Consider the following 194,329-nt stretch of genomic DNA (forward strand, 5'->3'; position numbering starts at 1 on the left):
CTAGGCTCGGTTTGCTTGAATCATACGTCTGTATGTGGGGGTTAGGCAGTTAATCGTTGCTTGATTAAGCCAGAAATCTTACCTAAATCGGCACGACCTTCGGCTTTGCTTTTGATTACTCCCATTACCTTACCCATGTCTTGCATACCTGCTGCGTTTGTATCAGCAATAGCCGAGTCAATAAGAGCAATGATTTCTTCTTCACTCAATTGTTGAGGTAAGAATTCTTCAAGAGCTTTAATCTCATTGGCTTCAATTTCTGCTAAATCTTCACGACCCGCATCAATATACTGGGTGTAAGAGTCGCGACGTTGTTTTACAAGCTTCACTAAAACAGCGGTAATTCCGTCGTCGTCTAGCGTGATTTGCTCGTCAATTTCACGTTGCTTGATTGCAGCAAGCACCATGCGGATTGGCTTAAGACGGTCTTTGTCTTTTGCTCTCATCGCATCTTTTTGCGCATCTTTTAGCGTTAATAAAAGGCTCATTTATACAAGACCAAATACTGATTAGTATAATTTAACGCGACGTGCGTTATCGCGAGAAAGCTTCTTCATGTGACGCTTTACTGCAGCAGCTTTTTTACGCTTACGCTCAGCTGTTGGCTTTTCATAGTGCTCGCGACGACGAACTTCTGAAAGGATACCTGCTTTTTCACATGAACGCTTGAAGCGACGAAGTGCTACGTCAAACGGTTCGTTCTCTCTTACTTTAATTACTGGCATTAAAAATTCACCTACCTAAATAATGAGCGTTGCTCAAGTTGATCGAATAACGATCAAGTGGTTCAAAAATGGTGCGGTATTGTAATCCGAAGCAACACCACATGTAAAGAATAATATTAACAGAAACTGAGGCGGCTAAACAGTATTAATTTGGCTCTCGTTGATACAAACGACAAATTACCTGCCCTGCAGATTTCTCCTTTAAAAGCAGCCAGTTATCTGGGGGAGTGAAGCTGGTTAGCTCACTTTCAACTTCCACATAAATCAACGCTTGCTCAGTTAACCATTGATTTGATTCGAGTAATAAACAACTTTTTTCAGCTAAATTTTGTCGGAATGGCGGATCAACAAAAACAAGATCAAACTGCTCATCTAGCGAATTATTTGCCAATAATGCGAGGCTATCGCCCTGTTTAATTGTGGCATTTTCAAGTTTGAGGGTGCTTATATTTTGTATAAGTTGAGATGCAGCACTTTTATCAAGCTCAAAAAATACAGCACGTTTAGCAAAGCGTGACAACGCTTCGAATCCTAACCCGCCAGAACCTGCGAAGCAGTCAAGGACCGCTGCATCACGCGTATCTTGCATTAACCAGTTAAACACGGTTTCCTTAATGCGATCAGTCGTTGGACGTAAACCTTGTACATCTTTAACAGGAAGTTTTCTGCCACGAAATTGTCCGCTAATAATACGGATAAAGCCATTTGCTGATTTATTATTGCTAGCGTTTACTTGGCGGTTAGCTGTTGATTTTTTTCTCATTTAACTCACTAATTATTGGTAACTGACCCCCAGCTCAGATAATATTGCAAGCAATAGCTGGTGTGTCATTTTTCTACTGCGCTAAAAATGGTAGTATTGCGACCTTAGCGATAGATGGTACCCGTTTCGGTTTGGCTGAGCATAGCTGAACTATCACCAAACTATTATTCATGTAAGTTTATCAGATTTTTATAAGTGGTTATTAGCAAGTATGGCAAAAAAAAGTAAATTCTTGTCTTGGTTTGGTTTTGGCAAATCAGAAAAACAACAAGCAGAGCAAACAGCAAATGAGGCTGATAACCAAAAGCAATTAGAAGAACAACAGCGTATTGAAGCTGAAAAAGCGCAAGCGGCGAGCTTAGAGCAGGAACGTATTGCAGCAGAAAAAGCTGAAGCTGAACGTATCGCAGCAGAACAGCAAGCAGCAGAGCAACGTCGTCAAGAACAACAAGCGCGTCTTGCAGAGCAAGAAGCGGCCATGAAGTTAGAACAAGAACGTATTGCAGCGGAACAGGCGCAGCGTGAAGCAGATCAAATTGCAGCAGAGAAGGCACAAGCTGAACGTGTAGAACAAGAACGTATTGCAGCAGAAAAAGCAGAAGCGATGCGCATAGAGCAGGAACGCGCTGCGGCAGAAAAAGCTGAAACTGAACGTATCGCTGCAGAACAGCAAGCAGCAGAGCAACGTCGTCAAGAACAACAAGCGCGTTTTGCAGAGCAAGAAGCGGCCATGAAGTTAGAGCAAGAGCGTATTGCAGCTGAACAGGCGCAGCGTGAAGCAGAGCAAATTGCAGCACAAAAAGCAGAAGCCGAACGTGTAGAACAAGCACGCGTTGCAGCAGAAAAAGCAGAAGCCGAACGTGTAGAACAAGCACGCGTTGCAGCAGAAAAAGCAGAGGCCGAACGTGTAGAGCAAGCACGTGTTGCAGCCGAGAAAGCTGAAGCCGAACGTGTAGAACAAGAACGCATTGCAGCAGAAAAGGCTGAAGCTGAACGTTTAGAACAAGCACGTATTGCAGCAGAAAAAGCTGAAGCTGAACGTGTAGAACAAGCACGTATTGCAGCAGAAAAAGCAGAAGCTGAACGTGTAGAACAAGCACGCATTGCAGCCGAAAAAGCTGAAGCTGAACGTGTAGAACAAGCACGCATTGCAGCAGAAAAAGCTGAAGCTGAACGTTTAGAGCAAGAGCGTATTGCAGCAGAAAAAGCTGAAGCTGAACGTTTAGAACAGGAACGTATTGCAGCAGAAAAAGCAGAAGCTGAGCGTATAGAACAAGCTCGTATTGAAAAAGAAAAAACAGAGCAAGTTACTGATAAACCGAAAAAGGAAGGCTTTTTTGCCCGCCTTAAAAAAGGTTTATTAAAAACTCGCGTTAATATTGGCTCGGGCTTTGCCTCTATTTTTAGTGGTAAAAAAATTGATGATGAGCTATTCGAAGAGTTAGAAACACAGCTATTAACGGCTGATTTAGGTGTCGATACAACCATGAAGTTGATTGATAACCTAACAGATGCAGCCGATCGAAAACAACTTAAAGATGGCGATGCACTTTACGAGCTAATGAAGCAAGAAATGGCCGCAATGTTAAAGACAGCTGAGCAGCCATTAACTGTGCCAGAAAATAAAAAACCATTTGTTATTTTAATGGTGGGTGTAAATGGGGTGGGTAAAACCACGACCATTGGTAAGCTTGCTAAGCAATTCCAAAATGAAGGTAAATCAGTCATGCTGGCTGCGGGGGATACTTTCCGTGCCGCCGCGGTTGAGCAATTACAAGTGTGGGGCGAGCGTAACAGTATACCTGTTATTGCACAGCATACTGGTGCAGACAGTGCATCGGTTGTGTTTGATGCCTTTCAAGCGGCGAAAGCACGTAATGTAGACGTATTAATCGCGGATACAGCAGGGCGCTTGCAAAATAAAGATAACCTCATGCAAGAGCTTGAAAAAATAGCGCGTGTAATGAAGAAAATAGACCCAGATGCGCCGCATGAAGTCATGCTAACAATTGATGCGGGCACGGGGCAGAATGCCATTAGCCAAGTAAAACTATTTAATGAATGTGTTGGCTTAACGGGTATTACCTTGTCTAAACTGGATGGGACAGCAAAAGGGGGGGTTATCTTTGCTGTGGCAGATAAGTTTAATATTCCAATTCGTTACATAGGCGTTGGCGAGGGAATCGACGACCTGCGTACTTTTAATAGTAATGACTTCATTGATGCGTTGTTTAGCCAAGATGAGGACGACGTATAATTCATAAAAAAGGGAGCATGCTCCCTTTTCAGCTGCAAGATGATTGATAACTAAAATGATAAATTTTCAGCAAGTCAGTAAAACATACCCCGGCGGTCACCGTGCGCTGGAAAAAGTCAGTTTTCATATTGAGTCAGGCGAGTTGGCTTTTTTAACTGGGCATAGTGGCGCAGGTAAAAGTACATTATTAAAGCTGATTAGTTTGATGGAACGTCCATCGGCTGGCAAAGTACTAATTAATGATATTGATTTAAATGCTGTTAAGTCTCGTCAAATTCCTTATGTACGCCGTGATATAGGGATTATTTTTCAAAACCATCGTTTGTTAGAACGCTATTCGGTATTTGATAATGTCGCTTTGCCGTTGATTATTGAAGGCACACACCATAAACAAATTGCAAAGCGTGTGCATGGTGCGCTTGATAAAGTGGGCTTACTTGATAAAGCCAAATGTAACCCTGCGACTTTATCTGGAGGCGAGCAACAACGCGTGGGAATTGCGAGGGCTATCGTAAATTCACCGCCTATTTTGTTAGCTGATGAACCGACCGGTAATTTAGACCCCGAACTTTCAATGGATATTTTACGCTTATTCGAAGACTTTAATAATCATGGTACGACGGTGTTAATTGCCACCCATGATATTGGTTTAATTGCACGGATGCGCTATCGCAGCCTAACCCTTAAAGATGGACGTATGATCCAGGATCCATTAGCTGAGGGAGCGCTATGAGCCTATTATTTAAAAGTAGAGCCAGTCACAATGATCGTCAGCAGAAATCAATTCTAGCGGCGCCGTATTTCTTTTTTATTAACTTAATCCGTCAAGGTGTGCATAGCTTAGGTGAAATGTGGCGCACGCCACTTGCCTCCTTGATGACTATTGCGGTATTAGGGCTAAGCTTAACGTTACCAGCGACCTTGTATTTAGTCGTGAAAAATGTGTCTCAGGTAAGCAGCGGGTTTGAAGATGCCGCTGAAATTTCGTTGTTTGTTAAAGAGTCTATGACAGAGCAACAAACACAAACATTAGTCAAACGTTTAGCGCTTTACCCTGAAATCGATAAGGTTGAGTTTATTTCTAAAGCAGATGCGCTTGTTGAATTTAAGCAGGTGTCAGGATTTGGACAAGCATTAGAATACTTAGATGCGAATCCACTGCCCGATGTTGTTATTGTGACACCGACGGCACGGTATCGTCAGCCAAATGCTGCTGAACAGTTACTCAAAAAACTTGAAGATGAGCGTGAAGTTGATTTTGGTAAACTGGATATTGCATGGCTTGAGCGCTTAAACGCACTGTTAAGCTTATTAAAAGAGAGCGTCATTACCATTGCTTTACTATTATTAACCTCGGTGACTTTGATCATTGGAAACACGATTCGTTTATCTATCATGGATAAAAAGGAAGAGATCCAAGTTATGAAGTTAGTGGGGGCAACCAATGCATTTATACATGCGCCATTTTTATGGACGGGTATTTGGTATGGCATTATCGGTGGACTATTTTCATTTATTTGTGTTGCTTTGATGATGTGGTGGCTAGGTGCAGCGGTGAGCGAAGTCGCGGGAGTTTATGGCAGCCGTTTTAATTTAATCGGTTTGACGTTATCTGAATTTGCCATTTTAGTTGCACTTGCAACGGGGCTTGGTTTTGTCGGCTCGTATTTGTCTGTAAATAGATATATAAAAGAAATAGAACCCGATAAAGTATAACAATAAAGTGTAACAATTCGTTGTTACACTGCTTTATTAGCACTAAATAAAAGCAGTAATAAATTTATCGCTCTTTCAATTAAAGCTAGAATTCACCGCATATTCAGCGTGTTAGCGTAGACTAAAAATAGATACAAAAACCACTTGATTTGAGCTTTAAAAAAGTTTTTAATTGAAGTTAGCACTCTCGCTTAAAGAGTGCTAAGATGGTTTCAAATGTTTATCACTGAGGTGAAAAATGAGTAAAGATTTATACGCAATGGCACTTACTGCAGGTCAACAAAGCGCGAGTATGGACGGCTATCTTCAAGCTGTCAGTACGATTCCAATGCTTGATGCCGAGCATGAAAAGCAGTTAGCGACACGTCTTCAGGAAGAAGGTGATCTTGATGCTGCGAAGCAACTCATTATGTCGCACCTTCGTTTTGTAGCTCACATTGCAAAAAGCTATTCAGGGTATGGTTTACCGCAAGCTGATTTAATTCAGGAAGGTAACATCGGTCTAATGAAGGCTGTAAAACGCTTTGACCCGAGCGTCGGCGTACGCTTAGTTTCATTCGCTGTACATTGGATTAAAGCGGAAATTCATGAATACGTACTAAAAAACTGGCGTATCGTGAAAGTTGCAACGACAAAAGCGCAACGTAAACTATTCTTCAATCTACGTAAAAACAAAAAACGTTTAGGTTGGTTTAACCAAGCCGAGGTTAGCACTGTTGCTAACGAGCTAGGGGTTAGTGAAAAAGAAGTACGTGAGATGGAATCGCGTATGAGTGGCCAAGATATGGGCTTTGATTTAACTGGTGACGACAATGACGATGCACCTACAAGCACCTACTCGCCAGTACAATATTTAACTGATGGCAGTGCTGACCTTGCTGACGATATTGAAGAGCAGCAATGGCAAGAACAGTCGCATGCACGTTTATTTAGTGCATTAAAAACGCTTGATGAACGCTCGCAAGATATCGTAAGTGCTCGTTGGTTAGCTGATGATAAAGCAACACTGCAAGAGCTTGCTGAAAAGTATAACGTGTCAGCAGAGCGTGTTCGCCAGCTAGAAAAAACAGCGATGAAAAAACTGCAAACAGCCATGAGCTAATGGAGTCACGAGCTAATTAAGAGCTCGGACTTCAGAGTTATCTCTACTATAAAGCCTCGCAAATGCGGGGTTTTCTGTTTTAAGGATACAGTATGCCAGATACTGATTACCAACACGTACTTAATGAAATTACCAAAGAAGTTCAGCCATTATTGAGTCAAGGCAAAGTGGCAGACTACATTCCTGCACTTGCGGATGTTGAACCAAACCAATTTGCAATTGCTATTCATACTGTCGATGGTCACACTTTTTGCGCTGGTGATTGCCGTGCTCGCTTTACCATTCAGTCTGTGTCTAAAGTGATGACATTAACGCTTGCACTGCAGCGTTATGGTGATGAACTTTGGCAACGCGTGGGCAAAGAGCCTTCTGGTACTGCATTTAACTCGCTCACTCAGCTAGAGTTTGAGCAGGGTATTCCCCGAAACCCGTTTATTAATGCTGGAGCCATCGTGACTTGCGATGCCTTATACAGCCGACTTTCAGCGCCAATGCACTCGATGCTTGAATCTTTTCGTCAACTGTCAGGCAATCCATCGGTTGTGATAGATAAAAAAGTTGCTAATTCAGAGTATGAGTTTCGTCATCGTAATGCCGCTATGGCACACTTAATGAAATCATTTGGTAATTTTAATAATGAAGTCGATGATGTTTTGTGGGCTTATTTTAATTTTTGTGCCATTGAGCTTAACTGTGTGGAGCTCGCTAAAGCGTATAATTATCTTGCAAACCAAGGTAAAGACACCCGGGGTAATAAAGTACTGAGTACAAGACAAAATAAGCAGCTTAATTCGTTGCTGTTTACCAGTGGTTTATATGATGCGGCGGGAGATTTTGGTTACCGTGTTGGGATGCCCGGAAAATCAGGGGTATCGGGCACAATATTAGCCGTTTTACCTAATCAGTTTACAGTTGCTGTGTGGGCACCACGTTTAAACTCATACGGTAACTCAGTGGCTGGGATAGCCGCCCTTGAGCGTTTATCCCAGAAACTGGATATTTCGATTTTTTAATGAGTATTACTGATCCCAGTATACTTGTTCTAAACAATCTTCACGTTCAGGTAAACCACGCGATAGACGCGGAGAGTGCTGTACGAGAACTTCATAACTCGCACGGTTGGCATACTTGCTAATTTGCGCCAGTGATGAGTAAGTCATCGCTGGTTGCTGGTGTTTCGCCGAATTAGCAACATTAAGCTTGTGATACACATTTGCAGATAAATCATGTAGCACAGCAGCGAGTGCGCAATCACCCGCGCCATTGGTGTTTTTAATGCTATCAGGGCCGCCCATAAATGGGGCAGTGTGGCTGTATGCACGGATTGGGTTTTGACAATCGTCTTTTCTCATTGCACGCGAAAATTCATAGCGATTAAAGTCAGCGATAGCGCCTGGTAGCAGCGGGTACTCTGTTTCGCGTTTAAATTGCTCGTCAACATAACCGGCCATAAACAAGCCTTTTTCACCTGCAGTACAAATCACTAAATCGGTCCAATCAAGTGCTTTATCTGCCGCAAGAAGTGGGTCTTCGAAGCCTGTAATCGCAAGGCCTTCTTCTTCATTCATTGCTAAGATATCGACATGCTTTTTAACAAAGTCGGCCCACCATGAAGGGTCTTGCTCAATTAAGAATTTAGTGCCTAGAGTCAATACCACTGGCACGTCAGCATCATTGGCATATTTAACTGCCTGCATAGTTGCTTCTGTCATGGTTTCATCACCTTGGGTACGCATTAAATACGCGCTGATCACAAGTGCGGATGAATTTTCAATTAACTCTTTATCAATTGATTCAGGACGTAGATGATTCATTAAACCTGCGCTTATCGCGAAGGTGCGCTCACCAGTTTCATCAATCAGTGTAAAACAGCGACCAATTGGGCCATCAACAGGTTGTAAATAATCTAGATCAACCCGGCTTGATGTATTACATAAAAAACGGTACGCATAGCTACCAATTTTAATGTTTTCACTCATTACACCTAACAACACAGAGCGATCATCAGCAAGTGTTGAGTAGTTATGCATCGTGTTACCGATGGTGCCACCTGCGAACTCGTAATCGATCATATCGTCAAGCTTTAGGCGGTCATATAATGCATTGGTAATGTCGCTATCAATTACCTGTGACATGCCACGGCGCAATTGAAATTCATCGAGGAAAGCTTGATCAACTTTCGCTTCAATATCGACAACTATTTGATCGATACCCGTTATATAACTACGTTGTAGCCGCTCGGTTGAGTTCAGTTGATTTGTTAGTGGATCTTTGGCTTCCACCGGAAAATAATGTTTATGCCTGCGGCGTCCAGGAAATTTCATTTGCTACCCGTGTATTGATATCAATTGCAAAGTGTAAATCAACAAATTTACCTAGTTGAATTGCTATTAGCTAAATAAAAAAAGCGCGAGATTATAGCGCAATATAGGTTCATTGAGCCATGATAAAGCCATTAAAATTTACTTTAATTTTTTAGTGTAGTCTTAATTATCGCCCTTTTTATCGACTAACTAGGTATAATTACAGGCAGTTTACAAGTTTTGTGTGATTTATGAGCGAACAATATAGCGACGAATACTGGATGAAAAAAGCCCTCGCTTATGCAAATGAGGCGGGAAACATTAATGAAATTCCTGTGGGGGCGGTATTAGTCAAAGACAATCAATTAATAGCGTATGGGTATAATCGCTCAATTACTGATAACGACCCTTCTGCTCATGCCGAAATGATGGCTATTCGTGAAGCAGGTAAGGCACTTAATAATTATCGGCTTATTGATTGCACTTTATATGTCACTTTAGAGCCTTGCTCTATGTGTGCAGGGCTATTAGTTCATAGCCGAATTAAGCGTCTGGTATTCGGCGCAAAAGACGCTAAAACAGGATCGGCCGGGTCTATTATGAACTTACTGCAAGAACCGCGTCTTAATCATCAGGTTGAAGTAACCGGTGAGATAATGACTGAGCAATGTGGGGCTGTAATTTCGGCATTTTTTAAACGCCGCAGAGAAGAGAAAAAAGCGGCTAAACTCGCTGCTCGCAACGCCTAGTTAAACAACTGGCGTTGCAGGAGTTTCCTGTGCTTCCATTAATTGCATCGCGAATAAACGACGACGCCAAATAACTTTTTTGTGGGTATTACGTAACATAATACGACGGCGAGTCGCTGTCGAATAGATAACATTCCGTTTGAACTTATGTGTGGTACGTCTTCTTTTTAACATGTGTGCTCCTTAAGTGAGAGTAAAGCATGACATTGTCCATTCCATCAATACTAGAAGATAATGATCATTTGATGACAAGTAAACAGGTTTCTCTGGCTTTAGGCTAGTTGTTATCTGGCTTTTGCTGTTCAGAGCTGGTTTGTTGTTGAGTGTCAGCTGGTTGAGCCGTATTTTCATCTAACTCAGGCGAAATGACGGGTTTTTCTTCGGTGCTTGGATTAGCAATCGCATCATTTTCATCCAACCAAACCAAAGCATCGTAGTAACGGCGAATATTATCAACATACTTCACGGCAACATCGCCACGCGCGTAACCGTATTTAGTTTGACGATAATAACGCTTTTTAATGAGCAGCGGTAAGCGTTTTTTTACATCAGCCCATTTATCAGGGCTCGCGCCTTCTTGTTCTGTGATAATTCTCGCATCATTTACATGCCCCCACCCGACATTGTAAGAGGCTAATGCAAACCAAGTACGATCAGGCTGTGGGATACGTTCTGGGATCCATGAAATGAGTTGAGCTAAATATTCGGCGCCCCCTTTGATGTTTTGCTCTGGGGCCAAGCGATTTGTTACACCCACTTGTTTCGCAGTCGCTTGTGTAAGCATCATGATACCACGCACTCCGGTGGGCGATTTTGCTTTAGGGTTCCACATCGATTCTTGGTAACTGAGGGCTGCTAACAAGCGCCAATCAATATTGCCTGCATACTGCTCAAACCACGGTTGGTATTTGGGTAAGGTTTCTTTTATGGCCTCAATATATGCCAGTGTATTCACATAATTGAACTGCCTTACATGGCCAAAATACTTTTCTTCGAGGACGTATAACTGATTATTTTGTTTTACCTCGCCGAAAAAAGGCACCATCAAAGCGTATAAAGAATCATCACCATCTTTTCTGAGTAGCCAAGCTATTGGGTCATTTCTTGTTACTGAAAAGCCAATACTCAAATTAGGGTGATAGCGTCTAAACAACGATAACGTGTGTGAATCAGCCAGCGTGTAATCTATTTCATTATCAATCACCGCCTGTAGTAGCTCTTCCTCATCCATGTCTTCTGTTTCGTGCCAAGTTAGATTGGGATGAAGTTGCTTTAGCTGTTGCAGCGCTAAGGAATGGCTGCTTTTAGCGAGTACGGTTAGGTTACCTGTTAAATCTGCAAACTCACGAGGACGAACATGCCCTTGTTTATAAACAAGCTTTTGACTAATTGTGCGGTAAGTCGGGCCGAATCGGTAGTGCTGCGCGCGAATTGTATTGTAGGTAAGACCCGATGCAATCACATCTAAATCGCCACTTTCGAGGCGAGCAAACATGTCGGATAAATTAAAAAATGGCACCATTTCAAGCTCAACACCAACGTAGTCAGCAAACTCTTGCGCCAATTCATATTCAAAACCTTGTACGCCTTGAGGGGCTTGGTAATAATTACTCGCACCCGCTAATGTGCCAATTCTAATTTTATTTTGTGCTTTGATTTGCGCTAATTGCGATGGTTGCTGTTGCATATCACACGCGCACAACATGAGCACTAGGCTAAAAATAGCGAGTAACTTTTGCATAAAAAATAAATGCCCCTTAATACATTACTTTACCGTTATAGCAAAACTTCGTTGCTGCGTCACTTGGCGAATAGTACTAACAAAAATTATGAGCGACCTTATCGTTATTTTATCAACTATAACAAGGGTCTGTATTATAACGACTGGTGAGCCTATCAACGTGAAGTTTTATAACAGCTTTCATTGTGTTTTATTCCAACTGAAACTCGCATTTATACGGTGTAATTGATTTTAATAAGGGGGTGACTATTCTTTGCAATCAATACCTTGCCTAAATCGCGTTTAATTCCAACTGAAACTCGCATTTCGAGGTGGCTGGGATGTATACCCAAACCACCTCAAAATACAGAATTCAGCGTTTCACAGGTGCTGAATATCAAGGCGTTGCTTTGCAACAAGGGTACTCCCTTGTAAAAAGCAACAACGCCGAGAGTCAGTTTTTGTGGAACGCCCTGCGGGTTGGTTTAAACGCGATTTATACGGCGTAATTGATTTTAATAAGGGGGTGACCATTCTTTGCAATCAATACCTTGCCTAAATCGCGTTTAATTCCAACTGAAACTCGCATTTTGAGGTGGTTTGGGTATATAATACGCGCCTAAAATATCGTTCAATCCCTAACCCCGGATGAAAATACCTATGTTGATCCTTCGTGGTGCACCAGCACTTTCCGATTTTAGAGTTCAGAAAATTTTAGCGCGTTGCCAACAGGCGCAACTTCCAGTCACCAATGTTTATGCAGAGTTCATGCATTTTGCTGATCTTACTGCTGAGCTTTCAGCTGATGAGCACACTAAACTGGAGAAGCTTCTTACTTATGGTCCAACTATTGCCGAGCATACACCAGCAGGGTCGTTAATTCTTGTAACGCCGCGTCCTGGTACTATTTCGCCTTGGGCATCTAAAGCAACTGACATTGCACACAACTGTGGTTTGAGCCAAGTTCACCGTGTAGAACGTGGTATTGCATATTATGTTGAAGGTCAGTTAAGTGCTGAGCAGCTTGCAGACGTTGCTGCGTTATTGCATGACCGTATGACAGAAGCAACACACGCTGAGATGGCTGATGCTGCTAAGCTGTTCCGTCATGATGAACCACGTCCTATGTCATCAGTTGACATTTTAGGTGGTGGCCGTGAAGCGCTTGCGACAGCTAATGTTGAGCAAGGTTTTGCACTTGCTGATGACGAAATTGATTACCTGGTAGAAAACTTCCAAAAGTTAGGGCGTAATCCGAACGACATCGAATTATTTATGTTTGCACAAGCAAACTCTGAGCATTGTCGTCATAAAATCTTTAATGCAGATTGGACAATTGATGGCATCGAACAGCCAAAATCATTGTTCAAAATGATCAAGAACACTTACGAGCAAAACCCTGAAAACGTGTTATCAGCTTATAAAGATAACGCTGCGGTAATGAAAGGCTCGGTAGCAGGTCGCTTCTTCCCTAATAACGAGGGTGAGTACGCGTACCATCAAGAAAACATCGAAATCTTGATGAAAGTTGAAACTCATAACCACCCAACAGCTATTGCACCATTCTCAGGTGCATCAACAGGCTCTGGTGGTGAAATTCGTGATGAGGGTGCAACAGGCCGCGGCTCTAAACCTAAAGCGGGCTTAGTTGGCTTTACGGTATCTAACTTACGTATTCCTGGTTATGAGCAACCGTGGGAAACTGATTTCGGCAAACCAGGTCGTATCGTTACTGCACTAGATATCATGACAGAAGGTCCATTAGGTGGCGCGGCATTTAACAACGAATTTGGTCGTCCTAATCTACTTGGTTATTTCCGTACATACGAAGAAAAAGTATCAAGCCATAATGGTGAAGAAGTACGTGGTTACCACAAACCAATTATGCTTGCCGGTGGTTTAGGTAATATCCGTTCTGAGCATGTTCAAAAAGGTGAAATCCCAGTTGGTGCAAAACTTATTGCACTAGGTGGTCCTGCGATGAACATCGGTCTAGGTGGTGGTGCTGCGTCAAGTATGACATCTGGCCAATCGAATGAAGATCTTGATTTTGCCTCTGTTCAACGTGAAAACCCTGAAATGGAGCGCCGTTGTCAGGAAGTTATCGACAAATGTTGGCAATTAGGTGATGCAAACCCAATCGCTTTCATTCACGATGTGGGTGCGGGTGGTTTATCAAACGCATTCCCTGAGCTAGTAGACGACGGTGGCCGTGGTGGTAAATTCCAACTACGTGATATCCCGAACGATGAGCCGGGTATGGCACCACACGAAATTTGGTGTAACGAATCACAAGAACGCTATGTACTTGCTGTTGCGCCAGAAGATTTCCCACGTTTCGAGGCAATTTGTAAACGTGAACGTGCAGAATTCGCAGTGATTGGTGAAGCCACTGAAGAGCGTCACTTAACGGTTGAAGACAGCCACTTTGGTAATAATCCTGTAGACCTTCCTCTTGATGTATTACTTGGTAAAGCACCAAAAATGCACCGCGAAGTTGAGTCTAAAAAAGCACAGTCGCAGCCATTAGATGTCACGGCAATTGATGCAGCTGATGCAGCACAGCGCTTATTACGCTTACCAACGATTGCAGAAAAAACTTTCTTAATCACCATTGGTGACCGTACGGTAACGGGCTTAGTTGCACGTGACCAAATGGTCGGTCCTTGGCAGGTGCCAGTTGCAAACTGTGCGGTAACAGCTGCGACGTATGATACTTACCACGGTGAAGCAATGTCATTGGGTGAACGCACGCCAGCTGCACTTCTAAACTATGGTGCGTCTGCACGTTTAGCGGTGGCTGAGTCATTAACGAACATTGCATGTGCTAACATCGGTGGCCTTGAAAATATCAAGCTATCTGCAAACTGGATGGCAGCAGCGGGTCACCCAGGTGAAGATGCGGGTCTTTACGAAGCGGTTAAAGCGGTAGGTGAAGAGTTGTGTCCGGCACTTGGTTTAACGATCCCTGTGGGTAAAGACTCAATGTCGATGAAGACACAGTGGGATGAAAACGGTGAACAAAAATCAGTAACAGCTCCATTATCACTGATCATCACTGCATTCGGTCGCGTTGAAGACGTACGTAAAACAGTAACGCCACAGCTTCGCACTGATAAAGGTGAGTCATCGTTATTATTAGTCGATTTAGGTGCGGGTCAAAACCGACTGGGCGCATCAAGCCTTGCGCAGGTTTACAAGCAATTAGGTGATGTAACCCCAGACGTTGATAACCCTGCGTTATTAAAAGGTTTCTATGAAGCGATGCAAGCTCTTGTTGCTGATAACAAGTTACTTGCATACCACGACCGTTCTGATGGTGGTTTATTTACCACAATCGCTGAAATGGCTTTTGCTGGCCACACAGGCGTAACGGTTGACCTTGCTGGCTTAACGGGGTCAGACATCGAAGCACTTTATAACGAAGAGCTCGGTGCAGTAATTCAAGTTGCTAACGCAGATTTAGACGCAGTTAAAGCGGTACTTGCTGATCACGGCTTAGCGGCTATCAGCCATGAAATTGGTGCATTAAATGCCGATGACCGTGTGGTATTTACTCGCGGTGATGCAGTCGTGCTTAATCACACACGCACAGAGCTTCGTACAATTTGGGCAGAAACAACTTACCAAATGCAAGCACGTCGTGATAACCCTGAGTGTGCTAAGCAAGAGTTTGATGCAAAATTTGATGCCAAAGACCCAGGTCTGAACGTTAAATTAAACTTCGACTTAAACGAAGACGTCGCTGCACCTTACATTGCAACAGGTGCAAAACCGAAAATGGCTATCTTACGTGAGCAAGGTGTTAACTCTCACTTAGAAATGGCTGCGGCATTTAACCGCGCAGGTTTTGCAGCGGTAGACGTACACATGAGCGACATTCTTGAAGGTCGTTTAACACTTGAGCAGTTTAAAGGCTTAGTGGCATGTGGTGGTTTCTCTTACGGTGACGTATTGGGTGCGGGTGAAGGTTGGGCTAAGTCAATCTTATTTAACGAGATGGCTCGCGAGCAGTTCCAAAGCTTCTTCCACCGCGAAGATACATTCAGCTTAGGTGTGTGTAATGGCTGTCAAATGCTTTCAACATTGAAAGAGTTGATCCCCGGCACAGAGCACTGGCCACGTTTTGTAACCAATAAGTCAGAGCGTTTTGAAGCACGTTTTAGCCTTGTAGAAGTACAAGAAAACCCATCGGTATTCTTTAATGGTATGGCGGGTTCTCGTATGCCAATCGCTGTTTCTCACGGTGAAGGTCATGCTGAGTTTGCTAACAGCGATGCAGTAAAAGCCGCGCTTGAGTCAGGCACTGTGGCTGTGAAGTTTGTTGATAACTACGGTAACCCAACAACGCAATACCCAGCTAACCCGAACGGTTCGCCAGAGGGTATCACAGGTATTACGTCTACAGATGGCCGTGCAACGGTTATGATGCCTCACCCTGAGCGTGTATTCCGTACAGTAGCGAACTCATGGCACCCTGATGAGTGGACAGAAGACAGCCCGTGGATGCGTATGTTCCGCAACGCACGCAAAAACGTGGGGTAGAGTTTAAGTAATCTACTTAGGTTCATATAAACCGGTTAAACTAAAAAGGCTGCACTATTAAGTGCAGCCTTTTTGTTTATAATGGGTTGAGAAGCGAGAAGCGAGAAGCGAGAAGCGAGAAGCGAGAGCAAAGGCAAGGAGAGTTTTTTGAAGTTTAAACGTGCTATTACAGGCTTGTTAGGTTTAGTGCTCGGGGTTTTTCTGCTTGCCTATATTTTTAGATTACCACTGACCTCATGGTACTTAACGCCTGTGCTGAGTGCTAATGGCATTGAGCTGCATTGTATTGATTGGTCACTAACAAGAAAGCTTGATTTAAAGGTCGAAAAGCTGTGTTTGAGTTATCAAGGTCAGCAATTAGAAGTTGCGGGTATACGTGCTAATAAGCAGCAAATTATAATTTCTCGTGCCAACCTTACGATCAATAGCCCCTTATCAAAAAGCGACAATCAGCGCACAGAATTAAAAAAACTTGCTTTAGACCTTCCAAAGCAAAGACCGCTTATAAATATTGAGCAGCTTGATATTTCGTCGGGTTTTAGCGCCGAGCCGGTTAGAGTCACCGTGCAAGAAAATCGCTTAAATCACTTTACAGTCAGCCGCGATATTAATGCGGATGTCACGGTTACTGGTGGTGAGATAGTCGCCAATATAATGCTTAATGATGAACTTGCCGGAAGGTTTATTGCGCTGCCAAAAAATGTCCATTTTTCGACTGACTTACAGATTAAGTTCGATGGCATAACACTCAATGTGGCCAGCTCAGTTACTGCCGATTATCAACATGAACATCAGTATCAGCAAAATAAGCAAAGCATTGAACACTGTGATTTTAGCGCACAGAGCCGTGGCCAAGTAACGGCTGAATTTCAGCTCAATCAACAACAGCTCACTGCTGATTTGAGTGGTTTAAAGAGTCAAGTCGTTGTTTCACCTATTTGTTTAGATAAAATCGAACAGCAGCAATACCAAGAGTTTGCACGAGCACACACCCCCCTTACTTGGCATGTGCAGTTTACACAACCCATTGCGCTGCAACAAAAGCAGCTTTCTTTACCCGAGTTGGAACTGACTTCGAGTAATAAACAAGGCCAATTGGTGTTTAAAAATACCCAATTAGCGCTAGATGCTCCCCTTAAAACGCTTTACTCACACGCTGTAGTAAATTTCACCAGTGACGAGATAGATAAGCTAATGTTGAAGGCTCGTATTGAAGCAGGGCGCGTTAACTCTGAATTTCAACTTTCAATGGCATCACTGCCTGATTTTATTGATGTACTAGCGGATGGCGTGAGTATCAAAGGTGAAGTAGAGCTTGAGAATATACTTACTCGTCCTATAGCGGGTAATCTCAATGCTGATATATCCGTTAAAAGAGCTCAAGTTTTTGATGCGAAAGTGACTGATTTAAAAACTAAAATAAACGTGCATCTCAGTGATTCACAGAACGTAACAGCGAAACTCAATAGTGCAATAAAGTCAGCGACCTATAAAAATATGCAGATGTCGGGACTAACAAATGAGCTCACAGTGAAGAGTGATTTAAGTGTGGGAGAGTTATTTGCTGATATTAGTGCGGCCAGTAAATTAGCTAAGCTAGTGACTCCTAAACTGACATTAACGAATTTGTCTGTGGTGTCAAATGCAACCCAAAGTCGCGCATTACAGGCAACGCACCATGTTTTTGTCGACGGTATTGAAGCGCTGATAACACATCATATGTCTAAGGTTGCTCATCCATTTGAGTTGGTGATACCTGAACAAGCTATGTCAAAACTCAACCCTATTTTAAAGCAGTTTGAGCCATTAGCGACGTTAACCGATGGCGTTATCTCGGGCCTTATAAAAGGTGACGTAAACTTACTGCAGGCAAGCGGGGATATTCGCATTGCTAAGCTCAGTGCGCTTTATAATGATTATCTCGCTAATGACTTTAACGCTCAGGTGAAGGCGGAGTTTAGTTCAGGTCAGCTTAATATTGCCCCAACTAAATTTACACTTAATGAACTGCGTGCAGGTGCTGTGGTTACAAAATTACAAGGCCTATTACAGGTTGACGCAAATCATCCATGTACATCAAATGTCACTGGTCTTGTGATGGGGGGAGCATTTGTTGTGAATGAATTTTGCCCGCTTGCAACAAGCCAAACTGCAATGATTAAGTTCGAAAACATCGACGCCAGCAAGTTGGTAACGCTGGATGCGGAGTCAGGTATTAGTTTATCTGGGCGCTTAGCAGGGACCTTGCCTGTCATTATAAATGAGCAGGGCATTGCCGTTAAGCAAGGGCAACTGGTTAATCAAGGCGATGGTAAATTATTGATTACTAACAATGCAGGTTTTGAAGCGGTAAAAGCACAGCAACAAGAACTAAGTACCACGCTTAGCTTGTTAGAGAATTTAGATATTAAACAATTAAAAAGCAGTGTTGATCTTAAACCGGATGGGTGGCTGCACTTAGGTGTTAACTTACAAGGCTTTAATGAAAAACAGCAGCAAGCCGTTAATTTTAACTATAATCACGAGGAAAATGTGTTTACGTTATTAAGAGCACTGCGTTTAAGTGATGAGATTACTCAAAAGGTTGAGAAAGAGTATGCAAAAAAAGGAAGCAATAATGGCTAAATGGTTAGTAATGCTAACAGCCGTCGGTTTGTTAAGTGCTTGCACACACCGCGTTGAGGTAGCAGCAAAAGAACCTATTACAATCAACTTAAATGTGAAAGTTGATCACGAAATCCGCGTTAAAGTGGATAAAGAACTCGACACGTTATTCAGTGACGACAGCGAATTATTCTAAGGAGCAAACATGCGTAAATTCCAACTTAAAAAATTGAATGTGATCACTTTAATCAGTGCTGTTTGTTTATCATTTTCTGCTTGGGCTATTAGCCTAGATGAGGCTAAAAACCAAGGATTAGTGGGTGAAGATAGCTCTGGTTATCTCGGATTAGTCGTCAATAACAGTGAAGCGAAAGCCGTGGTTGATGAAATCAATGCGAAGCGTAAAGAGCAATACTTGAAACTTGCCAAAAAGAACAATTTATCTTTAGCGCAAGTAGAGGCATTGGCGGCCGCGAAAACTATCGAAAAAACAAAACCTGGTCACTATATTGAAGTGAATGGTCAATGGGTAAAAAAATAACCTATTAAAGGTGCTAAAAGCCAGCGAAAGCTGGCTTTAGCCTTTATCAATACAGCTTTTTAACAGCTGCTGCCAAAAGTCGATACCCTTGCGTCTTGCAAGTTTAATATTATGCTCAGGAATAGATTCAGGCTCATCGTAGTTGGCGAGCGCTTCGCTCATACTCGCTTCACGAATTAAATGAAGTGTCGGGTACGGAGCACGGTTTGTATAATTTGCAGCATCTGTCTCATCACTATCTGCAAACACATAATCGGGATGAAAATTAGCGATTTGATATTTCCCTTCAAAGCCTTGTGCAACTAGTAGCGCGTTGGCTAGGTCGACCAAATCTAAAAACTCGTCAAAATCACTAAAGCCTTGCTCAAACATTAGTAAAGTTGTTTCGCGCTGCTCATTGTGGTCAAGTTCCATGCATTGCTCAAGCATATCCATGACAGCATCATCTAGCGTTACTGACGGACTGACTTGATAGTGAATACAGTTGTTTTCTACTTCTTTACGGGCAAATGGGCAAAAGTTGTATTTTACAATGACACTTGATACCCATTCGCGCATTTGTAGCTCGGGACGGCTTTTTGGCAGGTTATGATTCACGTTGTTTCTCTAAAAATTGCTCAATTAATTGCACTGTTCTACGAATAGCACCTTGATTATTAATAACACATTTTGCGGCTTGTTGACCTAACTTAACGAGGGCCTCGTTATCGGCACTTAAAGCGATAAGTGTTTCAGCAAGGTGCTGTTCATTGTTAACTGTTTTAGCGCCTTCAGCGTTTATAAGCTCAGGGTAAATATGGTCAAAATTATACGTGTGAGGACCTGCTAGTACGCCAACTGAAAATGCCGCAGACTCGAGTGGGTTATGGCCACCTCGTTCAATTAAACTGCCGCCAATGTAGCTTATGCGAGCAACGCCATACAGGCATTGTAGTTCACCTAAGGTATCGGCAAGAACGACTTGTTGGCTCGTATAATTATTCTCGCTGCGACGACTAAAAGTCATGTCTGAATGTTTAAGGAGTGATGCTACTTTATCAAATTGTTCAGGATGACGCGGAGCTATAATTAACAGGGCATCGGGTACTACACTGAGCAACTGCTGATGTGCACTTAGAACACGCTCATGTTCAATTGGGTGGGTTGAACCTGCTACCCAAATAAAGCGCGCGTTGTTATATTCGCTTTTAAGAGCGGCGACTTTATCTAATTGCGCGCGCGTGGGAGTTATATCAAATTTAATTGAGCCAAAGACACGCACCTTCTGCGGCGCTAAACCTAACTCAATAAAGCGGTTAGCATCATCTTGGTTATGACTGGCAAGGGCGCTAATTGAGTTCATAATCACGTTTGTTAAAGGCATCACCTTTTGATAACCCAGCTGCGACTTAGCTGAAAGCCGCGCATTTAAAACAAGTACTTCAATATTGCGTTTTTTACATTGCGCCATTAAATTGGGCCACAACTCTGTTTCCAGAATGCACAGGACGCGAGGCTTAATTCGCTTTAAAAACCGGCTGGTGGCACACGGGAAATCAATCGGTAAATAACAGCAACTGAGCGTATTTTTAAAGTTGTTCTTTATTTGCTCACGACCAGTGGGTGTATTACAGGTTACTAAAATACTTAGCTGCGAATTTTGCTGTTGCAGCGCCTTGATAAGTGGCGTTGCTGCTAAAACCTCACCAACAGACGCGCAATGTATAACCACGTCATGCTGTTGTAATGATGAAACACCAAAACGCTGTGTAAAATGCGCACGGTAGCCTTTATTTTTTTTTCCACGCAAAGCGTAAAGGTAGAAAATAATAAGCGGGCTAAGAATGTATAAAATGAGAGAATATAAAATACGTGCCATTGGTTAGCCTATCAGTGTAAAACATTATGATAGCGTGTTAGCCAATCGAGCTAAATATAAAATGTTAAAAAGGGTTATCTTGCAGAGTTTTAAGTGTTTCGTCGCCGCTAATTTGGTAGTATTTCAGTTACTTTATATTTAGTCTTTATAGTTATGAAATTTAAAATGATAAAAGCCACGGCTATAAGCGTGTTACTCAGTTGCTCTTCTCCTTTATTGGCAACACCCACCGCTTACATACCGATTGGCATGGATGCACAGCTTGATCATCAATTAGATACTTTATTTGCATTAACCTCAGGCACACCTATGACGAAGCCATATCGTTTGGCTGAGGTAGAATACGCACTTAATGAACTTGAAAATAAAGAGCCAAGTTTGGCTGCAGCGATCCGCACTAAGATTAAACCCTATCAGCGTGAAGATGCTATTACGCGTGTGGGTCTAAAATTTCAGGTCGATGGTGATACTACGAAGAAAATTGCTAATCAACGTGGTTTAAGCTCAGATGAGTGGGGCCAAGGCTTTTTTGAAGGTATTTGGCGTGCAAACGATTATACCTTAGTACAAGTTGGTGTTGATTACAGAGCCAAGCAAAATAAATTTGTGAATTACAATACTTTTGTAAGTTTTGCTGGAGATGATTTACAACTGAATGTTGGTTATAAAGAACATTGGTTTTCACCGTTTAAACATTCAGCTCAAATTATTTCTACTAATGCAAAAACAGCCCCTTCTATTTCATTAGGTATGGTGCAACCTGCGCATAATTGGTGGAATTTTGACTTTGAGCTGTATTATTCTGAATTAGAGCATGTGGAAAACGGTATTTTATATCAAGGGGAGCTGCATAGCGGCACGCCAAAGCTTGCTGGTACGCATTTCAGTATAGAGCCCCTAAGTGGTTGGAAAATTGGCATCAACCGTATGATGCAATTTGGTGGTGGTCCTCGAGAGGTTGATGCAGGTGATGTGTTTGATGCATTTTTTGACCCTGCGGGAAATGATAATGCTGATCGGGTTGAAGGTGGTCGAGATAATGAACTAGGTGATCAATACGCGACGATTACCAGTACCGTAAACTTTAATTGGGGCATGCCGATCGAGTTGTATTTCGAGTACGGTGGTGAAGACACTAAAAACCATAAAAACTATCAATTTGGCAACACTGTAAGCAATGTCGGTTTTTTCCTACCGAAAATGACAGATGCCATGTCATTACGATATGAATACACCAATATGCATAGCTTATGGTATGTAAATGAAATTTATCCAGTAAAAGGGAATACTGTTGGTGGCTTTTCTACAGGGCATTATGCAGCAGACCAGCGGTATCTGAATTTTCACGCAGATGGCGTGTCATTAGTCTATGCAGATGCACCACCTACCCAAGTGCATAGTATGGAACTTACTTATAATGAGAGCTTTAGTTCTTTGTGGCGTAGTAAGTTGACTTTAATCGAAAATAAAAGCAATTATTTGAACGAATTTGGACAAACAAGTGCAAATTATGAAAGTGCCATTGAACTTCAACTGAGCAATACGCGTCAATTGAATGAACATACACTCGAAACCACCCTGACTTATGGCGAAGATGTGTTTGGTGAGAATTATACTTGGCTATCTGTTGCAGTATACTGGTAGGTCTAGCCGTTTTTTTTAAGGAATTTATATGTCTAATCTTGATTCTGTAGCGGCAAGCTACCTAGAAAGTTTAAATCGTCATCAAATGCTGTTTGAGACCATGGAAACTTATCATCCTGAGGTGATGCAATTACTTGAAGCATGCCACAGCGCTTTGCAGGCAGGTGGTAAAGTAATTTGGTTTGGTAATGGTGGCAGTGCCGCCGATGCGCAGCATTTAGCGGCAGAGTTTGTTGTACGTTATAAGTTAGAGCGTGGGCCGCTTGCTTCAATCGCATTGACAACTGACACGTCAATTTTAACGGCGCACAGTAATGACTATCATTTTGATACTGTGTTTGAACGCCAAGTTCAGGCGTTGTGTAAACCTGAAGATTTAGTGATTGGCTTAACGACTTCAGGCACTAGCCCTAATATTAATCTTGCGCTTGCTGCGGCTAATGAAATAGGCGCTTTCACAGTGGCTTTAACTGGCCGTGACGGCGGTAAAGTGAAAGATATCGCGAAGCTGCCAATTATCATTAAAAACGATGAAACAGCACGCATTCAAGAAGCACATATGTTTATCGGTCACTGGTTATGTGAAGCCATTGATATGGTTGTAGCGGAGCAACAGTAATGGATTTAGCGTTACTTAAAAACTTATCTAAAGCGCGAATTTTAGTTGTTGGTGATGTGATGCTAGACCGTTACTGGCATGGTGACTCGGGTCGTATTTCACCAGAAGCCCCGGTGCCCGTAGTTAAAGTCAGTAAGTTTGAAGACAAAGCGGGTGGCGCTGCAAACGTGGCTAAAAATATTGCCCGTTTAGATGGTAAGGTCGGTTTATTAGGGCTTGTTGGTGAAGATGAGAGTGGGCAAATTCTTGAAACCATTTTGAGTTCTGAGAAAATTGATTCGCAGCTTGTTAGCGTCTGTGATTTACCCACCATATCTAAAATGCGCGTGATAAGTCGTCATCAGCAAGTGGTTCGCCTAGATTTAGAAGAAACCTTTACTGAACAACACAGCCAGTTGCTTTTGAATCGTTTAGAGTTAGTGTTAGATGATTATGACTTTGTACTATTTTCTGATTACAACAAAGGCTCACTAAGCTTAATTCAAGCCATGATCCAAGTGGCTAAAAATGCAGGTAAAACGGTTCTTGTTGATCCTAAATCATCGGATCTAAATTTGTATCGTGGTGCCGACTATATTACGCCAAACTTGAATGAATTTAAGCTGGCTGGTGGTAAAACTGAGTCTGAGCAAAGCTTAACCGAGAGTGCGCGCCAGCTTATTGAAGATGCGGGCGTTGCGGCGATGTTATTGACTCGTTCAGAGCAAGGAATGTCGTTAATCAGTCAAACTGAGAAGCATGACTTTGCGGCGCAGCAATTAGAAGTCAGTGATGTTACTGGTGCCGGAGATACTGTAATTGCTACATTAGCGGTGATGTTAGGCGCTGGCATGCAACCTAAAGATGCCGTTGAAATTGCTAATCTTGCAGCGGGTATTGCCGTAAGTAAACTAGGCGCAGCGACGGTATCTCCTGAAGAATTGAGTCGTAAATTGGGTCAGTACTTACAGCAAACCGGCGAGCATTATCAAACGCCATTTGAAGATGTGTTGCAGCATATCGAGTTTGCAAAACAAAATGGCGAGAAAATTGTCTTTACCAATGGCTGCTTCGATATTCTACACGCAGGTCATGTACGCTATTTAGCGCAGGCAAAAGCCAGAGGCGATCGTTTAGTTGTTGGTTTAAATAATGACGAATCAATCACGCGCCTTAAAGGACCTGAACGTCCAATAAACCCGCTTGAAGAGCGGGCTATGGTTCTCAGTGCGCTTGCATCGGTTGACTGGGTAATTCCATTTGGTAGTGCACAAGAGAGTGACACACCAGCTAAGCTCATCGAGCAAATTAGCCCCGATGTACTGGTGAAAGGGGGCGATTACACGGTTGATCAAATTGCGGGTGCAGACCATGTATTACGCCATGGCGGTAAAGTTGAAGTGCTTGAGTTCCTTAATGGTTGCTCGACGTCTAACGTCATCAGCAAAATTAAATCTTAAGCAATGCTTGGTAGTCACAATACAGTGACTGCCAATCACTTTGTTGCCAGTGCATTATCTCATTACGGCCTTGTTCTTTGGCAAATGAACGGGCAAGGCGTTTAATATTTTCTTGTTGCCACGCAATTTCGGGCTGTCTTATTTCACCACGGTCAAAATCGATAATAAAGACCTTACCCGCTTCGTCAAATAAAATATTATTGATATTCAAATCAGCGTGATAAACACCACGGTTATGAAATTCACTGAGCGTTGTGGCCACATTCTTTAATTCGTCATGAGTTAACGGGCGAGTCACCAAAATATCTAAGAGGCTTTGTGCTCCTTTTACTGCCTCGGTGATAATATCGCCTCGATAAATAAAACCACTTCGTGTGACTTTTGCAGCGATAGGTGTGGGCACATTTAAGCCTAACTCAGTTAAGTGCATCATCAACGAAAACTCTTTGTAAACCCGCGTGTGCTCTAAGCCGACATACACATATTGATCTGTTAATAGTTTGCCTATGAGTCCGCCACGCCAATAATGACGCAATACACCGGTCAGTTGTTCATGCTTAAAAAACCAGGCCGTTGCTCGGCCTTTTTTAGCGCCAACTATTTTATTTTGTTGTTGCCAAAAGTGAGCATCAAACCAGTCATATGTAAGCATCTGAGTGTATGCAGGGTGGCACAAAAGGGTCGAATTTTGCAGATGCTGAGTGTCGAACATAACAACTTAAAATATAAACAGTGAATAGCTATATAGTACCGCATTTTTAGCTTTTCGCATAAGTGCTTGCAATAGCATCAGGTTAATTTAAGATCGCCTATTATTTGCTGTTGCTAAGGGTGCACGTGACTCAATCAACCTCCTATTCAGATATTTGTATATTAAGGCTTTCGGCTATTGGTGATGTATGTCACGCGGTGTCGGCGGTGCAAGCAATTCAAAAAGCGCATCCTCATGCGAAAATCACTTGGGTTATTGGTAAAGTGGAAGCGATGCTGCTTGCTGATTTACCGGGTGTTGAGTTTGTTGTATTTGATAAAAAGCAGGGTAAGCAAGCATACAAACAACTTAAAGAAACCTTTAAAGGGCGAAAGTTTGATGTGTTACTTCATATGCAGGTGGCGCTCAGAGCTAATCTTGCTGCACGTTGTATACCTGCTAAAGTTAAAGTGGGCTTTGATTGGGCACGTTCAAAAGAATTACATAGTCTATTTATCAATAAGCGAATTGCAGCTCAAGCAGAAGCGCATGTTCTTGAAGGGTTCCAAGGTTTTGCAAAGGCAATCGGTGTACCAGAGTATGAGCCTAGCTGGCAGATGCCAATAACAGATGCTCATCAACATACGGCAGATACTTTACTCGGTACAGAGCGGTTAGCAGGACGTATTTTTGTTATTTCACCTGCGGCCAGTAAAAAAGAGCGTAACTGGCTTCCTGAACGTTATGCTGCGCTCGCTGATTACGCTCATAATCAAGGATTCTCAGTTGTAATTACGGGGGGGCCAACACCCCTTGAAAATGAACTGGCTGAGCAAATTATTGCGCACAGTCACGTGCCTGTACTCAACTTAGTTGGTAAAACTCAGCTTAAAGAGTTGTTGTGTGTGCTAAAGCGTGCCTCATTAGTGCTTGCGCCTGATACAGGACCTGCGCATATGGCCGTTACAGTGGGTACACCGGTGATAGGTTTATACGCTCACTCAAATCCAAAACGCACGGGGCCTTATTTATATCAAAATTATGTTGTTGAGGTTTATCACCAAAACTTACTTGAGCAAACAGGTAAAACAGCAGACCAGCTGCCGTGGGGGACACGCGTTAAAGGTGCAGATTTAATGGCGCAGATACGTGTTGAAGAGGTTACTTTAATGTTTGATCTTGTTTTATTAAAAGAGCAATTGTGATGAGTAAAGTGCTATTTTTAGACCGCGATGGTGTTGTAAATATTGACCATGGTTACGTATACAAGCCAGATGATTTTGAGTTTGTGCCAGGGGTCTTTACGGCGTGTAAAAAGTTCACTGATGCAGGTTATGAAATTATCATCGTGACGAATCAATCTGGAATTGGTCGAGGCTATTACTCAGAGCAAGATTTTCACCACTTAAGTGAATGGATGAAAAATGAGTTTTTAAAACACGGCGTACACATTCTAGATGTCTATTTTTGTCCACACCATCCAAGTAAAGCGTTGCCTGCCTATTTACAAGAATGTGAATGCCGTAAGCCAGCGCCTGGCATGTTGTTGCAAGCGATTGAAGAGCACCACATAGATCCCGCTCAAAGTATCATGGTTGGTGACAAACTTGGCGATTTACTCGCTGGCGAAAGAGCCAATGTGGCAACGCGTGTTTTAGTGCGCTCTGGACAAAATTATGCAGAGTCAACGGAGCAGCATGCGCACTATGTATGCGACTCGTTAGCTGAATTACCTAATTTGATTTTACACTTACAGCAGGTATGACCAGTTTTTTCCTATCTACCGCGCCTAATTTAGGTTGTGCGACGAACTACAAACAGTGCAATTGTTCGCCTAAGCTTTTACAATAGGCGCAAATTTCACAGTCACAGCTAATCGGCTCTGATTACTTAAAAGATTATTTGGAGATTTCAGATGAGAGCATCTGCGTTTTTCACTCAGCTTCAGCAACAAATAGATGAAGTAAAAGCTGAGGGTTTATACAAAAGCGAACGTGTTATTACTTCACAGCAACAAGCTCAAATTGAAGTTGCATCAGGTGATAAAGTTATCAATTTCTGTGCAAATAACTACTTAGGTCTTGCAAATAGCCCAGAGCTAATAAAAGCCGCACAACAAGGCCTTGACGATCATGGTTTTGGTGTTGCTTCAGTGCGTTTTATCTGTGGTACTCAAGATATTCATAAAACATTAGAGCACAAAATTTCTGAGTTTCTAGAAACAGAAGACACGATCCTTTACTCATCGTGTTTTGATGCTAATGCAGGCTTATTTGAAACAATTTTAGGCCCAGATGATGCCATCATCTCAGATGCGTTAAACCATGCTTCTATCATTGATGGGGTTCGTTTATGTAAAGCAAAACGTTTCCGCTACGCTAATAATGATATGAGCGACTTAGAGAAGCAATTAATTGCAGCTGATGAAGCCGGGGCAAAAACCAAGCTTATTGCCACTGACGGTGTGTTTTCAATGGATGGCGTTATTTGTAATCTTAAAGCAGTATGCGACCTTGCTGATAAATACGATGCATTAGTTATGGTTGATGATTCTCACGCCGTTGGCTTTGTGGGTGAAAACGGTAAAGGAACACCTGAATACTGTGGCGTATTAGACCGTGTCGATATCATTACCGGCACATTAGGTAAGGCGTTGGGCGGCGCATCAGGTGGTTATACATCAGGTAAAAAAGAAATTGTTGAGTGGTTACGTCAGCGTTCACGTCCATATCTTTTTTCTAATTCATTAGCTCCATCAATTGTTACAGCATCAATCAAAGTACTTGAAATGTTGAGTAACGGTGGCGAACTTCGCGCTAAATTATGGGATAACGCTCATTACTTCCGTGAGCAAATGGAAGCAGCAGGGTTTACCTGCGCAGGTAAAGACCACGCGATTATTCCAGTAATGCTTGGCGATGCGAAGGTCGCTTCGATGATGGCTGACAAGTTACTTGCTGAAGGTATCTATGTAACAGGTTTCTCATTCCCTGTTGTACCTAAAGGCCAAGCACGTATTCGTACGCAAATTTCTGCGGCGCATACAAAAGAGCAATTAGACACTGCAATTGCTGCCTTTACCCGTATTGGTAAAGAAATGGGTGTTATCTAATTTTATTTTCTAAACCGAAGCACCTGCTTCGGTTTTTTTAATTGAGTGTAAATCATGAAAGCATTATCTAAATTAAAAGCAGAACCAGGGATCTGGATGACCGATGCGCCAAAACCTGAGGTTGGCCATAACGATCTGCTTATTAAAATCCGCAAAACAGCAATTTGTGGAACAGATGTCCATATTTATAAATGGGATGAATGGGCACAAAACACTATTCCAACACCTATGGTTGTTGGCCACGAATACGTGGGTGAAGTGGTTGATATGGGTCAGGAAGTACGTGGTTTCCAAGTGGGTGATCGTGTTTCTGGTGAAGGCCATATTACCTGTGGTCACTGTCGTAACTGTCGCGCTGGTCGCGTGCATTTATGCCGTAACACAACAGGTGTGGGTGTGAACCGTGAAGGTGCATTTGCCGAATACCTCGTGATCCCTGCATTCAATGCATTTAAAATTCCAGATAATATTTCTGATGAATTAGCATCAATCTTTGACCCATTCGGGAATGCAGTACACACAGCGTTGTCGTTTGATCTTGTTGGTGAAGATGTCCTTATCACCGGGGCGGGTCCAATTGGTATCATGGCAGCAGCGGTTGCTAAGCACGTCGGTGCGCGTCATGTAGTGATTACTGATGTAAACGAGTACCGCCTAGATTTAGCGCGTAAAATGGGCGCGACACGCGCTGTAAACGTTGCGAATGAAAACCTAGAAGATATTATGAAAGAGCTCGGAATGACCGAGGGCTTTGATATTGGTCTTGAAATGTCAGGTGTACCTGTTGCATTCAACAGCATGTTAAATAACATGAATCATGGTGGTAAAGTTGCCATGCTGGGAATTCCACCATCAGATATGGCGGTTGATTGGAATCAAGTTATTTTCAAAGGCTTAATTATCAAAGGTATTTATGGCCGAGAAATGTTTGAAACGTGGTACAAGATGGCGAGTCTAATTCAGTCTGGTCTTGACCTTAATCCAATTATCACGCATCAATTCTCAGTGGATGATTTCCAAGAAGGCTTTGATACAATGATTTCAGGCCAATCAGGTAAAGTAATCCTAAACTGGGATTAATACCGTAGAGTGTGATAAGGCGGCTTTCGGCCGCCTTTTTAGTTTAGAGAGTGTTATGTCATATAAACATATTTCAGTCAGTGAAACGTTTGCATTATTAGATAAAAATGATGTGGTGATTGCTGATATTCGCGACCCTAACTCATTTCAAGCTGGGCATATCCCTGGTTCTGAGCATTTATCAAATGCTAATATCAGTGAGTTTATGATGAACAAAGAGTTTGATCAGCCTATTATTATCGTTTGCTATCATGGCGTAAGTTCTCAAGGCGCAGCAAGCTATTTAGTAGAGCAAGGCTTTGAAGACGTCTACAGTATGGATGGCGGCTTTACAGCATGGCAGACACAACAACCGGAGCACATTGAACGATGATTGAATTGGGCAGCATTAATAATCCTCGCGCCGCGCAAGGCTTTATCGATTACATAAAAAGTAAAGGCTTGCAGGGTGAACTGCGCTCACACGATGGTAAGACAGTGATTATTTGTGTTGCTCCTGAGCATTTTCATCAAGCTCAGCCACTGTGGCAAGCGTTCACCGCGAATCCAAATGACGAAAAGTACCTTCAAGCATCGTGGCAAGTTGGCAGTACTGAGTCGCCGTTGTTATATCAAGGCCAGTCACTTAACCTAAAAGCACGCTTTAAAGCATTGAGCTGGTTAAACCGTACTGTGACCTTAGTTTCAATCGCTATTTTTGTGGCGTTTTTACTGGGTGGGTTTGAAACTCTTTATGGTATGTTGCAATTTAACCCTGCTAAGCCGCTAACCTGGTTTACCCCTGCGATTGTTCATTTCAGCGCTATCCACCTCATTTTTAACCTGATTTGGTGGATGACACTGGGTAATGACATAGAAAAACGCAGTGGTAAATTAACCTTAGTTGGGCTTTTCTTAGTGACGGCATTTATCAGTAATTGGGCACAGTTTTTAGTAGTTGGTCCGAACTTTGGTGGGCTCAGTGGTGTTGTGTATGGTTTGCTAGGTTTCTGTTGGATTTACAGTGTAATGCGACCTCAACAACCCCCGCTTGTTAGCAACAGTATTGTTGGCTTTATGTTGGTGTGGCTAATTTTAGGCTTTGTGGATATGTTGCCGGTTAGTATGGCGAACTGGGCACATTTAGCAGGGCTTATTGCGGGTATGGCTTACGCCATGTCAGATAAATTATTGTCGCGTAAGTAGTTTTATTAAACGTGACGGCCTTTGCCGTCACGTTTAATGGTATAAATACTTAGTAAACAACACTTCACGTACTATTTCTTGTCCAGTCTCTTGCTTTAACAGTGCTTTGAGTTTTTCTGTACAGCGCTTTCTAATTTCTTCACGGCCCGTGAGCGACTTGATATTTTCTTCAGGTTCTTTTGACAGTATCTCGACAATCGCATCACGCAATAGTGGAGTATGGTGCTCAACCACACCAATATCAGAAATATCATTAAGCATTAGATCAACAGTGATCCGTACATAACCCAGTTTTTTATTTCCTTGGCCAATATAATTGGTGATAATGTCAGGCTCAAAACCGAAGTAACCGACATTTGATTCTGCGCGTGTCGAGAAACTTGTCGTAGCGCCAATAACGAGCATGCTAATCAAGTAAATTGATAACAATGACTTTTTCATAGTTTAAGAATATCCCACCTATTCAATGGTTTTTAGTCTATACCCAAATTAACTTAAGATACAGGTTGTTCTCTGTTTTTTAACCCATGTAGAGATTAAATCATGACTTTTTCGAAACGGGTTGCAGTGATATCATTTACGCGGTTTTTAAAATTATTGAGTCGTTGTGATTACATTCCCAGTTTCGTTAGCTGCGCATTGGCAGCCTGCTTCGGCATATCCTCATTTAACGCAACAGCAGCAAGGTTGGTTGCTTGAAGCAGGGTCATTGACGGCCAAGCTTAAGCGTCATTGCCAACACTTTTCGGTTAAAGTGCTCAATGAAGCCCCTTTTGATCTTACAAAGGAGCAACAAGCTTTATTAAATACGCCGTTGAGCCAAGCGCTTAACCGCGAAGTGCTACTATTATGTGATGATAAACCAATGGTTTATGCACAAAGCTGGTTACCCGCAGATGATACCTTAAAAAAGCAGCAGTTGCTAAGTATGGGAACACGGCCATTAGGGGATGTTATTTTTCAAGACCCAAGCTTATCTCGCACAGAGATAGAAGTGGCAGAGTTTAATGAGCAGCACACTATTCAAACTTTATTAGCTGTGCTTGGCAAAGAGTCTAAACCACTGTGGGGAAGACGAAGTGTATTTTCATTGTCAAATGCCCATTTTTTAGTGGCCGAAGTTTTTCTGCCAGAGGCTTATATTTACTTATGAAACTAGCTGCATTAAAAATCGCACACATTCCTTATTACAAACAACTTATGCGAACAGATAAGCCGATTGGTACTTTGCTATTGCTTTGGCCAACGTACTGGGCGTTATGGCTTGCAAATCAGGGAGCACCAAGCTTATTAAATTTTGTGGTGTTTAGTTTAGGGGTGTTTGTAATGCGAAGTGCAGGCTGCGTTATCAATGACTTTGCTGATCGTAAAATTGATGGTTCAGTAAAGCGCACAGCAACGCGTCCCCTAGCCGCAGGGCGAGTGTCCAGTGGTGAGGCGTTGAGCTTATTTGTGTTGTTAATTGCCGTGGCATTTGGATTAGTTTTAATGCTGGGGTGGTCGACGATTTTGCTCTCTTTGGGGGCTCTTGCGTTGGCATTTTGCTATCCGTTTATGAAGCGTTATACCCAATTGCCACAAGTGGTACTAGGAGCCGCATTTAGTTGGGCTATTCCAATGGCATACATGGCCTCAATTGGCTCAGTGCCAATTGAAGCGTGGCTGTTATTTATTGCAAACCTCGTGTGGACTGTGGCTTACGATACCATGTACGCCATGGTTGACCGTGATGATGATTTAAAGATTGGTGTTAAATCAACGGCCATCTTATTTGCACGTTTTGACAGGCATATTATTTTCTTACTGAATGCGCTATTCATTGCGATACTCAGTTACATTGGCATAAGCAATCAGCTTGATATGCCTTATTGGTTAGGCTTAATAGCGGCGATTGGATTTTTACTTTACCAGCAAACGCTTATTCACTATCGCGACAGAGAGCACTGTTTTAAAGCGTTTCTAAATAATCATTACGTCGGGCTGGTTATTTTTATTGGCCTTGTAGCATCCTTGCCATTACCGTTTTGATTATCGCGGTGGGTCGATAATGCCGCTTATTGAGGCATTTTTTCTGAACCAACCAGCAATTGAATAACGCACATCGTCTGCGGGTAATACCTCATGCATAAAGCGTTCGCTTTCAAACATGACTAATGTGCCTGCCTTCGGTTTTATGACCACTTCAATGTCTTTACTTTTAGGTTTATAAATAACCAACTCGCCGCCAGACGCGGGGCTATTTAGGTAGCAAACCGTTGTAAAAATACGGTTTGAGCGTCCTTTAAAGGCATCGTAATGCTTTTTATAAAAGTCACCTTGTTGGTACTTCGCATAGTGGCATTCATAATCAAACAAGCCCAAGAAAAACTCTCTATTTAACTGGGTCTTAATTGCTTCCATGGTCGCGAGATAAGTTATTTGCGCTTGGCTTGAGCTATCAAACCAAAAGGTCTTATCTTTGCGTACCGTTTTATCGATTTGCTGATCGTTTAACCTACCGATACCTGCAACATGAAAATGGGGATTAATTCGGTAACAATCTGCAATTAAATCATTTATCAACTGCTCATCAATTGCGTTTTCAACAATGGCATAACCAGTATGTTCAATTGCATTTAAATAAGTATTGGAAATAAGCTGCGCGGTCATTCATATGCACAATCAAAAAAAGGTGCGTAAGTGTATCTGAAAAAAAATTACATGCACGCTTTTTATGCAGTAAAACAATGAGGATGTATAAGCTGGCCTAACGTAGTCAAGCCAGCTTGATATGTACATTTAGTTGTGGCTAGATAATGCTGTTTTTTCAATAAGATCTAATAAATAACTCACGTGCGAGTTTTCATTAATTTGTTGATTAGTTTGGATCACTAACTGTTCGTGAGCGATTCCTTTATTGGTTTTTAATACTAGCAATTCAGGGTCTGAAGAAACGCTGTTGGCATGCTCAATACTCGCAATCGCAATATGGTTTGACTTTTTCAAGCCTTCCATAACTTGCTCAATACTACCGACCTTAACGCTGGTTGATTTATTGAATGAATCAATTGCTTCGTTCAGCATCGATTGAACCGGCTTCGATTGTGAAAAACAGCTGTACATTGGGTAGTCTGTTAAGTCTTTCTTGCTAATGTCTGTTTTATTAGCAATTGGATGATTTTTTGATACAAATAAAATTAGCTGATCAGGCAAATGGATATCACTACCAATACTATTCATGGCTTGTGAGCAAACGCTGATATCAATTTCACCAAGTTGCAGTTTGCGAATTAACTCACTTTGTTCTTGCAACTGCATTTCAATTTTAACATGTGGATATTGTGCTAAAAATTGCCCACACGACACAGGTACAACTGCACTTGCTTTAGTTGTGTAGCCAATAACGAGCTTTTCGTTTTCACAACCATTTAATGATTCGTATAAACGTTTTTTTGTTTCTTCTAAATTATTAAGAGTTTGTTGTGCGTACTCGAGGAAAAGTTCACCTTCTTTAGTTAGCTTTACAGAACGAGTAGAGCGAGTAACGAGTTCATAGCCCACTTCATCTTCAAGTGTTTGAATGCTACGAGTTAACGCTGAAGTGCTTATCTGAGTTTTTTCAGCAGCTTGGCGGAAGTGTCTGAGTACGCCGAGTGCAACGAATTGTTCAAGTTGTTCAAATCTCACTTTATATAGTCCCTTTTTATTAAGTAAGCCCTTACATTGAGTTAAAACAATTATACCTAACATTGAGTATAGTAAATTATTGTACCCATTTTTAAAAGTGTTGTTTTACAGGTAAGTTACAACTAGTCAGGGTAACGGTCTTTAATCTCCAAGAAAAGTGGTAAATTTTCAAGTAATAAGTCGACTAAAGTTGGATCAAAATGTTTCGAACGTTGATTTTTTATTAGTGCAAGTGCTTCATCGAGTGGCCACGCTTTTTTGTAACAACGGTCACTGCATAGAGCGTCAAACACGTCAGCAAGCGCAGTTATACGACCAACGATATGAATATCTTTACCTGCTAAACCGTGTGGATACCCAGAGCCATCCCACTTTTCATGGTGCTGAAGTGAGATCATTGCACCGCAAGTCATGATCTCGTTACTTGAATTTTTTAGAATTTCATAACCTACTTCAGCGTGTGTCTTCATTATTTCCCATTCTGTATCATCTAATTTTCCGGGCTTATTTAAGATGTTGTCAGGGATACTTATTTTTCCTATGTCGTGTAAGGGGGAGGCAAGCTTGATGATTTCACACTGAAAGGGATTAAGTTTTGATAGTTTTGCAAGTAACTCGCTGTATAACGCGACACGTTTAACATGTGAGCCTGTTTCTTTAGAGCGTTTTTCTACTGCTTCACCAAGAATATAGGACAATTCCTTTTGCGATTCTTTTACCATTTCGCGCAATTTAAGATTGTCATAGGCCAGTGCAATATTGTTTGCATAAAACTCAAGAAGTTGATGATCGGTAGCATGTAATTTACTTCCTTTATTTACATACAGCATAGTTTCAAGGCCTGCTTTGGTTGGAAAGTAACCAATGTAGTCGGTACTTGTTTTTAGTGATGACTTACGATCATGAGCATCAATAAATAAACTTTTAACTTCGTCAGGAATATTATTTTGACTGGGGATAGGCCCAACGCCTGAAGCCGCCAATAATTGAAAGTCTGTTGCAGGAGATGATTGTAAATTAACCGCGGCAGCACAATAAATTTGAGTGTCGTTTATACCCATCACATTTGTCACGTGGCTTAAAATAGTGGATGCAAATTCTTGCACACTGTCGCATTTTAAAAAGTTAGCTGAGGCATTTATGATTTGTTCGAGGCCATGTTTATGGCGATCAATAATTTGGATATCACGATGAGATCTCAGTGCAGAATAGAGCAGTGTTTTAATTTTTATGGCTGTTAATTCGGTTTTGTTTTTGTAATCGTTTATATCGTAATCACGGATAATAGATTCTTCAGGTGCTTCACCTGGTTGTCCGGTACGAAGAATTAGGCGGATATGGTGGTTATCAATGTCGTCCCTAATATACTGAATAAGTTCAAGTCCCGCATGGTTTGTTTCCATGACGACATCAACAAGTGCCACTGAAAAAGGGATATCTTTTTTCAAAAGCTCTTTAGCCTCTGCTGCAGAATAGGCATCGTAGAAGCGTAAGCTTTTATTTTCAAATTGAAAACCAGCTAGTACAAGCTTGGTAACTTGATGAATATCTTCTTCGTCATCAACAACAAGAATATGCCAGTATTCTGGTTCTTCAGTTTGTACGTTATTTTCTTCTAACCGTTCTTCAGAAAATAAAAAATCATCCACACAAGCACCACTTATTGTCGTATCAGGTAACAATAAGTATAGAGGCAGAAATTTACTCTGCCTTATCCACTAAGGGTTTTTTTTCTATATTTCTTAATTCAATTTCTATTGCATCACATGAAATATGAATCTCATATAAAGAGGTAAGAAGCGATAAAGTTAAGCAAGCAAGACTGAGTCCAAATAATATGATGCCTGTTGTATTAAACTCAATAAACAAAGCGAACATTGACAAGGTACACATGAGAAATGATGCCACGCCGTAAACTTGCATTATACGAATCAGTTTAATACGCTTTCTGAGGTTGGCGATTTGTGCAACAACCAAAGGACGAATACTTTCTCCTTCGCGCGCATTCAGTTCTCGAATGAGTTGGGCAAGTACCAAAAAGCGATTGGTGTAAGCAAGTAAAAGTAAAGAAATGGCCGGGAATAACAGCCCAGGCGTTGTTAATGTCATAAGGCTACCTTCAATATAGGTTGTAGCAGGGTCAATTGCTAGGGTAGCTTAGGTTGCTAAAGCTGCAAAGTAAAAGAGAGTAAATTTGCATAAAAATAATTTAAATCAACCAACTACGTCAGAACCTTTTTCATGGGTACGTATCTACCAAGCCGCTAATGGGCTTGAAGCTAATATTATAAAAGGGCTTTTACATACCGCAGGAATACAATGCCAACTGCAAGGTGAGCTTCTGCAAGGTGCAATGGGAGAGATTCCCTTTGAACAAACGGGGGTTGATATTCTTGTTTACGCATTAAAAGAGCGCCATGCACAAGAAATATTGGTAAACTACCGGCAAGTAAAACAATCGGCTCCAGACTGGGTTTGCCCATCATGCAGCGAACTGAATGGCCCAACATTTGAAATATGTTGGTCTTGTAGGACTGTTAAGAATGACGAAAGCGAATAATTTTCAACGCATTAGAGAATTAAACTATTTGCAAAAAGCGGTATTAGGCGGCGCGCTTCTTGAGCGTATGTTGCCTAATTACAGCTTATTTAGTGAAGCAACTGGCTTTGGTGACGCAGCGGTATTTCGCAGCGCACTGAATGTATGCTGGGAAAAAATATTACTGCCAAAAAGTAAGATAAGCCTTGAAAAGCAAATTGAAAAAATTGAGCCTAATGTACCAGAGCTCAGTGACTTTGATATGTTTGGCACTTACCCCGCTATTGACACTGCAACCGCATTATTGGGAATGTTGCACGGTCTGATGGCTAAAGATGACCAAGAGTTTTTAAACATTAGCAAAATTTCACAAGCCTCTGTTGCACGCTTTATTGAATACCAATTAACGGTTGAAGGTGAAGTGGCTGATAACAAATCAGTCCGCGAACACCCGCTAATGCAGTACGAGATGGATGTGCTTGCAGAGCTAATTGATTTTGTTGAGCAAATGGGCCGAATTACCTCAGAAAACGTAAAAGAGCTCAAGCAGCTTGCTATTTCAGACGGTCAAACCAACATTGGTATTGCAATTTAGTGTTCAGTAATGCGTATTTTAGCTGTAAAATACGCGCTTATTTTTCTTGGCGGAGTAATTGATGCGAATTTTAGGTATTGAATCATCATGTGATGAAACAGGTATTGCCATTTACGATGATGAACAAGGCTTATTAGCACATCAACTATACAGCCAAGTTAAAGTGCACGCAGACTACGGTGGTGTGGTACCTGAGCTTGCATCACGCGACCATGTACGTAAAACTTTGCCATTAATCGACGCAGCTTTTGCGCAAGCCGGTTGTGGTCCTGACGATATCGACGGCATTGCTTACACCGCAGGGCCAGGTTTAGTGGGGGCTTTGTTAGTGGGCACCTCTATCGGTCGCTCTCTTGCTTATGGCTGGAATATTCCTGCTGTCGCTGTGCACCACATGGAAGGGCATTTACTGGCGCCAATGCTTGAAGAAGATAAGCCTGAATTCCCGTTTATTGCGCTACTTGTGTCGGGTGGGCACACAATGATGGTGAAAGTGTCAGGGATTGGTGAGTACGAAGTACTGGGTGAATCTGTCGATGATGCGGCAGGTGAAGCATTTGATAAAACAGCGAAGTTATTAGGACTTGATTACCCAGGGGGTCCTCGTTTAGCAAAACTAGCTGAGCAAGGCACGCCTGAACGGTTTGTGTTTCCACGTCCGATGACAGATAAACCTGGGCTTGATTTCAGCTTCAGTGGTTTAAAAACGGCTGCATCGCTTGCTATTCGTGACAGTGCTGATGATGAGCAGACTAAAGCTGACATAGCCCACGCATTTCAAACTGCAGTAATTGATACGTTGATTATTAAGTGTAAGCGTGCCCTTAAACAAACAGGTATTAAACGCTTAGTGATTGCCGGTGGAGTGAGTGCTAACGTTCAATTACGTGCGCAATTAGAGCGTGTAATGCAAGGCATGAAAGGTCGAGTGTATTATCCTCGCACAGAATTTTGTACAGATAACGGCGCTATGATCGCCTACGCGGGCATGCAACGCCTTAAAGCGGGGCAGTTTGCAAGCCTTGATATGAAAACTAAGCCGCGCTGGCCAATCGACTCATTAGAAGCGCTGTAACTTAGTCGTTGTTATTGTCAGGGGCTTTTTTCTTAGTCCCTACTTTTGGCTCTTCACCACTTAATAAACGGGTTATGTTTGCTCTGTGACGGAAAATAATCAACAGTGTTAAAAACGTGACTGGCAACGTATAAAGTGGTTTTATCCACCATGTATAAAGTGGGGCAAGCGACACTGTAATAAGTGCTGCAAGTGACGAATAGCGCGTTATTGCGATTATTAATAGCCAAGTCGCGATTAATAATCCACCTAAAGATAATCCAATAGGTAGTAAAGTACCAAAGGCCGTCGCAACGGCTTTACCCCCTTTAAAGCTGAAAAATACAGGGTACATATGCCCTAAACACGCTGCGACGCCAATTAAACCTAACATCAGCGGTTCGATTTTTAAGAAATAAGCGCCCCACACAGGGATGGTGCCTTTTAAAATATCAAACACCAGCACTAATACAGCCGGGACTTTTCCACCAAGTCGGTACACATTGGTGGCACCGGGGTTATTCGATCCGTGACTGCGTGGGTCTGGTAGTTTAAATAACCTAGACACGAGGATTGCGGAGGAAACCGACCCCAGTAAATAGGCTAAAACTAACATTAAAACTTCTAACACGCGCTTCCTTATTTTTTAATCTGCACTTTTGGGCTATCATTGGCGGCAAAACCATCTGCCGCTACTTTTGAGTAGATAGTACGCTACATTTTGCAGTGCATCTACCCGTTATTGTAGAGGGAATTTTTATATATTAAAACTTTATGACAGCTCTGTGCGCATTATTGAAATTAATACGCGTATACGATAGGTATTGGTTTTAATATTTATGTCGCTTGGAGTATCAATGGACAAGGTATACATATCACAACTGCACGTAGACACCATTATAGGCGTGTATGATTTTGAAAAAGAAACGAAACAAAGCCTGTATTTTGATATTGAAATGGTGTGTGATATTTCAGCCGCAGCGGCAACCGATGATATAAACTTAGCGCTTGATTACGCTAAAGTCAGTGAACGCGTTATAGCGCACACGACGGCAAAACCCGTCGAACTTCTTGAAACCTTAGTTGAACAACTCGCCGCGATTATTTTAACCGAATTTACAACCAGCCAAGTCACAATTCGTGTCAGCAAACCAGCTGCGGTTCCTCAAGCTAAAACGGTGGGAGTCGAAATCACCCGTCACAAGGCAAGTTAATATGGCACAGATTTTTATCAGCTTAGGCTCGAATGTAAATAAAGAGCATTATATTCGCCAAGCATTAAAGACGTTAAAGCCGTATTTCCCTGATAGTGTTCATTCATCGGTATATGAAAGTGAAGCGGTGGGATTTGCGGGTAATAATTTTTATAACTCAGTGCTTGGTGCGAATACTGACATGCCACTGCCTGAGCTGTGTACATTACTGAAGCAAATAGAGTTAGATAACGGTCGTACTCGTGAAGATAAAAAGTTTAGTCCTAGAACATTAGACCTTGATTTATTGTTTTATGATGACATTATTTGCGATTCGCCAGCGCAATTACCGCGTGATGAAATAACAAAAAATGCGTTTGTTTTAAAACCGCTAGCAGAAATTGCCCCTGATTTTTTTCACCCTGTAGCTAAGCAAACACTGGCTGAGCTATGGAAAAATTATAACAACCCACAACAAAAACTATGGAAGGTGGAGTTTACTAACCCATGAGTATTATTGAGATAATTGTTTTAGCCTTAATTCAAGGATTGACTGAGTTTTTACCTATTTCGAGCTCAGCGCATTTAATTTTACCTTCGCAAGTTTTAGGCTGGCATGATCAAGGTTTAGCATTTGATGTTGCAGTACACGTAGGTACGCTTGGTGCGGTGGTACTGTATTTCCGTAAAGAAGTGGTTGATATTTTGGGGGCTTGGTTTAAGTCGTTTGGCTCACAAGGCGCAACCGATGACAGCCGTTTGGGCTGGTGGATCATTGTTGCCACGATTCCTGCGTTATTAATTGGGTACTTATTTAAAGACTTTGTAGAGAGCTATTCACGCAATGCGTGGGTGATTGCCACTTCAACTATCGTTTTCGGCTTGTTACTTTGGTATGCCGATGTAAAAGCAAAACAAGTAAAAAATATCTACCAAGTAAATTTTTTTAGTGCGTTACTATTGGGCTTTTCGCAAGTGCTGGCAATGGTCTTTCCAGGCACGTCGCGCTCTGGCATAACGATAACCGTGGGTTTATTGCTGGGTTTAAATAAGCAAAGCGCAGCACGTTTTTCGTTTTTAATGTCGATTCCGGTCATTGCTGCGGCAGGTTCATATTATATATATCAACTTGCAACTGCAGGTGAAGCGATTGATTGGCAAGCTATTTTACTCGGTGCAGGTCTATCGTTTGTTTCGGCTTATGCCTGTATTTTCTTTTTCTTAAAAGTAATTGAGCGCATGGGCATGATGCCATTTGTTATCTATCGCTTGTTACTTGGTGTCGGTTTATTTGCATTTTTAATGCTGTAAAAACCGTTTTACTCACTTTAAAAAACACCTCGGTCTTGAGGTGTTTTTTTATGTTTGCTATTCGGCAAAAGTCTATTGCCGTCTAATCATGGTAAGTAAAGGTTATATTTGGCATTATAACGCTTTATTTTTTCGTAATTCATTTTGTTCAGGACAGTAGATGCATATTCATATTCTTGGAATTTGTGGCACCTTTATGGGCGGGATTGCCGCAATCGCTAAATCGTTGGGTCACACAGTGACAGGCTCTGATCAAAATGTTTACCCCCCAATGAGTACGCAGCTGGAAGAGCTTGGCATTACGCTAACTCAAGGTTATGACATTACACAATTAGACCCCGCGCCCGATATGGTGGTCATTGGCAATGCGATGAGTCGTGGTAACCCCTGTGTGGAATATGTGCTCGATAAAGGCTTACCTTACACCTCAGGCCCAGAATGGCTTAAGCATAATTTATTGCAAAACTCATGGGTGCTTGCTGTCGCAGGCACGCATGGTAAAACGACAACCGCGAGTATGTTGGCATGGCTGCTAGAATATGCAGGTATGAAACCGGGCTTTTTGATTGGTGGCATTGTGCAAAACTTTGGGGTATCAGCACGAGTTGGTGAGACGCCGTTTTTTGTCATTGAAGCCGATGAATATGACACCGCCTTTTTTGATAAACGCAGTAAGTTTGTGCATTACTTACCACGGACCTTAATCCTCAATAATCTTGAATTTGATCATGCTGATATTTTTGAAGATTTAAATGCGATTAAAAAACAATTTCATCACTTGATGCGTACATTACCCTGTAGTGGCAAAGTTATCTGGCCAAGCCAAGATGAAGCACTGCAGGATGTGATTGAGCGCGGCCTTTGGAGTGACAGCGAAACGCTGTCAGGTGATTGGGATTATCGCTTACTTAAAGCGGATGGCAGCGAGTTTGAAGTGTTGTTAGCGGGAGAAGTACAGGGCGTTGTGTCGTGGCAAGCCATGGGCGAACATAATGTCAAAAATGCGATTATGGCGATTGCAGCTGCGCGTCATGTCGGTATCGCTGTGCCCGTGAGCATTGCAGGTTTAGCTGAGTTTATTTCACCTAAGCGTCGTATGGAACTCAAAGCTGATATAAAGGGCATTAAAGTGTATGACGATTTTGCCCATCACCCAACCGCGATAAAAACGACTTTAGCAGGCCTGCGCGCTAAAGTCGGCAATGAGAAAATTATTGCGATATTAGAGCCCCGTTCGAACACCATGAAAATGGGTGTGCATCAGCAAACGCTTATTGACTCGCTTAGTGCAGCCGATGAGGTGTATTTGTTTGAGCCAGAAAATTTGAGTTGGTCATTAAAAGACTATGCTGACAAAGCGGGTATGTACTGCAGCACAAGTACTGAGGAAATCATTACGTTGGTTGCAAACAGTGCGGCTGCCCATCACCATATTTTGATTATGAGTAATGGTGGCTTTGAAGGTATTCATCAGCGCTTGATCACGGTATTAGAACAAAATTAACCAGTATACGGAGTTAACTGTATGCAATTTAAAGATAAAATAACCCTAGCGTTTAGTGGCGCGTCGGGCGCGCCTTACGGTTTAAGGTTGTTAGAAGTATTATTAGAACAACAGTTTCAAGTGTACGTGTTGATCTCAAGCGCTGCGCGTGTGGTACTTGATACCGAATCAAATATTAAGCTTTCAGGTAATGAAGACAAAGCGACAGAGCAGCTTAGTAAGCTGTTCAATGCAGCCCCAGAGCAGCTAAAAGTATTTGGTAAAGATAATTGGTTTAGCCCCGTAGCATCGGGCTCGGCAGCCCCTAAAAAAATGGTGGTGTGTCCTTGCAGTGCAGGCTCAGTCTCGGCCATTGCCGTTGGCGCATCTGATAACTTATTGGAACGTGCTGCTGATGTGGTTATTAAAGAACGTGGTCAGCTTATTTTGGTGCCACGCGAAACACCTTTTAGTGAAATACACCTAGAAAACATGCTCAAGTTAGCAAAATTGGGTGTCACCATTATGCCTGCAGCACCCGGGTTTTATCATAAACCTGAGCACATTTCTGACTTGGTCGATTTTATGGTGGCACGTATTTTAGATCATTTACATATTGAACATACTCTAACGAAACGTTGGGGTTATGGAGAGGGCAAACAGTGAGCGAACAGACAATCGCATTAAATATTGAAGGCCTTAAAAAGGTTTATAAAAATGGCGTTGAAGCCGTAAAAGGGATTGATTTACAGGTAAAACAAGGCGACTTTTTTGCTTTGTTAGGTCCCAATGGGGCGGGTAAATCAACCACAATTGGCGTGATTTCATCACTTGTGAATAAAAGCGCAGGCCGTGTTGAAGTCTTTGGTCATAATATCGATACAGATCTCGAAGCTGCAAAATCAGAGCTCGGCTTAGTACCGCAAGAGTTTAACTTTAGCCAGTTTGAAACGCTTAACCAAATATTAGTTAATCAAGCTGGCTACTATGGCGTACCAAGAAAGCTTGCTCATGAACGTGCTGAAAAATACCTAAAACAACTTGGTTTATTTGAGAAAAAAGATAAACAAGCTCGCACGTTATCGGGGGGAATGAAGCGCCGTTTAATGATTGCCCGTGCGCTTATGCACGAACCAAAGTTACTTATTCTTGATGAGCCTACGGCGGGGGTTGATATTGAACTGCGTCGCTCTATGTGGGATTTCTTGCGTGAAATCAATAAACAAGGCGTTACCATTATTCTTACCACGCACTATTTAGAAGAAGCGGAATTGTTGTGTAAGAACATCGCTATTATTGATAGTGGTGTGATTGTCGAAAACACCACAATTAAAGCGTTACTTGCCAAGCTTGATAAAGAAACCTTCGTGCTTGACTTAAAACAGCCAGTTAACCCTATCAGCCTTGATGGTTATCAGTTTACTTTAACCGATGATCATACCTTAGAAGTTGAGGTGGCTAAATCGCAGGGGCTAAATCAGGTGTTTACGGCGTTAACCGAGCAAGGCAATACAGTGCTCAGTATGCGTAATAAGGCCAATCGATTAGAAGAGTTGTTTGTGGGTTTATTAGAACAAGGGCGAGGCGAATAATGTTTAAATATGGTGTAGCGCTAAAGAGTATTTGGATTAAAGAGTGTATTCGTTTTTTACGTATTTGGGTGCAAACGCTGGTACCGCCAGCAATTACGATGAGCCTTTATTTTGTTATTTTTGGTAACCTAATTGGCTCACGCATTGGTGATATGGGTGGTTTTTCCTACATGGAATTTATAGTACCTGGCCTCATCATGATGTCGGTGATTACTAACTCTTACTCTAATGTGGCGTCGAGCTTTTATTCCACTAAATTCCAAAAAAGTATCGAAGAGCTACTTGTGGCACCGGTGCCTAATTACATCATTGTACTAGGCTACATGGGTGGAGGTATGACACGAGGCATGTTGGTTGGCTTAATTGTTACGTGCGTGTCTTTGCTATTTGTTGATATTCAAATTCACAATATTTTCGTGATTATGGCGACTGTGATTTTAACCTCAGCCGTATTTGCTCTGGGGGGCTTAATAAATGCAATTTACGCAAATAGCTTTGATGACATCAGTATTATACCTACGTTCATTTTAACGCCATTAACCTACTTAGGTGGGGTGTTTTACTCGATTACCCTGTTACCTGAGTTTTGGCAGGGGGTATCGCAAGTAAACCCAATTATATATATGGTTAATGCATTTAGGTATGGCTTCTTAGGTGTGTCGGATGTCGACTTATCGGTCGCGTTTGGTGTACTAGGGTTATTTATTGTGGGGTTATTTACGTTAGCTTTAACGCTAATTAAACGCGGTGTGGGGCTTAGACACTAATGACAGATGCAAATTCGAGAAGTATTGTATCGAATCAACCCGGCTTGCATGACAAGCTAGACGAGATTGTTTTAAAGCACTTAAGTGCAGAGTTTAAAAAACCAATTGCAGCGCACACGCAAGCTGCATTTGACCAAGTGAATGACAAAGTTCACGCATTCAATGGACCAATTATTCTTGATTCATGCTGTGGGGTGGGAGAGAGTACCGCTAATCTTGCTAAGCGCCACCCAGAGGCACTTGTTATTGGAATTGACAAGTCGTCACATCGTTTAGATAAGCACGATATTGAATATAAACAAACAGACACTGGCCAGTATATTTTGGTACAAGCTGATTTAAATGATTTTTGGCGTTTAGCGGTTGCAGCAAATTGGCAGCCAACTCACCATTATCTGCTTTATCCAAACCCTTGGCCAAAAGCTAAGCACTTACAAAGGCGCTGGCATGGGGCCGCAATTTTTCCATTTATTGTTAAACTTGGCGGCCGATTAGAGCTCAGAAGTAACTGGGATATCTACGTTAAAGAGTTCGCTCGCGCCCTTGAGTTGGCTGGACATCCATGCCAAGTTGAACGCTATGAACACGATGTGCCTATTACGCCGTTCGAGCGAAAGTATTGGGCCAGTGGACAGCAGAGCCACCGCTTAGTCATAAACCTTTAAATTTGCGTGTTAATGTAGGGAGTGGGTGGGGCAAAATAATTACCTTGCATGAGTGTGATACCCGCACGTGAAAGTGCATCGGCAATTTGCTCACTTTCTACTTGCTCAGCAATAACCGCTAAGTTTAATTGCTGAGCATACTTCACTAAATGCTCTATAAACATAAAACTATCGGCATTATTGTGTATTTGGCTTACTAGGTCTTTGTCGAGCTTTAAGCCATCCACTTCAAGCTTTAAAATGTGAGACAAGTTTGAGTACCCCGCGCCAAATTCATTGATCATCACTTGCGCCCCTTTATTCTTTAATAAACTAATAAAGGCTTTCACTTGGCTAAAGTATGCAATGGCTTCAGTTTCATGAAACTCAAAAATAATATTGTGTGGTTTTGGGTAACGCCTTAATTGCTGCTCTAGAAATTCACTTAAACTTGGATCGAGAATATCTTGCGCGGTGATATTGATACTCCAGCGCACATTTGTCTTTCTGAATTGCTCAATACATCGTGAAAACATGGTGCGTGTTAACAACCCGTCCATGCGTGAGCGCTTTAATACAGCCATAAAGTAATCAGGGCAATGAATCCGACCTTGTGCAGTTGCCATTCTGGCTAAGCTTTCATAGTGACTTATTTGCTTCAGTTCCGTGTTATAAATTGGCTGAAAGTAGGGCACGATTCGATTGTTATCGAACGCTTCTCTAACTTCTTTAGCGAGAGTGACGTTGTGTCTAAATTGCTCTTCAACTTGTTTAAATACATTCTCATAGCGAACAATACGTTGGTTATTTAACTTGGCTTGTTGCAAGGCTATATGTGCATTTTCTATGAGCATGAGTTTGTTACACGAGGCGACTCCAGCATGCAAAGTAATATAAATAAATGGCTCGCTTAGCACGGGAATTGCGTGATTAAAGGTATTGATAATATCGTCAATACGTTGCTCAGCGTTGCGAATATTCAATAATGCGATTTTATTCGTCGCTAAACGAAAGGTTGCGCTCTCGCTTGGTATGCGGGATTGAAAATATGTGAGTAAATTAGCCATCACTCTATCGCTGACATCGGTGCCATAAAAACTACTAATATCCTCAAGCTCATTGATACTGATAACAGCAAGTTCCATGCGGTGTCTGGTTGTTCTTTCTATGTAATTCTCGAGCGCAATATGATTGGCAAAGCCGGTGCGAGCATCAGTCAGGAGTGAGCGTTTAAGCTGTAAAAAATAAAGCCACGCGATTAAAGCAACAATAAAGAAAAAGAAGCCGCTTGTAATGGTTGCTTTTGTTATGCTGTGTTGCAGTTGCTCATTGAGATCATCAATAGCAATGTCTGCACCTGTAATATAAGTGTGGCCGTTTTTGTCAACAAAGGTCACAAAGATACTTTTAAAGTTGCCCCAGTGATCTTGTGATATTTCAAAAACGGGTTCTGTCGAAAAAAAAGCTTCTTTATTGATGTCGGTGGCTTCAGGGTACGCATCTAAAAAGTGTGTCACGCGTCCACTGTTGTGATCTTTTTGAGTATAGCTAGAGGCACTAAAGAATACCGTATCATCGCGCAGCACCATCGCATATACATACGCTACCTGCATTTGCTTAGCGTAGTCAGATAAAGCCCTGCTCTTATCTTTATACAGCTCAGGTGAAATAGTTTGGCCTGCATTCACACGGGTATGATAATCATCCCCTAAAATATGCTTAACACTGATTGCCGCATTGAGTAATTTGGCATCAACATTCGCCATTATCTCACTACGTGTTGATTCATAGGTGTAATAAATATAGCCAAATAAGCTAATAAAAAATGCGGCAAAACCATAAATAAGCCAGCGTGTTCTTTGCATTCCATTCGGCATAGGTGTTCCCTTTGCAGTTATGACTTGATTATACTTAAAAAATACGCAGCTGATAGCAGAAAATTACGACAAAATTCACCCATCGATCATTTTTTTGTCACCGAAAGCATGGCTTTTTGGCTTTAAGCGAGACATTTTCATGATATTCCAGTAAAGTTAGCCAATTTCATAGAAACAGTGCCGCAAAATGTAAACCTCAATGTTCCTGCATTGGGTTCATTTTTAAGCTGCTTATAATGGGTATTAGGATGGATCAAAAGCGTTGTGCCGTCGCCTCTAAAGAAAGTTTGATTCGTATTTTTACGGTGCCAGAAGCACCAGACTCGACACTGAGTAAAATTGAATCAGAGATTTCAAGCAACCTTGCAGGATTCTTAAACGAGAATATTGCTGCGATTGAGAAGCCTCTTCATGAGATAGAGAAAGACTTTCAATCGGCAATGATTCCAGAAGAGCCCACATTTGTATCTGACTATGCTCAAGATATTATGGAGCAACTTGTTGCGCATTCAGTTCATACAGCCGCGCCTAGCTTTATTGGCCACATGACTTCTGCTTTACCGCACTTTGTACTGCCGTTATCAAAGTTGATGGTAGGTCTGAATCAAAACTTAGTAAAAATTGAAACCTCAAAAGCGTTTACCCCACTTGAACGACAAGTGCTTGGTATGATGCATCACCTTGTATATGGACAAGATGATGCGTTTTACAGTAAGTGGATGCATAGTGCAAAAACGTCACTCGGTGCATTTTGCTCAGGGGGGACAGTTGCCAACATTACCGCACTGTGGATTGCACGAAACCGTTTATTAAGAGCGGATGGCGATTACAAAGGAATTGCAGCTCAAGGCTTAATTGCGGGTATGTTGCATTATGGCTATAAAGGGCTTGCTGTACTGGTTTCTGAACGAGGTCATTACTCTCTTGGTAAAACAGTCGATTTATTGGGAATTGGTCGCGACAATATCATTGCAATAAAAACCGATAAGAACAATAAAGTAGACATTCAAGCCATGCGTGAAAAAGCGCAAGAACTGGAAGCGGCAGGCATTAAGGTAATGGCGCTGGTAGGTGTTGCGGGTACTACGGAAACAGGCAGTATTGACCCCCTTAATGATATGGCTGATTTAAGTGAAGAATTGGGCTGTCATTTCCATGTTGATGCAGCATGGGGAGGAGCAACCTTATTATCGCAAAACTATCGCCATTTATTGAGTGGTGTTGAGCGAGCCGATTCAATTACAATCGATGCCCACAAACAGATGTATGTGCCAATGGGCGCTGGTTTAGTGTTATTTAAAGACCCAGCAGCAACCGATGCGATTGAGCATCATGCAGAGTATATTTTACGTAAAGGCTCAAAAGATTTGGGGAGTCATACGCTTGAAGGTAGTCGCCCAGGCATGGCAATGTTGGTGCATGCATGCTTACGTGTCATTGGTCGTAAAGGTTACGAGATGCTGATTGACCGCAGTATCGTTAAAGCACGTACCTTTGCTGAATTAATTAGGCAAGACGAAGACTTTGAGCTGATTTCAGAACCTGAATTGTGTTTATTAACCTATCGATATGTCCCTAAACAGATTCAAGAAAAACTTAAAAATGCTGACGAAGAAACTAAACTCGATATTTATGCTTCACTGAACCGTTTTACGGCCAGTATGCAAAAACGTCAGCGTGAAGCTGGGCGTTCGTTTGTATCGCGTACACGTTTAACCCCTGCGCAATACGATTACCAGCCTACCGTGGTGTTTAGAGTTGTGTTAGCGAATCCGCTTACGTCAAAGGCTATATTAAAAGATATTCTTGCAGAGCAAAAAGAACTGTCTAAAACAGATCCTGTATTTAAAAAGTATTTAAGTAAGTACATGGATTAGGTGATATAAATAAGTAAAAAGGAGCTTGAAAGCTCCTTTTTTTATACCAATTTGCGTATTTCAATGAGCAAGGTTGAGGCAATAAAAGCTCGTTGATAACAATGCAAAAATTTCGTTATTTAGGTATTCTCGGCAATTGCTCCTGCATTGCTCTACCTTCTGCATCTATGCAGTCGTAAATCAGCAATTTTTAACGCAGTTAGCGACTGGTTTAATCCCTCAAAATGATTAAAAATTATTGCAAAATGGTATTATGCCTTTTGAAAACAGCTAGCCTTAATCATTTCACTGATGATCTGTTGCGATGGTTTGATTTTTTCCATGGCTAAAAACTCATCAGGCTGATGTGCTTGGTTGATTGACCCTGGCCCCATAACAATCGTTTCACAGCCTAATTGTTGAATAAACGGCGCTTCGGTGCAGTAGTTAACTGCAACCGCAGGTTGGCCTGACACCTTTTCTGCCAGTTTTACTAAAGCGCTATCTGTGCTGCCGCTGAATGCAGGTATTGGGTCGTGTAAGTCAATAACGCTGACAGCGTTTGGATACTCAGTATTTATTTCATTGGCTGCATTAATCAAAATGGCTTGCAGCTCTTGTACGCTTAAACCGGGTAGTGGGCGCATATCAATGTGCATTTCACAGCAGCCACAAATACGGTTTGCGTTATCGCCGCCATGAATATGACCTAGGTTTAATGTTGGGTACGGTATTACAAAGTGCTCAACTGAATATTTATTCTTTAATTCGTCTTTAATGATTAACAGTTTTGTAATCATTTTATGCATGACTTCGATGGCATTTAAGCCTCGCTCAGGGTCTGAGCTGTGACCCGAACGACCCACAACGCGAATCGCTGAACTCATGTGGCCTTTATGAGTAAACACCGGTGTCATGTCTGTTGGCTCGCCAATAATACAGCGCGCGGGCTTTAAATTAGGGTGGCGACATATTTGCTGAGCACCCGCCATTGTCGTTTCTTCATCGGCTGTGGCTAAAATTAATAAAGGCTCTGTTTGCTGGCTTGCATCAAGCTCACTAATGGCCTGCAGTACAAAAGCAAAAAAACCTTTCATATCAATGCTGCCTAAACCGAATAACTTGTTGTCATGCTCGCTTAATTTAAACGGATCATAATTCCAGCGGCTGTCATCAAATGGCACGGTATCGGTGTGGCCCGCTAACATCAGCCCCCCTTCACCTTCACCCCGTCTCGCTAATAAATTAAAGCGACCTTTGCCATGCTCAAGCTCTGTAATTTCGCAGCTAAAGCCTAAGGTTTCGCACCAATTGGCAAGTAAGGTAATGACCTCTTTATTGCTCATGCATAAAGAGTCTTCAATTGCACTAATTGAAGGCGCAGCAATCAATTGTTGATACATCGATAAAAAAGAGGGAAGCGACATAAAAAAATCCAAAAATAATTATTCAATCTAATTGCATAACAATATAAAAGTATTTATTATGAATATCAATTCACTTTTTGAGCATAAATATACTTTAAAGTAGCGTATGAACACAAAACGACGATAACCTTATTTCATTACTTTAGATAGTGTTTTTATTCGCTAAACAGCGAGTAGTTTTAAATGTGTAAATAGATAAGTTAAATAGGTAAAACCAAGCAATGAATGTAGTGATTATTGGCGCAAGTGGATATAGCGGCGCAGAGCTTGCGAGTTTAGTCGCCAAGCACCCACAACTAACTTTAAAGGCATGTTATGTCTCTGAGGGCAGCTTAGATAAAAATAAGTGTTTAAGTGACTTATATCCTGAGCATTTAGGGCTTTTAGACCATCCATTACAGCCATTAACAGCAGCCGCTTATACCGACATCGAACAGCATGCTGATTACGTGTGTTTATGTACAGATCATGAAGTGAGTGTTGACCTTGCTCCTCGATTTTTAGCAATGGGTAAAAAAGTATTCGATTTATCAGGCGGCTTTCGTTTAGCTGGGAATGAGGATTACCTCACTTACTATGGCTTTGCGCATCAGCATCCAACGCTTTTAACACAAGCAGCCTATGGACTAGCAGAGTGGAATGCGGATGCAATCAGTCAGGCAAATTTGGTTGCGGTTGCAGGCTGTTATCCTACAGCCGCACTTAACTCATTAAAACCATTGAAAGAAGCCGGCTTATTAGCAGAGCAAACAATTATTATTAATGCCGTGTCAGGCGTCACGGGGGCGGGTAGAAAAGCGAGTGTTAATACGCATTTTTGCGAAGTATCACTTGCGCCTTATGGGTTATTTAACCACAGGCACACACCTGAAATTGAACAACATTTAGGCCATCCTGTGTTATTTACCCCGCATTTGGGGAATTTTCCGCGGGGAATTTTAGAAACTATTTATGTGCAATTAAAACCCGGTGTAACACCAGAGCAAGTAACAGAAGCGTATCAGGTGTTAGCCGATGAACCGTTGATTCGTTTACTTGGAAGCAAAATACCCAGTATTAAAGGCGTTGCTAAACAGCCGTATGTTGATATTGCGTGGCAACAAAAAGGCGAACAGCTCATTGTTATGTCGGCCATTGATAACCTGTTAAAAGGGGCGGCTGGGCAAGCATTGCAATGTATTAATTTAGCGATGGGTATACCTCATCATACCGGATTAGTAGGAGCGTTATGATGAAAACATGGGTCATTAAAATTGGCGGTGCGGTATTAAATACTGCCGATGCTGCAAAAGCCCTATTTGATGTTTTAATCTCACAACAGCAAGCCAACTTTGTGATTGTTCATGGTGGGGGTGCATTAGTTGATGCATGGCTTATGGATGCGGGATTCGCCAGTGCTAAGCACCAAGGTTTACGTATCAGTCCAAAAGAACAAATGCCATACATCGTTGGGGCGTTAGCTGGCTGTGCTAATAAACAACTAATGAGTCAAGCCATTGCCTCGGGTCATAAACCTGTGGGTATGAGCCTTTATGAAGCCGGTGTTGTGGTTAAGCAAAAATTAAAAGCGTTGGGGCAAGTTGGGCAATGCTGTGACAGTATCGACAGTATTTTACCCAGCTTAATTGAACAAGGCCGTCTACCATTAGTCAGCTCTATTGGTTTTGATGAAGAGGGACTTTGGTACAACGTAAATGCAGATGAAGCGGCCGCAGCGATTGCGAAAGAGCTTGATGCAGAACTTATTTTTATGACTGATGTAGAAGCGGTACTTGATGCAAATAAGCAACCATTACATCAACTTAATACGCAGCAAATAGATGCATTAATTCTTCAAGGAGTTATTCAGGGCGGGATGGAGGTCAAAGTTAAGACCAGTCTTCTTGCTGCCCAACATTTACGACGTGGTGTGTATATCTCAAGCTGGTTAAAGCCAGAAAATTTAGTCGCTTTATTGCAAGGCGAGCACGTTGGAACAAAGATTACACCATAGGTATTACATGTTAACTCACTTTTTATCGGGTCTTGAATTAGACCAAAAAGGCGCGCTTAAATTATTAGACTTAGCGCAAAAAATTAAAGCAAACCCTGTTGATTTTAGCCAAGCGTTAGCGGGCAAATCAGTGGTGACATTATTCGAAAAACCAAGCTTACGCACGCGTTTATCATTCGATATAGGCATTAATAAATTAGGTGGCCATGCTGTGTATTTAGACTCACAAAATGGGGCTATGGGTGCACGTGAATCGGTGAAAGATTTTGCTTTAAATATTTCTACTTGGGCCGACGGTATTGTGGCTCGTGTATTTGCACATAAAACATTAACTACGCTTGCTGAATTTTCGTCAGTGCCTGTGGTGAATAGTCTGTGTGATTTATACCACCCATGCCAAGCATTAGCGGATTTCTTAACGCTGCAAGAAGTACACGGCGATGTCAGTAAACTGAAGCTTGCTTATTTAGGTGAAGGCAATAACGTGACGCATTCACTTATGTTACTTGCTGCAACGTTAGGGACTGATTTTGTGGCGGTTTGCCCTAAGGGGAGTTCTCCAGATTCACAGATTCTCAAACAAGCAGAGCAAATTGCAGCCATGAATGGTGCATCTGTGATGGTCAGTGACAGAATTGAAGCGGCAGTCGGCGCAAATGCAGTCTATGCTGATACGTGGGTATCTATGGGAGATAAAACCCCACTTGAGCAAGTTAAGGCTAAATATATGCCGTACCAGTTAAATCAAGCGTTGCTTGATCAAACGGGCGCGCAAACAGTGTTGCATTGCCAGCCAGCTCATCGCGAATTTGAAATTACCTCTGAGGTAATGGATGGCCCTGCATCAAAAATTATTCAACAAGCAGAAAATCGTATGCATGCGCAAAACGCACTGCTTGTCACATTATTAAATCCAAATTTTGTTTAAGGAACACCAATGAGTTCAATCAAAAAAGTCGTATTAGCCTATTCTGGTGGTCTAGATACATCGGCAATCGTGCCGTGGTTAAAAGAGAACTACGGCTGTGAAGTTATCGCATTCGTTGCTGATGTAGGCCAAGGTGCTGAAGAGCTTGAAGGCGTTGAGGCCAAAGCAATCGCCTCAGGTGCATCTGAGTGTTATGTGGTTGACCTAAAAGACGAAATGGTCAGTGATTATATTTATCCGACATTAAAAACAGGCTCTATCTACGAAGGTACCTATTTACTGGGTACGTCGATGGCGCGCCCTATTATTGCAAAAGCACAAGTAGAGATTGCGCGTAAAGTGGGGGCTGATGCACTGTCGCATGGCTGCACAGGTAAAGGTAACGACCAAGTGCGTTTTGAATCATGTTTCGCAGCATTAGCCCCTGATCTTAAAGTGATTGCGCCATGGCGTGAATGGGATTTATCAAGCCGTGAATCATTACTAGATTACTTGGCTGAGCGCAATATCCCTTGTTCAGCATCTGCTACAAAAATTTACAGCCGTGATGCAAACGCATGGCACATTTCGCACGAAGGTGGCGAGCTTGAAGATCCATGGTGCCAACCGAGCGATCAAGTGTGGACCTGGACTAACTCTCCAGAGCAAGCACCAAACGAGCCTGAATATGTGACATTAAACGTAGTAGAAGGTGAAGTGGTTGCGGTTAATGGTGAGACATTAAAACCATACGATTGTTTAGTTAAGCTAAATGATATCGCAGCGCCACATGGTGTAGGCCGTGTAGATATTGTTGAAAACCGTTTAGTCGGTATGAAATCGCGTGGTTGTTATGAAACACCTGGGGGCACAGTAATCATGGCTGCACTGCAAGCCGTTGATGAGCTCGTGTTAGATAAATCAAGCCGCAAGTGGAAAGAAGTGCTGGGTGGTGAGTTTTCACACTTAGTGTATGACGGCCGTTGGTTTACGCCGCTTAAAGATTCAATTCTTGCAGCTGCTGAATCACTCTCAAAGCTGGCAACAGGTGAAATTGTTCTTAAACTGTACAAAGGTCAAGTAACTGCTGTACAGAAGAAGTCACCTAACAGCTTATACAGTGAAGACTTTGCAACCTTTGGTGAAGATGATGTATACGACCAATCACATGCTGAAGGGTTTATTCGTTTATTCTCACTTTCGAGCAGAATCTCTGCATTAACGAAAAAATAATTTTATTTTGCCCCGTTCAGCGGGGCAATATCAGCGTTTGGAGAGAATTCAATGGCATTATGGGGCGGACGTTTTTCTACGGGTCCAGATGAAGCATTTAAGCAATTTAACGATTCACTTCCCTTTGATTATCAGCTTGCAGAGCAAGATATTATTGGCTCAGTTGCGTGGGCCGGTGCGCTTAAACAAGTTGATGTATTAAATCAACAAGAATACGACGATCTTGTCGCAGCACTTAATACTCTGTTGGATGAGGTTAAAGCTAATCCACAGGCTGTTGCTGTGGCAGGGCATGAAGATATTCATTCTTATGTTGAGTCGGCATTAATTAACAAAGTTGGCGACTTAGCAAAAAAACTTCACACAGGTCGTAGCCGCAACGACCAAGTTGCTACAGATTTCCGTTTATGGTGTCGCGATACAGCGGATCATATACTTGACGCTATTGCTGATTTAAAGGCCGAATTTATTGCTTTAGCAGAACGTGAGCTGGGTACTATTTTACCGGGTTATACACATTTGCAACGCGCGCAGCCCGTGCTCTTTAGTCATTGGTGCATGGCGTATGTGGAAATGCTTGAGCGTGATGAAAGTCGTTTAACAGATGCGAAAAAGCGTATGAACTTTTGTCCATTAGGCAGTGGTGCACTGGCAGGTACGGCGTACCCAATTGACAGGCAAACGCTTGCCGAGGGGCTAGGTTTTACCGCTGCAACGCGCAACAGTCTTGATGCAGTGTCTGATCGCGACTTTGTGGTGGAGCTATTAAGCTGTGCCTCTATCTCAATGATTCATTTATCTCGTATGGCTGAAGATCTTATTTTCTATAATTCTGGTGAAGCAGGGTTTGTTGAATTGTCGGATGGTGTGACGTCGGGTTCATCATTGATGCCACAAAAGAAAAACCCAGATGCACTTGAGCTAATTCGGGGTAAGACAGGGCGGGTTTTTGGTGCTTTTAGTGCCATGATGATGACCTTAAAGGCCTTACCACTTGCATATAATAAAGATATGCAAGAAGACAAAGAAGGTTTGTTTGATGCGATGCCAACGTGGCTTGCGTGTATTCATATGGCACAAGCATGCATTAAAGGGATTAAAGTTAATGCTGAAAAGACCCTAGCCGCAGCAAAAGGGGGGCACTCTAACGCCACCGAATTGGCTGACTATTTAGTGGCTAAAGGCATCCCCTTTAGAGAAGGTCACCACATCGTAGGCACCTTAGTGCAAATGGCTATTACCGAAGGGAATAACTTAGAAGATTTAAGTTTAGAGCAATTCAAATCTGTGCATAGCATTTTCGAATCAGATGTATATCCTGTATTAGAAATAGATGCATGTATTAAAGCGCGACAGGCTTTAGGGGGGACCTCGTTAGAACAAGTAACGAGCGCCATCGATAATGCCAAGAAGTCTGCTAATAAAGATGTGTAATGCACATTAAGCTGATGCCGAATTAATGGTTCTGTTATTTCGGCTCAAAGCTATGGATGGCTGAATTCTTGCCGCACCAAAGTGACAGCGTGCACAGACATTCTACAGTGTGGTGCTGATAGTTTATAAACAATAGCCAAAAATTTGGCTCGATGTCTATTAACTCAACGCCATAATGTATTACTCGTTATGCAAAAAGTGTGATGAGGCTGTTTGTCTTATACACGATGAAAATAATGTGTGTCGCTCACTTTAAAAGAACGAAATTCATTTTGAAGTCTTGTGATAATGCGGTGATCCCGTGTAAAAACGAGGCTTAACTCCCTGGATAGGAAAAACGCACGGTTACCCCTGTGCGTTTTTTTATGCCTAAGATTTACAAAGATCACCGGGAATTGATCCAAATGATCGTTGTTTCTAAAAAGTTGGATCACTAATTGCAATGTTAGAGACAGCAGTTATTTTACTGCAAAAAGCGTCAAAAGAATGAGAACGCTTAACTCAGCTTACAACCTGTTGTAAGCTTATTGTAAACAACTAATAATTTTAAAGGATTTAACTGATGCAAGTTACGAACAATAGCCAACTTCAAATGCAAGCTTACAGCCAAATGCAACAAACAAAGCCCGCTTTGGAACAAACTACTAGTAATAAAACCCTGCAATCTGATACAGTAACTTTATCAAACGAAGCGCTGTCTCTATCAAGTGGTATTGATCTTCAACGCGGTGGCGGCGCTGTTTTTCCAAATAAGAAGAAAGAAGAATAAATGACGGGTAATGGATGTTTCTAACTGAGCTTTTTGGTGTTTTTTCATTGTCGGCCTTTGTTGTATGGGGCATGTTAATGGCGTTCTTTTTTAATGTATTTGTGTATACATTAGGAGTGAAGAGAAAAACGACCTTGTTGCTCAGTTCATTCATAATGGCAACCTCTTATATGGCAGGGGATTTTTTATTTACTTGGTTATCACCAGTCCCAGCTACTTACCTCGATTGGGCATTATATGATGTTGTGACCATAGTATTCTTGGTTTCATCTTATTTCGTTTTTAAAAAAACTACCCCTTCATTTCTTTACCTTATAGTTGGCTTAAGTATTAACACAACGTTATTCTTGCTAATGTATCTGGACCTATTTATTTACGGAAATACTCAACCTTGGTTCTTTTGGGATATTTATTCTTTTGGTGTAAATATAGTTGATTTATCTATGATTGTTGCTTTGATTGTTGATCGTGACTTTCTTGGATTGAATAAGTTTAAAACATTTATACATAATTCTCTCAAAACTCATAAGTTAGCTTAAAAAAGTTAAGCTATGTATATCAGTGATGTAGTAGGAAGCCTGATAGGAGCCTTCATTGAATGGGGGTTTTTAATGGCATTCCTTTTCAATTTAGTAACCCACATTAACAAACCAGATAAACGTCTTGTCGTTTTGTCCTTGATAATGATGCTTTCATACTTCTTGAGTGGAGTATTAAATTTATCAAGCAATATCTATCTGAACTGGTTTTACTTTGATGTTATAACCATCGCGGCCATATTTATTTGGATTTACTGTGGGCGAGCCGACTCTTTCTGTGCCATTTATTATGTCGTTGTAGGCTTGTTTTTAAACTCTCTTTTGATGCTTTCTATTTTTGTAGATATCGTACTTGTTGAAAATCGTACTCCTTGGATTCTTTGGAGTATCTATTCGTTCGGCGTAAATATTATTGATCTTATGATGATAGTCGCATTACTCACTAACAAGGATTTTTTTAAGTTTGCAGCAGTAGCGAAACGTTTTAGTTCTAAAGCGACTAGAAGACTGCCCAGTGCTTAAACTCCTGCAAGAAAACTTTGGCCTTTATCTCGCTACTTTCATCATGTGGGGATTTTTAATGGCCTTTTTATATAACATGGTGAAGAAGTCTTCATCGCCAAATGGTGATAAAACAGTGATGTGGATGGCACTGGCTATGTTTATCTCTTACATGGCTAGTGACCCATTACTTAATATAGCGTTTGGCTACAATATGTTAGATTCGAGTTTTGCATACGTCATGTGGGCTGGCTCTGATTTATTGATGTTGGCCGTTATCTGGTTAGTCGCCCACCAAAAAACTTTTCTTGAAGTGCCTGCAAAACTGTATATTTACACGGGGCTTTTAGTGAATACATCGCTGTTTTTAGGGATGTACTATGATATTAACTACACTTATACGGGTGAGTGGTGGTTTTGGGATTTTTACACTATTACAGTGAATCTCATGGACATGATGATGCTTATAGCGCTGTTTTGTAATAAGGATTTTTTAGGGTTAGTAAAGCTTTATAGAAGCATGCGAGGTCAAACCAAATTAGCCTGACCTCACCCGCTCTAGAAACGGTATTCCCAGCTTGTTCTAAGTGCTGTATTCGTGTTTGAGTCGTCGCCCATCTCATCTTTTGAGACCAGCCCTGTTACTTTCCAAAGACCATTGAAGAGTGCTTGTTGGTAGCCAAGTTCAAGTTGCAATTGGCTTACGCTGGTAATGGTTTCGTTATCAAGGCGTTCACTATCAATCCATCGTAGCTTTGCATGTCCACCATAGCCATCTAAAGTATGGTAATAGGCTCCAAGGATAGCCGATTTACTTTGTTGTGGTATTGAGCTTCCTACAAGTCGCTGGCGTTGAGTATAGCTTCCTGAGCCGTAGACACACTCGCTATGTAGTTCACATGTTTGTTCTGTGTTTGAGTACTCTAAATACGTTTTTAATAAACTATCCGATGTACCAAAATAACTTTCAACGCCTAACGTGTAGAACGGATCGCTGGGTGCTAAACCACTTTTGTTTTGACCCATTACCTCTGCGTAGAATGCCACAGGGTGCGATAACGCACTTGTTGAGTACTTAATATCAAAACTTGTTAAACGGTGAGTCGATTCGTTATTTTCTAATGCAATGACATCACGCTCGGTTGATGTTAAATAGTCAGAGCCGGCAGTATTAAAGGCAACTTCTAGTCCCATAAGTGGTGTACTGGCAAATCTGAGGGCCCAATAATCACCTTTTTCACTGCTGTTTAGATACGGTTTTTGCTTGGCATATATCCCCGTTAACTGCCAATTCCCCACAAACGATAACCAATGTGGGCCAACATACTGGCTATTAGCTCGACTAAAACGCAGTCCTTTCATGGGCGCGGCATTATTAGAGAGTAACAGCGCATTTTCGTTACTAGGCCCCCACCAGTGACTGACTTGTTCAGCACTAATAGACCAGTTACCGACAAGCACAGCTAAATAGCTGTCTTGGTAATTAACATGCTGTGTATCGAGTGCCTCATCGGCGTAATTAACACTGACTTTTGCACTGACACGCTGACCTGTGATTGAGCCGTAACTATTTATACCGCTTTTTTGCTGGTGGCGTTTACCAAAGCTTTGGTGTGTTTCAGGCTCGCTATTGTAATTTAAGCGCACACTCGAGCTGGTTTTTTGCTTCGCATTATCTAACGCATGTTTTACATGCTGATAAGCAAACAAGCTTTGCGCGTTAAGTTGGCTGGTATTTACAGACGCTAAGTCTCGTGCAATTCCTTGCCACATAAGCGGGTAGCTATTAATCGGTTGCTTAATAACGCCTTGATTAAATAGCATTTCGATTGATGCGCGTAGCAGTGGGTCATCGCTTTCTATCCATGGCCCAGCAATACTTGGCGCAGAGATCATTAGTAATGCACTTAAGCTAATGAGCTTCTTTAATTTCATCCGTGTATTTTTTCCTGTAATGCTTTGCCAACTATTGGGTCAACAAATTCACTTACATCGCCATGATGACGTGCTACTTCTTTCACTAAGGTTGAAGAGATAAAAGAATTTTTTTCGGCAGGCGTTAAAAACACGCTCTCTAAATCAGGGTTTAGGCGGCGGTTCATGTTTGCTAATTGAAATTCATAGTCAAAGTCTGACACCGCACGAATACCGCGAATAAGAACTTCTGCTTTATGCTCGCGCGCTAAATCAGCCAGTAAACCAGAAAACCCGATAACACTGACATTATCAAGGTGCGCTAATATTTTATTGGCCAGTTCAACACGCTCATCAAGTGTAAAGCAAGGTTGCTTACTTGGATTGTGCGCAATTGCAACAATAACGTGATCGAACATTTTTGCAGCGCGATGAATTAGGTCTGTGTGGCCATTTGTTAGCGGGTCGAATGTGCCCGGATATATTGCAGTAACGTTCATAACTATCAGCTATCTATAAATTTGCTTGTTATATTAACAGTGTTTGAGTCTGTATGCAGCTTAGAAAATACGCGTATCTTACTAGTTTTTGTCCCTAAAAAGGAACGGTAAACCGATTGAGGTTAGATTTTTTCAAGGTAGTATTTTATTGCCGCGCATTTGTTTATACTGCTTGGCTTTCAGTACTTAATAATCATAAAAAACAGAGTAATCAGCATATGAGCACTAAGGATAAAATTATACACACCAGCATTGAGTTATTTAACCTCCATGGTGAGCGTGCCATAACAACCAATCATATAGCTGCACATATGGGTATTAGTCCGGGTAATTTGTATTATCACTTTAAAAATAAAGAAGATATCATCCGTCATATATTTGCTTTATATAGTGAGCACTTGCACACCCACTTCAAGCCGTTAACCCCCGATGATGATGCACTCGAAAACTTAGCAGGGTATTTAGACTCTTTGTTTGAATTGATGTGGCGATACCAGTTTTTTTATGACAACTTGGGTGACATTTTGTCGCGAGACGAAGCCCTTAAAAAAGATTACATCGAATTTCAGGCGGCATTACTTGAACAAGTCAAAGAGGTTTTATTAGCGTTGAGAGCGGGTGATATTATCACCATTGAAGATGCTGATGTAACAGAGCTTGCTCATATGTTAAAAATGACAGTGAGTTTCTGGACACCTTATATCAAAGCGCGTCGCTTAAGTGGTGAATTGGCAAGACAAGATATTTACCACGGTATTTTAAAGGTGTTATTACTATTAAAAGCCCACTGTACTGAGCATAGCCTAGCGCAAGTTAACCAATTACGCGCGAAGTACTTAGCTTTAGCTAACGCTGAACCAACGGCACAATAATCCGTCTGAAGCAGTTTATTTCCTAGACGCTATAATTTTTGTTATAATCGCGCGCCCTTGAGGTTGGTATGTCTCAAGGCGTGTGAATTCCACAGTCTAAGAGTGAACTATGCTTAAATTTATCGTCAAATTACACCCAGAAATCGCTATCAAGAGTAAATCTGTACGTAAGCGTTTTACCAAGTTATTAGAAAATAACATTAAGATCGTTTTACGTCGTGTTGACGAAAAAGTGCAAGTAAGAAACAACTGGGATAATATTTCAGTTGTAAGTCTCTTGGAGTCAGAACAAGTCCGTCTTGATATCATCGATGGCTTAAAGCGTATACCTGGGATCGTACAGTTTATAGAAGTAACCGAGACTGATTTCGAATCGCTTGATGACATCTATCAAAAAGCCAAAGAATTAATCGGCCACACCATTGAAGGCAAAACATTTTGTGTTCGTTGTAAGCGCTCAGGTAAGCACGACTTTACATCAAGTGATGTTGAACGCTATGTAGGGGGTGGGTTAAATCAACATGTAGAGGGCGCGCGCGTTAAGTTATCTCACCCAGAGGTAACAGTACGTTTAGAAGTGCGTGACGAAAAAGCCTACATTGTTACAGAGACTCATTTTGGTATGGCTGGTTTCCCATTACCAACGCAAGAAGATGTGCTATCACTGATGTCAGGTGGTTTCGACTCAGGTGTTGCTAGTTATCAAATGATCAGAAAAGGGGCTCGTACTCACTTTTTGTTCTTTAACTTAGGCGGCGCAGCGCATGAAATTGGCGTGAAGCAAGCAAGTTACTACATTTGGAAACAGTTTAGCTCAACCCATAAAGTGAAATTTGTCACTGTTGATTTTGAACCCGTCGTAGCGGAAATACTCGAAAACATTGAAAACAGCCAAATGGGCGTTGTACTTAAACGTATGATGATGCGTGCTGGCAGCCAAGTGGCTGAAAAACTAGGTGTACAAGCACTTGTTACCGGTGAGAGTATTGGCCAAGTTTCGAGTCAGACGCTGGCAAATTTAAGTGTGATTGACCGTGTCACCGAAACGCTGATCATTCGCCCACTTATTCAACACGACAAGCAAGATATTATTAATATTGCACGTAAAATTGGCACAGCAGAAATGGCAGAGAGTATGCCTGAATACTGTGGTGTAATATCTAAAAAACCAACAGTTAAAGCAAAAATTAAAACCATCTTAGCTGAAGAAGCTAAATTTGATTTTGATGTACTTAATACGGTGGTTGAAAATGCACGTGTTATGGATGTCCGCGACATTGATACCGAAGCAAAACAAGAAGTGAAAGAAGCAGAGTCAGTCTCTGATCTTCCAAAAGACGCAGTGGTTGTTGATATTCGTTCACCAGAAGAAGAAGACGCTAACCCGCTAGAGCTTGAAGGTATCGAAGTAATTCATTTACCATTTTTCCGCTTAGCGACTAAGTTTGGTGATTTACCAAAAGATAAAGAATACTACTTATATTGTGCTAAAGGGGTAATGAGCCAGCTACAAGCGCTTATTTTACACGAAGAAGGCTTTAGCAACGTAAAAGTGTATCGCCCATAAGTAAACGGGTATAGAAAAGCGCGAATTTCGCGCTTTTTTAATGCCTAACGAAAGACGCTGACTTTTCAATTTGCTGTTAATTGGCACACCTTCCAGCTGCCACAATAGAAGAGGGGTGTTGTTAAAGCCCCGCTGATTTGGCTTTTATCATACTAAGCATGGCTTGATTGTAGGGGGTTTTCACTCCAAGCTTAGCGCCTTGCTCACATATATACCCACAAATAGCGTCAATCTCAGACGCTCTATTATGGCTAATATCTTGTTGCATCGATGAAAAGTTTGCGGCGGTTGCACTCATTACACTGTAGGCATTATTTAGCGCGTCACTTAATGAGAGTGAAATACCTTGTTTGTTAGCAACTAAGCACGCCTCACTGAGTAAATTAATAATTCGCGAGCTAAAGTGCGGCGTACGAAGTTGACCGTTTTTTACATTATGAATAGCGCTCAGCGGATTAATTGCGATATTCACCAACAGTTTTTGCCAACGAAGGGTATGAATATCATCGGTAACACTAAAATTAGGTAAGCTGCTAAAGTGCTGCTCGATCTGCTTTAGCACTTTGCGCGCCGCATCATTACACGTACCTAAAAGACTGGCACCGTCACCAGTATGATTCACGCTGTATTGAGTTGCTTTGAACCCCGCCTGCTGAGTGGTTAAAAATGATAGACCTTGATGGGCCGAAAGCGCGGCGTTAAGTTCATCCACATTGCCCATGCCATTATGAGACAAGATAACTTGGCAGTGCTCAGCTAGATAAGGTTGAAGTTGCTTAAATGCAGCTTCAACCTGAAAGGCTTTCACCGTAAATAACACCCACTCGAATGGGGCAAACTGGTTAAGTTCTTTATGATTAATTAGGCGTGCGTTAATAGGTTGTGATTTACCATTTGAAGGTTGATAAAAACGGGTGGTCAAAGTGGGCTTGCGCGTTAATAAGGTAACAGTATGTTGAGCTGATAAAAAATGACTGAATAACAAGCCAATAGCACCATCACCTACAATTAAAATATTAGCCATTGCGCTGTTTATTACCTAAATGAAAACCAAGTTTAATAATAAAGTAGCTCGAAGCACCTATAAAATCGGCAACAAAATCGGCAACTGAAGCTTGACGATAAGGCAGCATATCTTGCATAAACTCAATGGCAGCACCGTACCCTGCAAGCAATAATATTTGCACTATAAGGGGTAATTTAAACGCTTTATCCATCACCATAGCCAGTATGAAGAAAATGCCAAAATGCGCGACTTTATCAACATGTGGGAATAGGTTACTTACGCCTTTAATTTCTTTGGCGAAAAGAATAGTGAAGCCAATAATGCTGACTAAAAATATAATTTGGTATATGCGCCTAGTCACAATAAACCTTTAAACTGCCTAAAAAATGAATGGGCAGTATATCAAACAATTTTCGTATCGCACCTGAACGGTGTGCAGAAAAATGTAAAGATTTATAAAATTGACGTTATAATCCTAGGCATATTTATTTTAAAAACCTTGTTAGGAGAACCCCATGCCTTCATTTGATATTGTTTCTGAAGTAGAAATGAACGAAGCGCAGAATGCAGTGGATAATGCTAAGCGTGAATTAGAAACACGTTTTGACTTTCGTGGTGTTGATGCATCAATCGAATTAAACGACAAAGTCATTAAGCTAAAAGCCGAAGCACCACAGCAAGTTATGCAATTATTCGATATTCTTGCTGCGAAAATTTCAAAGCGCGGTTTAGACGTATCTAGTTTAGAGCTTAGAGATGAGTCGCGCAGCGGTAAATACGTCATGCGTGATGTGGCACTTAAGCAAGGTATTGAAAAAGACGTTGCAAAGAAAATCGTCAAGTTGATTAAAGACTCAAAAATTAAAGTACAAGCCGCTATTCAAGGTGAAGAGTTACGTGTAACGGGTAAAAAGCGTGATGATTTACAAGAAGCAATGCAAGTTGTTCGTACTGCTGATTTAGGTCAACCATTCCAATTCAAAAACTTCCGCGATTAATTAATTTTATTGCGAAAGCACTGTCTGACTATGAACACACAGCTCTACTAGAAGAACGGTGAAGTTGTGACTAATCTAAAGCCAAACATAAACGTGTTTGGCTTTTTTATTTTACTTTCTATCTAGCTTTATTTAGAAGTTTAGACGTCCATTGACATTTATTCCTAAAATCATCACAATAGCAGCCTATTTTCAAGGTGCTTGCTGTATCTGCTTAGATACATGCTATTTCAAAGGCTGAAATAACAGCAAGATAATCGGGAAGCTGGTGCGTTTTCAAGGAGAAAACAATGCCAACACTGCCCCCGCAACGGTAATGCGTATGCTCAGTATATGCAGAGTCCGGAGACCGGCCTTGAATTAACTTACTATTTGCGTGTGCGGTGGGCACAGGCTAGGGGATATCATGCTAAATAAATCTACGTTAGGCGTAGCGGTTGCTGCTGCGTTGTCTTTTTCTGTGTCTGCGGATGAGCAATCAATCGAGCACATCACAGTGACTGCCAATAAATTCGAACAATCTATTAATGAAGTCTTAGCGAGCGTTACAGTCATTGACCGTGCTGATATCGATGCAAGCTATGTTCGCGACTTACCTAGTTTACTGGCAACACAAGCCGGTTTCCAAATTAATGCTAATGGTGGTTTTGGGCAAAGTTCAGGTGTTTCACTTCGGGGTGCCAGCTCACGTCATACGCTTATTTTAATTGATGGTGTACGCACAGGTTCGGCAACGCTGGGCTATAAAAGTATTAGCAATATTCCGTTAAACAGTATTGAACGCGTTGAGGTCATTAAGGGTTCTCGTGCTGCTGTGTATGGCTCAGATGCGTTAGCGGGTGTGATCAATATTATTACTCGTAAAGCACAAAATACCACTTTGGATGTCACCTTTGGTTCAGATTCTTACCAAGAGTACCAAGTGGCTACTGGTGGTCAGATTGCAGACGTCGATATTTCTGTTAATGCAGGTTACGAAAAAACAGACGGCTTTGATGTATTACAAGGTGTAGCGCCTGATGAAGATGGCTATGAAAATAAAAACCTTGGTTTTAACCTAGGTTATCAAAATGAGCGACTAGGGGAGCTTTTATTACAGGGTCAGTACTCAGAAGGTGAAGCGCAATACGATAGCTCTTTTAGTCCTGCTGATAGTACAGTAGAAAAAGGTGAGTTCGAAAACTACCAAGCTTCATTAGGTTGGAAAAAAGCATTCGAAAAACACGCCCATGCGATTGATATTGCAATCTCTAGCGACAGTTCAGATGACTCGCGTATCGACTACACCGGTGCAACGGTGGTTGATAAGTTTGAGACAGAACGTGAGCAAATCGATTACAACGGCCAATATTTTTTAAATCAAAGTTTAACAATTAGCGGTGGTTTAAACTGGTATAAAGATGAAGTAAATACTAATTCTGGCACTTATCTAAAAGACAGTCGTGAGGTATTCGCTGCGTTTGTTGGGGCTTACTACGATGATGAGCACGTGCTGGCAAATCTGACTGTACGACAAGATGATGACCAACAATTTGGTGACGAAACAACCTATACGGCAGCGGTCGGTTATCATCTAAATGATATCGCGACATTCCGCTTAAGCCAAAGCACCGGCTTTAAGTCACCAACCTTTAATGATCTGTATTATCCCGGCTCTGGTAACCCAGAACTCAATCCTGAAACATCAGATAACCAAGAGTTAGGTTTATCACTTAATGTGAATGATATCAGCCTAGATATCGCTATTTTCCGCAGTGAAATAGATAACAAAATTGCCTGGGCACCAAATGCATCCGGCGCTTGGCAACCAACGAATATCAATCAAGCTCGCCACGAAGGGGTTGAATTTAGCTTTAAAAACCAAGTGCTAGGTTTTGATCACAGCTTCAATTTTACCTACCTATCAGCAGAGGATACTGAAACAGGTAATGCATTGACCTATGTATCTAAACACAGCGTGAATTGGTCATTACATAAAGCATGGGGCGACTTTGATGCTGGTATTGATATGCAATATCGCGGTGATCGAGATGGCAAACTGACACACTTACCTTCATACACGTTATGGAACCTTGTGGGCCATTACCAAGCAACCGATAACCTGACCGTGTCACTTCGCGTAGAAAATCTATTCGATAGAGAATATAACGCCGTTGATGCGTATGGGAAAGATCTCGATGGTGATTTCATCAACGACGAATTTTATTACTACAATACGCCAGAGCGTCGCTTATTTGTAGGTGCCCGTTATCAGTTCTAATAATAAAGGAAATTATTAGTTCTGCGTCTAAAAGCTCGCTACCTACTTAGCGGGCTTTTTTCATTTTAATTTATCGGCGTAATAACGAGCGAACTTTTCAAGTTTAGGGGCAATAAGAATACTGCAATAACCTTGGTTCGGGTTTTCGTTATAGTAATCTTGATGGTATTGCTCTGCTGGGTAAAAGTGTGTAAGCGGGCTCAGCTCGGTGACAATCGGCTCACGAATTTGTTTTTGTAAGGCTGCTATCATCGCCTCTGCTTCATCTTTTTGCTGTTCATCATGATAATAAATGACACTGCGGTACTGTGTGCCAACATCATTACCTTGGCGGTTTAATTGTGTCGCATCGTGCAGCGTAAAAAACATTTCAAGTAAGGTATTGTAGCTAATAATGCTGCTATCAAAGTCCAGTTGTACGACCTCGGCGTGTCCGGTTAACCCCGTACAAATCTGCTGATAACTGGGGTTTTCAATCTCGCCGCCAGCATAACCAGAGCTTACATTTAATACGCCTTTGACGCGTCTGAATGCGGCATCAATACACCAAAAGCAGCCACCACCCAATGTGGCTATTTGTATGTTGTTATTCATGTTTTACTCCCTCACTGTTTTGCTGACTATAGCTGAAAAAACAAAACGCCGTAAAGACGGCGTTTTGTTAAAAGCTACAGAGCGTCTAAATTTCTTCTAACGGTTTGTCTTTCGCTTGCTGTTCCAGTTTACTTTGTAAGTACTCTGGTGACTGTGTATTACGCGCAAAGGCAGTATACGCAGCGGGCACAACAAACAAGGTGAGTAAGGTTGCCACAATTACGCCGGTGAATACCACAACACCAATTACCATACGGCTTTCTGCACCCGGACCACTTGCGAGTACTAGCGGTACAGAGCTCATTACGGTTGTTAATGAGGTCATAATGATGGGACGTAAACGCTGCGTAGCGGCTTGTGTAATGGCTTCGTTAAACTCAACGCCTTTATCTCGTAGCTGGTTTGCAAATTCAACAATCAAGATACCATTTTTAGCACTTAAACCTATTAGCATCACAATACCAATCTGGCTGTAAATATTTAGCGTTAAGTCTGTGTACCATAAACCAAATAAGGCCCCAACTAGACCGAGTGGCACGGTTAGCATGATCACCAGTGGGTGAATAAAACTTTCAAACTGGGCTGCAAGTACTAAGAACGTCACTGTCAGCGCAAGGATGAACACATAGGTCATCGCTGATGCACCTTCGTAAAACAGCTGAGACTCACCTTTGTAATCAATGGCGCCATCAATGTCGTTCTCTTCAGCGGCAACCTGATTTAAAAAGTTCAGTGCTTCTTCTAAGGTGTAGCCATCAGCTAAGTTGGCGCTAAGAGTAATCGCACGCATACGGTTGTAGCGATTTAAACGTGATGCAGTCGCTTCTTCTTTTAGCGTAATGAGGCTATCTAGCGGCACGAGTTCACCACTACGTGATTTTAAGTAGATATTTGAGATATCCGTCGGGTTAGCAAAGTCTTCTTTGGTCCCTTTTAGAATTACGTCGTACTCTTCACCACGGTCGATAAAGGTTGTCACTCGACGTTGACCTAGCATGGTTTCAAGAGTGCGGCCTACATCGGATACAGACACGCCTAAATCAGCGGCTTTGTTTTTATCGATATTGATTAAAAACTGTGGGAATGTCTCTTTATAGTCGTGGTCAATGCGCACAAGGCCTGGGTTTTTCTCAGCACGCTTAATAATGCGGTCACGCCAATCGGCTAATTGGTCGTAATCGTTACCTTGTAATACGAATTCAATTGGGCGTGATGAGCCACCGCCACCAATACCACTGCGCATAATAGCAAAGGCTCGAATGTCGGTCACTTCTTGCATTTTTCCACTAATTTCATCGATCACTTCCCATGTTGAGCGTTTTCGTTTATCCCAATCGGCCATACCAACGATTGCAACACCGCCTTGGCCGCCCCAGCCAGGTACACGAATGAGCACACGGCTCAACTCACCAGACTCTGAATATGGCATTAAACGCTCTTCGATTTTAGCCATATTAGCGGCGTTATTTTCGTAACTTGCCCCTTCAGGGCCGCTCATCATGATAAAGAAAGTACCGCGGTCTTCTTTTGGCGTCAGTTCCGAAGGAATTTGCTGAAATAGCATGAAGCTGGCAACGCCTGTCATGATCATGGTGAGCAACAAGCTCCATTTTCGACTCATGTTTGATGCTAGTGAATTACGATACGCCTGTTCAATTTTGGCAAATGTTTTATCCATCCATTGGCTAAATTTACTTTCTTTTTCAGAGGCTTTAAGTACCTTTGAGCACAACGCTGGTGACAAGGTTAGCGCGGTAATACTTGAGAAAAACACAGCCGCACTCACTGCCATAGCAAATTCTGTGAACAATGCGCCAATACGGCCATCCATAAAGACCAGTGGCACAAACACTGAAATAAGCACCAGCGTGGTGGCAATAATGGCAAAGCCTACTTCACGTGCCCCACGAAAGGCAGCAAGTAAAGGTGGCTCACCAAGCTCTATACGGCGGTGAATGTTTTCAAGCATTACAATGGCATCGTCGACCACTAAACCAATGGCTAACACTAAAGCGAGTAGGGTAAGCAAGTTGATTGAGTATCCCATGGCAAGCAAGAACATAAAGCTACCAACGAGTGCCACAGGGACAGTAACTGCGGGCACTAAAGTCGCGCGAATACTCCCCAAGAATAAGTAGATAACTAAGACAACCAAGGCCATTGAAATAGCGAGTGTGCGGTACACTTCGTTAATCGATTCTTTGATGAACACTGACGAGTCGTAGCTGTCTTGAATCGTGGTGCCTTCAGGTAGGTTACGTTTTATTTTCTCAAGTTCGGCGCGGGCATTGTCTACCACAGTAAGGGTATTCGCTTTTGCTTGTTTTACAATGCCTAAACCAATCATGTTACGGCCATTACCACGGAATAAACTTTCGTCGTCAGCGGCTTCTAAATGCACATCGGCCACTTCACCTAGGCGCACTAAGTAGCCGTCGTCGCCCCGTTTAATAACCAAGTTTCTAAAGTCGCGTTGATCCTTATAGCTGCGTGCTGTACGCACAGTAAAATCACGGTCAATCGATTCAATCTCACCAGCGGGCAGTTCAACGTTTTCTGTGCGTAAGGTATTCTCGATATCGCTGCTGGTAATCCCGCGCGCCGCCATGGCCTTGCGGTTTAGCCAAATTTTCATGGCGTACTTACGCTCACCACCGACACGTACATTCGACACACCATCAACTACGGCTAAACGGTCGACAATAAAACGCTGTGCGTAGTCAGAAAGTTGCAACGAATCCATTGTCGAACTATTAAGGACAAACCAAGCGATTGGACTTTCATCGCTGTTCGATTTTGACACCTCAGGTGGGCGTACTTGTTCTGGTAGGCTATCAAGCGCACGTGCTACACGCTCACGCACATCGTTTGATGCGGCATCGATATCGCGACTGATATTAAACTCAATAGTGATGTTTGAGCGGCCATTACGGCTTGACGAATTAATGCTTTTAATCCCTTCAATACCCGAAATACGATTTTCGAGCACTTGGGTTATTTTGGTTTCAATAATTTCTGCACTGGCCCCAGTATACGATGTGCTTACACTCACAATCGGGGTTTCAATATCAGGGTATTCACGCAGTGGTAGCATCGAAAAAGCGACGAGACCAAAGGTAAGTAACAGTAAGTTTATTACGATCGCAAAGACCGGACGTTTAACGCTAGTATCTGTAATTTTCATGGTTTAGCCCTTGATACTAACTTTGCTGCCAGTGCGAATTTTGATAATGCCTTCAGTCACGACTTGTTGACCATCTGTTAGACCCTTATCGATGGCAACCCACCCGTTATGACGTCCCGCTACATGTACTTCAACTTTATTGGCAACCCCGTCTTCAATTTTGAATACATAGTGTTTATCTTGCTGAGGGATTACCGCTTTTTCAGGCACCATGAGTGCTTGGTTTGAACTCAGTTGTAATGCGGTGTTTAACAGCATACCAGGGCGTAATAAACCGCTTGAATTGGTAAAACTGGCAGTCACTTCAACACTGCGAGTAACCGAGTCAATGCGTGAGCTGATGTGCGTGACTTTGCCGTTAAAGGTTTTTCCTGGGTAAGCATCATTTTGAGTCATGACTTTCATGCCTAGCTGCAGTTGCGCAAGGTATTTTTCAGGAACTTTAAAGTCCACTTTTATAATACTGATATCATCGAGAGTGGTAATATTGGTGGTGCTATTAACATAAGTACCTATCGAGATTTCACGCTTACCTAATAAGCCTGAAAAAGGCGCTTTAATGGTCATTTCTGCCAGTTTAGTTTTGGCGCTTTCAAGCTGAGCTTCGGTGGCATCTACACGAGACAATTGCTCTTCAAGTAACGATTTAGCGGTTGCTTGCGAACGTGATAGTTCGGTTAAGCGGTCTAGTTGGCGTTTTTCTTCACGTAAATTGATACTCAATTCTTTTACTGCTAATTCTTCTTGTTGTGCTTGTAACTGAACTAGTTTTTGACCTTTACTTACTAAATCGCCATCATTGAAAAATATATCAGTCACATAGTCGTTTTGTGCACTGCGAATGAAGATCGCTTGATTCGCGCGCGCGCTGCCTATCGCTTCGATTAAAACGGCATTTTCTTCAGCCGTGACGGTATGTGCGACAACCTGGGTTGAACGGTCTCCAAAGTTGCTTTGCTCGCCTTGGCTTGAAGGTAAATATAAATAAATACATAACCCTAGCAAAAGGGTAATAATAAAAGGAAAAAGCGCTTTACCAGATTGTGTCGAATACATCATCGTGTTACCAGAAAATTAGTTGAGTGTAGTGTACAAAATTAGTACGTGCCCCGTATGTCAGGTATCTCATATATTTGTGCATTTGGCGTAAAAGTTAAAAGTTCAGCGCATTTGTTCCTTAATTGTTATGAGAAGAGAGGTGTAAGTATGAGTAAACAAACCAAGTGTCCGTATTGTTTAACGCTTAGAAAGATTGTTTTGGTCACAATTGTAATGTTTATTTTTTACTTTTCAGTGTATGGATAACAAAAACGCGATTTTAAAGGTACGGGCACAGGCTTCGCGACATGGTATTGAGTTTTTATTGGTCGGAGGCATTGGGCTTGTATTCATTATGCTGTTTAACCTGCTACGTCCCGGTGAGATTAGTATAGTGGAAATTTTTTTAGTCAGTAGCTGCCTTGCTGCTATATTTGTCGGCTTTTTTAAAACACAAGAGCCTTATTATAGCTTTACCTATACTAATCAGTTGCTTATATATCATCATAAAGTTGGGCATTGGCAATTAAAACGAGAAAACTTTCACCACAGTGGTGTCCCAAAAGTGGAACAAGGCTTAGAATACCTTGAGTTAAACGCAGTTGGTATTAAACTCAATAACATAGATGAATTTTTAACTCAGATTCACCCCCGAATTGCAGGGCGATTATTAATAGAACAACGTCATATATTTATGCAAGTTGTTCAAAAACATTGCAAAAATGGCAATTGCCCATCAGAATGGTTAGTTGAAGAGACGGACTACACTGCCCCTAGTGGTCAGCTTTACAAAGGATTGATTGCCATGTTTGCTAATCGTACGCAGCATTTGAGGCAATTGACAGGGTACGATTTATTGTTGCCTGCCAATGCACTTGATACTGATATTTGGCAATTCAGTGCAGATTTGAATCGTTGGAAATTAAACCCTAGTGAATTTATCAATACTCGTTTACAGAAAGATGTAAGTAATTAGGTGGCAGTAAGTAGGAAAAGGCTATGAGTCAAGAACGTTCTTTTATTAAAAGTGGTCGAAACACAATTATTCATAAAGATAAAAAACTCGACTTAGTAATTGTGAATGGCGAAAACCACCCACGTATAAAAGTGACACAAAATGGTCTTGAACCGTTTAAAGAAGATCTGCCAAAAAACCGTCGTGAAGCAAAAGAGCGTTACCTCGAAATGGTTTACATCACCAGCCCTGATGTTTTTGCAGAAGAAAAACGTCTATTGTTCATTCAAGCCCTTGATGGCCGAGAATATAAGATAGATTACAGTAAAATTGGCACTAAATTGTTTGTGCGTATTCATCAAGAAAGTTACTTATAATTTAGGGTGTTCTTGGCACTTTACTTGCTAGTTATCTTCTTATTTGGCCGTTGGTTATAAAGCCAACGTTGCATTTTAAGGTGGTAAACATGAGATTAGTGCCTCTTGTAGTTGTTGCATTAACGACACTCACAGCCTGTGGGGGCGGTGGGTCGAGTGACACAACACCAATCGCTGCGACAGTTAATGCTGGAGCTGATCAGCAAATTATTGAAAAAAGCGAGTTTACATTATTGGCTAAGGGCTCGCCTGCTGATGGAACATTTACGTGGCAACGAGTAAGTGGCCCTGTTGTAGAGGGTTTCCCAGCAGAAGGTGCTGAGCAAACTCTCACTGCCCCTGATATTAAGCGAGACTCAGAGCTCGTACTTAAAGTTAATTATCAAACGGGTGATGGTCAGTTAGTCAGTGATGAAGTAAGCATATTCATTACCTCTAATAACCAGCTGCCTGTTGCCGTGATCACGCAAACTGCACCGCAAGAACTGCCCTCAAAATACAATGATACTATTGTGCTCAGTGGTGAAGAGTCTGTCGATATTGATGAAAATGGTTCGATAGACAGTTATTTATGGACTCAGCTTTCGGGCCCAGATTTAACCGTTGATAGCTTTAATAATCAAACGATTAGCTTTACTCACCCGCTGCTAGAATCAAACACGCCAATGACATGGCGACTAACAGTGACCGATGATGAAGGGGGCTCTGCAAGCTCTGAACAGTCATTTACGCTTAATAAAACCCTTGAAGTAATCATTGCTAACGCTGGGGAAGATCAGCAAGTTATAGAGTTTGATACCGTTACGCTTGATGCAAGTAACAGTGAAATTGTGACTGCAACCAAGCAGTGCTATTGGGAACAACTAACGGGTGAAATAGTCACCCTTGCAAATCAAAATCAATGTATCACCACATTCATTGCCCCTGATGTTGATACCGACACAGAACTTAGTTTTGAGGTTACCGTCACCGACAGTAAATCGCGCAGTGATACAGATACGGTAGTGATTGGTATCAGCCCTAAACCCCTCGGCCTTATAAATGATACGGGCATGAGCGATTGCTATAACAACACGCAAAAAATTAACTGCAAAAGTGACAACTTCCCAGCTCAAGATGCAGATTTAGGGCGTGACAGTGTTGCTAATCAACTTGATAAAGTAGGCCAAGGTGACTTGGCATTTGATTTTACAAAATTAAATGAATTTGCGGATGAGCTGCCAGACGACGCAGTAAACTTTAGTTGTGTACGCGATAACGTGACAGGCTTAATTTGGGAAGTAAAAGCGGCAAGTGCCACACTGCCACCGGCAACCACTAACCGTGCAGCAACAAATCATTACACGTGGTATTTAAATAGTAATAACGGGGTACAAACGGGCAGTGTTCAAGGTGCAGCAAACTCAACGTGCCCAAGTAACACTGCGTGTGGTTTACAAACGTATGTGAATGAAGTGAATGCGATTGATTTTTGCGGCGGCACTAATTGGCGTGTTCCCACCTATACCGAACTTCTGGGAATACTGGATTACGCTAAACAAGGTGAAGCAAGCTTACTCAACAGTGAGTTTTTTCCAAATCAGCCAAGCAATATTCAGCTAAGCGATGATGGCAACCCGTTTATGCCGTATTGGACATCACAAACCGCTGTGGATGGTACCAGTTTGTCGCAGGCATATATCATTGATATGAGTAGCGCAAACGACTTGGCCTACCCGAAAGGGAAAACCGCCTTTGTCCGCTTAGTAAGAACACCGGGAGAATAATATGCGTAAACTATCTTTCTATGCATCGGTTGCCTTACTGGCAACACAGCCTACATTTGCTATGGCGCAGGTTTGCTACGATGCGGTAACGCAAACGACCCCAGACAGCCGCTTTGTCATTAACGAAAATGGCACGGTAAGTGATGTAGAAACAGGCTTAATGTGGCAACGTTGTAGCTTTGGACAAACTTATAATAGTGCAACGGCAACATGTGAAGGCACCAGCCAGCAGCTAACCTGGGGTGAAGCATTACGCGGTGCAAAGAATACGCGTCTTGCCGGTTTTTCTGATTGGCATGTGCCTAATGTAAAAGAGTTAGCCAGCATTTTAGAGCATCGATGCGTGCAGCCGAGTATTAACGAAAGTGTCTTTCTTGCTACTAAGCTGCAAAATTACTGGAGCAGCACATCAGGAAAAGAGCGAACAGACCTTGCTTGGGTTTATCAGTTTGATAAAGGCATAAACAGTCTTCACGCTAAAGAATCCGATGTATTTCTGCGACTCGTACGTTATGAAAAATAATTTTTAATGATAGATAGCCGCGCGTTTTCAAGCGCGGTTTTTATGTCGGCCCCTTTAATTCCTTGGGCGATAAATTGCTGTGGATCGACAGCGCTTGCCTGTTCAGTCACTTGGTGTAGTTGTGTTATACATGCCACTGGCTTTTGTTCACTTATTTCTAACGCCTTGAGTACGGCGTTTAAACGCTCAGGACGACGCCATAAATCAAGTCGGTTAAAACAGCCTAGCAGTGCGTCACAATCCGGCTGCTTGTCAGTCAATATTGAACGATGAGCAACAGTGTTAAGAGCAACATCACGCACTTCATTTGGTAGACGGATCTGCTGTGCGATTGTGTGAATATCAGATTCTGTTAGCGAGAGTGTCACTTGGCTAAAAAGTAATGCTGTGTCTGTAATAGAGTGCTTGTTGGCATAATCAAAGCGCGCTTGCATCGTTTGATACAATGCATCACTCCACTGTGATTCTAACGTGGGGCTGATCACATGTAAGCCTCCAATTTTAAAGAGAGTATTTAAAAACTCTGCAAATGCGCCATCACTAAGAGATTTTTCGCATTCTAACCAAACTCGTTCCGCTGTGAGTGTTTCAAGCTCGCCTGCTTTTACCATCGCAATAAGCAAACGTTCTGTTTCTGGCGCAATAGAAAAGCCTAAGTAATGATAACGAGCAGCAAATCGGGCGACTCGTAAAATACGTAACGGATCTTCAGAAAACGCATCTGAAACATGGCGTAATAAACGGTTCTCGATATCGCTTTGCCCACCAAAAGGGTCAACTAATGTGCCATCTTCGGCTTGCGCTATCGCATTAACAGTTAGGTCTCGGCGGATTAAGTCTTGTTCTAAAGTGACATCGGGCGTGAAATCGCAGATAAATCCCGTATAACCTTGGCCTTGTTTCCGCTCAGTTCGGGCAAGTGCATATTCTTCTTTTGTTTTTGGGTGCAAAAAAACAGGAAAGTCTTTGCCGACTTGTTGGTAGCCTTGTTTAATTAGTTGCTCGGGAGTTGCACCTACGACAACGTAGTCGCGTTCTTTTACTTCACGACCTAACAGTGCGTCTCTTACAGCGCCACCGACCAAATAAACCTGCATAGTACACCTATTATTTTTACCTTTTCGGTATTTTACGTTATTTGCCAGCGATACCCAAACTCCAAAAAATAGGCGCTTTATTCGGGGCCGTGTTTTTTATCTTAAAGTAATTTTAGTATAACGTACGAACAAGGTTTTAAGTCGCGTAGTTTTTTGCCATTATAGGCCGTGATTTTAAACGCAAGGAACATCACGGTGTATTTAAGCTATTTTGGCTTGTCAGAAAAACCTTTTTCGATTGCCCCTAATCCTGAATATTTATTTCTTAGTGAGCGTCATAAAGAGGCCTTAGCGCACCTTACTTATGGACTAGGTGAAGCCGGCGGTTTTGTACTTTTAACCGGCGAAGTGGGAACAGGTAAAACAACATTAACCAGAAGTCTGCAAGAGCAGTTACCTGAAAACACGCAAGTCGCACAAATTCACAACCCGGCATTGTCTCAACTTGAATTGCTTGCCAGTATTTGCGACGAACTTAAGATTGACTATGACAGCGAAAATGCCACATTAAAAACCTTAACAGATGTGATTAAAAAGCATCTTGAGGCGAATAATTTAGCAGGCGGTCATACCATCTTAATTATCGATGAAGCACAATTGCTGGCTCCCGATGTGCTTGAGCAATTACGCTTATTGACGAATATAGAAACAGATCATAAAAAGTTACTACAAATAGTGTTAGTTGGGCAGCCTGAGCTACAAGAGCTATTAAAACGCACCGAACTTAGACAACTTGCTCAACGTATTACGGCGCGTTACCACTTATTACCGCTTAGCGAAGGCCAAGTATTTGCTTATGTTAAACACCGTTTACTCAAAGCAGGTACTGAACAAGCGCTCTTTTCTGCTGATGCCTTAAAAGCGATTTACCAAGTAACAGAAGGGGTGCCAAGGCTTATTAATTTATTGTGTGAGCGCTGCTTAGTCGGGGCTTTTTCACAGCAAAAGCTGAGCATTGATAGTGAGCTTGTCATGCGCTCAGCAGTTGAAGCTTTACCGCCAAGCAGTGCGCCTATTTCGTCAACTGCTAACAAAGAGCCAAGTTATGTTTGGCTTTATCCTGTTTCATTTTTAGCCGTATTGGGTATGGGTATTGGTTTATCTTACCTAATATAACGAGTGATCATTTATGTCATTACTTTTAGATGCAATTAAACAATCTGGTCAACACGAGCAAACAGCGATTGATCATGACCACGCTGCTCTGCAGCTTAAACAACAACAAGAATTAACCCGTTATCGCCGTCTTGCCTTTTCGTTTGGGTTATTACTAGCGGTTATTTTAACGCTGATGGCAGGCTTCTCTATTGGTAAATGGCTGCAAAAAAATGAACCTTTTGCGCAAAAGCAAGTTACTAGTAACAGTGCTGAAGAGACACAAAATTCTTCACAAGCGACAGAGACTTTAGCGACAACAGATACAAATAATGTACCTGTAAAAGAACAGGCACCCGCAACAGCCGTTCCGCAAGCTGCCAATACACAGGCCAATCTGCCTGTTAACAATACTGCGAATAATGTGGGCCAAGTGCCTGTTACAGTCGCACCTCAGCAGCAAATGATGCAGCAAGTTCCTGTGCAAGGGCAGCAATATCAATGGGTGCAAGTACCCGTTAATACCGTGCCTGTTTATGCTAATCAAGGTTATCAAGGGCAACCTGTTTATCAACAGCCTGTGTATCAAAATCAGCCAATTTATCAGCCTCAGCAACCGCAATTTTCGCAGCCAATGCAAATGCAACAAATGACACCGCAGCAAATGAGCAGTCGAGACATTGACATGAGCAAATACAAGGTGCTGGGTAAGCCGCTAAATGATCAAAGCCCATCGCAAGTCAACCAAACCGTGGTTGATGACGAATTTAACGACGTGCCTAATAACTTAAAAAGTGCCTTCGAGAGAGCAGTCCAAGATGTCGATAATAAGCATGTGGCTGATATAACGCGCAGTACTAAAAACTCATCATACGCAGAGCCTGTCGAACTGCTGCCTGACTCGCTGCAAAGCTTGATCCCAACAATTAAGTATCAGGCGCACATTTATGCCTCTGAAGCCTCTAAACGTTGGATAAAGATAAATGGTCGTGAATTGTATGAAGGCGATAATATTGGCGTACTCAATGTGATAGAAATCACACCTGAGCAAAGTTTATTTAGTTACGACGGTTACGAGTTTACGTTAAAAGCACTGCAAGACTGGCCTGAGTAGCCAGTCTTATATTTAAAAATAGTGGTTATGGCAAAATTGAGTTTTTGAAGAAGCGGATCAGATCGACATTAAAGTCATTGGGTCTGACTGCTGCTTCTAAGCTATCGTGACAACGGTTATTTGCTAAATCAATATCTTGCACTTCGGTATAGTGTGCATGCTTGGCGTTATAAAACACTTTTACCACGGGTTTTAATGGGCTGCTTGGGTTACTTCGTGTAACCACGGCAAGCTTTTGGCTTTCAAGTTTCACCAAGGTGCCGACAGGGTGAATACCGATACATTGAATAAATTTCGTCACAAGGTCGCCATCAAAACTATCTGGGCAGCCATCTTTTAGAATTTTAAATGCTTTAATTGGCTCCATACCGGCTTTATAGACTCGCTCTGCGGTGAGTGCGTCATATACATCAACAATCGACGCCATACGAACGTACAGGCTTAATTCATCACCATGCTTACCGAATGGGTAGCCGCTGCCATCTAATCGCTCATGATGGAAACCCGCAATTTCAACTGCGATGCCACTGAGGCCTGATTGTTCTAATATTTCTTTGCTGAAACGGGCATGGTCTTGAATGATTTGATATTCTTCGTCTGTTAACTTACCTGGCTTATTGAGTATTTCATCAGGTATTTTTATTTTGCCAATATCATGCAGTAGGGCACCTGTCGCTATTTCTTGAATGATGCTTTTATCGATGCCTAAGTGTTTGGCAAAAATGCTAATAAGAATTGAAACGTTAATTGAGTGTTCGAGTAAATAGGCGTCTTTTTCGCGCATTCTGGTAATGCAGGCAAGGGCATCTTGATTACGGAAAACGGAGTCCATAAAGCCACTGGCCAATTCTTGAAATGGCGCAATATCAATTTTATTACCAGTACGAATATCATTAAATGCTTTGCTTTGGAGTGATTTTGCTTCGTTGTATAAACTATTCGCTTTGGCCATTTCTGCAGACACGCTATGCGATGTATGCCAGGGGTTATGGGCGACGGTTTGCGGCTCTGGCGGCGAAGTGTTTTGCTGCTCTTCCACTTTATTGTCACTGCTCATTGTGAGCGTTTTATCGGGGTCGATAACGACTTCTAAGATACCCGCTTTAGCTAGTTTATCGATACCTCCCTGAGTCTTCACCCATCCTTGGTTTTTAATGCGGATTTTGCCTGTCTGTTTTGTAACGCTTTGTACAAACATACCGGGCTTAAGTTGATTAATAGGGAGAGTTTTCAAGGCCTTTACTTCAAGTTAAATACATTACCTTTAACCTAGCAGATAATTTGTCTTCTAGTAAATAATAATAAAGGTGATAATTTTGAAATTGGTGCAGCTTTTCGTCTATAAAGTGGTTGTTTTTCTTAATGTTAGACTATTTTATCTGGGTATAAAAAAGCCCCTGTTAGGTACAGGGGCTTTTAGATTTTATAACAGCAAAGTTAGTTAACTTTTATGCGCTGTTTACTCATCATCTTCAACAAGCGTCATCAGTGATGTATTACCACCTGACGCTGTTGTATCGATACTGATTGTTTTTTCAGTCAGTAAGCGCTTGATTAGCGTATCGTAGTACTCAGAGCTAATCACTGGCAGAATCGCCCCTTTACGTTGTGCTAACTGTTGGCTGAAATAGCCTAAACGTGATGAGCGAGCTGCTACAACCGCACCGGCAAGGTGAGGGTGTGCCAAGATAGCTTGTAACTGGTTAGGCTTAGCAACTTGGAATACACCTTCGGCGATACCTGTTGAAATAAACTTGTCTTTGAAAGCAACCGCTTCTTCGTAGAACAGTTCAGATGCAACGGTGATGACAGTATTACCCGCAGCAAGTGCTGTGATAATTGAAATCGCCCAGAAGTTAAATGAAGTACTCTTATCGGCATAACACACAACACAACCACGAGGCTCAAGGTGAAGCGTATTAGATTCACCTGTTGGTCCAGGTAATACAGTGTGTTTACGCATGTGCTTTTCAAGGCGGTTAAGCTGCGCACGTGCATCGGCTAATGTTAATGCTAAGTCATCAGCAAGCTCGTCGATAATTTCGACAGTAGCGACTTTTGCTAACAACTGACGTACCGCAGAAACGCGGTCGTTTAACGGTGTTGCACGCCAGATTTTTTCATCGCGTAATGAGTTTTCCATTAGCTTAGCAACTTGCTCAGCCGCACCTGAATAATGGTGAGTGTCTAGCTCATCAGGTGATAGGTTCGTCATTTGTACGTTATCAGGTGACGCTTTTTCTTTCACAAGACGTTGTAAGTAGTTAGGACCACCTGCTTTAGGGCCAGTACCTGAAAGGCCACGACCACCAAATGGTTGCACACCAACAATTGCACCAATCATGTTACGGTTTACGTACACATTACCTGCACGAGACATTTTTGCTAAGTATTCACAACGCTCTTCAATACGTGAGTGAATACCCATTGTTAGACCGAAGCCTGTGCCATTGATTTGATCAATCACATTATCAAGCTCTGAGCCTTTGAAACGAATAATGTGCACACATGGACCAAATACTTCGCGTTTAAGTACTGAAAGGTCTTTAATTTCATATAAACGCGGTGCGAAGAAATAAGCGCCATTTTCGTTGTTATCAGGAATAGCACACTCGTAATGAAGTGTTGCATTACCTTTTAAGTATTCAACGTGTTCGTTTAAGTTTTTCAGTGCTTTTTCGTCAATTACAGGACCAATGTCAGTCGAAAGTAATGAAGGGTCGCCAACATGAAGCTCTTTTAATGCGCCTTTGATCATCTCAATGATGCCATCAGCAATATCTTCTTGTAAGAATAAAACACGTAATGCAGAACAACGTTGACCTGCACTTTGGAAGCCAGAGCTGATCACATCATCAACAACTTGCTCAGGAAGCGCTGTTGAGTCAACGATCATACAGTTTTGACCACCTGTTTCTGCAATTAACGGCACTTGAATGTCGTTACGTGCAGCCAGTGTTTGCGAGATGATTGTGCCTGTTTCAGTTGAACCTGTGAACATCACAGCTTGAATACGCTCATCAGGTACAATTGTCTTACCTACTTCGCTACCACGTGCAATAACAGGTTGTACAACATGCTCAGGTAAGCCAACAGATAACATAAGGTCAATTGTACGAAGCGCAATTAAACTTGTTTGCTCAGCTGGTTTTGCAATCACCGTGTTACCCGTTACGATAGCAGCAGCAACTTGGCCTAAGAAGATAGCAAGCGGGAAGTTCCATGGGCTGATACATAAGATCACGCCACGCGCTTCAAAACGCTCATCTTCAGATAACTCTTCAGCACGAGCAGCGTAATAACGGCAGAAATCAACGGCTTCACGCACTTCATCAATGCCATCTTGCGCCACTTTACCCGCTTCTTTAATACAAAGAGCGACGAGTTCATCGTGGTGACGCTCTAAAATATCAGCGATGCGGCGAAGTAAGTTAGCGCGTTCTTTAACCGGTGTTTGTGACCATGATTCAAACGCTTTTTCAGCATTTTCAAGAAGCGCAGTCATCTCGTCAGATGATTGTAGTTTCACATGACCAATGATTTCTTTGTGGTTCGCAGGGTTTTTAACTGCAATTGAACCTTCTGGTACATCATTTAACTCAATGCGATTTTCTGCAAACCAGGTGTCTAGGTTTTCTTTAAATGGTGTAATGGCATTGATGTCAGTTAAATCCATGCCTTTTGAGTTCGCTCGCTCGTCACCGTATAAATCGATAGGCATCTTGATTTGCGTGTTGTACTTATTACGCAGCCCTTGCAGTGTTTCAACTGGGTCAGGTAACAGTGCTTCAACTGGTTGAGTGGTATCAACAATCGCGTTAACAAACGATGAGTTAGCGCCGTTTTCTAATAAACGACGTACTAAGTATGCAAGTAAGTCTTCATGCTGACCTACGGGTGCGTATACACGACACTGAATTTTTTCTTGTTCAACGATTTGGTCGAACAGTGATTCACCCATACCGTGTAAACGTTGGAATTCGAAGCCTTCGTGATCGCCTTTTGCAACTTCTAAAATCGTCGCTGCTGTATAAGCATTGTGTGTTGCAAATTGCGGATACAGAACATCGCGTGCTTCAAGCAGTTTAATCGCACAGGCTTTGTATGATACGTCGGTAGTCGCTTTACGGGTAAATACAGGGTAGTGATCTAAACCATCTTGTTGTGTGGTTTTGATTTCGGTATCCCAGTATGCGCCTTTTACAAGACGAACCATTAATTTGCGGCCAACACGGCGTGCAAGGTCTGCAACCCACTCAACAACGAAAATAGCGCGTTTTTGGTAGGCTTGAACTGCTAAACCGAAACCTTGCCAGTTACCCAATTCTTCATCACTGAATACCGCTTCGATAATATCTAAAGAGATATCTAAACGGTCAGCTTCTTCAGCATCAACCGTAAAGCCGATATCGTAGCTTTTAGCTGCAAGTGCAAGTTCTTTTAGTTTTGGTACGATTTCAGCCATAACACGTTCACGATGCGTGAACTCGTAACGTGGATGAATCGCAGAAATTTTCACTGAAATACCCGGGCTCTTTATTGGACCGCGACCATTTGCAGCTTTACCAATTGCATGAATGGCTGTCATGTAGCTTTGGAAATAACGCTCAGCATCTTTCATGGTGCGCGCGCCTTCACCTAGCATATCGTATGAGTATACGTAGCCTTTTTGTTCTTTATCAGCAGCACGTTCAATTGCTTCGTCAATGGTACGACCCATTACGAACTGCTTACCCATGATCTTCATCGCGAAGTTCACAGATTTACGAATAACCGGTTCACCTAAACGACCAATGGTTTTCTTAAGCACACCAAATTGTTGCTCTTTAGATTTGTCGCTGTAGTTAACCATTTTACCCGTTACTAACAGACCCCAAGATGAGGCGTTTACGAATAAAGAGTCACTGCTACCTAAATGCGAACTCCAATCACCCTTGGCAAGCTTGTCACGGATAAGCGAGTCTTGCGTTGCCTTATCTGGAACACGTAGTAATGCTTCTGCTAAACACATTAAAACAACGCCTTCTTCACTCGATAGTGAGAATTCGTTTAACAGTGCATCGACACCGCTTTGACCATCTTGGTCGCGACGGATATTTAAAACCATTTGACGAGCACGTTCCCACGCTCGGCTACGGGCTTTAACGCCTACTTCAGCCAAAGGCAAAATGTGATCGATAACCGCATTTTCATCTATACGGTAAAAGTCGCGGATCTTTTGTCTAATTGGACATTCAGTTGTCAAATCGCCATTAAATAGCATATGTAACCCTCTGGTATGTGGAGTCTAGAAATAAACTAAAAGTATTTCTTACCATTGATATAATCCGTGCATTCTAATTAAAATCCAGCAGAATATGCTGGTTATATTTTTCGATTTACGATAATTTACAGGGCATACCGTTAACTTAGCCGCATAAAATTCTGTTATGACTAACCCGAATAGATTACGCATGTTAGATCGTATCGATTTAGCAATTTTAGACGCTCTGCAAAAAAATGGCAGAATATCGAACGTAAACCTGGCAAAACAGGTCAATTTGAGTCCGAGTCCATGCCTTGACCGTGTTAAGCGCTTAGAGCAAGAGGGCTACATTGAGGGGTATTATGCAAAGTTAAGCGAAGCCAAGCTTAATCAAAGTTTGTTGGCTCATGTGCAAGTGTCGTTAGTGACCTCAAATACCTCAGTGTTTAAAGTGTTCAGAGAATATATTTTAAATATTCCACAAGTGGTCGAGTGCGACATGGTGGCAGGCGGATACGATTACCTATTAAAAGTGCGAGTCTCTGATATGGACGAATATCGCCAAGTTTTGGGTGATTTGGTTGATATTCCCGGTGTTGGTACGCACCACACCTATATGGTGATCGAAAAGATAAAACAAGATAGCGGTTTAAGATTCGATATCTAAACAAAAAAAGCACCAAACGGTGCTTTTTTTATGAAGATTTTTTGCTGGGTTATACCCACTCGCTTAATCAATCCCTAAAAATGATTAACTATTATTGCGGGTTGCTATTATTACGCCCAACCATCATAACGTTTTCGGCGTGAAAGCATAATCGTTAAAATAATACCAAGTAATAAACCAATAAATGCAATAGCACCGCCGTATGTTAATAGTTGGCGTTTTTCTTTGGCACTGGCTAATTGTTTCACGTTGCGCTCAGATTCTATGGTACTTTTTAGTTTTTCAATTTGTTCGCTTAGCGCTTGGTTTTGCTCAGTGAGGGTTCTGTTTTGTTCTTGTAATTGCGGTAGTTCAATTTCTGCTTGGCGTAATTGCTCTTGCATCAAGGTCATGTCGTTATTCAGAGCTTGAAATTGCTGATGGATACCGGCGTTTTCGCTGATAAACTTCGTTTCTACCCAGCCTTCGCGGTCTTTGTCGTCGCGAATTTTAAAATAACCATTATCTTCTTCTGATAACAAGGTAATTTGAGTACCTGCATCAACTGACCCCAAAATACGGTAGTTTTTACTCGGGCCTGAATGCATAAAGGTATAGAGGTTGTCGACTATGTATGCGGTGTTTCCGTTGTCGCTTGTAGGCGCTTCTTCTGCATAGCTAATGAAAGTGGCGGCTGATAAGAGCAGCCCAAAAATACACTGTTTTAACATCAATCTACCTTGTTAATGTAACCTTGCCCAAAAATGGTCAAATTTTTAAATACGTAATGTATAGAGATAGTAGGGATTTCAACTATTAATAGCAAGGCTGATATTGTAATCCAAGACAGGGTTTGAGGGTAAAAATCAGGAAAAAGTTTGCATTAAGTAGCTGCTTTGTTTATTTTGAGCACTTATTTATTTTAAATGTACTCCGCAAAACGAATGGATACTGAGATAGAACTGAAGTTTTTGGTGTCAGATGCCGTTGTTCCACTGATCCCCGCATTAATTACTCAATTTGCAAAAACCGTTACAAATAAACCGTCACGCAGCTTACAAAATGCTTACTATGATACGCCAAGTCGTGAGTTACGCGCACTGGATATTGGTTTGCGTACCCGCTGCTGTGATAACCAGTGCGAGCAAACGATTAAACTCGCTGGCGAAGTTGTAGGTGGATTACATCAACGCCCAGAATATAACTTACCTTTAGAGGGTGGTCGCCCAGATTTAATGGCTTTTGATGCCACAATTTGGCCGCATGGCATGCAAGTTAATGCGATTGCTGACAACCTGTATCCTATTTTTAGTACTAACTTTATTCGTCGCACGTGGTTAATCGAAACCAACAGTGGAGCTAAAATTGAGGTTGTACTTGATAAAGGTGAAATTGCAGCGTCAGGTAAAGTTGAGCTGATCTCTGAGCTTGAAGTGGAATTAATTGAAGGCAGTCGCCACGAGTTATTTGCCCTTGCAGATAAACTGGTTAGCGAATGTAATGTGCGTCTTGGGCTATATTCGAAAGCTGCACGAGGTTATGGCTTAGCTGATAACACCCCACTAAAAGCAAGTAAATCGATTGGGTTTGTGCCTCTTAAAAAAGAGGCCACACAAGAACAAGCTTTGGTCGCAGGGATAAATTACGCGATTCGCTTTGTACAAAAGCATGAAGCCTGTTACTTCATCAAGCCGAGCTTAAAAACCTTAAAACGAGTCACAGATGGCATTCGATTAATTCGCCACACCTTTTGGCTGTTCGATGATATTGTTAGTAAGGATGATACAGAGTCATTACGTACTGAGTTAAAGTGGTTGCTGAGTGAGTTGGCGTGGGTTGAAAACGCCATTCAGTTAAAAACCTATACCTCAAAACGTCACGCCTATTATAAAAAAATTAATAGCGCACCAGAGCTAACTCAAGTGATTAACGACCTAAAAGAGCTTCAGCCGAGTATTGACGATGTAAAAGCGTTATTTCACAGCACCCGTTACAACCGTTTGCTGTTGCAATTGACCACCTGGTTGATTGAAAAGCAATGGCGTAAGTCGTGGGGGCAGGCAGAGTTCCAAGCTGCAGAAAAACCAGTAGCAGATATAGCCAAGCGTTTATTTGCAAAAGATTGGCACGATATGCATGAGCTTATTCCTGAACAACAAGCACTGAGTGATAAAGACTATTTATCGTTGCGTACTCGTCTAGAAAACTCTCTGTTAAGTGGTAACTGTTTGGGGGCATTATTCAATAAAGACGACAGAAGCGAGTTTCGTATTCCTTGGTTAGATATTTCGCATGGTATTTACGAGCTCAGTACTCTTGAGTATTTAAAGCAGTTGTGTGCAGGACAAGACGATCAGGAATTAGCAAAGATTCAAACGTGGCTTGAGCAAAAGTCAGAATTTTTAGTGAGCGCCATGGAACAAAGTCGTCATGCCTCATTCAATACTGATCCCTACTGGTTATAAATTTGTGAATCGTTGGCTATTCATTGGGTTAGCGTGGTTTAGTTGTTCAACTGTCGCGACCCCAATAGAATGGCATACTTACAAGCAGCAAGAAGGTATAAAGGTCACGTATCAAAAACATGACAGTGGCATTATCGAAATTAATGCATCTGTGGTTGTTGAAGATACCAAGGCAGATGACTTTATGGCCTTACTTAGCGATACCGACAACGCGCCAAATTGGCTCGAAAATGTTCAAAGTGTAACCTTAATAGAGCGGCTTAGCCCCGCAGAGACGCTCGTTTATACGCGCTTTAACTCGCCTTGGCCGGTTTCTGATCGTGATTTAGTGAGCTACTCTTGCTATCACACCTTAAGCGATAATAAAACCGAGCTTAAAATTACCAGCCAGCCCTACGTTAAACCTTTGGTAAAAGGGGTGGTGCGTATTAAAGAGCTCGCCGCTTATTGGCGCTTAGAGCAACAGCAAAATAACTTATTGATTACTCACCAAGCGTATGCAGACCCAAGCGGTGCTATTCCGCATTGGTTAAGTAATAAAGTATCTTTAAAAAGTGTGTTTAAGTCATTACAAGCATTGCGTGAACAGCTAAAAAAGAATGCGTTTTCACGGACAAATCCCCCAAGTGTGCCAGGAAAGTGCTTATCTTAGTAAAGCGAAGATGACATTTTAGGTATTTATGAATATTATCTGCGAAGTTTATTCGTACTAGGAACAGCATGAAAGAACCCAAAATCCCCTTGGTCAATAAACCCAACGGCATTGGTATTGGACGTATTTTAAAAGCCACAAGGTGCTCAATTAAAGGTTTTAAGGCCGCATTTAAAGAAGAGTCAGCTTTTCGCTCAGAAATTTATTTAGGGGTGTGTTTATTACCGTTATCGGTTTTTCTGGCGCAGTCACTGACTCATTGGCTCGTGTTGTTTATTCCGTATTTATTACTGTTGATTGTTGAACTACTCAATTCGGCCATCGAAGCGCTGACTGACAGAGTGGGGATTGAATATCATGTACTGTCTGGGCGCGCAAAGGATATGGCCTCGGCAGCGGTGACCTTGTCATTGGTTATTTTAGCGCTGGTTTGGCTGGTGGCGATGTATGAAAAGATAATGACGTTACTGTAATTAATACCAATCGCAATAATACTTAATCATTTTGAGTGATGAAACCAGTCGCTATCTGCGTTAATAATATCTGATTTACGACTGCATGGATGCAGGAGGTAGAGCAATGCAGGAGCAATTGCAGAGAACAACTAAATAACTAAATTTTTGCCTTGTTATCAACGCGGTTTTATTGCCTTAAAGTAGATCCCTTAATTAAGCGCAATGGTATAAAAATTTAGAGTAAAAAATTAAACACAAAAAAAGCGCCAAAATGGCGCTTTTTCAGTCTGTATACCCTATTACAGGCCAGCAGCTGCGCGAAGTGCGTCTGCTTTGTCTGTACGCTCCCAAGGGAACTCTTCACGACCGAAGTGACCATAAGCGGCAGTCGGTTGATAGATAGGACGCTCAAGATCAAGCATTTGGATTAAGCCGTAAGGACGTAGGTCGAAGTGCTCACGCACTAATTCGATTAGACGTGCTTCTTCTAATTTACCTGTACCAAATGTCTCGATGCTGATAGATGTTGGCTCTGCAACACCGATAGCGTAAGAAACTTGAAGTTCACACTTGTCAGCAAGACCCGCAGCAACCATGTTTTTAGCAACGTAACGTGCCGCGTATGCAGCGCTACGGTCAACTTTTGATGGATCTTTACCAGAGAAAGCACCACCACCGTGACGCGCCATACCACCGTATGTATCAACGATGATTTTACGGCCAGTCAGACCACAGTCACCCATTGGACCACCGATAACGAAACGGCCAGTTGGGTTGATGAAGAATTTCGTTGCGCTAGAGATAAGCTCTGCTGGAAGAACCGGCTTAATGATGGTTTCCATTACCGCTTCTACTAGGTCGTTTTGTGAGATTGAATCACAGTGTTGCGTTGAAAGAACAACAGCATCAATACCTACCGGCTTACCATTTTCATATGCAAATGTTACTTGTGATTTTGCATCTGGGCGTAACCAGTTAAGCTCACCGCTTTTACGAACTTGCGCTTGACGCTGAACTAAACGGTGTGAATACGTGATTGGTGCAGGCATTAAAACGTCTGTTTCGTTACATGCATAACCAAACATTAAACCTTGGTCACCCGCGCCTTGGTCTTCTGGACGTGCACGGTCAACACCTTGGTTGATGTCTGGAGATTGTTTACCGATAGTGTTTAGGATTGCGCACGAGTCAGCATCAAAACCCATGTCTGAATGCGTGTAACCGATTTCACGTACAGTTTTACGTGTAATTTCTTCGATATCAACCCACGCGCTAGTAGTGATTTCACCACCCACCATAACCATACCAGTTTTAACGTAAGTCTCACATGCAACACGGGCATGAGAATCTTGCTCTAAGATAGCATCTAGAACCGCGTCAGAGATTTGGTCCGCGATTTTATCCGGATGACCTTCAGATACAGATTCAGAAGTAAATAAATGTTTTGCCATTGTATTTCTGCTCACAAATATTGCGCTTCACTAACGTCGGTAATAGCGCTAAAAAATTAAGGGGCGTATTTTATCTAAAACAATTATGTTTGCATAGTTATTTTACGCCTAGACGTCTATTTTAAATTACTAATAACATTTCGTTCTTAATAAACAGTGGTAATAGACCCATTTAATACGGATTTTTAATTGCACTGCACCCATACAATAAGTAAGAATGGGGCTTAACAAACAACCAGCGCAAATACATTAAAGGTAGGAGAATTCATGCCATCTCGCAAAGAACTTGCAAATGCTATTCGCGTCTTATCAATGGACGCAGTACAACAGGCCAACTCTGGCCACCCTGGAGCCCCTATGGGCATGGCAGATATCGCAGAAGTACTATGGCGCGATTATCTAAAGCACAACCCGACGAACCCAGAGTGGGCAGACCGTGATCGCTTTATTCTTTCAAATGGCCACGGTTCGATGCTGATTTATTCTCTACTACATTTAAGTGGTTACGACTTACCACTTGAAGAAATTAAAAACTTCCGTCAAATGCATTCAAAAACACCAGGGCATCCAGAGTATGGCTATGCACCAGGTATTGAGACCACTACGGGCCCATTAGGCCAAGGGATCACAAATGCGGTAGGTATGGCAATTGCTGAAAAAGCGCTTGCTGCTCAATTTAACCGTGAAGGCCACGACATCGTTGATCACTTTACCTACGCGTTTATGGGTGATGGCTGTTTAATGGAAGGTATCTCTCACGAAGCCTGTTCATTAGCGGGCACATTAGGCCTGGGTAAACTTGTTGCGTTTTGGGATGACAATGGCATCTCTATCGACGGTGAAGTAGAAGGTTGGTTCAGCGACGACACACCTGCACGCTTTAAAGCATATGGCTGGCACGTGGTGAGTGATGTTGATGGTCACAACCCAGAGGCCATCCGCGCAGCAATCGAAGAAGCACGTAGCATTACCGACAAGCCATCATTAATTTGTTGTAAAACAGTGATTGGTTACGGTTCACCTAATAAGTCGGGTAGTCATGACTGTCATGGTGCTCCACTTGGTCATGATGAGATCAAAGCGGCACGTGAGTTCTTAGGCTGGACAGGCGAAGCATTTGAAATCCCCGCTGATATCTACAGCGAATGGGACGCAAAAGAAAAGGGCCAACAGCTTGAATCAAACTGGGACGAAAAGTTTGCGGCATACGCAAATGCACACCCAGAGCTAGCAGCAGAATTTAAGCGTCGTACAAATGGCGAATTGCCAGCAGATTGGGCTGAAAAGTCACAAGCGTACATCGAAGAGCTGCAAGCAAACCCTGCAAACCCTGCAACACGTAAAGCTTCACAAAATGCACTGAATGCATTTGGTCCATTATTACCAGAGTTTATGGGCGGCTCAGCTGACCTTGCTGGTTCAAATTTAACAATTTGGGATGGTTCAAAAGGCGTAACAGCAGACGACGCAAGCGGTAACTACATCTACTACGGTGTCCGTGAGTTTGGTATGTCGGCAATGATGAATGGTATTGCACTGCACAAAGGCTTTATTCCTTACGGCGCAACATTCTTAATGTTTATGGAATACGCGCGTAATGCGGTACGCATGGCTGCATTAATGAAGCAACCAAGCATTTTTGTATACACGCACGATTCAATTGGTCTGGGTGAAGATGGCCCTACGCACCAACCAGTAGAGCAAATTGCAAGCATGCGTTTAACGCCTAATCTTGTTAACTGGCGTCCGTGTGACCAAGTTGAGTCTGCAATTGCATGGCAACAAGCGATTGAGCGTAAAGATGGCCCAACGTCATTGATCTTCACACGTCAAGGTCTTGAGCAACAAACGCGTACTGCACAACAGTTAAGCGATGTGAAAAAAGGTGGTTACGTACTGAGTTGCGATGGTGAGCCTGAGCTTATCCTTATTGCAACGGGCTCAGAAGTACAGCTTGCACAAGACGCCGCTGCAGAGCTTCGTTCACAAGGCAAAAAAGTACGTGTGGTTTCTATGCCTTCAACTGACTTGTTTGATGAGCAAGACGCAGCCTACAAAGAAAGCGTATTACCAGCAAGCGTAACACGCCGCGTAGCTATCGAAGCGGGCATTGCAGACTACTGGTACAAATACGTAGGCCTAAATGGCGCAGTAGTAGGTATGACGACATTTGGTGAGTCAGCACCTGCTGGTGAGTTATTCAAGCACTTTGGTTTCACGGTTGAAAACATCGTAAACAAAGCAAACGCTTTGTTCTAAGCTTTAGTCGCTAAAATTTAAAAGCCCGCGCGGTCTTAGCACTGCGCGGGCTTTTTTATGGATTTTTGCTGCCAGTCAAAAGATTCGATACGTACCCGACAGATCAGCAATAATTATCACTGCTACTTGGGTACTTTATACCGTAGGGGCGTTTTTAGTGTTTTGGTGAACACATAGGCACTCTATTTGTTTTTTTAATTGCTCAGTTTATAAAAGATAATAAAAAAATCAGCTCACATATAGAGGTTAATTGAATAATCTTCAGTTGCTGCTTACTTAAAATTCGGGCAGGCTGAAATAAAGAAGATTATAAAACATAACAGGAGTGAGTATGACTCAGTTTGACAGTGTAAGTGTTGTAAAAAAAGCGAATGTCTATTTTGATGGTAAAGTTTCGAGCCGTGTTGTGCTTTTTGCCGATGGCAGTACTAAAACATTAGGTTTTATGCAACCAGGAGAATTTGAGTTTGGCACAAATCAAAAAGAGCACATGGAGTTACTTGCGGGAGAGTGGCAAGTGTTACTGCCAGGCGAAACTGAGTGGCAAGCCATGAAGGCTGGAGATTCGTTTAATGTAGACGCCAATGTTACCTTTCGCGTAAAGGTAACTGACTTTGCTGATTATTGTTGCTCGTACACTTAATGAGCAGTTGATAACTTTTCTATAAAGCCCGTGTAATACGGGCTTTTGCATATTTTATCCGCAGAGCATGATCTAAATCATGTGTGGTTACAATCAATTACTAATTATCTTTGATTTTCGCTTGTGTTAATTCAAATCGCCCCCAATACTAACTATGAGGTAACAAGAAAAAAGGATACCCTATGAAGATTAATATTTCTGGTCATCATGTTGACGTTACTGAGGCTGTTAGAGCTCATATCAACGAGAAATTCTCAAAAATTGCTAGCCATTTTCCATCGTTAATATCTCTCGATATTATTCTTTCAAAAGAACATCACAAGTATCAAGCTGAGATCAGCACTATTTATGAAGGTGCACGTTTATCAGTTAAAGGAGAAGATGAAGTGATGTACCCAGCACTTGCAAATGCAGCTAAAAAACTCGATGCATCGCTAAAACATCGTAAAGGGCAAATGAAAGCTAAACTACATGAAAAACCGGTGAGCACAACGCCGGAAATCGCCCATGAGATTATTCAAGAAATGAATTTAAGCTAATAAATTAGACGCTAAGTGTTAGCCACAAAAATTTAGCGCAAAACCTCGAACAAGAGAAAGCCAAACATAAATATGTTTGGCTTTTTTGGTTTTATAAACTGACAACTTAATCCTAGAACTCAGAAGCGAGGAGTGTCTTCCAATCTCATCTAAAACGCTGTAAGTTGCTTGTAACTAAGAATAAAACACATAAAGCATATGCAATCAGCAGTATCACATTGGCAATCTAAACTTAATGCACTTGGCCCTGGCATATTAATGGCCACAGCGGCGATTGGTGGCTCACATTTGGTGGCGTCGACGCAGGCTGGCTCGTTATTTGGCTGGCAACTATTTTGGCTAATTATTGTTGTGAATGTACTTAAGTACCCATTCTTTCGATTTGGTATGGAATACACCCTTGCAACTAAACAAAGTTTAGTTGAGGGCTACAAGCAAAAAGGGCCGGGTTACTTTTACAGTTTTATTGCGTTAAATATTGTGGCTGCAGTAGTGAATACCGCAGGGGTACTACTTTTAACAGCCAGCCTTTTACATTACGCACTGCCGGTCACCATTTCGGTGACCTTGTTGTGTTGGATTATTTTGGCTGTCTGTTTACTTATTTTGTTGTTGGGGCATTTTAAGGCGCTCGATAACGTGTCTAAAATCATTATGGTGCTGCTTACTGTTACAACTGTGGCTGCTTTGGTGGTGGCAATTAATAATGGTCTTATGGCTCCAGTTGACTACGTGGGCCCGTCGCCGTATGAGCTTGCAATGCTTGGCTTTATGGTGGCGCTAATGGGCTGGATGCCAGCTCCTATTGAAATCTCAGCGATTAGTTCACTTTGGCTAAAAGAAAAGCAGCAGCAACAAGTTATTACTAAGCAGCAAGGTTTATTTGATTTTAATTTAGGCTACTGGCTTACAGCAGCCCTAGCTTTGGTGTTTTTCTCGCTAGGTGTATTAGTGCAATACGGACAGGTACAAGCCGTGCAATTAGGTGGGGTGGCGTTTGCTAAACAGCTTATTGATATGTACGCCCTTACAATGGGAGAGTGGGCAAGGCCATTGGTGTCGGGTATCGCATTTTTATGTATGTTTGGCACCACGCTTACCGTGCTTGACGGCTACGCCAGAACCTTAAATGAATCGCACAAATTACTGCCTGTAAAACAGTCTAAACACAGTTTAAATATGTGGCTTTTACTGCAAGCATTTTCTGGTATGGCAATCATTTTATTCTTTAAATCGGCACTTGGCCCAATGCTTACGTTTGCCATGACTCTCGCCTTTGTTACTACCCCAGTATTTGCATGGCTTAACTTTAGTTTAGTGCGCTCAGAGCCAAGTATTGTGCATTCCCCCTTAATTCGGACTCTAAGCTGGCTAGGTTTGGTTTATTTAGTGGGCTTTGCGCTGGTATTTTTGGTTTGGAAGTTTACCTAATTTGCCTGAACGAAGTGAAACCCAGCATCATTGTGTGTCAGCAGCGGGTTTATCCCAAGTCAATTTTTAGTATTGCGCGATATAAAATCGCGCCTACAATCTAGGCTAACTTAATTCCCTAATCGCATTACTTATGCCATCTAAGGTGAGTGGATACATACGGTTGTTCATTAACTGTTTTATAAAATCAATCGATTGATAGTAACGCCAGTGCTCAACGGGTTGGGGGTTGAGCCAAGCGACTTTATCAAAGTGATTTGTTATGCGGTTTAGCCAGGCGCTGCCGGGTTCCTCATTCCAATGTTCTACACTGCCACCAGGGTAGGCGATTTCGTAAGGACCCATGGTGGCATCGCCAACAAAAATGACCTTGTAGTCACTGGTGAACTTGTTAATCAAGGTCATGGTATCAATCACATTTGAGTGGCGGCGCTCGTTGTCTTGCCAAACATGCTCATACAAACAATTATGAAAATAGTAAAACTCGAGGTGCTTAAACTCGCTGTGTGCAGCACTAAATAATTCTTCACAGGTATGAATGTAATCATCCATTGAGCCGCCAATATCAAACAACATCAGCACTTTTACAGCATTGTGGCGCTCGGGTGCCATTTTTACATCGAGCATGCCACCTTGCTTTGCAGTAGCACGAATGGTTTCGGTTAAATCGAGAGTGTCGCTAGCCCCGGTGCGGGCAAATTTACGCAGTTTTTTAAGCGCGAGCTTAATGGTGCGAGAGCCAATTTCGCGGTCACTGTCGAGGTTGCGGTATGTCCGTTTATCCCATACTTTTACAGCACGGCGGTTACGATTACCGTCTTGACCAATACGCACGCCTTCTGGGTTAAAGCCATACGCGCCAAACGGCGAGGTGCCGCCAGTGCCAACCCATTTGTTGCCGCCAGCATGGCGTTTTTGCTGTTCTTCAAGGCGCTGTTTCAGGGCTTCCATAAGTTTATCGAGGCCACCCATCGCTTTTAACTGTGCTTTTTCTTCGTCTGTTAAGTGTTTTTCAAACTCTTTGCGCAACCAGTCGTTAGGCAGGTTATGCTGTTGTTTTAAGCTTTCGAGTAAATCAAGGTCAGCAACCCCGCTAAAGTAATCGGCAAAGGCTTTATCAAACCGGTCAAAGTGAGTTTCGTCTTTGACCATGATGGTACGCGCTAAGTAATAAAACGCGTCTACGTCGGCAAAAATGACCCCTTGCTTGAGCGCGTTGATCAAATCAAGTAACTCACGCAGACTCACGGGTAAGCGGTATTCACGTAACTTAAAGAAAAACGCAATTAACATCTTAACGACGACTCATAAAAGCAAGTTTTTCGATGAGGCTAATGTCTTGCTCGTTCTTTAATAGCGCACCAAACATTGGCATTAGGCCGCCTTTTTGGCTTTTATCATGCAGTGTTTTGGCATCGATATCTTCAGCCATCAATAATTTTAACCAATCGAGTAACTCGCTGGTTGAGGGCTTTTTCTTTATGCCATTTACATCGCGCAGGTTAAAGAATACTTCAAGTGCTTCGCGTACCAAGTCTTGCTTAACATGCGGGTGATGTACATCGATAATTTGCGCCATTTCGTCGCTCGATGGAAAGTCGATGTAGTGGAAAAAACAACGACGTAAAAAGGCATCAGGCAGCTCTTTTTCGTTGTTTGAGGTAATAATAACAATAGGGCGGTGCTTGGCAATAACGCGCTCACCGGTTTCATAAACATGAAACTCCATTTTATCGAGTTCTAACAATAAGTCGTTTGGAAACTCGATATCGGCTTTGTCGATTTCGTCAATCAGCAATACGGGGCGTTTATTATGTTGCTCTCCATAGGTGAAGGCTTGCCATAATTTACCTTTTACAATGTAGTTACTAATGTCGTGAACGCGCTCATCACCTAACTGGCTGTCGCGCAACCGTGACACTGCATCATATTCGTATAGGCCTTGCTGTGCTTTGGTGGTCGATTTGATATGCCATTGAATAAGCGTGGTGTCTAAGCTTTTTGCAAGCTCCTCGGCTAACATGGTTTTACCTGTGCCGGGCTCCCCTTTTATAAGCAGAGGTTTTTCGAGCAAGATGGCTGCGTTAACCGCTTGTTTTAATGAGTTACTGGCAATGTAGTTGTCGGTTGAATTAAAAAGCACGATGTCACCTTATCTGGTCTGAGCAGTGATTAATAATGCTATGATGCCATAGTTATTCTGCGTCTGAAAGGTATGCAAAGCGTGGGACTGTTTTGCCGTTTACCTCAACGGTTTCTAAAAACATGCTGAGTGGGCGTGCCCACATACCAAACTCACCATACAGTGCTTGGTAAATAACGAGTGGCTCTTCGGTTTCACTGTGAGTGGCGACATACTCTACTTTGTATTTTGGGCCTTTGTAATGCTGGTATATGCCTGATTTGAGAGGATGAGGTTTTATTGCTGTAGTCATGTTTTGATCTCTTGTATAATTACGTTTTGCACTTTTTAATGCTAAATAAACTGTCAACACTATGAATTATATTTCGTTAGATGAATACAAAAAAGCATGGGTTTTTCGCCATAAAGACATGCCAATTAACGCAGCAGATGCGCAGCAAATCAAACCAATGACCAGCGAACGTGCCGCTGTACTTTGGTCTACCATGGTGAGCCGCGAGCATGATCACCCAGATTTTTTCGATAAAACAGATTGGTGTGGCAAAGAAGACAGCTTTACCGAAACCATTAATTGGGAAAATGCGTGGGAAGCTGGCGAAGAACAACTCCCCGAGGCTATCTTGGCGCACCTTGATTGGGAAGCCAACACCACCGTGTATTTTTGTATGGCGCGCGACAATATTATTGAAACTAGCTTTGCAGTGTTTAAACGTTGCTGGCAAAACTTTATGTTTTTAGCCGATGGCAGTTTGTTAATGGGCAAAAAACGCGATGCGGTTGTGCAGTTTTTAGAAACGGGTAATGCTAAACTGGGTAAAAAAGGCGCAGTAAAGTAGCGCTCAATTAACGCTCTATGCTATAAAACAGTCAAGCAATTGTTTTATAAGAGCGGGCATTGTCTATTTCTAATCCACAGAGCGAACCGTCGCCACAAGCCGAAATTTGGCAAACTGATGCCGAACGGGCTTTGTATGCACAGTTATGTAATGCGTTTTATGCTCGAGAAATCCCCCGTTTGGTCGATGAACCCGATGCGGCAAGGCTTAGACGCTTATTGGCAAGTTTGCCTTATTACATAGAGCGACTAGCAATACGGATAGTCAGTGGTGATGCGCCTTTACAGCTTGATTCACAAAATGGCAGCTGGCTCGAAAAACAAAAAACTACGCCGCCTGTATATAGCAAAAGTGCATCAGAAGACTTTTATAGTCAATATGCTAAGCGTGGGTTAATTGTCCCCGTGCTAATTAATGACGGGCAATGTACCACCGTGCGCATAGACAGCTTAGATCAAGTAAGCGACAATAAGGTACATTGTAATGAGCTTGGTTGGTTTACGTTATCCGGTGAGTCATTAGAACACGCGCCAGCGCAGTTATTAAAACCGTCAAAAGCAGTGATGGCAGCAGCCTGTTGTGGCCATCAATGGCAACTTAATAAACGGATTACACCTAAGCGTTTGTCATTAAGAGAAATGCTACTAGCAAGCAATATAAATTGGCGTAATTTAAAACGCCCTTTGACTTAATTTAACCGCGAAGGAGTGTTCAATGCGGGTGTTTCAATTCGCCTTGTTATGTTTGGCTTTATTTATCCAGTATCGTTTATGGTTTGGCCATAATGGTGTGCAGGATTACACTCGTCTAAAACAAGCGGTCGCCTCTCATCAAGATACAAATGCTAAATTATTAAAACGTAACAAAGTGCTCAAAGCCGATATTAAAGATTTAAAACTCGGCCAAGAAGGCATAGAAGAACGTGCGCGTAATGAATTAGGAATGATTAAACCTGGTGAAACGTTTATTCGTGTATTGCCAGGCCAACAACAAAATGAAAACTAAACAGAAAATCACTGCAATAGTTCCCGCAGCCGGTGTTGGCAGCCGAATGCAACATTCTGCGCCAAAACAGTACATCGAACTGGCGGGTAAAACCATTTTAGAGCATACCCTTAGCAAGCTTGCTGAATTAGATTTTATTCACACGATAAAAGTAGCAATAAGTGACGACGATGGTTACTTTGACGCGATACCTCAAATCGATAGCCGCATAGAACGAGTGTCGGGCGGCACAGAGCGTGCCGACTCAGTCCTTAATGCTTTGCTGTCACTTGCTGATAACCCGCCAGACTGGGTACTGGTGCATGATGCAGCAAGACCGTTAGTGTGTTTAAGCGATATAACTCGTTTGGTCGATGATTGCCTAGCAGCTAACGAGGGCGGTATTTTAGCCTCTAAAGTCAAAGATACCATTAAACGCGGCCGTACTCATAGTGAGCAAACTGTGCCACGTGATGATTTATGGCAAGCGCTTACCCCTCAATTTTTCCCTTATCAGGCGCTTGTAGATGCACTTTCAAATGCCCTAGAGAACGGCGTGACTATCACCGATGAAGCTTCGGCGATTGAGTGGGCAAAGCAGCCAGTAAAATTAGTCGCTGGGCGCAGTGACAACATTAAAATAACCACCCCAGAAGATTTAGATTTAGCAGCGTTTCTACTGCAAAAACAACAAAACGAGAGAACCCCATGATTCGAATTGGCCATGGCTTTGATGTTCACAAATTTGGCGGCGAAGGCCCGTTGGTTATTTGTGGTGAAAAAATTGATTACCCACAAGGTTTTTTAGCGCATTCAGATGGCGATGTGGCTATTCATGCATTATGTGATGCTATATTAGGATCACTGGCAATGGGCGACATTGGTAAGCACTTCCCAGATACTGCGAGTGAATACGAAAACATCGACAGCCGTATATTATTGCGTCATGTGGTTAAGCTTGCAAAAGAGCAAGGCTATGAACTTGGCAATGCAGATGTAACCATTGTAGCTCAAGCACCAAAAATGCTGCCTCATATTCAAGCCATGCGTAAAAATTTAGCTGCTGATTTAGAAGCCGATATTTCGCAAGTGAATGTGAAAGCCACTACCACCGAAAAGCTGGGCTTTGAAGGTCGTAAAGAGGGCATTTCAAGCCACGCAGTGGTTATTATGAGTAAACAAAATTCATGAGTGAATTGAATTATTTATACGGAAAACCACTATCAAAAGCCGACTTTAAAACGTTTGCTGAAGACTTTATGGTTGACGAAGACCTCGGTATTGAATTCACTGGTAGCGGCGAGCATGTGTGCTTACAGGTCGTCAAAAAAGGTGAAAACACCCCGTTTATAGCCAAGCGAATTGCCGAAAAAGCGGGCGTATCACCGCGTGATGTAAGCTATGCGGGTTTAAAAGATCGCCACGGTGTCTGTACACAGTGGTTTAGTGTGCCTGTGCCGATTAAAAAGCACATCGAATTTAGTGAACTGAATAACGAGCAATTCTTTATTATCGCGCAGCAGCGCCACAATCGTAAATTAAGAACAGGCTGCCACAAGGGCAATCGATTTACGATTACCCTGCGTAATGTGACTGAGCCTTTAGATATTTTGTGTCGTATTAATGCAGTGCGTGCTGGGGTGCCAAATTACTTTGGTGAACAGCGATTTGGTCATGGAGGGCATAACCTTGAAATGGCTAAACGGATGTTTGCAGGAGAGCGTATTCGCGATAAAAAGCTGCGTGGTTTAGTGATTTCAGCGGCCCGTTCTTATGTGTTCAATGAAATAGTAAGTATGCGTGTAGCTGAGCATGGTCTTGCGAAAACCATGCACCGCGAAGTGTTTATGCTTAGCGGCAGTAATGCCTTTTTTGAAGACAATATAAGCGATGACAATATTGCACGTTTAGCCTCTGGCGATATTGTTATGTCGGCACCAATGGTGGGCAAAGGCGAAAAAGGCTTAACCGAAACCGAAAAGCAATGGTTGCTCCCTTATCAGTCTTGGATAGAGGGATTAGCTGAGCTTGGGCTTAAGAATGAGCGCAGAATGCTGCGCTTAATTCCCGAGTCTTTAACTGTTGAAACACTTGATGAGACAACGGTAAAACTGAGTTTTGGTTTACCAAAAGGCTGCTTTGCAACCGCGCTTTTGCGAGAGCTGGTGGACTATAAAGACGCCAGCCCAAGAGAACAAAAACAAAAGGATGCGTAAATGAAAATCTTATTAAGCAATGATGATGGAGTGCATGCAAAAGGGATTGCCGTTTTATATCATGCGTTAACGCAAATTGCCGATGTGACGCTGGTTGCCCCTGACCGTAACTGCAGTGGCGCCAGTAATTCATTAACCTTAATGAACCCGTTACGTGCGACCACGCTAGATAATGGCTTTATTTCTATTAATGGCACCCCTACGGATTGTGTTCACCTTGGCGTGAATGAGCTAACCGATGAGCAGCCTGACTTAGTTGTGGCTGGTATTAATCATGGGGCTAACTTAGGTGATGACACGCTCTATTCTGGTACGGTTGCAGCCGCAACCGAAGGCCGCCACTTAGGGCTGCCAGCGATCGCTGTCTCACTCTGTTCTAAAGAAGGGAATCATTTTGAAACGGCAGCAGCAGTGGCTGTCGGTATCATTAAAGAGCTTGCATCACACCCTCTACCGAAAGATCAGATCATTAACTTAAATGTGCCAGATATTCCTCTTTCGGAGCTCAAAGGAGTAAAAGTAACACGCCTTGGCGCACGTCATAAAGCTGAAACCATGACCAAGCAACAAGACCCGTGGGGGCGTGATATTTTTTGGTATGGCACGCTCGGCGCTGAAAGTGACGCAGGAGAAGGGACTGACTTTTACGCCATTAATAATGGGTATGCCTCAGTAACACCGTTAAGTGTTGATATGACAGCGAAGGAGAGTCTTCAAGCCGTCGATAGCTGGTTAGCGAAGATGGAGATTAATAGTGCTGACTAATTATAATCGCAGTGCGTTGGCATTGGCTGAATTATTAAAACGGGATGGCGTAGAAGATGTCGCTGTACTTGAGGCGATTGCGACGACCCCGCGGCATGTGTTTGTTGATGATGTTTTACAGCATAAAGCGTATCAGAATACCGCTTTACCTATTGGTCAAGGGCAAACAATTTCGCAGCCTTATATCGTTGCGCGAATGACAGAGTTACTGCGACTTGCAGGAGTACGCGATAAGGTACTTGAAATTGGTACGGGATCAGGGTATCAAACCGCGATTCTTGCAAAAACGTTCACTAAAGTGTGTTCAGTTGAACGCATTAAAGCGTTGCAGTGGCAAGCAAAGCGCCGTTTACATAAGCTTGATTTATACAATGTAACGATGAAACATGGTGATGGATGGCAAGGGTGGCAATCGCAAGCACCATTTGAAGGGATTATCGTGACTGCCGCGGCAGCAACGATGCCGCAAGGGTTACTAGCACAACTTGCTGATGGCGGTGTGATGATAGCCCCCGTGGGCGAGCAAGATCAGCAATTAATGATGGTTGTCAGAAATGGCGACACATTCACAGAACATAAAGTTGCACCAGTACGATTTGTACCTTTAGTACCTGGTGATATTGAATAGGACGTTACACTTTGAAGTTGTTTACTAAGTTATATGATATGGCGCTTGTGTGGGCTAAGCACCGTCACGCAGAGCGTTATTTAGCAGGGATGAGCTTTGCTGAATCTGTTTTTTTCCCTGTTCCGCCAGATGTGATGTTAGCTCCTATGTCACTCGCTCAGCCAGATAAAGCATGGCGATTTGCCAGCTTTACTACTATTGCGTCTGTTATTGGTGGTATTTTAGGTTACTTGCTTGGCTTTTGGCTATTTGAGCCCGTCGTTGAGCCGCTAATTGCTCAAATGGGCTGGCAAGCAAAGTTTGATACTGCGCTAGGCTGGTTTGAAACATACGGCGTGTGGGTTGTATTTCTTGCTGGGTTTTCGCCTATTCCTTATAAAGTTTTTACTATTGGGGCAGGCTTAATGCAGATGGCATTTTTACCTTTCTTAATTGCGTCTGCAATTGGACGTGGGGCTCGGTTCTTTTTAGTGTCGGCTTTAATGAAGTGGGGGGGCGTGAAAATGGAGCAAAAATTACGTCAATATGTTGAAGCGCTTGGCTGGGGATTAGTTATTTTAGTTGTTGTTGCGTACTTTTTACTACGATAACCCCTAAAACTCACAGTTAGTATTATAAGGAGCATTTTACGATGAACAGACAGTTAGCAGTGTATGTTACCTTGTTTATTAGTATTTTGCTCTTTGGTTGCTCCTCCCGTAATGCTCCCGCTCCTGTTAGTAGTTTAGATAATCATACAAAACAAATTACCCGCAAAGTTAATATTTCTGGCTCAAGTTACAAGGTTAACAAAGGCGATACTTTATACTCAATCGCGTTTAGTGCTCAAAAAGACTTTCGTACTTTAGCAAAATTAAACGATATTCCAGCACCTTATACGATTTATCCTGGGCAACGCATTTTGCTCACAAAATCGGCACAAAAACAAAAAAAGACGAAAAAATATACGAATTCGAGTAAAAAGTCTACCGTTTTGATACAAAAAAATAACAAAAAATTAAAAAAAGAGCTTGATCAGCCAAAACAACGAGAGTATGTTCAAAAACAAGCCAACAAGAAAGTTAGTGCAAAAAATAGTAATCCTAATACAAAAGTCATATGGAGCTGGCCCGCTAAGGGTAAGGTCACGCGCCGTTTCTCTACAAAAGAAAATGGCTATAAAGGGTTACAAATCGCTAATAAACAGGGGGCATCTGTTTTAGCTGCTGCACAAGGAACTGTGGTATACGCGGGTAACGCATTGAGGGGCTACGGTAATTTAATCATATTGAAACATAATGATGATTACCTAAGTGCTTATGCACACAACTCAAAGTTGCTTGTAAAGGAAAAACAGGAAGTAAAGGCGGGGCAGAAAATAGCAGAAATTGGCAGTTCAGATTCGTCGGTTACGGCTTTAAGATTTGAAATTCGTTACCGAGGTCAAGCAGTCAATCCTGCTAAGTATCTACCTTAGCCAAAGGTATTGATAAAGTGATTTAGCTCAATCACATATTTGCTCGGGAGGACGCTTATGGGTCACACAGCAAAACTTGAGAAAACAACTGAAACAGTTGATGATAAATTTGATGACACGATGGTTGAAGATGATTCATCTGAGTTACTCGAAGAAGTCGACAACGATGATGAAATTTTTACAAAAGACGAAGTCGTCAAAAACCTAGACGCGACACAGTTATACCTGGGTGAAATTGGTTTTTCTCCTCTTTTAAGTGCAGAAGAAGAAGTATTTTTTGCGCGTAAAGCATTGAAAGGCTGTGAAGCCTCTCGCAAACGAATGATAGAAAGTAATTTACGTTTAGTGGTGAAAATTGCTCGCCGCTATAACAACCGAGGTCTTGCGCTGCTAGATCTTATCGAAGAAGGTAACCTTGGCCTGATTCGCGCTGTTGAAAAATTTGACCCAGAACGTGGTTTTCGTTTTTCAACTTATGCAACCTGGTGGATCCGTCAAACGATTGAACGTGCCATAATGAATCAAACACGAACAATTCGTTTACCTATTCATGTTGTAAAAGAACTGAATGTTTATCTAAGAACAGCTCGCGAACTAACACAAAAACTTGACCACGAACCAACCGCAGAAGAAATTGCAGAGTGTCTGGATAAACCCGTTGAAGACGTGACTAAAATGCTACGTTTAAACGAAAAAATCACGTCGGTTGATACGCCAATTGGAGGCGAAAACGACAAAGCCTTACTCGATATCATTGCTGACGAAAAAGGCTCTGGTCCTGAGGGCGAAGTACAAAATAATGACATCAACAAACACATTGTTGATTGGCTTGGTGAATTAAACCCAAAACAACGCGAAGTACTTGCACGTCGTTTCGGTTTACTTGGCTACGAGCCTTCAACGCTTGAAGATGTCGGTCGTGAAATTGGCTTAACGCGTGAACGTGTAAGACAAATTCAAGTGGAAGCATTACGTCGTTTAAAAGATATTTTGCAACACGAAGGCTTAAGTACAGATAGCCTGTTTGACCAATTTACTTGAGTTGACAACAATATACCTGACTCAGGTATGAGGCCTTCGGGTCTCTAGAACACACAAAAAAGCTGACATACTGTCAGCTTTTTTTATGCACGCAATTAAAGTAAATCTTTTAATTGGTATAACAGCTGGTGTGCTTGTCTTGGTGTTAAACTGTCTGGGTCGAGCTGCTGTAAAGTTAGCTCAAGTTCAGAGGGTTCATTGTCAAACGCCAGTGCTTGCTGTTGTTGCACAGGGGCTGTAACAGGCTGATGATTTTCGAGCATTTTTAGTTTTTGCTTTGCTTGCTGAATAACGGCTTTTGGTACACCGGCAAGCGCGGCAACTTGTAAACCAAAGCTTTTACTTGCTGCACCTTCAAGCACGGTATGCATAAAGGCAATAGTGTCGTTATGCTCAATCGCATCTAGGTGAACATTAACCAATCCTTGCTGCTGCTCGGCCAGTTCAGTTAGCTCAAAATAATGGGTGGCGAATAAGGTTTTTGCGGCAATTTTTGAGGCTAAATAATCGGCCGTAGCATAGGCGAGAGACAGGCCATCATAGGTTGAAGTACCGCGTCCTATTTCATCCATCAAGACCAAAGATTGCGCCGTGGCATTGTTTAAAATGGTCGCTGTCTCTGTCATTTCAACCATAAAGGTTGAACGCCCTGATGCTAAATCATCACTTGCGCCAATACGCGTAAAAATGCGGTCAATATTGCCAATTTCTGCGCTGTCAGCAGGGACATAAGACCCAATATGTGCCATGAGTACAATTAACGCAGTTTGACGCATATAGGTTGATTTACCCCCCATGTTTGGCCCCGTGATGATCAACATCTTACGGTCGTTGCTTAACTCGACAGGGTTGGCAATAAAGGGGTCTTTCATTACTTGCTCAACAACGGGATGACGCCCTTGCTTTATGCTTATATTGTCGTTATCACACAGTGTTGGTTTGGCATAGTTGAGTGCTTGCGCACGTTCGGCTAAATTATTAAGAACGTCTAAATCAGCCAGTACTGCAGCCATCGTTTGTAGCTGCTCAATATGCGGTGCTATAAATTCAAATAGTTGTTCATAAAGTTGTTTTTCGAGAGCCAACGCCTTTGATTGGCTACCGAGTACTTTGTCTTCATGCTCTTTTAACTCAGGAATGATATAGCGTTCGTTATTTTTTAATGTTTGACGACGAATATAATCAGCAGGGACTAAGTGTGAATTAGCACGGCTAACTTCAATGAAGAAGCCATGCACCTTGTTGTAGCCAATTTTTAAGGTGCTGATGCCTGTGCGTTCACGCTCGCGCTCTTCCAGTTTTTCAAGGATATCGGTTGCGCCTTGGCTAAGCGCACGCCATTCATCTAACTCACTATTATAGCCTGGGGCAATAACTCCCCCATCACGAATAAGTACCGGTGGTGTTTCAATGACTGCACGTTCTAGGAGATCTTGCAGCGCTGGTAATTCTTGTGACTGTGCGATGATCTGGTTAATGCGTGGATCGCTGGCATCATTAAGTAGCTCATGCAGTGGTGCCAGCGCTTGTAATGCACTACGTAAACGCGTTAAATCACGAGGTCTGGCTGTGCACAATGCAAGGCGCGCGATAACTCGCTCAATATCACCAATTTGTTTTAATGATTCGTGCAGTTCGCCGCACAGTTGAGCATCGATGATCGCACTAATCGCATTTAGGCGTGAGTTAAGCTCATCTTTACTGCGCACAGGGGTATGAATTCGGCGTTTTAATAAACGAGACCCCATTGCTGTAGCGGTTTTATCAAGCACCTGTGCCAAGGTGTTTTCATAGCCTCCTGAGAGGTTAACAGTGAGCTCTAAGTTTTTACGGGTTGCAGCATCTAAGATCACTGCGTGTTCGTTTTGCTCAAGGGTAATAGCGCGAATATGTGGCAGAGCAATGCGTTGAGTGTCTTTTACATATTGCATTAAACAGCCCGCGGCAATCAGAGCGCAATGGGCTTTATCAACCCCAAAACCAACTAGATCTTTGGTGCCAAATTGATCGCATAAGAGGTGTTGTGCGGTGTCTAAATCGAACTCCCATTCTGGGCGACGGCGAGCCCCTTTAATATGTTCGATTAAGTGAATATTGGCAAACGTTTCACTGTAAAGCAGTTCGGCTGGCGCGAGGCGTTGCAGTGTTGAGCTAAATGCTTCGTCAGTATTCACTTCAAGTACATTAAAACGGCCTGAGTTAATATCGAGGTAGGCTATGCCGTAAACACCGTATTTATTTTGCCACACACTTGTGAGTAAGTTATCTTGGCGCTCTTGCAGTAAGGCTTCATCGGAAATAGTACCGGGTGTTACAATGCGCACGACTTTACGCTCTACCGGACCTTTGCTGGTTGCTGGGTCGCCTATTTGTTCGCAAATAGCAACCGATTCACCCATTTGTACAAGGCGTGCTAGGTAATTTTCTACTGCGTGATAAGGTACGCCGGCCATTGGAATAGGATCGCCACCGGCTTTACCGCGATGAGTTTGAGAAATATCAAGAAGTTGAGCTGCACGTTTAGCATCATCAAAAAAGAGTTCGTAAAAATCACCCATACGATAAAACAATAAAATATCACGATGCTCGGCTTTTATTTTTAGATACTGCTGCATCATCGGTGTTTGTTGTTTTATAGTGTGTGGAGCATAAAGATCAAACGACATGTATTTACCCAAAGGCTGAATATGGAATTACATCAAGAGATTAAAACACTTGCTGCGAAATTAGGAGCTATTTTAACGGATAAACGCTTATGGATCACTACCGCTGAATCGTGCACGGGTGGGGGCGTGAGTTATGCGCTAACAGATACACCAGGAAGTTCTCATTATATTGACCGTGCTTTTGTTACATACAGCAACCAAGCAAAGCATGAATTAATTGGTGTGAGTAACGAGACTTTACAGAACTTTGGCGCTGTCAGTGAGCAAACTGTTTTAGAAATGGCGTCAGGTGCTGCGAAGGCTGCAAAGGCTGATATTGCGATTGCTATTTCGGGTATTGCGGGCCCCGGTGGGGCAACCCGGGATAAACCGGTTGGTTTGGTGTGGTTTTGCGTGCATTTTGCAGGAAAAAATTACCCAAGCAAACATGTTTTTACCGGTGATAGAGCCAGTGTTAGAGCTCAAGCTATTGTTTATTCAATAGAAAAAGTTATCGAGATAATAAAATCAGAAAATTAGCTTGATACTGTGATTTCATACAGTATACTGTCTGCATTAGCCGGATTTGGAGAACAGAATGAACGATAACAAACAAAAAGCGTTGGACGCTGCTTTATCACAAATTGAACGTCAATTTGGTAAAGGTTCAATTATGAAATTGGGCGACAACAAAGCCCTTGATATTGAAGCTATCTCAACAGGTTCACTGGGGATTGATATTGCATTAGGTATAGGTGGTTTACCAGCAGGACGTATCGTTGAAGTATACGGCCCTGAATCATCAGGTAAAACAACGCTAACGCTACAAGTTATCGCTGAAGCTCAGAAGCAAGGCAAAACGTGTGCATTCGTTGATGCTGAGCATGCTCTCGATCCTGTATACGCACAAAAGCTAGGTGTAAACATTGATGAGTTACTTGTTTCTCAGCCTGATACTGGTGAGCAAGCATTAGAAATCTGTGACATGCTTGTTCGTTCAAGTGCGGTTGACGTGGTTATTGTTGACTCGGTTGCTGCATTAACACCAAAGGCTGAAATTGAAGGCGACATGGGTGACTCACACATGGGTCTTCAAGCTCGTTTAATGTCGCAAGCCCTTCGTAAATTAACGGGTAATATTAAGCGCTCGAACACCTTGTGTATTTTCATCAACCAAATCCGTATGAAAATAGGTGTTATGTTTGGTAACCCAGAAACAACAACGGGTGGTAACGCACTTAAATTCTACGCATCGGTACGTATTGATATTCGTCGTATTGGTTCGGTGAAAGAGGGTGATGAAGTTGTGGGTAACGAAACCCGCGTTAAAATTGTTAAAAACAAAGTTGCACCGCCGTTTAAACAAGCTGAGTTCATCATTATGTATGGTGAAGGTATCTCTAAACACGGTGAATTAATTGACTTAGGTGTTAAACATAAGATTGTTGAAAAGTCAGGTGCTTGGTATAGCTACAACGGTAATAAAGTAGGCCAAGGTAAAGCAAATTCAATTAAGTTCTTAAAAGACAACCCAGAGATCGCAGATGAGATCGAAGGTAAGTTACGTGAAATGCTATTACTTCAAGCAACTATTAAGCCTGAAGACGGTGTAGATGTTGGCTTGATAGCTGAAGACGAGCTATAAAACACCTTTACAGTGTATTGTTAAGCGTGATTTGACCCGCCCTTAACACAAAAAGACCGCTACTTAGTTAGCGGTTTTTTTATGGGTGAATAATAGTCGCACTGAGCCGTTTTTATAGATGAAAAGTTGCGCCGGCTGTAGCGGCTATTTTACAGGGGCGGGCCTATACCAGTTCACTTAATTAATACCATTTTGCAAAAATACTTAATCATTTTGAGTGATTAAACCAGTCGCTACCTACGTTAAAAATTTTTGATTTAGAATAACTAAATTTTTGCCTTGTTATCAACGCGGTTTTATTGCCTCAAAATAGACCACTTAATTAAGCGTAATGCTATAAGTGAGCAATTTTAGGGATTAAGGTAAGGGGATATAAGGGATTCAATCTGTCAACGCGGGATAAACCAGCTGCAACGAGTCGATACATAAAAGCCGCACAGTGTGCGGCTTTTAAATTCTTAAAGTTTAGAGCTTATCGTTTCAAACTTGGCACTCATTAAAGCTGCCAGTTGAATGAAACAGCATAGCTACGTGGCGCACCATAGTAACCTTGTGCCCAGAATAGGCTATGAAGGTACTTTTCGTTGGTGACGTTATTAATATTTAAGTTAACACTAACATTGTCGTTAATATCGTAAGTGGCCATTAAGCTTAATAAACCATAGGCATCTTGCTGAGTGGTTATTTGCGGTGCATTAGTATCAGCATCGCGAACCTGTACGCGCTGCGTATCGTCTTGCCATTGATAATTTAGGCCAAAGGTTAAGCCATCAACTTCAGGCACTTTGTGAGTTAGCGCAAGTTTAAATTGATTCTCTGGCGTGTAGTCTTTTACCAGCTCATCACCATCGATGTTTAAGTTGCTATAGCTAAAGCTTGCACTCAATGTTTCATTGATTTGACCGCTAAGTTCTAGTTCAAAACCATCGCTATTAATGCCGTCTGCGCCATAGTAGCGTGTATCATCCGGTAAGGATCCTGGTACTGCTACAGCAAGACCCACTTGCTCTGCATCAAAGTAGGCAACAGTGACAAACAGGTTGTCATCAAGTAATTGTGCTTTTAAACCCACTTCACTACTTTTACCAGTAATAGGGTTGAGATAGTCACCATTTATGTCACGCTCAGTTTGCGGCACAAATGTTTCTGTGTAGCTTGCATAAGTTGAAAAGCGCTCGTTGATATCATAAACAACACCGTAGTAGGGCACGGTTTGATCGCTGTCTTTATCTTTCGCTTTCCCGTATGACTCACCTTCAGTTTCCCAATTTACTTGGCTGACACCTGCTAAGAAGCTAAGTGAATCGGTGGCTCTAATGCGTGTTGAAATATAAGCTGAACGTTGACGGCTAATCAGATCTGCTCCTGTTAAACCATCAGTGAGTGTCGGAATTGGCGCAACTCCGTCCCAACCACCCAGTTCAGGCATTTTAGGGAAACCATTGCCTGTGGTGCGGTCATAAAGAGATTTATCATTATAATCCATGTCTGCTTGGTTAACACCAAACGATAGGTCATGCTCCATACCAAATAAATTAAATTTACCCGTTGCATAGATATCTAAAATGTCGTGCTTATCTTTATGATCGTATTCACTTGCGTAACCTGTTAAGCCTAAACCTGTTTCTCTATCAGGCGTGCCATAAACATAGAAAAGCTCAGAGTCTTGCTCATTTTCTAAGTGTGCATAGCTGGCTTTTAAAAACCAAGTATTAGTGATTGCTTGCTCAATGGATAAAAATAACTGCTCGGTGGTGTTGTTCCAGTATGACCAATCGGATGCAGTGCTAGTTGATACATCGAAGTTAGTCGCAGTACCATCGCTATAATAAAGTGGTAACGCACCCCAAAGAGGGCTGTCTGCGTCTTTATTTTGTTTAACATAGTTAGCTGTTACGACTGTGCTGTTAGTCAGTTGGCCTTCATATGCTAAGTAATAAATTGTTTTATCTTGCTCGTAGCGATCAAGATAAGAGTCTGTTTTATGCTTTGTAAATACGGCACGCACTGCGTGGTTATCGTTGATAGCCGTTGATGCGTCAAGTTCAAGACGTTTATTATCCCATGAGCCATATGACACTGATGCATTGACCTGTGTTTGATATGTTGGGCGTTTTAATACCATGTTGACCGTTGCCGATGGATTACCAGCACCAGTCATTAAGCCATTAGCACCACGAACAATTTCGACACTATCGTATATAGAGGTATCAAGTGTGCCTTGAATAGAGCCGTTATCTTGGGGTAAACCCATGCCATTAACTTGAAAGTTGGTAATTTCAAAGCCGCGAGCTTTAAAGTAGGTGCGATCGGTTTCAATTTGCTCAACAGTCACACCCGGGGTGCTTTCAAGTACTGAGTTTAAATCATCAAGTGAGAAGTCATCCATCAACGCACGAGAAACAACAGAGATAGACTGAGGTGTTTCTTTTATGGTTAAGCCCAATTTAGTCGCTGATTGAGCTTGTTCGGTAATATAGTTTTTGTGATGTTGACCGTAGACAGCAATTTTTTCGATCGCAGGTTCTTCTTTTGGTTGTTCTGCTAAAGCGTAGCCACTAAGAAGAGCTGAAGTCACTATGCTTAATTGTGACAAGCGCAAAAATTTAGTTGATGACATGCAAATTTCCAAATAGTTCAATGATGATTCAAATTAATGCGTAATTTAATCTAAATGAAAATGATTTGCAATTTGCTTTTGAGGGCTTTAATAAAAAAAAGCGGCCGGAGCCGCTCAGGAAGTAAAACTATTTTTATACTTAAAAAACGTATTTTGCAGAAAATTGAAGGCGGTCCATATCACCATCAGCGCCACTTTCTAATTCTCGTTCAGCATGTTTCAGTTCAACACCAAATGTGAGTTTCTTTACTGGCGAGTATAAAATATTCGCGCTGTAGCTTTGACTTGTTTTAGTAGGATCACCCGAAATAGCTAACAGATCTGTGTTGTTATCTGCTGAGAAAAATGAATAAAGGAAAGTTGAACGCCACTGACTATTCCAGTGTTGTTGATAACCAATGAAGCCTGAAGTTGAGTCGATGGCATCTAGTTCATCACCATTAAGTACTGCACCATGTGCTACGTTTAAACCAACATATCGACCTAAGCCTGAACCTTGTGTCAGCATGAATTTGAGGTTGTTTTGACCAAAATTAACTTTACCCGATGCACTAATACCAAAGGATGTTTCGTCTGCATCGACGCCATTCTTTTTATAGGTTAGTTGACGCGCTAAACCTGTAAAAACTAATTCACCCCAGTCTGCTTTATGAGCATAACGCGCGGTAAAATCAGGTAAAGATGCATCATCCGTTGCAACGCGTGCGCCACCTTGGGTCGTAATTGTACTTTCTGGGTTTTCAACAGAGAACGACCAGTTGCCCGTTGAGTAACGAATTTGTGATTGGCGGGCAAAAACGGTCCCTTCTGCAGGGCCTACGAAGTCTAGCGTTTCTGGCAGTGCGCCTACGTTTTGAAAGTTTGACCACGCTTGACCAAATAACCAGCCATCATACGTGATAAAAGCTTGGCGAATACGCGGAGCATAGGAGTTGGTAACACGTTCATTACCACCCGGTGCGGAGGCTAAAAAGTCAATTTCGATTTTAGTGTTAACAGTTTTACCATTGTCTAACTTTGTTGCAGTGCCAAAATTAAAACGCGATTGGCGGGCATGCATATCAAAGACTGCATCGCTGTCAACGTCAGGTCCCACGGGAGTTGTACTCGGTACATAAAAATCACGACCAATGCTGGTACCATCTGGAACACCTGATGAATAGTCACTCCACATCGCATCTAGCTTTACATAACCGCCATAAGTGATATCGGTATTACCTAAAGTGGCAGCACTTGCAGTGCCTGTTAGTGCGCATAACACGGCCGATGCCGTGAGGGTCTTTAAAGCGGTTATTTTTGTTGTTGTCATAATGTCTATTCCTGTTGAAGCTATTTGTGTGTTGTTGTATCACTGTTGTTTAAGAAATGACTTCTCTCAATTATCTATTGGTCTATTAGACTAAGGTGTTACATAGCGATAAATCGCTTACATCAACATATTGGAGTAGATTATAGGTGGCTATTACGAAGTTTTTAGCTATTTGGCGAGATATACAACTAAGGTCTAATACTTTAAGGGGCGTTGCTGAGTGATCCTTGAAGCAGGCCGAAGGCAAGTAATTAAAATGGAGACGACAACAATGTCACAAAGTATCTATCCAGTTCCCGCGCATATCAAGAATGCCGCATTAGTTGATAACGATAAATATAATACACTGTACAAGCAATCTATCGATGACCCTGAAGGATTTTGGCGAGAGCATGGTAAGCGTCTTGATTGGTCAACTCCTTATACTAAAGTTAAAAACACATCATTTGACAAAGGCCATATCAATATTCGTTGGTTTGAAGATGGCCAACTTAATGCCTCATATAACTGTATCGACCGTCATCTCGCTGCTAAAGCAAACAAAACAGCCCTTATCTGGGAAGGAGACAACCCAGAGCAAAGCGAAAATATTACCTACCAACAATTGCACGATGAAGTTGCAAAATTAGCAAATGGTCTTAAAAAGCTGGGTGTTGCAAAAGGTGACCGCGTAGCGATTTATATGCCAATGACTCCGCAGGCTGTTTATGCCATGCAAGCGTGTGCTCGTATTGGCGCGATTCACTCTGTTGTGTTTGGTGGTTTTTCTCCATCAGCAATCGCTGACCGTATTAATGACTCAGGTGCAAAAGTCGTGATCACATCTGATGAAGGTCGTCGCGCTGGTAACTGCGTGCCATTAAAAGCAAATGTTGATGAAGCGGTATCACAAGATTCAGTAACCACAGTTGAGCATGTGATTGTTCACCAGTTAACTGGCGGTGAAGTAGAGTGGAACAGCCACGACGTATGGTGGCATGATTTAGTGGCAGATTTACCGGCAGAATGTGAACCAGAGCCAATGAATGCTGAAGATCCACTTTTCATTCTTTATACATCGGGCTCTACTGGTCAGCCTAAAGGTGTTGTTCACACCACGGGTGGCTACCTTGTTTACGCATCAATGACCCATGAATATGTATTTGATTTAAAAGAAGACGATATTTTCTGGTGTAGTGCTGATGTTGGTTGGATCACGGGTCACAGTTATATTGCGTATGGCCCATTAGTTAACGGCTGTACACAAGTGGTATTTGAAGGTGTACCCACTTACCCAACTGCAGGTCGTATGGGTGAAGTAATCGACAAACACAATGTCACTATTCTTTACACTGCACCAACCGCTATTCGCGCGTTGATGGCAAAAGGTGATGAGCCAACAGCGACATCAAAACGCACAAGTCTGCGTATTATGGGCTCTGTGGGTGAACCTATTAACCCAGAAGCATGGGCATGGTACTACGAGCATATCGGTAATGAGAATTGCCCAATTGTTGATACTTGGTGGCAAACAGAAACGGGTGGCATCATGATCACACCATTGCCGGGTGCAACAGACATGAAGCCTGGTTCTGCAACTCGTCCATTCTTTGGTATTGCACCTGCGCTTTATGATGCAGAAGGCAATACACTTGAAGGTGCGGTTGACGGTAACTTGGTTATTTTAGATAGCTGGCCTTCACAAGCACGTACCGTGTATGGTGACCATGAGCGTTTTGAACAAACTTACTTCTCTGCTTACCCTGGTGTTTATTTCACGGGGGATGGTTGTCGCCGTGATGAAGATGGTTATTACTGGATCACTGGGCGTGTTGATGACGTACTGAATGTATCGGGCCATCGCTTAGGTACGGCTGAGATTGAAAGTGCGTTAGTTGCTCATGAAGCCGTTGCTGAGGCTGCCGTGGTGGGTTACCCGCACGACATCAAAGGCCAAGGTATTTACGTGTATATCACGCCAAATGAAGGCGTCACAGTGAGCGATGAATTAACCGCAGAAGTGCGTAACTGGGTTCGTAAAGAGCTAAGTCCTATTGCATCACCAGATATGATTCAATGGTCGCCAGGTTTACCAAAAACACGTTCAGGTAAGATTATGCGTCGAATTTTACGTAAAATTGCCGCTAATGAGCACCAACAGTTGGGTGATACTTCAACACTGGCCGATCCGAGTGTGGTTGATGAGCTAATCGAGAATAGATTAAATCGTTAAAAACGCGTTAAAAACTTGATTAGAAGTTGATTCTAAACGTAGTATATCGGCTGTCACTTAGAAATAGGTGTCAGCCGAATTTATTAGGAGTGAACCATGAGTCAGTTTTTAATAGCGGATGATCATCCGTTATTTCGTGAAGCGCTGAAAGGGGCATTGAGTACTAAGTTTACGGATTTGGAAGTATTTGAATCGGAAAACTTCGATACCACATTGCAAGTGCTAAGCGAACAAGAAGATCTTGATATCTTACTACTAGACCTTCACATGCCAGGAAATGGCGATTTATACGGCCTTATTCGTATTCGCGAAGATTACCCAAGCTTACCTATTGCAGTTGTGTCGGGGAGTGAAGACATTAATATTGTGTCGAAAGTAATGGGTTACGGTGCGATGGGATTTATTCCTAAATCATCATCATCGGATGATATCGCAATGGCGATTAATCATATTCTAGAAGGCGATGTGTGGTTACCAGCAGAGCTTAAAGATAAAGTAGCAGCCGTTGATGGCGAAGACAAAGAAATTGCAGCTCAGGTGGCATCACTAACCCCACAACAATATAAAGTGCTGCAGTACCTGCATGAAGGTTTGTTAAATAAGCAAATCGCTTATGAGTTACATATCTCTGAAGCGACAGTAAAAGCACATATTACGGCCATTTTCAGAAAACTTGGCGTATACAACCGTACTCAAGCCGTGCTTATTGCCTCAAAACTTCAACTTGATCCTATTGAATCGAACTAGTCATTAGATAATAAAAATAATAAAGAGGCGAGCAGCCTCTTCATTCATTACTTAAGCAAACACCACGGTTCGATTACCGTTTATAAACAGTTTATGTTCAGAGGCCAACTGTAAGGCTTTGCAAAAAACTGTTTTTTCAACATCTTTACCCATTTTTGCCATCATCTCTGCGGTATCCGCATGACTAACATGCGTCACATCTTGCAAAATAATTGGCCCTTCATCGAGTTCGTTATTAACAAAATGAGCGGTTGCACCAATGATTTTTACCCCACGTTCAAAGGCTTGGTGGTAGGGTTTTGCACCAATAAAGGCAGGTAAAAATGAATGGTGAATATTAATAATTTTACCTTCAAAGCGCGCCACAAACTCAGGGCTTAAAATACGCATGTATTTGGCAAGGCCGATAATATCAGGCTGGTAGCTGGCAATTAAATCACCCACTTTTTGGTCATGCTCAGCACGGCTTAAGCCTTCGTGTGAAACAACATGAAACGGCACGCCAAAACCTGCTGCCAATGGCGCTAAGTCTGCATAGTTAGCAATTACAGCTAATACCTCTATATTTAACGCTTTTTCAAATTGTTTAAGTAATACTCCCCCTAAACAATGCGCTTCTTTGGTGGCAAGCAATACCACTTTGGTTTTTTCACTGCTGTGCAGCGCAAGCTCTGCGCCATCAGGAAGTAGCTCAGCAAGGCTTGGTAAAAAGTCATCTGAAATAACCCCGCTTAATTCGGTGCGCATGAAAAAGCGTTGGGCATCTTTGTCTACAAATTCGTTATTACGGGTAATATTCAAATTATGTTGATGACAAAGACCGGTGATCTTGGCAATTAGACCCACATCATCATCGCATTGTGTTGTTAAAATCGTGTTCATAGTCCTCATTCTAATCCCATTTGTGTGAACGTCATTATTTGCTAATTTTTTAGCGCTGAAAAGGACTATTTATGCAAAAGTTATTAATTATTAAGTTTTACAAGAATTATATTTTCAAATAATTGAGAATTATCTTCATAAATTACGTGTAGTGCTTATTTGCTTTTTTCCTATTTACTTTAGGGTGTTAGTCCGTAATCAATGGAAAGGAAACATGAAACAAATAAAGACACTTCTTGCTGCATCAATCTCGCTAATTTTACTTGCGGGGTGCAATTCAGATGATTCTAAAGATAATGTAGAAAAATCAAAAGATCCTATTAATCAGGCTCCCATAATCATTTTAAATAATGCTGAGGGTGTAGAAAAACAAATAATAACAATTACGGCGTCAGTTCAAGATGAAGGCGAAGTGACCTATCTTTGGAGTCAAAACTCTGGAGCATTGGTGTCATTAGAAAATACAAAAACGAACACGGTTAGTTTTGTTGCACCCAGTGTTACAGAAAATATTAAAATTTCTCTCAATCTAACTGTTGAGGATGAAGAAGGCTTAACATCGAGCCAAGATGTTGAAGTGGAGGTTAAGCAGCAGTTTGTATCATTGACACTAAATGGTGTAGCTACAGATTCCCCTTTGATGGATGCAACAATAAAAGCAACAATGGGTGAGCATAATTTTACGACAACGACTGATTCTGACGGTACCTATACATTAGAACTAAATGTTGATGATGATACAGATATGAGCCAGTTAATAACCATTGAAGCTCAAGGAAAGGATGATCAAAAAGAAGCTCTGCTTCAATCAAAATTAATGAGTTTTGAAAGCTTAAAAGCTAAAGCAGGAAATGATGCAGTACTTACTTCAGATGAGAATTTTGGTGTAAATGTTACTAATCTTACAACTGCGAAATCAGCACTTATATCACGAGAAAATTTATACAAAGAAGTAGAAACAGAACAAGATTTAATTCGGTTGCGTAATGAAATAAATGCAGAAGAGCTAGTAAAAGTTGCTACCGCTATTAAGGTTGTTCTAGATAAATCTTCAAACAATCAATCACTATCCTTACCAGATGGTATTACTAATGTTTTGGAGCTAGCATTAAACAACGAAAAAATGACTCAGTACATAAAAGATATAGAGCAAACTCCTGAGTTTACGCAGGCTAAGGAAGAAATGTTAGCAGACGAGAAAGTTGTCCAAAAACCAAATGCTAATGGTATCGATACTTTTTACTATAGTCGTGGAAATTTATATATAAATCAAGTTGTTGAACTTAATAATGATGGGACAGGGCAATACCTTTTAAACGCATTTGATGGCACCTTCAAGTGGACTTACAGTGATGGTATTTATACGTTGGAAAATCCTGAAGGTTTTTATGTTAATGAATCTATTTCAGAAGTTAACATTGATGGTGAAGTTAAATCTGTTATTCAAAAAGCAAGTCTATATAAATCAGAGCTAAAAATATTATCAGCAACTGATAACGGTTTTATCGTAAGTGAAACTGAATATACAAATATATCTTATCCAAATGGTGAGTATGATGATTATCAATTAATTGATGATTCTATTTTTAAAGTAATTACACAAGCTCAGCAAGTTGACTTTACATTAGCGCAAACTGAGTTTCCAATTTCGTTACCAGGCCCCAATATTTTGATTGAGGATGTTGTTCTTGGTGCTATGACGGTCTCTTTAAATGATGATGGTACAGGAAAAATTTTAGAGCTTGGAGATACTAATGCCTCAATTAATTGGCAGTTAATTGATGATAAAGGAAAAAAGTCATTGCAAATCACGCTTAATGACTATGATAATCAATCTATTATATTTAAGCAGCTTTCTGACAATGAAGGTGTCATCCAAGTTGCTGTAGTTAGTGAGTTTTATGATAAAAAATACGCCAGGGTAGGTTTTGCGAGTCTAGTTAACGAGTCAGAAGTATTTAGTTTAGAAACAGTACCGGGAATTTATAGTTATAACTTTGATGGCAAAAGTTTGGAAGAGTTCTGGTTTGAACTTTGGCCCGATGGTAAAGCTGTAACCATGAGTGTATCTGATACAGATAATGACGGAGAGTTATCCGCTGATGAAAGTAAAGTTTTTAAGGGTAATTGGAAGCTTGAAAATGACGTGCTAACTATAACTCGCAACCTCAATGATTATAATGGTTGTTATTATATTGGTTATGACTTTGCGTGTTGGCAATGGAATACAAGACAATGGAAGTTAATTGAGCAAATTGAAGATACGATATATGTTAACCACATGCATCAATTTACATATAATCAAGGTGAAGAACCAAGAGAAAAAACGTTTGATAATCGTAAATTTAATAAAGCGAGCGAACGACCTATACTTGCTCCATTAGCTGATGAAATATTGCAGCAGATAGGCTATCAACCCCCTATTGCTTTGAAAGGCTTAGTTAGTTTTGACACATATCTTGATAAAAGTTTGTATTTCGTAAATTTTGATTATTATCAGGAAGGTGAAGTGGGTTACTTCCAATTTAATACAGATGAATCATTTGAGTTCTACCAAGATGACCAGCTTAGTACTGGGAACTACCAACTTTTTGCTGATAATCAAGCTGTTTTGCGCGATAACATATCATTTAATTACGGTAAAAGTTATGGCTTATTAGCTGAATCAAGTAATGTTTTAATTACAGCATTCGATGACTCTATTTGGCCCCAATTTAGTAATGAAACTGATGCCAAAGTATATATAAGCACTGTTACTGATAATAAACCTGTTAGTACAATAGATCATTTACTAAACCGAAAAATTTACATGGTTGATAGAGGTGATAATAGTGAATGGCATATCAGTTTCTTACAGTTTGATAAAGAAAAAGTGACGATATATTCCGATGAGAGCTTTAGCGTTGTACAAGCTGAACTTGACTACTCAGTAACGGAGGAAGGAATGATGAGTATTTCGGGTAATTCGTTGTTTTTATCATTGGTGACAGATGCATTTAATATAGTAGTGACTAATGTTGACGAGAACGATACAAGGGATTTTAATTACTTCTTATTTGAACATCAAAAAGCAATAGATTTTGTACAAAATGCGAATGTGTTTCAAGAAAGCTCAACACGTTAGCCATTTAGATTAGTTAATATAAGTAAGGTCAGATTGCATGTTTGATGTATCTGACCTTACTTTTTTAAGAATTAACTAATCCTAATTATAAGTTTTAGACTTTATTTTCAAAGCATGGAATTATCAGGGGTTGTTGCTAGTTTTTCGTTTGCGATTGCAAGTTGCTTTTCTGTTCGGGTAAAGCGAATACTGTCTTCTCCTACGCTTTCTCTAAACCCCTCAAGTGCATGTTTTAAATGATACTGTGCATCTCGCCACTCTTCTAATTCTAGCAAAGCGCGTGCTAATGCAGTTTTCACTAATGCTGTTCTGTAAGAAACTTCTGGATACAGAGTTAAAGTTTTTTCTAGGGTCTCTGTTAGGATTTTTTTAGCTTTAATTTGATCGCCTTTCTCTGAATAGGCAAGTCCTAAATTACGTGCCGCGGTGAGAGTATTTGTATGCACTTCCCCATACATTAATGTAATTCGATTCAAGGGCTTCGTTCTATGCTTCAATAGCTTGGTCAAAGCGTTGCTGATAACCATATGCATTGCCCAGGTAATTATAGCCGTATGCATAGTCTATATGTTTTTTCCGTAGCGCTCACTGACCATTTTGGCAGAGCTAACCTACTCAGCCAACTCGAATAGTGGCAAATAAATTGATAGCTACTTTGCTACAGCAGGTTAACCACAGTGAAGTGTTTATTCGGTACACTCTAATCGCCTGATCCTCTCACCATAAAAACAGTAAAAACGATTTAAGCTGTTTACCACAATGAGGCATAGAGCAGAGCAAAGTGTGGTTAGAGTCGTGTTTATTCCTTCACTCTGATCCCAGTTTGACTTAGCCTTAATATTCGATCAATTTACAATGAATAAAATTATCTTCTTTATATTCAAGTGAATGCTACTTGCAATAGACATGTTAATAATTAACATTGAGGTGCGAAAATTAAAAAACTCTTTCCGAAAATGAGAAAATTATTTGTTAATTACGTGGCGTGAAAATTTATAGAAGCGGTATTTAATTTAGGTGTTAGTTCATTAACTATGAAAAGGAAAAACAATGAAATACCTAAAAACACTGCTTGCAACTTCAATTTCGTTAGCATTACTCGCAGGTTGTGGATCAGATGATTTTAAAATTGATCAACAACAATCAGAACAAACTGAGCAACCACAAGAGCCGGTAAACCAAGCGCCGATTATAACTTTAGACAATGCTCAAGGGGTTGAGAAACAGACTATCACTTTAACTGCATCGGTAGAAGATGAAGGAGATGTCACTTATTTATGGGCGCAAAGTGATGGTATTGCTGTTTCCTTAGAGAATACCGAAACAGACACCGTAAGCTTTGTTGCTCCTAGTGTTGCTCAAGATCAAAGTATTTCTTTAACGTTAACGGTGAAAGATGAACAAGGCTTAAGCGCGACGAAAAATGTTGATGTTGAAATTAAACAGCAACTTGTGGTGCTAACAGTGGATGGTATTGCAACTGATTCTCCGTTAATGGAAGCAAGTGTAAAGGCAACACTCGGTGAGCACGAATTTACCACGACAACAACGACAGATGGCCTGTATAGCTTAATAATTAAAGTGGACGATGACATTGATATGAGCCAAGTTGTTACGATCGAAGCACAAGGTAATAATGACCAGCAAGCGGCGTTGTTGCAATCTAGGTTAATGAGTTTTGCAACTTTAAAGAATCGCGCGGGTGATGATGGCGTGTTGTCACAAGCAGATGACTTTGCAGTTAATGTTACTAATTTAACAACTGCTAAAGCTGCATTGATGCTCAGAGAAAACTCCCTGGCAGAAATAATGACTGAGCAAGATCTGCAGCGTTTAGGCAGTGAAATAAACGCTGACGAGTTGATCCAAGTTGCTACTGCAATCAAAGTTATTTTGGATAAATCCTCGTCGAATGATGCGCTTGCTTTACCTGCAGGGGTTGATAATGTGCTAGAGCTTGCTTTAGATGAGCAAAAAATCACAGATTATATTGCTGCTGTAAAAGATGAGCCTGTATTTACACAAGCAAAAGAAGAGATGCTTGCTGATGGCAAAGTGGTTGATAATAGTAATGTTTCTGGAATTAATACGCTTTATTTAAACGAAGGAATAGAATATTACAACCCAGTTATTGAGTTTAATAATGATGGTCAAGGTCACTATACTACTTACGCCAATCAAGGTTCATTTACTTGGCAAAAAAGTAACAATGTGTACACCTTGGAAAACCCAGATGGTATTTTTAATTTCAGCAGCTCGGAGCAAGTACTCATTGATGGGCAACAAGTATATATAGATATGGAATCATCTGTTTATAAGGTTGAAATTACTATATTAACAGATACAGAAAATGGCGTAATACTGAAAGAAGAACATTTTAGTAAAGTGAGTTACCCCAACGGTGAGAAGCCAGACTATGAAGATACATCTGAATTTTTGACGAATGCTTTCACAAATAATCAACAAGTTGATTTTGTACTAACAACAACTCCACTCGCAGTGCCATTTCCAAGTGTAACTTATAATGATGGTGAAGTTGCTACAACGCTTGATGCAGCCACATTAATGTTACATGAAGATGGTTCCGGTTCTTTAGTTGAGTTAGGGAATACGCCTTTACAATGGCAGTTAGTGGAAAGTGGTGGCAAAAAGTCTTTAGTTATTACTTTAACCGATTATAACAACCAAAGTTTTACTTTCCGACAACTAACATCTGCGGATGGAATCGTTCATATTGCGGCTTTTAATAACGATGATGCTCCCAAGGCCTTTGTAAATATTGCCAGTAAAATAAAGAGCAACGAGTACTTTGATATACAAACCATGCCTAGTGTTTATGCGCATACATCAGATGCTTTGTCTGCATTTTGGTTTGAGTTGTGGCCAGATGGTCGCCTTATTACGGTAAGCACCTATGACTACAATAACGATGCTGAGTTATCAGCAAATGAAGTCGGCGTCACCCGAGGTAATTGGTCAATGCAAGATGGTAAAGTTTCACTGTCTCGGTATACAGGAGGAGAGGGTTGTTACTATGCTGATATTAGTCCTAGTTGCTGGGAATATAACCGCCGTGAGTGGCGTTTGATTGAGCAAGTTAATGACTCTGTTTACTTCACGCGTAAGATGATGTGGGCTGATATGCCTGGTACTGGTTTTACGCAAGTTGGCCATAATAATCGAAAACTTATAAAACAGAATGATCGACCAATTCAGTTACCTGAAGAAATATTACAAGTGATAGGTCAGTTTCCTTATGTTAATTTAACAGGTTTAATTTCACTTAATAATTACTTGGAGAAACCCCTTTACTATGTAAGTTACGAGTACTCGAGTGAGGGAGAAGTGGGTTATTTTCAATTTAATGCTGACCAAACCTTTGACTATTATCAAGATGGAGTGCTTAGTGATGGAAGCTATCAGGCTTTTGCAGATAATCAGGTGATTTTGCGTGATGATACCTCATTCTTTTATGGTAAACGTTATGGATTGTTGGCCGAATCAAATAATGTCGTTATAGCAGCCTTTGATAGTTTTGTATGGCCACATTTCGAGAGTGAAGTTGATGCTAAAGGCTACGCGGAAGCTGTGGCTAAAAATACCCCTGCGAGTGGTATTGACCATCTGCTAGAGAAAAAAGTGTATATGGTGGATAGAGACCAAAAAGGTAAATGGGTAATGACATTCCTTAAATTTGGTAATGATAAAATAACTATTTACTCAGATGAAAGCTTTAGCAGTATAGAAACTGAGATTGCATATACAGTGACTGAGGAAGGGGTGATTAACTTGAGTAACACCGAAAATACCATGTATTTATCATTAGTCACAGACGCGTTTAACATCATAGTGACCAATGATGTTGAAAATGAGCATAAAGACTTTAATTACTTTTTATTTGATTTAAATAAGGCTAAAGACTTTATCAATAATAGCAATGCATTGCGAGAGAGTGCCTACCGTTAATTGCACTTAGAAACGCGCTTGATGTTTGTAAGACCCCATCACAGGGGTCACTATATTAGTGATAATGTGAGACTAAATTACTTAGCTAAACTATTTTAAGTGTAGTGACTAATGTTGACGAGAACCATAGAAGGGATTTTAATTACTTCTTATTTGAGCATTAAAAAGCAATAGATTTTGTACAAAATGCGAATGTGTTTCAAGAAAGCTCAACACGTTAGCCATTAAGATTAGTTAATACAAGTAAGGTCAGATTGCATGTTTGATGTATCTGACTTTACTTTTTTCAAGAATTAACTAATCCTAATTATCAGTTTTAGACTTTATTTTCAAAGCATGGAATTATTAGGGGTTATTGCTAGTTTTTCGTTTGCGATTGCAAGTCGCTTTTCTGTTCGGATAAAGCGAATACTATCTTCTCCTACACTTTCTCTAAACCCCTCAAGTGCATGTTTTAAATGATACTGTGCATCTTGCCACTCTTCTAATTCTAGCAAAGCGCGTGCTAATGCCGTTTTCACTAATGCTGTTCTGTAAGAAACTTCTGGATACAGAGTTAAAGTTTTTTCTAGGGTTTCTGTTAGGATTTTTTTAGCTTTAATTTGATCGCCTTTCTCTGAATAGGCAAGTCCTAAATTACGTGCTGCGGTGAGAGTGTTTGTATGAACTTCCCCATACATTAATGTATTTGATTCAAGGGCTTCGTTGTATGCTTCAATAGCTTGGTCAAAGCGTTGCTGATACCCATATGCATTGCCCAGGTAACTATAGCCGTATGCATAGTCTATGTGTTTTTTCCCGTAGCGCTCACTGACCATTTTAATGGCTTGTGTATGGAGAGGTATGGCTTTGTCATATTCACCTAGACGAGAAAAGTTATTCCCCATTTCGTTCAAAGTGAGTGCCAAAGTTGGATGGTCTTTTGGGTAGATTGTTATTTGCACTTTATAAATGTCTTCAAGAAGAGCGTTGGCACTATCAAAGTCTTCGTTAGCAGAATAGGCACTTTGAAGTGTAAAAAGCGCATGAAGGTATTCTGCGGATGTACTGGCAAAATGTTTTTTGGCGAAAGTTATTGTTTGTTTTGCTTCTGTTAATTGTTCTTTTAATTTACCTTGCTCTTGAAATACTGCAGTGCGTTTATTTTTTATTTCAATAATCGCACTGTGCTGCTTATTTTGTATTGCAAGGCTTTCAGCTATTTGTAAGTTTGTTAAAGCAGCGTCATGTTCATCACTATAAAAGTAAGCATTAGCGAGAGTTGTGTAATACTGTGTTTGATCTTCAGTGGATAGCAAATCTATATCAACGGAATTTAAAGCTGTTCTCGCAGACTCGATTTTAGATAGTTTAATATATATCTGAGATTTCAGTAAGTTAGTGGTGTTGTTATACAAGTCTGCTTGATTAAGCGCAAGCAATTCCAATGCTTCTGAGTATTCGCCAACACCACTTAGTGACTGCGCTAAATATAAAATTACTTTGGGTCGATTAGTTAGAATATTGGCATCATTAATTAGTCGTTGTTTTGCACCAAGTAACAAGTCTTGAGCACTTACTTCATGACCATCATAAGCTGCAGGGTCTGCTGACTTAAAAACATCAACCATAAAGTTTGCTACATATTCAGTTGTCGCTTGCTCTTTTTTTAGCTGCGTATTTTGTTTCCACAGTACAGTTGTAAATAAAATAGACGCTAAAACAAAGCCACTTGCAATGATTGCAGTTATTGGATTACGCCTGATAAACTTTTCACTGCGATAGAGGCTACCGTTGTATATGCTAATCGGTTTTACATTTATAAAATTATCTACGTCAGAAGCAAGTTGAGCAGCTGTTCTATACCGCTGATTCTTATCCGAGGTAGTATGATTAATTATGCCATGTAGCTCTTTATTGTTATGTTCATGTAATGTGCTCTTTAATACTTTGCCTAGGCTATAGACATCACTTTGAGTGGTCAGAGGTTCGCCAGCTAGCTGTTCGGGGCTTGCATATTCGTTGCTTAGGCCATTGATATAGGCAGAGTAAATTGTGTTGCTTTGTTCACTTAGTGTATGTGCTACACCAAAGTCAACGAGCTTAGGTTCTCCTAATTTATCAACGAGTATGTTATCAGGCTTTAAATCCCCATGAATGATTCGATTTTGATGAGAGTAACTTACGGCATCACATACTTTAATAAATAACTTGAGTATTTCTGTGTTAGAACGTACTGAGCAAAACTTTTCTAGAGGTACCCCTTCGATATATTCCATTATTAAATAAATTAAATCATTTTCAGTGGTACCAACGTCATAAATTTTTGCGATATTTGGATGATTTAATCGAGCTAGGTAGTGTGCTTCTTTAAATGCTATCTCTTTTGACGTTAATAGAGTGATTGATGGAGCAATGATTTTAATTGCTACTTGCTGTTCTAGTTGCCCATCGCAGCGCTCAGCCAAGTAAACTGCCCCCATACCGCCAGAACCGAGCAATCGGATTAACTTGAAGTGCTGAATGATTACGCCTTCTAGCATTAATATATTTTTATCTATGTCGAGACTATGAGCTTGATTGGAAATAATATTACTGAAAAGAGTATGCGAATTATTTTTATGATATGCAGTTATGAGTTGTGCTACTTTTTGCTTTAGTGGTTCAGGTACGTTTTTTAAGTTGTTTAATCCTTGCTCTAAATCAGTAGAGGAATGGGTAAGTAAATAATCAAATACACTTAATTCATCATGAAATTTCATAGCAAATCCTTTGTTATTATTTTATATATTAACTCTTATAAATGCTTTCGCAGCGTCTAGTTCTCTGTAAACAGTAGATTTTGAAATGTTGAGTTGACTCGCTAGCTGCTCAGCTTCGAGTCCTAAGAAGTAATGCTGTGAAAAAATATCCGCCTTTTTAGGGTGTTGCTTTTCTAGTAGCTTTAATGCGTTGTCCAGCGCTAAATAATGTTCAGGTGACGCTTCATTAAAATTTTCTTCGGTATACTCAATAGGCGTTCTTTTGCTCGCGGTTACTTTACGTATTTCATCAACTAATAAATTACGTATAAACAAACTAAGATAGCGATTAAATTGAGTTTTATGATCTACAGTGTAATTAGGAGGGATAAGCTCTAAAAGTGATTGATGCAACAAACACGTTGTCGTAGGTAAGTTATTCAATATATATGTAGCATCAATTTGTTGTTTATAACTATTTAAATGTGAACGGCAAACTTCTTTAAGGTGGAGGTAGACCAACGCTTTTAATTTTTTTTCACTTTCTTTGCAATTGTTTTGCCATTTATTTAGCAAGCTCATGATATCCATATACTTTCACTAGACTTTTTGTTTAAAACTTAATTGTTTGATAACAAATGTAACTTAAAATTTGTTTTTTGTAATCATCTCTCATGATTTTTGAGTAAAAATAAATTTAGTTCATTTGAGAATTCAGAGAATTAATTTCGTCGCTACCAGATTTTAGACTTAACGATAAAGTTTAGTAACTTAAATAAGTAAAAGGTAAAACGATGAAACTTAATTTTAATTATGCTTGGTTGCTTGTATTTAGCTTAGTTGTTGCTGGTTGTGGCGGAGGGGGAGCTGATTCATCAGGGAGTACAAACACTTCAACTGGTGATGGAAATTCAGGCGGAGGAGCAACAACGACTCAACCAGAAATTACAGTTAGTACAGTTGATTGCAGTGATTGTGAAAAATCAGCAGAAGTCAACATTATGGAAATCACTTCTGATGAAGCTATTTCAGCAATTGATGTTAGTTATCAATCAGGTTATGTAAAAGTAAACAGCGTTCTTGCAAACAAATCAGGTGGAACTTCATTTGATGCAAACAAGCAATTAACTTTGACTTTTTCAGCTGATCAGGCTGGTGATTACTCTGTTACATTGAACAAAGTGAAAGTGGGTGATACATGGTATGAACAAAATAAATCAGTCAATGTTACTATCGTTGAAACTGTCGTTAATGGCCATGTAGAATTTACTCTTTACACTACAAATGGAACACTCATCAACACAATTGCTCCTCAGCAAGTTGAAAAAGGTATGAAGCCAAATGGTTTGTATGTAGAAAATTTTGAAGTGCAAAACTATCTATATGATGAACAAAGTAATACCCTCAGTGAAGTATCTACACTAACTTTGCAAGCGGATGAAAATGGGGAAACAAATTTCTCGCTTGCACCGGGAAAATATTTATCTCATTTCAAAGCAGTCAGAAAGTTCAATGACCAATTAGTCTCTTTTGAATTGATTGTGAAACATACCGTTGAGAATAATGGTTCTCATTTTTATACACAATTTATCTATCCTAGAAATGTTTCTAGTAAGCTTATGGAAAGCCAAAAGGCTCTCTATGATGATATAGCAGATGGATCACTAATGGATATGAATCTATATAACCTACGCCCAGGTCGTTATTGTACTTCATGGTTTGATGATTCATATAGTGTTGTAAATATAAACGAAAAAGTTTCCGTGACATACAATAGTTTTTGTTATGAAGCGATTGCTCAAACAGGTGATGATATCGTTCTTGAGTACACTCAATCGAGTATTGCAATGAAAGTTGCTTTAACTCAGGGTGATGCGCAAGTTGGTTTACTTGATTTCGTCAATGATACAATGCAATACGATCATCAATATACTCTTGGCAGCAATAAGTTGAATTTTGAGTTTAGCGAATTTGCTGAAACAGGTGATGTTGAATTTAGCTTTATCGATGGAAAAGGGCTGAGTAATAATTTTGAGCTAACAATCAAAGTTATGGAATAATTAGATTTAGTAGTAAAGCCACACTTTTAAGTGTGGCTTGTCCTTAAATAGATCCCTTTCGCGCAAATTTGACTATCTAATAATTTATCTGATTTGATTGCATAAGCGCCTAAAATGTAATCATTATTTACTTTTAGTGTAAAAATAAGCTGCTTTCACTATACATGTGATTTTCTGTCCATAATTATGATTAATTAAGTGCTTTTCTACATCATTTTCTACACTTTTTGACTTTATCGTAAGTAACTGTAATTGAAGGTAATAACTTGTAAAGCATAGAGTTTTTTTTGCACTGTTCGAGTCGGAATGGGGTATTACAAACAATAAGGAAAAACTCCATCAAAAGCACTCTACTTAAAACAAGTGTTGTCTCAAGTTTATTTTCGGTACTGGCTGCTTGTTCAAACGACGACAGTAGCTATGTGTAACTATACAATGGTTCTTATAACAGCCCTTACACACGTTTATTTGTTGATGACACTGAACGTTCGGGCGTAGACTTTGATGACGTAACAACCTGCCATATCTATGACTTGGGTGAGTATGAACTGAGTTTTTAATATGATGAAGCCAGTGATTGCTATAACGCTATTTATAAAGCTTACGACCCTCGTATGATGACCATTGAAGAAAACCTAACCCTAGCGGCTATAGCCACGCTATTAATGTGGTTAACTTTATTGATAACTAGCAGAGCAATATATTGATAAAGTGGGTATGTACTGCACTCTAAATGATGAGACCGTGAAGATACTAGCAATAGTGTAGAAGAGTTAGACGAAAGTGGTTGAGAACTAAGTTTATAGTATCTATGTGGTGTTTGGATATTGGCCAACAGATAGTGAACTTTGCAACTAATAGATATGAACTTTACTGAAGAAAATAATTATACCTTGGTGATTGAACGCGATGAAACAACGGACTCAGATTATAAAATGAGCCTAGAGCTCACAGTGACTAAACAGTCTTAATTGGCTTGAATGCAACGGGGTCGTTTATTTACTCTTACTAAGTGTTTATTGTATAAACAATGAACGCTTTTATGTTGTTAAAGCAGAGACAAGGATTGGGTATGGATGAAGGTATTGCGTTATTAATATTGCTTGTTTTAGTGGTATTCGGCGGTTCTGTTGCAGGAATAATTGCTTTATTTCAGCTGTCTGTTTTAAAAAAAGAAGTCGCGTTATTGAGAGAGAAGCTTGCTGAGCCAAGGCCCGATAAGCAGCAAACGGATACTGAATTTCAACAGCATGTACCAAGAACCTCATCACAATCAACAAACACAGCTTCGCATTCAACAATAACAGCAACGATTGATTCGTTGCACGTTGAGCCAATGCTCTCTGCAGCAAGGCAGCCTCAGGGGTCGTCTCATGAGCCAATGCTTACCCTAGGGAAAGCCGCTGCGTTTGAGTTTATCACGTCCCTTATTACAGTGTTTAAAACTAATTGGCTGACGTGGGTTGGGGCTATTGCACTTGCTTTTGGCGGAATCTTTTTAGCCCGTTATTCGCTAGAAGCAGGGCTCTTGTCAGAAACGATGCGATTAACTTTAGGCGCTGTTTTTGGGGTAAGTTTAATTGTGGCAGCAGAGTACTTGCATCGTAAAGGAATAGTGTTTGAAGGCTTTAATAACTATATACCGGCAGCGCTTGCCAGTGGCGGCTTTATCAGTTGTTTTGCTTTAACATTACTGGCTTATACCCACTATGCATTATTAGCGCCTTTGCCTGCCTTCGCTATTTTGACACTGGTGTCGTTGGCTGCCAGTTGGATGGCATTGCGCTTTGGTCCTCTGCTTGCGGCTATTGGTATTATTGGTGCTTACAGTGTGCCGGTCTGGGTGAATACAGGGAGTAACGACTTTGTTGGTTTATTGACCTATGTTGGCTTTGTGAGTGTTTCGGCCTCTTTGGTGGCTCATTATGTGAAACGTCAGTGGCTTTGGTATTTGCTCTGGACTGGACACCTTGGTTGGTATTGGTTAGTGGCAGTAAGCGCTTCACATAATATTCTGTGGTTTATTAACGTATACGCTGTGTTCAGTATCTTGCTACTGATTGCGATTGTGCGTTTGGGTCTTAAGTTTATTCAAATAGAACACCGCCCTCAGCGTTTCATAAAGCAGCTTAAGCAACTACCCGATAATCCATTGCTTATAGCGATTTTAGCGCCGCTTGGTTTTTTGATGTTTAGCAATAATGCGTTACTCACTTGGCAACTTAGTAGTCTGTTAATGGTCAGTGTGCTGTTGTTTTTAGTGCTTAAAAACAGCGCGTGGGATAGTTGGTTAACGGTTGCAGTCGGCTGTGTTGTGCTGTTATTAATTAGCCAGCGTAATAGCGTTGATTTTACCGAGCAGCTTTTTGTGTTTAGGCAAAACTACGGAGTCGGGCTGTTTTTTATCGCGCTGTTTATTAGTTATGGTTTGCTGTTCGCACGCAAATATCCACAGCGGTTAGGATTCTCGCTGATAGCTTCGCTGTCGAGCTTTGTGATTATTGGTTGCTTGTATGTTATTACGCCAAATAATGCGCTTACAAATGCTTATCCGCTCTGGTGTACGGTGTTATTGGGGGTCAGTGCACTGTTATTTAAATTAGCGGTGCGTAACAAGCAGCCCTTACAGGTTTTTTGTTTTTGGTTAGGTGGCAATGGCAACATTAGCTTAGCGCTCACAATGTTGCTTGAAGGAAGTAGTTTGACGCTTGCATTAGCTATGCAGGTTGTATTAATTAGCTTTTATATTAATAAGCATGCACTGCGTTTACCAATGTGGCCATTAAAAGCGTTAATAGCGTGTTTGTTGGTACGCTTAAGCTTAGCACCTTGGACACCAAGTTACAGTGATGCAGTATTGCTTGGCGTTCATTGGAGTATTGTTGTCTATCCTTTGTGTGCTGGGTTATTTTATTGGGCTGCAAGGTTTTGGCAACAGCAGCCATTGAGGGTTTGGTTAGAAGGCGCAGGCTTACACTGTATTGCTTTATTTGTTACCACAGAGACCAGTTATCAATTGGTTGGGCATTATCCTGATTTTAATAACCTGTCAGTGTACGAGCACATCTTGCTTACGTGTAATTGGGGGGTATTAGGGTGTGTATATTTACTGCGTGCTCGGTATACGCAGCAAATGGTAAAACTTTACCAACTAGCGGGGTTAGGATTACTAACACTTGCAGGGTTGCTCGCTGCTACTTTATTCATGGAGTTAAATCCTTTCTTTGCACAGATACGCATTGGTCAAATGCCTGTTTTTAACTGGTTACTACTTGTGTGGTTAGTGCCGGCATTAATATGTGTATGGGCAGGTCAATTAACTAGGTCTATTAATTCCCGTTTACTGAAGCCATTTCATATTTTAGCGGGTGCTTTCACCGCACTGTATATTAATGCAGAAATACGCCATAACTGGCAAGGTGAGTTTATTAACTTAGCGCAGCCTACCTCAGATGCTGAGCTTTATAGCTATTCATTAGTGTGGTTGATCATAGGTGCTTTAGTGGTAGTGATGGGTCATTTAAAGTCATTGGCTACGGTGCAAAAGCTAGGGCTTGGTTTATTAGCGCTGGTGGTATTAAAGGTATTTTTGATTGATATGGCAAATTTAACAGGGCTGTTAAGAGCCGTCTCGTTTTTAGGGCTGGGATTATCTTTAGTGGCACTGAGCTGGTTATTTCAAAAGTTTAAGGCAAAGCCCGTTGCTTTGCCTTAATAATAGGGTCATTTAAGTGCTGTGATTAAGCAGCGCTTTTAATTTTGCCGGTTTCACCGGTTTGCTCAAGTAGTGAATATTATCGGCTTTGGTTTGCTGTTTTAGGGCTTCGTCACGCACTGCGGTAATTAAAATGGCAGGAACAGGGCTTTGCCAAATCTCTCGAAGTGTTTTTATTAAGGTAATGCCGTCGCAATCATGGCCAAGCTGATAATCCATTAGAATCACGTCGGGGGCGCGATGTTCTTTGGCATATGCAAGTACGGTGTCGACATTTTCAAATAGCTTATAATTTGCTTGCCATTTTTGTAATAAACTTGCCATTGCATGCAGGTTTTCGGGGTCATCATCAACAGCCACAATATTCATGGCTGTACGATTCTCAACGCCTTTTTTCGGTGTCTCTTTTTGTTGTATAAATTGACTGTCTCCGTAGGGCACTTCAATACTAAAGCGACTTCCTTTGCCGGGTGTTGAGCTTACATCGAGACGCAAAGATAAAAGGTCGACCATTCTTTTTACAACCCCAAGACCTAGGCCTACACCTTTATTATCGCCCGCTTCAATGCGGTAAAAGTCATTAAAGATTTTCGCTTGTTCTAGCTCTGAAATGCCAGGGCCCGTATCCCATACCTCGATTCTTAAATGATGTTTTCGTTTGCGACACGCAATCAAAACTTGGCCGCTATTAGTGTATTTAACAGCATTTGAAACAAGATTTTGAACAATACGACGTAAGTAAGTGATGTCGCTATGTACAATAACACCGGTTGATCGCACTTTAAGCTTAAGGCCTTTTTCGCTCGACATGATGGCGTATTCATTTTTCAACGGGGCTAAAATGTCATCAATGCTAAAGTGGCGAGGTGTTGGGGTCATTGCGCCTTGTTCTAACTTGGCTATTTCAAGCAGTGCCGACATTAAGTGGACAGTTGAATCGAGGCTTGCCCCCAGTTTTTCAAAGTTATTTAAATTGTTACTTGAAAGCGTTTTATCATCAATTGCCGCCAAGTACAGGCGGGCAGCATTTAGCGGTTGAAGTATGTCGTGACTTGCGAGTGCTAAAAATCGGGTTTTACTGTCGTTAGCTTGCTCGGCCTCTTTTTTAGCTAAAGTAAGTGCTTGCTCAGTTTGTACGCGGCTGTCTATTTGTGCTTGTAGATCTCTATTGATTGTTCGGATTTCTTGCGTGCGTGCTTCAATCCGATTTTCAAGATCCATATTCACTTCTTCAAGGGCATTTTGTGTTTCGATATGCGCTGTAATATCAGAGAAGCTGGTCACAAAGCCGCCATCAGGTAATGGGTTACCTATCATTTCAAATACTTGGCCATTTCGGCGATGACGAATAAAGTGATGTGGACTGCCATTTTTAAGGTGTTGTACACGTTTTTCTACGTGTCGTTCTATTTCACCGGGGCCGCATTCACCGCGTTCGGCGTTGTAGCGAATCACTTCTTCAATGGCTTGACCCACCTCTAAGAACCCTTCGGGGTAGTTAAACATTTCGGCATAACGCTTGTTCCACGCCACTAAATTAAGCTCTTTGTCGACAACCGAAATACCATGGCTGAGGTTTTCAAGTGATGTGAATAATAAGTTTTGATTAAATTGCAGAGCTTGTGTTGTTTCGTCAAAGAAGTTTACCACTTCTTCAAAGGCCATTCGTTTACCAGAAGCGACAGTATGAATAAGCGCTTGCGCCGATGACGCGCCCAATACACCCGTTAAAGCGCGTTCGCAATAGGCGATAAATTCAGGGGCAGGGTGGGCATTATTATCATCTAGCTTGTGCGTTAAAGCGAAATGCGCCAGTACTTGCTGACTGCGTTGAATACCTAAAAAGGTCTGTAGCAGTACTTTAAAGTCGTACACAGTGGCTTTTACATTTTTATTTAAACGCCGTGCAAACACCGCTTGTTCTTTGGGGTTAACAAATGCAGCTGCTTGAATTTTATCAATTAAACGCTCATCAGCCCCTAACGAGAAACTAATATAGCAACCAATATTGGCAAACAACGCAATGAGTGTTCCGCGCGTAATAAGGGTTTGTTGTAGTTCTGCATTTAGGCTATTACCGGCATCTAAAATCGGTAACATGAGGAATAACACCCAACAAATAAAGCCTGCAAGTAACCCTGCATATACCCCGTAAGCATGACCTTTACGCCAATATAAGCCACCGACAATGGCAGGGAGTAGTTGAGATACAAGCGAAAATGCAACTAAGCCCATACTGGCGAGGGCTTTGCCATGACCAAACCATTGTTGATAAAAATAAGACAGGATCAGAATACCGGCAATAGTAAAACGTCTCACCAGTAATATTTGTGATTTGTAGCTACTGGTGATGAGGTTACGTTTAAATTTGCGACGCAACATTAATGGCAACACCACATCATTTGAGATCATAGTACTGAGTGTGAGTGTCGCGACGACAATCATCGCGGTGGCTGCCGATAATCCACCGATAAATACAAAGGTGGTTAAAAATGCATTTTCGTGCATTAAAGGCAGGGCTAACACAAAGCTGTCGGGTGAAAAACCACTGCCGATACCAGGGTGGATTGCTGCTGTGGCAATAGGAAAAATCATTGCAGCGGTAAGCAATAAATAAAGCGGAAAAGCCCAGCGGGCGGTATAAAGATGGCGTTTATCTTGGTTATCAACAACGGTTACATGGAATTGTCTTGGTAAACAGATTATTGCCGCCGCGGCCATTAACGATTGACCGATAAAATTAAAGCTAAAAAAGTCAAAATTATGCCAGTGCTGCCACAGTGACCCAGTTAACTGCTCGCTTTGTACGGTGTTTAAGTTAAATAACGTGTATAAGGCAAGCCCAGCCACTGCAGCTAAAGCTAATAGTTTCACCATCGATTCGAACGCAACAGCCAGCATTAACCCAGAGCGATATTCAGTAACATCGACCTTACGGGTCCCAAAAAATATTGCAAACATGGCCATAATTAGTGTTGCTGACAGCGCTAACATTGACCCTGAGATACGGTTGTCGTTTTGTAATAATAAAAAGCTACTACTAAGGGCTTTTAATTGCAGCGCGATATAAGGAATGGTCGCCAACAGTGCAATAACTGTGACCATGATTGCTGTTGTTTGTCTTTTTCCATACCGGGCAGAAATAAAATCGGCAATGGTCGTAATATTTTGTTTTTTACTAACAAGTACCAGTTTTCGTAAAAAGCCTTGGCCAAAGAAAAATAACAGCGCAGGACCAATTAAAATAGGAAGGTAATTCCAACTGCTGGTGGCGGCAGTACCGACTGAGCCATAGTAAGTCCACGATGTACAGTAAATCCCTAATGAAAACGAATAAACAAAAGGGTGATGGCTAATGCGTTTAGCCAGAGGCGTGGTTTTATCCCCCCAGTTTGCTAACCAAAACAATACACCAATGTAGGCAAGAGCAACAAAAATAAGCGCAGCAGTCATGTTCAAATTCAGTCATTATTGTAATACCACTACCTTACCAGAATTAAAGCTGATTTCGATGTGTTGATTTTGATTTGTTAAAAATCAATTTTTACAAGTTCATGATATTTAATGCTTAATTTTATTTTGGCCTTTTTATTAGACTAATGTCGCAGATCATTCGTTTTTACTATTTTGGTTATTTCTCTCATTTATATTTGTAGGTTAACTTATTGTTAAATATGGTTTTTTACTATTGATTAACAAAAGGTGCTTTACAGTTTACGTAAACGTAAACTGACTGTTACGACTATGGTCTCAATTCCATAATGCCGAACCGTTGCTAACTTAGTTAATGACAACTAATACCACTCATTACTTTTAAGTGATGCATAAGGGGATAAAAATGGCTTTTAAAGATGAAGAACAAGCAAAAGCTTACTGGGCGGAAAACATTTCGCTGCTATTTAAACTGTTAGCAGTGTGGTTTATCGTTTCATTTGGTTTTGGCATTTTATTGGTAGATGTACTGAATGAAGTACGTTTTTTTGGGTTTAAACTCGGCTTCTGGTTCTCCCAGCAAGGCGCAATTTACACCTTTGTAGCTTTGATTTTTGTGTACGTTTTCAAAATGAATACGTTAGATAAAAAATATGGCGTAGACGAATAGGAGCTAAGCAATGGATGTTCAAACACTCACGTTTATTATCGTCGGTTTAAGCTTCGCGCTTTATATCGGCATCGCAATTTGGGCTCGTGCAGGGTCTACTAATGAATTCTATGTTGCAGGTGGTGGCGTTCCTCCTCTTGCAAATGGTATGGCAACAGCAGCTGACTGGATGAGTGCAGCATCGTTTATCTCAATGGCGGGTATTATCTCGTTTGCGGGTTACGATGGGGGTGTTTACCTCATGGGCTGGACGGGTGGTTACGTATTACTGGCGCTGTGTTTAGCACCTTACTTACGTAAGTTTGGTAAGTTCACTGTCCCTGATTTCATTGGTGACCGTTATTACTCACAAACAGCACGTGTGGTTGCAATTTTATGTGCAATCTTTATCTGTTTCACGTACATCGCGGGTCAAATGCGGGGTGTTGGTGTTGTATTCTCTCGCTTCTTAGAAGTGGATATTGAGACCGGTGTTTACATTGGTATGGTGATTGTATTCTTCTATGCTGTTCTTGGCGGCATGAAGGGCATTACTTACACGCAAGTTGCGCAGTACTGCGTACTGGTATTTGCTTACCTTGTTCCAGCAATCTTCATTTCAATGATGATGACAGGTCACTTTTTCCCACAAACTGGTTTTGGTGCCACGCTTGCAGATGGTTCTGGCCAGTACGTGCTTGATAAATTAGATGGACTGAGTACCGAACTCGGTTTTGCGCAGTACACCGAAGGCTCTAAGAGTATGATCGATGTATTCGCAATCACGGGTGCGCTTATGGTGGGTACTGCGGGTCTACCTCATGTTATCGTACGTTTCTTCACGGTTCCACGTGTTAAAGACACGCGTATCTCTGCGGCATGGACATTAGTATTTATTGCTATCGTTTATACAACTGCACCTGCTGTTGCGTCGTTTGCACGTGTAAACATGATTGATACTATTAACGGTAAAGATGGTAACGGTACAGAGTATGCTGAAGCACCTGCATGGGTTAAAAATTGGGAAAGAACAGGCCTAATCACTTTCAACGATAAAAACGGTGATGGCAAAATGTTCTACTCAGCTGGCAAGATTGATGATCCAAATAGCGCCAACGAAGTGAATGTTGACCGCGACATCATGGTACTTGCTAACCCAGAGATTGCCGACTTACCAGCATGGGTAGTAGCCCTTGTTGCAGCAGGTGGTATTGCGGCAGCACTGTCAACCACCGCGGGTTTGTTATTGGTTATTTCGACCTCGGTATCGCATGACTTGTTAAAACGTACCTTGAAACCAGATATTAGTGATAAGCAAGAACTACTTGCAGCGCGACTTGCTGCGATGGTCGCCATTGTTATCTCAGCGTACTTTGGTATTAACCCGCCTGGATTCGTGGCGTCGGTGGTGGCATTTGCATTCGGTTTAGCGGCTGCAAGTTTCTTCCCGGCGATTATCATGGGTATCTTCTCTAAGAAGATGAACAAAGAAGGTGCGATCGCAGGTATGGTTACAGGTATTACATTCACCGCGGCGTACATTATTTACTTCAAGTTTGTTAGCCCTGAATTAAATGGCCCAGCTAACTGGTTATTTGGTATTTCACCTGAGGGGATTGGTTTAGTGGGTATGATTATTAACTTTGCAGTAGCAGGTATCGTACTTAAACTAACAGCTGAAACACCTGTTGAAATTCAAGAAATGGTGGAAGGCATTCGTAACCCTAAAGGGTCAAGTGCAGCGCACGCGCACTAACAAACCGGTATTAAAAGAACACACTTTTGATAAACCCAAAGCCCGACTTAAGTCGGGCTTTTTATTTTTTTAAAACAGGGGTAGTGTAGTTATTAGCCACACTTAATTTCGAGAATAGCTATGAATGCAGAGCAACAGGAAGTCGCCCAATTTGTAATTAATCAAACCCCGTTTAATCAGCTCGATTCGGCGGCAAGCGAGTATTTTGTTAATCACCTCGATATTATTTACCTCACACGAGAAAACCAAAATAAATGGTTATGCTCTGACAATCCGAGATTATTTCTAATTCGCTCAGGAGATTATGACTTAGTCGATGCAAAAGGGGATGTGATCACGAAGCTCTCTGCAGGGGATTATTTTGGCTTTCCCTCTTTGCTAACGGGGGAGGCTATTCAAAATAGTCTCTCGGTGCAAAAAGAAGGCATTGTTTATATGCTGGACCAAGCGTCTTTTGATTATTTACGCCGCGAGTACAAAGTGTTTGAGCAATACTTTGTCCGTGCTCATAAGAATCGTTTGTTGTCATCGCATTATAAGAGTCAAAACGACAGTTGGTCTGAGAAGAAAATAGCAGAGTTAATGAACCGCAAAGCGGTAACTCTTTCGCCTGATGCGAGTATTCGCCAAACAGCCAAAAAAATGAAGCAGCAGGGTGTTTCATCAATAATGTTGACTGAGAACGAGCGCTTAGTAGGGGTGGTAACAGACCGAGATCTTCGTAATCGCGTGCTTGCTGATGAGGTTGACCCACACGAGTCTGTGAGCACGATTATGACTTGTAAGCCAAAGTTTATTTTTGAGAATAATCGGGTGTTCTCAGCGCTGCACTTAATGCTCAAACACAATATTCATCATTTACCTGTGCTCGATGAATATCATAAGCCCTTAGGCATGTTGACCAGTACTGATTTACTGCGTCAGCAAAAAAGCGACCCAGTGCAATTAATTGGGCGCATATATAAAGCCCACTCAGTGATTGATTTAAAGCGCTATTCGCAAGAGATCCCCAGCTTATTAAAAGGCTTTTCGAATAACATTGATGATATATCGCTTATCGGTAAGTTATTAAGTGGTTTAACAGATGCGTTAACTTCGCGTTTAATTCATTTATTTCAAGAAGATAACGGCGCTGCCCCTAGTCACTTTAGTTTTATTTGTTTTGGCTCACAAGCCCGTGAAGAGCAAACCCTGCATTCTGACCAAGATAATGGTTTACTTTTACCTGATGATTTAACAACAGAGCAGCAAGACTACTTTAAACGCATGGGAGAGTTTGTGTGTGAGCAGTTGGTTGAATGCGGTATTAAACGTTGTCCAGGTAACATTATGGCCAGTAATGCACAGTGTCGAATGGGCATCCGTGAGTGGTGTGAACGCTTTTATAAATGGATCACATCGCCGACTCCAGAAGCCATGTTAAATTGTAAAATCTACTTTGATTTACGCTTTATTGAGGGCTCAACGTCGCTGTACACGCGTTTTTATGAGCAATTAAAACGTATCTCTAAAAATGATTTATTTTATGCTGCTATGGCGAGTGATATTAAAAATACTCATGTGCCCATTGGGTTATTTAACCAATTTAAATTAGAAAAAGATGCGAAACAGCACAAGTACCTTGATTTAAAAAAACGCGGCGTGGTGATTATTAACGATATAGTGCGTTTGTATTCACTCAAAGCGGGTATTCAGCGGGCGAATACCCAAGAGCGTTTGGATGCACTGCTGAAGTATTCTTTACTTAATAAAGACGATGTTTATAACTTAAAAGATTGTTGGCGTTTCTTAACGCAACTGCGCTTACGCACACAAATAAATGAAGAAGGCTTACCGAGCAATTGTATTAACCCCAATACCTTAAATTCTTTAGAACGTCATCAATTAAAAGAAGCCTTTTATTTAGTTAAACAAGCTCAGCAAGCCGCCGCTTTTAAGTTTGCGCGTGGCAGCTTATGAGGATAACTGATGGTTAAACGTTGGCTCAGTCGTTATATGGCTCGCAAACAATTATTGGCAGCTGATGCCTATAAAGAACGTTACGTTGTGATAGATATGGAACTAACGGGGCTTGATCCCCGCCAACATGAAATTGTCTCGGTGGCATGGGTGATGATAGAAGACCAGTGCATTAAAATGAGTGGGGCACAGCACATAATTAATAAAGACGTACAGAGCCTAGAGCAAAGCCCTATTTATCACGGCATTGCCAAGCAAGATATCGATAGCGGTGAAAGCCTTGAAGCAATTCTTGCTAAGCTTCACCAACACGTTGATGACTGTATTTTAGTTTTTCATAACGCGACGCTTGATTGGGGGTTTTTAAAACAAGCGTGCCGTAAACTAGGCTTAGAAGCTAAAGCGCGGTTAATTCTTGATACGTTCGTTATTGAAAAAAAGCGTCTCCATCAGCAAGGCCATGAAATAGGCCACGATGACCTAACATTAAGCGAGTGCCGTAAACGCTATGGCTTACCTCATTACAGCTCTCACCATGCTTTAACCGATGCCATGGCCACCGCCGAGCTTTTTTTAGCGCAGTGTCATCAAATCAGTCGGGGTAAAGCCTTAAAAGTGGGGGAGTTGCTGTAATGTGTTATGCTCATCGCAAAGTTAGACAACAAACGGAATTGGTATGAATAAATTAGAATTAACAGTGCCGCCAATTATTCAAGTCGTGATATTCGCTGCCATAATGTGGGTGTTAGCTGACGTGTTGGCACCTTTTAGTATGACGCTTGCCGTTTTGTTACCTGTGGCAGTGATCACCGCGTTAATTGGGGTCGCTTTCTCTTTATTGGGTGTTTATGAGTTTCACTCTGCTGGCACGACGGTCGATCCGAGATTGCCTGAGGAGTCGGCAAGCCTTGTCACTCATGGAGTCTATAAAGTTAGTCGAAACCCGATGTATGTCGGTTTTTTACTTATATTAATCGGGTGGGGTATTTATTTGGGAAATATCGTAAATATTATGCTGCCTGTGGTGTTTGTCCTTTACATGAATCGATTTCAAATAGTGCCAGAGGAGAGGTACATGCAGCAAAAGTTTGGGCATGAATATAGTGAATATAAAAAAGCAGTTCGTCGATGGATATAACAATTAAAGCTGAATAAGACTAGGGACTGCTGAAGACGGTATTTTTCAATTATCGCCACCACGACTTTACACCACTTTATTTAAGTGCTCCCTCTTATAAAAAAGAGTAAGGTCGATTACCAAAACCAGGGTCATCTAAAACATCTAAAACCACTTTATTTTATCTTGCCCTTTTATAAAAAAGTGTAAGGTCGATTACCAAAACCAGCGTCATCTAAAACACCTAAAACCACTTTATTTTAGCTTGCCCTCTTATAAAAAAGTGTAAGGTCGATTACAATACCGTCATCTAAAAGGCAGCTGTCTTTATCTGCAAGCAAATAGAGTGGATTTTCTTCTTCATGGCAATCAAACTTGCAATCAATGGTTTTGGTCGTATTGGGCGTAATATTGTCCGAGCCCTTTATGAATCAGGGCTTGAAGATCAAATCAAAATTGTCGCTATTAACGAATTAGCTGACCCTAAGGGCATTGCCCATCTCCTTAAGTACGATACATCCCACGGTCGTTTTTCGTTTCCTGTTAATTTAGGTGAAGATACGCTAACAGTCGCAGGTGACTCTATTGCGCTATTTGCCGAAGAGAATCCGGCAGAATTGCCCTGGCAAACCCTTGATGTCGATGTTGTACTTGAATGCACGGGTGTTTATCACTCGCGTGAACATGCTAAGTTACATTTAAATGCAGGGGCTAAAAAAGTACTTTTTTCGCAACCTGCAGATGCCGACGTTGATGCAACCATTGTGTATGGTATCAACGACGATGAATTAAAAGCAGCGCATACAATTGTTTCTAATGGCTCATGTACAACTAACTGTATTGTGCCTGTGATTAAAGTATTAGATGATGCATTTTCTATTGAATCTGGGGCAATCACGACAATTCATGCCTCGATGCATGATCAACAAGTGATCGACGCTTATCATCACGATTTACGTCGTACCCGTGCGGCAAGCCAGTCTATTATTCCTGTGGATACAAAACTTGCCCGTGGTATCGAACGTATTTTACCTAAGTTTCATGGCCGCTTTGAAGCCATTGCCGTGCGTGTACCGACGATTAACGTCACCGCGATGGACTTAAGCGTCACGGTAAACACTGATGTTGATTTAGCCGACGTTAATCAAGCACTTAAGTTAGCAGCAAAAGATCGCCTTGAAGGGATTTTAAGTTACACTGAAGAGCCGCTGGTGTCGGTAGATTTTAATCATGACTCACATTCTTGTATCATAGATGGCACTCAGACACGTGTTAGTCATAAACGACTGATAAAGTTGTTAGTGTGGTGCGATAATGAGTGGGGATTTGCGAATCGTATGCTCGATACAGCGCGTGCGATGATGGCTGTAAGCCAATAACTTATAACTATAATTTAGTATCGTTAACAAAGGAGAAGTCCATGTCGGTCATTAAAATGGCAGATTTAGATTTAAACGGCAAACGCGTGTTAATTCGTGAAGATTTAAATGTGCCTGTAAAAGAAGGTAAAGTGACCTCTGATGCACGTATTCGTGCAGCATTACCTACCATTAAATTAGCGTTAGAAAAAGGCGCAAAAGTAATGGTGATGTCACACCTTGGCCGCCCTACGGAAGGGGAATATGATGAAGCGTTTTCACTCGCCCCTGTCGTTAATTATTTAAATGATGCGCTTGAGCAAACGGTTCGTCTTGAAAAAGATTACCTTGATGGCGTTGACGTGGCAGATAATGAAGTGGTTGTTTTTGAAAACGTACGTTTTAACGTAGGTGAAAAGAAAAATGATGAAGCATTATCTAAAAAGCTAGCTGCATTATGTGATGTTTACGTGATGGATGCATTTGGTACGGCTCACCGTGCACAAGCATCAACGCACGGTGTTGGTTTATTTGCCGATGTAGCGTGTGCAGGCCCACTTTTAGCCGCAGAGCTAGACGCTTTGGGTAAAGCGCTTGATAACCCTGCGCGTCCTTTAGTGGCTATCGTTGGTGGCTCTAAAGTGTCGACTAAGTTAACCGTACTTGATTCACTATCAACAGTGGTTGATCAACTTGTTACGGGTGGAGGTATTGCAAATACTTTCATCGCAGCAGCTGGTCACCCTGTAGGCAAGTCTTTATTTGAAGCTGACTTAATTGACGAAGCAAATAAATTAAGTGCCGCTGCAAAAGCAAATAATGGTGAAATTCCAGTGCCAACTGATGTTGTTGTTGGTAATGAGTTCTCAGAATCGGCTGTTGCGACATTGAAAGATGTGAATGAAGTAACCGATGAAGATATGATTTTCGATATTGGCCCAGATACAGCGAAACAGCTTGCAGATATTATTGCAAAAGCAGGCACGGTTGTGTGGAATGGTCCAGTTGGCGTATTTGAATTTGACCAATTTGGTAATGGCACGCGTGCGATTGCTGAAGCTATCGCAAATTCAAGCGCATTCTCAATTGCGGGCGGCGGTGATACGCTTGCTGCGATTGATAAATACGGCATTGCCGATAAAGTGTCTTACATTTCAACAGGTGGTGGTGCTTTCCTTGAATTTTTAGAAGGGAAAAAATTACCAGCAGTTGCTATGCTAGAAGAGCGTGCTAAGTAATTAGTACGAACACCAGCGTGGTTATTTAATTACGCTGGTTTGGCTGTTTATAAAATACCTCTCACCCTTATTTTATAGACAGTTTTTGCGGTAAGCGATGGCTTCTCGTGATGCAGTGATGCATCAAAAAATAATTTATCCGTTCAAACTAGATGGTAGGAAACTACTGTCGATACAATTTGGAGAATACCAAATGGCTTTAATCAGTATGCGACAACTTCTTGATCATGCAGCTGAACATGGTTATGGCGTACCAGCGTTTAACGTTAATAACCAAGAGCAAATGCGTGCAATTATGGAAGCAGCTGACAAAACTAACAGCCCAGTGATCGTACAAGGCTCAGCTGGCGCACGTGCATATGCTGGTGCCCCTTTTATTCGTCATATGATTTTAGCAGCTGTTGAAGAATGGCCACATATCCCTGTCGTTATGCACCAAGACCACGGTACGTCACCTGGTGTGTGTCAACGTTCTATTCAATTAGGCTTTTCATCAGTCATGATGGATGGTTCATTGATGTCTGATGGTAAAACACCTTCAAGCTATGAGTACAACGTAGAAGTTACTCGTCAAACAGTTGAAATGGCGCACGCGTGTGGCGTATCAGTTGAAGGCGAGCTAGGTGTACTCGGTTCTCTTGAAACTGGTGAAGCGGGTGAAGAAGATGGCGTAGGCGCAGAAGGCAAGCTTACAACAGATCAAATGCTAACAGATCCTGAAGAAGCGGCTGACTTCGTTCGTAAAACTCACGTTGATGCACTGGCAATTGCGTGTGGTACATCACATGGTGCATACAAGTTCACGCGTCCACCAACAGACGATATTTTAGCGATTGATCGCATCAAAGAAATTCACGCGCGTATTCCTAACACGCACTTAGTTATGCATGGTTCGTCTTCAGTGCCGCAAGAATGGTTAGAAGTAATTAACCAATACGGTGGTGAGATCCCTGAAACTTATGGTGTGCCAGTTGAGCAGATCATCGAAGGTATCAAGTATGGCGTGCGTAAGGTGAATATCGATACCGATTTACGTTTAGCATCAACAGGTGCCATTCGTCGTCATCTTGCACTAAACCCTGCGAATTTCGATCCGCGTAAATATTTAGCTGAAGCAACGAAAGCGATGACAGAAATTTGTGTTGCTCGCTACGAAGCATTTGGCACAGCAGGTCAAGCAGGTAAGATCAAACCTATCTCATTAGATGATATGCACCTGAAATACTTATCAGGTGAACTTGATCCTAAAATCAAGTAATTGATATTAATATAAAAAACCGGCTTTAATGGCCGGTTTTTTATTGCCTCGATCTTAACGGATCAGTGTTTTACTTACTGTTTATTTTAAGATCATTGTTTTACTAACCATAAATAGCACGGATCATTATTTTACTAGTTTTAGGATGATCATTGCCTATTTTTGTTTAACTTTTAAACAAGCGGGTAACGTGTTGAGCATTAAATCAAAGAGTTAGTAGACTAACTTAGTAAGATCATGATCCGAAATAGATCGGCTTGGTAAAAATCTGATCCTGACTTGCTGAAGTTAGTAGATCAGTGATCTGAAATGTTTATCTTAAATATACTGTTTAGAACTTGACCAATATGGCTTTATGTTCGATTTTTAAGTTATTGCTTACATTAAGGATCGCTACCATGAAAAAAACCGCCATTATGTTTTCGAGCTTTGCAATGTGCCTACTTTCTTTTAATAGTGTTGCTGAAGCCGTTGATATATATGGTCGGGCGCATTTAGGGGTTGCCAATAGTGACACCAATGAAGGAAGTAAAACATCAGTTGAAAGCTACAGCTCGCGGATTGGAATTAAAGGCAGCGGTGAAATAAGTGAGGGTCTGAAAGCGGTTTATAAGTTTGAGTTTGCTGTAAATGCAGCAGATCAAGATAGCGATGGTAAAACCGAAGAAAATATCTCTGCGCGTAATCAGTATGTCGGTTTACAAGGCAGTTATGGTCAAATTGTTTTAGGCCGTCATGATACTGCCCTTAAAATATCACAAGGCAAGATTGACCAAATGAATGACTTTAATGGGGACGTTAAAGCGTTGTTTAATGGTGAAAATCGTTTAGGTGATGTCGTACATTACAGCTCACCAATAGTCGGAAACTTACAATTTGTTGTGACGTATATTGCTGAAGACAATTCAAAGCAAGATGATGAAACAGGCATCTCTGCTGCCTTTATATACGGTGATAGCAAACTTAAAAACACACCTTATTTTGTAAGTGTTGCACATGACAGTCAGGTTGCGGGTTACGACATCACGCGGTTTACTGCACAAAGCAAAATAGGTGATCTTGTGGTTGGGGGCATGTATCAACAAAGTGAAAAAGTATCAGGCTCAGATACTGAAGGTGGTTTTTTGCTTAGTGCCTCTTATAAAATTGATAAGTATAAGTTACTTGCTCAATATCAAGACTCAGAAGGAGACTTTGGTAAATTAAAAGACTCTGGCACCGGAACATCGGTCGGCGTTGAGAGAAGCCTTTCGAAACAAGCACGTATGTATATGTGGTATACGCAGTTTTCTCTCGATAATAAAGCTGACGAAGATCACCTTGCTGTAACATTAAGGTATGACTTTTAAGGTGTAAAAAAGCATATTTAAGCGGAAAACCATTCATTTTTACTGAGTTTTTTTGGTGCTTTTTGAATTACTCGTTAGACTTTCATAAAAATGTCATACTTAGTCATAATAATGAAACCAGTTCGCTAACGAAAGAGATAAATTGGAATGTCACGTAAAGTACTAGTCGTCGATGACGAAGCGCCTATCAGAGAGATGCTGGTTTTTGTTTTAGAGCAAAATGGTTTTCAAGCAATTGAAGCCGAAGATTATGATTCTGCAATTGAAGCAATGGTTGAGCCATACCCGGATATGGTTTTATTAGACTGGATGCTACCCGGTGGAAGCGGAATTCAGATTGCGAAGAAATTTAAGCAAAGCGAATATACACGTCAAATCCCTATTATTATGCTAACAGCCCGCGGTGAAGAAGAAGATAAAGTACGCGGTCTTGAAGTGGGTGCTGATGATTATGTTACTAAACCATTTTCGCCAAAAGAATTAATGGCCCGTATTAAAGCGGTTATCCGCCGTGTATCGCCGACTTCACTCGAAGAGGCTATTGAAGTACATGGTTTACGCCTTGACCCTATTTCACATCGTGTCACCTCTGAGGGAAGCGAATTAGATATGGGACCTACTGAATTTAGACTACTGCATTTTTTCATGACTCACCCTGAACGTGTTTACAGCCGTGAACAATTACTTGATCATGTATGGGGAACAAACGTTTACGTTGAAGACCGTACTGTTGATGTACATATTCGTCGTTTACGTAAAGCGATAGCACCCCTTGGACATGACAGGCTCGTACAAACTGTGCGTGGTGCAGGTTATCGTTTTTCAAGTAAATTATAAGTGCGTTGGCTGACTATATTCAGCTAATTTACATTCTTAAGGTAAAGTGAGTGTATGTATCGAGTAGTCAATAAACAGGCGTTAGCAAAACGCCTGTTTATGTATTTCTTACCTTTGTTATTAGTTGGCGTGCTTGTAGGTGCGCCATTTTTGCTTTTATTTTTAGGCTCCTTTGCACTACTGATTTGGCATTATCATCAACTCTATCGCCTTAGTGATTGGCTCCTTAATCAGCGTAGCTTCAACCCACCTGAAGGTGAGGGAGCTTGGGAGCAAGTTTTTGAAGGGATCTACCATTTACAGCATCGTAATCGTAAAAAGCGTAATGAACTGGCTGATTTAATTCGCCGTTTTCGTGATGGTGCAGAGGCGGTACCTGATGCGGTTGTGGTGTTGCAAAAAGATCTGAGTATTATTTGGTGTAATCAACTCGCGCTTAAAGTATTGGGCTTACAATGGCCAACGGATCATGGACAGCGACTCGATAACCTTATTCGTGATCCTAAATTTGCTAAGTATATGCACCAAGCCAGTTTTGATGAGCCACTGGAGCTTGATGGTGGTCACAGTTATGAACAAATACTCGAGTTTAGGGTCATGCCCTATGCAAGCTCGCAGTTAATGATGGTTGTTCGTGATGTCACGCGACTAAAGCAATTAGAGCAAATGCGTAAAGACTTTGTGGCCAATGTATCACACGAATTGAGAACACCACTTACGGTCGTGACTGGTTATTTAGAAATGCTTGATGGCGATAACATGCCACCGCCAAGTATGTGGAATAAAGCGCAAACAACGATGCTCGAACAATGCAAACGCATGGACAGTCTAGTAAACCAACTCTTGTCATTGTCTCGCATTGAAGGCGCTCGCCGTCAAGACAACGACAAGCCTGTGAATGTGCCAAAGTTACTCACCTATATTCACACAGAAGCACAATCGCTGAATCAAGATAAAGGCCATGAGCTTATTTTTAATGTCGATAGCCATTTAGATATTAAAGGTGCTGAGGATGAGTTACGCAGTGCATTTTCTAATTTGGTATTTAACGCCATTCATTACACTAAGCCTGGCGGTAAAATTGTGGTCGATTGGCAGCTTAAAAATAATCAGGCTGCGTTTAGTGTCACTGATAACGGTGATGGTATTGCCAGCGAACATATTAATCGCCTAACAGAGCGTTTTTATCGAGTAGATAAAGCACGTAGTCGCACAACGGGTGGCTCTGGCTTAGGTTTAGCGATAACAAAACATGTACTTACACGTCACGATAGTCATTTGAATATTAAGAGTAAAGTTGGTGAAGGATCGACATTTTCGTTTGCCTTTAGCAGCGATAAAGTCGTTCGCTTACCAGACTCTTTAGAAATTAATGCAAAGTCATAAAACTGTCATTTTAGGGTAATCTAACTGTCATCTAGTGTCTTTAGAGTAGACTGCAGTTAGGAAATGGGACGAACAAATCGGAGTAACCCCTATGAAATTTAAAAATCTCGTTGCCGCAATGGGTGTGGCTGTAACAACATTTGTATCAGCTCAAGCAGCTGCAGTTGATAAAGATATGCCTGAGTACCAAAAAACAAGTGGTATTTCTGGTAACTTTTCATCTGTGGGCTCTGACACACTTGCCAATATGATGACCTTTTGGGCGGAAGAATATAAACGCTTTTACCCAAATGTAAACATCCAAATCCAAGCAGCGGGTTCTTCAACTGCGCCTCCAGCACTGACAGAGGGGACTGCAAACTTCGGCCCTATGAGCCGACGTATGAAGTCTAAAGAAATTGAAGCTTTCGAGAAACGTTATGGTTACAAGCCTACAGAAGTTCGCGTTGCAATTGATGCGCTAGCGGTTTTTGTACATAAAGATAACCCAATCGAAGGTTTACGTATTGACCAAGTGGATGCTATTTTCTCTTCAACTCGCAAGTGTGGTGCTGATGCTCAAGTAAATCGTTGGAGTGATGTAGGCTTAACAGGTGATTGGGCTGCAAAAGATATCCAACTTTATGGTCGTAACTCAGTATCAGGCACTTACGGTTATTTCAAGAAAAAAGCATTGTGTAAAGGTGACTTCCGTAACAATGTAAATGAGCAACCAGGTTCTGCATCGGTTGTTCAGTCAATCTCTTCGTCAGTGAATGCGATTGGTTACTCAGGTATCGGTTATAAGACATCGGGTGTACGTACTGTGCCACTTGCTAAGAAAGGTGATAACTTTGTTGATGCGACATTAGAAAACGTTGCAACGGGCAAATACCCACTTTCTCGTTTCTTATATGTATACGTTAACAAACACCCTAATAAGCCACTTGCACCTATTGATGCAGAGTTCTTAAAAATGGTGTTATCAGTAGATGGTCAAAAAATTGTTGAGAAAGATGGTTATGTGCCGCTTTCAGGCAAGATGGCAATGGCTGAACTTAAAAAGCTAGGTCTTCTGTAACAATCAATACAGACAGTGATAAAAGAACCGCTCAATGAGCGGTTCTTTTCGTTTTAGCTTTTAGCAAAGAGTTTTGCTTTAATGCGTTGCTGAGCAAGGCGAACTTGTTTGCGCTTTTTGCCAGGCTTAGCTTTAAAGCTTTGGATTGGCATCACCGTTGGGGTCTCGGTTGGTAATGCGGGAATGTTAAAATTAGCGTGCTCGTCTTTAGGAAGACCAATCTCTTGCTGATGCACACGAAGTGCTGCCAGAGTGTCATCGTTTTGCACTTCGCTTGGGCATAAGAATAAGCCCAATTTACGCATTTTTATGCCTAATCCTATACTACTTGAGTAACGTACAATCGGGGCTGCTAAAATCAGTCCAACTAAAATAGGTGATAACCACCAAAAGAAAGTCGGGGTATAGTAATAAGCTACACCACCCCAAATAATAGCGGTGATGGTTGAAAATAGAGTATACCCAATCGCTTCTTGCCACGGCACCATGCGTCCTTCACGAGGCTGCGCATCCCAGCTAACTTTCTTACCAAGAAATACACACACTACAAAGTAGCTATGAAACACCATCATGAGTGGCGCGATTACAATAGCAAATACGCTCTCAATGAGTGAGCCTGCGATCAATTTTACACTGCCACCAAAGGCTTTATTGCGATGCACTAAAGTCACTATCAATCCCATAAGTTTTGGTAAAAGTAGTAATACCGCAGTGATAAATAGCAGTGAATCAATTAAATCAGTTTTAGCAATTTGCCAAGTAGGAAATAGCTGGTACGCATGGTTAAAATACACATCACTATTCAGTGCACGCGTAACTGCATCCAAGGTACTTAATGCCAGCATAGATAACCAAATAAGTGATGAGATATACGCTGTGGCACCAAATAAAAAGTGCATTTTACTCATCAGTTTCAAACCTGATTTTGGCAATAAACCGAGATGCTGAATATTACCTTGCACCCATCGTCTGTCGCGAATTGCGTAGTCTAGAATGTTGCTCGGTACTTCTTCATAGCTGCCTTCAATATCGCTGAGTAATAATACATCCCAACCAGAACGGTGTAGCAGTGATGCTTCAACAAAATCGTGACTTAAAATCTCTCCACCAAAAGGGGCATTGCCTTTTAATACAGGAAGACCGCAACATTGCGTGAAGGCTTCAACACGAATAATTGCGTTGTGTCCCCAGTAATTTGCTTGATTGGTTTGCCAAAATGCAGAACCTGTCGCCAGCATAGGGCTGTATAAAATTGAGGCGAATTGTAAAAATCGACCAAAAAAAGTATCTTGGCGAACTGGAATCGGAATCGTTTGAATAAGGCCTGATTTTGGATTACTGATCATGCTTGTGGTTAGCTCAAGCATGCATTTTCCTGTCATGATGCTGTCAGCATCAAGTACAATCATGTGCTCGTATTGACTTCCCCAGCGTTCACAAAAATCAGTGAGGTTACCCACTTTACGGTGTTTATTATCTTCACGACGACGATAAAAAGTATGCTGAGCTAAGTCACCTAAACGTGCCGTTAATGCATTCCATGCTTTTAGCTCATTGCGCGCAATCTCTGGATCTTGTGTATCACTAAGTAAATAGAAATCGAAGTTCGGCATTTGGCCCGTTTTAGCGAGCGATCGAAGACTCACTTCAAAACCAGCGATCACACGCTCGGTATCTTCGTTATAAATTGGCATTACGACAGCTGTTTTAGTCTGGCTTAATGCATGTTCGTTAATTTCAATGGGCTTTTGACGTTTAAGCGTCAGTGGGTCAATACGCAGCAGTTGTAAAATAAAGCCCATACAGCCACTACAAAAGGCTGTTACGATCCACGCGAAGGTCACTGAAAATAAAAACAGCAATGCGTACTCAAGCGGTGTCATGCCATTAGAATTTAAAATATCGAACATGATCCACACACCATATGCAGTAATCGCTAGCGCAAGGCATGAAAATAGCCAAACGCGAGTTTTCTTAAATGGCATTGCGGTTGGTGTTAATGTTTTGCTATTGGACGTCATTTGGATACCAGACATAGCTCCATACCTCGCTGATTTCTTTGTCACGTAGTTTTAACGATAAGCGCATATCGACAGGCTTATCTCCCTCTGGCGCCACTTTAAACGCGACGCGCCATCCTTGATTATTCGGTAACTGCTGAACTGTTTTATCGCTAATCTCACCTGATGACAGTGTTAAATCGGCCTTCATAGCAAAATTTGCAGACAGTTGATTGATGTTTTCACCACTGAAGTCAACAGTAAATTGACGGTGACTTTTTGGTGGTGGATTCTTTTCGCCAGGCAGGGCTGCACTGCCTATGCGTGTTCTTAAAACACTCGCTTTATCCTGAGATGCAAGGGTTGCATTAAAAGTTGATAGCTTATAGCTGAAACTTAAGCTATCGCCTGCTTTCATCGCTTGCTCAGGCACCCAGTAGCTAACAATGTTGTCGTTAGTTTCTGTGTCTGTGGGAATCTCTACCAGCTCAACGCGGCCTTTCCCCCATGAACCCATTGGCTCAATCCACATACTCGGGCGGTTATGGTAATGTGCCTCTGTGTCTAAGTAATTGTTAAAATCACGGTCACGTTGTGCGAGGCCAAATCCCTTCGGATTATCATAACTAAATGATGTAACACTTAATTTTTTAGGGTTGTTAAGTGCTCGCCATACCCATTGACCCTCTGCTGATTGCATTAATAGGCCGTCTGAGTCATGTACTTCTGGACGGTAGTCATCAAAAAACTTGGTGCTGTTTTCACCGTGATAAAACATACTTGTTAGTGGTGCTATACCCAGTTTTTTAATATCTTTGCGGGCAAAAATTTGCATCTGAGTTTTTACTTCAGTGTTTGTCGAAGGTGTTAACTCAAAACGATATGCTCCAGCAACAGATGGGCTATCAAGCAGTGCATAAAGCACGATAGTGGTGTCTTCAGGCGCTGGTTTTACTAACCAAAATTCTTTAAACACGGGAAATTCTTCGCCCGAGCTAAGAGCAGTATCAACCGCAAGTCCACGGGCTGAAAGGCCATAGACTTGGTGTGGGCCCACTAAACGAAAATAAGAGGCACCTTGGAATACTGCAACTTCATCTTTGTATTCGCTATTATTGAGCGGAAAATGCAGGCGAAAACCGGCATGACCCAACTGAGTATTCTTAATTGCAGTGCTTATTTCTGCTTCCAACGGAGCGGCGGTTGCATCGTAACGATAATAATCAGTTTTAAAAGGCAAGCTTTTAACTTCGGCATTTTGCTCTAGGGTATTAATTGCCACCGGTGATTTATATAAAAAGCCGGGATGAAATAACTGCACTTCATATAAGCTTTGATCTTTCCAGATTGCTTGATCTGGGCGAAAGCGAATAGCACGGTAATCTTGATAACCAATGCTGGTTAATGCTTCAAGTTCTAAATCTTTTGGTGCGACATACGGCTCAGAGGCTAACTTTTTAGCGCGAGCAGTGATTACATCAAATAGTTTTTCTTGTGGAATTGTGATCATCGCAGGCTTTTGCTCAACAACGGTGTGCTGTGTTTCAGTTTCTTGTGGCTGAGTTTGGTTTTCAGTTGCGTAAGTATGGCCTGCACTCATGGCTAATAATACGCCCAAGAAGGTCTTCTTTTTAACAGCGCTGAAGAGCTTAGTTCGGGTTTCTGGTTTCATTAATTTTTCCTTTAGCCGTAAATCACGTTTATTCATTCATACCTCTCAGCAAAAAGTGAACCTAAAAAAACACTAATAATCTCAATGACGTTGAGTTGGTACAGCTAAATGCGAAGAGTAAATTTTGAAATTAGTGAGAAACAATTACACGGTAGCAGTTGTTAATTCGTCACCAATATGGAGAAGTTTAATGAACGAAAGCTTGCCCTAATATGAATAGCTTAAAGGATGAACAAAAATATGAACAAAATTAGCAGAGGCTTAATTGAAAAAGTGAAATTGTAATCGAGAAGGAAGGTGCAGGCACTGAACTGACACATACCAATGCGCAATAACACTCAAAATAGAATGTTTAATTAAGTAAATTGATATAATTCAGTGCCTCAGAAAGGCAAATTTATTTAACTTCGCCTAACTTTTCTGCATTCGCTTTACATTGATTGTAAGCTTCGATGCACTTGTTACTACAGACTTTATGAACTAAGCCATCTGCGGTGCTTTGCTGTTCGCAGCTGGCTTCGCATTGATAGTTTTGTTGGGCACATTGTTGCATTTCTGGGTTATCAATCTTGCTTGAGCAAGCTGCTAACAAGGTGAATGCAAACAATGATGCTGCAAGAGCTGGTAATTTTTTCATGCTTATCCCTAGTTTATGGCTATTCTTTTAAATCCATCTTACCCAGATTGTTGAAACTTAATCCAGCGTAACTTGCAAATTATCAATTAAACGAACCGATCCTAAGAAGGCTGCGGCTAAAATAACCAGTTGTTTATCCGCTGCTGATGCAGCTTTTAGCGTTGATCGCTCGGCAATCGAGTAATAATCAGGTTTTAGGCCTGCGGCTTCAAGCGTGGCTTTGGCTTTAGCTTCTAATTCAGCGAAATCCGTTTGGCCTTGTTTTAGCTGCTCAGCCGTCTCGTTAAGGGTTGCAAATAATGCTTTTGCGGTGTCTTTTTGCTCATCAGACAAATAGCCATTACGTGAGCTCATAGCAAGGCCTGATATTTCACGGCACGTAGGTACACCGACAATCTCGACAGGGATAGAGAGATCGCGTGTCATGGTTTTAATCACTTGCAGTTGCTGAAAATCTTTTTCACCAAAACAGGCAAAGTCAGGTTGCACAAGATTGAATAACTTAGTCACAACGGTAGCGACACCTTTAAAATGGCCGGGACGTGAACCACCACAATAACCCATCGACACGCCAGGTACATCAACAAAGCTTTGTTCACCAAGGCCATTTGGATAGATGGTTTCAACTGACGGCGTAAACACGATGTCAGTTTCAAGTTCTGCTAGGCCTTGTTTATCTTCGTTGAGCGTGCGCGGGTAGTTGTCGAGATCCTCATTGGCGCCAAATTGCATAGGATTAACAAAAATACTGACGACGACTTTATCGGCTAACGTTTTTGCTTTTTCAACTAATGAAAAATGCCCTTGGTGCAAGTTGCCCATGGTTGGGACGAGTGCAATGCTAAGTCCAGCTTGACGCCAAGCTTTGATTTGACTACGTAACGATTTTATTTCAGTGATTGATTGCATTATTTAAACTCATGTTCGGTACTTGGGAAAGCACCACTTTTTACATCTTCACAATACTTTTGCACGGCTGCTGGCATATTCCCTGTTTCAAGTAAAAAGTTTTTTGAAAACTTAGGGATATAACCAGCTGAAATGCCGACGAGGTCGTGCATAACTAAAATTTGTCCGTCGGTTTGATTGCCAGCACCAATTCCGATTGTCGGGATAGTTAATTCATCGGTAATACGCTTAGCCAATTCACTAGGAATACACTCTAATACCAATAATTGTGCACCTGCAGCTTCAAGCGCTTTAGCATCGCTAAGCATTTTATCAGCTTGTGATTGTTCGCGGCCTTGAATTTTAAAGCCGCCAAATACGTGCACAGACTGAGGTGTTAAACCTAAATGACCACACACAGGTATACCTTGTTGCGTCATTGCGCGGATGCTGTCGTGTAACCACTCGCCACCTTCAAGTTTGATCATGTTGGCGCCAGCACGCATTAACTCGGCTGCATTTTTACACGCATCGGCAGGGTTTGAGTAGGTCATAAAAGGTAAGTCAGCGATGATGAATAGCTCGCGGCTACCGGCGCGGACACACCGTGTATGGTAAGCAATTTCGCTGTTCGTTACTGCTAATGTGTCATCACCACCTTGTAAAACCATGCCCAGTGAGTCACCGACTAAAATCACTTCGACGCCATTATCATGAAACAATTTTGCAAAGCTGGCATCGTAAGCTGTAAGCGCGGTAATTTTTTGTTTTTCGTGTTTCATTTTATTAAGAGTTGAAACGGTGATTTTAGACATAATTTCCTCTAAGGCTTCGCCTAGGTTGATTACTGCTGAGGGAGTTTTTGTAAATCGTTTAAAGGCAACGTTTTTGTTATATCAGCAAGTGATTGGTTATTCGGTAAAACAAGAGAAGGGGCTATCTCTAATAAAGGATAAACAACAAACTCTCTCTCAACGAGGCCATAATGAGGCACGGTGAGGCGAGGCGTGTCGATCACTTGGTCACCAAATAATAGAATATCAATATCAAGGGTGCGAGGTCCCCAACGTTCTTCTTTACGTACACGGCCATGATCACGTTCTACTGCTTGGGTTAAATCGAGTAGTTGCTCTGGTTGCAGAGCCGTTTTAATACACGCAACCGCATTGACATAGTCGGGTTGATCTTGTGGCCCCATTGGCTTACTTGCGTAATCATGCGATACGCAAACCAGCTCAATTTCTGGTAGCCCTTGTAATGCTGCAATAGCATTACGAATTTGTGTACGTGGCGCATTTAAATTTGCGCCTAACCCTAAATACACTATGTTCATGTTTATTCTGCTTTTTTCTTACGAGGTCGACGGCGGCGTTTAGGACCACCTTGATGGCCAAGTGCCTTAACCATCTCTTTTTGGCCATTTATATCTTGGCTTAAATACGCCGTCCACCACGTAGCAAGTTCTTGATGTTGCTGCTCACCAGCTTGAACACGTAATAGTAAAAAGTCGTAGGCAGCTTTAAAACGAGGCTGTTGCGTTAACCGGTATGCGCGTTGGCCACCGCGTTTATCAAGGCGTTGTTGAATATGCCAGATATCTCTAGCGCCTAAAGTGAACCGTTTAGGTACGGCAATATGTTGTGCGCTTTCACTGAGTACCTTATTCATCGCTTGTGCAAATGCATCAAACTCAGAAAGTTGGTCACGTTGCTGTAATTTTTTAGCGATGTCTAATAACGGGAACCACAATAGTGCAGCGAATATAAACGCAGGGGTTACTTTTTTCTCTGCATTGATACGTTTATCTGTGTTTTTAAACATTTGCAGAATAAATGCGTTCTCGAGTCCATCTGGGTTAGCATTCAAAATTTTATCAAGGGCAGGGAATAGGGCTTTGAAAAGGCCATACTGACGCAACATGATATAGTTTTCTTCTGCTTTACCATTTAAAAACAGCTTGAGTGACTCTTCAAATAGACGTGCAGGAGGAATGTGGTCTAATAAGCTTGCAAGCTCTTTCATTGGCTTTTCTGTCGAAGGCGCAATGGTCATGCCTAACTTTGTTGCAAAACGGACTGCACGCAGCATACGTACAGGGTCTTCACGGTAGCGGGTTTCTGGATCGCCAATTAATTCAACCTGTTTGGCTTTTATTGCACTAATACCGTTGGCGTAGTCATAGATGCAAAAATCATTAATTGAATAATACAGCGCATTAATTGAGAAATCTCGACGCTCGGCGTCTTCTTCAATACTACCGTACACATTATCTCGCAGCAGTTGCCCATGTTCGCTTGATTGGCTAACGTGGTTTTTTTCTTCGTCGGCTTCATGATGGCCGCGCATCGTAGCAACTTCAATTATTTCACGGCCAAACACAATGTGCGCTAAACGAAAGCGACGACCAATTAGGCGACAGTTACGAAATAGTTTTTTGATTTGTTCTGGCGTCGCATTTGTAACTACGTCAAAGTCTTTAGGTTGTTGGCCTAACAATATATCTCGAATACAACCACCGACTAAGTAAGCATCGTAGCCACCTTCTTTGAGGCGGTATAATACTTTGATTGCATTTGGGCTAAATTGTTTGCGTGAAATACCATGTTCACTGCGCTCGATCACCAAAGGTAACTCGCTCGTTTGTGCGGCATTTGTTGAAGTCGAGGCATTTGGGCCGATAATTTGCCGACAAAATTGAAAAAGCTTGGAAATAATAATCTGTCTCCTACGACGCGGACTTTGCGACTCATCAAGTATAGCGTGTGTTTTTTCACTTCGTCGATATGAGATTGAGTCAGTAAATGTGTGTTTTATATGACGCTACAGTATGGTGTTAATGATTCGCACACTTTGGGTCGCTATCATATACCAGCGTGGCTCAAAAATTAAGTTACTCTGCCTTTAAAATTGGCAATTTATTTTGTAATGACTTGAAAATCACAAAAAGTGGCGTGTGGATTCTCACTAACTTGTATTTCTAGCGCTGTTGGGATGTTTTCAATACGGTAGGCTGAGATTGCCCAATTAAGCATTTCTTCGACTGTTGAAGACAATAGAGCAGGCTCTGGGTTTAAACCTAAAAAACGAAACGCATCAAATAATGCTGGTTTTGGCGCTCGTTTTGATATGGCCGGTGCGTAGTTTTGTTTTGATAATTTAAAACCGGGCTTTGCAACAGCCAATGGTAGATGCGCGTAGTTAGGTGCTGGTTGCCCTAGTTGCTTAAATAAGCTGAGTTGTCTTGCTGTTGGCTCGAGTAAATCGGCTCCACGCACCACGTGGCTTATTCCTTGTGCAATATCATCGACGACGACAACCAGCTGATAAGCAAATAAGCCATCACTTCGTTTTATAAGGTAGTCTTCTTTAGCAAGTCGGCTGTCAATATTCACCTGACCTTGAATAAGGTCATGATATTCACTCGTCGCAAATTGCTGAGTTAAGCGCAGTGCAGAATCGTTTAATGGGTGATGTTTTGATTTGCAATACCCTTGGTATATTCCGCCCATTGCTTTGATTTCTTTACGGGTGCAATGACAGGCGTAGACAAGGTTCTTTGTAATGAGTGCGTCAACAACGGCTTGGTATTCAGTATGGCGTTTAGTTTGGTAGATAACGCCTTCGTCCCAGTGCAGCCCATACGCTTCTAGAGTGCGTAATATGTCATCGCTTGCGCCGGGTACAACACGGGTTGTGTCAATGTCTTCTATTCTGACTAGCCACTTACCTTGATTTGATTTTGCATCAAGGAAGCTGCCCACAGCCGCTATTAATGAGCCAAAGTGCAATGGCCCAGAAGGTGATGGCGCAAAACGGCCCCTGTATGTGCGCATAGGCGCATTAACGGCTGTGGTAGACATAGGTTAATTAATGTATGTAATTAACCGCGTCCTGATTGTTTTTCTTTAATTTCCGCAAGCGTTTTACAGTCAACACATAAATCAGCTGTTGGACGCGCTTCTAAGCGGCGGATACCAATTTCGATACCACATGATTCACAATAACCAAAGTCATCATCTTTGATTAATTGAATTGTTTTTTCAATTTTCTTGATCAGTTTACGTTCGCGGTCACGAGTGCGAAGCTCTAAAGAGAACTCTTCTTCTTGTGCTGCACGGTCTACTGGATCTGGAAAGTTAGCTGCTTCATCTTGCATGTGCGATTTAGTACGGTCTACTTCGTTACGTAAATCGTTACGCCAAGCTTCTAAAATTGTTTTAAAATGAGCACGTTGTGCATCATTCATATACTCTTCACCCGGCTGTTCCTGATACGGCTCTAACCCGGCCTGAGCCAATAACCCTAGTCTTTTCTGGTCTGGCATAACTTTCTCCTAAATCCTTAATATTTTGCCCAGCATTAGCCGGCGGCTATAAATAGCAGAATCTTCTGTTTGAGGCAAATTTATTTTTAATTAATCCTGTATGCCCCAACTTATCGACTTTAAAAATAAGAATGGGCGGTTTTATTCGTTTACACGGCCCGTGCAATTTTTAATTTGCTAAGTTATATGGGCAAAAAATCATATTACAACTTAAAACATGTGTTCATTGAGAAACTTTTTGGGGGTTGTGTCGTACCAGCGTTTAAATGCGCGTTGTAAAGCACTCTGCTCTGAAAATCCCAGTTTATTGCTGATCTCAAGCACTGAATAGCCTTGCAGTAACATGCGTTTTGCGTGTTGTTTTCTTTGCTGATCAATTAACTTTGTGAAGCTTAGTTGCTGCCCAGTGAGGTAGCGCTGCAAGCTGCGTTTCTTTAAGCCTAATTGTAATGCGGCTTGCTCAACACTTGGAATAACAGGGAATTGGCAGGCAATAAAGGCATTTAATTCATTAATATGATCTGCATACGGCGTTAAATCTCCCGCTTGCGATAACAAGAGTTGTTCAAGCTCTGGGTTTGGCGAGTGTAAACGGCTATTAAGTAGTTTTTCATTAAAAATAAGGCTGTTGGATTTGGCACCAAATTCGATAGGGCAGTTAAAAGTATGCTGATAAATGTGCACACTCGCAGTGCTCGGAATGGGTCTGGTAAGGGTTACTTTTTCAAGCGCAAGTTCAGCGTTCTGCTGGCAGCAGTGGTTTGCAAACGATAACCAACTACTAAACAGTTCATCGACCATGTAATGTCGTATTGGGCTTCGTGCATGCCAGCTCAGTTGGCATTGCTGCTGCACTTTTCTCAGCTCTATTCGACCAATGTTTCTTACCAGTGAATTTAATCTTTGCGCATGCTGCAGCGCTTTCTCAAGATTTTGACTCACCAAGGCGACATGCCCCAATAGCCCCCAGTTTTGTGCTTTGAGTGATTGACCAAACAAAAGGCCTATATGCTCTTGCTTAAGCTGGGTGTCAGCATAATGCATTAACGATTCGTAATCTGATACAGGAAATCGGTAGCTAGTTTCATTGAGATAACAGCGGCGCTCAGCAAGTAATGCATGCAGCTGTTCTTTTTCAAGCCCTTGTTTTTGTAAGAAATAGACCAAGGAGCGAATGATTTGGCTATTGACATAAAACATAGTCGTTCATTTTTTATTATTATTAGCAACAGTTAAGCTGCATGACTAGGCGCGCAAAGTCAATATTTTGCGTGGAGGGTCAAGATTTAGTCTTTTAATTAAGGCAAGCTGGTTGATGGATATAATACTCATAATAAAGGAAGCACAATGAAACTTCATCCAATAATGTTCAGCATTGCAGCCGCATTTCTTGCTGTAGGTTGTAACTCAGATAACGATAATAAAACCGTTGAGCCCCCCGTTACGACAACACCCGAACCTGAAGATGTTGTAAAGGTCGCAATACCTACTTTTGCAGATAACAAGACGCTTGATGCCAATATTCGTTGGACAAGTTATGGCGTCCCACATATTACAGCATCAAACCTTGAAAGCTTGGCATTTGGCAGTGGCTATGCTTATGCAAAAGATCATGCGTGTTTATTAATGGATCAAATAATTAAAACCCGCGGCGAGCGTGCTAAATACTATGGCCCTGATCAAGTTGCGGGGAGTGGCGATTCAAAACACTTAATCTCTGATTTTGGTTATAAAGCACTAGGTGTAAATGAGTATGCGGCGGAACATTATGCTGAATTAGATGAAACAAGTCGTGCTCATTTTGAAGGGTTTGTGCAGGGCTTCAATAAATATGTGACTGATACGGGGGCTGAAAATTTAGCGCCTGAATGTGCATCTCAGCCTTGGGTGATTAGCTTAACGGCTCAAGATATGCTGGCTTATTCAATGGCGACAGTGCAACTTGCAAGCTCAGCTAACTTTTTAGAATTAGCATTTTTTGCAAACCCAGGTGATGGTGATGAGTATTTGCCTGTGCCAAGTGGTAGTGAACCGAGTGCCGTTTCGAGCCTTGTTAAAAATATAAATCAGCAAGCAAAGCAATTTAAGTTAGAGAAGAAGTTTGAGCACTTAGGCTCAAATGGCTGGGGGCTGGGTAAAGACATGATGGCCAACGGTCAGGGCGGATTATTAGCAAATCCACATTTTCCTCATGAAGGAAATTTGCGTTTTTGGCAGTCACACTTAACAGTCCCTGGTGCCATGAATGTGATGGGTGGGAGCCTGCAAGGCATGCCTGGCGTTATTAATATAGGTTTTAATGAACATGTGGCCTGGACGCACACCTTCTCGACGGCACGTCACTTTTTAATTTATCAGCTCGCATTAAATGAAAATGACCGCATGAGTTATGGTGTTGAGGGTGAGCAACACACTATTACCAGTAAAATGATAACGGTGGAGGTTGCTGTGGGGCCAAACACAACGATTGAGCTTACAAAACCATTTTATTACAGCCACCATGGTTTGATGCTAGAAACGCCTGCTGAAAGAGGGTTAGGCTGGAATGACACTCAAGCATTTACCATAAAAGATGCCAATGAATTTAATATGGATGTTGTAGCGCAGTGGTCAGCACTCAACCAAGCCGTGAGTCTTGATGATATGAAAGCGTCATTCGCTCAGTTTGATGGGGTGTCGTTCAACAATACGATGGCAACAGATAAAACGGGCACTGTTTTTTACGTTGATGACAGCACAGTGCTTAAATTAGATGACACTGCTAACCTAGCAATTCGTTTGCAGCCTGAGCTCGTTGCTTTGAGGGAATCAACGGGCTTTGATTTGGTGCCTGGCAACATGAAGCTCTTTGAAAGCCAAGGTAAGGTGCCTTTTTCTGAAGCACCCCAGCTTACGCGGACAGACTATGTACAAAACTCGAATGATAGTTATTGGGTGACAAACTTAAAACAGCCTTTACTTGGTTTTGCTGCTCAGTATGGTGATGTACATAAGCCTTTATCACTAAGAACAAGAATGGGTCTGAAGTTATTGCAAGAAGGCGGGGGAGAAGACGGTAAATTTACACTTGATGAATTAGAACAGGCATTAATTGGCAATCGCATCTACTTAGGTGAACTGGTGTTTACCGATTTAGCCTCACAATGTATTGCCCAAGGAAATACACCGGTGCAAGTTTCAGCGGGTATTGACGTGGATATCAGTCCTGCCTGCGATATCGTTGCTAACTGGAATGGTGCTATGAACTTAGATACAGAAGGTGCTGCATTGATCCGTGAGTTTGCGCATCTATTTAATCCTTCAGCACACTTATATAACAACTTTGATGTTACAGACCCGGCTAATACGCCTCATACTCTACGCCAAGATAAAGTTGCATTAAAAGCACTGGCGCACGCTATGTTAAATGTGCAGGCGAATGGGGTGCCATTAACAAGTACTTTAGCTGAGCTTCAGTTCGTAGAAAAATCACTGGCCGGAGGGCATGCTTCAGGTGAGCAGCTTCCATGGGCTGGGCCGATGCATGTTGAGGGAGGCTTTAATGTTTTCAGATACGATAGAAGTAATTTAACACGCTCTACTCTGATACCTTATGCTGATTATCAAACATTACCGGATGCAGTTACAGGCCAACCTTTAGCGTCAAATTTATCAGCGCAAGGCTACCCTGTGAACTATGGTTCAAGCTGGATGTTTGTGATGAATTTTACTGAGGATGGACCGGTTGCTAAAGGATTATTAACCATGTCACAGAGCTCTGATTCACGTTCAGAGCACTTTGATGATCAAAGCCGTTATTATTCTCAAACAGCAAAACTCAGACCGTTATACTACAAAGAAGCAGATATAGAACAAAATCTGATCGATGAAATTGATATCTCAATGACTAAGCAATAAACGGCACTTCTTCAGCCAGTACAATGTGACTGGCTGAAATCTCTGCTTTATAAGCATATACTTCTACACCACAGTCAACGGCGTGTACTAATAGTTCGCTGTATTTAGCATCTATATGTGATGCGCCACTGACTGTATTAATTCCTTGATGTAATACAGCAAAAAGCAAAACAGCTCGGTGCCCCTGTTGCACCATTTCTATTAACTCGCGCAGGTGTTTTTGTCCTCGCACTGTTTTAGCATCGGGAAAGTAACCTTGGCCAGTTTCTGGCTTTTCTTCTGATAGCAAGGTCACTGACTTAACCTCAACATAGCAATGAGCGGCGTTTTCAGCCGTTAATAAAAAATCGATGCGGCTATTCTCTTGACCGTATTTCACTTCAGCTTGCAGTGTATCGTAGCCATCAAGCTGCTTGATAAGATGATTTTCGAGAGCTTCTTGAACGACTTGATTAGCAACTGCAGTATTAACACAAATTAAATGCCCATGTTGATTTTGGGTGAGTTGTAACGATTGCGGGTATTTACGTTTTGGGTTATCACTGGTTGAGTAAAACGCGTTAAAACCTGGCTCGGCACAGCCTGTCATTTTGCCTGTATTGGCGCAGTGTGCTGTAAATTGTTGATTATCTTGCGTGACTAAATCAGCTAAAAATCGCTTATAGCGCTTTAATAAAGTGGCTGATTGTAATGGAGGATTAAATTTCATTATTTTGTTTTTATTTGAGCTTTTCTATATTGTAAGTGAATAACCAAGCAGAGTGCACCTTCGTTGTCATTTAAGGCGTTATTTATCGCAAGCGGTTGGGAACTGACGTAGCCTGTAGTAAACTCAGTGAACAATTTTTAGCGCAAAAAGAGTATTCTAACATGTCGGAAAAATTTTTAGTTCAACTAAGCGAGCAGGCTGCTGCCGCACATTGGGGTGATAAAGCCTCTCTTTCTTTTACTGAACAAGGCGCAACTATTCATTTAACTGAACAAGATACACTTAAAAACGTTCAGAAAGCAGCGCGTACGTTAGCGAATCAAGGTTTAAAAAATATTGCGCTAACGGGTGATGTTTGGTGCACAGAAACACAGTGGGCTTTTTACCAAGGCTTTGTTTCACCAAAGAATTTAGACGCAGTTGAATTTGCCGAGAATGCAAAAACAGACAGCAAAGAGCTGGCTTCTTTAACGCAAGCAGCGACTTGGGCTCGTCAAATGATCAATGGGACCGCTGATGATATTTTCCCTGAAAGCCTTGCTGGTAAAGCGGCTGAGTTTATTCAGTCATTAGCGCCTGAGCATGTTAGCTATCAAATTATTAAAGGGGATGCATTACTTGAGCAGCAATGGATTGGTATTCATGCGGTTGGTCGTGGTAGTGAGCGCCCACCTGTACTACTTGAGCTAGACTATAACCCTACGGGTGACGAAACGGCGCCAGTGGCCGCTGCGCTTGTTGGTAAAGGCATTACATTTGATTCTGGCGGTTACTCTATTAAGCCAAGTGAAGGCATGCTAGGCATGAAGTGTGACATGGGCGGTGCAGCAACCGTAACGGCTGGTTTAGCACTTGCGATTAACCGTGGCGTTAATAAGCGCATTAAATTATTCCTATGTTGTGCTGAAAACTTAATTTCAGGCCATGCATACAAACTAGGTGATATTCTTACCTATAAAAATGGCACCACAGTTGAAATTGTTAATACCGATGCCGAAGGCCGTCTAGTGCTTGCTGATGGCTTAATGGCTGCGGGTGAAACCGGTGCGCCATTAATTATTGATGCGGCAACGCTAACCGGTGCTGCACTGGTGGCTGTTGGTCAAGAGTACAACGCACTATTTGGCCTTGATAAAGAGTTTGTCCGTGAAGTGCAAGACTTTGCAGAGCAAGAAATGGAAGGCGCTTGGCCATTACCGCTTGAGAAGTGGCATCAACAAAATTGCCCTTCACCATATGCTGATACAGCAAACAGCCGCCCACAAAAAGGCGGTGGCTATGGTGGTGCATCGAATGCGGCTGGTTTCTTATCTCGCTTTGTGCCAAATGATGGCAAGGGGTGGGTTCATATTGACCTTGCAGCAGCATTTAATATGGGTAGCACAAGCGAGTGGGCTGCAGGTGCAACAACCCAAGGGATGCGCACAGTAGCAAGAACGTTATTAGAGAAAGCGTAATAACCAGTTTGCTAACTAAATAAGTAAAAACGCCCGATTATGGGCGTTTTTTCGTTTTTGGTAATTTTACAAACGGATACAAGATTTTTCGCACAATATAGTATAAAATCTCGCCCCACATTTTCTCATCAAGTGGTTAGTTTATATTTCATTAACTACACTTGGATGATCAATTCACACTGGGGTTTCTATTTATGTCAGATAAGTGCTATATCACTGCGCAGCAGCTTCTCGAAGATTCATTTCGTGTTGCGGCACAAGTTTATGACGATGGTTTTCGTCCTGATTTCATCATTGGTATTTGGCGTGGTGGCGCTCCAATTGGTATTGCAGTACAAGAATACTATGATTACAAAGGCATAGAGACAGACCACATTGCTGTTCGTACATCATCGTATTACGGTATCAATCAGCAATCGAAAGAAATTAAAGTACACGGCCTGCATTATATTATTGAAAATGCAAATGCGGGTGACTCTTTGCTTATTGTGGATGATGTTTTTGATTCTGGCCGCAGTATTTTTGCATTAAAAGAAAAGTTATCTGAATTAATGCGCTTAAACTTACCACGCGATATTCGCGTTGCTTGCCCCTACTACAAGCCTAAAAACTCAAAGGTAGACATGGTGCCAGATTATTATATTCATGAGTCTGACGAGTGGCTGGTGTTCCCTCACGAGCTTTCAGGCTTAACACCTGATGAAATTATTGAAGGTAAATCGGATTTAGCCAATATCCACGATTTACTTCTCAAAAAGTAAATTTGAGCTAAATAATTATGTGAGTGTAGTTATCTTACACTCACAACTGCGAAAAACTGTCTACGTAATCACTCAGTTTGTCTATGTCGACCACTTGTAAACCTTGATTGCTGCGTTTTACTAAGCCCTTTTCTACAAGCTCAGTCACAACACGTCGATAGGCACGTTCGGTGGTGGCAAAACGTTCTGCTTCGGCATTCACTGTTGGGTAGGCTCTAAGCAGTGTCGGGTTATTATTTTCAGCTCTTAATAAACAATCTTTAGCAATATTATAGCTTAAGGGTAATAGCAATTTGTCTAGGTTGATTTTTTGGTTCTCTTGAAACTTAGCGGCTATTGTTTGTGCTGTGTATAAACTCAGTTCTGGTTTTTCTAAAAGTAGTGCGCGCCAATGTTTAAGCTCAATGAGATTGTAACTAACATCACTGAAACACGTAACTGTGTAGATACAAGGGAGGTTGTTAAGAGCTTCAATCTCACCAATTAATGTATTATTACAGTCAAGTTGACCGAGCAAAAGGCGGCGACCATTACCGACATCGTAACTAAACGAAACGGTACCACTTCTCACTAATACGAGTTTGGAAAGTGGTTGATCTTGATGGATCAGCACTTCTTTTTTGGCTTGTTGAAAACGACTCCCTGCAAAAGTGAGTAATTGATCAACAAGGTAGCTTGAAAAATGATATTGAAACATTAACGCCGCTCTTCGGACAATTGTCCTATTTATTACATCTTAATGACGCTAGCATTAAGATTCTAAGAATTTATGCTAACTTACTAGTAAGGTGTTCACGTTACTCATACCTTCATTTCCCGTGTAATGATTTTAAAGTCGGGTTAATTCTCAGGCTTTACAAGGTTTTTAGTAAGTTAGCTTTTTTATTTTCATTGTCAAAGTGAGCAATGAGTGAGTCTAAAAATGACAAACTCTAATGCTAACCTAAAGCCTAGGAGAGAACAATTGAGTTGGGAATATTTAGGCTATTTAGCATCTGCATTATTGGTCGCTTCTTTAACAATGAGCGATGTTATGAAGCTTCGTTGGTTTAACTTAGCAGGCTGTATCGCATTTACTCTTTATGGTGTAGCAATTGATGCCGTGCCTGTGGCATTTACCAATGGCTTGCTTACCTTCGTAAATATCTACCATATTATAAAATTAAAGCGTCAACCGACAGTTGACGCTAAAAAGTAATTTAATTTTCGTCTTCAAGTGTATATTTAAGCTCACCTGCCAGCCAGGTTTGCTGTACTTTTATAGCGTGAACGTCAGCGAGCGGCGCCGTGTAATAATCTTTATTGATTAAAATAAAGTCCGCCCATTTTCCTTGTTCTAAACTTCCTACTTTAAATTCTTGATGGGCAGCGTAAGCGCCTCCCAATGTAAACGCTCTTAGTGCTTCATCACGTGACAGTAACTCTTCAGGACGCCAACCTCCTTCAGGAAGTTGGTTATGGTCCATGCGTGTAATTGCTGAGTATAAGCCATCGAATGGGTCAGCAAGTTCAACGGGGAAATCAGAGCCTGCCGCAATAATGGAGCCTTGTGATAAAAATGTTTTCCACGCATAGGCACCCGTCAACTGTGTTTCGTTCAGACGTTGCTCAGCCATGTGCATATCAGAAGTCGCATGAACAGGCTGCATGGAAGGAATAATTTTTAACGCTTTAAAGCGAGGAATATCGTTTGGCGACACAATTTGCGCGTGTTCAATGCGGTTCCGTAATAAAATGCCTCCCGATTTCTTGAAGACATTCTCATAAGCATCTAAAACGGTTTTATTAGCTTGGTCGCCAATCGCATGGGTATTCGCGCTAAAGCCGTGTGAAAAACTTAAGGTAAAAAGTTGTTCTAGCTTTTCTTGCGTTTCGAGCATTAAGCCATGATGGTTTTTGCGATCAGCGTACTCATTAATTAATGCAGCGCCTCGACTGCCTAATGCACCATCTGCATAGACTTTTACACTGCCAATGGAGAGCATGTCGTTCATATCTTTATAGCGACCAGCTTTAAGCATGGTTTCGAGCTTTGGATCGCCAGCACTGAGCATAGCAACAATTCTAACAGGCAGGTTATTGTGTTCTGCACGCTGTTTATACACTTGCCACGTATCGTAGTCTATACCTGCATCGTGTGCTGATGTAATGCCTAAACTGAGTAGGTGATTACCGGCGTTATCAAGTGCGCGATTGATACTCGCGTGATCTGTCTTTGGGATGTGTTGCGTTACTAATGTTTCTGCTTTATCAATAAACACCCCTGATGGCTGACCTGAAGGAAGTTTAATTATTTCACCTCCAGAGGGCGTGTCTGTTTGCGCCGTTATGCCAGCCAACGCCATTGCTTTTGAATTGACCCACACGGCATGACCATCAACGCGAGACAGCACAACAGGCTTGTCTTTTACGTATTTGTCTAAATCTGCTGCCGTAGGAAATTGACCGCCAGGCCAATGTTCTTGGTTCCAGCCTCGGCCAATTATCCAACCTTGTTTATCTTTAGCGAATTCGGCCAACATTTTACCGACCATATCGACAGATTGGGTATTTCTAACATCCAGTTGTGACAAGTTATTGCCAAGCCCAATTATATGACCATGTGCATCAATAAGCCCGGGCAGCAGTGTTGCCTTTTTACCATCGATCGTTGTCGCATCAGGAAAACTAGCCTTAAGGGAATCATCGCCTGTTTTGACAACTTTTCCATCTTTAAAGACTAAGGTTGAAAATTGCTGTGTCTGACCTTGATAGGTTGGTGTGTAACCATTTACGTTATAAATAACGGTGGTGTTAGCGAAGCAAGATATCGATGCAGTTGCAAGTAAGCTGATAATGAGTTTCATACTATTCTTATTTTTATTTATTTATAAAAACAGTATCAGAGTTGCTGTAAACTGCAAATAATTAGGTAATTAAAACGTGCAAAAGGGTGACTCGCACCCTCAGCATTATTTGCTAGCATATTCATTAAATTCAGCAAACGATAACTTATTGTCTTTATCGCTGTCGTAACTTTTAAAACGAGACCACAGAGCGGGGTCTCGTGCAGATTCGGAGCGGCTTAAGAAGCCATCTTCATTACGATCGAGTTGTTTAAATTTTTCTCCAATACTTTCTGTTGCAAAAACCATACTGCTATATAAACCACAGATTATAAGACTGGCGAAAGTGTATTTTGACATTGCTTTAACTCTTGTTTGTTAAGTAGTGCTTAAATTCAAGGAGTGATATTTGCTGATCGTTGTCTGTATCCCATTTAGCCATGTGCTTTTGTAAGTGTGGCTGAGATGCAAGCTCTTCAACACTTAAATAACCATTTTTATCTTTGTCTAAATGATCAAATCGCTGCTTAACATCTAATGCTAAGGTATTGAAGCTTATAGTAATTAAAGTGAATGAAGCAAGTGTCGCAATTTTCATAATAAAACTCCTCAGAAAGTAAAATCCTTTTTGGGAAAAGTGCTTGCCATAATTTAAATCCCAAAATTTAAATCCGTTTACACGCTCCCTCTGGGATTATGGCAAGCACTTTAAGAGGTTAAGGTTTGAATTTTTCAAACTCTTGTTCAGATAATCGCTGATCATTATTTGTATCAAGATCAGTAAATTGCTTAATTAGCTCAGGGTGTTCATTAGCTTCAGAAAGTGAAATTGCATTGTCTGCATTGCTATCAAACTTAGTAAAACGAACATCCATTTGAGATGCCAAAACGGTCGCACTGATAGCCAAAAATATCAGCGAAAAGGCAGCGATAAGTTGTTTCATAACAATCTCCTATTGAATAAACGACTGAAACTCTGGAAATGAAATTTGGCCATCCTCATTACTATCAATTTGAGAAAAATTGCCATGTAACAATGCGTCCTCAGATGCTTCAGACTCACTTAGCGCGCCATTACTGTCTTTATCAAGTTCATTAAACGTCTCGTTGAGATCAAGCGCGTATGAGCTTATTGATACTAAGCTGGCAAGCATGATTGAAATACAGGCCATCGTTTTCATTTTGTTTCCTAAAATCTATAACTTATTACGGTATTAACAAAAACAATGCCAACTTTAAAATGTGTTTAATATCAATGGTTTAATTATTTTCTGAGTGGTTTGCTCAGCAATACTTACAAAGAGTTGTGTCTTTTTTGCAACGTTTTTTGGGTTCTAAAGGATTATTCATTTTAAAACAGAGAGTTATATTGTTGCTGATTAGCAACAAAAAAGCATTTATTGGTTAAAAAGTGCTGTTATATAGGCTGGATTCAGCGAGTGTCTAAGTTATTTATCTAATAATCATCTTCTGTCACGTTGAAAAGGATCAGTATGCAAGGTCTCGTTGCGAATAAATTTAAACATGCGCTCGATTGGCGGCCCAGTTTAATTGGCCAGTTTGTCTTTAGCACTTTGTTGTCTTTGCTGCCTTTATCGTTGGTTGTGATCGTGTTTTTAAACGCACTGAATAAACAATTGGCTGTGACACAAAAAATTGTCAGCGATAATTATTTAGTTACAAAGGCGTTTAATAGTTTAAAACAAGATTTAAATAGCCTAGAAAGAGCAACAAGACAAAATTGGGTTTTAAAAAGTGAATCACTCGATACCTTAATTGAAAATAAGTGGCAGTCATCGCTGCAAAGTATTGATGAGCTTATTTTTCTTAGTCCATCGACAGAGTATGTGGCGCAGTGGCAGCAATTGGCAGAAGTACTCAACTTTGCCCAGCAACACTTAGTTGCAGAGCAAAAACAAGATGGTGAATTATTTGCCCCAGCAAGCAAACTTATTGCAGAGCAAACTGTGTGGCTACGTGATCAAAATGAATTACGGATCACCAAGAATCAACAGCAATTAAAGGCGCTTCAAGCGTCGTTTATAAACTGGTTAATTGCATTAATTCCACTCACATTATTAGTAAGTGGTGGGTTTTTATGGCGGATCAGTGGCCGTTTAGGTGAACTAACAAGTGTAATAGATAAACTAGGTCAAGGTCATTGGCAGCAGAAAATTTCTGTACGAGGCTCATCGGAGCTAGTTGAGTTAGGTAATAAATTAGAATGGGTGCAAGCGCAGCTGCATATGCTAGAGCAACAAAAAGACACCTTTTTACGTCATGTTACTCACGAATTAAAAACACCGCTTGCCTCCATGGTTGAAGGCACTGATTTACTCGCTGATGAAATTGTTGGCCCAATTAATAGCGAGCAGCAAGCTGTCCTTGAGTTAATTACACAGAGTATGGCACGTTTACGAGTGATGATTGAAAGCTTATTAAATTATAACGCGATTCGTACCAGTAAAGAGAGTGTCACAGAGCTTAACTTCAATAGTATGAAAACGAATATTGAGCGTCACTTTGAACATCGTTTAATTGCGCGAAATCAGTCGTTAATATGGGTAAATGAACTTCCCTCAAAAGCGATGTATATTTCTTCCGAGTTGTTAGAAATGATGCTTGTGCAACTCATTTCCAATGCCTTGAAATTTTCACCTGAACAAGGCGTTGTCACGGTCGAAGCGCGTTATAAACACACTCAGCTTCAAGTGACGGTCAGTGATGTCGGTAAAGGCATTGCTGATTCTGAAAAGACCGCTGTTTTTGGTGCCTTTTATCAGGGGAAAAATGCCAAAGAGCAAACTGAAATGGGCAGTGGTCTTGGCCTCACAATAGTGAAAGAAACGGTTGAGCAACTGAGAGGCACACTTAATATTGCTGATAATGAACCGCAAGGCTGTCGATTTACAGTGACATTACCAATTCAAGTAACCCAAGGAGTTAACTGATATGGGCTTCGTAAATAAAGCCAGTTTTATACCCGCTGTACTCGTTGTATTTTTGACCGGGTGTGCCTTAACACAGCCAACATCATCGACAGCACAAAAAGAGCATAAAACACAGCTAACACCAAAGGAGCAACCTAATCCTAAACCAAGGCCTAAAAGCGAGCCTGTGTATCCGCCAGCACGTTTGGTTATTGCATGGCATGCAGAGCAATGCGGTGGTTTTAAAAGTACGCCGCAGAAGCAGACGTATGTAGGGCAAAAAGAGCTGATCAGTTTATTTAAATATTTATGTATACACAGTGCCTCAGAACCTAAACAAGCATTGGCATTACTCGAAAGCAGTGATCAAGCTTATTATTGGCCTGATGATATAAAACAGTATTTATGGCTACAAAAACAAAGTGTTCAACATAGTCTAAAGGCCAAGCAAGCCAAGCAGGCCTTAACAGAAAAAATGGAAAAAACGTTGTCGTCACTGGCGGCAATTGAACAACAATTGCTGTTACGCGAAGAAACTAAGGAGCAGTAACCATGGCTGAGATAACAAAACCACGCATATTGTTGGTTGATGACGATGCAAGCTTACTGAAATTACTCGCAATTAGAATCGAATCAAAAGGGTATCAAGTTAGCACGGTTGAGAGTGGTCTGGCTGCGCTGCAGCAATTAAAAATGCAAACCTTTGATGCTGTGATTACCGACTTACGTATGGATGAAATGGACGGTATGGCGTTGCACCGCCAGTTGCAAAGTCGCTATCCGTCTATGCCAGTCATTATGATGACAGCGCATGGCTCTATCCCCGATGCAGTTGAAGCAACTAAGCAGGGGATCTTTGCGTTTATTACCAAGCCAGTTGATAAAGATGAGTTATTTGATAGCCTCGCCAAAGCAATCGAGATCCATGGTGTGCATGGTGATGAAACTCCAACGCAAACAAACATAGTTACGCGCAGCGGTGCCATGTTGCACCTCCTTGAGCAAGTAAAGTTACTTGGGCCAACGCATGTTAATGTATTAATTTCAGGGGCGAGTGGCACAGGTAAGGAGTTATTAGCACAGGCGATTCACCAGCATAGTCACGTTAGTGATGGGCCTTTTGTTGCAATTAACTGTGGGGCTGTACCAGGTGAGTTGTTAGAATCAGAATTATTTGGTCATAAAAAAGGTGCGTTTACTGGGGCGGTAAAAGATCACCAGGGTTTGTTTCAACAGGCTCAAGGTGGTACCCTTTTTCTTGACGAAATAGGTGATATGCCACTGAATTTACAAGTAAAGCTATTACGTGTATTGCAAGAAAAAACAATTCGTCCCGTGGGATTTCAAGAAGAAATTCCTATTGATGTACGGATAGTATCGGCAACGCATAAAAACTTACCTGAAGCGATTAATAACCAATTGTTTCGTGAAGATTTGTATTACCGACTCAATGTGGTGAACTTAAAACTTCCTCCTTTGTGTGAAAGACGGGAAGACATAAGCTTGCTGGCACAGCACTTTGCAAGCGTAATAGCAAAACGTATGAATCAAGATGAAAAGCGTTTTGCTAATGACGCAATGCATGCATTGGTGCGTTATGACTGGCCTGGTAATATTCGTCAGTTACAAAACGTGATTGAACAAGTTGTCGCGCTGACCCCAGGTAATGTAATTGCGGTACAGCTAGTTGAAAGCGCGCTCAATAGCAATGTAAGTAATGCAGAGCCATTATCATTAAACGATGCTAAAAAAGAGTTTGAGCGTGACTATTTAATAAATACGCTAAAAATGGCAGCTGGCAATGTCGCAGAGGCTGCAAAGCTTGCAAAACGAAATCGCTCAGATTTTTATAAACTAATTAAAAAACACAACATTATTGTAGAAAATTTAATCTAGATACAACAAAACCTAGATGCAAAAAAAGGAAAGCGCATGGGGCTTTATTTAGTTTACCTTGGTGGTCGTATACAAGGCTGTCATATCGAAATGCACGATGTTCGATTTGTTGTTGGTGATAAAATTGAAGACACCTACTCAAAGCTAAAAGCGCAGTGGGTGGGTGACAAAGGCAGTGTGCACATGGATAGCTTCATGCATATTCAGCACATTGATGGTTACAAAGTAGAGGTGATAGAAGGGGCTCACGAGCAACCTGAAAAGCTTTATTTTGTTAATTTAGGCGCGTATCGAGCAGACAGTCTTGCCGAACAACATGACTTTGCATTGTATGTTGCGCGCAGCAGTGAGGAAGCAAAGCAACGTGCTAAAGACTCTTTGCTTGCAGGGCTGACACATTTGCACAAAGATGATTTACATGACGTAGATGATTGTTTTGCTATTGATTTACTCGATAGCAACTTGACCCTTAAGCTAACACCAAGTGGGCACTCTCAAGCGATGAAACCCGATTGGTTTGGCTATCACGTTTTATAGTGAATTAATTAGTCATCATTCTCGCTTTTACTGGCAACCTTAAAAGCAATGATGACTAAAGCAAACAGTGCAAAAGGGAGTGCAGCAAGTAAATATTCTACAGTATGGCTATCTTGGTAGTTAGGCTGAAGTAAAAAGTGCCCAGCAACACATAACAAGATTGCCACAAACAAAACAGGCAATAAGATTAACTCTTTTTTTGGCGAGTGATTTTTCATTACATAAGGTCAAATTTCAATGGTGGGGCATTGTAATGAGCTAAGTTAAGCTAGGTCAAATAACTTGGTGACTTATATTGCGCTGTATCAACTTTTTTAGTCGGTATTTTCTTTGATTGCTTTTTAGGCTCTGCGGGTTTATCTGTTACATCATTACAATTATAAAGTGCCATTATGAATTCGATTTCTTCACGTTGTAGCCTTGATTGCATGATGCCCCCTCGAGTCAAATTTGCCTTTTATAGTACAATATACTAAGCCCGCCAATCTGAATTATTGGTGAATAACTAAGCATTAAATTGTAATCAAGTGTAACGCTGTCATCGTTGTTTTATAGGCAAACTTACAGTGAACACCACGCCGCTATCATCTGCGATATTTTCAGCCTTGACCTGTCCCTCATGGTAATCACAAATTAAACGAACAATATACAAGCCTAATCCTAAATGGGGTTGTTGCTGATGCTCTTGAGTTCTCACTGATACCATCGAATCAAATATATGATCTACTAAGCCCTCTGGTAACAAAGGGCCTTGGTTCACAATTTTTAGAATAGCGTGCTGTTCGTTTTTAGCTAAACTCACCGTTACTTGGCTGTCAGGAGATTTAAACTCGAGCGCATTATTAATCAGTTTATCAAGAAGTTGGGCAATAAACTCCGGGGCCCCTCGCAGGGGCAGTGGTGATTCATAAAGTGATAAATTAAATAATTTCTCGCCATAAGTAATTTGGTAACCTTGCATGCAGCCAGTGATCACTTGAGTGAGATCAAACGTCTCAGCTTCCACATTTTGAATGCTTTGTTCTAGGCGTGTTGCTTCACTCATTGTGGTTATTATTTTACCTAGTCGCTCAACGCCTTCACTGGCGCGCGCGAGGTATTTTTGACTAAACTCAGATTGCGGCTGCATTTGTAAGTTTTCAAGCGATGAGCGCACCACCGCAACAGGAGTACGTAATTCATGAGAAAGGCGTGATGACATATTCTCAAGGTAATCGGTATAACCACTTAAGCGGCTGACAATATTGGCAAAACTACGTGAGAGATCACCAATTTCATCATTTGAATCGGTATACGTTATTTTGCCTGTAATTCGGCCTTGTGCATCAATAGCTTGCTCAGCGTTATCACGTAAACGACGAATACGGCTTGAGATCCGTGATGCAAAAAAGAATAAGGTGACAGTACCGACTAGCATGACAGCTAAAATAACGTTAAATAGTTTCTCGAGCGATTTATTACGAAGAGTACGCACACCATTGGTGGTTTCTTCTGCGATAACTGCACCAATGACCTTATCTTGAATCCAAATCGGGTAGGCTGCTGATAAGATCACCGCCTTGCTATCGGGAGTTAAACGCCACGATGAAGCGGGTTTCCCGTTTAATGCACTGGCGATATGCGTGCCTTGCATAGCGGCCACATCATGCAAAGTATCAATAAACTCATTTTCAGGGCGAGTTAGTATTTGGTAATAAAGCGGATGCAGATAATCACGCTCAAATTGTTGCCACCATGTTGTTGCCGGTTTATCTGTGAGTCCATCTGCCCAGACACCATCAGCGTGATGTATAGACCCCGCTTGTGCGAGTACGCGATGGTGGCTATCGACTACCCAAATTCGACTGCCGCTATGGCCCATCCCTTTTAAAATACGGTTTATCTCTGGTGAAGGCACAAGCACCGAGCCAATGTCGTTGGGATTGAGTAGGTTAGACGTTGACATAAGTTGAGGCTCAACTTTGTCATCATCCCAATCTTCAATTGCAAATCCCAGCTTGTTGCCAAGCATGCTTAATGGAAAGCGCAGTTCAATGTTATAGCCCGTTTCTGTGCTTTGAAAATAGCCTTGAATCTTTGTAACAGGCTCGCGGCTGATAGCGTCAAAGGCATTAACCCAGCCATCTTGGCGAGCAGCAATCACGTAATGCTTAAATTCACCTTCGGGGGTCTTTAACATGATTTGTAAGTGATCATTGCGCGTAATACTGAGCGTATTTTTAGCCCGATACACCAACGAGCTATCACGCACCTCAAAGACTGCATACAAATAGTTTTCGTACTTACCAACCATATGATTAAATGCTAAATCAGCGTCTTCGTGCGCGGGGTTTACACGTTGTAAGTAGCGTTTATCGTAATGCCAAAAAAGTGCCCTATAGGGTTGCCAATCAGCAAGTTTGCCATCAAGTTGAATCGGGTTACTGAGGTTATAGGCATATAAATCACGGCCTTTAACGACCTGGTCTAAAAAATTGGTTTGCGAGTCGAATAAGGCTGGCCGTTCATGTAACGATGTTGCCAGGGCTCGTGTGGTGCCTACGAGTGTTTTTTCTTGGCCCTGCCTTAAAAACTTTTCCATTTCCCAAACATATTCATAGCCAAGCCAAGGCAGTAAAAACAAAAAGCAAGACAGTAAAATAAACTTACTGCGCAAACCAAATCTGAGCATTAAGCTTGCTCCCAGCGATAACCCATACCGTACACTGTGTCGATACAATCGAAGCTATTATCTAAGGCAATAAACTTTTTTCGGATACGCTTAACGTGGGAAGTAATCGTACTGTCATCGACATAAATTTTTGCATCGCTCATTAATTCATTGCGACTTTTTACATGCCCTGGACGCTGCGCAAGTGAATGCACCATCCAAAACTCAGTCACCGTCAAGTCAACAAGCTGATCGTGCCAAAACACTTGCATACGCTGGCTATCTAATTTTAATAGACCACGATGCAGTAGCGCATCTTGATTAGCCGGTTGTTCAAGTGCATCTAAGCGTCTGAATAAAGCCCCAATTCGTGCGGCAAGGTGCGCCATACTGATATCTTTTGTTAAGTAGTCATCAGCACCCATGCGCAGGCCGCAGACCGTATCAATTTCACTATCACGCGCGGTTAAAAAGATAATAGGCAAGGTTTTCGAGAGCGACCGTAATGTTTGACATAATAAAAACCCTCCATCAATTTCATGCGCTAAGCCAATATCTACGATGGCCAAATCTGGCAATGACTGGCTAAACGACAGCTCTGCGCTTGCTCGGTCAGCAAACCCAATGACTTGATAGCCTTGTGCGCTCAACATTTCAGTGTAGTTTTCGCGGATGGCTGTTTCATCTTCGACAATGGCTATTTTCTTCATTCTTCCTACTTATTTAGCTTCATAGTCAGCACTATGAATACACTATACCGAAAATTTTACTGTGCGTACTGGCAAAAATGCGATTGCCATTTTTCTGCCACAATTGCTCAGCAGTTTGCCTTTTTTGATCCCCTTTATTGCCATTTCGGCTTGTTTTAATAGCGCTATACCACATTTGCAACGCCAACCAATAGTTGCCAAACAATTAATGTAAAAGAAAGGATTAAATTATGAAAAAGATCATCATTGCTGCACTTATAACGTCGGCCCTATCAACAAGCCAATTTGTTGAGGCTGCGCCCCAAGCAAAACAAGAAACACCAAAAGAAACAGCCATTGGCCTTAGTGCAGGCGCTGTAGTTGGCGGTTTGATTGGGGGCCCTGTGGGTGCATTTGTTGGCGCATTTGCCGGAGGATTAATCGGTGAAAAAGAAGCCGGTGAGCGTGTTATCGAAGCGCAAAACCAGGCACTTGTTGTTATGCAGCAGCACACCGCAGATTATCAGCAGGTTATTGCTAATAATGCAGTTTTGACTGAGCAACTTGAGAGCTTAAATGATGAGAAAGAGCAATTGCTTCAAGCCCAACTAAATACTTTGCTGGCCATGACCGTTCAATTTAAAACAGGGTCAAGTGAGATAGCCCCGCATTTTGCCAGTCAGCTCGATAAAGTCGCACGGTTACTGATTGAACAACCGCACTTGGCTATCGACTTAAACGGCTTTGCCGACCAACGGGGTGATGAACTTGCTAATTTAATGCTATCTAAGAAACGTGTGAATGCCGTGCAAAGTTATTTAATTAAACAAGGTGTGCCGCACACGCGACTGTCTGCTACAGCATTTGGCGAGAAACAAAGTGTTGCAAGTTCAAATGATTATGAAGATAACGTGTTTGATCGCAGAGTCACACTAACCACACGACCTGTTCAAAACACGCAATTACAGACTGCAAAAAGCAATCGCTAATTCATCTGTCGATGGAGTGACATGTTATGTTGAGTAACCGAACCAAAAGGCTCTTGTCCGTGAGCCTTTTTATCCTACTTTTAGGATATGCTATAAATCCTGCATTAGCCGCTAATGTCAGTGCACAATTACGGTTTTATGATAACTTGCACAGCGAAGTGTCATCAGGCGTTTTAGTCAAAAACGATGTGACGATGACGCTCACAGGTTTAATCAATCATGTGGTTGTTAAGCAGCGTTATCAAAACCCACACCCGTTTGCAGTTAATGCGCGTTATGTATTTCCTTTGCCCGATGAAAGCGCAGTACATGCATTACAAATGCAAATTGGTGAGCGTGTGATTACGGGCAATATTGCACTCAAACAGCAAGCTGAGCAGCAGTTTAAAGAGGCGCAGCAGCAAGGCAAGCGAGCAGCCCTAGTACGTCAGCAACGGGCGAATATTTTCGCAACCGATGTTGCAAATATCGGGGCGGGCGATGAAATTGAAATCACCTTACAGTATCAAGAGATAATTGGTTTTCGTGATGGGGTATTTTCACTGCGTTTCCCAACCACGATTACACCCCGCTATGAGCCAAAAACAGCTCAGCTTAAGCCTCATACAAGCGAAAACCCAGAACCTAATTCATCGTCAATGTTGAATCAGAGCGCTCTGGCTTCTGCGTGGTTAAAACCGGTGTACCAACGCACAAATAGTCAGCAGGTTGATGCACATTTAAACTTGGCTATTAACATGGATATTGGTTTAGAGCTTAGTGATATAAATGCAAACCTGAGCGGTATGCAAATTGATAACCCACATTTTGGGCGCTATATACTTGCCCTTAATCGCGATGTACCTATGACACGTGATTTTGAGCTGACATTTAAGCCGCTCGACAAAGAGAGTTCACAGGCTGCGTTTTTTAAAGAAGTCGTCAATGGCGAAGAATATGGACTATTGATGCTCGTGCCGCCAGCGGATCATTTTACCGCACAGGCACGCCTCCCGCGTGAAATGGTCTTTGTAGTCGACACGTCGGGTTCTATGCATGGTCAGTCCATGGAGCAGGCAAAGCACGCTTTGTTTTATGCTTTATCGTTACTCGATGAAAACGATAGCTTTAATATTATTGGTTTTGATAATGACGTTACGGCTCTTAGTGAGGCTGCAATGATTGCCAATGACTTTAATATTCGCCGTGCAGAGCGTTTTATATATGGCTTGCAAGCCGATGGTGGCACAGAGATAAGTAATGCACTATCGCGGGTGTTAGATGGCAAACAGCATGATGGTTTTGTGCGTCAAATTGTATTTTTAACCGATGGCAGTGTAGGCAATGAAACACAGTTGTTTTCGCAAATTCAAGCTGACTTAGGTGATAGCCGCTTATTTACCGTTGGTATTGGCAGTGCACCAAATAGTTTCTTTATGACACGCGCTGCTGATATTGGTCGTGGTACGTTTACCTTTATTAGTAGCGCCAGCCAAGTACAGCCTAAAATGCAGCTATTATTCGATAAACTCGCTCACCCAGTTGTAACCGAGCTTGTCTTACATGCAGATAACCAAGAGCTTGAGTACTGGCCATCGCCTTTACCCGATCTTTATTTTTCTGAGCCCGTGTTAGTTGCGGTGAAGTTAGCTGGAAATCAACATGTAACCCTGACCGGGCAGACTCTATCAGGACCCCTTAATATTAACTTATCAGCGAATCACGCGGCGCAAGGTGAGGGCATAGCAAGACTATGGGCAAGGCAGAAAATTAAGTCACTCCTGCTTTATAATGATAAAGACAGCGTAAAGTCAGAAGTCGAAACATTGGCACTTCAGCATCATTTACTCAGTCCATTTACTGCTTTTATTGCTGTTGATAACGTCGCTGGGAACGAAATTGCTGAGCGCTCAGTGCAACTAAGAAATAGGCTGCCGAGTGGAATGACATTGCCACAAACAGATGGGCAAAGTCGTGTATTTATAGTGTTTGGCTTGTTATTGGTATCGTTAGCATGGTTATGGCAATGGCGACGTTAAAAAAGGCCTTACCACTGTGTGTGGGGTTGCTTGGCATTTCACTGCTACTCAATGGCAGTTATATGCAAGCCAAGGCGTGGCTTGCCCAGCATCTGATTGAGTCAGCTTGGCAACATGCTTTGCTGACGCCAAATGAAAAAGTCAGGCCGTGGTTTTACGCTGACGGTTATGTCACAGCACAACTAAATTGGCCTACTCAGCAGCAACGTTTAACTATTTTAGCGGGGGCGTCGGGGCGTAACTTAGCCTTTGCTCCCGTGCATTTCTTACCCAGTGGTGAACTTTCGAGTGACAATGGGGTGTTAATTGCTGGCCACAACGATACCCACTTTGCATTTTTAAAAAATGTGAAAGTGGGCGAGTCGTTTTCTATGCAGTTACAAAACGGCCAAGTCGTGCACTACCAAGTACGCAGTGTTCGTGTCATTCATCAACACGAGCAGGCCTTTTTAATGCAACCCGGTTTGTATTTATTAACCTGTTACCCTTTTGATTCTTTGGCATCGGGTACCGAGTTGAGGTTATTAGTGTCGGCAGACAAGCTCTCATCATCTACGTCAATTTTAAGTTCTTGATGGCGTTGACTGACAATCACGCCCGCAAATACCACACCGATACTTAACCACTGCCAAGTTGTTAGCACTTCTCCCAGTAAGATAGCGGATAAAATTAACGCAAAAATAGGAATCAAATTAGAGTAAGCCGCGGCAGTTAGGACCGATACTTTACTGATGGCATAGTTATACATACCATAGCCGCCTAAGGTCACGCACGAGCCTAAATATAAAATACTCAATAGGGCACTCAAATCATGTTGATTCTCGCTCGGCAGTTCAATAAAGAATAAAAAGGGTGCAAAGAATAGGCTGCCACTAAAGCCTTGTATGGCTATCAGTGTAAGCGGGGAGTAACGTGTTACTAAGTGTTTAACACTGACAGTATAAAAGGCCGCGCAGACCATGGCCATGAGCTCTAAAAAGTTACCCAGTAAAGGGTTTGGCGCTTGCTCGCTACTTGGCGAAAGCAAGGTTAACAAAATACTGCCACCAATACAGAGTGTAAAGCCAACCACAATGGCTTTACTGATGTACTCTTTTAACATTAAGAAAGCTAAAATAGCGACAATAATCGGTAAGCAAGACACAATAACACCCGCTTGCGATGCTGATGTGTATTCAAGCGCATGACCTTCAAATAAGTAATATAAGCAAGGCTCTGCCAGCGACATGCCTATCAAGTATTTCCAGTCGCCTTTTTTAAATTCAAAGCGGATCACAAATCGCCACAAGCATAAACAAATTAAAAGGGTGGTTAACATCCTTAAAAAAATTACCAACACGGGGTCATAAATTGTGATTGCATGCTTTAACGCAATATAGGAACTTCCCCATAAAAAAGTGGCAATTATTAAGCATAAACTGGCAGGCATAGGTGTCGCTTCGTGTGTTAAAAATGAAAAAACGATCCTAGCATGAATTTTTTTAACTTGTTCAAAAACTGTTTGCTGGTATATATAAATTCTCTATTTTATTTACAGAATTAATAACGCAGATGCAAAGGCCACACGTCGTTGTTGTAAAGCTAGGCACAAGTGTGCTGACAGGCGGTACAGACAAATTAGATAAAGCACATATGGTGGAGCTTGTTCGCCAGTGTTGTGAGTTAAAAAAACAAGGTTATCAGGTTGTTTTAGTATCCAGTGGCGCTGTCGCTGCGGGTCGTGAGCAATTAATAACCCCCTGTGGCCGTTCTTTGATCGAAAAACAAATGCTGGCAGCAATTGGCCAAGGTCATCTTATTCATACTTGGCAGAGTTTATTTGCACTCTATGGTATTAATGTTGGGCAGATGCTGCTTACCCGAGCTGATGTTGAAGACCGCGAACGTTATTTAAATGCCCGCGACACACTCAATGCATTGCTTGCGCATAATGTGGTTCCAATCATTAACGAAAATGATGCCGTAGCCACGACTGAAATAAAAGTCGGCGATAATGATAACTTGTCTGCGTTGGTGGCTATTTTAGCAAATGCAGAAAAACTTTTGCTGCTGACCGACCAAGAGGGGTTGTTTACTGGTGACCCGCGCTCTGATGTTAATGCAACTCTCATAAACGAAGTATCACACATTAACGATGAGCTCAGAGAGCTTGCTGGTGGAAGTGGTACAAGTTTAGGAACTGGCGGAATGGCAACTAAACTTCAAGCTGCTGATATTGCTCGTCGTGCAGGCGTTGAAGTGATTATTGCCAAAGGTGCGGGCAAAAATGTGATTTTAAATTGCATGGCTGACAAACTGCCAGGTACTCGGTTTTTAAAATTAACCGCCCCCAAAGATGGTCGAAAAAAATGGCTATTAGCGGGCCCCAAAAGTTCTGGGCAACTGGTGATCGATGATGGTGCCAGTTTGGCACTCCAAGAGCGCGGAGCCAGCCTTTTAGCAAAAGGGGTCAGAGCTGTTAGAGGCCAATTTGAACGAGGTGATGTAATTGAAGTGATATCGAGTGAAGGTCAATGTATTGCAAAGGGGCTCGTTAACTTTAACCATCAAGAAATCGATACAATAAAAGGCTGCCACTCATCACAAATTGCGCAGTTACTTGTGTTTGCACCAAGCAGTGAAGTAATACACAGAGATGATATGATTTTATTATAGTTTTTTAGTAATTTTTATAAATTTAACTACACTAAAGTTACTAATAGTTCTGGGGACTTTTCAATGCAGGCAAACCCTTGTGGACATGAATGGGTTGTGACGATAACACAGCAAGAAGAAGAGCCAGAGCTTGATCAGGCCCTTGTCGATGCGGTGGCAGGGTTAGGAGAGTTTTCGCGGTTTGCTATTTATGTCAATAAATTCTTTAAACCAGGGCTACCTGCACAATTAATTAATAAAGACACCGTGATAGAGAAGCTCTCTGAACACGAGGTCAATGAATTAATAGATAAAGTCAGTCGCAATAAAATCCGCATTAGCCATAACTATGGCTGTATTTATACTTATGTACCTGTTTATTATACGGGAAATGTAGTAGGGGTTTTAGTGATTGAGTCGAATCAAGAGCTCACCGAACGCTGTAGTATGTTAGCAATTTACATGCTAAATATTTACGCTAATCAACTCGCATTGTTGCATAAGTCCCGCCTTGACCCATTGACAGAATTACTTAATCGTCAAACGTTTGATAAAAAAGTGATTGATATCGCGGCGCAAGCGGCGCATGGAGTTACTCACTCAGATGTAAATCACCGCCACTGGTATTTGGCAATGATCGACATTGATCACTTTAAACGTGTGAATGATAACTACGGCCATGTTATTGGTGATGAAGTCATTTTGCTGGTCGCACAATTACTCAAAAATAACTTCCGATTCGAAGATTATGTATTTCGTTATGGGGGAGAAGAGTTTGCCATTTTATTTCAAGCAACCGACGAATGTGATGCGCGCAACGTGTTAAATCGATTTCGTGCGTGTGTCGCTGAGTATCCATTTCCGCAAGTAGGTAGCCTCACTGTAAGTTGTGGTTTTTTGCCTATTTGTGAGTTTGAAATGGTTGCAAGCTTAGTTCAAAAAGCAGATAACGCCTTGTATCATTCAAAGAACATGGGGCGTAATCGCATAACGGCGTATTGCGAATTGGATATTCAAGATAATAAACACAATGATGACTCGATAGAGTTATTTTGAGCCTGTTGCAGCGTGTAGTGCTGTGTTAAAATTGCCCACCTTATTTTATTCAGTATGAGAATGTGAGATGAAGTTTGTCCGCTGGTTGTTAGGCCGCCTTATTTTACTTTTTGATTTTATTTTTACGCCGCGCAGTAAAAAACGTCCTGCTGCAGAGCAAGCACAGCTTGATTTAGTAACATCACAATTTAAGCTATATCAATTCAAAGCGTGCCCATTTTGCGTAAAAGTACGCCGTGCGATTAAACGCCAGGGCTTATCTGTGGAAACTCGTGACGCCAAAGGTAATGAACTCTTTCGCCAAGAGCTATTAGAGCAGGGCGGAAAAATTAAAGTACCGTGTTTACGTATTGAAGAAAACGGCCAAGTAACGTGGTTGTATGAATCAAACGATATCATTGCTTATTTAGATAAAGTCGCTGCATAAAGCGGCTTTTCACTTCGATAATAGCTCATGCTGTGCTAGCATTTGGGCAAATTTTTAATTGTCTTTTGAGAGATATAACCATGACAATTCGCACCCGTGTTGCTCCTTCACCAACAGGTGATCCGCATCTAGGTACTGCTTACATCGCTTTATTTAACTACTGCTTTGCAAAACAGCAAGGTGGGGAGTTTGTTTTACGTATAGAAGACACTGACCAAGTGCGCAGTACAGCTGAATCAGAGCAAGCTATCATGGATAGCTTACGTTGGTTAGGCTTAAACTGGGATCATGGTCCTGATGTGGGCGGTGAGTTTGGTCCATACCGTCAATCTGAGCGAAGTGATTTATACAAAAAGTTTGCGCATCAGTTAGTTGAGCAAGGCAAAGCATTTTATTGTTTTGCAACTAGCGAAGAGCTAGATCAAATGCGTGAAGAACAAATGGCTGAGGGTTTGCGTCCTAAATATGATGGTCGTGGTTTAAATCTATCAGACGATGAAATCAAAGCGAATCTTGACGCGGGTAAGCCGTACGTTATTCGTATGAAGATCCCAAGCGACGGCACGTTTAAGTTTAACGACTATCTTCGTGGCGAAATTGAGATCCCGTGGGAAAACGTAGACATGCAAGTGTTGCTGAAAGCCGATGGCTTCCCAACGTATTTCCTTGCTAACGTTGTTGATGATCACCACATGCAAATTAGCCATATTTTCCGTGGTGAAGAGTGGATCAACTCAGCGCCTAAGCTATTAAAATTATACGAAGACTTCGGTTGGGAAGCGCCTGTACTTGGTCACTTGCCGTTACTTCGTAACCCAGATAAATCAAAGTTATCAAAGCGTAAAAATCCAACTTCAATCAATTACTACAAAGAAATGGGTTACCTGCCAGAGGCACTATTGAACTATTTAGGCCGCATGGGTTGGTCAATGCCTGATGAACGTGAAAAGTTCACGCTAGATGAGATGATTGAACACTTTGATATGAAACGTGTTTCTCTGGGTGGGCCTATTTTCGACGTGGATAAGCTTAGCTGGTTAAACGGTATGTGGATCCGTGAAAACTTGTCAGATGCTGAATTAATGCAACGTTTTGTTGATTGGAAATTTAATACTGAGTTATTCGCTAAAGTATTACCAGAAGCAAAAACACGTATTAATACGTTATCAGACATGGTTGATCTTGCCGGTCATTTCGTGGGCGGTATTCCAAGCTATGATCCTGCGTTGTTAACGGCTGGTAAAGCGGGTGAAGATGCAACACGTCAAGCACTGCAATTCTTCATCTGGCAATTAGAAGGCTTACGTACATGGGAAAAATCAGCGATTTTTGCCATTGCGAAAGAAGTTGCAACGTTCCATGAGCTGAAGATTAAAGATTTTCTTGAGCCGATTTTTGTCGCTATTACGGGCAAAACATCATCAACATCGGTACTTGATGCAATGGAAATATTAGGCTCAGACCTGTCGCGTGCGCGATTACGTGTTGCACTTTCGCACATTGGCGTGTCAAAAAAGCAAGCGAAAAATATTGAGCGCGCTTACCGCGATTACCCGCAAGCTTAAAAATTATTACGCTTTAAAAACCGAGCTATATGTCAAGTGACCCCCAATAGTTGGACATTCCAATTACTGGGGGTTTTTTTATATTTAAATCAAAGTTAACGCAGATTTAACTATGTAAATAGGTACTACTCTAATAGTATTAAACATGTACAACTTATCACTTGTAGGAATATCTTAATTAAGCAGTATAAGGTGGCTGCAAGCGAGGGATTTTTTAAGCTGAAGTGAATGCTTCGGTTAATTTTCAAGGAGAAAGTGATGTTCAAATACTTATTGGTCTGTTTGACCTTTTTTGGCATTAGTATGTCGAGTTTCGCTGCTGATAAACCCAATGTGCTTATTATTTGGGGTGATGATGTTGGTATGTGGAATATTAGCGCTTACCATCGTGGCATGATGGGAGGTAGCACACCTAACATAGATAGCATTGCCAATGATGGCATGATATTTATGGATCATTACGCACAGGCCTCGTGTACGGCTGGTCGTGCTGCATTTATTACTGGTCAGTACCCAATGCGTACCGGTCTTAGTACGGTAGGTCTACCTGGAGCACCACAAGGTTTGCAAAAGAAAGATCCAACGTTAGCAACGATGCTTAAATCTAAGGGGTATGTAACAGGGCAGTTTGGTAAAAACCATTTAGGTGACCTTGATGAACACTTACCAACAAATCATGGTTTTGATGAATTTTTTGGTATTTTGTACCACCTCAATGCGGGTGAATACCCAGAACAGCAAGATTATCCACAAGACGCCAAAACACAAGAAAAGTTTGGTCTAAAAATGCGTGGAGTCATTCATTCAAAAGCGCTTGCTAATGGTAAACAAGAGGTTAAAGATCTTGGCCCATTTGGTAAAGAACGTCAGCGTAATTTAGACCAAGAAGTGCTTGTTGAATCAAAACGTTTTATTCGTGATGCAGTAAAACAAAATAAGCCTTTCTTCGTTTGGCATAACACCACACGGATGCATTATCAAACTAACCTTAATAAAGCGTATGACGGTAAAACAGGGTTTGGTTTATATGCTGATGGTATGGCTGAACTGGATGATGATGTAGGAGAGCTGCTTAACTTACTTGATGAGCTTAAAGTATCTGATAATACAATAGTGATGTTTTCTACCGACAATGGAGCTGCATCAAACTCATGGCCTGATGGTGGCAACCAGCCGTTTCATGGTGAAAAAGGTGTTGGTGGCTGGGAAGGTGGTTTCAGAGTTCCTATGCTTGTTAAATGGCCAGGCCATATTCCAAGTGGTGTAAGCACGGGTGAGTTTATGACCATGGAAGATTGGATACCAACGATTATGTCATGGCTCGGTGATAAAGACCTAAAAGCTAATTTGCTTAAAGGTACAAAAATTAATGGCCAAAAGTATAAAGTTCATTTAGATGGCTTCGATCAAAGTGATATCTTGTTGAATAATGGTAAAACAAACCGTAAAGAGTTTTATTATTTTACCGAAACGACTTTCCACGGTATGCGTTACGGTGATTGGAAGTTAATTTTCACAGAGCAAGAGCATTGGTTCAGATCTTCGCAACAAGCCCTTACTACACCTTACATCATTAACCTAAAAATGGACCCATTTGAGCGCTTCATTGATGCAAGGGGTTACGATGAGTGGGCAGAAAACCGTAGCTGGATTTTAGGCCCTGCAGGTAATCAAATTTCAGAGTTTGTAAAAACCTTTAAGGCTTTCCCGCCTAGCCAAGAGAGCATGTCAGTACAAGTGGATAGTGTCGCTGAAATGATTTCAAAGCAAGCGCTAAACCGCTAACAATATAGGCTTTACCAGGGCACGACGTTGCGACATCGCAGTTTTGTTCGTCACTGGTAAAGCTTTTACAGCTTTCAACCCCGTAGCCATTGCCGCCTCTATTTACCCCCTCACGTTTTAACTGCTCAATAGCAATACTCTATTTATCGCTGTTGGATTGTAACCGCTAGATTGCACTGAACGTTGCCCTAGGCAGCTAAGTTCTTCAACATCGCCAAAATAATATGCATCACTTTGAATAGCTTGTTCTTCACTTATAAATTCCTGTATTCGCTACTTTTCGAATTCATAAGTAAACAAATTAGGGGACTGTTAGTCTTAAACCTATGTTGCCGCAGGCAGATAAAGTTGAAAAAGTGGTGAGTAAAACGAGCAGTCGAGTGATGTCTTTTTCACTTTAACTAAGTTCTATTGTTCTATCGCTAAAAGCATGACTTTGTTGTTAAAAATTGAGGCTAATATTGAATCAATACATCTATTTATGCACTTTGGTTAGTCTTAAATGGGGTTGAAAATGTAACTAAGCTTGAATCTTTGTTAACAGTGTCGATTTTTTGCGTCTTAAATAAAAGTAGAAATTTTCACATTTAGAGAGTGTTCATTAAATTTCGATTAGCGTTATGGCTTGTTTTATAAGCTTAAATTTGATTTTGTCGTTATTTTGGTAATTTATTTGTTAAGGTTAAGTACAAAACGCTACAACTAAGTTGATTAATTTGTTTCATGGGTGTGATTGAATAACGGTTAAGTTTTGAAATGGATATTCATAAAACTTAAATAATTATTCAAATAACTATCCAGGAATTACTTATGCAAGTAAAAACACTCTCAATTGCTGTCGCTGCGGCTCTTTACAGTGCCAGCGCAGCCTATGCGACTGGTATTGAAGCTAATAACAACGCAAATAAATTACAAGCACCTAATATTACATTCGATGAAGTAAAAGCACTTTCAAATAAAGTTCATGACGCTAGTTCAGAAACAATGTTGCAAAACAATGGCTTGAACGTAAAAATAAATGCACAAACAAGAAAGTTCGTTGAAGAAGGCATCACAGGCGAAAGTATTTATATTGTAAAACTTCGTGACAATGCCGTTGCATTAGAAGCAAGAGATATTCAATCTCCACTTGCTCGTAGCTTGCAACAACAAGGTGTAAGCAAGATTTTTGAACACGGTAAGCCGTCTTCTCCTGCTGTAATCGACTATCAAAATAAGTTATTAACTAAGCAGCAATCGGTAATGCAGAGCGTGGCTTCAGTAACAGGCCGTACAGAAATGCGCCGCCAGTTTACTAAAGCAATCAATGGTTTCTCAGTAAAAATGACAGAAGCCGAAGCGCGTAGAGTGTCAGAGCTAGGCTCTGTTTCATCTGTTATGCGTTCAAAGAATTATGACCTTTTATCTGATGAAGGCCCTCGTCATATTGGTGCAGACCAAGTGTGGAATGGTACGAGTGTACCAAGCGGTATCAAAGGCAAAGGTGAAGGGCAAATCGTTGGTATTATCGATACCGGTATTAATTCAGATCACCCGTCTTTTGCAGAAGTTGGCGGCGACGGTTATGTTCACACTAACCCGCTCGGCGATGGTAACTTCTTAGGTGACTGTGTTGACGATGCAGAGTTCATCCAATGTAATAATAAATTAATCGGTGTACGTTCTTATGACATGATCACCGATGTGTTCTCTGAAATTATCCCAGGCTGGCCTGCAATTGGTGAAGATTACCAAGGGCATGGCTCGCACGTTGCGTCAACAGCAGCGGGTAACGTAGTTAAAAACGTACCATTAGTCACTGTTGGTGCTGGTGACAAATCAGATGGCATGGTGATTAAAGAAGATCTCTTCCCAGAAATTTCGGGTGTGGCACCGCATGCAAATATTATTTCTTACCAAGTGTGTTACCCATCAAATGATATCGGTGCGAATGGCTGTCCGGGCGAAATATTACTAGCAGGTATCGAAGATGCGATTTCTGATGGTGTTGATGTTATTAACTTCTCAATTGGTGGTTCAGATTCAAACAGCTGGACAGACCCAGTACAACTTGCATTTTTAGCAGCACGTGAAGCGGGTATTAACGTTGCGGCTGCGGCTGGTAACAGCGGACAAGGGTGTGGCAGCGCAGAGTGTTTCGGCTATTTGGATAACTCATCACCTTGGCTTGCGCAAGTTGCAGCAACGACGCATGGTCGAAGTGTTGTGATTGAAACGCCGGTTGAATATGCAGGCTTTGCTGACGCATCAATGGGCTCTGAAGTGCCAAGCTGGTCAGAAATGGGTCTAACAGGTGGCTCACTTAACCAAACAGACATCACGGGTGTCGTTGTGTGGGCTAAAGACTATGCTGATGTGAATGGTGTTAAAGATGCGAATGGGTATTGTACTGCTGACTACCCAGCTGGCACATTTGACTTTTACAAAGATGGCTCGCCAATTGTGGGTGCTGCAGAGGGTGAAACTAACGTAATCGTTATTTGTCAACGCCATGACCCTCAAGACCCTAATGCTAATGCACGTGGTGCAAAGTCTGATCATATCAAAGCAGGCGGAGCAGATGGTTTCATTATGTTTAACCGTAATAGAGACCAAGGGACAGTTGCTGAAGGCTACTCACTTCCAAGTGTTCACTTTACTTATGATCAGTGGAATGGTGTATACCCAAATGATGGTTTAGAGGATTGGGTTGATAGCTTCTCTGAAAAAGGCCACATGATCACCATTAAAGCAACCAATGTTGAGCGTATAGTTAATGCTGAAGATGCTGATTGGTTAGCGCCATTCTCTTCTCGTGGTCCGTCGTATCCAAACCGTGAAGTATTGGCTCCAGCCCTTGCAGCGCCAGGTGTTGACATTTATGCGGCTTACGCTGATGAACATCCATTTGTTGCCACACCATACGGCACTGATTACTCAAGTTCTAGTGGTACATCAATGGCATCACCGCACGTTGCAGGTGCAATGACATTGCTACGCCAGGTACACCCAGATTGGTCAGCAACTGAAATTCAATCAGCATTATCAATGACTGCTGATAACGTGGTGAAATATCATCGCTTGAACAATGAAAAAGATACCATCGGTGAAGCGTCAGTTTACCGTGCTGGTGCGGGTCGTATTAATGTTGCTAATGCAGCTAAAGCCGGTTTTGTCATGGATGAGTCTGCGGAAAACTTTATTGCAGCAAACCCTGACAGTGGCGGTACACCACATAAGTTGAACATGCCAAATCTTGTTAATTTCTCATGTAAGCCGGAGTGTCAGTGGGTGCGTACCATTACTGCCACCGAAGATGGTACATGGACAGTAAGCAACGAAGAAGTTGTGAACTGGAATTTCGACATGAATAAGCAAATTCCACAAAATGGTATCAACTTTGAAATTACCCCTAATAAGTTCTCTCTAAAAGCGGGTGAAACACAAACCATTATTGTTAAAGCATCAATCATGGAAACGCAAGATTGGTCAAGTAACTCAGAAGTAGAGCTGCACAGCAACCTACTGTTTAAAGCAGAAGAAGAGAACATTCCTGATGCGCGTTGGCCTGTTGTATTCAAATATGATCGTGGCGATTTACCTGCTAACCTTACAACCGTTGCACACTCTGATAAAGGCAGCTACGTTGTACAAGGCGTTGAGTTACCAGTTGTTTCATCACCTGTTGCACAAGCATATATGCCAGTTGAAGCAACCATAGATACGTTTGAATTACCAAAAGATAAAGACAATTTCTTCCCGTGGGCTTCTAATCGTACGGTTGAAGTAGACCCCGCTGATATACTTGATGAGGCTACCTATTCTAAGTTCATCACTGTGCCAGCTGATTCTAAACGCTTAGTCGTTGAAGTTGTGGGCGTAGAGTCTGAACTTGAAGGAAACTCTGACCGTGCTAACCCGCTTGTCTACATTGGTAAAGACTACAATGGTGATGGCGAAATTCAGATTGAAGATGAAATCTTGTGTGTCTCTGGTCACGTTGTTTATAACAACTTCTGTAATATCAATAACCCAGAAGAAGGTGAATATTGGGCCGTTATTTATAACCCAGCGAAACAACGTAACCCTGACTTTATCGAAAAAATTCAAATTGCAACAGCCGTTGTTAGTAATGATGTAGCGGATACGCTTGACGTTACACTTCCTGCAAGTGATGGCGTAAACCCAGTTGATATGACAATCAATTGGGATATGAACATGAATGCAGGCGGTATTTACTACAGTGCAATCGACGCTGGCACATCAACCGTAAATCCAGATAATCTAGGGACTATTCCACTTCGCATTGAACGTGGTGTTGATGTTGTTGACGTAGCCGTAGGCACTGAAGCAGCTAAAGTCGGTGACTTAATTCCTGTTAGCTTTAATGTACTTGCGAATAACTCGGGTGCCGACCGTGAGTTCTCATTTGATATTGATGCGCCTGCAGGATTAAATTTCCACTCTGACCGCATTGAAATCTCAAGCACATCAGATGTGGATGCTGAAGTTGTTGACGGTAAACTTGTTATCTCGGGTGTACAACCAGATACACGAGATGTTCAACCTGATTACCTTGTTACTAACAATGTAACCGATGAAATGTGTCGCCTTCCAAGTTTTGGTAATTCAAACCCAGGTGGTTATGTTAACTTATCTGATTTTGGTATTTTCCCAATGTTGTCGGGTTTCCAAGAAAATGGTCAAGCTAACTATGGCCGTGGTTGGATAATTCCAGTTAACACTTTATTCAATGGTGCATACGATAAAGTAAGCCTGTTTAATAATGGTGATGAAGTAAATATGTGGAATAACTTCATCCAAGTTAAAGGGATTGGTACGGTTGATACGCTAGGTGCGCGTTACCTTGTTCCGGCACATTTACGCTTCCCTTACAACAATGTTCCATACGAAAATATGGCACCACTTTGGCGTGGTTGGTCTATCACTGAATCATCTATCACCAAAGATGTTCTCTCTGTAGGTCTATCTGCATCTGAAGGTATCTCACTGGCTTCAACAGCAAATGGTTGGGCTATTATTGAGTGGGATAATGCATCTGACTACGGTAACGAGTTTGGCTTTAGAGGTCAGTACTCTTATGACCGTCGTGATAACTCATTCGATTTCCAATTAATTTTCAATGCTGAAACACGTTTTGGTAAGAATGAGCATGAAATCTACTATGCGTACGATAACATCGACTTTGGCAGTACAGGTACTCACGGTAGTATCGGTGTGCAAGGCTTTAAAGGCCAAGTATCAACATTTGGTCCATTAGGTGATTATTTAGGGGTTGATATTGCGTACGATAACATCGACGAAGTAGTAAAAGATGACTACATCGTGTGTATGGATTACGTTGGCCCTGAAATGTCTCAGTTCGAAGTAACGGCATGGGCTGAAGTACTCCCTTCTGCTGCAGGTCAAACATTGGCACTGAACACGATTGCAAATGTTGATGGCATCGAAGCAATCACTAAGCTTAATGAAATTACAGTACCAAGCAACATCACAGTTGTAGCGCTTGACGATATGGTAACCACAGAAGAAACAGCAATTAGCTTTGATGTTCACTATATTGATGAAACAAACTCGAAAAATGAAATTTCAGTTATTTCAGACAATGTAAGTTTTGAAGTTGATGGCGATACAGTCACCGTAACACCCAATGAGAATTTCTACGGTGAAACAGAAGTGACGGTGGTTGTTTCTGACATTGAGAACCCATCAGATGCTGCAAGCACGACGTTTATGTTGACGGTTGAAGGTTTAAATGACGCACCCGTCGTTTCAGTTGAAGCAAGTGCTCAACAAATGACGGAAGGCGGCGTACTAACCCTTGATGCATCGGCATCACATGATTTAGATAATGATGAGTTAACTTTCTCATGGGAAGGTCCTGGTGTAATAGCAAGCCCGACATCAGCAGTTACAGAAGTGTCTGGTTTAAGCGTTGGAGAGCATCAATTTACAGTAACAGTAAGCGATGGTGTTGACGCGATGGAGTTAGGTGTTTCAGTAACTGTTACTGCACAAGAAGTGACGGTACAACCTGAAGTAGAAGCGAAGTCGAGCTCAAGCGGCTCACTTGCATGGCTAACACTTCTAATGGCAGGTTTTGCAGGCTTAAGACGCCGTAAAGCAAAGCGCAGCTAATCACTCCCTAAGTGTGTTATGTGACAAAGGGCCTTCGGGCCCTTTTTTCGTTT

The 194,329-nt window shown here is 41.6% G+C and carries 171 protein-coding genes, 1 pseudogene and 1 riboswitch; of the genes and pseudogenes, 110 read left to right on the forward strand and 62 right to left on the reverse strand.

Going from position 1 to position 194,329, the window contains the following annotated elements:
* Window positions 1-41: 41 nt before the first annotated feature.
* From BM378_RS06375 to rsmD, 3 genes are all read right to left on the reverse strand, one after another.
* Window positions 42-488, reverse strand: coding sequence for a GatB/YqeY domain-containing protein (locus BM378_RS06375; protein ID WP_036971016.1), 447 nt, complete (start codon window positions 486-488; stop codon window positions 42-44).
* A gap of 21 nt (window positions 489-509) precedes the next feature.
* Window positions 510-725: a 30S ribosomal protein S21 gene (gene rpsU / locus BM378_RS06380; RefSeq protein ID WP_002957797.1), complete on the reverse strand. Its 216-nt coding sequence runs from the start codon at window positions 723-725 to the stop codon at window positions 510-512.
* 145 nt (window positions 726-870) lie between these two features.
* Entirely contained in the window at window positions 871-1,488 is a 618-nt protein-coding gene (gene rsmD, locus BM378_RS06385) for a 16S rRNA (guanine(966)-N(2))-methyltransferase RsmD (protein ID WP_036971010.1), read from the reverse strand.
* A 211-nt stretch (window positions 1,489-1,699) separates the two neighbouring features.
* On the opposite strand from rsmD, the gene ftsY reads away from it, so the two are divergent.
* From ftsY to glsB, 5 genes are all read left to right on the forward strand, one after another.
* On the forward strand, window positions 1,700-3,745 hold the full coding sequence (gene ftsY / locus BM378_RS06390) for a signal recognition particle-docking protein FtsY (RefSeq protein ID WP_074988839.1): 2,046 nt from the start codon (window positions 1,700-1,702) through the stop codon (window positions 3,743-3,745).
* A gap of 55 nt (window positions 3,746-3,800) precedes the next feature.
* The gene (ftsE, locus tag BM378_RS06395; protein ID WP_074988840.1) at window positions 3,801-4,478 is read left to right on the forward strand and encodes a cell division ATP-binding protein FtsE; all 678 of its coding nucleotides are present in this window, start codon (window positions 3,801-3,803) and stop codon (window positions 4,476-4,478) included.
* On the forward strand, window positions 4,475-5,461 hold the full coding sequence (ftsX, locus tag BM378_RS06400; RefSeq protein ID WP_065978123.1) for a permease-like cell division protein FtsX: 987 nt from the start codon (window positions 4,475-4,477) through the stop codon (window positions 5,459-5,461). Before ftsE ends, ftsX begins: the two co-directional genes overlap by 4 nt.
* A 238-nt stretch (window positions 5,462-5,699) precedes the next feature.
* Complete coding sequence (gene rpoH / locus BM378_RS06405) at window positions 5,700-6,563, forward strand: RNA polymerase sigma factor RpoH (protein ID WP_036970997.1); 864 nt, start codon at window positions 5,700-5,702, stop codon at window positions 6,561-6,563.
* A gap of 92 nt (window positions 6,564-6,655) precedes the next feature.
* Window positions 6,656-7,576, forward strand: a complete 921-nt coding sequence (gene glsB / locus BM378_RS06410; protein WP_036970994.1) for a glutaminase B — start codon at window positions 6,656-6,658, stop codon at window positions 7,574-7,576.
* A 6-nt stretch (window positions 7,577-7,582) separates the two neighbouring features.
* Here glsB and BM378_RS06415 read toward each other — a convergent pair whose 3' ends face one another.
* Entirely contained in the window at window positions 7,583-8,887 is a 1,305-nt protein-coding gene (locus BM378_RS06415; RefSeq protein ID WP_036970992.1) for an inosine/guanosine kinase, read from the reverse strand.
* 230 nt (window positions 8,888-9,117) lie between these two features.
* Here BM378_RS06415 and tadA point away from each other — a divergent pair, with 230 nt between their 5' ends.
* Entirely contained in the window at window positions 9,118-9,615 is a 498-nt protein-coding gene (gene tadA, locus BM378_RS06420; protein ID WP_074988841.1) for a tRNA adenosine(34) deaminase TadA, read from the forward strand.
* Here the strand turns inward: tadA and BM378_RS20390 are convergent, their stop codons facing one another.
* Together BM378_RS20390 and mltF are read right to left on the reverse strand one after the other, a co-directional pair.
* Window positions 9,616-9,789: a hypothetical protein gene (locus BM378_RS20390; protein WP_162898022.1), complete on the reverse strand. Its 174-nt coding sequence runs from the start codon at window positions 9,787-9,789 to the stop codon at window positions 9,616-9,618. It abuts the gene before it with no gap.
* Window positions 9,790-9,892: 103 nt separating this feature from the next.
* A complete protein-coding gene (mltF, locus tag BM378_RS06425; RefSeq protein ID WP_074988842.1) occupies window positions 9,893-11,356 on the reverse strand; it encodes a membrane-bound lytic murein transglycosylase MltF in 1,464 nt (487 codons plus the stop codon).
* 320 nt (window positions 11,357-11,676) lie between these two features.
* On the opposite strand from mltF, the gene BM378_RS20395 reads away from it, so the two are divergent.
* The 5 genes from BM378_RS20395 (at window position 11,677) to BM378_RS06455 (ending at window position 19,025) form a co-directional block, all read left to right on the forward strand.
* Entirely contained in the window at window positions 11,677-11,844 is a 168-nt protein-coding gene (locus BM378_RS20395) for a hypothetical protein (RefSeq protein ID WP_162898011.1), read from the forward strand.
* Window positions 11,845-11,995: 151 nt separating this feature from the next.
* Window positions 11,996-15,880 carry a phosphoribosylformylglycinamidine synthase gene (gene purL, locus BM378_RS06440; protein ID WP_074988843.1) on the forward strand — a complete coding sequence of 1,295 codons (3,885 nt, stop codon included), beginning with the start codon at window positions 11,996-11,998 and terminating at the stop codon, window positions 15,878-15,880.
* Window positions 15,881-16,027: 147 nt separating this feature from the next.
* Window positions 16,028-18,505, forward strand: a complete 2,478-nt coding sequence (locus BM378_RS06445) for an intermembrane phospholipid transport YdbH family protein (RefSeq protein ID WP_074988844.1) — start codon at window positions 16,028-16,030, stop codon at window positions 18,503-18,505.
* Window positions 18,498-18,680, forward strand: a complete 183-nt coding sequence (locus BM378_RS06450; protein WP_036970983.1) for a YnbE family lipoprotein — start codon at window positions 18,498-18,500, stop codon at window positions 18,678-18,680. Before BM378_RS06445 ends, BM378_RS06450 begins: the two co-directional genes overlap by 8 nt.
* A gap of 9 nt (window positions 18,681-18,689) precedes the next feature.
* On the forward strand, window positions 18,690-19,025 hold the full coding sequence (locus tag BM378_RS06455; RefSeq protein ID WP_074988845.1) for a YdbL family probable chaperone protein: 336 nt from the start codon (window positions 18,690-18,692) through the stop codon (window positions 19,023-19,025).
* Window positions 19,026-19,061: 36 nt separating this feature from the next.
* Here BM378_RS06455 and BM378_RS06460 read toward each other — a convergent pair whose 3' ends face one another.
* Window positions 19,062-19,583 carry a DUF1415 domain-containing protein gene (locus BM378_RS06460; protein ID WP_074988894.1) on the reverse strand — a complete coding sequence of 174 codons (522 nt, stop codon included), beginning with the start codon at window positions 19,581-19,583 and terminating at the stop codon, window positions 19,062-19,064.
* Between the two features lie 28 nt (window positions 19,584-19,611).
* Entirely contained in the window at window positions 19,612-20,883 is a 1,272-nt protein-coding gene (waaA, locus tag BM378_RS06465; protein ID WP_074988846.1) for a lipid IV(A) 3-deoxy-D-manno-octulosonic acid transferase, read from the reverse strand.
* Between the two features lie 165 nt (window positions 20,884-21,048).
* Here waaA and BM378_RS06470 point away from each other — a divergent pair, with 165 nt between their 5' ends.
* From BM378_RS06470 to hldE, 3 genes are read left to right on the forward strand one after another with little or no spacing between them, the layout of a single operon-like run.
* Window positions 21,049-22,527 carry a capsule assembly Wzi family protein gene (locus tag BM378_RS06470; protein ID WP_244886993.1) on the forward strand — a complete coding sequence of 493 codons (1,479 nt, stop codon included), beginning with the start codon at window positions 21,049-21,051 and terminating at the stop codon, window positions 22,525-22,527.
* A 28-nt stretch (window positions 22,528-22,555) separates the two neighbouring features.
* Window positions 22,556-23,146: a D-sedoheptulose-7-phosphate isomerase gene (locus BM378_RS06475; RefSeq protein ID WP_036970972.1), complete on the forward strand. Its 591-nt coding sequence runs from the start codon at window positions 22,556-22,558 to the stop codon at window positions 23,144-23,146.
* Window positions 23,146-24,585, forward strand: a complete 1,440-nt coding sequence (gene hldE, locus BM378_RS06480; protein WP_036970970.1) for a bifunctional D-glycero-beta-D-manno-heptose-7-phosphate kinase/D-glycero-beta-D-manno-heptose 1-phosphate adenylyltransferase HldE — start codon at window positions 23,146-23,148, stop codon at window positions 24,583-24,585. Before BM378_RS06475 ends, hldE begins: the two co-directional genes overlap by 1 nt.
* Here hldE and BM378_RS06485 read toward each other — a convergent pair.
* Window positions 24,575-25,297, reverse strand: coding sequence for a 3-deoxy-D-manno-octulosonic acid kinase (locus BM378_RS06485; protein ID WP_074988847.1), 723 nt, complete (start codon window positions 25,295-25,297; stop codon window positions 24,575-24,577). The genes hldE and BM378_RS06485 overlap by 11 nt on opposite strands.
* Window positions 25,298-25,422: 125 nt before the next feature.
* Here BM378_RS06485 and BM378_RS06490 point away from each other — a divergent pair, with 125 nt between their 5' ends.
* From BM378_RS06490 to glpG, 6 genes are all read left to right on the forward strand, one after another.
* Window positions 25,423-26,481 carry a glycosyltransferase family 9 protein gene (locus tag BM378_RS06490; protein ID WP_036970965.1) on the forward strand — a complete coding sequence of 353 codons (1,059 nt, stop codon included), beginning with the start codon at window positions 25,423-25,425 and terminating at the stop codon, window positions 26,479-26,481.
* Window positions 26,481-27,041 carry a D-glycero-beta-D-manno-heptose 1,7-bisphosphate 7-phosphatase gene (gene gmhB / locus BM378_RS06495; protein WP_065978004.1) on the forward strand — a complete coding sequence of 187 codons (561 nt, stop codon included), beginning with the start codon at window positions 26,481-26,483 and terminating at the stop codon, window positions 27,039-27,041. The genes BM378_RS06490 and gmhB overlap by 1 nt, the downstream gene beginning before the upstream one ends.
* Window positions 27,042-27,191: 150 nt before the next feature.
* Complete coding sequence (locus tag BM378_RS06500) at window positions 27,192-28,388, forward strand: glycine C-acetyltransferase (RefSeq protein WP_036970959.1); 1,197 nt, start codon at window positions 27,192-27,194, stop codon at window positions 28,386-28,388.
* A 54-nt stretch (window positions 28,389-28,442) separates the two neighbouring features.
* Window positions 28,443-29,468, forward strand: coding sequence for an L-threonine 3-dehydrogenase (gene tdh, locus BM378_RS06505; protein WP_036970956.1), 1,026 nt, complete (start codon window positions 28,443-28,445; stop codon window positions 29,466-29,468).
* Window positions 29,469-29,523: 55 nt separating this feature from the next.
* Window positions 29,524-29,841 (forward strand): thiosulfate sulfurtransferase GlpE, encoded by a 318-nt coding sequence (gene glpE / locus BM378_RS06510; protein ID WP_065978005.1) that lies wholly within the window; start codon window positions 29,524-29,526, stop codon window positions 29,839-29,841.
* Complete coding sequence (glpG, locus tag BM378_RS06515) at window positions 29,838-30,653, forward strand: rhomboid family intramembrane serine protease GlpG (protein WP_074988848.1); 816 nt, start codon at window positions 29,838-29,840, stop codon at window positions 30,651-30,653. Before glpE ends, glpG begins: the two co-directional genes overlap by 4 nt.
* A gap of 33 nt (window positions 30,654-30,686) precedes the next feature.
* Here the strand turns inward: glpG and BM378_RS06520 are convergent, their stop codons facing one another.
* Window positions 30,687-31,094, reverse strand: a complete 408-nt coding sequence (locus BM378_RS06520) for a flagellar basal body-associated protein FliL (protein WP_036970946.1) — start codon at window positions 31,092-31,094, stop codon at window positions 30,687-30,689.
* Between the two features lie 166 nt (window positions 31,095-31,260).
* Between BM378_RS06520 and BM378_RS06525 the strand changes: the two genes are divergently transcribed.
* A complete protein-coding gene (locus tag BM378_RS06525; protein WP_065978007.1) occupies window positions 31,261-31,806 on the forward strand; it encodes a chorismate--pyruvate lyase family protein in 546 nt (181 codons plus the stop codon).
* The gene (gene ubiA, locus BM378_RS06530; protein WP_036970938.1) at window positions 31,803-32,681 is read left to right on the forward strand and encodes a 4-hydroxybenzoate octaprenyltransferase; all 879 of its coding nucleotides are present in this window, start codon (window positions 31,803-31,805) and stop codon (window positions 32,679-32,681) included. Before BM378_RS06525 ends, ubiA begins: the two co-directional genes overlap by 4 nt.
* On the opposite strand, the gene BM378_RS06535 is transcribed toward ubiA, so the two are convergent.
* The 4 genes from BM378_RS06535 to BM378_RS06550 form a co-directional block, all read right to left on the reverse strand.
* A complete protein-coding gene (locus BM378_RS06535) occupies window positions 32,682-33,302 on the reverse strand; it encodes a 2OG-Fe(II) oxygenase (protein ID WP_036970936.1) in 621 nt (206 codons plus the stop codon).
* A gap of 129 nt (window positions 33,303-33,431) precedes the next feature.
* Window positions 33,432-34,319, reverse strand: a complete 888-nt coding sequence (locus BM378_RS06540) for a LysR family transcriptional regulator (RefSeq protein ID WP_074988895.1) — start codon at window positions 34,317-34,319, stop codon at window positions 33,432-33,434.
* Between the two features lie 122 nt (window positions 34,320-34,441).
* Window positions 34,442-35,968, reverse strand: a complete 1,527-nt coding sequence (locus BM378_RS06545) for a DUF3369 domain-containing protein (RefSeq protein ID WP_074988849.1) — start codon at window positions 35,966-35,968, stop codon at window positions 34,442-34,444.
* A gap of 52 nt (window positions 35,969-36,020) precedes the next feature.
* Complete coding sequence (locus BM378_RS06550; protein ID WP_036970930.1) at window positions 36,021-36,428, reverse strand: DUF2721 domain-containing protein; 408 nt, start codon at window positions 36,426-36,428, stop codon at window positions 36,021-36,023.
* Window positions 36,429-36,513: 85 nt separating this feature from the next.
* Here BM378_RS06550 and BM378_RS06555 point away from each other — a divergent pair, with 85 nt between their 5' ends.
* The 3 genes from BM378_RS06555 to tsaD all read left to right on the forward strand — a co-directional run bounded on the left by BM378_RS06555 (window position 36,514) and on the right by tsaD (window position 38,528).
* On the forward strand, window positions 36,514-36,879 hold the full coding sequence (locus BM378_RS06555) for a putative signal transducing protein (protein WP_065978009.1): 366 nt from the start codon (window positions 36,514-36,516) through the stop codon (window positions 36,877-36,879).
* Window positions 36,863-37,453 carry a YjaG family protein gene (locus BM378_RS06560; RefSeq protein WP_036970924.1) on the forward strand — a complete coding sequence of 197 codons (591 nt, stop codon included), beginning with the start codon at window positions 36,863-36,865 and terminating at the stop codon, window positions 37,451-37,453. The genes BM378_RS06555 and BM378_RS06560 overlap by 17 nt, the downstream gene beginning before the upstream one ends.
* A gap of 61 nt (window positions 37,454-37,514) precedes the next feature.
* A complete protein-coding gene (gene tsaD / locus BM378_RS06565) occupies window positions 37,515-38,528 on the forward strand; it encodes a tRNA (adenosine(37)-N6)-threonylcarbamoyltransferase complex transferase subunit TsaD (RefSeq protein ID WP_036970921.1) in 1,014 nt (337 codons plus the stop codon).
* Between the two features lies 1 nt (window position 38,529).
* On the opposite strand, the gene plsY is transcribed toward tsaD, so the two are convergent.
* Entirely contained in the window at window positions 38,530-39,138 is a 609-nt protein-coding gene (gene plsY, locus BM378_RS06570; protein WP_036970917.1) for a glycerol-3-phosphate 1-O-acyltransferase PlsY, read from the reverse strand.
* Window positions 39,139-39,364: 226 nt separating this feature from the next.
* Here plsY and folB point away from each other — a divergent pair, with 226 nt between their 5' ends.
* From folB to trmB, 8 genes are all read left to right on the forward strand, one after another.
* On the forward strand, window positions 39,365-39,721 hold the full coding sequence (folB, locus tag BM378_RS06575; RefSeq protein WP_036970914.1) for a dihydroneopterin aldolase: 357 nt from the start codon (window positions 39,365-39,367) through the stop codon (window positions 39,719-39,721).
* 1 nt (window position 39,722) lies between these two features.
* Complete coding sequence (gene folK, locus BM378_RS06580) at window positions 39,723-40,211, forward strand: 2-amino-4-hydroxy-6-hydroxymethyldihydropteridine diphosphokinase (protein ID WP_074988850.1); 489 nt, start codon at window positions 39,723-39,725, stop codon at window positions 40,209-40,211.
* Window positions 40,208-41,011, forward strand: coding sequence for an undecaprenyl-diphosphate phosphatase (locus BM378_RS06585; RefSeq protein ID WP_036970908.1), 804 nt, complete (start codon window positions 40,208-40,210; stop codon window positions 41,009-41,011). Before folK (BM378_RS06580) ends, BM378_RS06585 begins: the two co-directional genes overlap by 4 nt.
* Window positions 41,012-41,171: 160 nt before the next feature.
* Window positions 41,172-42,515 carry a UDP-N-acetylmuramate:L-alanyl-gamma-D-glutamyl-meso-diaminopimelate ligase gene (gene mpl / locus BM378_RS06590; RefSeq protein WP_036970904.1) on the forward strand — a complete coding sequence of 448 codons (1,344 nt, stop codon included), beginning with the start codon at window positions 41,172-41,174 and terminating at the stop codon, window positions 42,513-42,515.
* A 21-nt stretch (window positions 42,516-42,536) separates the two neighbouring features.
* Window positions 42,537-43,160 (forward strand): flavin prenyltransferase UbiX, encoded by a 624-nt coding sequence (locus tag BM378_RS06595; RefSeq protein ID WP_036970902.1) that lies wholly within the window; start codon window positions 42,537-42,539, stop codon window positions 43,158-43,160.
* Window positions 43,157-44,086 carry an ABC transporter ATP-binding protein gene (locus BM378_RS06600; protein WP_036970900.1) on the forward strand — a complete coding sequence of 310 codons (930 nt, stop codon included), beginning with the start codon at window positions 43,157-43,159 and terminating at the stop codon, window positions 44,084-44,086. The genes BM378_RS06595 and BM378_RS06600 overlap by 4 nt, the downstream gene beginning before the upstream one ends.
* Window positions 44,086-44,853 (forward strand): ABC transporter permease, encoded by a 768-nt coding sequence (locus BM378_RS06605; RefSeq protein ID WP_036970898.1) that lies wholly within the window; start codon window positions 44,086-44,088, stop codon window positions 44,851-44,853. Before BM378_RS06600 ends, BM378_RS06605 begins: the two co-directional genes overlap by 1 nt.
* Window positions 44,853-45,518, forward strand: a complete 666-nt coding sequence (gene trmB / locus BM378_RS06610; protein ID WP_074988851.1) for a tRNA (guanine(46)-N(7))-methyltransferase TrmB — start codon at window positions 44,853-44,855, stop codon at window positions 45,516-45,518. The genes BM378_RS06605 and trmB overlap by 1 nt, the downstream gene beginning before the upstream one ends.
* On the opposite strand, the gene BM378_RS06615 is transcribed toward trmB, so the two are convergent.
* Complete coding sequence (locus BM378_RS06615) at window positions 45,515-47,374, reverse strand: EAL domain-containing protein (RefSeq protein ID WP_074988852.1); 1,860 nt, start codon at window positions 47,372-47,374, stop codon at window positions 45,515-45,517. The two genes, trmB and BM378_RS06615, sit on opposite strands and share 4 nt — an antisense overlap.
* A 248-nt stretch (window positions 47,375-47,622) precedes the next feature.
* On the opposite strand from BM378_RS06615, the gene panP reads away from it, so the two are divergent.
* Window positions 47,623-49,251 (forward strand): pyridoxal-dependent aspartate 1-decarboxylase PanP, encoded by a 1,629-nt coding sequence (panP, locus tag BM378_RS06620; RefSeq protein ID WP_036970892.1) that lies wholly within the window; start codon window positions 47,623-47,625, stop codon window positions 49,249-49,251.
* Window positions 49,252-49,502: 251 nt separating this feature from the next.
* Here panP and argE read toward each other — a convergent pair whose 3' ends face one another.
* Window positions 49,503-50,657, reverse strand: coding sequence for an acetylornithine deacetylase (argE, locus tag BM378_RS06625; RefSeq protein WP_036970890.1), 1,155 nt, complete (start codon window positions 50,655-50,657; stop codon window positions 49,503-49,505).
* A gap of 221 nt (window positions 50,658-50,878) precedes the next feature.
* Here argE and argC point away from each other — a divergent pair, with 221 nt between their 5' ends.
* The 9 genes and pseudogenes from argC (at window position 50,879) to BM378_RS06670 (ending at window position 58,580) form a co-directional block, all read left to right on the forward strand.
* Window positions 50,879-51,889, forward strand: a complete 1,011-nt coding sequence (gene argC, locus BM378_RS06630) for an N-acetyl-gamma-glutamyl-phosphate reductase (protein ID WP_065978016.1) — start codon at window positions 50,879-50,881, stop codon at window positions 51,887-51,889.
* Window positions 51,889-52,650 (forward strand): acetylglutamate kinase, encoded by a 762-nt coding sequence (gene argB / locus BM378_RS06635; protein WP_036970887.1) that lies wholly within the window; start codon window positions 51,889-51,891, stop codon window positions 52,648-52,650. The genes argC and argB overlap by 1 nt, the downstream gene beginning before the upstream one ends.
* Before the next feature lie 7 nt (window positions 52,651-52,657).
* Window positions 52,658-53,578 (forward strand): ornithine carbamoyltransferase, encoded by a 921-nt coding sequence (locus tag BM378_RS06640; protein ID WP_036970885.1) that lies wholly within the window; start codon window positions 52,658-52,660, stop codon window positions 53,576-53,578.
* Between the two features lie 9 nt (window positions 53,579-53,587).
* Window positions 53,588-54,790, forward strand: coding sequence for an argininosuccinate synthase (locus BM378_RS06645; RefSeq protein WP_036970883.1), 1,203 nt, complete (start codon window positions 53,588-53,590; stop codon window positions 54,788-54,790).
* 51 nt (window positions 54,791-54,841) lie between these two features.
* Window positions 54,842-56,203: pseudogene (gene argH, locus BM378_RS06650) on the forward strand (argininosuccinate lyase); the annotation flags it as partial.
* A 583-nt stretch (window positions 56,204-56,786) separates the two neighbouring features.
* Window positions 56,787-56,993 (forward strand): hypothetical protein, encoded by a 207-nt coding sequence (locus BM378_RS06655; protein WP_074988854.1) that lies wholly within the window; start codon window positions 56,787-56,789, stop codon window positions 56,991-56,993.
* Between the two features lie 14 nt (window positions 56,994-57,007).
* The gene (locus BM378_RS06660; protein WP_074988855.1) at window positions 57,008-57,532 is read left to right on the forward strand and encodes a hypothetical protein; all 525 of its coding nucleotides are present in this window, start codon (window positions 57,008-57,010) and stop codon (window positions 57,530-57,532) included.
* Window positions 57,533-57,544: 12 nt separating this feature from the next.
* Window positions 57,545-58,054 (forward strand): hypothetical protein, encoded by a 510-nt coding sequence (locus tag BM378_RS06665; RefSeq protein WP_074988856.1) that lies wholly within the window; start codon window positions 57,545-57,547, stop codon window positions 58,052-58,054.
* Complete coding sequence (locus BM378_RS06670) at window positions 58,047-58,580, forward strand: hypothetical protein (protein WP_074988857.1); 534 nt, start codon at window positions 58,047-58,049, stop codon at window positions 58,578-58,580. Before BM378_RS06665 ends, BM378_RS06670 begins: the two co-directional genes overlap by 8 nt.
* Window positions 58,581-58,591: 11 nt before the next feature.
* Here the strand turns inward: BM378_RS06670 and BM378_RS06675 are convergent, their stop codons facing one another.
* Both BM378_RS06675 and coaD read right to left on the reverse strand, forming a co-directional pair.
* The gene (locus BM378_RS06675) at window positions 58,592-59,968 is read right to left on the reverse strand and encodes a capsule assembly Wzi family protein (RefSeq protein ID WP_074988858.1); all 1,377 of its coding nucleotides are present in this window, start codon (window positions 59,966-59,968) and stop codon (window positions 58,592-58,594) included.
* Complete coding sequence (gene coaD, locus BM378_RS06680) at window positions 59,965-60,447, reverse strand: pantetheine-phosphate adenylyltransferase (protein ID WP_036970871.1); 483 nt, start codon at window positions 60,445-60,447, stop codon at window positions 59,965-59,967. The genes BM378_RS06675 and coaD overlap by 4 nt, the downstream gene beginning before the upstream one ends.
* 218 nt (window positions 60,448-60,665) lie before the next feature.
* Here coaD and BM378_RS06685 point away from each other — a divergent pair, with 218 nt between their 5' ends.
* Both BM378_RS06685 and thiI read left to right on the forward strand, forming a co-directional pair.
* A complete protein-coding gene (locus BM378_RS06685; RefSeq protein ID WP_036971760.1) occupies window positions 60,666-61,319 on the forward strand; it encodes a TetR/AcrR family transcriptional regulator in 654 nt (217 codons plus the stop codon).
* Between the two features lie 109 nt (window positions 61,320-61,428).
* Entirely contained in the window at window positions 61,429-62,886 is a 1,458-nt protein-coding gene (thiI, locus tag BM378_RS06690) for a tRNA uracil 4-sulfurtransferase ThiI (RefSeq protein ID WP_036970869.1), read from the forward strand.
* 121 nt (window positions 62,887-63,007) lie between these two features.
* On the opposite strand, the gene BM378_RS06695 is transcribed toward thiI, so the two are convergent.
* Together BM378_RS06695 and BM378_RS06700 are read right to left on the reverse strand one after the other, a co-directional pair.
* Window positions 63,008-63,910 carry a ketopantoate reductase family protein gene (locus tag BM378_RS06695; RefSeq protein WP_074988859.1) on the reverse strand — a complete coding sequence of 301 codons (903 nt, stop codon included), beginning with the start codon at window positions 63,908-63,910 and terminating at the stop codon, window positions 63,008-63,010.
* Window positions 63,903-64,253: a VanZ family protein gene (locus tag BM378_RS06700; protein ID WP_074988860.1), complete on the reverse strand. Its 351-nt coding sequence runs from the start codon at window positions 64,251-64,253 to the stop codon at window positions 63,903-63,905. The genes BM378_RS06695 and BM378_RS06700 overlap by 8 nt, the downstream gene beginning before the upstream one ends.
* 154 nt (window positions 64,254-64,407) lie before the next feature.
* Here BM378_RS06700 and BM378_RS06705 point away from each other — a divergent pair, with 154 nt between their 5' ends.
* On the forward strand, window positions 64,408-64,890 hold the full coding sequence (locus BM378_RS06705) for a YajQ family cyclic di-GMP-binding protein (protein ID WP_074988861.1): 483 nt from the start codon (window positions 64,408-64,410) through the stop codon (window positions 64,888-64,890).
* Between the two features lie 216 nt (window positions 64,891-65,106).
* Window positions 65,107-65,262, forward strand: a riboswitch (cobalamin riboswitch).
* Window positions 65,263-65,296: 34 nt separating this feature from the next.
* Complete coding sequence (locus BM378_RS06710; protein WP_036970860.1) at window positions 65,297-67,150, forward strand: TonB-dependent receptor domain-containing protein; 1,854 nt, start codon at window positions 65,297-65,299, stop codon at window positions 67,148-67,150.
* 60 nt (window positions 67,151-67,210) lie between these two features.
* Here the strand turns inward: BM378_RS06710 and msrA are convergent, their stop codons facing one another.
* From msrA to BM378_RS06725, 3 genes are all read right to left on the reverse strand, one after another.
* Window positions 67,211-67,744: a peptide-methionine (S)-S-oxide reductase MsrA gene (msrA, locus tag BM378_RS06715; protein ID WP_036970858.1), complete on the reverse strand. Its 534-nt coding sequence runs from the start codon at window positions 67,742-67,744 to the stop codon at window positions 67,211-67,213.
* A gap of 85 nt (window positions 67,745-67,829) precedes the next feature.
* Window positions 67,830-70,928, reverse strand: coding sequence for an efflux RND transporter permease subunit (locus BM378_RS06720; protein WP_065978026.1), 3,099 nt, complete (start codon window positions 70,926-70,928; stop codon window positions 67,830-67,832).
* A gap of 3 nt (window positions 70,929-70,931) precedes the next feature.
* Window positions 70,932-71,984, reverse strand: a complete 1,053-nt coding sequence (locus BM378_RS06725) for an efflux RND transporter periplasmic adaptor subunit (protein WP_036971758.1) — start codon at window positions 71,982-71,984, stop codon at window positions 70,932-70,934.
* Between the two features lie 241 nt (window positions 71,985-72,225).
* Between BM378_RS06725 and BM378_RS06730 the strand changes: the two genes are divergently transcribed.
* The 4 genes from BM378_RS06730 (at window position 72,226) to BM378_RS06745 (ending at window position 75,587) form a co-directional block, all read left to right on the forward strand.
* Window positions 72,226-72,942 carry a DUF2982 domain-containing protein gene (locus tag BM378_RS06730; RefSeq protein ID WP_074988862.1) on the forward strand — a complete coding sequence of 239 codons (717 nt, stop codon included), beginning with the start codon at window positions 72,226-72,228 and terminating at the stop codon, window positions 72,940-72,942.
* A 23-nt stretch (window positions 72,943-72,965) separates the two neighbouring features.
* On the forward strand, window positions 72,966-73,298 hold the full coding sequence (locus BM378_RS06735) for a hypothetical protein (protein WP_074988863.1): 333 nt from the start codon (window positions 72,966-72,968) through the stop codon (window positions 73,296-73,298).
* 89 nt (window positions 73,299-73,387) lie between these two features.
* Entirely contained in the window at window positions 73,388-75,064 is a 1,677-nt protein-coding gene (locus tag BM378_RS06740; protein WP_074988864.1) for an Lcl C-terminal domain-containing protein, read from the forward strand.
* A gap of 61 nt (window positions 75,065-75,125) precedes the next feature.
* Complete coding sequence (locus BM378_RS06745; RefSeq protein ID WP_227006851.1) at window positions 75,126-75,587, forward strand: Lcl C-terminal domain-containing protein; 462 nt, start codon at window positions 75,126-75,128, stop codon at window positions 75,585-75,587.
* On the opposite strand, the gene BM378_RS06750 is transcribed toward BM378_RS06745, so the two are convergent.
* Complete coding sequence (locus BM378_RS06750; RefSeq protein ID WP_065978028.1) at window positions 75,575-76,684, reverse strand: tRNA nucleotidyltransferase/poly(A) polymerase-related protein; 1,110 nt, start codon at window positions 76,682-76,684, stop codon at window positions 75,575-75,577. The genes BM378_RS06745 and BM378_RS06750 overlap by 13 nt on opposite strands.
* Window positions 76,685-76,879: 195 nt before the next feature.
* Here BM378_RS06750 and BM378_RS06755 point away from each other — a divergent pair, with 195 nt between their 5' ends.
* Together BM378_RS06755 and BM378_RS06760 are read left to right on the forward strand one after the other, a co-directional pair.
* Window positions 76,880-77,800, forward strand: coding sequence for an ExeA family protein (locus tag BM378_RS06755; RefSeq protein WP_036970843.1), 921 nt, complete (start codon window positions 76,880-76,882; stop codon window positions 77,798-77,800).
* A 13-nt stretch (window positions 77,801-77,813) separates the two neighbouring features.
* Entirely contained in the window at window positions 77,814-78,893 is a 1,080-nt protein-coding gene (locus BM378_RS06760) for a general secretion pathway protein GspB (RefSeq protein WP_036970841.1), read from the forward strand.
* A gap of 25 nt (window positions 78,894-78,918) precedes the next feature.
* Here BM378_RS06760 and BM378_RS06765 read toward each other — a convergent pair whose 3' ends face one another.
* A complete protein-coding gene (locus BM378_RS06765) occupies window positions 78,919-80,127 on the reverse strand; it encodes a cyclic di-GMP phosphodiesterase (protein WP_036970838.1) in 1,209 nt (402 codons plus the stop codon).
* 225 nt (window positions 80,128-80,352) lie between these two features.
* Complete coding sequence (gene putA, locus BM378_RS06770; protein WP_036970837.1) at window positions 80,353-84,156, reverse strand: bifunctional proline dehydrogenase/L-glutamate gamma-semialdehyde dehydrogenase PutA; 3,804 nt, start codon at window positions 84,154-84,156, stop codon at window positions 80,353-80,355.
* 166 nt (window positions 84,157-84,322) lie between these two features.
* On the opposite strand from putA, the gene BM378_RS06775 reads away from it, so the two are divergent.
* Window positions 84,323-84,805: a winged helix-turn-helix transcriptional regulator gene (locus tag BM378_RS06775; RefSeq protein ID WP_036970835.1), complete on the forward strand. Its 483-nt coding sequence runs from the start codon at window positions 84,323-84,325 to the stop codon at window positions 84,803-84,805.
* A gap of 110 nt (window positions 84,806-84,915) precedes the next feature.
* Here the strand turns inward: BM378_RS06775 and BM378_RS06780 are convergent, their stop codons facing one another.
* Complete coding sequence (locus tag BM378_RS06780) at window positions 84,916-85,515, reverse strand: TIGR04211 family SH3 domain-containing protein (protein ID WP_036970833.1); 600 nt, start codon at window positions 85,513-85,515, stop codon at window positions 84,916-84,918.
* 213 nt (window positions 85,516-85,728) lie between these two features.
* Between BM378_RS06780 and BM378_RS06785 the strand changes: the two genes are divergently transcribed.
* From BM378_RS06785 to BM378_RS06795, 3 genes are all read left to right on the forward strand, one after another.
* Window positions 85,729-87,249, forward strand: coding sequence for a CYTH and CHAD domain-containing protein (locus BM378_RS06785; RefSeq protein ID WP_036970831.1), 1,521 nt, complete (start codon window positions 85,729-85,731; stop codon window positions 87,247-87,249).
* Complete coding sequence (locus BM378_RS06790; protein WP_051501826.1) at window positions 87,215-87,901, forward strand: START domain-containing protein; 687 nt, start codon at window positions 87,215-87,217, stop codon at window positions 87,899-87,901. Before BM378_RS06785 ends, BM378_RS06790 begins: the two co-directional genes overlap by 35 nt.
* A gap of 68 nt (window positions 87,902-87,969) precedes the next feature.
* Window positions 87,970-88,374 carry a diacylglycerol kinase gene (locus BM378_RS06795; protein ID WP_036970830.1) on the forward strand — a complete coding sequence of 135 codons (405 nt, stop codon included), beginning with the start codon at window positions 87,970-87,972 and terminating at the stop codon, window positions 88,372-88,374.
* A gap of 281 nt (window positions 88,375-88,655) precedes the next feature.
* Here BM378_RS06795 and metK read toward each other — a convergent pair whose 3' ends face one another.
* Window positions 88,656-89,807 carry a methionine adenosyltransferase gene (metK, locus tag BM378_RS06800; protein ID WP_036970829.1) on the reverse strand — a complete coding sequence of 384 codons (1,152 nt, stop codon included), beginning with the start codon at window positions 89,805-89,807 and terminating at the stop codon, window positions 88,656-88,658.
* A 267-nt stretch (window positions 89,808-90,074) separates the two neighbouring features.
* Here metK and tkt point away from each other — a divergent pair, with 267 nt between their 5' ends.
* The 4 genes from tkt (at window position 90,075) to BM378_RS06820 (ending at window position 94,679) form a co-directional block, all read left to right on the forward strand.
* Entirely contained in the window at window positions 90,075-92,066 is a 1,992-nt protein-coding gene (tkt, locus tag BM378_RS06805) for a transketolase (protein ID WP_074988865.1), read from the forward strand.
* A gap of 331 nt (window positions 92,067-92,397) precedes the next feature.
* Window positions 92,398-92,709 (forward strand): pyrimidine/purine nucleoside phosphorylase, encoded by a 312-nt coding sequence (gene ppnP / locus BM378_RS06810; RefSeq protein WP_036970827.1) that lies wholly within the window; start codon window positions 92,398-92,400, stop codon window positions 92,707-92,709.
* Between the two features lie 182 nt (window positions 92,710-92,891).
* On the forward strand, window positions 92,892-93,248 hold the full coding sequence (gene hpf / locus BM378_RS06815) for a ribosome hibernation-promoting factor, HPF/YfiA family (protein WP_036970825.1): 357 nt from the start codon (window positions 92,892-92,894) through the stop codon (window positions 93,246-93,248).
* Between the two features lie 258 nt (window positions 93,249-93,506).
* Window positions 93,507-94,679: an NRAMP family divalent metal transporter gene (locus BM378_RS06820; RefSeq protein WP_143104572.1), complete on the forward strand. Its 1,173-nt coding sequence runs from the start codon at window positions 93,507-93,509 to the stop codon at window positions 94,677-94,679.
* Window positions 94,680-94,784: 105 nt separating this feature from the next.
* Here the strand turns inward: BM378_RS06820 and BM378_RS06825 are convergent, their stop codons facing one another.
* The 3 genes from BM378_RS06825 to BM378_RS06835 are packed head-to-tail and all read right to left on the reverse strand — an operon-like array spanning window position 94,785 to window position 97,114.
* Complete coding sequence (locus BM378_RS06825; protein ID WP_036970823.1) at window positions 94,785-95,972, reverse strand: vWA domain-containing protein; 1,188 nt, start codon at window positions 95,970-95,972, stop codon at window positions 94,785-94,787.
* Between the two features lies 1 nt (window position 95,973).
* Window positions 95,974-96,822, reverse strand: a complete 849-nt coding sequence (locus BM378_RS06830) for an AAA family ATPase (RefSeq protein ID WP_036970821.1) — start codon at window positions 96,820-96,822, stop codon at window positions 95,974-95,976.
* A gap of 52 nt (window positions 96,823-96,874) precedes the next feature.
* Window positions 96,875-97,114 (reverse strand): DUF1653 domain-containing protein, encoded by a 240-nt coding sequence (locus BM378_RS06835; RefSeq protein WP_065978071.1) that lies wholly within the window; start codon window positions 97,112-97,114, stop codon window positions 96,875-96,877.
* A gap of 61 nt (window positions 97,115-97,175) precedes the next feature.
* On the opposite strand from BM378_RS06835, the gene BM378_RS06840 reads away from it, so the two are divergent.
* From BM378_RS06840 to rpoS, 11 genes are read left to right on the forward strand one after another with little or no spacing between them, the layout of a single operon-like run.
* Window positions 97,176-97,658, forward strand: a complete 483-nt coding sequence (locus BM378_RS06840) for a DUF2947 domain-containing protein (protein ID WP_036970820.1) — start codon at window positions 97,176-97,178, stop codon at window positions 97,656-97,658.
* Between the two features lie 59 nt (window positions 97,659-97,717).
* The gene (locus BM378_RS06845) at window positions 97,718-98,350 is read left to right on the forward strand and encodes a hypothetical protein (RefSeq protein WP_065978034.1); all 633 of its coding nucleotides are present in this window, start codon (window positions 97,718-97,720) and stop codon (window positions 98,348-98,350) included.
* A 22-nt stretch (window positions 98,351-98,372) separates the two neighbouring features.
* Window positions 98,373-98,663, forward strand: coding sequence for a cell division protein FtsB (ftsB, locus tag BM378_RS06850; RefSeq protein WP_036970819.1), 291 nt, complete (start codon window positions 98,373-98,375; stop codon window positions 98,661-98,663).
* A complete protein-coding gene (gene ispD, locus BM378_RS06855) occupies window positions 98,653-99,354 on the forward strand; it encodes a 2-C-methyl-D-erythritol 4-phosphate cytidylyltransferase (RefSeq protein WP_074988867.1) in 702 nt (233 codons plus the stop codon). Before ftsB ends, ispD begins: the two co-directional genes overlap by 11 nt.
* The gene (gene ispF, locus BM378_RS06860; RefSeq protein ID WP_036970817.1) at window positions 99,351-99,833 is read left to right on the forward strand and encodes a 2-C-methyl-D-erythritol 2,4-cyclodiphosphate synthase; all 483 of its coding nucleotides are present in this window, start codon (window positions 99,351-99,353) and stop codon (window positions 99,831-99,833) included. Before ispD ends, ispF begins: the two co-directional genes overlap by 4 nt.
* Window positions 99,830-100,858, forward strand: a complete 1,029-nt coding sequence (truD, locus tag BM378_RS06865) for a tRNA pseudouridine(13) synthase TruD (protein ID WP_036970816.1) — start codon at window positions 99,830-99,832, stop codon at window positions 100,856-100,858. The genes ispF and truD overlap by 4 nt, the downstream gene beginning before the upstream one ends.
* Window positions 100,859-101,623, forward strand: coding sequence for a 5'/3'-nucleotidase SurE (surE, locus tag BM378_RS06870; RefSeq protein ID WP_036970815.1), 765 nt, complete (start codon window positions 100,859-100,861; stop codon window positions 101,621-101,623).
* The gene (locus tag BM378_RS06875; RefSeq protein WP_074988868.1) at window positions 101,613-102,251 is read left to right on the forward strand and encodes a protein-L-isoaspartate(D-aspartate) O-methyltransferase; all 639 of its coding nucleotides are present in this window, start codon (window positions 101,613-101,615) and stop codon (window positions 102,249-102,251) included. The genes surE and BM378_RS06875 overlap by 11 nt, the downstream gene beginning before the upstream one ends.
* An 11-nt stretch (window positions 102,252-102,262) precedes the next feature.
* Complete coding sequence (locus BM378_RS06880; protein ID WP_065978037.1) at window positions 102,263-102,841, forward strand: YqaA family protein; 579 nt, start codon at window positions 102,263-102,265, stop codon at window positions 102,839-102,841.
* 41 nt (window positions 102,842-102,882) lie between these two features.
* Entirely contained in the window at window positions 102,883-103,707 is an 825-nt protein-coding gene (locus BM378_RS06885) for a peptidoglycan DD-metalloendopeptidase family protein (RefSeq protein WP_036970808.1), read from the forward strand.
* Window positions 103,708-103,764: 57 nt separating this feature from the next.
* Window positions 103,765-104,748, forward strand: coding sequence for an RNA polymerase sigma factor RpoS (rpoS, locus tag BM378_RS06890; protein ID WP_036970803.1), 984 nt, complete (start codon window positions 103,765-103,767; stop codon window positions 104,746-104,748).
* 95 nt (window positions 104,749-104,843) lie between these two features.
* Here rpoS and mutS read toward each other — a convergent pair whose 3' ends face one another.
* Window positions 104,844-107,414, reverse strand: a complete 2,571-nt coding sequence (gene mutS, locus BM378_RS06895; RefSeq protein ID WP_074988869.1) for a DNA mismatch repair protein MutS — start codon at window positions 107,412-107,414, stop codon at window positions 104,844-104,846.
* A 21-nt stretch (window positions 107,415-107,435) separates the two neighbouring features.
* Between mutS and BM378_RS06900 the strand changes: the two genes are divergently transcribed.
* Both BM378_RS06900 and recA read left to right on the forward strand, forming a co-directional pair.
* Window positions 107,436-107,933: a CinA family protein gene (locus BM378_RS06900; protein WP_036970798.1), complete on the forward strand. Its 498-nt coding sequence runs from the start codon at window positions 107,436-107,438 to the stop codon at window positions 107,931-107,933.
* 58 nt (window positions 107,934-107,991) lie between these two features.
* Window positions 107,992-109,038 (forward strand): recombinase RecA, encoded by a 1,047-nt coding sequence (gene recA, locus BM378_RS06905; RefSeq protein WP_036970796.1) that lies wholly within the window; start codon window positions 107,992-107,994, stop codon window positions 109,036-109,038.
* A 496-nt stretch (window positions 109,039-109,534) separates the two neighbouring features.
* On the opposite strand, the gene BM378_RS06910 is transcribed toward recA, so the two are convergent.
* Both BM378_RS06910 and BM378_RS06915 read right to left on the reverse strand, forming a co-directional pair.
* Window positions 109,535-111,658, reverse strand: a complete 2,124-nt coding sequence (locus BM378_RS06910) for a TonB-dependent siderophore receptor (RefSeq protein ID WP_074988870.1) — start codon at window positions 111,656-111,658, stop codon at window positions 109,535-109,537.
* 139 nt (window positions 111,659-111,797) lie between these two features.
* On the reverse strand, window positions 111,798-112,967 hold the full coding sequence (locus BM378_RS06915) for a DcaP family trimeric outer membrane transporter (protein WP_036970793.1): 1,170 nt from the start codon (window positions 112,965-112,967) through the stop codon (window positions 111,798-111,800).
* A 271-nt stretch (window positions 112,968-113,238) separates the two neighbouring features.
* Here BM378_RS06915 and acs point away from each other — a divergent pair, with 271 nt between their 5' ends.
* Both acs and BM378_RS06925 read left to right on the forward strand, forming a co-directional pair.
* Window positions 113,239-115,179, forward strand: coding sequence for an acetate--CoA ligase (gene acs, locus BM378_RS06920; RefSeq protein WP_036970791.1), 1,941 nt, complete (start codon window positions 113,239-113,241; stop codon window positions 115,177-115,179).
* A gap of 96 nt (window positions 115,180-115,275) precedes the next feature.
* The gene (locus tag BM378_RS06925; protein WP_036970789.1) at window positions 115,276-115,926 is read left to right on the forward strand and encodes a response regulator transcription factor; all 651 of its coding nucleotides are present in this window, start codon (window positions 115,276-115,278) and stop codon (window positions 115,924-115,926) included.
* A gap of 51 nt (window positions 115,927-115,977) precedes the next feature.
* Here the strand turns inward: BM378_RS06925 and purU are convergent, their stop codons facing one another.
* A complete protein-coding gene (purU, locus tag BM378_RS06930) occupies window positions 115,978-116,808 on the reverse strand; it encodes a formyltetrahydrofolate deformylase (RefSeq protein ID WP_074988871.1) in 831 nt (276 codons plus the stop codon).
* 214 nt (window positions 116,809-117,022) lie between these two features.
* Between purU and BM378_RS06935 the strand changes: the two genes are divergently transcribed.
* Complete coding sequence (locus BM378_RS06935; protein WP_074988872.1) at window positions 117,023-119,932, forward strand: hypothetical protein; 2,910 nt, start codon at window positions 117,023-117,025, stop codon at window positions 119,930-119,932.
* A gap of 107 nt (window positions 119,933-120,039) precedes the next feature.
* On the opposite strand, the gene BM378_RS06940 is transcribed toward BM378_RS06935, so the two are convergent.
* Window positions 120,040-120,408 (reverse strand): tetratricopeptide repeat protein, encoded by a 369-nt coding sequence (locus BM378_RS06940; RefSeq protein ID WP_177222575.1) that lies wholly within the window; start codon window positions 120,406-120,408, stop codon window positions 120,040-120,042.
* Window positions 120,409-120,982: 574 nt separating this feature from the next.
* Between BM378_RS06940 and BM378_RS06945 the strand changes: the two genes are divergently transcribed.
* Window positions 120,983-123,898 carry a PKD domain-containing protein gene (locus BM378_RS06945; protein WP_074988874.1) on the forward strand — a complete coding sequence of 972 codons (2,916 nt, stop codon included), beginning with the start codon at window positions 120,983-120,985 and terminating at the stop codon, window positions 123,896-123,898.
* Between the two features lie 329 nt (window positions 123,899-124,227).
* Here the strand turns inward: BM378_RS06945 and BM378_RS06950 are convergent, their stop codons facing one another.
* Both BM378_RS06950 and BM378_RS06955 read right to left on the reverse strand, forming a co-directional pair.
* A complete protein-coding gene (locus BM378_RS06950) occupies window positions 124,228-126,639 on the reverse strand; it encodes a serine/threonine-protein kinase (protein WP_074988875.1) in 2,412 nt (803 codons plus the stop codon).
* A gap of 21 nt (window positions 126,640-126,660) precedes the next feature.
* Window positions 126,661-127,209 carry an RNA polymerase sigma factor gene (locus BM378_RS06955; RefSeq protein WP_036970771.1) on the reverse strand — a complete coding sequence of 183 codons (549 nt, stop codon included), beginning with the start codon at window positions 127,207-127,209 and terminating at the stop codon, window positions 126,661-126,663.
* A 203-nt stretch (window positions 127,210-127,412) separates the two neighbouring features.
* Between BM378_RS06955 and BM378_RS06960 the strand changes: the two genes are divergently transcribed.
* The 3 genes from BM378_RS06960 to BM378_RS06965 all read left to right on the forward strand — a co-directional run bounded on the left by BM378_RS06960 (window position 127,413) and on the right by BM378_RS06965 (window position 132,393).
* Window positions 127,413-128,678, forward strand: a complete 1,266-nt coding sequence (locus BM378_RS06960; protein ID WP_074988876.1) for a hypothetical protein — start codon at window positions 127,413-127,415, stop codon at window positions 128,676-128,678.
* Window positions 128,679-129,526: 848 nt separating this feature from the next.
* Window positions 129,527-129,649, forward strand: coding sequence for a hypothetical protein (locus tag BM378_RS20625; RefSeq protein ID WP_256213605.1), 123 nt, complete (start codon window positions 129,527-129,529; stop codon window positions 129,647-129,649).
* A gap of 101 nt (window positions 129,650-129,750) precedes the next feature.
* Window positions 129,751-132,393: a DUF2339 domain-containing protein gene (locus tag BM378_RS06965; RefSeq protein WP_074988877.1), complete on the forward strand. Its 2,643-nt coding sequence runs from the start codon at window positions 129,751-129,753 to the stop codon at window positions 132,391-132,393.
* 12 nt (window positions 132,394-132,405) lie between these two features.
* Here BM378_RS06965 and BM378_RS06970 read toward each other — a convergent pair whose 3' ends face one another.
* Entirely contained in the window at window positions 132,406-135,846 is a 3,441-nt protein-coding gene (locus tag BM378_RS06970) for a PAS domain-containing hybrid sensor histidine kinase/response regulator (protein WP_065978042.1), read from the reverse strand.
* Between the two features lie 385 nt (window positions 135,847-136,231).
* Here BM378_RS06970 and BM378_RS06975 point away from each other — a divergent pair, with 385 nt between their 5' ends.
* The 12 genes from BM378_RS06975 (at window position 136,232) to BM378_RS07030 (ending at window position 149,792) form a co-directional block, all read left to right on the forward strand.
* A complete protein-coding gene (locus BM378_RS06975; RefSeq protein WP_036970763.1) occupies window positions 136,232-136,495 on the forward strand; it encodes a DUF4212 domain-containing protein in 264 nt (87 codons plus the stop codon).
* A 10-nt stretch (window positions 136,496-136,505) separates the two neighbouring features.
* On the forward strand, window positions 136,506-138,230 hold the full coding sequence (locus BM378_RS06980) for a sodium:solute symporter family protein (RefSeq protein ID WP_036970761.1): 1,725 nt from the start codon (window positions 136,506-136,508) through the stop codon (window positions 138,228-138,230).
* 120 nt (window positions 138,231-138,350) lie between these two features.
* Window positions 138,351-140,189 carry a DUF294 nucleotidyltransferase-like domain-containing protein gene (locus BM378_RS06985; RefSeq protein ID WP_074988878.1) on the forward strand — a complete coding sequence of 613 codons (1,839 nt, stop codon included), beginning with the start codon at window positions 138,351-138,353 and terminating at the stop codon, window positions 140,187-140,189.
* Window positions 140,190-140,198: 9 nt separating this feature from the next.
* On the forward strand, window positions 140,199-140,822 hold the full coding sequence (locus BM378_RS06990) for a 3'-5' exonuclease (RefSeq protein ID WP_036970755.1): 624 nt from the start codon (window positions 140,199-140,201) through the stop codon (window positions 140,820-140,822).
* Between the two features lie 43 nt (window positions 140,823-140,865).
* Complete coding sequence (locus tag BM378_RS06995) at window positions 140,866-141,327, forward strand: methyltransferase family protein (RefSeq protein WP_074988879.1); 462 nt, start codon at window positions 140,866-140,868, stop codon at window positions 141,325-141,327.
* A gap of 341 nt (window positions 141,328-141,668) precedes the next feature.
* Window positions 141,669-142,685 carry an erythrose-4-phosphate dehydrogenase gene (gene epd, locus BM378_RS07000; RefSeq protein WP_036970750.1) on the forward strand — a complete coding sequence of 339 codons (1,017 nt, stop codon included), beginning with the start codon at window positions 141,669-141,671 and terminating at the stop codon, window positions 142,683-142,685.
* Between the two features lie 41 nt (window positions 142,686-142,726).
* The gene (locus BM378_RS07005; RefSeq protein ID WP_036970748.1) at window positions 142,727-143,902 is read left to right on the forward strand and encodes a phosphoglycerate kinase; all 1,176 of its coding nucleotides are present in this window, start codon (window positions 142,727-142,729) and stop codon (window positions 143,900-143,902) included.
* Between the two features lie 193 nt (window positions 143,903-144,095).
* The gene (fba, locus tag BM378_RS07010; protein WP_036970746.1) at window positions 144,096-145,160 is read left to right on the forward strand and encodes a class II fructose-bisphosphate aldolase; all 1,065 of its coding nucleotides are present in this window, start codon (window positions 144,096-144,098) and stop codon (window positions 145,158-145,160) included.
* 398 nt (window positions 145,161-145,558) lie between these two features.
* Window positions 145,559-146,509 carry a porin gene (locus BM378_RS07015; RefSeq protein WP_074988880.1) on the forward strand — a complete coding sequence of 317 codons (951 nt, stop codon included), beginning with the start codon at window positions 145,559-145,561 and terminating at the stop codon, window positions 146,507-146,509.
* A 147-nt stretch (window positions 146,510-146,656) separates the two neighbouring features.
* Window positions 146,657-147,346: a phosphate regulon transcriptional regulator PhoB gene (gene phoB, locus BM378_RS07020; protein WP_036970740.1), complete on the forward strand. Its 690-nt coding sequence runs from the start codon at window positions 146,657-146,659 to the stop codon at window positions 147,344-147,346.
* Window positions 147,347-147,400: 54 nt separating this feature from the next.
* The gene (gene phoR / locus BM378_RS07025) at window positions 147,401-148,732 is read left to right on the forward strand and encodes a phosphate regulon sensor histidine kinase PhoR (RefSeq protein WP_036970737.1); all 1,332 of its coding nucleotides are present in this window, start codon (window positions 147,401-147,403) and stop codon (window positions 148,730-148,732) included.
* Between the two features lie 91 nt (window positions 148,733-148,823).
* A complete protein-coding gene (locus BM378_RS07030) occupies window positions 148,824-149,792 on the forward strand; it encodes a PstS family phosphate ABC transporter substrate-binding protein (RefSeq protein ID WP_036970734.1) in 969 nt (322 codons plus the stop codon).
* 53 nt (window positions 149,793-149,845) lie between these two features.
* On the opposite strand, the gene mdoH is transcribed toward BM378_RS07030, so the two are convergent.
* The 10 genes from mdoH to BM378_RS07080 form a co-directional block, all read right to left on the reverse strand.
* On the reverse strand, window positions 149,846-151,828 hold the full coding sequence (mdoH, locus tag BM378_RS07035; RefSeq protein ID WP_036970731.1) for a glucans biosynthesis glucosyltransferase MdoH: 1,983 nt from the start codon (window positions 151,826-151,828) through the stop codon (window positions 149,846-149,848).
* Window positions 151,800-153,464, reverse strand: a complete 1,665-nt coding sequence (locus BM378_RS07040; RefSeq protein ID WP_074988881.1) for an OpgD/OpgG family glucan biosynthesis protein — start codon at window positions 153,462-153,464, stop codon at window positions 151,800-151,802. Before BM378_RS07040 ends, mdoH begins: the two co-directional genes overlap by 29 nt.
* Window positions 153,465-153,861: 397 nt before the next feature.
* Window positions 153,862-154,101 carry a hypothetical protein gene (locus tag BM378_RS07045; RefSeq protein WP_065978048.1) on the reverse strand — a complete coding sequence of 80 codons (240 nt, stop codon included), beginning with the start codon at window positions 154,099-154,101 and terminating at the stop codon, window positions 153,862-153,864.
* Between the two features lie 57 nt (window positions 154,102-154,158).
* On the reverse strand, window positions 154,159-155,010 hold the full coding sequence (gene panC / locus BM378_RS07050) for a pantoate--beta-alanine ligase (RefSeq protein ID WP_074988882.1): 852 nt from the start codon (window positions 155,008-155,010) through the stop codon (window positions 154,159-154,161).
* Window positions 155,010-155,804 carry a 3-methyl-2-oxobutanoate hydroxymethyltransferase gene (gene panB / locus BM378_RS07055; protein ID WP_036970718.1) on the reverse strand — a complete coding sequence of 265 codons (795 nt, stop codon included), beginning with the start codon at window positions 155,802-155,804 and terminating at the stop codon, window positions 155,010-155,012. Before panB ends, panC begins: the two co-directional genes overlap by 1 nt.
* Window positions 155,805-155,833: 29 nt before the next feature.
* Window positions 155,834-156,322 (reverse strand): 2-amino-4-hydroxy-6-hydroxymethyldihydropteridine diphosphokinase, encoded by a 489-nt coding sequence (gene folK / locus BM378_RS07060; protein WP_036970716.1) that lies wholly within the window; start codon window positions 156,320-156,322, stop codon window positions 155,834-155,836.
* 2 nt (window positions 156,323-156,324) lie between these two features.
* Complete coding sequence (gene pcnB / locus BM378_RS07065; RefSeq protein WP_083422885.1) at window positions 156,325-157,611, reverse strand: polynucleotide adenylyltransferase PcnB; 1,287 nt, start codon at window positions 157,609-157,611, stop codon at window positions 156,325-156,327.
* A 293-nt stretch (window positions 157,612-157,904) separates the two neighbouring features.
* Window positions 157,905-158,849: a tRNA glutamyl-Q(34) synthetase GluQRS gene (gluQRS, locus tag BM378_RS07070; RefSeq protein WP_074988884.1), complete on the reverse strand. Its 945-nt coding sequence runs from the start codon at window positions 158,847-158,849 to the stop codon at window positions 157,905-157,907.
* A gap of 20 nt (window positions 158,850-158,869) precedes the next feature.
* Entirely contained in the window at window positions 158,870-159,313 is a 444-nt protein-coding gene (gene dksA, locus BM378_RS07075) for an RNA polymerase-binding protein DksA (protein ID WP_036970706.1), read from the reverse strand.
* A gap of 210 nt (window positions 159,314-159,523) precedes the next feature.
* Window positions 159,524-160,513, reverse strand: a complete 990-nt coding sequence (locus BM378_RS07080; protein WP_036970703.1) for an AraC family transcriptional regulator — start codon at window positions 160,511-160,513, stop codon at window positions 159,524-159,526.
* Between the two features lie 147 nt (window positions 160,514-160,660).
* Between BM378_RS07080 and BM378_RS07085 the strand changes: the two genes are divergently transcribed.
* Complete coding sequence (locus tag BM378_RS07085; RefSeq protein ID WP_074988885.1) at window positions 160,661-163,210, forward strand: penicillin acylase family protein; 2,550 nt, start codon at window positions 160,661-160,663, stop codon at window positions 163,208-163,210.
* Here the strand turns inward: BM378_RS07085 and sfsA are convergent.
* Window positions 163,200-163,919 carry a DNA/RNA nuclease SfsA gene (gene sfsA, locus BM378_RS07090; RefSeq protein ID WP_074988886.1) on the reverse strand — a complete coding sequence of 240 codons (720 nt, stop codon included), beginning with the start codon at window positions 163,917-163,919 and terminating at the stop codon, window positions 163,200-163,202. The two genes, BM378_RS07085 and sfsA, sit on opposite strands and share 11 nt — an antisense overlap.
* Before the next feature lie 161 nt (window positions 163,920-164,080).
* Here sfsA and pepB point away from each other — a divergent pair, with 161 nt between their 5' ends.
* On the forward strand, window positions 164,081-165,376 hold the full coding sequence (gene pepB, locus BM378_RS07095) for an aminopeptidase PepB (RefSeq protein WP_036971743.1): 1,296 nt from the start codon (window positions 164,081-164,083) through the stop codon (window positions 165,374-165,376).
* A gap of 194 nt (window positions 165,377-165,570) precedes the next feature.
* Window positions 165,571-166,137, forward strand: coding sequence for a phosphoribosyltransferase (locus BM378_RS07100; RefSeq protein ID WP_036970696.1), 567 nt, complete (start codon window positions 165,571-165,573; stop codon window positions 166,135-166,137).
* A 40-nt stretch (window positions 166,138-166,177) separates the two neighbouring features.
* On the opposite strand, the gene BM378_RS07105 is transcribed toward BM378_RS07100, so the two are convergent.
* The gene (locus BM378_RS07105) at window positions 166,178-166,834 is read right to left on the reverse strand and encodes a Crp/Fnr family transcriptional regulator (RefSeq protein ID WP_036970695.1); all 657 of its coding nucleotides are present in this window, start codon (window positions 166,832-166,834) and stop codon (window positions 166,178-166,180) included.
* Window positions 166,835-167,101: 267 nt separating this feature from the next.
* Between BM378_RS07105 and BM378_RS07110 the strand changes: the two genes are divergently transcribed.
* The gene (locus tag BM378_RS07110; protein WP_036970694.1) at window positions 167,102-167,335 is read left to right on the forward strand and encodes a YgjV family protein; all 234 of its coding nucleotides are present in this window, start codon (window positions 167,102-167,104) and stop codon (window positions 167,333-167,335) included.
* Between the two features lies 1 nt (window position 167,336).
* On the opposite strand, the gene BM378_RS07115 is transcribed toward BM378_RS07110, so the two are convergent.
* The 5 genes from BM378_RS07115 to BM378_RS07135 all read right to left on the reverse strand — a co-directional run bounded on the left by BM378_RS07115 (window position 167,337) and on the right by BM378_RS07135 (window position 170,143).
* Window positions 167,337-168,983: an amidohydrolase gene (locus BM378_RS07115; protein WP_074988887.1), complete on the reverse strand. Its 1,647-nt coding sequence runs from the start codon at window positions 168,981-168,983 to the stop codon at window positions 167,337-167,339.
* Window positions 168,984-169,088: 105 nt separating this feature from the next.
* Window positions 169,089-169,322 (reverse strand): EF-hand domain-containing protein, encoded by a 234-nt coding sequence (locus BM378_RS07120; RefSeq protein WP_065978055.1) that lies wholly within the window; start codon window positions 169,320-169,322, stop codon window positions 169,089-169,091.
* Window positions 169,323-169,326: 4 nt separating this feature from the next.
* Entirely contained in the window at window positions 169,327-169,560 is a 234-nt protein-coding gene (locus BM378_RS07125; protein WP_036970689.1) for an EF-hand domain-containing protein, read from the reverse strand.
* Window positions 169,561-169,678: 118 nt separating this feature from the next.
* Entirely contained in the window at window positions 169,679-169,906 is a 228-nt protein-coding gene (locus tag BM378_RS07130) for an EF-hand domain-containing protein (protein ID WP_065978056.1), read from the reverse strand.
* 9 nt (window positions 169,907-169,915) lie between these two features.
* A complete protein-coding gene (locus BM378_RS07135) occupies window positions 169,916-170,143 on the reverse strand; it encodes an EF-hand domain-containing protein (protein WP_036970684.1) in 228 nt (75 codons plus the stop codon).
* 312 nt (window positions 170,144-170,455) lie between these two features.
* Between BM378_RS07135 and BM378_RS07140 the strand changes: the two genes are divergently transcribed.
* Genes BM378_RS07140 through BM378_RS07155 form a run of 4 tightly spaced genes read left to right on the forward strand, consistent with a single transcriptional unit; the run spans window position 170,456 to window position 174,325 of the window.
* A complete protein-coding gene (locus BM378_RS07140; RefSeq protein WP_036970681.1) occupies window positions 170,456-171,913 on the forward strand; it encodes a HAMP domain-containing sensor histidine kinase in 1,458 nt (485 codons plus the stop codon).
* A 1-nt stretch (window position 171,914) separates the two neighbouring features.
* Entirely contained in the window at window positions 171,915-172,442 is a 528-nt protein-coding gene (locus tag BM378_RS07145) for a hypothetical protein (RefSeq protein ID WP_065978058.1), read from the forward strand.
* A gap of 2 nt (window positions 172,443-172,444) precedes the next feature.
* A complete protein-coding gene (locus BM378_RS07150; RefSeq protein WP_074988888.1) occupies window positions 172,445-173,788 on the forward strand; it encodes a sigma 54-interacting transcriptional regulator in 1,344 nt (447 codons plus the stop codon).
* A 36-nt stretch (window positions 173,789-173,824) separates the two neighbouring features.
* Window positions 173,825-174,325: a DUF1543 domain-containing protein gene (locus BM378_RS07155; protein ID WP_074988889.1), complete on the forward strand. Its 501-nt coding sequence runs from the start codon at window positions 173,825-173,827 to the stop codon at window positions 174,323-174,325.
* 8 nt (window positions 174,326-174,333) lie between these two features.
* Here BM378_RS07155 and BM378_RS07160 read toward each other — a convergent pair whose 3' ends face one another.
* The 4 genes from BM378_RS07160 to pdsR all read right to left on the reverse strand — a co-directional run bounded on the left by BM378_RS07160 (window position 174,334) and on the right by pdsR (window position 177,685).
* A complete protein-coding gene (locus BM378_RS07160; protein ID WP_036970671.1) occupies window positions 174,334-174,543 on the reverse strand; it encodes a hypothetical protein in 210 nt (69 codons plus the stop codon).
* A gap of 50 nt (window positions 174,544-174,593) precedes the next feature.
* Complete coding sequence (locus tag BM378_RS20400; protein WP_155950844.1) at window positions 174,594-174,755, reverse strand: hypothetical protein; 162 nt, start codon at window positions 174,753-174,755, stop codon at window positions 174,594-174,596.
* 108 nt (window positions 174,756-174,863) lie between these two features.
* Complete coding sequence (gene pdsS, locus BM378_RS07165; RefSeq protein ID WP_074988890.1) at window positions 174,864-176,996, reverse strand: proteobacterial dedicated sortase system histidine kinase; 2,133 nt, start codon at window positions 176,994-176,996, stop codon at window positions 174,864-174,866.
* A complete protein-coding gene (gene pdsR / locus BM378_RS07170) occupies window positions 176,996-177,685 on the reverse strand; it encodes a proteobacterial dedicated sortase system response regulator (RefSeq protein WP_036970667.1) in 690 nt (229 codons plus the stop codon). The genes pdsS and pdsR overlap by 1 nt, the downstream gene beginning before the upstream one ends.
* Window positions 177,686-177,915: 230 nt before the next feature.
* On the opposite strand from pdsR, the gene pdsO reads away from it, so the two are divergent.
* The 3 genes from pdsO to BM378_RS07185 are packed head-to-tail and all read left to right on the forward strand — an operon-like array spanning window position 177,916 to window position 181,246.
* Entirely contained in the window at window positions 177,916-178,653 is a 738-nt protein-coding gene (gene pdsO / locus BM378_RS07175) for a sortase-associated OmpA-like protein PdsO (protein ID WP_074988891.1), read from the forward strand.
* A 26-nt stretch (window positions 178,654-178,679) separates the two neighbouring features.
* The gene (locus BM378_RS07180; RefSeq protein WP_065978063.1) at window positions 178,680-180,671 is read left to right on the forward strand and encodes a marine proteobacterial sortase target protein; all 1,992 of its coding nucleotides are present in this window, start codon (window positions 178,680-178,682) and stop codon (window positions 180,669-180,671) included.
* Window positions 180,659-181,246 (forward strand): class GN sortase, encoded by a 588-nt coding sequence (locus BM378_RS07185; RefSeq protein ID WP_074988896.1) that lies wholly within the window; start codon window positions 180,659-180,661, stop codon window positions 181,244-181,246. Before BM378_RS07180 ends, BM378_RS07185 begins: the two co-directional genes overlap by 13 nt.
* On the opposite strand, the gene BM378_RS07190 is transcribed toward BM378_RS07185, so the two are convergent.
* On the reverse strand, window positions 181,153-182,100 hold the full coding sequence (locus BM378_RS07190) for a DMT family transporter (protein ID WP_036970658.1): 948 nt from the start codon (window positions 182,098-182,100) through the stop codon (window positions 181,153-181,155). The genes BM378_RS07185 and BM378_RS07190 overlap by 94 nt on opposite strands.
* Window positions 182,101-182,222: 122 nt before the next feature.
* On the opposite strand from BM378_RS07190, the gene proB reads away from it, so the two are divergent.
* From proB to BM378_RS07220, 6 genes are all read left to right on the forward strand, one after another.
* Window positions 182,223-183,326 carry a glutamate 5-kinase gene (gene proB / locus BM378_RS07195; protein WP_036970656.1) on the forward strand — a complete coding sequence of 368 codons (1,104 nt, stop codon included), beginning with the start codon at window positions 182,223-182,225 and terminating at the stop codon, window positions 183,324-183,326.
* Between the two features lie 63 nt (window positions 183,327-183,389).
* The gene (locus tag BM378_RS07200; protein WP_036970652.1) at window positions 183,390-184,361 is read left to right on the forward strand and encodes a GGDEF domain-containing protein; all 972 of its coding nucleotides are present in this window, start codon (window positions 183,390-183,392) and stop codon (window positions 184,359-184,361) included.
* A 67-nt stretch (window positions 184,362-184,428) separates the two neighbouring features.
* Window positions 184,429-184,788 (forward strand): glutathione S-transferase N-terminal domain-containing protein, encoded by a 360-nt coding sequence (locus BM378_RS07205; protein ID WP_036970649.1) that lies wholly within the window; start codon window positions 184,429-184,431, stop codon window positions 184,786-184,788.
* Between the two features lie 80 nt (window positions 184,789-184,868).
* Window positions 184,869-186,353, forward strand: coding sequence for a glutamate--tRNA ligase (gltX, locus tag BM378_RS07210; RefSeq protein WP_065978065.1), 1,485 nt, complete (start codon window positions 184,869-184,871; stop codon window positions 186,351-186,353).
* Between the two features lie 258 nt (window positions 186,354-186,611).
* The gene (locus tag BM378_RS07215; protein ID WP_081759736.1) at window positions 186,612-188,138 is read left to right on the forward strand and encodes an arylsulfatase; all 1,527 of its coding nucleotides are present in this window, start codon (window positions 186,612-186,614) and stop codon (window positions 188,136-188,138) included.
* 810 nt (window positions 188,139-188,948) lie between these two features.
* Window positions 188,949-194,276, forward strand: a complete 5,328-nt coding sequence (locus tag BM378_RS07220; RefSeq protein ID WP_074988892.1) for a S8 family serine peptidase — start codon at window positions 188,949-188,951, stop codon at window positions 194,274-194,276.
* Window positions 194,277-194,329: the final 53 nt, after the last annotated feature.

The organism is Pseudoalteromonas lipolytica, assembly GCF_900116435.1.
GTDB classification, from domain to species: Bacteria; Pseudomonadota; Gammaproteobacteria; order Enterobacterales; family Alteromonadaceae; genus Pseudoalteromonas; species Pseudoalteromonas lipolytica.

What these genes read in the sequence shown, in the direction of transcription:
- rpsU (WP_002957797.1), bottom strand. Translation starts at nt 725, where the DNA reads ATGCCAGTAATTAAAGTAAGAGAGAACGAACCGTTTGACGTAGCACTT.
- BM378_RS07135 (WP_036970684.1), bottom strand. Translation starts at nt 170,143, where the DNA reads ATGAAAACGATGGCCTGTATTTCAATCATGCTTGCCAGCTTAGTATCA.
- panC (WP_074988882.1), bottom strand. Translation starts at nt 155,010, where the DNA reads ATGCAATCAATCACTGAAATAAAATCGTTACGTAGTCAAATCAAAGCT.
- mdoH (WP_036970731.1), bottom strand. Translation starts at nt 151,828, where the DNA reads ATGTCTGGTATCCAAATGACGTCCAATAGCAAAACATTAACACCAACC.
- BM378_RS07085 (WP_074988885.1), top strand. Translation starts at nt 160,661, where the DNA reads ATGAAACTTCATCCAATAATGTTCAGCATTGCAGCCGCATTTCTTGCT.
- BM378_RS06785 (WP_036970831.1), top strand. Translation starts at nt 85,729, where the DNA reads ATGGATACTGAGATAGAACTGAAGTTTTTGGTGTCAGATGCCGTTGTT.
- ftsE (WP_074988840.1), top strand. Translation starts at nt 3,801, where the DNA reads ATGATAAATTTTCAGCAAGTCAGTAAAACATACCCCGGCGGTCACCGT.
- BM378_RS07005 (WP_036970748.1), top strand. Translation starts at nt 142,727, where the DNA reads ATGTCGGTCATTAAAATGGCAGATTTAGATTTAAACGGCAAACGCGTG.
- BM378_RS06925 (WP_036970789.1), top strand. Translation starts at nt 115,276, where the DNA reads ATGAGTCAGTTTTTAATAGCGGATGATCATCCGTTATTTCGTGAAGCG.
- BM378_RS06695 (WP_074988859.1), bottom strand. Translation starts at nt 63,910, where the DNA reads ATGGCTAATATTTTAATTGTAGGTGATGGTGCTATTGGCTTGTTATTC.
- BM378_RS06595 (WP_036970902.1), top strand. Translation starts at nt 42,537, where the DNA reads ATGCAATTTAAAGATAAAATAACCCTAGCGTTTAGTGGCGCGTCGGGC.
- BM378_RS07130 (WP_065978056.1), bottom strand. Translation starts at nt 169,906, where the DNA reads ATGAAACAACTTATCGCTGCCTTTTCGCTGATATTTTTGGCTATCAGT.
- BM378_RS07030 (WP_036970734.1), top strand. Translation starts at nt 148,824, where the DNA reads ATGAAATTTAAAAATCTCGTTGCCGCAATGGGTGTGGCTGTAACAACA.
- BM378_RS06375 (WP_036971016.1), bottom strand. Translation starts at nt 488, where the DNA reads ATGAGCCTTTTATTAACGCTAAAAGATGCGCAAAAAGATGCGATGAGA.
- trmB (WP_074988851.1), top strand. Translation starts at nt 44,853, where the DNA reads ATGACAGATGCAAATTCGAGAAGTATTGTATCGAATCAACCCGGCTTG.
- BM378_RS06835 (WP_065978071.1), bottom strand. Translation starts at nt 97,114, where the DNA reads ATGACTACAGCAATAAAACCTCATCCTCTCAAATCAGGCATATACCAG.
- BM378_RS06415 (WP_036970992.1), bottom strand. Translation starts at nt 8,887, where the DNA reads ATGAAATTTCCTGGACGCCGCAGGCATAAACATTATTTTCCGGTGGAA.
- BM378_RS06975 (WP_036970763.1), top strand. Translation starts at nt 136,232, where the DNA reads ATGGCTTTTAAAGATGAAGAACAAGCAAAAGCTTACTGGGCGGAAAAC.
- tkt (WP_074988865.1), top strand. Translation starts at nt 90,075, where the DNA reads ATGCCATCTCGCAAAGAACTTGCAAATGCTATTCGCGTCTTATCAATG.
- pepB (WP_036971743.1), top strand. Translation starts at nt 164,081, where the DNA reads ATGTCGGAAAAATTTTTAGTTCAACTAAGCGAGCAGGCTGCTGCCGCA.
- BM378_RS07100 (WP_036970696.1), top strand. Translation starts at nt 165,571, where the DNA reads ATGTCAGATAAGTGCTATATCACTGCGCAGCAGCTTCTCGAAGATTCA.
- BM378_RS07190 (WP_036970658.1), bottom strand. Translation starts at nt 182,100, where the DNA reads ATGCCTGCCAGTTTATGCTTAATAATTGCCACTTTTTTATGGGGAAGT.
- rpoH (WP_036970997.1), top strand. Translation starts at nt 5,700, where the DNA reads ATGAGTAAAGATTTATACGCAATGGCACTTACTGCAGGTCAACAAAGC.
- BM378_RS07125 (WP_036970689.1), bottom strand. Translation starts at nt 169,560, where the DNA reads ATGAAAATTGCGACACTTGCTTCATTCACTTTAATTACTATAAGCTTC.
- hldE (WP_036970970.1), top strand. Translation starts at nt 23,146, where the DNA reads ATGGATTTAGCGTTACTTAAAAACTTATCTAAAGCGCGAATTTTAGTT.
- BM378_RS07205 (WP_036970649.1), top strand. Translation starts at nt 184,429, where the DNA reads ATGAAGTTTGTCCGCTGGTTGTTAGGCCGCCTTATTTTACTTTTTGAT.
- BM378_RS06705 (WP_074988861.1), top strand. Translation starts at nt 64,408, where the DNA reads ATGCCTTCATTTGATATTGTTTCTGAAGTAGAAATGAACGAAGCGCAG.
- BM378_RS06615 (WP_074988852.1), bottom strand. Translation starts at nt 47,374, where the DNA reads ATGCCGAATGGAATGCAAAGAACACGCTGGCTTATTTATGGTTTTGCC.
- BM378_RS06970 (WP_065978042.1), bottom strand. Translation starts at nt 135,846, where the DNA reads ATGACTGCTGCGCTTATTTTTGTTGCTCTTGCCTACATTGGTGTATTG.
- BM378_RS07140 (WP_036970681.1), top strand. Translation starts at nt 170,456, where the DNA reads ATGCAAGGTCTCGTTGCGAATAAATTTAAACATGCGCTCGATTGGCGG.
- folK (WP_074988850.1), top strand. Translation starts at nt 39,723, where the DNA reads ATGGCACAGATTTTTATCAGCTTAGGCTCGAATGTAAATAAAGAGCAT.
- BM378_RS06750 (WP_065978028.1), bottom strand. Translation starts at nt 76,684, where the DNA reads ATGCAGGTTTATTTGGTCGGTGGCGCTGTAAGAGACGCACTGTTAGGT.
- glpG (WP_074988848.1), top strand. Translation starts at nt 29,838, where the DNA reads ATGATTGAATTGGGCAGCATTAATAATCCTCGCGCCGCGCAAGGCTTT.
- BM378_RS06485 (WP_074988847.1), bottom strand. Translation starts at nt 25,297, where the DNA reads ATGTTCGACACTCAGCATCTGCAAAATTCGACCCTTTTGTGCCACCCT.
- BM378_RS06725 (WP_036971758.1), bottom strand. Translation starts at nt 71,984, where the DNA reads ATGTATTCGACACAATCTGGTAAAGCGCTTTTTCCTTTTATTATTACC.
- BM378_RS06840 (WP_036970820.1), top strand. Translation starts at nt 97,176, where the DNA reads ATGAATTATATTTCGTTAGATGAATACAAAAAAGCATGGGTTTTTCGC.
- ppnP (WP_036970827.1), top strand. Translation starts at nt 92,398, where the DNA reads ATGACTCAGTTTGACAGTGTAAGTGTTGTAAAAAAAGCGAATGTCTAT.
- BM378_RS07040 (WP_074988881.1), bottom strand. Translation starts at nt 153,464, where the DNA reads ATGAAACCAGAAACCCGAACTAAGCTCTTCAGCGCTGTTAAAAAGAAG.
- BM378_RS06675 (WP_074988858.1), bottom strand. Translation starts at nt 59,968, where the DNA reads ATGAAATTAAAGAAGCTCATTAGCTTAAGTGCATTACTAATGATCTCT.
- BM378_RS06965 (WP_074988877.1), top strand. Translation starts at nt 129,751, where the DNA reads ATGGATGAAGGTATTGCGTTATTAATATTGCTTGTTTTAGTGGTATTC.
- BM378_RS07080 (WP_036970703.1), bottom strand. Translation starts at nt 160,513, where the DNA reads ATGTTTTATGTCAATAGCCAAATCATTCGCTCCTTGGTCTATTTCTTA.
- BM378_RS07045 (WP_065978048.1), bottom strand. Translation starts at nt 154,101, where the DNA reads ATGAAAAAATTACCAGCTCTTGCAGCATCATTGTTTGCATTCACCTTG.
- recA (WP_036970796.1), top strand. Translation starts at nt 107,992, where the DNA reads ATGAACGATAACAAACAAAAAGCGTTGGACGCTGCTTTATCACAAATT.
- BM378_RS07160 (WP_036970671.1), bottom strand. Translation starts at nt 174,543, where the DNA reads ATGAAAAATCACTCGCCAAAAAAAGAGTTAATCTTATTGCCTGTTTTG.
- ispF (WP_036970817.1), top strand. Translation starts at nt 99,351, where the DNA reads ATGATTCGAATTGGCCATGGCTTTGATGTTCACAAATTTGGCGGCGAA.
- BM378_RS06500 (WP_036970959.1), top strand. Translation starts at nt 27,192, where the DNA reads ATGAGAGCATCTGCGTTTTTCACTCAGCTTCAGCAACAAATAGATGAA.
- BM378_RS06520 (WP_036970946.1), bottom strand. Translation starts at nt 31,094, where the DNA reads ATGAAAAAGTCATTGTTATCAATTTACTTGATTAGCATGCTCGTTATT.
- BM378_RS06640 (WP_036970885.1), top strand. Translation starts at nt 52,658, where the DNA reads ATGTTAACTCACTTTTTATCGGGTCTTGAATTAGACCAAAAAGGCGCG.
- epd (WP_036970750.1), top strand. Translation starts at nt 141,669, where the DNA reads ATGGCAATCAAACTTGCAATCAATGGTTTTGGTCGTATTGGGCGTAAT.
- BM378_RS06995 (WP_074988879.1), top strand. Translation starts at nt 140,866, where the DNA reads ATGAATAAATTAGAATTAACAGTGCCGCCAATTATTCAAGTCGTGATA.
- BM378_RS06645 (WP_036970883.1), top strand. Translation starts at nt 53,588, where the DNA reads ATGAGTTCAATCAAAAAAGTCGTATTAGCCTATTCTGGTGGTCTAGAT.
- panP (WP_036970892.1), top strand. Translation starts at nt 47,623, where the DNA reads ATGGATCAAAAGCGTTGTGCCGTCGCCTCTAAAGAAAGTTTGATTCGT.
- BM378_RS20395 (WP_162898011.1), top strand. Translation starts at nt 11,677, where the DNA reads ATGTATACCCAAACCACCTCAAAATACAGAATTCAGCGTTTCACAGGT.
- folB (WP_036970914.1), top strand. Translation starts at nt 39,365, where the DNA reads ATGGACAAGGTATACATATCACAACTGCACGTAGACACCATTATAGGC.
- BM378_RS07200 (WP_036970652.1), top strand. Translation starts at nt 183,390, where the DNA reads ATGCAGGCAAACCCTTGTGGACATGAATGGGTTGTGACGATAACACAG.
- BM378_RS06475 (WP_036970972.1), top strand. Translation starts at nt 22,556, where the DNA reads ATGTCTAATCTTGATTCTGTAGCGGCAAGCTACCTAGAAAGTTTAAAT.
- BM378_RS06825 (WP_036970823.1), bottom strand. Translation starts at nt 95,972, where the DNA reads ATGTTAATTGCGTTTTTCTTTAAGTTACGTGAATACCGCTTACCCGTG.
- thiI (WP_036970869.1), top strand. Translation starts at nt 61,429, where the DNA reads ATGCTTAAATTTATCGTCAAATTACACCCAGAAATCGCTATCAAGAGT.
- gltX (WP_065978065.1), top strand. Translation starts at nt 184,869, where the DNA reads ATGACAATTCGCACCCGTGTTGCTCCTTCACCAACAGGTGATCCGCAT.
- ispD (WP_074988867.1), top strand. Translation starts at nt 98,653, where the DNA reads ATGAAAACTAAACAGAAAATCACTGCAATAGTTCCCGCAGCCGGTGTT.
- BM378_RS06710 (WP_036970860.1), top strand. Translation starts at nt 65,297, where the DNA reads ATGCTAAATAAATCTACGTTAGGCGTAGCGGTTGCTGCTGCGTTGTCT.
- BM378_RS06935 (WP_074988872.1), top strand. Translation starts at nt 117,023, where the DNA reads ATGAAACAAATAAAGACACTTCTTGCTGCATCAATCTCGCTAATTTTA.
- pdsR (WP_036970667.1), bottom strand. Translation starts at nt 177,685, where the DNA reads ATGAAGAAAATAGCCATTGTCGAAGATGAAACAGCCATCCGCGAAAAC.
- ftsY (WP_074988839.1), top strand. Translation starts at nt 1,700, where the DNA reads ATGGCAAAAAAAAGTAAATTCTTGTCTTGGTTTGGTTTTGGCAAATCA.
- msrA (WP_036970858.1), bottom strand. Translation starts at nt 67,744, where the DNA reads ATGAATAACAACATACAAATAGCCACATTGGGTGGTGGCTGCTTTTGG.
- dksA (WP_036970706.1), bottom strand. Translation starts at nt 159,313, where the DNA reads ATGCCAGACCAGAAAAGACTAGGGTTATTGGCTCAGGCCGGGTTAGAG.
- BM378_RS06455 (WP_074988845.1), top strand. Translation starts at nt 18,690, where the DNA reads ATGCGTAAATTCCAACTTAAAAAATTGAATGTGATCACTTTAATCAGT.
- BM378_RS06795 (WP_036970830.1), top strand. Translation starts at nt 87,970, where the DNA reads ATGAAAGAACCCAAAATCCCCTTGGTCAATAAACCCAACGGCATTGGT.
- folK (WP_036970716.1), bottom strand. Translation starts at nt 156,322, where the DNA reads ATGAACATAGTGTATTTAGGGTTAGGCGCAAATTTAAATGCGCCACGT.
- coaD (WP_036970871.1), bottom strand. Translation starts at nt 60,447, where the DNA reads ATGAACGTTACTGCAATATATCCGGGCACATTCGACCCGCTAACAAAT.
- BM378_RS06985 (WP_074988878.1), top strand. Translation starts at nt 138,351, where the DNA reads ATGAATGCAGAGCAACAGGAAGTCGCCCAATTTGTAATTAATCAAACC.
- BM378_RS06885 (WP_036970808.1), top strand. Translation starts at nt 102,883, where the DNA reads ATGAACAGACAGTTAGCAGTGTATGTTACCTTGTTTATTAGTATTTTG.
- BM378_RS06915 (WP_036970793.1), bottom strand. Translation starts at nt 112,967, where the DNA reads ATGACAACAACAAAAATAACCGCTTTAAAGACCCTCACGGCATCGGCC.
- BM378_RS07220 (WP_074988892.1), top strand. Translation starts at nt 188,949, where the DNA reads ATGCAAGTAAAAACACTCTCAATTGCTGTCGCTGCGGCTCTTTACAGT.
- BM378_RS07185 (WP_074988896.1), top strand. Translation starts at nt 180,659, where the DNA reads ATGGCGACGTTAAAAAAGGCCTTACCACTGTGTGTGGGGTTGCTTGGC.
- glsB (WP_036970994.1), top strand. Translation starts at nt 6,656, where the DNA reads ATGCCAGATACTGATTACCAACACGTACTTAATGAAATTACCAAAGAA.
- BM378_RS06660 (WP_074988855.1), top strand. Translation starts at nt 57,008, where the DNA reads ATGTTTCTAACTGAGCTTTTTGGTGTTTTTTCATTGTCGGCCTTTGTT.
- BM378_RS06550 (WP_036970930.1), bottom strand. Translation starts at nt 36,428, where the DNA reads ATGACATTAACAACGCCTGGGCTGTTATTCCCGGCCATTTCTTTACTT.
- sfsA (WP_074988886.1), bottom strand. Translation starts at nt 163,919, where the DNA reads ATGAAATTTAATCCTCCATTACAATCAGCCACTTTATTAAAGCGCTAT.
- ftsB (WP_036970819.1), top strand. Translation starts at nt 98,373, where the DNA reads ATGCGGGTGTTTCAATTCGCCTTGTTATGTTTGGCTTTATTTATCCAG.
- BM378_RS07015 (WP_074988880.1), top strand. Translation starts at nt 145,559, where the DNA reads ATGAAAAAAACCGCCATTATGTTTTCGAGCTTTGCAATGTGCCTACTT.
- BM378_RS06775 (WP_036970835.1), top strand. Translation starts at nt 84,323, where the DNA reads ATGACTAACCCGAATAGATTACGCATGTTAGATCGTATCGATTTAGCA.
- BM378_RS06460 (WP_074988894.1), bottom strand. Translation starts at nt 19,583, where the DNA reads ATGCGCGAATGGGTATCAAGTGTCATTGTAAAATACAACTTTTGCCCA.
- putA (WP_036970837.1), bottom strand. Translation starts at nt 84,156, where the DNA reads ATGCTATTTAATGGCGATTTGACAACTGAATGTCCAATTAGACAAAAG.
- rsmD (WP_036971010.1), bottom strand. Translation starts at nt 1,488, where the DNA reads ATGAGAAAAAAATCAACAGCTAACCGCCAAGTAAACGCTAGCAATAAT.
- surE (WP_036970815.1), top strand. Translation starts at nt 100,859, where the DNA reads ATGAAAATCTTATTAAGCAATGATGATGGAGTGCATGCAAAAGGGATT.
- BM378_RS06950 (WP_074988875.1), bottom strand. Translation starts at nt 126,639, where the DNA reads ATGAAATTTCATGATGAATTAAGTGTATTTGATTATTTACTTACCCAT.
- BM378_RS06740 (WP_074988864.1), top strand. Translation starts at nt 73,388, where the DNA reads ATGAGATTAGTGCCTCTTGTAGTTGTTGCATTAACGACACTCACAGCC.
- BM378_RS06685 (WP_036971760.1), top strand. Translation starts at nt 60,666, where the DNA reads ATGAGCACTAAGGATAAAATTATACACACCAGCATTGAGTTATTTAAC.
- mltF (WP_074988842.1), bottom strand. Translation starts at nt 11,356, where the DNA reads ATGCAAAAGTTACTCGCTATTTTTAGCCTAGTGCTCATGTTGTGCGCG.
- BM378_RS07155 (WP_074988889.1), top strand. Translation starts at nt 173,825, where the DNA reads ATGGGGCTTTATTTAGTTTACCTTGGTGGTCGTATACAAGGCTGTCAT.
- BM378_RS06585 (WP_036970908.1), top strand. Translation starts at nt 40,208, where the DNA reads ATGAGTATTATTGAGATAATTGTTTTAGCCTTAATTCAAGGATTGACT.
- mutS (WP_074988869.1), bottom strand. Translation starts at nt 107,414, where the DNA reads ATGTCGTTTGATCTTTATGCTCCACACACTATAAAACAACAAACACCG.
- BM378_RS20400 (WP_155950844.1), bottom strand. Translation starts at nt 174,755, where the DNA reads ATGCAATCAAGGCTACAACGTGAAGAAATCGAATTCATAATGGCACTT.
- BM378_RS06980 (WP_036970761.1), top strand. Translation starts at nt 136,506, where the DNA reads ATGGATGTTCAAACACTCACGTTTATTATCGTCGGTTTAAGCTTCGCG.
- BM378_RS06560 (WP_036970924.1), top strand. Translation starts at nt 36,863, where the DNA reads ATGACGAAAGCGAATAATTTTCAACGCATTAGAGAATTAAACTATTTG.
- phoR (WP_036970737.1), top strand. Translation starts at nt 147,401, where the DNA reads ATGTATCGAGTAGTCAATAAACAGGCGTTAGCAAAACGCCTGTTTATG.
- phoB (WP_036970740.1), top strand. Translation starts at nt 146,657, where the DNA reads ATGTCACGTAAAGTACTAGTCGTCGATGACGAAGCGCCTATCAGAGAG.
- BM378_RS20390 (WP_162898022.1), bottom strand. Translation starts at nt 9,789, where the DNA reads ATGTTAAAAAGAAGACGTACCACACATAAGTTCAAACGGAATGTTATC.
- BM378_RS06960 (WP_074988876.1), top strand. Translation starts at nt 127,413, where the DNA reads ATGAAACTTAATTTTAATTATGCTTGGTTGCTTGTATTTAGCTTAGTT.
- BM378_RS06720 (WP_065978026.1), bottom strand. Translation starts at nt 70,928, where the DNA reads ATGAAAATTACAGATACTAGCGTTAAACGTCCGGTCTTTGCGATCGTA.
- metK (WP_036970829.1), bottom strand. Translation starts at nt 89,807, where the DNA reads ATGGCAAAACATTTATTTACTTCTGAATCTGTATCTGAAGGTCATCCG.
- BM378_RS06655 (WP_074988854.1), top strand. Translation starts at nt 56,787, where the DNA reads ATGCAAGTTACGAACAATAGCCAACTTCAAATGCAAGCTTACAGCCAA.
- argC (WP_065978016.1), top strand. Translation starts at nt 50,879, where the DNA reads ATGAATGTAGTGATTATTGGCGCAAGTGGATATAGCGGCGCAGAGCTT.
- BM378_RS06450 (WP_036970983.1), top strand. Translation starts at nt 18,498, where the DNA reads ATGGCTAAATGGTTAGTAATGCTAACAGCCGTCGGTTTGTTAAGTGCT.
- BM378_RS07115 (WP_074988887.1), bottom strand. Translation starts at nt 168,983, where the DNA reads ATGAAACTCATTATCAGCTTACTTGCAACTGCATCGATATCTTGCTTC.
- ubiA (WP_036970938.1), top strand. Translation starts at nt 31,803, where the DNA reads ATGAAACTAGCTGCATTAAAAATCGCACACATTCCTTATTACAAACAA.
- BM378_RS07120 (WP_065978055.1), bottom strand. Translation starts at nt 169,322, where the DNA reads ATGTCAAAATACACTTTCGCCAGTCTTATAATCTGTGGTTTATATAGC.
- waaA (WP_074988846.1), bottom strand. Translation starts at nt 20,883, where the DNA reads ATGGCACGTATTTTATATTCTCTCATTTTATACATTCTTAGCCCGCTT.
- purU (WP_074988871.1), bottom strand. Translation starts at nt 116,808, where the DNA reads ATGAACACGATTTTAACAACACAATGCGATGATGATGTGGGTCTAATT.
- proB (WP_036970656.1), top strand. Translation starts at nt 182,223, where the DNA reads ATGCAAAGGCCACACGTCGTTGTTGTAAAGCTAGGCACAAGTGTGCTG.
- BM378_RS06665 (WP_074988856.1), top strand. Translation starts at nt 57,545, where the DNA reads ATGTATATCAGTGATGTAGTAGGAAGCCTGATAGGAGCCTTCATTGAA.
- BM378_RS07215 (WP_081759736.1), top strand. Translation starts at nt 186,612, where the DNA reads ATGTTCAAATACTTATTGGTCTGTTTGACCTTTTTTGGCATTAGTATG.
- BM378_RS06470 (WP_244886993.1), top strand. Translation starts at nt 21,049, where the DNA reads ATGATAAAAGCCACGGCTATAAGCGTGTTACTCAGTTGCTCTTCTCCT.
- argE (WP_036970890.1), bottom strand. Translation starts at nt 50,657, where the DNA reads ATGTCGCTTCCCTCTTTTTTATCGATGTATCAACAATTGATTGCTGCG.
- BM378_RS06780 (WP_036970833.1), bottom strand. Translation starts at nt 85,515, where the DNA reads ATGTTAAAACAGTGTATTTTTGGGCTGCTCTTATCAGCCGCCACTTTC.
- BM378_RS06760 (WP_036970841.1), top strand. Translation starts at nt 77,814, where the DNA reads ATGTCATTACTTTTAGATGCAATTAAACAATCTGGTCAACACGAGCAA.
- BM378_RS06910 (WP_074988870.1), bottom strand. Translation starts at nt 111,658, where the DNA reads ATGTCATCAACTAAATTTTTGCGCTTGTCACAATTAAGCATAGTGACT.
- BM378_RS06535 (WP_036970936.1), bottom strand. Translation starts at nt 33,302, where the DNA reads ATGACCGCGCAGCTTATTTCCAATACTTATTTAAATGCAATTGAACAT.
- truD (WP_036970816.1), top strand. Translation starts at nt 99,830, where the DNA reads ATGAGTGAATTGAATTATTTATACGGAAAACCACTATCAAAAGCCGAC.
- BM378_RS06990 (WP_036970755.1), top strand. Translation starts at nt 140,199, where the DNA reads ATGGTTAAACGTTGGCTCAGTCGTTATATGGCTCGCAAACAATTATTG.
- BM378_RS07105 (WP_036970695.1), bottom strand. Translation starts at nt 166,834, where the DNA reads ATGTTTCAATATCATTTTTCAAGCTACCTTGTTGATCAATTACTCACT.
- hpf (WP_036970825.1), top strand. Translation starts at nt 92,892, where the DNA reads ATGAAGATTAATATTTCTGGTCATCATGTTGACGTTACTGAGGCTGTT.
- argB (WP_036970887.1), top strand. Translation starts at nt 51,889, where the DNA reads ATGAAAACATGGGTCATTAAAATTGGCGGTGCGGTATTAAATACTGCC.
- BM378_RS06730 (WP_074988862.1), top strand. Translation starts at nt 72,226, where the DNA reads ATGGATAACAAAAACGCGATTTTAAAGGTACGGGCACAGGCTTCGCGA.
- mpl (WP_036970904.1), top strand. Translation starts at nt 41,172, where the DNA reads ATGCATATTCATATTCTTGGAATTTGTGGCACCTTTATGGGCGGGATT.
- BM378_RS06900 (WP_036970798.1), top strand. Translation starts at nt 107,436, where the DNA reads ATGGAATTACATCAAGAGATTAAAACACTTGCTGCGAAATTAGGAGCT.
- tadA (WP_074988841.1), top strand. Translation starts at nt 9,118, where the DNA reads ATGAGCGAACAATATAGCGACGAATACTGGATGAAAAAAGCCCTCGCT.
- glpE (WP_065978005.1), top strand. Translation starts at nt 29,524, where the DNA reads ATGTCATATAAACATATTTCAGTCAGTGAAACGTTTGCATTATTAGAT.
- BM378_RS06820 (WP_143104572.1), top strand. Translation starts at nt 93,507, where the DNA reads ATGGCCACAGCGGCGATTGGTGGCTCACATTTGGTGGCGTCGACGCAG.
- rpoS (WP_036970803.1), top strand. Translation starts at nt 103,765, where the DNA reads ATGGGTCACACAGCAAAACTTGAGAAAACAACTGAAACAGTTGATGAT.
- BM378_RS06745 (WP_227006851.1), top strand. Translation starts at nt 75,126, where the DNA reads ATGGCGCAGGTTTGCTACGATGCGGTAACGCAAACGACCCCAGACAGC.
- panB (WP_036970718.1), bottom strand. Translation starts at nt 155,804, where the DNA reads ATGTCTAAAATCACCGTTTCAACTCTTAATAAAATGAAACACGAAAAA.
- BM378_RS07150 (WP_074988888.1), top strand. Translation starts at nt 172,445, where the DNA reads ATGGCTGAGATAACAAAACCACGCATATTGTTGGTTGATGACGATGCA.
- BM378_RS06605 (WP_036970898.1), top strand. Translation starts at nt 44,086, where the DNA reads ATGTTTAAATATGGTGTAGCGCTAAAGAGTATTTGGATTAAAGAGTGT.
- BM378_RS07180 (WP_065978063.1), top strand. Translation starts at nt 178,680, where the DNA reads ATGTTGAGTAACCGAACCAAAAGGCTCTTGTCCGTGAGCCTTTTTATC.
- gluQRS (WP_074988884.1), bottom strand. Translation starts at nt 158,849, where the DNA reads ATGTCTACCACAGCCGTTAATGCGCCTATGCGCACATACAGGGGCCGT.
- ftsX (WP_065978123.1), top strand. Translation starts at nt 4,475, where the DNA reads ATGAGCCTATTATTTAAAAGTAGAGCCAGTCACAATGATCGTCAGCAG.
- pdsS (WP_074988890.1), bottom strand. Translation starts at nt 176,996, where the DNA reads ATGCTCAGATTTGGTTTGCGCAGTAAGTTTATTTTACTGTCTTGCTTT.
- BM378_RS07145 (WP_065978058.1), top strand. Translation starts at nt 171,915, where the DNA reads ATGGGCTTCGTAAATAAAGCCAGTTTTATACCCGCTGTACTCGTTGTA.
- acs (WP_036970791.1), top strand. Translation starts at nt 113,239, where the DNA reads ATGTCACAAAGTATCTATCCAGTTCCCGCGCATATCAAGAATGCCGCA.
- BM378_RS06945 (WP_074988874.1), top strand. Translation starts at nt 120,983, where the DNA reads ATGAAATACCTAAAAACACTGCTTGCAACTTCAATTTCGTTAGCATTA.
- BM378_RS06790 (WP_051501826.1), top strand. Translation starts at nt 87,215, where the DNA reads ATGCCTCATTCAATACTGATCCCTACTGGTTATAAATTTGTGAATCGT.
- fba (WP_036970746.1), top strand. Translation starts at nt 144,096, where the DNA reads ATGGCTTTAATCAGTATGCGACAACTTCTTGATCATGCAGCTGAACAT.
- pdsO (WP_074988891.1), top strand. Translation starts at nt 177,916, where the DNA reads ATGAAAAAGATCATCATTGCTGCACTTATAACGTCGGCCCTATCAACA.
- gmhB (WP_065978004.1), top strand. Translation starts at nt 26,481, where the DNA reads ATGAGTAAAGTGCTATTTTTAGACCGCGATGGTGTTGTAAATATTGAC.
- BM378_RS06735 (WP_074988863.1), top strand. Translation starts at nt 72,966, where the DNA reads ATGAGTCAAGAACGTTCTTTTATTAAAAGTGGTCGAAACACAATTATT.
- tsaD (WP_036970921.1), top strand. Translation starts at nt 37,515, where the DNA reads ATGCGAATTTTAGGTATTGAATCATCATGTGATGAAACAGGTATTGCC.
- tdh (WP_036970956.1), top strand. Translation starts at nt 28,443, where the DNA reads ATGAAAGCATTATCTAAATTAAAAGCAGAACCAGGGATCTGGATGACC.
- BM378_RS06955 (WP_036970771.1), bottom strand. Translation starts at nt 127,209, where the DNA reads ATGGATATCATGAGCTTGCTAAATAAATGGCAAAACAATTGCAAAGAA.
- purL (WP_074988843.1), top strand. Translation starts at nt 11,996, where the DNA reads ATGTTGATCCTTCGTGGTGCACCAGCACTTTCCGATTTTAGAGTTCAG.